Source organism: Serratia sp. CY74737 (assembly GCF_052166775.1).
Taxonomy (GTDB): Bacteria; Pseudomonadota; Gammaproteobacteria; order Enterobacterales; family Enterobacteriaceae; genus Serratia; species Serratia ureilytica.
On sequence record NZ_JBJNOF010000002.1, the window covers coordinates 341,430 to 562,339 of the forward strand.

228 protein-coding genes, 2 tRNA genes, 2 other RNA genes, 1 pseudogene, 1 riboswitch and 1 other annotated feature (1 of these 235 only partly in view) are annotated in these 220,910 nt (G+C 58.4%); of the genes and pseudogenes, 133 read left to right on the forward strand and 100 right to left on the reverse strand.

From position 1 onward, the window contains the following. The 12 genes from narJ to ACJ8PE_RS03610 form a co-directional block, all read left to right on the forward strand. Window positions 1–116, forward strand: partial view of a nitrate reductase molybdenum cofactor assembly chaperone gene (gene narJ, locus ACJ8PE_RS03555; protein ID WP_197793501.1) — the 3' end only. 607 nt of this gene lie to the left of the window's left edge; only the last 116 of its 723 coding nucleotides appear in the window; its start codon lies beyond the left edge, outside the window; the stop codon is at window positions 114–116. Window positions 117–118: 2 nt separating this feature from the next. After that, window positions 119–796 (forward strand): respiratory nitrate reductase subunit gamma, encoded by a 678-nt coding sequence (gene narI, locus ACJ8PE_RS03560; protein WP_033643426.1) that lies wholly within the window; start codon window positions 119–121, stop codon window positions 794–796. A 273-nt stretch (window positions 797–1,069) separates the two neighbouring features. Continuing rightward, the gene (locus ACJ8PE_RS03565; RefSeq protein ID WP_197759723.1) at window positions 1,070–2,077 is read left to right on the forward strand and encodes a 3-oxoacyl-[acyl-carrier-protein] synthase III C-terminal domain-containing protein; all 1,008 of its coding nucleotides are present in this window, start codon (window positions 1,070–1,072) and stop codon (window positions 2,075–2,077) included. After that, window positions 2,074–3,090 carry an NAD-dependent epimerase/dehydratase family protein gene (locus tag ACJ8PE_RS03570; protein ID WP_197759724.1) on the forward strand — a complete coding sequence of 339 codons (1,017 nt, stop codon included), beginning with the start codon at window positions 2,074–2,076 and terminating at the stop codon, window positions 3,088–3,090. The genes ACJ8PE_RS03565 and ACJ8PE_RS03570 overlap by 4 nt, the downstream gene beginning before the upstream one ends. Continuing rightward, window positions 3,083–3,889, forward strand: coding sequence for an MBL fold metallo-hydrolase (locus ACJ8PE_RS03575; RefSeq protein ID WP_197793503.1), 807 nt, complete (start codon window positions 3,083–3,085; stop codon window positions 3,887–3,889). The genes ACJ8PE_RS03570 and ACJ8PE_RS03575 overlap by 8 nt, the downstream gene beginning before the upstream one ends. Continuing rightward, window positions 3,886–5,172 carry a F390 synthetase-related protein gene (locus tag ACJ8PE_RS03580; protein ID WP_197793504.1) on the forward strand — a complete coding sequence of 429 codons (1,287 nt, stop codon included), beginning with the start codon at window positions 3,886–3,888 and terminating at the stop codon, window positions 5,170–5,172. Before ACJ8PE_RS03575 ends, ACJ8PE_RS03580 begins: the two co-directional genes overlap by 4 nt. Continuing rightward, on the forward strand, window positions 5,169–5,786 hold the full coding sequence (locus tag ACJ8PE_RS03585) for a phosphatase PAP2 family protein (protein WP_197759726.1): 618 nt from the start codon (window positions 5,169–5,171) through the stop codon (window positions 5,784–5,786). Before ACJ8PE_RS03580 ends, ACJ8PE_RS03585 begins: the two co-directional genes overlap by 4 nt. Further along, on the forward strand, window positions 5,783–6,916 hold the full coding sequence (locus ACJ8PE_RS03590; RefSeq protein WP_042784774.1) for a sterol desaturase family protein: 1,134 nt from the start codon (window positions 5,783–5,785) through the stop codon (window positions 6,914–6,916). Before ACJ8PE_RS03585 ends, ACJ8PE_RS03590 begins: the two co-directional genes overlap by 4 nt. Continuing rightward, the gene (locus tag ACJ8PE_RS03595; RefSeq protein ID WP_197793505.1) at window positions 6,909–7,991 is read left to right on the forward strand and encodes a fatty acid desaturase family protein; all 1,083 of its coding nucleotides are present in this window, start codon (window positions 6,909–6,911) and stop codon (window positions 7,989–7,991) included. Before ACJ8PE_RS03590 ends, ACJ8PE_RS03595 begins: the two co-directional genes overlap by 8 nt. Further along, a complete protein-coding gene (locus ACJ8PE_RS03600; RefSeq protein ID WP_033643417.1) occupies window positions 7,988–9,073 on the forward strand; it encodes an acyl-CoA desaturase in 1,086 nt (361 codons plus the stop codon). Before ACJ8PE_RS03595 ends, ACJ8PE_RS03600 begins: the two co-directional genes overlap by 4 nt. Window positions 9,074–9,179: 106 nt before the next feature. Beyond that, window positions 9,180–9,404: a hypothetical protein gene (locus ACJ8PE_RS03605; RefSeq protein WP_025303190.1), complete on the forward strand. Its 225-nt coding sequence runs from the start codon at window positions 9,180–9,182 to the stop codon at window positions 9,402–9,404. Beyond that, complete coding sequence (locus tag ACJ8PE_RS03610) at window positions 9,401–9,667, forward strand: hypothetical protein (protein ID WP_033643416.1); 267 nt, start codon at window positions 9,401–9,403, stop codon at window positions 9,665–9,667. The genes ACJ8PE_RS03605 and ACJ8PE_RS03610 overlap by 4 nt, the downstream gene beginning before the upstream one ends. A gap of 9 nt (window positions 9,668–9,676) precedes the next feature. On the opposite strand, the gene ACJ8PE_RS03615 is transcribed toward ACJ8PE_RS03610, so the two are convergent. Genes ACJ8PE_RS03615 through ACJ8PE_RS03625 form a run of 3 tightly spaced genes read right to left on the reverse strand, consistent with a single transcriptional unit; the run spans window position 9,677 to window position 12,254 of the window. Then, the gene (locus ACJ8PE_RS03615) at window positions 9,677–9,829 is read right to left on the reverse strand and encodes a DUF2474 domain-containing protein (protein WP_004934619.1); all 153 of its coding nucleotides are present in this window, start codon (window positions 9,827–9,829) and stop codon (window positions 9,677–9,679) included. Window positions 9,830–9,843: 14 nt separating this feature from the next. Next, window positions 9,844–10,851 (reverse strand): cytochrome d ubiquinol oxidase subunit II, encoded by a 1,008-nt coding sequence (gene cydB, locus ACJ8PE_RS03620; RefSeq protein ID WP_197793506.1) that lies wholly within the window; start codon window positions 10,849–10,851, stop codon window positions 9,844–9,846. Window positions 10,852–10,853: 2 nt separating this feature from the next. Then, a complete protein-coding gene (locus ACJ8PE_RS03625; protein ID WP_004934615.1) occupies window positions 10,854–12,254 on the reverse strand; it encodes a cytochrome ubiquinol oxidase subunit I in 1,401 nt (466 codons plus the stop codon). Window positions 12,255–12,398: 144 nt separating this feature from the next. Between ACJ8PE_RS03625 and ACJ8PE_RS03630 the strand changes: the two genes are divergently transcribed. The 6 genes from ACJ8PE_RS03630 (at window position 12,399) to ACJ8PE_RS03655 (ending at window position 19,501) form a co-directional block, all read left to right on the forward strand. Beyond that, a complete protein-coding gene (locus tag ACJ8PE_RS03630) occupies window positions 12,399–13,817 on the forward strand; it encodes an aminotransferase-like domain-containing protein (RefSeq protein WP_042784770.1) in 1,419 nt (472 codons plus the stop codon). A 154-nt stretch (window positions 13,818–13,971) separates the two neighbouring features. Then, the gene (locus ACJ8PE_RS03635; RefSeq protein ID WP_033650918.1) at window positions 13,972–15,660 is read left to right on the forward strand and encodes an ABC transporter substrate-binding protein; all 1,689 of its coding nucleotides are present in this window, start codon (window positions 13,972–13,974) and stop codon (window positions 15,658–15,660) included. Between the two features lie 48 nt (window positions 15,661–15,708). Continuing rightward, a complete protein-coding gene (locus tag ACJ8PE_RS03640; RefSeq protein ID WP_004934604.1) occupies window positions 15,709–16,665 on the forward strand; it encodes an ABC transporter permease in 957 nt (318 codons plus the stop codon). Between the two features lie 4 nt (window positions 16,666–16,669). After that, on the forward strand, window positions 16,670–17,560 hold the full coding sequence (gene opp4C / locus ACJ8PE_RS03645) for an oligopeptide ABC transporter permease (protein WP_404768854.1): 891 nt from the start codon (window positions 16,670–16,672) through the stop codon (window positions 17,558–17,560). Further along, the gene (locus ACJ8PE_RS03650) at window positions 17,557–18,543 is read left to right on the forward strand and encodes an ABC transporter ATP-binding protein (protein WP_197793512.1); all 987 of its coding nucleotides are present in this window, start codon (window positions 17,557–17,559) and stop codon (window positions 18,541–18,543) included. Before opp4C ends, ACJ8PE_RS03650 begins: the two co-directional genes overlap by 4 nt. Next, window positions 18,533–19,501: an ABC transporter ATP-binding protein gene (locus ACJ8PE_RS03655; protein ID WP_197794777.1), complete on the forward strand. Its 969-nt coding sequence runs from the start codon at window positions 18,533–18,535 to the stop codon at window positions 19,499–19,501. The genes ACJ8PE_RS03650 and ACJ8PE_RS03655 overlap by 11 nt, the downstream gene beginning before the upstream one ends. A gap of 2 nt (window positions 19,502–19,503) precedes the next feature. On the opposite strand, the gene ACJ8PE_RS03660 is transcribed toward ACJ8PE_RS03655, so the two are convergent. Beyond that, window positions 19,504–20,478, reverse strand: coding sequence for an alpha/beta hydrolase (locus ACJ8PE_RS03660; RefSeq protein ID WP_033643407.1), 975 nt, complete (start codon window positions 20,476–20,478; stop codon window positions 19,504–19,506). Window positions 20,479–21,153: 675 nt separating this feature from the next. Between ACJ8PE_RS03660 and ACJ8PE_RS03665 the strand changes: the two genes are divergently transcribed. The 6 genes from ACJ8PE_RS03665 (at window position 21,154) to ompC (ending at window position 28,965) form a co-directional block, all read left to right on the forward strand. Then, entirely contained in the window at window positions 21,154–22,368 is a 1,215-nt protein-coding gene (locus ACJ8PE_RS03665) for an aspartate aminotransferase family protein (RefSeq protein WP_015378175.1), read from the forward strand. Window positions 22,369–22,420: 52 nt separating this feature from the next. After that, on the forward strand, window positions 22,421–23,455 hold the full coding sequence (gene astA, locus ACJ8PE_RS03670) for an arginine N-succinyltransferase (RefSeq protein ID WP_004934585.1): 1,035 nt from the start codon (window positions 22,421–22,423) through the stop codon (window positions 23,453–23,455). Further along, window positions 23,455–24,927 carry a succinylglutamate-semialdehyde dehydrogenase gene (gene astD / locus ACJ8PE_RS03675; protein WP_404768927.1) on the forward strand — a complete coding sequence of 491 codons (1,473 nt, stop codon included), beginning with the start codon at window positions 23,455–23,457 and terminating at the stop codon, window positions 24,925–24,927. The genes astA and astD overlap by 1 nt, the downstream gene beginning before the upstream one ends. Before the next feature lie 52 nt (window positions 24,928–24,979). Next, the gene (gene astB, locus ACJ8PE_RS03680; RefSeq protein ID WP_197759731.1) at window positions 24,980–26,320 is read left to right on the forward strand and encodes an N-succinylarginine dihydrolase; all 1,341 of its coding nucleotides are present in this window, start codon (window positions 24,980–24,982) and stop codon (window positions 26,318–26,320) included. A gap of 10 nt (window positions 26,321–26,330) precedes the next feature. Beyond that, on the forward strand, window positions 26,331–27,314 hold the full coding sequence (astE, locus tag ACJ8PE_RS03685) for a succinylglutamate desuccinylase (protein ID WP_197793515.1): 984 nt from the start codon (window positions 26,331–26,333) through the stop codon (window positions 27,312–27,314). A gap of 568 nt (window positions 27,315–27,882) precedes the next feature. Beyond that, window positions 27,883–28,965: a porin OmpC gene (ompC, locus tag ACJ8PE_RS03690; RefSeq protein ID WP_033650925.1), complete on the forward strand. Its 1,083-nt coding sequence runs from the start codon at window positions 27,883–27,885 to the stop codon at window positions 28,963–28,965. 82 nt (window positions 28,966–29,047) lie between these two features. Here the strand turns inward: ompC and ACJ8PE_RS03695 are convergent, their stop codons facing one another. Beyond that, window positions 29,048–29,272 (reverse strand): biofilm development regulator YmgB/AriR family protein, encoded by a 225-nt coding sequence (locus ACJ8PE_RS03695; RefSeq protein ID WP_197759733.1) that lies wholly within the window; start codon window positions 29,270–29,272, stop codon window positions 29,048–29,050. 121 nt (window positions 29,273–29,393) lie between these two features. Beyond that, a complete protein-coding gene (locus ACJ8PE_RS03700) occupies window positions 29,394–29,585 on the reverse strand; it encodes a YebW family protein (protein WP_004934567.1) in 192 nt (63 codons plus the stop codon). A 226-nt stretch (window positions 29,586–29,811) separates the two neighbouring features. Here ACJ8PE_RS03700 and lysM point away from each other — a divergent pair, with 226 nt between their 5' ends. From lysM to ACJ8PE_RS03725, 5 genes are all read left to right on the forward strand, one after another. Further along, complete coding sequence (gene lysM / locus ACJ8PE_RS03705; RefSeq protein WP_015378169.1) at window positions 29,812–30,258, forward strand: peptidoglycan-binding protein LysM; 447 nt, start codon at window positions 29,812–29,814, stop codon at window positions 30,256–30,258. A gap of 263 nt (window positions 30,259–30,521) precedes the next feature. Further along, complete coding sequence (locus ACJ8PE_RS03710; protein WP_162882310.1) at window positions 30,522–30,677, forward strand: hypothetical protein; 156 nt, start codon at window positions 30,522–30,524, stop codon at window positions 30,675–30,677. A gap of 23 nt (window positions 30,678–30,700) precedes the next feature. Beyond that, entirely contained in the window at window positions 30,701–30,865 is a 165-nt protein-coding gene (locus ACJ8PE_RS03715; RefSeq protein WP_162837199.1) for a hypothetical protein, read from the forward strand. A 106-nt stretch (window positions 30,866–30,971) separates the two neighbouring features. Then, window positions 30,972–31,913, forward strand: coding sequence for a pirin family protein (locus tag ACJ8PE_RS03720; RefSeq protein WP_197793516.1), 942 nt, complete (start codon window positions 30,972–30,974; stop codon window positions 31,911–31,913). 427 nt (window positions 31,914–32,340) lie between these two features. Further along, on the forward strand, window positions 32,341–32,694 hold the full coding sequence (locus ACJ8PE_RS03725) for a DUF1304 domain-containing protein (protein ID WP_197793517.1): 354 nt from the start codon (window positions 32,341–32,343) through the stop codon (window positions 32,692–32,694). 25 nt (window positions 32,695–32,719) lie between these two features. Here ACJ8PE_RS03725 and ACJ8PE_RS03730 read toward each other — a convergent pair whose 3' ends face one another. Next, a complete protein-coding gene (locus ACJ8PE_RS03730) occupies window positions 32,720–33,106 on the reverse strand; it encodes a helix-turn-helix domain-containing protein (RefSeq protein ID WP_004927697.1) in 387 nt (128 codons plus the stop codon). A gap of 444 nt (window positions 33,107–33,550) precedes the next feature. Beyond that, window positions 33,551–33,763 carry a YccJ family protein gene (locus tag ACJ8PE_RS03735; protein WP_004927694.1) on the reverse strand — a complete coding sequence of 71 codons (213 nt, stop codon included), beginning with the start codon at window positions 33,761–33,763 and terminating at the stop codon, window positions 33,551–33,553. A gap of 188 nt (window positions 33,764–33,951) precedes the next feature. Here ACJ8PE_RS03735 and ACJ8PE_RS03740 point away from each other — a divergent pair, with 188 nt between their 5' ends. Continuing rightward, on the forward strand, window positions 33,952–34,191 hold the full coding sequence (locus ACJ8PE_RS03740) for a DUF2766 family protein (protein WP_033643399.1): 240 nt from the start codon (window positions 33,952–33,954) through the stop codon (window positions 34,189–34,191). A 40-nt stretch (window positions 34,192–34,231) separates the two neighbouring features. On the opposite strand, the gene ACJ8PE_RS03745 is transcribed toward ACJ8PE_RS03740, so the two are convergent. Continuing rightward, window positions 34,232–34,465 carry a YobH family protein gene (locus ACJ8PE_RS03745; protein ID WP_197759734.1) on the reverse strand — a complete coding sequence of 78 codons (234 nt, stop codon included), beginning with the start codon at window positions 34,463–34,465 and terminating at the stop codon, window positions 34,232–34,234. A gap of 161 nt (window positions 34,466–34,626) precedes the next feature. Between ACJ8PE_RS03745 and ACJ8PE_RS03750 the strand changes: the two genes are divergently transcribed. Both ACJ8PE_RS03750 and ACJ8PE_RS03755 read left to right on the forward strand, forming a co-directional pair. Beyond that, window positions 34,627–34,785 (forward strand): PhoP/PhoQ regulator MgrB, encoded by a 159-nt coding sequence (locus tag ACJ8PE_RS03750; protein ID WP_004927688.1) that lies wholly within the window; start codon window positions 34,627–34,629, stop codon window positions 34,783–34,785. Window positions 34,786–34,866: 81 nt separating this feature from the next. Beyond that, entirely contained in the window at window positions 34,867–35,142 is a 276-nt protein-coding gene (locus ACJ8PE_RS03755) for a YebO family protein (RefSeq protein ID WP_033643394.1), read from the forward strand. A gap of 38 nt (window positions 35,143–35,180) precedes the next feature. Here ACJ8PE_RS03755 and fos read toward each other — a convergent pair whose 3' ends face one another. Then, window positions 35,181–35,588, reverse strand: coding sequence for a fosfomycin resistance glutathione transferase (fos, locus tag ACJ8PE_RS03760; protein WP_033643393.1), 408 nt, complete (start codon window positions 35,586–35,588; stop codon window positions 35,181–35,183). Between the two features lie 169 nt (window positions 35,589–35,757). Here fos and ACJ8PE_RS03765 point away from each other — a divergent pair, with 169 nt between their 5' ends. The 3 genes from ACJ8PE_RS03765 (at window position 35,758) to ACJ8PE_RS03775 (ending at window position 37,909) form a co-directional block, all read left to right on the forward strand. Beyond that, complete coding sequence (locus tag ACJ8PE_RS03765; protein ID WP_033643391.1) at window positions 35,758–36,060, forward strand: phage protein NinX family protein; 303 nt, start codon at window positions 35,758–35,760, stop codon at window positions 36,058–36,060. A 75-nt stretch (window positions 36,061–36,135) separates the two neighbouring features. Continuing rightward, on the forward strand, window positions 36,136–36,372 hold the full coding sequence (locus tag ACJ8PE_RS03770) for a DUF4060 family protein (RefSeq protein WP_025303167.1): 237 nt from the start codon (window positions 36,136–36,138) through the stop codon (window positions 36,370–36,372). A 175-nt stretch (window positions 36,373–36,547) separates the two neighbouring features. Next, a complete protein-coding gene (locus ACJ8PE_RS03775) occupies window positions 36,548–37,909 on the forward strand; it encodes an amino acid permease (protein ID WP_033643390.1) in 1,362 nt (453 codons plus the stop codon). A 40-nt stretch (window positions 37,910–37,949) separates the two neighbouring features. On the opposite strand, the gene ACJ8PE_RS03780 is transcribed toward ACJ8PE_RS03775, so the two are convergent. Next, window positions 37,950–38,240, reverse strand: coding sequence for a hypothetical protein (locus ACJ8PE_RS03780; protein WP_033643389.1), 291 nt, complete (start codon window positions 38,238–38,240; stop codon window positions 37,950–37,952). Window positions 38,241–38,461: 221 nt separating this feature from the next. Here ACJ8PE_RS03780 and ACJ8PE_RS03785 point away from each other — a divergent pair, with 221 nt between their 5' ends. From ACJ8PE_RS03785 to cspE (ACJ8PE_RS03795), 3 genes are all read left to right on the forward strand, one after another. Beyond that, entirely contained in the window at window positions 38,462–39,496 is a 1,035-nt protein-coding gene (locus ACJ8PE_RS03785) for an MBL fold metallo-hydrolase (RefSeq protein ID WP_197759736.1), read from the forward strand. A gap of 682 nt (window positions 39,497–40,178) precedes the next feature. Continuing rightward, window positions 40,179–40,295 carry a DUF2627 domain-containing protein gene (locus tag ACJ8PE_RS03790; RefSeq protein ID WP_002211058.1) on the forward strand — a complete coding sequence of 39 codons (117 nt, stop codon included), beginning with the start codon at window positions 40,179–40,181 and terminating at the stop codon, window positions 40,293–40,295. 41 nt (window positions 40,296–40,336) lie between these two features. Next, window positions 40,337–40,546, forward strand: a complete 210-nt coding sequence (gene cspE, locus ACJ8PE_RS03795) for a transcription antiterminator/RNA stability regulator CspE (RefSeq protein WP_002221949.1) — start codon at window positions 40,337–40,339, stop codon at window positions 40,544–40,546. A 52-nt stretch (window positions 40,547–40,598) separates the two neighbouring features. Here the strand turns inward: cspE (ACJ8PE_RS03795) and pgeF are convergent, their stop codons facing one another. Further along, complete coding sequence (gene pgeF, locus ACJ8PE_RS03800) at window positions 40,599–41,315, reverse strand: peptidoglycan editing factor PgeF (protein WP_033643387.1); 717 nt, start codon at window positions 41,313–41,315, stop codon at window positions 40,599–40,601. A gap of 161 nt (window positions 41,316–41,476) precedes the next feature. Between pgeF and rlmA the strand changes: the two genes are divergently transcribed. After that, the gene (rlmA, locus tag ACJ8PE_RS03805) at window positions 41,477–42,295 is read left to right on the forward strand and encodes a 23S rRNA (guanine(745)-N(1))-methyltransferase (RefSeq protein ID WP_197759738.1); all 819 of its coding nucleotides are present in this window, start codon (window positions 41,477–41,479) and stop codon (window positions 42,293–42,295) included. A gap of 62 nt (window positions 42,296–42,357) precedes the next feature. On the opposite strand, the gene mntP is transcribed toward rlmA, so the two are convergent. The 5 genes from mntP to manX form a co-directional block, all read right to left on the reverse strand. Next, on the reverse strand, window positions 42,358–42,927 hold the full coding sequence (gene mntP / locus ACJ8PE_RS03810) for a manganese efflux pump MntP (protein ID WP_025159822.1): 570 nt from the start codon (window positions 42,925–42,927) through the stop codon (window positions 42,358–42,360). Between the two features lie 11 nt (window positions 42,928–42,938). Beyond that, window positions 42,939–43,121: riboswitch (yybP-ykoY riboswitch) on the reverse strand. A gap of 218 nt (window positions 43,122–43,339) precedes the next feature. Further along, window positions 43,340–43,798 carry a DUF986 family protein gene (locus tag ACJ8PE_RS03815; RefSeq protein WP_197793543.1) on the reverse strand — a complete coding sequence of 153 codons (459 nt, stop codon included), beginning with the start codon at window positions 43,796–43,798 and terminating at the stop codon, window positions 43,340–43,342. Window positions 43,799–43,852: 54 nt separating this feature from the next. Then, entirely contained in the window at window positions 43,853–44,695 is an 843-nt protein-coding gene (locus ACJ8PE_RS03820; protein WP_033634889.1) for a PTS mannose transporter subunit IID, read from the reverse strand. A gap of 15 nt (window positions 44,696–44,710) precedes the next feature. After that, window positions 44,711–45,511, reverse strand: a complete 801-nt coding sequence (locus tag ACJ8PE_RS03825) for a PTS mannose/fructose/sorbose transporter subunit IIC (protein WP_033634888.1) — start codon at window positions 45,509–45,511, stop codon at window positions 44,711–44,713. Between the two features lie 56 nt (window positions 45,512–45,567). After that, the gene (manX, locus tag ACJ8PE_RS03830) at window positions 45,568–46,527 is read right to left on the reverse strand and encodes a PTS mannose transporter subunit IIAB (RefSeq protein WP_089194865.1); all 960 of its coding nucleotides are present in this window, start codon (window positions 46,525–46,527) and stop codon (window positions 45,568–45,570) included. Between the two features lie 562 nt (window positions 46,528–47,089). Between manX and ACJ8PE_RS03835 the strand changes: the two genes are divergently transcribed. Continuing rightward, the gene (locus tag ACJ8PE_RS03835) at window positions 47,090–48,634 is read left to right on the forward strand and encodes a TerC family protein (RefSeq protein WP_099817952.1); all 1,545 of its coding nucleotides are present in this window, start codon (window positions 47,090–47,092) and stop codon (window positions 48,632–48,634) included. 16 nt (window positions 48,635–48,650) lie between these two features. On the opposite strand, the gene ACJ8PE_RS03840 is transcribed toward ACJ8PE_RS03835, so the two are convergent. The 4 genes from ACJ8PE_RS03840 to pabB form a co-directional block, all read right to left on the reverse strand. Beyond that, entirely contained in the window at window positions 48,651–50,237 is a 1,587-nt protein-coding gene (locus tag ACJ8PE_RS03840) for an EAL domain-containing protein (protein WP_147838041.1), read from the reverse strand. A gap of 267 nt (window positions 50,238–50,504) precedes the next feature. Then, a complete protein-coding gene (gene sdaA, locus ACJ8PE_RS03845; protein WP_025159820.1) occupies window positions 50,505–51,869 on the reverse strand; it encodes an L-serine ammonia-lyase in 1,365 nt (454 codons plus the stop codon). Window positions 51,870–52,315: 446 nt separating this feature from the next. Then, the gene (locus ACJ8PE_RS03850; protein WP_033644292.1) at window positions 52,316–52,894 is read right to left on the reverse strand and encodes a CoA pyrophosphatase; all 579 of its coding nucleotides are present in this window, start codon (window positions 52,892–52,894) and stop codon (window positions 52,316–52,318) included. Continuing rightward, window positions 52,891–54,264 (reverse strand): aminodeoxychorismate synthase component 1, encoded by a 1,374-nt coding sequence (gene pabB / locus ACJ8PE_RS03855; RefSeq protein WP_197793537.1) that lies wholly within the window; start codon window positions 54,262–54,264, stop codon window positions 52,891–52,893. The genes ACJ8PE_RS03850 and pabB overlap by 4 nt, the downstream gene beginning before the upstream one ends. Before the next feature lie 525 nt (window positions 54,265–54,789). On the opposite strand from pabB, the gene ACJ8PE_RS03860 reads away from it, so the two are divergent. Together ACJ8PE_RS03860 and ACJ8PE_RS03865 are read left to right on the forward strand one after the other, a co-directional pair. After that, window positions 54,790–55,791: a glycosyltransferase gene (locus ACJ8PE_RS03860; RefSeq protein ID WP_197793536.1), complete on the forward strand. Its 1,002-nt coding sequence runs from the start codon at window positions 54,790–54,792 to the stop codon at window positions 55,789–55,791. Window positions 55,792–55,861: 70 nt separating this feature from the next. Next, the gene (locus tag ACJ8PE_RS03865) at window positions 55,862–56,101 is read left to right on the forward strand and encodes a YoaH family protein (protein ID WP_033643378.1); all 240 of its coding nucleotides are present in this window, start codon (window positions 55,862–55,864) and stop codon (window positions 56,099–56,101) included. A gap of 34 nt (window positions 56,102–56,135) precedes the next feature. Here ACJ8PE_RS03865 and purT read toward each other — a convergent pair whose 3' ends face one another. Beyond that, on the reverse strand, window positions 56,136–57,314 hold the full coding sequence (purT, locus tag ACJ8PE_RS03870; protein WP_117187797.1) for a formate-dependent phosphoribosylglycinamide formyltransferase: 1,179 nt from the start codon (window positions 57,312–57,314) through the stop codon (window positions 56,136–56,138). A 246-nt stretch (window positions 57,315–57,560) separates the two neighbouring features. On the opposite strand from purT, the gene cspE (ACJ8PE_RS03875) reads away from it, so the two are divergent. From cspE (ACJ8PE_RS03875) to yebF, 5 genes are all read left to right on the forward strand, one after another. Next, window positions 57,561–57,770, forward strand: a complete 210-nt coding sequence (cspE, locus tag ACJ8PE_RS03875) for a transcription antiterminator/RNA stability regulator CspE (RefSeq protein WP_004927572.1) — start codon at window positions 57,561–57,563, stop codon at window positions 57,768–57,770. A 147-nt stretch (window positions 57,771–57,917) separates the two neighbouring features. Continuing rightward, on the forward strand, window positions 57,918–59,300 hold the full coding sequence (dbpA, locus tag ACJ8PE_RS03880; RefSeq protein WP_197793534.1) for an ATP-dependent RNA helicase DbpA: 1,383 nt from the start codon (window positions 57,918–57,920) through the stop codon (window positions 59,298–59,300). Between the two features lie 88 nt (window positions 59,301–59,388). After that, entirely contained in the window at window positions 59,389–59,712 is a 324-nt protein-coding gene (locus ACJ8PE_RS03885; RefSeq protein WP_099785903.1) for a YebG family protein, read from the forward strand. A 39-nt stretch (window positions 59,713–59,751) separates the two neighbouring features. Further along, entirely contained in the window at window positions 59,752–60,060 is a 309-nt protein-coding gene (gene yqfB, locus ACJ8PE_RS03890; protein WP_004927562.1) for a N(4)-acetylcytidine aminohydrolase, read from the forward strand. A gap of 70 nt (window positions 60,061–60,130) precedes the next feature. Continuing rightward, the gene (gene yebF / locus ACJ8PE_RS03895) at window positions 60,131–60,490 is read left to right on the forward strand and encodes a protein YebF (protein WP_033643374.1); all 360 of its coding nucleotides are present in this window, start codon (window positions 60,131–60,133) and stop codon (window positions 60,488–60,490) included. Between the two features lie 57 nt (window positions 60,491–60,547). Here yebF and ACJ8PE_RS03900 read toward each other — a convergent pair whose 3' ends face one another. From ACJ8PE_RS03900 to mdtH, 5 genes are all read right to left on the reverse strand, one after another. Beyond that, window positions 60,548–61,111, reverse strand: coding sequence for a lipoprotein (locus ACJ8PE_RS03900; protein WP_197759741.1), 564 nt, complete (start codon window positions 61,109–61,111; stop codon window positions 60,548–60,550). 152 nt (window positions 61,112–61,263) lie between these two features. Then, complete coding sequence (locus ACJ8PE_RS03905; RefSeq protein ID WP_072627494.1) at window positions 61,264–62,904, reverse strand: ABC1 kinase family protein; 1,641 nt, start codon at window positions 62,902–62,904, stop codon at window positions 61,264–61,266. Between the two features lie 34 nt (window positions 62,905–62,938). After that, window positions 62,939–63,586, reverse strand: a complete 648-nt coding sequence (gene grxB / locus ACJ8PE_RS03910; RefSeq protein WP_033650938.1) for a glutaredoxin 2 — start codon at window positions 63,584–63,586, stop codon at window positions 62,939–62,941. A 127-nt stretch (window positions 63,587–63,713) separates the two neighbouring features. Further along, complete coding sequence (locus ACJ8PE_RS03915) at window positions 63,714–63,962, reverse strand: hypothetical protein (protein WP_033643371.1); 249 nt, start codon at window positions 63,960–63,962, stop codon at window positions 63,714–63,716. 73 nt (window positions 63,963–64,035) lie between these two features. Then, window positions 64,036–65,241, reverse strand: coding sequence for a multidrug efflux MFS transporter MdtH (gene mdtH / locus ACJ8PE_RS03920; protein ID WP_033643370.1), 1,206 nt, complete (start codon window positions 65,239–65,241; stop codon window positions 64,036–64,038). Window positions 65,242–65,587: 346 nt separating this feature from the next. On the opposite strand from mdtH, the gene rimJ reads away from it, so the two are divergent. From rimJ to murJ, 4 genes are all read left to right on the forward strand, one after another. Next, on the forward strand, window positions 65,588–66,172 hold the full coding sequence (gene rimJ / locus ACJ8PE_RS03925) for a ribosomal protein S5-alanine N-acetyltransferase (protein WP_033644290.1): 585 nt from the start codon (window positions 65,588–65,590) through the stop codon (window positions 66,170–66,172). A 9-nt stretch (window positions 66,173–66,181) separates the two neighbouring features. Next, window positions 66,182–66,826 (forward strand): YceH family protein, encoded by a 645-nt coding sequence (locus ACJ8PE_RS03930; RefSeq protein WP_197759743.1) that lies wholly within the window; start codon window positions 66,182–66,184, stop codon window positions 66,824–66,826. Then, window positions 66,819–67,739 (forward strand): Gfo/Idh/MocA family protein, encoded by a 921-nt coding sequence (locus ACJ8PE_RS03935; RefSeq protein ID WP_197793532.1) that lies wholly within the window; start codon window positions 66,819–66,821, stop codon window positions 67,737–67,739. The genes ACJ8PE_RS03930 and ACJ8PE_RS03935 overlap by 8 nt, the downstream gene beginning before the upstream one ends. 106 nt (window positions 67,740–67,845) lie before the next feature. Then, window positions 67,846–69,381 carry a murein biosynthesis integral membrane protein MurJ gene (gene murJ, locus ACJ8PE_RS03940; RefSeq protein ID WP_033643367.1) on the forward strand — a complete coding sequence of 512 codons (1,536 nt, stop codon included), beginning with the start codon at window positions 67,846–67,848 and terminating at the stop codon, window positions 69,379–69,381. A gap of 63 nt (window positions 69,382–69,444) precedes the next feature. On the opposite strand, the gene argS is transcribed toward murJ, so the two are convergent. Further along, window positions 69,445–71,175, reverse strand: coding sequence for an arginine--tRNA ligase (gene argS / locus ACJ8PE_RS03945; protein ID WP_033650942.1), 1,731 nt, complete (start codon window positions 71,173–71,175; stop codon window positions 69,445–69,447). A gap of 200 nt (window positions 71,176–71,375) precedes the next feature. Between argS and ACJ8PE_RS03950 the strand changes: the two genes are divergently transcribed. Both ACJ8PE_RS03950 and ACJ8PE_RS03955 read left to right on the forward strand, forming a co-directional pair. Next, window positions 71,376–71,534 carry a hypothetical protein gene (locus ACJ8PE_RS03950; protein WP_197759746.1) on the forward strand — a complete coding sequence of 53 codons (159 nt, stop codon included), beginning with the start codon at window positions 71,376–71,378 and terminating at the stop codon, window positions 71,532–71,534. Window positions 71,535–72,009: 475 nt separating this feature from the next. Continuing rightward, window positions 72,010–72,576 carry a VOC family protein gene (locus ACJ8PE_RS03955; protein ID WP_197759747.1) on the forward strand — a complete coding sequence of 189 codons (567 nt, stop codon included), beginning with the start codon at window positions 72,010–72,012 and terminating at the stop codon, window positions 72,574–72,576. Here the strand turns inward: ACJ8PE_RS03955 and ACJ8PE_RS03960 are convergent. Further along, the gene (locus ACJ8PE_RS03960) at window positions 72,573–73,721 is read right to left on the reverse strand and encodes a MalY/PatB family protein (protein ID WP_197793530.1); all 1,149 of its coding nucleotides are present in this window, start codon (window positions 73,719–73,721) and stop codon (window positions 72,573–72,575) included. The genes ACJ8PE_RS03955 and ACJ8PE_RS03960 overlap by 4 nt on opposite strands. Before the next feature lie 101 nt (window positions 73,722–73,822). Here ACJ8PE_RS03960 and cutC point away from each other — a divergent pair, with 101 nt between their 5' ends. The 3 genes from cutC to ACJ8PE_RS03975 all read left to right on the forward strand — a co-directional run bounded on the left by cutC (window position 73,823) and on the right by ACJ8PE_RS03975 (window position 77,264). Then, entirely contained in the window at window positions 73,823–74,581 is a 759-nt protein-coding gene (cutC, locus tag ACJ8PE_RS03965; RefSeq protein WP_033643362.1) for a copper homeostasis protein CutC, read from the forward strand. Between the two features lie 431 nt (window positions 74,582–75,012). Next, window positions 75,013–75,417 carry a hypothetical protein gene (locus ACJ8PE_RS03970; protein WP_033643360.1) on the forward strand — a complete coding sequence of 135 codons (405 nt, stop codon included), beginning with the start codon at window positions 75,013–75,015 and terminating at the stop codon, window positions 75,415–75,417. Next, entirely contained in the window at window positions 75,414–77,264 is a 1,851-nt protein-coding gene (locus tag ACJ8PE_RS03975; protein ID WP_197793528.1) for an FKBP-type peptidyl-prolyl cis-trans isomerase N-terminal domain-containing protein, read from the forward strand. Before ACJ8PE_RS03970 ends, ACJ8PE_RS03975 begins: the two co-directional genes overlap by 4 nt. A 36-nt stretch (window positions 77,265–77,300) precedes the next feature. On the opposite strand, the gene cmoB is transcribed toward ACJ8PE_RS03975, so the two are convergent. The 5 genes from cmoB to ACJ8PE_RS04000 form a co-directional block, all read right to left on the reverse strand. Further along, window positions 77,301–78,272, reverse strand: a complete 972-nt coding sequence (gene cmoB, locus ACJ8PE_RS03980) for a tRNA 5-methoxyuridine(34)/uridine 5-oxyacetic acid(34) synthase CmoB (RefSeq protein ID WP_108680912.1) — start codon at window positions 78,270–78,272, stop codon at window positions 77,301–77,303. Continuing rightward, window positions 78,269–79,012, reverse strand: coding sequence for a carboxy-S-adenosyl-L-methionine synthase CmoA (cmoA, locus tag ACJ8PE_RS03985; RefSeq protein ID WP_197759750.1), 744 nt, complete (start codon window positions 79,010–79,012; stop codon window positions 78,269–78,271). Before cmoA ends, cmoB begins: the two co-directional genes overlap by 4 nt. Window positions 79,013–79,114: 102 nt before the next feature. Then, entirely contained in the window at window positions 79,115–79,510 is a 396-nt protein-coding gene (locus tag ACJ8PE_RS03990; RefSeq protein ID WP_004932387.1) for an MAPEG family protein, read from the reverse strand. Between the two features lie 102 nt (window positions 79,511–79,612). Continuing rightward, window positions 79,613–80,428 (reverse strand): DUF72 domain-containing protein, encoded by an 816-nt coding sequence (locus ACJ8PE_RS03995; protein WP_197793549.1) that lies wholly within the window; start codon window positions 80,426–80,428, stop codon window positions 79,613–79,615. A 52-nt stretch (window positions 80,429–80,480) separates the two neighbouring features. Continuing rightward, window positions 80,481–81,059: a hydrolase gene (locus ACJ8PE_RS04000; protein WP_404768856.1), complete on the reverse strand. Its 579-nt coding sequence runs from the start codon at window positions 81,057–81,059 to the stop codon at window positions 80,481–80,483. A 254-nt stretch (window positions 81,060–81,313) separates the two neighbouring features. Between ACJ8PE_RS04000 and ACJ8PE_RS04005 the strand changes: the two genes are divergently transcribed. The 7 genes from ACJ8PE_RS04005 (at window position 81,314) to ruvB (ending at window position 86,900) form a co-directional block, all read left to right on the forward strand. Further along, window positions 81,314–81,505, forward strand: a complete 192-nt coding sequence (locus ACJ8PE_RS04005) for an FmdB family zinc ribbon protein (protein ID WP_033632845.1) — start codon at window positions 81,314–81,316, stop codon at window positions 81,503–81,505. Window positions 81,506–81,579: 74 nt separating this feature from the next. Beyond that, complete coding sequence (gene aspS, locus ACJ8PE_RS04010; protein WP_033643354.1) at window positions 81,580–83,364, forward strand: aspartate--tRNA ligase; 1,785 nt, start codon at window positions 81,580–81,582, stop codon at window positions 83,362–83,364. Then, window positions 83,364–83,810 carry a dihydroneopterin triphosphate diphosphatase gene (gene nudB / locus ACJ8PE_RS04015; protein WP_004932373.1) on the forward strand — a complete coding sequence of 149 codons (447 nt, stop codon included), beginning with the start codon at window positions 83,364–83,366 and terminating at the stop codon, window positions 83,808–83,810. Before aspS ends, nudB begins: the two co-directional genes overlap by 1 nt. 19 nt (window positions 83,811–83,829) lie before the next feature. Further along, entirely contained in the window at window positions 83,830–84,573 is a 744-nt protein-coding gene (locus ACJ8PE_RS04020) for a YebC/PmpR family DNA-binding transcriptional regulator (protein ID WP_004932370.1), read from the forward strand. 57 nt (window positions 84,574–84,630) lie between these two features. Beyond that, window positions 84,631–85,152 (forward strand): crossover junction endodeoxyribonuclease RuvC, encoded by a 522-nt coding sequence (gene ruvC / locus ACJ8PE_RS04025; protein ID WP_004932367.1) that lies wholly within the window; start codon window positions 84,631–84,633, stop codon window positions 85,150–85,152. A 112-nt stretch (window positions 85,153–85,264) separates the two neighbouring features. Next, on the forward strand, window positions 85,265–85,876 hold the full coding sequence (gene ruvA / locus ACJ8PE_RS04030) for a Holliday junction branch migration protein RuvA (protein WP_033643353.1): 612 nt from the start codon (window positions 85,265–85,267) through the stop codon (window positions 85,874–85,876). A 19-nt stretch (window positions 85,877–85,895) separates the two neighbouring features. Beyond that, window positions 85,896–86,900, forward strand: a complete 1,005-nt coding sequence (ruvB, locus tag ACJ8PE_RS04035; protein ID WP_033643352.1) for a Holliday junction branch migration DNA helicase RuvB — start codon at window positions 85,896–85,898, stop codon at window positions 86,898–86,900. Between the two features lie 61 nt (window positions 86,901–86,961). Here ruvB and znuB read toward each other — a convergent pair whose 3' ends face one another. Next, window positions 86,962–87,747 (reverse strand): zinc ABC transporter permease subunit ZnuB, encoded by a 786-nt coding sequence (znuB, locus tag ACJ8PE_RS04040; RefSeq protein ID WP_033643351.1) that lies wholly within the window; start codon window positions 87,745–87,747, stop codon window positions 86,962–86,964. Beyond that, window positions 87,744–88,502: a zinc ABC transporter ATP-binding protein ZnuC gene (gene znuC / locus ACJ8PE_RS04045; protein WP_004932357.1), complete on the reverse strand. Its 759-nt coding sequence runs from the start codon at window positions 88,500–88,502 to the stop codon at window positions 87,744–87,746. Before znuC ends, znuB begins: the two co-directional genes overlap by 4 nt. A 78-nt stretch (window positions 88,503–88,580) precedes the next feature. On the opposite strand from znuC, the gene znuA reads away from it, so the two are divergent. The 3 genes from znuA to lpxM all read left to right on the forward strand — a co-directional run bounded on the left by znuA (window position 88,581) and on the right by lpxM (window position 91,987). Next, window positions 88,581–89,525: a zinc ABC transporter substrate-binding protein ZnuA gene (znuA, locus tag ACJ8PE_RS04050; protein WP_033644289.1), complete on the forward strand. Its 945-nt coding sequence runs from the start codon at window positions 88,581–88,583 to the stop codon at window positions 89,523–89,525. A gap of 20 nt (window positions 89,526–89,545) precedes the next feature. Continuing rightward, a complete protein-coding gene (mepM, locus tag ACJ8PE_RS04055; protein WP_033643350.1) occupies window positions 89,546–90,868 on the forward strand; it encodes a murein DD-endopeptidase MepM in 1,323 nt (440 codons plus the stop codon). A gap of 150 nt (window positions 90,869–91,018) precedes the next feature. Beyond that, a complete protein-coding gene (gene lpxM, locus ACJ8PE_RS04060; RefSeq protein ID WP_042785718.1) occupies window positions 91,019–91,987 on the forward strand; it encodes a lauroyl-Kdo(2)-lipid IV(A) myristoyltransferase in 969 nt (322 codons plus the stop codon). Between the two features lie 49 nt (window positions 91,988–92,036). Here lpxM and ACJ8PE_RS04065 read toward each other — a convergent pair whose 3' ends face one another. The 3 genes from ACJ8PE_RS04065 to ACJ8PE_RS04075 all read right to left on the reverse strand — a co-directional run bounded on the left by ACJ8PE_RS04065 (window position 92,037) and on the right by ACJ8PE_RS04075 (window position 95,507). Further along, on the reverse strand, window positions 92,037–92,918 hold the full coding sequence (locus tag ACJ8PE_RS04065; RefSeq protein WP_197793526.1) for a leucine-rich repeat domain-containing protein: 882 nt from the start codon (window positions 92,916–92,918) through the stop codon (window positions 92,037–92,039). Between the two features lie 83 nt (window positions 92,919–93,001). Continuing rightward, complete coding sequence (pyk, locus tag ACJ8PE_RS04070; RefSeq protein ID WP_019452801.1) at window positions 93,002–94,444, reverse strand: pyruvate kinase; 1,443 nt, start codon at window positions 94,442–94,444, stop codon at window positions 93,002–93,004. 190 nt (window positions 94,445–94,634) lie between these two features. Further along, the gene (locus ACJ8PE_RS04075) at window positions 94,635–95,507 is read right to left on the reverse strand and encodes a MurR/RpiR family transcriptional regulator (protein WP_033643347.1); all 873 of its coding nucleotides are present in this window, start codon (window positions 95,505–95,507) and stop codon (window positions 94,635–94,637) included. Window positions 95,508–95,954: 447 nt separating this feature from the next. Between ACJ8PE_RS04075 and zwf the strand changes: the two genes are divergently transcribed. The 4 genes from zwf (at window position 95,955) to mdtI (ending at window position 99,463) form a co-directional block, all read left to right on the forward strand. Continuing rightward, window positions 95,955–97,430 (forward strand): glucose-6-phosphate dehydrogenase, encoded by a 1,476-nt coding sequence (gene zwf, locus ACJ8PE_RS04080; RefSeq protein WP_033643346.1) that lies wholly within the window; start codon window positions 95,955–95,957, stop codon window positions 97,428–97,430. Window positions 97,431–97,584: 154 nt separating this feature from the next. After that, window positions 97,585–98,226, forward strand: coding sequence for a bifunctional 4-hydroxy-2-oxoglutarate aldolase/2-dehydro-3-deoxy-phosphogluconate aldolase (locus ACJ8PE_RS04085; RefSeq protein ID WP_197793547.1), 642 nt, complete (start codon window positions 97,585–97,587; stop codon window positions 98,224–98,226). 552 nt (window positions 98,227–98,778) lie between these two features. After that, complete coding sequence (gene mdtJ, locus ACJ8PE_RS04090) at window positions 98,779–99,147, forward strand: multidrug/spermidine efflux SMR transporter subunit MdtJ (protein ID WP_004932327.1); 369 nt, start codon at window positions 98,779–98,781, stop codon at window positions 99,145–99,147. Next, the gene (mdtI, locus tag ACJ8PE_RS04095) at window positions 99,134–99,463 is read left to right on the forward strand and encodes a multidrug/spermidine efflux SMR transporter subunit MdtI (protein ID WP_016927446.1); all 330 of its coding nucleotides are present in this window, start codon (window positions 99,134–99,136) and stop codon (window positions 99,461–99,463) included. Before mdtJ ends, mdtI begins: the two co-directional genes overlap by 14 nt. A 61-nt stretch (window positions 99,464–99,524) precedes the next feature. Here mdtI and ACJ8PE_RS04100 read toward each other — a convergent pair whose 3' ends face one another. Further along, complete coding sequence (locus ACJ8PE_RS04100) at window positions 99,525–99,869, reverse strand: RidA family protein (protein ID WP_004932322.1); 345 nt, start codon at window positions 99,867–99,869, stop codon at window positions 99,525–99,527. Between the two features lie 133 nt (window positions 99,870–100,002). On the opposite strand from ACJ8PE_RS04100, the gene ACJ8PE_RS04105 reads away from it, so the two are divergent. From ACJ8PE_RS04105 to rnd, 5 genes are all read left to right on the forward strand, one after another. Further along, on the forward strand, window positions 100,003–101,919 hold the full coding sequence (locus tag ACJ8PE_RS04105) for an ATP-dependent DNA helicase (RefSeq protein WP_404768857.1): 1,917 nt from the start codon (window positions 100,003–100,005) through the stop codon (window positions 101,917–101,919). Between the two features lie 79 nt (window positions 101,920–101,998). Further along, window positions 101,999–102,700 (forward strand): tRNA (adenosine(37)-N6)-threonylcarbamoyltransferase complex dimerization subunit type 1 TsaB, encoded by a 702-nt coding sequence (tsaB, locus tag ACJ8PE_RS04110; protein WP_197759753.1) that lies wholly within the window; start codon window positions 101,999–102,001, stop codon window positions 102,698–102,700. Window positions 102,701–102,801: 101 nt separating this feature from the next. Continuing rightward, on the forward strand, window positions 102,802–103,392 hold the full coding sequence (locus ACJ8PE_RS04115) for a Slp family lipoprotein (protein ID WP_021503867.1): 591 nt from the start codon (window positions 102,802–102,804) through the stop codon (window positions 103,390–103,392). Window positions 103,393–103,601: 209 nt separating this feature from the next. After that, a complete protein-coding gene (gene fadD, locus ACJ8PE_RS04120; RefSeq protein ID WP_033643344.1) occupies window positions 103,602–105,290 on the forward strand; it encodes a long-chain-fatty-acid--CoA ligase FadD in 1,689 nt (562 codons plus the stop codon). Between the two features lie 81 nt (window positions 105,291–105,371). Continuing rightward, entirely contained in the window at window positions 105,372–106,493 is a 1,122-nt protein-coding gene (rnd, locus tag ACJ8PE_RS04125; protein WP_046687239.1) for a ribonuclease D, read from the forward strand. Between the two features lie 237 nt (window positions 106,494–106,730). On the opposite strand, the gene minE is transcribed toward rnd, so the two are convergent. Genes minE through minC form a run of 3 tightly spaced genes read right to left on the reverse strand, consistent with a single transcriptional unit; the run spans window position 106,731 to window position 108,537 of the window. Continuing rightward, complete coding sequence (gene minE / locus ACJ8PE_RS04130) at window positions 106,731–107,000, reverse strand: cell division topological specificity factor MinE (protein WP_004932303.1); 270 nt, start codon at window positions 106,998–107,000, stop codon at window positions 106,731–106,733. A 3-nt stretch (window positions 107,001–107,003) separates the two neighbouring features. Continuing rightward, complete coding sequence (gene minD / locus ACJ8PE_RS04135) at window positions 107,004–107,816, reverse strand: septum site-determining protein MinD (protein WP_004932300.1); 813 nt, start codon at window positions 107,814–107,816, stop codon at window positions 107,004–107,006. A 25-nt stretch (window positions 107,817–107,841) separates the two neighbouring features. Beyond that, a complete protein-coding gene (gene minC / locus ACJ8PE_RS04140; RefSeq protein ID WP_099785873.1) occupies window positions 107,842–108,537 on the reverse strand; it encodes a septum site-determining protein MinC in 696 nt (231 codons plus the stop codon). A gap of 136 nt (window positions 108,538–108,673) precedes the next feature. Here minC and ACJ8PE_RS04145 point away from each other — a divergent pair, with 136 nt between their 5' ends. The 4 genes from ACJ8PE_RS04145 to ACJ8PE_RS04160 all read left to right on the forward strand — a co-directional run bounded on the left by ACJ8PE_RS04145 (window position 108,674) and on the right by ACJ8PE_RS04160 (window position 111,281). Next, the gene (locus ACJ8PE_RS04145; RefSeq protein ID WP_033643340.1) at window positions 108,674–108,946 is read left to right on the forward strand and encodes a YcgL domain-containing protein; all 273 of its coding nucleotides are present in this window, start codon (window positions 108,674–108,676) and stop codon (window positions 108,944–108,946) included. 28 nt (window positions 108,947–108,974) lie between these two features. Then, window positions 108,975–109,997: a lytic murein transglycosylase gene (locus tag ACJ8PE_RS04150; RefSeq protein WP_089192611.1), complete on the forward strand. Its 1,023-nt coding sequence runs from the start codon at window positions 108,975–108,977 to the stop codon at window positions 109,995–109,997. A gap of 58 nt (window positions 109,998–110,055) precedes the next feature. Next, complete coding sequence (locus ACJ8PE_RS04155) at window positions 110,056–110,712, forward strand: fumarylacetoacetate hydrolase family protein (protein ID WP_046896694.1); 657 nt, start codon at window positions 110,056–110,058, stop codon at window positions 110,710–110,712. A gap of 122 nt (window positions 110,713–110,834) precedes the next feature. Then, window positions 110,835–111,281: a YcgN family cysteine cluster protein gene (locus tag ACJ8PE_RS04160; protein ID WP_025159803.1), complete on the forward strand. Its 447-nt coding sequence runs from the start codon at window positions 110,835–110,837 to the stop codon at window positions 111,279–111,281. Window positions 111,282–111,399: 118 nt separating this feature from the next. Here ACJ8PE_RS04160 and ACJ8PE_RS04165 read toward each other — a convergent pair whose 3' ends face one another. From ACJ8PE_RS04165 to nhaB, 3 genes are all read right to left on the reverse strand, one after another. Beyond that, window positions 111,400–112,161 carry an aspartyl/asparaginyl beta-hydroxylase domain-containing protein gene (locus ACJ8PE_RS04165; protein WP_197759755.1) on the reverse strand — a complete coding sequence of 254 codons (762 nt, stop codon included), beginning with the start codon at window positions 112,159–112,161 and terminating at the stop codon, window positions 111,400–111,402. Window positions 112,162–112,810: 649 nt separating this feature from the next. Then, window positions 112,811–113,341 carry a disulfide bond formation protein DsbB gene (gene dsbB, locus ACJ8PE_RS04170; protein ID WP_033643335.1) on the reverse strand — a complete coding sequence of 177 codons (531 nt, stop codon included), beginning with the start codon at window positions 113,339–113,341 and terminating at the stop codon, window positions 112,811–112,813. 120 nt (window positions 113,342–113,461) lie between these two features. Then, on the reverse strand, window positions 113,462–115,027 hold the full coding sequence (gene nhaB, locus ACJ8PE_RS04175) for a sodium/proton antiporter NhaB (protein WP_042784729.1): 1,566 nt from the start codon (window positions 115,025–115,027) through the stop codon (window positions 113,462–113,464). A 243-nt stretch (window positions 115,028–115,270) separates the two neighbouring features. On the opposite strand from nhaB, the gene fadR reads away from it, so the two are divergent. Continuing rightward, window positions 115,271–115,990 (forward strand): fatty acid metabolism transcriptional regulator FadR, encoded by a 720-nt coding sequence (gene fadR / locus ACJ8PE_RS04180; protein WP_033643333.1) that lies wholly within the window; start codon window positions 115,271–115,273, stop codon window positions 115,988–115,990. 57 nt (window positions 115,991–116,047) lie between these two features. Here fadR and ACJ8PE_RS04185 read toward each other — a convergent pair whose 3' ends face one another. Together ACJ8PE_RS04185 and ACJ8PE_RS04190 are read right to left on the reverse strand one after the other, a co-directional pair. After that, window positions 116,048–117,583: a SpoVR family protein gene (locus ACJ8PE_RS04185; protein ID WP_033643331.1), complete on the reverse strand. Its 1,536-nt coding sequence runs from the start codon at window positions 117,581–117,583 to the stop codon at window positions 116,048–116,050. A 328-nt stretch (window positions 117,584–117,911) separates the two neighbouring features. Next, the gene (locus ACJ8PE_RS04190) at window positions 117,912–118,973 is read right to left on the reverse strand and encodes an acyltransferase family protein (protein ID WP_197759756.1); all 1,062 of its coding nucleotides are present in this window, start codon (window positions 118,971–118,973) and stop codon (window positions 117,912–117,914) included. Between the two features lie 233 nt (window positions 118,974–119,206). On the opposite strand from ACJ8PE_RS04190, the gene zinT reads away from it, so the two are divergent. Continuing rightward, on the forward strand, window positions 119,207–119,857 hold the full coding sequence (gene zinT, locus ACJ8PE_RS04195) for a metal-binding protein ZinT (protein ID WP_197759757.1): 651 nt from the start codon (window positions 119,207–119,209) through the stop codon (window positions 119,855–119,857). A gap of 46 nt (window positions 119,858–119,903) precedes the next feature. On the opposite strand, the gene ACJ8PE_RS04200 is transcribed toward zinT, so the two are convergent. Beyond that, window positions 119,904–120,221, reverse strand: coding sequence for an antibiotic biosynthesis monooxygenase family protein (locus tag ACJ8PE_RS04200; RefSeq protein ID WP_046687236.1), 318 nt, complete (start codon window positions 120,219–120,221; stop codon window positions 119,904–119,906). Between the two features lie 26 nt (window positions 120,222–120,247). Here ACJ8PE_RS04200 and ACJ8PE_RS04205 point away from each other — a divergent pair, with 26 nt between their 5' ends. The 3 genes from ACJ8PE_RS04205 to dadX all read left to right on the forward strand — a co-directional run bounded on the left by ACJ8PE_RS04205 (window position 120,248) and on the right by dadX (window position 123,210). Then, complete coding sequence (locus ACJ8PE_RS04205) at window positions 120,248–120,580, forward strand: hypothetical protein (protein ID WP_197759758.1); 333 nt, start codon at window positions 120,248–120,250, stop codon at window positions 120,578–120,580. A 175-nt stretch (window positions 120,581–120,755) separates the two neighbouring features. Then, the gene (locus ACJ8PE_RS04210; protein ID WP_442536713.1) at window positions 120,756–122,060 is read left to right on the forward strand and encodes a D-amino acid dehydrogenase; all 1,305 of its coding nucleotides are present in this window, start codon (window positions 120,756–120,758) and stop codon (window positions 122,058–122,060) included. A 76-nt stretch (window positions 122,061–122,136) separates the two neighbouring features. Then, on the forward strand, window positions 122,137–123,210 hold the full coding sequence (gene dadX / locus ACJ8PE_RS04215) for a catabolic alanine racemase DadX (protein WP_033643327.1): 1,074 nt from the start codon (window positions 122,137–122,139) through the stop codon (window positions 123,208–123,210). An 8-nt stretch (window positions 123,211–123,218) separates the two neighbouring features. Here the strand turns inward: dadX and ACJ8PE_RS04220 are convergent, their stop codons facing one another. From ACJ8PE_RS04220 to ACJ8PE_RS04230, 3 genes are all read right to left on the reverse strand, one after another. Continuing rightward, window positions 123,219–124,412, reverse strand: a complete 1,194-nt coding sequence (locus ACJ8PE_RS04220; RefSeq protein WP_033650957.1) for a Bcr/CflA family efflux MFS transporter — start codon at window positions 124,410–124,412, stop codon at window positions 123,219–123,221. Window positions 124,413–124,489: 77 nt separating this feature from the next. Continuing rightward, window positions 124,490–125,050, reverse strand: coding sequence for a 3'-5' exonuclease (locus ACJ8PE_RS04225; RefSeq protein ID WP_033643325.1), 561 nt, complete (start codon window positions 125,048–125,050; stop codon window positions 124,490–124,492). A 306-nt stretch (window positions 125,051–125,356) separates the two neighbouring features. Continuing rightward, window positions 125,357–125,839, reverse strand: a complete 483-nt coding sequence (locus tag ACJ8PE_RS04230; protein ID WP_033643322.1) for a hypothetical protein — start codon at window positions 125,837–125,839, stop codon at window positions 125,357–125,359. Between the two features lie 225 nt (window positions 125,840–126,064). Between ACJ8PE_RS04230 and ACJ8PE_RS04235 the strand changes: the two genes are divergently transcribed. Further along, window positions 126,065–126,361, forward strand: a complete 297-nt coding sequence (locus tag ACJ8PE_RS04235) for a hypothetical protein (RefSeq protein WP_197759760.1) — start codon at window positions 126,065–126,067, stop codon at window positions 126,359–126,361. A 160-nt stretch (window positions 126,362–126,521) separates the two neighbouring features. On the opposite strand, the gene ACJ8PE_RS04240 is transcribed toward ACJ8PE_RS04235, so the two are convergent. After that, window positions 126,522–126,698 (reverse strand): GhoT/OrtT family toxin, encoded by a 177-nt coding sequence (locus ACJ8PE_RS04240; protein WP_033634815.1) that lies wholly within the window; start codon window positions 126,696–126,698, stop codon window positions 126,522–126,524. Window positions 126,699–127,568: 870 nt separating this feature from the next. On the opposite strand from ACJ8PE_RS04240, the gene ACJ8PE_RS04245 reads away from it, so the two are divergent. Then, on the forward strand, window positions 127,569–128,258 hold the full coding sequence (locus tag ACJ8PE_RS04245) for an alpha/beta hydrolase (protein ID WP_033643320.1): 690 nt from the start codon (window positions 127,569–127,571) through the stop codon (window positions 128,256–128,258). 174 nt (window positions 128,259–128,432) lie between these two features. Here the strand turns inward: ACJ8PE_RS04245 and ACJ8PE_RS04250 are convergent, their stop codons facing one another. Continuing rightward, the gene (locus ACJ8PE_RS04250; protein WP_033643319.1) at window positions 128,433–128,663 is read right to left on the reverse strand and encodes a hypothetical protein; all 231 of its coding nucleotides are present in this window, start codon (window positions 128,661–128,663) and stop codon (window positions 128,433–128,435) included. A gap of 342 nt (window positions 128,664–129,005) precedes the next feature. On the opposite strand from ACJ8PE_RS04250, the gene ACJ8PE_RS04255 reads away from it, so the two are divergent. Genes ACJ8PE_RS04255 through ACJ8PE_RS04265 form a run of 3 tightly spaced genes read left to right on the forward strand, consistent with a single transcriptional unit; the run spans window position 129,006 to window position 130,810 of the window. Next, entirely contained in the window at window positions 129,006–129,569 is a 564-nt protein-coding gene (locus ACJ8PE_RS04255) for a fasciclin domain-containing protein (RefSeq protein WP_197759762.1), read from the forward strand. A 45-nt stretch (window positions 129,570–129,614) separates the two neighbouring features. Beyond that, window positions 129,615–130,163 carry an RNA polymerase sigma factor gene (locus ACJ8PE_RS04260; RefSeq protein WP_033650962.1) on the forward strand — a complete coding sequence of 183 codons (549 nt, stop codon included), beginning with the start codon at window positions 129,615–129,617 and terminating at the stop codon, window positions 130,161–130,163. Then, window positions 130,160–130,810: an anti-sigma factor gene (locus ACJ8PE_RS04265; RefSeq protein ID WP_442536714.1), complete on the forward strand. Its 651-nt coding sequence runs from the start codon at window positions 130,160–130,162 to the stop codon at window positions 130,808–130,810. Before ACJ8PE_RS04260 ends, ACJ8PE_RS04265 begins: the two co-directional genes overlap by 4 nt. Window positions 130,811–130,904: 94 nt before the next feature. Here ACJ8PE_RS04265 and ACJ8PE_RS04270 read toward each other — a convergent pair whose 3' ends face one another. Together ACJ8PE_RS04270 and yeaG are read right to left on the reverse strand one after the other, a co-directional pair. Next, window positions 130,905–132,173 (reverse strand): YeaH/YhbH family protein, encoded by a 1,269-nt coding sequence (locus ACJ8PE_RS04270; RefSeq protein ID WP_033643318.1) that lies wholly within the window; start codon window positions 132,171–132,173, stop codon window positions 130,905–130,907. Window positions 132,174–132,305: 132 nt separating this feature from the next. Next, window positions 132,306–134,240, reverse strand: coding sequence for a protein kinase YeaG (yeaG, locus tag ACJ8PE_RS04275; protein WP_016927472.1), 1,935 nt, complete (start codon window positions 134,238–134,240; stop codon window positions 132,306–132,308). A 426-nt stretch (window positions 134,241–134,666) separates the two neighbouring features. Here yeaG and ACJ8PE_RS04280 point away from each other — a divergent pair, with 426 nt between their 5' ends. Next, the gene (locus tag ACJ8PE_RS04280) at window positions 134,667–135,431 is read left to right on the forward strand and encodes a MipA/OmpV family protein (RefSeq protein WP_074054035.1); all 765 of its coding nucleotides are present in this window, start codon (window positions 134,667–134,669) and stop codon (window positions 135,429–135,431) included. A 94-nt stretch (window positions 135,432–135,525) separates the two neighbouring features. Here the strand turns inward: ACJ8PE_RS04280 and ACJ8PE_RS04285 are convergent, their stop codons facing one another. Next, window positions 135,526–136,401 (reverse strand): D-hexose-6-phosphate mutarotase, encoded by an 876-nt coding sequence (locus ACJ8PE_RS04285; protein WP_197793521.1) that lies wholly within the window; start codon window positions 136,399–136,401, stop codon window positions 135,526–135,528. A gap of 83 nt (window positions 136,402–136,484) precedes the next feature. Further along, window positions 136,485–137,480 (reverse strand): glyceraldehyde-3-phosphate dehydrogenase, encoded by a 996-nt coding sequence (gene gapA, locus ACJ8PE_RS04290; protein WP_004932222.1) that lies wholly within the window; start codon window positions 137,478–137,480, stop codon window positions 136,485–136,487. 348 nt (window positions 137,481–137,828) lie between these two features. On the opposite strand from gapA, the gene msrB reads away from it, so the two are divergent. Further along, a complete protein-coding gene (gene msrB / locus ACJ8PE_RS04295; protein WP_033643315.1) occupies window positions 137,829–138,242 on the forward strand; it encodes a peptide-methionine (R)-S-oxide reductase MsrB in 414 nt (137 codons plus the stop codon). 63 nt (window positions 138,243–138,305) lie between these two features. Beyond that, on the forward strand, window positions 138,306–138,578 hold the full coding sequence (locus ACJ8PE_RS04300) for a YeaC family protein (protein ID WP_004932218.1): 273 nt from the start codon (window positions 138,306–138,308) through the stop codon (window positions 138,576–138,578). Between the two features lie 45 nt (window positions 138,579–138,623). On the opposite strand, the gene ACJ8PE_RS04305 is transcribed toward ACJ8PE_RS04300, so the two are convergent. The 4 genes from ACJ8PE_RS04305 to sppA all read right to left on the reverse strand — a co-directional run bounded on the left by ACJ8PE_RS04305 (window position 138,624) and on the right by sppA (window position 142,405). Next, on the reverse strand, window positions 138,624–138,755 hold the full coding sequence (locus tag ACJ8PE_RS04305) for a hypothetical protein (protein ID WP_255511577.1): 132 nt from the start codon (window positions 138,753–138,755) through the stop codon (window positions 138,624–138,626). Window positions 138,756–138,783: 28 nt separating this feature from the next. Next, on the reverse strand, window positions 138,784–139,416 hold the full coding sequence (pncA, locus tag ACJ8PE_RS04310) for a bifunctional nicotinamidase/pyrazinamidase (protein ID WP_442536715.1): 633 nt from the start codon (window positions 139,414–139,416) through the stop codon (window positions 138,784–138,786). 22 nt (window positions 139,417–139,438) lie between these two features. Continuing rightward, entirely contained in the window at window positions 139,439–140,455 is a 1,017-nt protein-coding gene (gene ansA, locus ACJ8PE_RS04315) for an asparaginase (RefSeq protein ID WP_197759764.1), read from the reverse strand. 93 nt (window positions 140,456–140,548) lie between these two features. Next, window positions 140,549–142,405 (reverse strand): signal peptide peptidase SppA, encoded by a 1,857-nt coding sequence (gene sppA / locus ACJ8PE_RS04320; RefSeq protein ID WP_033643311.1) that lies wholly within the window; start codon window positions 142,403–142,405, stop codon window positions 140,549–140,551. Window positions 142,406–142,565: 160 nt separating this feature from the next. Here sppA and ACJ8PE_RS04325 point away from each other — a divergent pair, with 160 nt between their 5' ends. The 5 genes from ACJ8PE_RS04325 (at window position 142,566) to ACJ8PE_RS04345 (ending at window position 147,654) form a co-directional block, all read left to right on the forward strand. Next, window positions 142,566–143,117 carry an NAD(P)H nitroreductase gene (locus ACJ8PE_RS04325; protein WP_004932204.1) on the forward strand — a complete coding sequence of 184 codons (552 nt, stop codon included), beginning with the start codon at window positions 142,566–142,568 and terminating at the stop codon, window positions 143,115–143,117. A gap of 157 nt (window positions 143,118–143,274) precedes the next feature. Further along, window positions 143,275–144,318 carry a selenide, water dikinase SelD gene (gene selD / locus ACJ8PE_RS04330; RefSeq protein WP_042784711.1) on the forward strand — a complete coding sequence of 348 codons (1,044 nt, stop codon included), beginning with the start codon at window positions 143,275–143,277 and terminating at the stop codon, window positions 144,316–144,318. 8 nt (window positions 144,319–144,326) lie between these two features. Then, window positions 144,327–145,436 (forward strand): tRNA 2-selenouridine(34) synthase MnmH, encoded by a 1,110-nt coding sequence (gene mnmH / locus ACJ8PE_RS04335; protein ID WP_187048115.1) that lies wholly within the window; start codon window positions 144,327–144,329, stop codon window positions 145,434–145,436. Further along, entirely contained in the window at window positions 145,436–147,361 is a 1,926-nt protein-coding gene (locus ACJ8PE_RS04340) for a DNA topoisomerase III (protein WP_442536716.1), read from the forward strand. The genes mnmH and ACJ8PE_RS04340 overlap by 1 nt, the downstream gene beginning before the upstream one ends. Next, window positions 147,358–147,654 carry a YnjH family protein gene (locus tag ACJ8PE_RS04345; protein ID WP_033643308.1) on the forward strand — a complete coding sequence of 99 codons (297 nt, stop codon included), beginning with the start codon at window positions 147,358–147,360 and terminating at the stop codon, window positions 147,652–147,654. The genes ACJ8PE_RS04340 and ACJ8PE_RS04345 overlap by 4 nt, the downstream gene beginning before the upstream one ends. Before the next feature lie 21 nt (window positions 147,655–147,675). Here the strand turns inward: ACJ8PE_RS04345 and ACJ8PE_RS04350 are convergent, their stop codons facing one another. The 9 genes from ACJ8PE_RS04350 to ACJ8PE_RS04390 all read right to left on the reverse strand — a co-directional run bounded on the left by ACJ8PE_RS04350 (window position 147,676) and on the right by ACJ8PE_RS04390 (window position 152,078). Beyond that, window positions 147,676–148,077: a pyrimidine (deoxy)nucleoside triphosphate diphosphatase gene (locus ACJ8PE_RS04350; RefSeq protein WP_197793545.1), complete on the reverse strand. Its 402-nt coding sequence runs from the start codon at window positions 148,075–148,077 to the stop codon at window positions 147,676–147,678. A 44-nt stretch (window positions 148,078–148,121) separates the two neighbouring features. Further along, entirely contained in the window at window positions 148,122–148,928 is an 807-nt protein-coding gene (gene xthA, locus ACJ8PE_RS04355) for an exodeoxyribonuclease III (protein ID WP_197793519.1), read from the reverse strand. 102 nt (window positions 148,929–149,030) lie between these two features. Next, window positions 149,031–149,603, reverse strand: coding sequence for a TIGR00730 family Rossman fold protein (locus tag ACJ8PE_RS04360; protein WP_089194848.1), 573 nt, complete (start codon window positions 149,601–149,603; stop codon window positions 149,031–149,033). Between the two features lie 207 nt (window positions 149,604–149,810). Then, window positions 149,811–149,938: non-coding RNA, RtT sRNA (locus ACJ8PE_RS04365), on the reverse strand. 48 nt (window positions 149,939–149,986) lie between these two features. After that, window positions 149,987–150,114: non-coding RNA, RtT sRNA (locus tag ACJ8PE_RS04370), on the reverse strand. A 48-nt stretch (window positions 150,115–150,162) separates the two neighbouring features. Further along, window positions 150,163–150,247: transfer RNA gene (locus ACJ8PE_RS04375), tRNA-Tyr, on the reverse strand. 189 nt (window positions 150,248–150,436) lie between these two features. Beyond that, window positions 150,437–150,521, reverse strand: a tRNA-Tyr gene (locus tag ACJ8PE_RS04380). Window positions 150,522–150,696: 175 nt separating this feature from the next. Beyond that, window positions 150,697–151,545 carry a formyltetrahydrofolate deformylase gene (gene purU, locus ACJ8PE_RS04385; RefSeq protein ID WP_004932187.1) on the reverse strand — a complete coding sequence of 283 codons (849 nt, stop codon included), beginning with the start codon at window positions 151,543–151,545 and terminating at the stop codon, window positions 150,697–150,699. A gap of 68 nt (window positions 151,546–151,613) precedes the next feature. Then, window positions 151,614–152,078, reverse strand: a complete 465-nt coding sequence (locus tag ACJ8PE_RS04390) for a YchJ family protein (RefSeq protein ID WP_033643306.1) — start codon at window positions 152,076–152,078, stop codon at window positions 151,614–151,616. 118 nt (window positions 152,079–152,196) lie between these two features. Here ACJ8PE_RS04390 and rssA point away from each other — a divergent pair, with 118 nt between their 5' ends. From rssA to ACJ8PE_RS04415, 5 genes are all read left to right on the forward strand, one after another. Next, window positions 152,197–153,099, forward strand: a complete 903-nt coding sequence (gene rssA / locus ACJ8PE_RS04395; RefSeq protein ID WP_172756183.1) for a patatin-like phospholipase RssA — start codon at window positions 152,197–152,199, stop codon at window positions 153,097–153,099. 103 nt (window positions 153,100–153,202) lie between these two features. Then, window positions 153,203–154,216, forward strand: a complete 1,014-nt coding sequence (rssB, locus tag ACJ8PE_RS04400) for a two-component system response regulator RssB (RefSeq protein WP_004932178.1) — start codon at window positions 153,203–153,205, stop codon at window positions 154,214–154,216. A gap of 213 nt (window positions 154,217–154,429) precedes the next feature. Continuing rightward, window positions 154,430–155,347, forward strand: a complete 918-nt coding sequence (gene galU, locus ACJ8PE_RS04405; protein ID WP_033650221.1) for a UTP--glucose-1-phosphate uridylyltransferase GalU — start codon at window positions 154,430–154,432, stop codon at window positions 155,345–155,347. A gap of 43 nt (window positions 155,348–155,390) precedes the next feature. Then, complete coding sequence (locus ACJ8PE_RS04410; protein ID WP_042784706.1) at window positions 155,391–156,734, forward strand: UDP-glucose dehydrogenase family protein; 1,344 nt, start codon at window positions 155,391–155,393, stop codon at window positions 156,732–156,734. Between the two features lie 9 nt (window positions 156,735–156,743). Further along, window positions 156,744–157,754, forward strand: coding sequence for an NAD-dependent epimerase (locus ACJ8PE_RS04415; RefSeq protein ID WP_033650223.1), 1,011 nt, complete (start codon window positions 156,744–156,746; stop codon window positions 157,752–157,754). 188 nt (window positions 157,755–157,942) lie between these two features. Here the strand turns inward: ACJ8PE_RS04415 and hns are convergent, their stop codons facing one another. Further along, the gene (gene hns, locus ACJ8PE_RS04420) at window positions 157,943–158,350 is read right to left on the reverse strand and encodes a histone-like nucleoid-structuring protein H-NS (RefSeq protein ID WP_004932170.1); all 408 of its coding nucleotides are present in this window, start codon (window positions 158,348–158,350) and stop codon (window positions 157,943–157,945) included. Between the two features lie 703 nt (window positions 158,351–159,053). Here hns and ACJ8PE_RS04425 point away from each other — a divergent pair. After that, window positions 159,054–159,638: a thymidine kinase gene (locus ACJ8PE_RS04425; protein ID WP_033643301.1), complete on the forward strand. Its 585-nt coding sequence runs from the start codon at window positions 159,054–159,056 to the stop codon at window positions 159,636–159,638. A gap of 119 nt (window positions 159,639–159,757) precedes the next feature. On the opposite strand, the gene adhE is transcribed toward ACJ8PE_RS04425, so the two are convergent. Beyond that, on the reverse strand, window positions 159,758–162,430 hold the full coding sequence (adhE, locus tag ACJ8PE_RS04430) for a bifunctional acetaldehyde-CoA/alcohol dehydrogenase (RefSeq protein WP_046898916.1): 2,673 nt from the start codon (window positions 162,428–162,430) through the stop codon (window positions 159,758–159,760). Between the two features lie 529 nt (window positions 162,431–162,959). On the opposite strand from adhE, the gene ACJ8PE_RS04435 reads away from it, so the two are divergent. From ACJ8PE_RS04435 to oppF, 7 genes are all read left to right on the forward strand, one after another. Next, window positions 162,960–163,604, forward strand: coding sequence for a YchE family NAAT transporter (locus ACJ8PE_RS04435; protein WP_015378089.1), 645 nt, complete (start codon window positions 162,960–162,962; stop codon window positions 163,602–163,604). 695 nt (window positions 163,605–164,299) lie between these two features. Further along, on the forward strand, window positions 164,300–165,937 hold the full coding sequence (locus ACJ8PE_RS04440) for an ABC transporter substrate-binding protein (RefSeq protein WP_033650226.1): 1,638 nt from the start codon (window positions 164,300–164,302) through the stop codon (window positions 165,935–165,937). Window positions 165,938–166,086: 149 nt separating this feature from the next. Continuing rightward, window positions 166,087–167,724, forward strand: a complete 1,638-nt coding sequence (oppA, locus tag ACJ8PE_RS04445) for an oligopeptide ABC transporter substrate-binding protein OppA (RefSeq protein WP_197759766.1) — start codon at window positions 166,087–166,089, stop codon at window positions 167,722–167,724. An 83-nt stretch (window positions 167,725–167,807) separates the two neighbouring features. Further along, a complete protein-coding gene (gene oppB, locus ACJ8PE_RS04450) occupies window positions 167,808–168,728 on the forward strand; it encodes an oligopeptide ABC transporter permease OppB (protein WP_004932150.1) in 921 nt (306 codons plus the stop codon). Between the two features lie 14 nt (window positions 168,729–168,742). After that, window positions 168,743–169,651, forward strand: coding sequence for an oligopeptide ABC transporter permease OppC (oppC, locus tag ACJ8PE_RS04455; protein ID WP_033643297.1), 909 nt, complete (start codon window positions 168,743–168,745; stop codon window positions 169,649–169,651). Between the two features lie 11 nt (window positions 169,652–169,662). After that, complete coding sequence (locus tag ACJ8PE_RS04460; protein ID WP_033650227.1) at window positions 169,663–170,679, forward strand: ABC transporter ATP-binding protein; 1,017 nt, start codon at window positions 169,663–169,665, stop codon at window positions 170,677–170,679. Continuing rightward, window positions 170,676–171,677 carry a murein tripeptide/oligopeptide ABC transporter ATP binding protein OppF gene (gene oppF / locus ACJ8PE_RS04465; protein ID WP_019452737.1) on the forward strand — a complete coding sequence of 334 codons (1,002 nt, stop codon included), beginning with the start codon at window positions 170,676–170,678 and terminating at the stop codon, window positions 171,675–171,677. Before ACJ8PE_RS04460 ends, oppF begins: the two co-directional genes overlap by 4 nt. Window positions 171,678–171,750: 73 nt before the next feature. Here the strand turns inward: oppF and ACJ8PE_RS04470 are convergent, their stop codons facing one another. Together ACJ8PE_RS04470 and cls are read right to left on the reverse strand one after the other, a co-directional pair. After that, on the reverse strand, window positions 171,751–172,074 hold the full coding sequence (locus ACJ8PE_RS04470; RefSeq protein ID WP_197792562.1) for an HI1450 family dsDNA-mimic protein: 324 nt from the start codon (window positions 172,072–172,074) through the stop codon (window positions 171,751–171,753). 56 nt (window positions 172,075–172,130) lie between these two features. Further along, window positions 172,131–173,591: a cardiolipin synthase gene (gene cls / locus ACJ8PE_RS04475; RefSeq protein ID WP_033643295.1), complete on the reverse strand. Its 1,461-nt coding sequence runs from the start codon at window positions 173,589–173,591 to the stop codon at window positions 172,131–172,133. Window positions 173,592–173,833: 242 nt separating this feature from the next. On the opposite strand from cls, the gene ACJ8PE_RS04480 reads away from it, so the two are divergent. Further along, window positions 173,834–174,010, forward strand: a complete 177-nt coding sequence (locus ACJ8PE_RS04480) for a YciY family protein (protein ID WP_025159792.1) — start codon at window positions 173,834–173,836, stop codon at window positions 174,008–174,010. Window positions 174,011–174,055: 45 nt separating this feature from the next. Here the strand turns inward: ACJ8PE_RS04480 and ACJ8PE_RS04485 are convergent, their stop codons facing one another. Both ACJ8PE_RS04485 and smfY read right to left on the reverse strand, forming a co-directional pair. Beyond that, window positions 174,056–174,547, reverse strand: coding sequence for a Dps family protein (locus ACJ8PE_RS04485; protein ID WP_019452735.1), 492 nt, complete (start codon window positions 174,545–174,547; stop codon window positions 174,056–174,058). Between the two features lie 200 nt (window positions 174,548–174,747). Next, window positions 174,748–176,220, reverse strand: a complete 1,473-nt coding sequence (gene smfY, locus ACJ8PE_RS04490; RefSeq protein WP_072627535.1) for a multidrug efflux MFS transporter SmfY — start codon at window positions 176,218–176,220, stop codon at window positions 174,748–174,750. Between the two features lie 127 nt (window positions 176,221–176,347). Here smfY and ACJ8PE_RS04495 point away from each other — a divergent pair, with 127 nt between their 5' ends. Further along, window positions 176,348–176,911 carry a TetR/AcrR family transcriptional regulator gene (locus ACJ8PE_RS04495; RefSeq protein WP_042784698.1) on the forward strand — a complete coding sequence of 188 codons (564 nt, stop codon included), beginning with the start codon at window positions 176,348–176,350 and terminating at the stop codon, window positions 176,909–176,911. 143 nt (window positions 176,912–177,054) lie between these two features. Here ACJ8PE_RS04495 and ACJ8PE_RS04500 read toward each other — a convergent pair whose 3' ends face one another. The 5 genes from ACJ8PE_RS04500 to ACJ8PE_RS04520 are packed head-to-tail and all read right to left on the reverse strand — an operon-like array spanning window position 177,055 to window position 183,210. Continuing rightward, a complete protein-coding gene (locus tag ACJ8PE_RS04500) occupies window positions 177,055–178,062 on the reverse strand; it encodes a substrate-binding domain-containing protein (RefSeq protein ID WP_033643292.1) in 1,008 nt (335 codons plus the stop codon). 33 nt (window positions 178,063–178,095) lie between these two features. Further along, complete coding sequence (locus ACJ8PE_RS04505) at window positions 178,096–179,133, reverse strand: ABC transporter permease (protein ID WP_197792561.1); 1,038 nt, start codon at window positions 179,131–179,133, stop codon at window positions 178,096–178,098. Between the two features lie 18 nt (window positions 179,134–179,151). Beyond that, entirely contained in the window at window positions 179,152–180,660 is a 1,509-nt protein-coding gene (locus ACJ8PE_RS04510) for a sugar ABC transporter ATP-binding protein (protein ID WP_373270270.1), read from the reverse strand. Further along, window positions 180,654–182,171 carry a xylulokinase gene (xylB, locus tag ACJ8PE_RS04515; protein WP_197792560.1) on the reverse strand — a complete coding sequence of 506 codons (1,518 nt, stop codon included), beginning with the start codon at window positions 182,169–182,171 and terminating at the stop codon, window positions 180,654–180,656. The genes ACJ8PE_RS04510 and xylB overlap by 7 nt, the downstream gene beginning before the upstream one ends. Window positions 182,172–182,175: 4 nt before the next feature. After that, window positions 182,176–183,210, reverse strand: a complete 1,035-nt coding sequence (locus tag ACJ8PE_RS04520; RefSeq protein WP_197792559.1) for an NAD(P)-dependent alcohol dehydrogenase — start codon at window positions 183,208–183,210, stop codon at window positions 182,176–182,178. A 228-nt stretch (window positions 183,211–183,438) separates the two neighbouring features. Between ACJ8PE_RS04520 and ACJ8PE_RS04525 the strand changes: the two genes are divergently transcribed. After that, window positions 183,439–183,993 carry a D-lyxose/D-mannose family sugar isomerase gene (locus ACJ8PE_RS04525; protein WP_033643287.1) on the forward strand — a complete coding sequence of 185 codons (555 nt, stop codon included), beginning with the start codon at window positions 183,439–183,441 and terminating at the stop codon, window positions 183,991–183,993. Between the two features lie 71 nt (window positions 183,994–184,064). Beyond that, window positions 184,065–185,066 (forward strand): LacI family DNA-binding transcriptional regulator, encoded by a 1,002-nt coding sequence (locus ACJ8PE_RS04530; RefSeq protein ID WP_197759770.1) that lies wholly within the window; start codon window positions 184,065–184,067, stop codon window positions 185,064–185,066. 48 nt (window positions 185,067–185,114) lie between these two features. On the opposite strand, the gene ACJ8PE_RS04535 is transcribed toward ACJ8PE_RS04530, so the two are convergent. Together ACJ8PE_RS04535 and ACJ8PE_RS04540 are read right to left on the reverse strand one after the other, a co-directional pair. Next, window positions 185,115–186,065: an amidohydrolase family protein gene (locus ACJ8PE_RS04535; protein WP_197759771.1), complete on the reverse strand. Its 951-nt coding sequence runs from the start codon at window positions 186,063–186,065 to the stop codon at window positions 185,115–185,117. A gap of 161 nt (window positions 186,066–186,226) precedes the next feature. Next, on the reverse strand, window positions 186,227–186,523 hold the full coding sequence (locus tag ACJ8PE_RS04540; protein ID WP_033643283.1) for a YciI family protein: 297 nt from the start codon (window positions 186,521–186,523) through the stop codon (window positions 186,227–186,229). A gap of 176 nt (window positions 186,524–186,699) precedes the next feature. Between ACJ8PE_RS04540 and ACJ8PE_RS04545 the strand changes: the two genes are divergently transcribed. Beyond that, entirely contained in the window at window positions 186,700–187,353 is a 654-nt protein-coding gene (locus ACJ8PE_RS04545; protein ID WP_033643282.1) for an epoxyqueuosine reductase QueH, read from the forward strand. A gap of 235 nt (window positions 187,354–187,588) precedes the next feature. Further along, the gene (gene tonB, locus ACJ8PE_RS04550) at window positions 187,589–188,332 is read left to right on the forward strand and encodes a TonB system transport protein TonB (protein WP_094142695.1); all 744 of its coding nucleotides are present in this window, start codon (window positions 187,589–187,591) and stop codon (window positions 188,330–188,332) included. Window positions 188,333–188,402: 70 nt separating this feature from the next. On the opposite strand, the gene yciA is transcribed toward tonB, so the two are convergent. After that, complete coding sequence (yciA, locus tag ACJ8PE_RS04555) at window positions 188,403–188,831, reverse strand: acyl-CoA thioester hydrolase YciA (RefSeq protein ID WP_004932085.1); 429 nt, start codon at window positions 188,829–188,831, stop codon at window positions 188,403–188,405. Window positions 188,832–188,907: 76 nt separating this feature from the next. Then, complete coding sequence (locus ACJ8PE_RS04560; protein WP_033643280.1) at window positions 188,908–189,447, reverse strand: septation protein A; 540 nt, start codon at window positions 189,445–189,447, stop codon at window positions 188,908–188,910. A 221-nt stretch (window positions 189,448–189,668) separates the two neighbouring features. Between ACJ8PE_RS04560 and ACJ8PE_RS04565 the strand changes: the two genes are divergently transcribed. Next, window positions 189,669–191,372, forward strand: a complete 1,704-nt coding sequence (locus ACJ8PE_RS04565) for a SulP family inorganic anion transporter (RefSeq protein ID WP_033643279.1) — start codon at window positions 189,669–189,671, stop codon at window positions 191,370–191,372. A gap of 50 nt (window positions 191,373–191,422) precedes the next feature. On the opposite strand, the gene ACJ8PE_RS04570 is transcribed toward ACJ8PE_RS04565, so the two are convergent. After that, window positions 191,423–192,175, reverse strand: a complete 753-nt coding sequence (locus ACJ8PE_RS04570; RefSeq protein WP_033643278.1) for a YciC family protein — start codon at window positions 192,173–192,175, stop codon at window positions 191,423–191,425. Between the two features lie 34 nt (window positions 192,176–192,209). Continuing rightward, complete coding sequence (locus tag ACJ8PE_RS04575) at window positions 192,210–192,650, reverse strand: YkgJ family cysteine cluster protein (RefSeq protein WP_033643277.1); 441 nt, start codon at window positions 192,648–192,650, stop codon at window positions 192,210–192,212. 286 nt (window positions 192,651–192,936) lie between these two features. On the opposite strand from ACJ8PE_RS04575, the gene ompW reads away from it, so the two are divergent. Further along, window positions 192,937–193,569 (forward strand): outer membrane protein OmpW, encoded by a 633-nt coding sequence (gene ompW / locus ACJ8PE_RS04580; protein ID WP_019452715.1) that lies wholly within the window; start codon window positions 192,937–192,939, stop codon window positions 193,567–193,569. Between the two features lie 44 nt (window positions 193,570–193,613). Here ompW and ACJ8PE_RS04585 read toward each other — a convergent pair whose 3' ends face one another. From ACJ8PE_RS04585 to ACJ8PE_RS04610, 6 genes and pseudogenes are all read right to left on the reverse strand, one after another. Then, window positions 193,614–193,928, reverse strand: coding sequence for a BON domain-containing protein (locus ACJ8PE_RS04585; RefSeq protein WP_016927515.1), 315 nt, complete (start codon window positions 193,926–193,928; stop codon window positions 193,614–193,616). A 217-nt stretch (window positions 193,929–194,145) separates the two neighbouring features. Beyond that, window positions 194,146–194,952 (reverse strand): tryptophan synthase subunit alpha, encoded by an 807-nt coding sequence (trpA, locus tag ACJ8PE_RS04590; RefSeq protein ID WP_033650237.1) that lies wholly within the window; start codon window positions 194,950–194,952, stop codon window positions 194,146–194,148. Further along, complete coding sequence (gene trpB / locus ACJ8PE_RS04595; protein WP_170852993.1) at window positions 194,952–196,157, reverse strand: tryptophan synthase subunit beta; 1,206 nt, start codon at window positions 196,155–196,157, stop codon at window positions 194,952–194,954. The genes trpA and trpB overlap by 1 nt, the downstream gene beginning before the upstream one ends. 26 nt (window positions 196,158–196,183) lie before the next feature. Beyond that, a complete protein-coding gene (trpCF, locus tag ACJ8PE_RS04600; RefSeq protein WP_442536725.1) occupies window positions 196,184–197,545 on the reverse strand; it encodes a bifunctional indole-3-glycerol-phosphate synthase TrpC/phosphoribosylanthranilate isomerase TrpF in 1,362 nt (453 codons plus the stop codon). A 3-nt stretch (window positions 197,546–197,548) separates the two neighbouring features. Next, window positions 197,549–199,145: pseudogene (gene trpD, locus ACJ8PE_RS04605) on the reverse strand (bifunctional anthranilate synthase glutamate amidotransferase component TrpG/anthranilate phosphoribosyltransferase TrpD). Beyond that, window positions 199,145–200,707 carry an anthranilate synthase component 1 gene (locus tag ACJ8PE_RS04610; protein ID WP_033643270.1) on the reverse strand — a complete coding sequence of 521 codons (1,563 nt, stop codon included), beginning with the start codon at window positions 200,705–200,707 and terminating at the stop codon, window positions 199,145–199,147. The pseudogene trpD and the gene ACJ8PE_RS04610 overlap by 1 nt, the downstream one beginning before the upstream one ends. A gap of 24 nt (window positions 200,708–200,731) precedes the next feature. Then, window positions 200,732–200,835 (reverse strand) — a sequence feature (Trp leader region). Between the two features lie 252 nt (window positions 200,836–201,087). Here ACJ8PE_RS04610 and rnm point away from each other — a divergent pair. The 5 genes from rnm (at window position 201,088) to rluB (ending at window position 205,123) form a co-directional block, all read left to right on the forward strand. After that, window positions 201,088–201,969 (forward strand): RNase RNM, encoded by an 882-nt coding sequence (rnm, locus tag ACJ8PE_RS04615; RefSeq protein ID WP_042784676.1) that lies wholly within the window; start codon window positions 201,088–201,090, stop codon window positions 201,967–201,969. Between the two features lie 47 nt (window positions 201,970–202,016). Further along, window positions 202,017–202,637: an L-threonylcarbamoyladenylate synthase gene (locus ACJ8PE_RS04620; protein WP_033643268.1), complete on the forward strand. Its 621-nt coding sequence runs from the start codon at window positions 202,017–202,019 to the stop codon at window positions 202,635–202,637. A gap of 115 nt (window positions 202,638–202,752) precedes the next feature. After that, window positions 202,753–203,112, forward strand: coding sequence for a Rap1a/Tai family immunity protein (locus tag ACJ8PE_RS04625; protein ID WP_016927523.1), 360 nt, complete (start codon window positions 202,753–202,755; stop codon window positions 203,110–203,112). Between the two features lie 148 nt (window positions 203,113–203,260). Beyond that, window positions 203,261–204,058: an alpha/beta fold hydrolase gene (locus ACJ8PE_RS04630; RefSeq protein WP_197792556.1), complete on the forward strand. Its 798-nt coding sequence runs from the start codon at window positions 203,261–203,263 to the stop codon at window positions 204,056–204,058. Window positions 204,059–204,217: 159 nt separating this feature from the next. Beyond that, the gene (gene rluB / locus ACJ8PE_RS04635; protein ID WP_033643266.1) at window positions 204,218–205,123 is read left to right on the forward strand and encodes a 23S rRNA pseudouridine(2605) synthase RluB; all 906 of its coding nucleotides are present in this window, start codon (window positions 204,218–204,220) and stop codon (window positions 205,121–205,123) included. A 39-nt stretch (window positions 205,124–205,162) separates the two neighbouring features. Here rluB and cobO read toward each other — a convergent pair whose 3' ends face one another. Together cobO and ACJ8PE_RS04645 are read right to left on the reverse strand one after the other, a co-directional pair. Beyond that, window positions 205,163–205,753, reverse strand: a complete 591-nt coding sequence (cobO, locus tag ACJ8PE_RS04640; protein ID WP_033643265.1) for a cob(I)yrinic acid a,c-diamide adenosyltransferase — start codon at window positions 205,751–205,753, stop codon at window positions 205,163–205,165. A gap of 13 nt (window positions 205,754–205,766) precedes the next feature. Beyond that, window positions 205,767–206,528, reverse strand: a complete 762-nt coding sequence (locus tag ACJ8PE_RS04645; protein ID WP_033643264.1) for a YciK family oxidoreductase — start codon at window positions 206,526–206,528, stop codon at window positions 205,767–205,769. 359 nt (window positions 206,529–206,887) lie between these two features. Here ACJ8PE_RS04645 and sohB point away from each other — a divergent pair, with 359 nt between their 5' ends. Beyond that, the gene (gene sohB, locus ACJ8PE_RS04650) at window positions 206,888–207,934 is read left to right on the forward strand and encodes a protease SohB (protein WP_033650242.1); all 1,047 of its coding nucleotides are present in this window, start codon (window positions 206,888–206,890) and stop codon (window positions 207,932–207,934) included. 50 nt (window positions 207,935–207,984) lie between these two features. Here the strand turns inward: sohB and ACJ8PE_RS04655 are convergent, their stop codons facing one another. Further along, entirely contained in the window at window positions 207,985–208,236 is a 252-nt protein-coding gene (locus tag ACJ8PE_RS04655; protein WP_033650243.1) for a YciN family protein, read from the reverse strand. Window positions 208,237–208,663: 427 nt separating this feature from the next. Between ACJ8PE_RS04655 and topA the strand changes: the two genes are divergently transcribed. The 6 genes from topA to acnA all read left to right on the forward strand — a co-directional run bounded on the left by topA (window position 208,664) and on the right by acnA (window position 216,445). Further along, a complete protein-coding gene (gene topA / locus ACJ8PE_RS04660; protein ID WP_015378045.1) occupies window positions 208,664–211,261 on the forward strand; it encodes a type I DNA topoisomerase in 2,598 nt (865 codons plus the stop codon). A gap of 5 nt (window positions 211,262–211,266) precedes the next feature. After that, on the forward strand, window positions 211,267–211,401 hold the full coding sequence (locus ACJ8PE_RS04665) for a hypothetical protein (protein WP_255201708.1): 135 nt from the start codon (window positions 211,267–211,269) through the stop codon (window positions 211,399–211,401). A gap of 221 nt (window positions 211,402–211,622) precedes the next feature. Further along, entirely contained in the window at window positions 211,623–212,597 is a 975-nt protein-coding gene (cysB, locus tag ACJ8PE_RS04670; RefSeq protein ID WP_004930690.1) for an HTH-type transcriptional regulator CysB, read from the forward strand. A 182-nt stretch (window positions 212,598–212,779) separates the two neighbouring features. Then, window positions 212,780–213,316, forward strand: coding sequence for a DUF2778 domain-containing protein (locus tag ACJ8PE_RS04675; protein WP_197759776.1), 537 nt, complete (start codon window positions 212,780–212,782; stop codon window positions 213,314–213,316). Then, entirely contained in the window at window positions 213,313–213,549 is a 237-nt protein-coding gene (locus tag ACJ8PE_RS04680; RefSeq protein WP_049866682.1) for a hypothetical protein, read from the forward strand. The genes ACJ8PE_RS04675 and ACJ8PE_RS04680 overlap by 4 nt, the downstream gene beginning before the upstream one ends. 223 nt (window positions 213,550–213,772) lie before the next feature. Then, entirely contained in the window at window positions 213,773–216,445 is a 2,673-nt protein-coding gene (gene acnA, locus ACJ8PE_RS04685; protein WP_197759777.1) for an aconitate hydratase AcnA, read from the forward strand. 57 nt (window positions 216,446–216,502) lie between these two features. Here the strand turns inward: acnA and ribA are convergent, their stop codons facing one another. Further along, window positions 216,503–217,096 carry a GTP cyclohydrolase II gene (ribA, locus tag ACJ8PE_RS04690; protein ID WP_019452695.1) on the reverse strand — a complete coding sequence of 198 codons (594 nt, stop codon included), beginning with the start codon at window positions 217,094–217,096 and terminating at the stop codon, window positions 216,503–216,505. Window positions 217,097–217,374: 278 nt separating this feature from the next. On the opposite strand from ribA, the gene pgpB reads away from it, so the two are divergent. The 3 genes from pgpB to lapB all read left to right on the forward strand — a co-directional run bounded on the left by pgpB (window position 217,375) and on the right by lapB (window position 219,919). Next, on the forward strand, window positions 217,375–218,139 hold the full coding sequence (gene pgpB, locus ACJ8PE_RS04695) for a phosphatidylglycerophosphatase B (RefSeq protein WP_197759778.1): 765 nt from the start codon (window positions 217,375–217,377) through the stop codon (window positions 218,137–218,139). A gap of 298 nt (window positions 218,140–218,437) precedes the next feature. After that, on the forward strand, window positions 218,438–218,740 hold the full coding sequence (locus tag ACJ8PE_RS04700; RefSeq protein ID WP_033643257.1) for a LapA family protein: 303 nt from the start codon (window positions 218,438–218,440) through the stop codon (window positions 218,738–218,740). A 6-nt stretch (window positions 218,741–218,746) separates the two neighbouring features. Further along, complete coding sequence (gene lapB, locus ACJ8PE_RS04705; protein WP_015378034.1) at window positions 218,747–219,919, forward strand: lipopolysaccharide assembly protein LapB; 1,173 nt, start codon at window positions 218,747–218,749, stop codon at window positions 219,917–219,919. A gap of 59 nt (window positions 219,920–219,978) precedes the next feature. Here the strand turns inward: lapB and ACJ8PE_RS04710 are convergent, their stop codons facing one another. Together ACJ8PE_RS04710 and bhsA are read right to left on the reverse strand one after the other, a co-directional pair. Next, the gene (locus ACJ8PE_RS04710; protein ID WP_015378033.1) at window positions 219,979–220,278 is read right to left on the reverse strand and encodes an Arc family DNA-binding protein; all 300 of its coding nucleotides are present in this window, start codon (window positions 220,276–220,278) and stop codon (window positions 219,979–219,981) included. Window positions 220,279–220,450: 172 nt separating this feature from the next. Further along, window positions 220,451–220,711 (reverse strand): multiple stress resistance protein BhsA, encoded by a 261-nt coding sequence (gene bhsA, locus ACJ8PE_RS04715; protein ID WP_004930642.1) that lies wholly within the window; start codon window positions 220,709–220,711, stop codon window positions 220,451–220,453. Window positions 220,712–220,910 lie beyond the last annotated feature (199 nt).

The following is a 220,910-nucleotide window of genomic DNA, read 5'->3' on the forward strand; positions in this document are numbered from 1 at the left end:
GCGAGCAGGGCTGCGCCTCCGCCCAGCAGACGGCGCACCAGCGGCGCTTCGCCGGCGCGGTGGCGCCACAGTATCTGGACCTGACGGATGCGTTAACCGGAACCAAAGGACGCTAATCATGCAATTTTTGAATCAGTTCTTCTTCGACATCTACCCTTATCTGGCCGGCGCGGTGTTCCTGATCGGCAGCTGGCTGCGCTACGACTACGGGCAATACAGCTGGCGCGCCGGCTCCAGCCAGATGCTGGATAAAAAGGGCATGCGGCTGGCGTCCAACCTGTTCCACATCGGCATTATCGGCATCTTCGCGGGCCATTTCCTCGGCATGCTGACGCCGCACTGGATGTATGAGGCCTTTCTGCCGATCGACGTGAAGCAGAAGCTGGCGATGATCGCCGGCGGCGCCTGCGGCCTGATGACGCTGATCGGCGGCGCGCTGCTGCTGAAGCGCCGGTTGACCAACCCGCGGGTGCGCGCCACCAGCAGCGTCGCCGACATCCTGATCCTGACATTGCTGGTGGTGCAGGTGTGCCTGGGGTTGCTGACCATTCCGTTCTCCGCCCAGCATATGGACGGCAGCGAAATGATGAAGCTGGTGGCCTGGGCGCAGGCGGTCGTGACCTTCCACGCCGGCGCTTCTGCGCACCTGGAAGGTGTGGCGCTGATCTTCAAGCTGCATATGGTGCTGGGCATGACGCTGTTCGTGCTGTTCCCGTTCTGCCGCCTGGTGCATATCTGGAGTGCGCCGGTAGAGTACCTGACCCGCCGTTACCAGCTGGTGCGCAACCGCCGCTGAGCCTGACCCCGCCGCCGCCGATCGCCAGCGGCGGCGCTATTCCGATAATTCTCCCGCCGTCTGCCCATTCTCGTCGCCTTGTCGTAAACTCACTATCTCAGTTATGTTACGTTTATGCTTCCGCCGACGGACGTCGGCCTGTGGTAGCCGATAACAAGAGATACCGCCTTGATGAAAGGCATTTTGGGACATAAAAACCGGGGATGATCCGTGTGGCCTTCGTGCCCTACGGGAGAATCGCTTTATGGATAGTCAGGTTAATCAATAACAATAATGACCACACAATTACGCTCACCCGAGCTGCTGCCTCTGAAAATCATCGCCACCGGGGCCGCGTTGCCGCCTAACCGCGTGGCGTCCTCTGCGCTCGACGTTCGGCTGGGGAAACCGGCCGGCTACGTTGAAAAACGCTCGGGCATCGTTTACCGCTATCACGCCGCCGACGATGCCAGCCAGGCCGAACTCGCCGCTGCCGCGCTGCAAGATGCGCTGGCTCGCCACGCCATGCCGGCGGACTCGATCGATCTGCTGATCTCTGCCTCGGCGATTTCGGTGCAGGCGCTGCCGTGCACCGCCGCGCATATTCTCAAGGTGGCGGGGCTGGCGCCGGGCACGCCGGGCTTCGACATCAACAGCAGCTGCGTCAGCTTTATCTCTGCGCTGCAGGTGGCGGCGGGGCTGCTGAACGCCGGGACGTATCGACGCATCGCCATCGTCTCGGCGGATCTCGCTTCACGCGGCATCGACTGGCAGCACGAAGAGTCGTCGCTGATCTTCGGCGACGGCGCGGCCTGTGCCATCGTGGAGCGCGGCGACGGCGCCAGCGGCATCCTCGCCAGCCTGGTGGAAACCTACCCCGCCGGCAGCGAACTGTGCGAGATCCGCGCCGGCGGCACGCGTCGCAACCCGCGCGCCGGCATGTGTGAGCAAGACTTCCTGTTTCATATGCAGGGCAAGCCGCTGTTCCGCCAGGCCTCGGCGCTGATTGAGGGTTATCTCGATCGGCTGTTGAGCGCCAGCGGCCTGACCCTGGCGCAGATCGCCACCGTGGTGCCGCATCAGGCCAGCCATCTGTCGCTCGAACATATGCGCAAACGGCTGCACGTCTCCAGCGAGGCGCTGGTCGATATCTACCGCCATCATGGTAATCAGGTGGCGGCGTCTATCCCGACGGCGCTGCATGCCGCCGTGACCACCGGGCGCTTCAATCCCGGTCAGCCGGTGATGCTGATCGGCACCGCCGCCGGGCTGGCGCTGGCCGGCATGGTGTTGCTGCCATGAGGGTGCTGGTCACCGGGGCGACCAGCGGGCTGGGACGCAACGCGGCGCAGTGGTTGCTGGAGGCCGGACATCAGGTGCGCGCCACCGGCCGCGATGAACGGGCCGGCGCAACGCTGCGTCGGCTGGGCGCCGAGTTTTGCGCGCTCGATCTGGCGCAGGCCACGCCGCAGCAGTGTCGGGAGCTGGTGACCGACTGCGAATGGGTCTGGCACTGCGCGGCCAAGTCTTCGCCCTGGGGCGGCAAAGCGGAGTTTCATCGCATCAACGCCACGGCGACGGAGAAGCTGGCGGAGGCGGCCGGGCGCTGCGGCGTGCGGCGCTTCGTGCATATCTCCACGCCGGCAATCTACTTCGATTTTCAGCCGCATTACGATCTTGACGAGGGTTACCGCGCCCGGCGCTTCGCCAATCACTATGCCGCCAGCAAGTATGCGGCCGAGCAGCGCCTGTTGGCGCAGGCGAAGATCTATCCGCAAACCACCTATATTATGCTGCGGCCGCGCGGCCTGTTTGGCCCGCACGATCGGGTGATCGTGCCGCGGCTGTTGCAGCAGCTCGAACGCGACCGCGGGGTATTGCGATTGCCCGGCGGCGGACAAGCGCTGCTGGATCTGACCTTCGCCCCCAACGTGGTGCACGCGATGGATCTGGCCAGCCGGCAGCGCGGATTGCCGTCCGGCGCCGTGTACAACATCACCAACCACCAACCGCAGCGGCTGGCGGAGATGCTGGATGCGTTGCTGCGTCAGGAACTGGGGCTGAGTTACCGGCTGCAGGCCGTGTCCTATCCGCTGCTGCATACGCTGGCCGGCGGCATGGAGCTGTGGGCGGCGCTGAGCGGCAAGGAACCGCTGTTGACGCGCTACAGCGTGGCGGCGGTGCATTTTGACATGACGCTGAGCCAGACCCGTGCGATCGAAGAGCTGGGTTACCGGCCGCGTTATTCGATGGAAGAGGGCATTCGTCTGACCGGCGAGTGGCTGCGGCGGCAAGGAGGCGGACAGCATGGCTAAGGTCACCGTGTTTGAAGTGGGCTATTGCACGCATATCGGCTGCATGGCGCTGCGCGGCGCCGGATTCCGGGTGTGCAAATTCCCAGCGCGCGCCTATCTGCTGGAGGTGGGGGAGCGCCGCTGGCTGTGGGATACCGGCTACGCGCGTTATTTTCAGCAGCACACGCAGTCGGGGTTGTTCAGCCTTTACCGCCGCATGACGCCGGTCTATTTCGATCCGGCCGAGTCGTTGGCGCATCAGCTGCGCGAAGCCGGTTACGTCGAGGGGGATATTCAGGCGCTGATCGTCTCGCATTTTCACGCCGATCACATCGCCGGGCTGCAGGATTTCAGCCAACTCGACTTTATTTGCTCCGGCGAGGGTTGGCAGCAAACCCGTGGGCTGCGCGGTTTCGCGGCGCTGAAGCGCGCCTTTATTCCCGGCCTGATCCCGGCGGATTTCGAGAGCCGTCTGCAGTTTATGGAGTCTTTTCCTGCGGTGGCGTTGCCCGCGCTGTTGGCGCCGTTCGATCGCGGTTACGCGCTGCCGGGCAGTGAAGGGCAGATCGTGCTGGTGCCGTTGCCGGGGCATGCGGCCGGCCATATCGGCGCCTTTATTCTCACCGACGCCGGCTGGACGCTGCTGGCCAGCGACGCCGCCTGGTCGCCGCAGAGTTACCAGACGCTGCTCGGGCCTTCGCGCCTGGCCAATCTGGTGATGGACGACGCGGCGGCTTACACCCGCACCCTGGAGCGGCTCAACCAGCTGTGGGCGGGCGGTCAGGTCAACATTTTGCTGTGCCACGAGGGGGACCTGTGATCCCCTTCATGACCCTTTGGCACTATTTCCGCGCCCGGCGCCTGCGCTTTGGCGATCGTGCGGCGCTGGAGGCGCATCAGGCCCGACAGCTTGAGGGTTTTGCCCGCCGGGTGCTGAGCAAGAGTCCCTATTTTCAAGGCTTCAGCCGCCGGCCGTTCGCCGAATGGCCGCAGATGGACAAGGCGCTGATGATGGCGCAGTTCGACCGCATGAACACCGCCGGGCTGCGGCGCGATGCGGTGTTGGCCTGCGCGCAGCGCAGCGAGGCGGATCGCGATTTCACGCCGAAGATCGGGCGCTACAGCGTCGGATTGTCGTCCGGCACTTCCGGGCAGCGCGGCGTGTTTGTCGTCAGCCCGCGGGAACAGCAGGTGTGGGCCGGCGGCATGTTGGCGAAAATGCTGCCGGACGGGCTGTCGGCGGGCGAGCGCGTCGCGCTGTTTCTGCGCGCGGACAATAATCTCTATCACAGCGTGAACAACCGTTGGCTGAGCCTGGCGTTTTACGATTTGCTCGCGCCGTTCAGCGGCCATTTGCCGGCATTGGAACGGCAGGCGCCCAGCATCATCGTGGCCCCGGCGCAGGTGCTGCGCGCATTGGCGTTGGCGGTGCTGGCCGGGCAGGTGACGCTGTCGGTCAAAAAAGTGATCTCGGTCGCCGAGGTGCTTGAAGAACAGGATCGCCGCCTGCTGCAGCAGGTGTTTCCGGCGGTCGGCGAAGTGTATCAGGCTACCGAGGGGGTCCTCGCCGCCACCTGCGCGCACGGCACCTTGCACCTGAACGAGGAGTTTTTGCATATCGAGCCGCAGTGGATCGACGAACTGCGCTTCACGCCGCTGATCACCGACTTTACCCGCAGTACGCAGCCGATCGTGCGCTATCGGCTGGACGATGTATTGGTGCTGCGCAAGGAACCCTGCCCATGCGGGCAACCGACGCGGGCGATCGCCCGTATCGAGGGGCGGCGCGACGATCAGCTGATGCTGCCCGATGCGCAGCGGCAACCGCAGGCGGTGTTCGCCGATGCCTGCAGCCGAACGATCGCCAATGCGTTACCGCTGACCAGCGATTACCGCCTGATCCAGCATGGCGAACGGCGGTTGGAGCTGATTGCCGATTGCAGCCCGGCGGCGTTGGCGCACTGTCAGGCGCAGCTGATGGCGCTGTTCGCTCGTCAGGGCATCGCCACCGATCGCCTCGAATGGCGGTTGACGGCGCAAGCGGTGCTGCCGCAGTTCGATCGCAAGCGGCGGCGCATCGTGCGCCGGGCGGAGGAGGCATGAAAAGCGCACTGTTCAGGCTATGGCACATGCTGCTGGGATGGGGCACGGTCGGCGTGGTGTATAGCCTGACCGATCGCCTGCAGGGTGCGGGAACCCTGTTGCCGCCGTCGGCGCTTGATCGGGCGATCCCGTTCAGCCCCACGGCCATCTGGCTCTATCTGTCGTTCTTCCTCATCGTCCCGGCGGGCTATCTGCTGGCGCCGCTGCCGCGGATCAAATGGCTGACGCTGGCGATGCAGCTGACCGCGCTGGGTGCCGGGGCGGTTTATCTGCTGTGGCCGACCACCATGGCCTATCCGCAGAACGATGGCGTCGGGATCAGCGCGCAACTGCTGGCGGCGTTAACCCGGGTGGACTCGCCGCAAAACTGCCTGCCTTCGTTGCATATGGCGCTGACGGTGCTGGCGGTGTGGGCGCTGAGCGACGGCGATCGCAAAGTGCGCACGGCGCTGTGGATGCTGTGGGGCGTGGCGATCGCGTTCTCGATTCTGCAACTGCGTCGGCATTTGTTTGTCGATTTGGCCGGCGGCGCGCTGCTGGCGCTGTTCGCCGGCTGGCTGGCCCTGCGCATGAAAACCCTGCGCAGGCGCGTCGTTAAAGGAGAAATGGGATGAGCGATCTGGCATTGCCGATAGTGTTCATGCTGTTCATCGTGGTGGCCGAGGCGGTGGCGCTGCAGTGGGGGCGTCGCGAGCCGGTCAACTGGCACGATCTGGTGTTCAACCTGAATTCCGGCCATATCATGCTGTGGCTGTTCCGCGGGTTGGAGATCACCTGCTACGGCTACGTGGCCGCGCATTTCAGCCTGGGGCTGCTGGATGCCTGGCCGCCGCTGCTGATGTGGCTGTTCGCCCTGCTGGCGTGGGACTTCGGTTTCTACTGGCTGCACCGTCTGCACCATCGTTTCCGCCTGCTGTGGGCGGTGCACGTGGTGCACCATCAGGGCGAGCACTTTAATCTGTCGCTGGGGGTGCGCAACTCCTGGTATTCGTCGCTGACGTCGATCCCGTTCTTTTTGCTGCTGGCGCTGGCGGGGGTGCCGCTGTCGGTGTTCGTTGCGGTCTCTATTTTTCATTACAGCATTCAGCTGTTTAACCACAATGCGCTGACGCCGAAGCTCGGCGTGCTGGAAAAAATCCTGGTCACGCCGGCGCATCACCGGGTGCATCACGTCAAGGACATGGCGTATTCCAATAAGAACTTCGGCGGCAGCTTTATCTTCTGGGACAAGCTGTTCGGCACCTTTTGCCCGGCATTGCCGAGCACGCCGTTCAGCTATGGCGTCGGCGGCGACAGGCCGTCCGCCAACCCGTTCTGGGCGAGCAATCTGCCGTTCCTGCGCTATTTGCGCCTGGCATGGCGCCCGGCGCCGGGCCGGCCACGCGACCGCCGTTCGGCGCTCAGCGTTTTCAGCGGCGCCATGCTGTTGTTCTCGCTGGTGGTCGGCTACGTCTACCAATACGGTTACGGCTATAGCGACATCAGCTGGCCGCAAATGGCGCTGTTGGCGCTGCTGGCGTTGGGATCGGTGGCGCTGGGCGGCATGACGGAAGGGCGGCGGTGGGCGAGCGCCGTCTGGCTGCTGATCGCGCTGGGCATGCCGCTGCTGTTTATCGGCTATCTCGGTTGGCCGCAGCGCTACTGGCATATCGCCATGGCCGCCGTGGCGTTACATGCCCTGTGCGTCGCGTTGGGCTGGGGAAGAGTAGCCGCACCGGCCGCCGTGGAGGAACCGCATGGCTGAATCATTGCCGCCGCTGCGTTTTCCCGCCGATGGCGAACAGGCCTTCCACCGCGATCTTAAGCGCGCGGCCCACGCCTGTCTGGCCGGCGATCATCGCTATGCCGATGCCGCGCGATTGGCCAAGGCCGCGCTGTTGCTGGCGTTGTGCGTCGGGTTTTACGCGCTGAGCCTGCTGCAGCATCAGCCCTGGGCGTTTTTCCTCTGCTATTTCCTGTTCGTGACCATGGGTATGCTGCTCAATGTCAACGTCAACCACGATGCTTCGCATAACGCTTTTCTGCGTGCGCCCTGGGCCAATCGGCTGGTGGGGCGGTTGGTGACGCTGCCGCTGGGCGTCGATCCGGACTACTGGCGCACGCGGCATGTGGATTACCACCACGTTTACGCCAACGTCGAACATTACGATCTGGATACCGAAGAGAACGGCTTCTTCCGCCAGACACCGTTCCAGCGCTGGCGGCCCCATATGCGCTATCAGCATCTGTACTGGCCGCTGATCGCCGCGCTCTCGCTGCCCTATATCGCCTGGATTTTCGATTGGTCCGATCGGCTCGATAAAACGCCGCTGCGGGAAAAACGCGTGCTGGCGGGGCGCGGCGGTTGGGCGCTGTTCGTGCTGTGCAAGCTCGCGCATCTGGCGCTGGTGCTGGTGGCGCCGCTGGTCGTGGGCCACTTGCACGGCATCGGCTGGGGATGGGTGTTGCTGGTTTACGCGCTCAGCCAGATGTGCGCCTCGCTGCTGGTGGTGTTCTTGCTGCTGGGCACCCATTGGGCGCAGGCCGAGTTTTACCCGGCGCCGACGGGCGACAGCATGCCGCAAGGCTGGTATCGGCACAATTTCGCCACCGCCTGCGACTGGCTGCCCGAACCGCGCTGGCTGGAGCATCTGACCGGCGGGCTGAACTATCACCTGACCCATCACCTGTTTCCCGGCTGGAATCATCGCCACTATCCGGCGCTGGCCGCCGCGGTAGCGGAGGTCGCGCAGCGGCACGGCATGGCGTACCGCTGCATCGGCTATCGCGAACTGCTGGCGCAACAACAGCGCTTCTTGCGGCGGATGGGGCAGCCATGAAACCGCTGCGTCCGTTAGCCTATCGGCGCGACGACAACGGGTTGCACCGCGCGCTGATGCAGGCCGCCCAGCACTATCTGGCGACCCACGGCGATCACCGTTTCGCCGACGGCGGCATGCTGGCGAAGGTCGCGCTGCTGCTGGCGCTGTGCGGCCTGTGTTACGGGCTGAGCCTGCAGCAGCATAACGGCTGGGCGTTTTTCGCCTGCTACTTCGGTTTTATCTTTATCGGCATGTTCCTGACGGTGAACGTGGTGCACGACGCCTCGCACAACGCGTTTTTCCGCCGCCCCTGGGCCAACCGCTGGCTGAACGCACTGGTGAGCGTGCCGCTGGGGCTGGATCCCGACTGCTGGCGCGTTCGGCATGTGTTGTTCCACCATGCCCATAACAACATCGAACATTACGATCCCGATATCGACGCCAATGGCGTGCTGCGGCAAACGCCGTTCCAGCGCTGGCGACCCTTTATGCGCGCGCAGCGTTACTATTGGCCGTTGGTGGCGGCGCTGACTTTTCCGTACTACATCTGGCTGTTCGATTGGTTGGACAGGGCGGGCCGCACCCGCGTGGCAGCGCGCATGGCGCAGCAGGGCGTACGCGGCTGGAGCGGGTTTCTGGCCGGGAAGGCGGCGCACCTGCTGCTGGCGCTGGCGATCCCATGTTGGCTGTTGCCGCCGGCTATCGGCATCGGGCAAATTCTGCTGGTCTATTTGCTGAGCCAGATGCTTTCTTCATTGCTGTTCGTGATGTTGATCATCGGCACCCACTGGGCCAAGGCCAACTTTTATCAGGCGCCGGCACAGGGCGCGATGCCGCACGGTTGGTATCACCATGTGTTCGCCACCACGTTCGACTGGCAGACTCGGCCGCGCTGGCTGGGTTATTGGCTGGGCGGGGCGAACCTGCATTTGACGCATCATCTGTTTCCGCACTGGAGCCACCGCCATTACCCGGCGCTCAGCCGCATCATCGGCGAGGTGGCGCCGCGCTTCGGCATCGACTACCGCTTGCTAGAGCTGGAGGAGCTGTTGCGTCTGCAGCAACGCTTCCTCAGCGCGATGGGCCGCAAGCCGCACTAGCGTTGCATGCGAATTGTGCGAGGCGTTACGCAGTTCACTAATTGAACGATATTTGCCCTTCCAGTAGACTTTCCCTCGGTGAATCAACGGCCACAGGAGGTGGACTATGCGCAGCTTGCCGATTCGGTTATCGAACAAAATTGATGATGATCTGAACGATATCGCCCGGCGTCACGGGATGGAAAAAACCGAGGTAATCAAAATGGCGTTTGCACTGATTACCCTTGCCGATAAGTACTGGATGAAACAGGATGGTACTTCTCTTGGCATTGTACGGGAGAAGGGTGAACAGCTTGAAGCGGTGGGGCGGGTCGTGGAGATCTTCCCATGAACATCGAAAGCCGTAATCTGCGCGATGAGGCCAGCCAGGTTTATCTGGAGCAGGTCTTGGTCTTCGACGAAATGGAGCGGCTGCGCCTGGCACGCCAGGTGCTGTGCGGGATATTCGCGGTCAGCGTGGGCGTATTCGCCGCCCACGCGTATTGGGAGAAAAACGAAGCGCTGAATCAGGTGTTTGAGCTGGTGAAGATCGGCGCCTTGCCGCTGGTCACGCTGGTGGTCTCTTTTTACTTTCCCAACAGCGCATCCAGATAAGGCGTCACGTCAATGTGACTTCATGCCCGCCGCAGTCATCAGCAGGCGGAACAGCGAGGCAACCACGAACAGCCCCAGCACGCTGGCGCTCCAGATGATCACCAGCCAACCGATGCGTTTCCACCAGGGCGCCGGAGCGGCGGCTGCCGTTTTATCTTGCATAGCGTCCTCCTTCCTCAGTGATAGCCGTGTTCATGGCTGATCTTGCCGCGGAACACGTAGTAGCTCCAGAAGGTGTAGACCAGAATGATTGGGATGATGAACAGCGCGCCGACCAGCATAAAGCCGAGGCTCTGCGGCGGCGCGGCGGCGTCCCACAGGCTGATGGCCGGCGGGATCAGGTGCGGCCAGATGCTGATGCCAAGCCCGCTCAGACCGAGGAACACCAGCAGCAGCGTCAGCATGAACGGCGAGTAGTGCGCGCCGCGTTTCACCCCATGCCGGATCCCCCAGGCGCTGAGCAGCACCAGCAGCGGTACCGGCAGCAGCCAGAACAGGTTCGGCAGCGTAAACCAGCGCGCGGCGATTTCGGGATGCGCGATCGGCGTCCAGATGCTGACCGCAGCCAGCACCAGCAGCAGGATCGCCAGCAGCGGCGTCGCCAGGTGATACATGCGCGCCTGCAGGTCACCGGCGGTTTTCATCACCAGCCAGGTACAGCCGAGCAGGGCGTAGGTCACCACCAGCCCCAGCCCGCAGAACAGCGCGAACGGCGTCAGCCAGTCCAACGCGCCGCCGGCGTAAGTGCGGCCTTCTACCGGGAAGCCGTTGATCACGGCGCCCACCACCACCCCCTGGCTGAAGGTGGCGAAGAGAGAGCCCCAGATGAACGCTTTGTCCCAGATATGGCGCTTCTCCGGCGTCGCCTTGAAGCGAAACTCGAAGGCCACGCCGCGGAAAATCAGCCCGATCAGCATCAGCGTCAGCGGGATCGCCAGCGCGTCGAGGATCACCGAGTAGGCCAGCGGGAAGGCGCCAAACAGCGCCGCGCCGCCCAGCACCAGCCAGGTCTCATTGCCGTCCCACACCGGGGCGACGGTGTTCATCATCAGATCGCGGTCGCCGCTCGCCTTCACCCACGGAAACAGAATGCCGATGCCCAAATCGAAACCGTCCATCACCACGTACATCATGGTGCTGAACACGATGATGACAAACCAAATCAGCGGAAGATCGATACCCATGTTCAGCTCCTGTCGTCCAGAGTGTCGTTGACCGCGGACAGCGGACGCGCCGGGCGGCCCTCGGTATTGTCTTCTTGGTGTTCATGCGGCTGCGGCCCTTTGCGGATCAGGCGCATCATATAGGAGTAGCCCACGCCGAACACAGAGCAGTAGACGATGATGAACGCCAGCAGGCTGATGCTCATGTGCAGATCGCCGTGCGCGGATACCGCATCCTTGGTACGCAGCAGGCCGTACACCACCCACGGCTGGCGGCCGATCTCGGTGGTGAACCAGCCCGCCAGCAGCGCCAGCAGCCCGGAAGGGCCCATCCACAGGATGAAGTACAGGAACGGACGCGACTGATAGAGCCCGCCGCGCCAGCGCAGCCACAGGCTCCACACCCCGGCCAGGATCATCAGCATGCCCAGCCCGACCATGATGCGGAACGACCAGAACACCACGGTGGAGTTGGGGCGATCTTCCGGCGGGAACGATTTGAGCGCCGGCACCTGCTCGGTCAGGCTGTGCGTCAGGATCAGGCTGCCGAGATAGGGCACTTCCAGCTTGAAGCGGGTCTCTTCACGCTGCATGTCCGGCCAACCGACCAGGATCAGCGGCGTGGCTTCGCCCGGCGGGTTTTCCCAGTGGCCTTCGATGGCGGCGATCTTCGCCGGCTGATGTTTCAGCGTATTCAGGCCGTGCGCATCGCCGATCAGCGCCTGCACCGGCGCGACGATCAGCGCCATCCACATCGCCATCGACAGCATCTTGCGCATCGCCGGCGTGTCGCGGCCGCGCAGCAGATGCCAGGCGGCGGACGCGCCGACGAAGAACGCCGAGGAGAGGAAGGCGGCGGTGGACATGTGCAGCAGGCGGTACGGGAAGGACGGGTTGAAGATGACCTTCAGCCAGTCGACCGGCACCACCTGGCCATTGATGATCTCATGCCCCTGCGGGGTCTGCATCCAGCTGTTGGAGGCCAGGATCCAGAAGGTGGAGATCAGCGTGCCGAGCGCCACCATGCAGGTGGCGAAGAAGTGCAGGCCGGGGCCGACGCGGTTCCAGCCGAACAGCATCACGCCGAGGAAACCGGCTTCGAGGAAGAAGGCGGTCAGCACTTCATAAGTCAGCAGCGGCCCGGTAATGCTGCCGGCGAACTCGGAGAAGAAGCTCCAGTTGGTGCCGAACTGGTAAGCCATCACCAGCCCGGATACCACGCCCATGCCGAAGTTAACGGCGAAAATCTTTGACCAGAAGTGATAAAGCTCACGATAGGCTTCATTGTGCGTTTTCAACCATAATCCCTCCAGCACCGCCAGATAGCTGGCTAAACCGATGGTGATGGCGGGGAAAATGATATGGAAAGACACGGTGAAGGCGAACTGTATTCTGGCAAGTTCCAGTGCATCAAGACCCAGCATGGCGCCTCCTAGGGTTGAACATAAATTAACCTCTTGAGTATAGCTGTCATTTTTATGTGAAATGCTTGGCGTTAAGTTAAGCACGGAGTACAGTGCCTATAATAGTGACAGTTATTTTACTTTTTCATATAACAGTTAATGGTTATGACCCGATACGAGCAGCTTGCGCAGCAGATTAGAGAACAGATCCAGAACCGGGTGTGGCGGGCGGGCGACAAGCTGCCTTCGCTGCGCGAGAGCGGCAAACGCGCCGGATTGAGCCTGATGACGGTGGTGCAGTCTTATCAACTGCTGGAGAGCCAGGGGTGGATCGTCGCCCGGCCGCAGTCGGGCTACTATGTGGCGGCGCGTCCGCAGCCGCTGCCGCAGCCTTCGCGCGGCGAGAAACTGCTGCTGAGCGAACAGGTGGACATCAACGCCTTTATTTTCGACGTGCTGCAGGCCTGCAAGGATCCGGACATCGTGCCTTTCGGTTCGGCGTTTCCCGACGCCACGCTGTTCGCCCAGCCGAAGCTGGCGCGGGCGCTGAGCAGCGTAGCGCGCAAGTTCACGCCGCACAGTTCGCTGGTCAACCTGCCGCCGGGCAACGACGCGCTGCGGCGGCACATTGCCCAACGCTATGCGCTGAGCGGCATGCAGGTCGCGCCGGACGAGATCGTCATCACCGCCGGGGCGATGGAGTCGCTCAGCCTCAGCCTGCAGGCGGTGACCCAACCGGGCGACTATGTGGCGATCGAGTCGCCGGCGTTTTACGGCGCGCTGCAGGCGCTGGAACGGCTGCGGCTGAAGGCGGTGGCGATCGCCACGCATCCGCAGGACGGTATCGATCTGGACGCGTTGCAGCAGGCGGTGGAGCAGTATCCGATCAAAGCCTGCTGGCTGATGACCCACTTCCAGAACCCGCAGGGCGCCACCCTGCCGGAGGCCAACAAGCAGCGTCTGGTGGCGCTGCTGCGCGAACGGCAGATCTCGCTGATCGAAGACGACGTCTACGGTGAGCTGTACTTCAGCGCCGAACGGCCGCTGCCGGCGAAGGCGCTCGACAGCGGCGGCCAGATCCTGCACTGCTCGTCATTTTCCAAATGTCTGGCGCCGGGCTTTCGCGTCGGCTGGGTGGCGGCGGGGCGTTATGCGCAACAGATCCAGCGTTTGCAGCTGATGAGCACCGTTTCCACCAGCGTGCCGACCCAGATGGCGCTGGCGGATTATCTGCTGCACGGCGGCTACGACACCCATCTGCGGCGGCTGCGACGCCTGCTGGCCCAGCGCCAAAGCGCAATGCGTCAGGCGATCGCCCACCATTTTCCGCCGACGGTGAAAGTCAGTCAGCCCGACGGCGGGTATTTCCTGTGGCTGGAACTCGACCCGGCGCTGTCGTCGATGGAGCTGTACCGGCGCGCACTCGCACGGGGCATCAGCATCGCGCCGGGGCGCATGTTCACCACCGGCGACCATTTCAACCACTGCTTCCGTCTCAACGCCTCGTTTGAATGGAATGACCGCTTTGAAGAGGCGATAAAAACCTTAGCTAAACTTATCCGGGGGCTGGCGGCGGCCGGCTGAATCGCGTTTTTCCCGCCGCTTCGCCCCAGAAAAATTCATAATGCTTTTTTCGGCAATGGAATGCCGGTTTCGTTGTTAGACAGCCCTCCAGCCGCCCATTACTCTGCGATAAATTTTGTCACATTTTTATCAACGGGTAGACGAGGGGCAGTGGGTGAGTGGAATAAAAAATAAGCTAAACAAACTGTTGCGCTATCGGCTGACGCCGCTGGCGTTGGTCTGCGCGCTGGGGCTGAGCGCCGCCGCGCAGGCGGAAACGCTGGCCGAAGGCATTACGCCGGCCAGCGACGCCGCTCGGGTGCCGGCCGCCGCCAAACTGCGCAAAGATACCGTCGTGGCGGGCATCTCGGAGCCGCAGGGGATTTTCAACCCGTATCTGTTCACCAACGGCTGGGACGAGAACGTGACCGACGTAATCTTCAGCCGGCTGATCGGCCTGGACAGCCAGGGCAAACCGGAAGGGCGCCTGGCGGAGTCCTGGCAGGTCAGCCCCGATAATCTGACCTACACCATCAAGCTGCGGCCGAATCTGGTCTACAGCGACGGCTCGCCGCTGAAGGCCGACGATATCGCCTTTACCCTGACGCTGCTGCATGACCCGGCCTATGACGGCGATACCGATATCACGCCGGCGCACATTCAGGGCGGCGCCGAGTATAAAAACGGCACCGCGGCCGGCATCAGCGGGCTGAAGGTGATCGACGATCGCACCATTCAGATCGTCACCACCCAACCGGGCGCGACCACGTTGCAACTGATTGGCGGGCCGGTATTGTCGCGGGCTTACTACGGCAAAGACTATCAGCGCGGCAAGCTCGACGGCGTGCGCGCCTTGAACGGCAAGCCGCTCGGCAACGGCCCCTACATTTACGACAAGTACGTGCCGGGGCAGGAAATCCGCTTCCACGCCAACCCGAACTTCTACCTCGGCCCGCCGCCGATGGCGCGCTTTATCTATCGCGTCACCAACCCGGCCACCAACTTCCAGCTGTTCCAGACCGGTGAGACCGACTACGACGCCTTTACCGCCAAGCCGGACGATATCGAACAGCTCAAGCTGCTCGGTTTCGCCAATATCAACCTTTACAGCTCGAGCGATTACAGCCGGGTTGATTTCAACCTCAGACGCCCGGCGCTGCAGGACAAGCGGGTGCGTCAGGCGCTGATCTACGGCCTCGATCGGCAAAAACTGATCGCCGTGGTGTACCAAGGGTACGGCAAGGTCGCCAACCAGCCGATTTCGCCGATCTCCTGGGCTTACGACGCCAACGGCATCAATCCTTACGCTTACGATCTCGATAAGGCCAAAAAGCTGTTGGACGAGGCAGGCTGGCAGGTGGGCGCTGACGGCATCCGGCAGAAAGACGGTAAAAAGCTGGAGCTGACGCTACTGGTGACCAAAAAGCTGATCAACGACGCGCTGGTGCCGATCGCCAAGGATAACTACCGCCGGCTCGGCGTGGTGCTGAAACCGCAGGTATTGGATTTCAACGCGCTGCTGGCGCAGCGCAAGGCGGGCAATTACGACCTGGCGTCTCTCAGCACCAGCACGCTGAACGATCCGCACGACGGCGTACGCGACTTCATCAGCCGCGAGAGCGAGACCGGCTATCACAACCCGCAGGTGGACGCGCTGATCGCCAAAGCCAATGCCACGCTGGATATCGCGCAGCGTAAGCCGCTGTACCATCAGCTGTATCAGGTGCTGGCGGACGATCCGCCGGTGATCCTGCTCGGCAACCGCGAAATCTTGAGCGCCAGCAGCGCGCGCGTCACCGGCTTTAAACCGGATATCTACAACGGACTGGTCGGCAGCCTGCCGAACGTCAAACCGGCGCCGTAACGCCCCGATGCCGCCGCGCCATTCCGGGCGGCGGCGATGGAATTCGCGATGAGAAATTTTATCCTGCGCCGTTTGTTGCAGACTATCCCGATGCTGTTGCTGGCTTCATTGCTGATTTTTTGCATCTTCGCCCTAGCGCCCGGCGACTTTATCGACGGCAATATCAACCTGACCGCGCAACGCGCCGCCGAGCTGCGGGCGCTGTATGGGTTGGATCAGCCCTTGTTCAGCCGTTACCTGCATTGGCTTGGCCGGCTGTTGCAGGGCGATCTCGGCTTCTCGCTGCAGTATCAGATCCCGGTCAGCACGCTGCTGAATCAATACATCTGGAACTCGTTCCTGCTGGCGGCGGTGGCGATGGTGCTGTATTGGGGCATCGCGCTGGCGGTGGGAGTGATCTCGGCGATGAAACCCTATTCGCTGTTCGATCATCTGATCACCGTGGCGGTGTTCGCCGCCATGTCGTTTCCGACGTTTTTCCTTTGCCTGTTGCTGATCAAATGGTTCGCCGTCGATCTGCACTGGTTGCCGGCGGGCGGCATGTTGCGCACCGGCAGCGAAGCGAGCGGGCTGGCCTGGGCGCTGGAGGTGGCGGCGCACCTGCTGTTGCCGGTGCTGGCGCTGGTGATGCTGCAGGCCGGCAGCCTGACGCGCTATTTTCGCGCCAGCATGCTGGAGGTGATCCGCATGGACTATATCCGCACCGCGCGCGCCAAAGGGCTCAGGGAGAAAACGGTGATCCTCAAACACGCGCTGCGCAATGCGCTGTTGCCGATCATTACCCTGCTGGGGTTCGAGCTGCCGGGATTGTTCTCCGGCGCGCTGATCACCGAAAAAATCTTCAACTGGCCGGGCGCCGGGCATATCCATATCGATTCGCTGGCGGCGCGCGATTATCCGGTATTGATGGGGTTCACGCTGTTTCTGGCGGCGCTGACCATTCTCGGCAATCTGCTGGCGGACATTCTGTACGCCTACGCCGATCCACGCATTCGCTTGAGGTAACACGATGTGGGTAACGCTGTTTTTCGGGCGCCGTCGCCGCTGGCGCCGTCTGCGCCGCCACCGACCGGCGATGATCTCGCTGGCGTTGCTGGTGCTGTTGGCGCTGCTGTGCCTGATTGGGCCGTCGCTGTCGCCGTGGCCTGACGACGCCGGCGATGTGCTGAATATCAATCAGGCACCGAGCGGCGCGCACTGGTTGGGCACCGACTTTCTCGGCCGCGATATTTGCACCCGGCTGCTGCTGGCGGGGCGGATATCGCTGACCATCGGCCTGGTGTCGATGCTGCTGTCGGTGACGCTGGGCTATGTGCTGGGGGCGCTCGCCGGTTATCTGGGCGGCGTGGCGGACAGGCTGATCATGCGCTTCGCCGATCTGCTGATGACCATTCCCGGCCTGCCGCTGCTGATCATCATGGGGGCGATGCTGACCGAACTCGACGTGTCGCCGGACTACCGTATCTACATGGTGATGATCATGCTGAGCCTGCTGGGCTGGCCGTCGCTGGCGCGGCTGGTGCGCGGCCAGATCCTGTCGCTGCGCGAGCGGGATTTCATGTTGGCCACCGAAGTGCTGGGGCTCTCCACTCGGCGGCGCCTCTTCGGCCATCTGTTGCCCAATACCGTGCCGATTTTGGTGGTGGTCGCCACCATGGCGGTGGCCAACGCCATCCTCAGCGAGTCGGCGTTGAGCTACCTTGGGCTGGGCGTGGTGCCGCCGACGCCGTCGTGGGGCAACATGATGGACGCCGCCAATAGCCTGATCGACTTTCAGCGCCGCCCCTGGCTGTGGATGCCGCCGGGGCTGGCGATCTTCGTCACCGTGGTGGCGATCAATATCTTGGGCGACGGCCTGCGGGACGCGCTCGATCCGAAAATGAGCGGGGTAAAACGATGAGTCAACCGCTGGTGGCGTTCGACCGGCTGTCGGTGTCGTTTCATGGCGAGCAGGGGCCGGTGCGGGCGGTGCAGCAGGTCAGTCTTGTACTGCAGGCCGGGCAAACGCTGGGGATCGTCGGCGAATCGGGCTGCGGCAAAAGCGTGACCGCCATGGCGCTGATGGGGCTGTTGCCGCAGTCGCTGGCGCAGATAGACGGCGGTGAGATTCGCTTTGAAGGGCAAAACCTGCTGTCGCTGCGGGCATCCAAGATGGCGGATCTGCGTGGCAACCGGCTGGCGATGATCTTTCAAGAGCCGATGAGCGCGCTGAATCCGGTCTTGACCCTCGGCGAACAGCTGGTGGAGCCGCTGATCAGGCACTTGCTTCTGTCGCCGAAAGCGGCCTGGCGTCAGGCGATTCAACTCTTGACGGAAGTGGGGTTGGCGCGCGCGGAGGCGCTGATGCGCTGCTACCCGCATCAGCTTTCCGGCGGCATGCTGCAGCGCGTGATGATCGCCATGGCGATCGGATGCCGGCCGGCGCTGCTGATCGCCGACGAACCGACTACGGCGCTCGACGTTACGGTGCAGGCGCAGATCCTGGCGTTGCTGCGTGAGCAGAGCCGGCGACACAACATGGCGATGATCTTGATCACCCACGATCTCGGGGTGATCGCCCAGATGGCCGATCGGCTGGCGGTGATGTACGCCGGGCGCGTCGTCGAGCAGGGAACGACCCGGGAAGTGCTGGACGAGCCGCGGCATCCCTATACGCAGGGGCTGATCGCCTCGCGGCCGGTGCCGGGGCAGCGGCGACGCCGCTTGTACTCCATTCCCGGTCAGGTGCCGGATCTGGCGCGGCTGCCGGAGTATTGCGCTTTCGCCGAGCGCTGCGCGCAGGCCTCCGCTCGCTGCCGCGACGGCATTCCGCCGCTGTACGGCTCCCGTCAGCGTCAGTCCGCCTGTTTTCTCAATGCCGGAGGGCATCCGTATGTCGACTGAACCTTTGGTGGAGGTAAAGGGGTTAAAGAAATATTTTCCTCTACGCGACGGGCTGTTCGGGCGCACCACCGGCCAACTGAAGGCGGTGGATGATGTCAGCTTCAGCATCCGCAAGGGGCGCATTTTCGGGCTGGTGGGTGAGTCCGGCAGCGGCAAAACCACCGTTGGCCGCACGCTGCTCGGCCTGCACGACAAAACCGCCGGCGAGGTGCTGTTCAAAGGGCAGGCGTTGGACGGCCTGAGCAAGGACGCGTTACGCGCCCTGCGGCCGAAAATGCAGCTGGTGTTTCAGGATCCTTACAGCTCGCTGAATCCGCGCCTGCGCGTGGGCGACGCCATTGGGGAAGCGCTGTTGCAACACGGCCTGGCGAGCAAGGCGGAACTGCGCGAACGGGTGCTCGATACCCTGGCGATCTGCGGGTTGTCCTCACAGCATTACGGGCGGTTTCCGCATGAGTTTTCCGGCGGTCAGCGGCAGCGTATCGGCATTGCGCGCGCGTTGATCCTGCAACCGGAATTTATCGTCGCCGATGAGCCGATATCGGCGCTCGACGTGTCGATTCAGGCGCAGATCATCAATCTGTTTTCCGATTTACAGGAGCGGCAGGGGGTGACGCTGCTGTTTATCTCGCACGATCTCGGCGTGGTGGAGCATCTGTGCCAGGATGTGGCGGTGATGTATTTGGGGCAGATCGTTGAGAGCGCCGATCGCGATGCGCTGTTCCGCCAACCGCTGCATCCCTACACGCAGGCCTTGTTGGCGGCGGTGCCGACGCTGGATGCGCAACGCGTGCCGGCGTGGGTGGCCGGCGGCGAGCCGCCGAACCCCGCCAACCCGCCGCGCGGCTGCCGTTTCCATCCCCGCTGCCCGCTGGCCACGGCGCAGTGCCGCGAACAGGCGCCGCAGCTGCGCAGCGTGGCGCCCGGTCATCATGTGGCGTGCCATGTTGTCGGCTAGCGTCAGGACAGGTAGTGTTTCAACGCGCGCCCGGCCTGGTGGATCGCCGAATGCACCGCCGGGACGTGGGCGAGCGGGTTCAACAGGCCGTAGTCGTGGATTAGCCCGTTGTAGCGGGTGGAGGTGACCTCGACGCCGGCGGCGTCGAGCAGACGCGCGTAGGCTTCGCCCTCATCGCGCAGCACGTCCAGCTCGGCGGTCTGCACCAGCGCCGGCGGCAAGCCCCGCAGCTGTTCCGGCGTAGCGTTGAGCGGCGAGGCGTAGATGTCTTTGCGCTGCGCTTTATCGGGCGCATAGCTGTCCCAAAACCACTTCATCATATTGCGGGTCAGGAAATGGCCTTCGGCGAACTGATGGTAGGAATCGGTATCAAAATGGGCGTGCGTAACGGGCCACAGCAGGATCTGGCAACGCAATGCCGGTAGGCCTTTTTCTTTGGCCATCAGGCTGACCACCGCCGCCATATTGCCGCCGACGCTGTTGCCGACCACCGCCAGCCGTGAACCGTCGACGTTGATTTTTTCGCCATATTCGGCCACCCATTCCGTGGCGGCGTAAGCCAGATTGATCGCCTGCGGATAGTGCGCTTCCGGTGAGCGGGGGTAGTTGACGAATACCGCCGCCGCGCCGGAGCTGTAAACCAGATCGCGCACCAGCCGTTCATGGGTGGGAAAATCGCCCAGCACCCAGCCGCCGCCGTGAAAGAACATGAATACCGGCAATGTCTCCTTGACCCTGGCCGGCCGCACCAGCTGCAGCAGAATATCCTGGCCTTCTACGTGAATGGTTTTCTCGCTGATCTCCACCTCGCGCAGCGGCACGTCTACGCTGCGCTGCGCCGCTTCCAAAACTCTGCGCGCCTCTTTGGGCTTCATTTGTTCCATAGGTTTACCGCCGGCGGCATTCAGCGTCTCGAGAAACGCGCGGATGTCGTGCTGGAGGAGAGGCCGGCTGAGATCGACGGTTCGTTTGGGCATGGTGACTCCTTGTGCGCAGAAGAAAAAGTGCGGTCAGAATCACAGTGTAGTCGTTGGCGCATAAAGCGGGAGCCACGGCCGGCGGCGATCGGCGCGGTTCGTTTTGCGGGGTGCTGCCGATGGAATAGGCGCTTCGTCGCCGCATTGCCCGATCCTGGCGCAGCGCTGCACCGGGTTGGGGCAAAAAGTGTGATGGCGAGCAAATCGGATGAAATTATTTTTGCGAGCGTGATCAGAAATCCTGAAGTTTTTCGCAATTGAATAGGATTTCGCGAGCAATGATGATTTTAGGCCTTATTTTTTAAATTATGCATTGCAAATGCATATAAAATGAATAAATATGCATTATAAGCCGTTGTTTTAACGTAAAAAATAGCAAAATCCGGCAAAAATCCCGTTTTGGCACGATAGCTGCTCTACACTCTTTATCAAACGACATGTATTTTAACTGCTCGTTAACATTTACTCCCCGCTCAGGGACCGGATAAGCGCCATAAATAGTGAAAAACCGATTTTATGTAACAGATTTGTTTCTAAATCAGCGGTGAGAGACAGCATTTTCTCCGCCGGGAAAGTCGGTTTTGAACAGCGGTTTTTTTGCATTGTGGCGGCCTAGCCGGGCTTGCGCGGTCCTTACAGTCAAAATTCAGCCTTTGCTGAGATTATGAGGTCACTATGGAACAGCCAATCGCAGTTACCCGCCAGTCTTTCGATGACTGGATGGTCCCGGTTTATGCCCCTGCCGATTTTATTCTGGTGCGGGGTGAAGGATCGCAGGTGTGGGATCAACAGGGTAAGTCTTACATCGATTTCGCCGGCGGCATCGCGGTTAACGCGTTGGGCCATGCGCACCCGGCGGTCAAGGCGGCGCTGGTGGAGCAGGCGGGCAAACTGTGGCATCTGGGCAATGGCTATACCAACGAACCGGTGCTGCGCCTGGCCAAGAAACTGATCGACGCCACGTTCGCCGACAAGGTGTTTTTCTGTAACTCGGGGGCAGAAGCCAACGAAGCGGCGCTGAAACTGGCGCGCAAACATGCGCACGACCAGCACGGCGCCGGTAAAGATCAGATTGTGGCGTTCAACAACGCGTTCCACGGCCGTACGCTGTTTACCGTGTCCGCCGGCGGCCAGCCAAAATATTCGCAGGACTTTGCGCCGCTGCCGGGCGGCATCACCCATACGCCGTATAACGATCTGGCCGCGGCGGCCGAGCTTATCAACGATCGCACCTGCGCGGTGATCGTCGAGCCTATCCAGGGCGAAGGCGGCGTGCTGCCGGCGGAAGCCAGTTTCCTGCAGGGGCTGCGTGAACTGTGCGATCGCCATAACGCGCTGCTGATCTTCGACGAAGTGCAGACCGGCGTCGGCCGCACCGGCCACCTGTATGCCTATATGCAGTACGGCGTGGTGCCGGACGTGCTGACCACCGCGAAAGCGCTGGGCGGCGGCTTCCCGATCGGCGCCATGCTGACCACCGATGCGCTGGCGAAAACGCTGGGCGTCGGCACTCACGGCACCACCTACGGCGGCAACCCGCTGGCGACGGCGGTGGCGGGGGAAGTGTTCTCCATCATCAATACCCCGGAAGTGCTGGAAGGCGTCAAGCAGCGCCACCAGTGGTTCATCGACGGGTTGAACGACATCAACCGTCAGTATCCGATCTTCGCCGAGATCCGCGGCGGCGGTTTGCTGATCGGCTGCCAACTGAAGAAAGACTATGCCGGCAAAGCGAAGCAGATCACCCAACTGGCCAACGAAGAAGGCGTTATCGCGCTGATCGCCGGCCCGGACGTGGTGCGTTTCACGCCGTCGCTGATCATCCCTGAGCAGGATGTGAAAGAGGGGCTGGCGCGATTCGCGCGCGCCGTGGCGCGCATTTGCAGCTAATCAGCGGGCTGCGCCTTCATCGGCGCAGCCTGATTCAGAAGAGGTTCGCATTATGATGATTATTCGCCCTATAGAGCGCCGCGATTTGGCGGATTTGCTGACGCTTGCCGGCAAATCCGGTATCGGTCTCACGTCGCTGCCGCAAAATGAAGATACCCTGTCGGCACGCATTGAGCGGGCGTTAAAAACCTGGCAAGGCGAACTTCCGCAAAGTGACCAGTGTTATTTGTTCGTGTTGGAAGACAGCGAGCGCCGGCAGGCGGTGGGGGTCTGCGCGATCGAAGTGGCCGTCGGCCTGGCGGAACCCTGGTACAGCTTCCGCGTCGGCACGCAGGTACATGCCTCCAAACAGCTGAACGTCTATAAATCGGTGCCGACGCTGTTCCTCAGCAACGACCATACCGGGCATTCGGAACTGTGCACGCTGTTCCTCGATCCGGACTATCGTCACGGCGAGAACGGCAAGCTGCTGTCGAAGGTGCGTTTCCTGTTTATCGCCGCGTTCCGTGAACGCTTCTCCCGCCGTCTGATCGCCGAGATGCGCGGCTTCTCAGATGAAAACGGCCGTTCACCGTTCTGGGAGAGCGTCGGGCATCGTTTCTTCTCCATCGAGTTCGCCAAGGCGGACTACCTGAGCGGCACCGGACAAAAGGCGTTTATCGCCGAACTGATGCCGAAACATCCGCTGTATGTCGATTTCCTGGCCGAAGACGCGCAGAAGGTGATCGGTGAAGTGCACCCGCAAACCCTGCCGGCGCGCCGCCTGCTGGAGGCGGAAGGCCTGAGCTATCAGGGCTACGTCGATATCTTCGACGGCGGCCCGACGCTGGAAGCCGAAATCGACCACATCCGTGCGGTGAAGCAGAGCCGCTTGGTCAAAGTGGTGCTGGATGACACGCCGATGCGCGCCGATGCGCCGGTCCATCTGGTCGCCAACGACAACTATCAGAATTACCGCGCACTGTTGGTCAATGCCGATCTGTATGACGACCGCCTGCATATCAACGCCGCCACCGCTGCGGCGCTCGGCGTCGAGCAGGGCAGCCCGGTGCGGGTACTCCCCCTTATTGCACAGGAGAAAGCATGATGTCCCATCCTGCACTGTTGATTAACGGCGTCTGGCGGCAGGGCGGCGGCGCGGAGTTCGGCAAGGCCGATCCGGTCGGCAATCAGCCGCTGTGGCGCGCCAACGCCGCCGACGCCGATGACGTCGCCGCCGCCTGCGAAGCCGCGCGCGCCGCATTCCCCGGCTGGGCACGTACGCCGTTCGAGCAGCGCGAACAGCTGGTGAAACGCTTCGCCGCTTTGCTGGAAGAACATAAACAGTCGCTGGCGGAAACCATCAGCCGCGAGACCGGCAAACCGCGCTGGGAAACCCTGACCGAAATTCAGGCGATGATCGGCAAGGTGGGCATTTCACTGCAGGCCTATCAGGCGCGCACCGGTTTTAGCCAGACGGCGATGGCCGACGGCGCTTCGGTGCTGCGCCATCGCCCGCACGGCGTGCTGGCGGTGTTCGGGCCTTACAACTTCCCCGGCCATCTGCCGAACGGCCATATCGTGCCGGCGCTGCTGGCCGGAAACTGCGTGGTGTTCAAGCCGAGCGAACTGACGCCGCTGACCGCCGAGGAGACCCTGAAGCTGTGGCTGAAGGCCGGTCTGCCGGACGGGGTGATCAATCTGGTGCAGGGTGGCCGGGAAACCGGCGAGGCGCTGGCCGCCAGTGCGGATATCGACGGCCTGTTGTTCACCGGCAGCGCCGGCACCGGTTACCACCTGCATCGCCAATTGGCGGGGCAGCCGGAGAAGATCCTGGCGCTGGAGATGGGCGGCAACAACGCGCTGATCGTCGATGGTTTCGAGGATCGCGACGCGGCGGTCAACCTGGCTATCCAGTCGGCGTTTATCTCCGCCGGCCAACGCTGCACCTGTTCACGCCGCATTTTGGTTAAGCAGGGGGCGGAAGGCGACTCCTTTATCGCGCGTTTGGTTCAGGTGGCGGGCGAGCTGCGCGTTGGCCGTTGGGATGCCGAACCGCAGCCGTTCATGGGCGGCGTAGTGTCGGCGGCCGCGGCGGAAAACATGCTGAAAGCGCAGCAGCGCTTGCTGGCGCTGGGCGGTAAATCGCTGCTGGCCATGCGTCTGCTGGAGCCGGGCAGTTCGCTGCTCAGCCCGGGCATCATCGAGCTGACCGGCGTGGCGGGCGTGCCGGATGAAGAGTACTTCGGGCCGTTGACTACGATCGTGCGTTACCGCGATTTCGACGAGGCCCTGCGGCTCGCCAACCAGACGCGCTATGGCCTGTCGGTGGGATTGGTCTCGCCGCAGCGCGAGCTGTTCGAGAGGCTGCTGCTGGAAGCGCGCGCCGGCATCGTCAACTGGAACAAGCCGTTGACCGGGGCGTCCAGCGCGGCGCCGTTCGGCGGCGTGGGGGCTTCCGGCAACCATCGCCCAAGCGCCTTCTATGCGGCGGACTATTGCGCCTGGCCGATGGCGTCGCTGGAAAGCGAAAGCCTGTCGCTGCCGGCGACGCTCTCGCCGGGCTTGTCGTTCCGTTAATCGTCTGCGGCGGCGTCATGGCGTCGCCGCAGGCCATCCCCAGGGGATAGCCATGTCAGGATATGAAGTCAATTTCGACGGTTTGGTGGGGCCGACGCACCACTATGCCGGGCTGTCGTTCGGTAACGAGGCCTCTACGCAGCATCAAAACAGCGTATCGAACCCGAAGCTGGCGGCGAAGCAGGGGCTGCTGAAAATGAAGGCGCTGGCCGATCTCGGTTTCCAGCAAGGGGTATTGCCGCCGCAGGAGCGGCCGCATTTGCCGATGTTGCGTCGCCTGGGTTTCAGCGGCAGCGATGAGGCGGTGCTGGCGCAGGCGATGCGTCAATCGCCGCGTTTGCTGTCGGCGCTCAGCTCGGCGTCCTGCATGTGGACCGCCAATGCGGCCACGGTGTCCCCCTCGGCGGACAGCGCAGACGGCAAGGTGCATTTCACCGCCGCTAACCTGAACAATAAATTCCACCGCGCCATTGAAGCGGAAACGACCACCGACGTTTTGCGGGCGATGTTTAACGACGACCGGCATTTCGCCCACCATGAAGCGCTACCGCAGGTGGCGTTGTTCGGGGACGAAGGGGCGGCCAACCATAACCGGCTGGGCGGCGATTATGCCAGGCGCAGCGTGCAGGTGTTCGTTTACGGTCGCCAGGAGTTTGGCGGCGAAACGGCGCCGGCGCGTTATCCTGCGCGCCAGACGCGCGAAGCCGGTGAGGCGATCGCTCGCCTGCACCAATTGGACGAGCAGCATACGGTCTTCGTGCAGCAAAACCCGGCGGTGATCGACCAGGGCGTGTTCCATAACGACGTGATTGCGGTCAGCAACCAGAACGTGCTGTTCCACCACCAGCAGGCGTTTTACCGCCAGCAACAGGCGCTGGATGAAGTGCGCCGCAAGATGGCGACGCTGGACAGCGAGCTGGTGGCGATCGAAGTGCCGACGGAGCGCGTCTCGGTGGCGGACGCGGTGGCGACTTATCTGTTCAACAGCCAAATTCTCACCAAGCGGAACGGCAAGATGATGATCGTGGTGCCGGAAGAGTCGCGCCAGCATGCCGGCGTGTGGCGTTATCTGAACGAGATGGTCGGCAGCGGCGGCCCGATCGATGAAATCCGCGTGTTCGATCTGCGCGAAAGCATGCGCAACGGCGGCGGCCCGGCCTGCCTGAGGCTGCGGGTGGCGCTCAACGATCAAGAGCTGCGGGCGGTGAATCCGCGCGTCATGATGAACGATCGGCTGTTCGCGACGTTGAACGAGTGGGTGGATCGTCATTACCGCGATCGCCTGACGCAGGATGACCTGGCCGATCCGCTGCTGCTGCGCGAAGGGCGCGAGGCGTTGGATTCGCTGACGTCGATCCTCGGTCTCGGGTCCATCTATCCGTTCCAACGTTAAGGGAGGCTGCATGATCGATCTACTGCCCCTGACGCTGGAGGGGAAAGAACCCGCCGAATGGCAGGGCGAAACGCCGCAGCTGCGCTGGCGTTGGCTGGGGGAAGGGGTGTTGGAGCTCACGCCGCGGCAGCGTTATCGCCAGGCGTTGGTGGTGTCGGCGGGCGTACACGGCAATGAAACCGCGCCGATTGAACTGCTCAGTCAGTTAATCGGCGATCTGTTGAGTGGCCGCTTGCCGCTGGCGGTGCGGTTGTTGGTGGTGCTGGGCAACCCGGCGGCGATGCGGGCGGGCAAGCGCTATCTGCACAGCGACATGAACCGCATGTTCGGCGGCCGCTACCGCAACTTCGCCGCCAGCGGGGAAACCGCGCGCGCCCAGCAGTTGGAGCGCACGCTCGCCGCCTTTTTTGATGGCGAACAGGCGGCGCGTTTCCATTACGATCTGCACACCGCCATTCGCGAGTCGCATTTGCCGCGCTTTGGCATTTTGCCCTTCCAGAAGCGCCCGTACAGCGAACCGATGCTAAAGCTGCTGGATGCCGCCGATCTGGATGCGCTGGTGGTACACAGTGCGCCGGGCGGGACTTTCAGCCACTATTCCAGCGAGCATCTCAATGCGGCGAGCTGTACGCTCGAGCTGGGCAAGGCGCGGCCGTTCGGCAGCAACGATCTGCAACAGTTCGCCGCCATCGATCGCGCTCTGCGGGCGGCGGTCAGCGAGAGGCCGTTGCCGGAGCGCTCGGGCGAGGCGATCCGGGTATTCCGTGTGATGCACTCGTTGATCAAACACAGCGAGGATTTCAAGCTGCATCTGGATGATGACACCGCTAACTTCACCGAGTTGAAACCGGGGATGTTGCTGTGCGAGCAGCCGCAGGAGGAGTATCGCGTGGGCGAAGAGGGCGCGTGGATACTGTTTCCTAACCCCACTGTGGCGCTGGGCCTGCGCGCCGGCATGCTGTTGAGCGAAGTTTCCCGTTCTACGCTGTATTGATTTATCCTCGGCGGCGCCGTCAGCGCGCTGCCGTTTATTCCTTTCATTATTTTAATCTGCTATTTCCCGCTATTTAAATGGCCATAAATCGAATTTTATTCGTCCTATAGGGATTTCTTTACGTGAATGAATAAAGGCCGTATTCAGCCGTTATCGGAAAGCCTTAATTGCCTGGTGACTTTGTTAAGATAAAAATGTGAAATAAGTAACGTTTTTAATAACCATGCTAATCTTGTTGTTACTTTTGAATCGCGCAGAAAGCACGCAAAACGAAACCAAAATGCACTAAATTGGTGCGTTGCACCGTTTTGGTTATAAGTTATGTGATAAAAATTTCTTATATTCAATGGGTTATCTGTTCTCTTTTTTGAAATATATAGTTACAAATAAACATGCTTTCTCCTCGTTGTTTCATGAACTTTTTGATTTTAAGTTTTGATTCATGATGCTAATGTCACATCACCCCAGCATTAGGGGAGCTCATAAAATACCAAAAGATAAAATCACAGCCCAAATTATAAATTGGGCGTGACGGGCAGGGTTCTAATTATAATATCTAGGAAAATAAATGATGAAACGCAGTGTATTAGCCTTAGCTGTCGCCCTCGGGGCGGTCACCTCCTTCGCCAACGCGGCTGAAATCTACAATAAAGATGGCAATAAACTCGACCTGTACGGCCGCGTTTCGGCCAAACACGTTTTCAGTAAAGATAAAAGTGAAGACGGAGATAAAACGTACGTTCGTCTGGGCTTTAAAGGCGAAACCCAGATCAACGATCAGTTGACCGGTTACGGCCAGTGGGAATACAACGTTCAGGCCAACCACGATGAAGCGCAGGGCACCACCGGCACCAAAACCCGTCTGGGCTTCGCCGGCCTGAAGTTCGCCAACTATGGCTCGTTCGACTACGGCCGTAACTACGGCGTGGTGTACGACGCCGAAGCTTATACCGACATGCTGCCGGAATTTGGCGGCGACTCCTACAGCTACACCGACAACTACATGACCGCGCGCTCCAACGGCCTGGCGACCTACCGCAACCGTGACTTCTTCGGTTTGGTGGAAGGCCTGAATCTGGCGTTGCAGTACCAGGGTAAAAACGACGGTGACGGCCGCAGCGTGACCAAGCAAAACGGCGACGGTTACGGCATGTCTCTGGACTATCAGGACATCGGCGGCACCGGCATCGGCGTCGCGGCGGCGTTCTCCGATTCCAACCGCACCAGCGCTCAGAAAGCGTTGCAGTACGGTAAAGGCGACAAGGCCACCGCCTGGACCACCGCAATCAAATATGACGCCAACCAGGTCTATCTGGCGGCCATGTATGCTGATACCCGCAACATGACGCCGATCAGCGGCAATGGCGTCTCCGGCTTCGCCAACAAAACGCAGAACTTCGAAGTGGTGGCCCAGTACCAGTTCGAAAACGGTCTGCGTCCGTCTCTGGCCTACGTGCAGTCAAAAGGCAAGGATATTGAAGGGATTGGCGACGTCGATCTGGTGAAATACGTGGAAGTGGGCGCGACTTACTACTTCAACAAAAACATGTACACCTACGTCGACTACAAGATCAACCAGTTGAACGACGACAACAAACTGAAGCTGAGCACTGACGACATCGTTGCCGTCAACCTGACCTACCGCTTCTAAGCTGCAATTCCATTACCCTCATCCTGTGTCGGGATCGGTAATCAGGCAGGGCGCAAGCCCTGCCTTCGTTTGTATCGCGCGCTCAGCCTTTTGGCGCCAACCCCACCAGCTCGATGGCCGAACGCAGCGCGGCAAACCGCTGCTGATCCTGCTCTCGCTCTATCTCTGTCACCAGCTGCGAAAGAAGATTGCCGCCGGATACCTTTTTATGGTTTTTGATTAACTGCAACACTGCGTCGCCTAACGCCAGGCTGACGTTGCGCAGCAGAATTTCATATTGCTCGTTGGAATGAGCCGATGCTGACATGACCTTTCTCTGTCTTTCTTCTTCGGGAGCCGCAATTTAGCAAAACAGCGGCCTTATGCCTCGGAGGAAGATGCAGTTTCCGATGAAATCAGAAATTCCTCAGCATCAGGCGGGGAGGGGATCAAAAATCCGAGTATTCGCTGGCCGGCAACCAGAAGCCGTCAATAAATTCTTCCATGGGATAACAGCCGGCGTGACGCAGGTTCTGTTCCTTCATTGCCACCAGGCATTGCGGTTCGTCGCGCAATATGTCCACCACCATTTCACTGCAGCCGCCATCCAGATAACAGACAAACATCACCAATGCGTACATCTTGCAGCCTCCTTCGTCGAGCCGCCTTGTCTGCAACAGTGTAGGTAAAAAAGCGCGATTTTTCAGCATCATTGCGCGATAAAACGCCAATGAGGCGCCGCAGACGGCACTTTCGGAATTCTCCAGCCGTTTCTGGGGGCGAGAGCGGATGGCAGATCCTTTTGACGATGCTAAGCTTAACAAGCCTTACATCAACGCATTAGTGCAACCATCAAAAGGAGTGAATATGGGCTTGTTTAACTTTGTCAAAGAAGCGGGCGAAAAACTGTGGGACACAGTCACCGGCAATGCCTCCGCCGAAGATCAAAGCGCCAAACTCAAGGAGCATCTCGATAAGAGCGGCCTGCCGGGCACCGACAAAGTCAATGTGCAGGTGGTCGATGGGAAAGCGGTGGTGACCGGCGATGCCGTCAGCCAGGAGCTGAAAGAGAAGATTCTGGTGGCGATTGGCAACGTAGCGGGCATCAGCGGTGTGGAAGACAAGGTGGCGGTAGCGCAATCCGACGCCGAGAGCCGCTTCTATACCGTGAAGAAGGGCGATACGCTGAGCGCAATCTCCAAAGAGATGTACGGTAACGCCAATCTCTACAACAAAATTTTCGAAGCCAACAAGCCGATGCTGTCGAGCCCGGACAAGATCTATCCGGGACAGGTGCTGCGTATCCCGCAATAACGCCTCTGTCTCCCCTGGCCCGGCGATGTGCCGGGCTTTTTTTTGCCTCCGCTATAAGCATCTCTTATTTCCCTTCTCTCTAAATAAAAGTTACACATACCGTGTGCCTGCGCTCGCCGGCCCGCGGCGGCGGTGTTGACCCTGGGGGGGAAAGTTGGTAGCGTCATGGCCCGGTTGCGGACTGAGCAGCCGAAGGGGGATTTCGCTCCCCCATTCTGAGGGGGTGTCTTGCCCCATCAAACAGCAATGCAGCAGTTGAACGAGTGAAAGCCGATTTAGTGAAACAGCAGCGTAACGCCTTGACGGATAAAAACTACAGAGAAACCTTGGGTGATGCGCAATTTGCGATCGTCGTTTTGGCGATTGCGTCCTGCTCACTGATCATTTTTACGTTGGCGGTCACGCTGTGGCTGACCTGACGTCATTAACTAGGGGAGAGAAAATGGAGCCCAATCTCCACGATGAAACCAAACTGTTGGCGATTATCGGCCTGTTGGTTTCTGTACTGCTGGTCGTGTCGATTCTCTTCGGAGTGACTTATTTCTCCGATCTCAGGCATGCCCACGACGATATCGATATTAAAAGCTGCTACATCAAAACACCTTAATCCGCGTGAGCGCGGCTGAGCGTCGTCGCTCTCCAGGGGGCGTTGTCCTGTGCTAAGCTGGGGCGATTATCCTTGGCGAATCGGCGCCATTCAGGAGGTCTTTGCGATGAGTCAGTCCCGTCCTACGCGCTTTTCACCCTCACGCGAGTGCCCTGTCGTTGACGGCGCGCGCCAGATCCAGCGCATTGCCGTGCGCAATGCCGAAGTGGGCGGCATTCCTATCAACCGCGCGTTGCCAACTCGGGAGCGGCGCACCGTCGGCGCCTGGTGTTTTCTCGATCACGCTGGCCCGACGGTATTCAACGGCACCGCGCCCGGCATGGACGTAGGGCCGCATCCGCACACCGGTCTGCAAACCTTTACCTGGATGATCGAGGGTGAGGTGCTGCACCGCGATAGCCTCGGCAGCGAACAGTTGATCCGTCCGGGGCAGGTCAATCTGATGACCGCAGGGCACGGCATCGCGCATACGGAACAGTCGGTGGGCGAGGACCGACGACTGCACGCCGCACAATTGTGGATTGCGTTGCCGGCCGAATATGCCGACATGGCGCCGCGATTCGATCATTATCCCGATTTGCCGCAGTGGCGGAATAACGGCGTGAATCACCGTTTGCTGGTCGGGGAATTTGGCGCTTATCGTTCACCGGTGTTTACTCTTTCGCCATTAATCGCCATTGATATGGAATGGCTAGAGGCGGCGACGGCGCAATTGCCGCTGCGCGATGATTATGAAATCGGCTTTTTGCCCCTGATTGGTGCATTTGAACTTAATGGTGAAACATTTTCACCTGACGCATTCGCCTATTTAGGCATGGGTAATAACTCTATTGAGTTAAATGCAGAGAAGGGCTGCCGGGGATTATTAATCGGTGGGGCGCCGTTAAATGAAGAGATCCTTATCTGGTGGAACTTCGTTGGCCATACCAAAGCGGAAATTATTCAGGCTCAGCGCGACTGGGAGCAGGAAACGGATCGTTTTCCGGCGGTCAGCGGTTATTCCGGTGAGCGCATGGCCGCGCCACGCCTGCCGTGGAGCGAAGTTTGATAGCGTTAGGATATAATCACCGAGATTATTCGACTTATTTCGCTCTAATAACGCGCAATAAATGTGATCGCGGCTCCAGCTTCACGACAATATAAAGTTTCTCAACGAAATAGTGATCTGACGCATATAATGATAAACGGAAGAAGATTAGGATAATCCTCAGGAAGTCAGGTTGTCTCCCGTTAGTCTGATGTCAGTGAGGTCATTATGAGCCAAGTTCTTTATCGTGCAAGACTGTCCCATGTCGTGGTTGCCACGGCGCTGTTTTGGGTCTCTGTCGCGGCATTGTTGGTTGCCGTATTACACTAACCTCAAAAAATGACTCCTGCATAAACCCGCTTCGGCGGGTTTTTTTATCTTGGATGGTGAGCGATATTCACCCATCACTTATACTTGACGGCATCCCCATTTCGCTATTTGGATAATCATGAAGCTCATTGCCGACATTGCTCTGCTGCTTATCGCGGCGCTCCACCTTTATATCCTGGTATTGGAAATGTTCCTGTGGCGCGCGCCGATCGGCAGGCGAGCATTCGGGACGACGGCGGAGTTCGCCGCGGCCACGCGGGTCTTGGCCGCCAACCAGGGGCTGTACAACGGTTTTCTGGCGCTGGGCCTGGTATGGGGCTATTGGCGTGAAGATGTGGCGCTGCAGCTGTTCTTTCTCGGCTGCGTGCTGGCGGCCGGCGTGTTCGGCGGGCTGACCGCCAGCCGCAAGATCCTGTGGGTGCAGGCGTTGCCGGCCGCGATCGCGCTGCTGGCGGTCTGGGGCGCGCGTTAACCCGCCGGTTGACGGCGGGCGAAAATCAGGCGGATTTTTGGTGAATGACGTGCAGCGGCGGATCGATGTGCAGATCGACACTCAGATCCTGGCGGAAATCGTAAGGCGTGATATTAAAACGCTTTCTGAACATGTAGGTGAAGTGGGACTGTGAGCCGAAGCCAAAGTCCAGGGCGATATCGAAAATCGACGCTTCACTGCTGCGCAGTTGATAGACCGCGCCGGCCAGACGGCGTTCACGAATGTATTTGCCCAGCGAAATCCCTGTCGCTTCTTTGAACAGCTTCTGCATGTGCCACAGCGAGTAGCCGGAGTACTCGGCCAGCTCTTCGAGATGGATCACTCGTCCGAGGTGAGTTTCGACCCATTTGCTGAGGGCGCAGACCAATGAGAGATGGTGTTCTTGTATCATCAGTGCGTCAGTGTGAGATCTACATAGCGGTGAAGTATACACAACTTGCCGCCGCGGACAAAAAACGCCGCCGATGACGGGGCATGATTCGGAAAAACCGTTGAACCGCCGCTTGTCAGCCGAAAGGAAAAACGGCTAATCTGAGACTGTCGCCGCCGCGGTGGGTGACGCGGAGAAGACCGCAGCAAGAACCGCCAAAACAGAGTCAGCCGTAACAACTCAACGTTGATGGGGTGATCGCATGTTAATGACAGTGATTATTACTCTGGTTGTAATCGTGGGCGTCGGCGCTTTTATGGCGACGCCGGTGATGAGGATGAAAAATGCGGAAGGTGTGGGAGGTGAAGAACCGTGAAAGCAAGCAGAGATGCACGCCGCTGAGCGGGGTGAGCGCTAATCGGGAAAGCCTGGGCCAGAAACCCGGGCTTTTTGTTGCCTGGCGGCTTAAACGTTTTTACGCTCGACGGTTTCCTCTCCCCAATAAAGCTGGTCTGCGGTGGTTTTGGCAAAAGCCTTTTCCAGCGCTTCATCGCTGCCTTCTTCCCAGATCTTCTGCGCCAACACTTCATCGTTCCCTGCCAGTTCAAAAATAGCTTCGGCAATTTCCACCGAAGTTTCACGCACTGTTGCCCAGGATTTCACATTGTGATTCGCCATAACTATCTCCTGTTGGTTGTGGCTTAGGTTACGGATGTTTTTATCACCGTCATGCTGCAAGTATAGGCTAATCTGCCGCGGGCTTTTGCCCGGCGGTGCGCAGAATGGGGAAAAAGGCGGGGAGGGCGGGCAATGGCGCAGGCGGCATGCTATTCTGTGCGGCGTTTGAATCAAGAGGGAAAGTTATTATGTCTGACATGCTGAGCAACGAGCAGGAATTGGCTTCCGATCTGGTCGCTTGCCAACTGGTCATTAAACAGATTCTGGACGTTATCGACGTGATTGCGCCGACCGAAGTGCGCGACAAGATGGCAGGCCAGCTCAAAAGCATCGATTTCTCCACGCATCCCGCCGGCGCCGATCCGGTAACCCGCAGAGCGATTGACAAGGCGATTGCGCTGATCGAGTTGAAGTTTACCCGCGATTGAGGCGGAGCCGCCGCAGAGCGACGGCGTCGGGCGGTGGCGGTTAATCCACCACCGTTTCGATTTTCTTGAACAGCGGGCAGTCGGCCACGCCGATGAGACCGTTGTCGCCATTGACGTACTGGGCGATCGCCACGTTGCGCGCCGTCAGGTATTTGCACTGCAATCCCAATCCGCCGACGTTCTTGTTGCTGCCGATCAGCACGCCGTAGCCCGAGATCAAAAAGCCGCCGTAAATGACCGCCAATACCAGTACCCACTTAATCAGTCTGCTCATTGCGTTTCCTCGTTATCCCTGAGGGTTCATCTAGCCACGGCGCCAGCGCGAGGGCAAGGGTAACAGTCTGAAAACCGGACGATAGCCAGAAATCTAAACGACAAGTTAAACTTCGTTTAACTTTGCTGTGATAACATGCGCGATAGACCATCCTGATAACAATGAGGCTGCTAAATTTGTTGCGAAAAAAAATCCTCGTGATAATGACGGCTGTCGCTGCCTGCCTGTTTTTCTACCTGTTGGCGCTGGACAGTTATTGCGACGATGGTGGAAATTTTGCGCTGGGCATCTGTTCGGTGACGCGCTTCGTACCCTGGTAAGCAATTTTTGGCAGGGATGTTCGCCCGGCCGCCGCGAGTGTTAAGATGGCGGCCTGAATTTCGCAGTAGATAGGGTTGTCCATGTACGATTTAGGTTTTGGCCAGAACGGCCTGTTGTCGTTGGCTCTCGCCGCCGTGGCGTTGCTGGTGGGGCTCTGGGTTTGGTTCCTGGTGAACCGCGCCAGCGTGCGCGCCAACGAGCAGATTCGCCTGCTGCAGGAAATTGCCGAGCAGCAACGGCAACAAACGGCGCTGTTGAAGCGTTTGGCGCACAGCGCTCGCGCCGACGGCGGCGATGCTGATGACGACGATCTCAGCCCCGCGCTGGATTTTAAAGGTTTTATCCCCGAACGTTGAACACCCTGCTCCGGCCGGCGCTGCGCCGCCGGGGCGCTTCAGTAAAATACCATGCCCTGATACGGTTTTTCCCGGCATGCCGCCAGGCGGCTGGCCAGATCGCCAGCATGGATCTCCAACTGATGCCCATCAGGATCGAGAAAATAGAGCGACTCGCCCTCGCTGCGATTGCTTTTCCACTCTTCTGCGCCGCTCTGGCGCAACCGCTCGCTGACCCGTTCAATGTGTTCCGGCGCGACGCTGAAGGCGTAATGGGTGTAATCACGCGCCCGTGGTTGCGTGCGGGCCTCATCCAATGACAGGCACAGCCACAACGCCCCCAACGACAGATAGGCGCCGCCTTGCCAGCGGGCGTGAGGGGTGAACCCCAACAGATGGCGGTAAAAATCGAAGCTGCGATCGAGATCGCTGACGGCGAGCGTCAGGTGATTGAGGCCGGTCAACATGCGTGCGTTTCCTGGGCGCTAAACAGACGAAAAGTGTACGCAGAAGGGGAGAAAAGTTAAAGGGGGCGAAACATTAGTGCAGATAATGTGAAAACCGGCGACGCTGTCATAAAACTGTCTTACAGACATCGTAATGTAGCGCGAACCTTACAAAAGATGGATAAAGCCGATGATTAAATGGTACGAAGAAAGCGATGCCGAAGTGAACCGCAGCATTGCGCTGCTGACCGGGGAGAACCCGGACAAGTGGTATCCCTACGGCGGCGTGAAAGGTAAAGATTACTGCAAGAATCCCTCCGACGCCTGGCCGATCATTTGCGCCAACAAAATCAGTCTGAACCCCGACAACCACAGCGACAGCCCACAGTGGCAGGCGCGCATGAGCACCCAGGGCGGTGAATGGCAGGCCGACAGCGCCAGCCCGCTGCGCGCGGCGATGATCTGTTTTCTAATGAGCCGACAAGCTAACTGATTCGCAAAAATACCGGTGATTGGTAAGAGTTTCTCCTTTTTCTAATAACAGAGCTGTCGTTGGCGGAGGCTGTTTATGAAGCGCATTATCAAAGGTGATAAAAACTTGTCTCATCTGGTGATTGCCCATGCGGCGATCGATCGTCATGCCGAAAGCTTCGGCCAGCGCCGTCAGGGCTGGCCCTCGACCTATCTGATAAAATATCAAAACGATCGCGTGGCGGTGGAAGTGGTTACGCGTCGCCAATCTTATGTCGCCACGCTGATGATCGGCGCGCGCAACCTGACCAAACTGTGCGGTATGCCTGGCTGAACGCCGCCGTTACCCGCTCTACCTCGGTTAAAAAATCGCGCTCCGGTCTGCCGTCTCGGGGCGCTACTCCTTGATGCTCACGGGGTTAAGTGTTAAAAAGCCGCCCGCAGATACATTTATTGATTGGTGAAATCTTGGCCGATAACGGCAAGGAGGTACGCCATATGAGGATAAGATGGGCGGTCAGCATCAGGATACCCCGCTAAAACGCGGATTAAAAAACAGACACATACAGCTTATTGCCCTCGGGGGCGCCATCGGCACCGGTTTATTTCTCGGCATTGCGCAAACCATTAAAATGGCCGGTCCCGCCGTGCTTTTGGGCTACGCCATCGGCGGTTTTATCGCGTTTTTGATCATGCGCCAGCTGGGCGAAATGGTGGTGGAGGAGCCGGTCGCCGGATCTTTCAGTCACTTTGCCTATAAATATTGGGGTGATTTCGCCGGCTTCCTTTCCGGCTGGAACTACTGGGCGATGTTCATTCTGGTCGGCATGGCGGAATTGACCGCCGTCGGCATCTACATTCAGTACTGGTGGCCAGAGATCCCCACCTGGGCGTCCGCCGCGCTGTTCTTTGTGTTGATCAATCTGATCAACCTGGTGAACGTGCGCCTGTACGGCGAAACCGAGTTTTGGTTCGCCATCATCAAGGTGGTGGCGATTGTCGGCATGATCGTGTTTGGCGCCTGGCTGTTGGCCAGCGGCAACGGCGGGCCGCAGGCCAGCATCACCAACCTGTGGCAGCAGGGCGGCTTTATGCCGCACGGCTTCTCGGGGCTGGTGATGGCGATGGCGGTGATCATGTTCTCGTTCGGCGGGCTGGAGATGGTGGGCATCACCGCGGCGGAAGCCGCCGATCCGCGTCGCAGCATTCCTAAAGCGACCAATCAGGTGGTGTACCGCATTCTGATTTTCTATATCGGTTCGCTGACCGTACTGCTCTCGCTTTATCCGTGGGGGCAAGTGGTGGAGGGCGGCAGCCCGTTCGTGCTGATCTTCCATGCGCTGAACAGCAATCTGGTGGCGACGGTGCTCAACGTGGTGGTGCTGACCGCCGCATTGTCGGTCTACAACAGCGGCGTTTACGCCAACAGCCGCATGTTGTTCGGGCTGGCCAGCCAGGGCAATGCGCCGAAAGCGCTGACGCGCGTCAACAAGCGCGGCGTGCCGGTGCTGTCCATCGCGCTGTCGGCGCTGATTACCTCGATCGGCGTGTTGATCAACTATCTGATGCCCGGCAAGGCGTTTGAGCTGCTGATGGCGCTGGTGGTGTCCACCCTGGTGATCAACTGGGTGATGATCTGCCTGGCGCACCTGAAATTCCGTGCGGCGAAGAACCGTCAGGGCGTCATTCCGAGCTTTAAGGCGCTGTGGTATCCGTTCGGCAACTATCTGTGCCTGGCGTTCCTCGGCCTGATTTTAGTGATTATGTATTTCAGCGAAGGGATCCGCATTTCGGTGCTGTTGATGCCGGTGTGGGTTGCAGTGCTGTGGGGCGGATTCATGCTGACGCGCCGCAAAGGCGCCAAGCGTTAATCTGCGCGCGGAGGCGTATTGCGCCTCCGCGCTCTTCTCGTCAGCTGCGCGGCATAAAGGCGCGCCCCTCACCGTCACCCCGTCCCAGCAGTTTCCGGCACAGCAGCAGCAGGGTGCTGATGACGTCGATGGTCACCACGCTGAGCATCAGCAGGGTCAGCATGAAGAACCCGAGCAGCGAACCGCCAAGCAGCACCAGCGGTGCAGGCACGCGCACGCGGCGCAGCTTCATGGCGAAATACATTTTCCAGTATTGCTTCTGCGCCAGCAGCGCGCTGCGAATACGGCGCCCCAGGCCTGCGCCTGATTTGCGGGATGTCGAACGACTCATAACTTCTCCTTTTCTGTATGCCCTACAAGTCAATCACAAAGTTCTTAAGAGAGTCTTAACGGGCTCTTGGCGGCCCTGGCTGTCTCACCGAAGTGAGACAACAGCATACGGCAAAAGCTCCCTCAATGCAGCGCACGGCTGACGAAGTGCGAGCTTCATCGGGTTTGTTACACTGAAAGTCATGCCCGTGCAGGGCGCTGAGGGTCGGGAGAAGACGCTGGATGAAAAGAATCAACCGTTATTACGACGCGGCCAAGGCGCATCACACGCCGGAGGGATTTTGCAACCCGGAACCTTCGCGGCGTCAGGAGGGGGATCTTCAACGTTGGCAAGATGAGCGCAAGCGCCAGGGGTTGCCCAAGCCGCCGCAGCAGGGCTACGCGCAATTTACCGAACGCTGGTGGCAGCCGGCCGATCTCAGCGGCAGTGGCGACAGCGTCTGGTGGTTGGGGCATGCCTCGATGCTGCTGCGGTTGAGCGGGCGCTATATCCTGATCGATCCGGTGTTGTCCCAACGCGCATCGCCGCTGAGCTTTTACGGCCCGAAGCGCAGAACGCCGCCGCCGCTGACGGTGGAGCAACTGCCGGCGGTGGATGCGGTGCTGATCTCCCATAACCATTATGATCACCTTGACAGGCGCACGGTGCGGCAATTGGCGCGGCGTTTCCCTCAGGCCGAGTTCATCGTGCCGCTCGGCTTGAAGCGCTGGTTCCGCCGTTATCGGCTGAAGGTGCATGAGCTGGACTGGTGGCAGAGTCTGCCGTTGGGCGAGCTGACGGTCTACGCCACGCCGGCGCGGCACTGGAGCATGCGCACGCTGTGGGATCGCAATCGCTCGCTGTGGTGCGGCTGGGTGATCCACCATCCGGCGCTGCGGTTTTATTTTTCCGGCGACAGCGGCTATTCGGAACGGTTGGCGGAGATCGGTCAACGGCTGGGGCCGTTCGACGTGGCGGCGCTGCCCATCGGCGCCTATGCGCCGCGCTGGTTTATGCAGGAACAGCATATGGATCCGCAGCAGTCGGTGACGCTGTACCGTCAACTGAATCAGCCGCGCGCCATTCCCATTCATTGGGGGGTGTTCGAATTGGCGGATGAATCGCTGGACGAGCCGCCGCAGCAGTTGAACCTGGCGTTGAGTGAAGCGGGGCTGGAGCAGCATCAATTCCATCCGCTGAAGATTGGCGAGCGCATCGCGTTGCAGGGCTCACCGTCTGCGTTACCTCATCACCCGGCGGCGCTGCGGGATGAATAAAACCAACGGTTTGAAAGCGCGGCTGTAATTAGCCGAATTGATAAGCGCGGGTGGTGATTCAAATAACCCCCTTGTTTTCAGGATTTAATTCAACGTTGAACTTTCGTTATTGATAAGACTATTCCGGCTGTTGAGGTTAATGATATTCGGATTATTTATGATGAACCCACCGGCAAGCGGGAGAGGTGCCGGCGCTTTGCATGTTTATGCATCCGTTGTGCAGGGCGGATGTGTTACCGCTGGCCCGTGCGCCGTGCTCGCCCGCGCCGTTTGTCGGCAGGGCTGAAAGCCGATGATGAATGGGCTTTCCGGCGGTAAATGGTCGGAGGAGCGATGAATAAATTGGCCCCCGTTCATCGATATTCAAATGTTGCATATCAAATTCCATAAAGATTCAAATTTTTTAACGCTATAAGCGGCAAAAAAGCGGAAATGATGAGGCAGATAGGCGTCAATACGATGAAAGTTTTGTTAAAACGCCAGCAGAATGCGGGGTCTGGCGCAGTGATTTTTGCAAGCAGAAAATAGCCGATGCTTCAACATCTTTTGGCCTATTTAAGCAAATGTGGCTCTCGACCGTTTCAAATATGTGCGACATGTCGTTCAGTGATTAAAAATGGCTTGCCATCGCATACAGAGTATGTGATAACGCATCTGGGTAAAACGAGGTACAGTTCTGTATATGTGTGGCATTTTCAGTAAAGAAGTTCTGAGTAAAGACGTTAGCGTTGAATACCGCTTCTCTGCCGATCCTTATCTTAGTGCCTCAAGCAGTAACGACTCTAGTTTGTCTATGTAACGCCTACGGGCGGTTTAAACAATCCAAAGGAAATACTCAAGATGGCAAAGATCAAAGGTCAAGTTAAGTGGTTCAACGAGTCTAAAGGTTTCGGTTTCATCACCCCGGCTGACGGCAGCAAAGACGTGTTCGTACACTTCTCTGCAATCCAGGGTAACGGCTTCAAAACCCTGGCTGAAGGCCAGAACGTTGAGTTCGAAATCCAAGATGGCCAGAAAGGCCCATCTGCAGTAAACGTTACTGCTATCTAATCAGCGTCAGCTGTACAAAAAGCCCGCCTTCGCGCGGGCTTTTTCGTTTCCGTCATTCGGCGACGATGACGATGCCGGCGTACTGGTTGCGGCCTTTAATGCCCGGATGCGTCGGATCCTGCGCGCGCCGATGGCTGTTGCGGCGATAGCTGGTGTATTTGAAGCGCTGCGGCCGCTGCGGATCGACGTCCGGCGTGCAGATAGTGCAACTGCCTGAGCGGTCAACGGCAGCGAAGCCGAGCGCCGTCAGTTTGTATTCGGCGATCGCGGCCAGATCCAGATGTCGATAGTGCGGGCTGATCAGCGTAGCGGGCAGCGGCAGACGCTGTTTAAAGTTTTCCACCAGCGCTTCGTCAACTTCGTAACAGCACGGGCCGGCGGCGGGGCCGATGGAGGCCACCCAATCGGCGGTGTCGCCGTCCTGGCGAATGCGGGCCGCCATCTGTTCCAGAATACCGTCCAGCAACCCGCGCCAGCCGGCGTGCACCGCCGCGATGGCGCCGCCGTCACGACGGCTGAACAGCACCGGCAGGCAATCCGCCGTCAGCACGCTGAGCAGAATGCCGGGCTGGCGCGTGTAGAAGCCATCGGCCTCACCGCACGTCTGCGCCGGTTGCAGCACATCGACGATGCGGGTGCCGTGCACCTGCTTCTTTTCCGGCAATGTGGCGCTGTAGGGCAGCAGATGCCCCGGCAGCAGCGCAAGTTTGCTGCCGAAGCCGTGCTGAATGTGGGGCACCGCATCGAGCAGCGCGGAACGATCGCTCATAAATTATTTTCACCTGCGTGAGAAAACAGACTCTCAGTGTAGCCAGCTTTTTCCCCGCTTGGCCAGGTGTTGTTGGCGATGAAAGCGAGCGGGGATGCGCCTTGCATCAAACCGGCGCCTTCTTTAGACTAGCCGCGCCCTGTCTCTCTGGAAGCCCATTCATGTCTTATCAATGTCCCCTGTGTCATCAGCCGCTGCATTTTTCGTCTCAACAATGGCGTTGCGACAGCAATCATCAGTTCGATCAGGCCAAAGAGGGCTACGTCAATCTGCTGCCGGTACAGCACAAGCGATCGAAGCAGCCGGGAGACAGCGCAGAAATGATGCAGGCGCGGCGCGCGTTTCTCGACGGTGGGTATTATCAGCCGCTGCAAGCGCAGGTGGCCGAGTGGCTGGATGTGGCGCTGGCGGCCGATGCTGGCGCGTTATTGGACATAGGCTGTGGGGAAGGGTATTACACCGCCGCCGTGGCCTCACGGCTGGCCCAGGGGCGCAATATGGCGGTCTATGGGCTGGACGTCGCCAAGGTGGCGATCCGCTATGCCGCCAAACGTTATCCGGCGGTCTCGTTCTGCGTCGCCTCCAGCCACCGCTTGCCGTTCGCCGACGGGGCCTTGGATGCGGTCTTGCGCATCTACGCCCCTTGCAAGGCGCAGGAGCTGGCGCGGGTAGTGAAGCCGGGCGGCGTGGTAGTGACGGTTTCGCCGGGCCCGCGTCATCTGTACCAGCTGAAAGAGCGGGTGTACCAGCAGGTGCAGCTGCATGCCGAACAGGACGAACAGTTCGATGGGTTCGACTGCGAGCGCAAAGAGGCGCTGGCCTATACGATGACCTTGCCGGGCGCGCAGGCCGCCAACCTGCTGCAGATGACGCCGTTCGCCTGGCGCGCCACGGCGGAGGTGCAACAGCGGTTGGCCGAGGGCGGGGAGTTTGTGTGCGAGACGGATTTCGTCCTGGCGCTGTACCGACGTCGCGCTTAAAAGGCGCGGCGTCCAGAAACAAAAAAACCTGCCGCGGCAGGTTTTTTTGCAGTTCGGTCGCCTCAGGCCAGGTAGCCGAGGTGTTCCAGCAGGATGTTGACGCCGATACCTATCAGCACCACGCCGCCGAGGATCTCGGCGCGTTTGCCGAGCAGCGGGCCGATAAAGCGGCCGATCATCATGCCCAGCGTCGCCATGATCATGGTGGCGCAGCCGATGGCCATCGCGGTGTGCACGATATTCACCTGCAGGAAGGCCAGGCCGACGCCGATCGCCATGGCGTCGAGGCTGGTGGCGATGGCAGTGGCGACCAATAACCAGAAACCATGGCGTTTGACCTTCTCTTCTTCGTCGGGCCTGTTGCGCACCCCTTCGACGATCATACGCATGCCGAGAATGAACAGCAGCGAGAAGGCGACCCAGTGGTCCCATTCCATGATGTATTGGCTGGCGAACAGGCCGATGGCCCAACCGATGAGCGGGGTGATCGCTTCCACCACGCCGAAGATCAGGCCGGTGCGGATCGCTTCGCGAAAACGGGGTTGATGCAGGCTGGCGCCTTTACCGATCGAAGCGGCGAAAGCATCCATGGACATGCCGAAAGCGAGAATAAGCGTTGCTGAAAGGTTCATGTGAAATAGCCTCGGCCGGGTGGCTCCATATACACGTAACCCACCCCCAACCAAACGACGGAGTTACGTGTCTATGGTCTCGCCAACCTTACCTGGCTGCCCGCACCACGTTTCATACGGCGAAACGAGTATGTTGATACGGGCGTTTCTGGTTTTTATTCTCCAGAAACCGGCTACTCCCCAATGACGGCGCAACCATACCATATTATTTCAGCCATCGACAACCTTATTCTTTGGCAATATTGGCTCTTAATTGAGACTCGTTTTCATTAATCTGAGTTCATGGGGGAATATAATGTAGCCGGGGGTAACAATGTTGCGGAAATAATAGTCAGAAAAGAAATGGCGCTGCCGATTAATTGTCCATAAGCAGCGCGGGGTTTGAGCGATAACGGAATGGATTTATTTTTATTTATTGATTATCAACGAAAAAGCGATAAATCTTCTCCAGGTCGTCCAGGTGAGTTACCTGAACCAACAGCCGGCGCTGTTCCAGGTCGATGGCCAGAATGCCATCCTCCGATAAATTCATGGCTTTAATGCGGTTATATTCGACAAACACATTGGCGAAGAAAAAACCGTGCGCTTTAAACACCATTTTGGGCGAGCGAATATAAGCGATATAGATGGCGAGCAGCGCCAAAGAAATAAGCAGGTAAGTGGTTAATGCCGCGCCGTTGGTGGTGACGTTACGGTAAATCAGAATGGCGATCAGGCCGACGAAAATCAGGCTGTCGAGCCGGTTGCGGCGTTTGAGCGGCACTTTGAGCCGCGTTTTGCCTTTCAGCAGATCCATGCCGAATTCGTCATACAGCGAATACAGCAACAGCAGGGCGATGAACAGCATCAGTACGGCGTCGGTCAGTGACATCTCTTGCTCCACACATAAAAAAGCCGGGGGTTGCCCCCCGGCCGTTTCGAACGATTACAGGCCCAGCAGGCCAATCCAATAGCCAAAGATACCGATGACGAAGAAGCCGATGATGATCCACAGCGCGTTGACTTTCTTGCGCAGCAGCCACATGCAGGCGAAGGTCAGCAGCAGCGGCACCAGGCCCGGCATCAGCTGGTCGAGGATAGTCTGCACCGTGGTGACGTTGGTATGCCCGGTCTGGTCGGTTATCTTGGACACCACCAGCGGGATATTCACGTGCGTCCACTTGTTGACCAGCGCCCCCATCACAAACAGGCCGAGAATGGACGCTCCTTCCGTCAGTTTTTGCAGGAAACCGCCGCCCATGTCATTGACGATATCCACCCCTTTACGGTAACCGTAGGCCACGCCGTAGTAGCGGGTCAGCAGGCGCACCAGGTTGAACAGCACGAAGAACAGGATCGGTCCGAGCAGGCTGCCGCTCATGGCGATGCCGGCGCCGAGCGCGGCGAACACCGGCCGCACGGTGCCCCAGAAAATCGGGTCACCGACGCCTGCCAACGGCCCCATCAAACCGACCTTGATGCCGTTGATCGCGCCGTCGTCGATCGGCGCGCCGTTGGCGCGTTGCTCTTCCATCGCCATGGTCACGCCGAGCACCGGCGCCGCCACGTAAGGGTGCGTGTTGAAGAACTCGAGATGGCGTTTGATCGCCTGTTTGCGATCGTCATTGTTTTCCGGATACAGGCGACGGATCACCGGCACCATCGAGAAGCAAAAACCCAGCGCCTGCATGCGTTCGAAGTTCCATGACCCCTGGAACAGGTTAGAGCGCAGGAATACGCCGCGAATGTCGGCCGGCGTGAGTTTCTTTTGAGCAGTTGTATCAACCATTTCTCTCACCTATTCCTAGTCGAGTTCGTTATCGAGATCGTTCGCGTTAGCCGGGCCGGCCTGGACAACCTGAGATTTGTTGTATTTCGGGCTGAGCTGGATATACAGCACGGCCATCACCACGCCGATGACGCCGAGCGCCACCAGGTTGAAGTTGGTGAAGGCGGCGGTAACGAAACCGAGATAGAAGAACGGCATCAGGTAGCCGGCGCGCATCATGTTAATCACCATTGCGTAACCGACCACGACGATCATGCCGCCGGCGATGTTCAGGCCGCTGGTGACCACTTCCGGGATCGAGTTGAGCAGGGCGTGTACCCCGGCGGTGCCGACCGAGATGGCGACGATGACCGCAGGGATGGCGATACGCATCGCCTGCAGCAGCAGGGCGCCGATATGGATCCAGGTGATGGCGCGCAGGCTGCCGCGCTCCGCCGCGCTGTCCGCCGCGTGCTGGAAGGCCACGGTGAGGGTGCGCACGATGATGGTCAGCACCTGGCCGGCCGCCGCCAGCGGAATGGCCAGCGCGATACCGGCGCCGACGCTCTGCCCACCGGCGATGACCAGAATGGTCGAGATGATGGACGCCAGGGCGGCATCCGGCGCGACCGCCGCACCGATGTTCATCCAGCCGAGGGCGATCATTTCCAGCGTACCGCCGATGATGATGCCGGTCTTCATGTCGCCGAGGATGAAGCCGATCAGGGTACAGGCGACCAGCGGGCGGTGGAACTGGAACTCGTCGAGGACGGAACCCATCCCGGCGATACAGGCAACGATAAATATCAGCACAATCTGAAGAGTGGTGATCTCCATTGCACTTCTCCTATGACCAAAAAAGCTCTGAGTAAAATAATCAGCGGCTGGCGCCACTAATTGAGTTTGTTAATCAGGTCCATCATTTTTAGCCGGCTGTCGGACGAGACCTTACGCACCTCCAGCTCGATACCGCGGTCGTTCAGCTTCTTAAACGCTTCGATATCTTTTTCATCGACGGAAACGGCGTTGTTCACCTGGGTTTTCCCCTGACGGAACGCCATGCCGCCGATATTGACGGATTTAATCTCCACGCCGCCTTCCACCAGACGCCAAACGTCGGTCGGGTTGGTGAATAACAGCATCACGCGATCGTTGGCGTATTTCGGGTTGTTCCAGACGCGGATGGCCTTCGCCACGTCCACCACGTGAGCGGTGACGCCCGGCGGGGCAACCTGGGTCAACAAGGTCTTGCGCACATGGTCGGCGGCGACCTCATCGCTGACGACGATGATGCGGCTGACGTTGGTCTCTTTGGTCCAGCGGGTGGCGACCTGGCCGTGGATTAAGCGGTCGTCGATACGCGCCAGGCCGATTTTCATGTGATCGTTCGGCCCCAACGGCGCCTGAGGAGCAGCGGCTTTCGGGGCGGGTGCTGCGGGTTTTGCGGGTTCTTCCTGCGGTTTTTTCAGCGCTTTCACGCCTTCACGGCCGGTTTCCAACGCCAGCGCCACCAGTTCATCGAAAGCGGGGTTATCGTCCCGCGCCATGAAGGTTTCCACCAGCATCGGAATGTTGACACCGGTGACGACCTCATAGTTGTCTTTATCGACCGCAATGCGGCTGGCGGCGTTGAACGGGCTGCCGCCCCAGGTATCCACCAGGAACAGCACGCCGCCGCTGGTATCCAATCCACTGATTTTTTCGTTGTACTTGACGATTAACGTTTCGGCATTCTCACCGGGAACGAAGTCTATAAAGGCGACGTTGTCCTGCTCGCCCAATAGCATCTCCGCCGTTTTCAGCAGTTGTTCCGCTGCAGCCCCGTGTGTGCCGATGATAATAGCTATTGCCACTCGCTACCTCCTCGTTGAACTCCAGACGCGGTTTGTGTCGTTTCTCCGCGCCGTCTTGGCAGTCACTTCCGCGGTTCAGATACATTATGGTAGAAAAAAAGAAACGCACGCCTAACATTTCTCACGCAGTTTCAAATGCCTGTGCGTGATACTTCACGAACGCGTCATTTATTTTAGTGAGTGAAAAAATATTTTTTGTGACGCTGCTCCGCTATTGAATGCTCGGATAAATCTTAACGGTCGTGGGCGAGATGACAGGGCGCAACCTTAAACCGCCGTTGAAAAAGCCGCTTTGTCCGCCAGAAAAATCCTGATACAGTAATTTCCTCTCTCATCACTAAGGAGTGAAGGGCCTCAGCCCTCCCTATGGACTGTCACCGAAGTTACTGTTTTTCCAGGTTTCACCCGCCACCTGCTGGCGTTACATATGCTGTTCGGCCGCTCGGCCACCACCCGGTAATCCCATCCCGTCACCTTGCTATTGTCGACTGCGCCCATGCAGCGGCGGCATCGTCACGTCTGAGCCTCCTGCGCTCATTCCCACTTTTCTCTGGAGTCTGATATGGAATTTTTAATGGACCCCTCTATTTGGGCGGGGTTGCTTACGCTGGTGGTGCTGGAAATCGTGCTGGGCATCGACAACCTGGTGTTCATTGCCATTTTGGCCGACAAGCTGCCGCCGAAGCAGCGTGATAAAGCGCGCATCATCGGCCTGTCGCTGGCACTGCTGATGCGTTTGGGCCTGTTGTCAGTGATCTCCTGGATGGTGACGCTGACCACGCCGCTGTTCAGCGTCGGCGATTTCAGCTTCTCGGGCCGCGATCTTATCCTGCTGTTCGGCGGGGTGTTCCTGTTGTTCAAAGCCACCATGGAGCTGCATGAACGGCTGGAAGGGCAGACGCACCAGGACGGCGCCAACCGCGGTTACGCCAAGTTCTGGGCGGTGGTGGTGCAGATCGTCATCCTCGACGCGGTGTTCTCGCTCGATGCGGTGATTACCGCCGTGGGCATGGTGAACGATCTGCCGGTGATGATGGCGGCGGTGGTGATCGCGATGGCGGTGATGCTGTTGGCGTCCAAACCGTTGACTAACTTCGTTAACGCGCATCCGACCATTGTGGTGCTGTGCCTGAGCTTCCTGTTGATGATCGGCCTGAGCCTGATCGCCGAAGGCTTCGGCTTGCATATTCCTAAAGGTTATCTGTACGCCGCGATCGGCTTCTCGATCCTGATTGAATTGTTCAACCAGATCGCGCGTCGCAACTTCATCAAGCATCAGGCGCGTCGCCCGATGCGCGAGCGCACCGCGGAAGCGATCATGCGCCTGATGGGGCAGCAGCGCGCGCAGCAGACGGACGATGCGGTCGCCTTGCCGCGGGATGAAACCTTTGCGGAGGAAGAACGTTATATGATCAGCGGCGTGCTGACGCTGGCCTCGCGCTCATTGCGCAGCGTGATGACGCCGCGCACCGAGATTTCCTGGGTCGATTGCGAGCGCTCTCGTGAAGAGGTGCGCGAACAGCTGCTGGACACGCCGCACAGTCTGTTCCCGGTGTGCCGCGATTCGGTGGATGAGATTGTCGGCGTGGTGCGCGCCAAGGATCTGCTGGTGGCACTGGAGCTGGGTGAAGATATCGCCGAGTTCGCCGCCCGCACGCCGCCGATCGTGGTGCCGGAAACCATGGACGTCATCAAGCTGTTGGCGGTGCTGCGTCGCGCCAAAGGGCGTCTGGTGGTGGTCACCAACGAGTTCGGCGTCGTGCAGGGGCTGGTGACGCCGCTGGACGTGCTGGAAGCGATTGCCGGTGAATTCCCGGACGAAGATGAAACCCCGGACATTGTGGCGGAAGGCGACGGCTGGCTGGTGAAGGGCGGGACCGACCTGCACTCGCTGGAACAGGCGCTGGCCTGCGATGATCTGGTGAGCCCCACCGCGGACTACGCCACCCTGGCGGGGCTGCTGTTGGCCCACTACGGCCAGATGCCGGTGGTGGGGGATACTATCGAGCTGAACCACCTGCGTTTCGATATTGTGGACGTCTCCGAATACCGCATCGAACTGGTGCGTGTCACCCGCGTCGTCTTTGACGAGCCGTCGCAGTCGTAACCCGTTCGCCGGAGGCTCAGGCCTCCGGCGGATCCTCTTGCGCATGCCTGACGCGCGATTCGTACTGTTGCAACCATAGCGGGAAAACGTGGATCGGCATCGGTTTGGCGAAATAATACCCCTGCAGGGCATTGACCTCGCGTGAGCGCAGGTAGTCAGCCTGTTCCGCCGTTTCTACCCCTTCAGCCACCAACTTCAGCTTCAGCCGCTGCGCCAGCGTAATGATGGTGTCGGTCACCGTGGCGTTAACCGCGTCGGTGCCGATGGCCGCGGTAAACCCGCGGTCAATCTTCAACACGTCCGGGCTGAGGTTTTTCAGGTAGCTCAGCGAACTGTGGCCGGTGCCGAAATCGTCGATGGCCAGCATGATACCCATGTCTTTCAGCGTCCGGATTTGGTCGTGCTGGATGGCCGACAGCGCGGTGCGCTCGGTCAGCTCCAGCATCAGTGACGGCATTGGGTGCGCCGGCAGCCAAATCTGGCGGATATCGTCGATGATGTTGAGCGTTTTAAAATGCTCGGCGGCGACGTTGATGCTGATATAGAACGACGGCCGCGGCGGGAATAGCTGCAGATTTTCCGTCACGGTGTTCATCAGATAGCGGGTCAGCGGAATGATCAGCTCATGCTGCTCGGCCAGCGGGATAAACACGTCTGGCGATATCCATCCCTGCCGTTTCTTTTTCCAACGCAGCAGCATCTCGACGCCGGCGCAGCGGCCGGTATCGCTGTGAATGATCGGTTGGCAGTAAACGCGGAACTCCCGGTGGGTAATGGCATGACCGATGTGATAAGACAGGCTCATACGGTTAGCGGTGAGCAGGTAGACCACATAGGCCGCCAGCAGGCTGATCAACAGCGCCAGAGGAATATGGCGCGGCAGTGCGGAAAACGCCAGCATGCCGACCTGCGGGCCAAACAGCGAAATCGAGAACGGGTACCGCTCGGAACCGGCGGTGTAACGCAGATCGTTGGTCAGGGTGTCGCGGCGCAGGATTTCACGGCGTCCGTATTCCAGGCTGCTGTCAGCTACGTTCAGCACCATTCGCTGAACATAAGGCTCCTGCGGTTCGAGTAAAAAGTTCGATAACAGCTCGATATTGAAGACGTGCAGCACGCCGCTGGTTCTATCGCTGGGGGAGGGTGTCCACATCACCAACGTGGGCAGTCCTTTGCTCACCGCCAACGAAGGGCGCAGCGCCAGCTTGACGTTGCTGTTGACGAAAATCGGCAGCACGGCGGCCAACTGATAATGACGGGCGCCAAACAGGCTTGAGCAGTAGATGACGCCATTTTTTACCAGCAGCATGGCGCGCAGCGCCTGATTTTGCGCGGCGCGAAAGCGCAGGGTCGATGAGACGTTCTCGCAGGGTTGTTCCAGCATGTCCATACTGCGTTCCGCCTGCAGCTGCGCGGGGGACAGCAGCTGGTCAATCTTGCCGACGGTGCGGGTGGCCAACGTTTGCTGGCTCTGCTCGATGCTTTTGACCTCTTGATAGTAACGGGTATACAGCGATACCAACAGAATAGCCGCACCCACCGCTCCGGCCAGCAGCCAACGGTAGTAACGATATTGGGACGCGGCGAGGTGGGTCATCAACATCCGGTAAATCCTTGTTCGGTAATCCAGCTCCGAGTCACGGTCAGGCCATAGATCCTTAAGTTGCGCTCGGCTAATTCTAGCCTGAGGTTATACAAGATTGATGGTAACTCAGTAAATTATTTCGATTTGGCAAAACAGAAGGTCAATTTGCAGGCTAACCGCCGGATCGATGAGAAAAATGCAGGATTTTTTCTGGTGACATTGTCACAAAAACGCTCAATGAATTGATTACCCATAAAAAACCCCGCCGGGTGGCGGGGTTGTCGGTCAGTCGCATTGCACCTTGATAGCCAGGCCGCCGCGTGATGTTTCTCGATACTTGGCGTTCATGTCTTTGCCGGTTTCATACATGGTCTCGATCACCTTATCCAGCGAAACGCGCGGTTCGCTGGTGCGGCGCAGAGCCATGCGGGCGGCGTTGATCGCCTTGACCGAGGCGATGGCGTTGCGCTCAATGCACGGCACCTGCACCTGGCCGGCGACCGGATCGCAGGTCAGACCCAGGTTGTGTTCCATGCCGATTTCCGCCGCCACGCATACCTGTTCAGGGCTGCCGCCCAGCAGTTCGGCCAGGCCGGCCGCCGCCATGGAGCAGGCAACGCCGACTTCACCCTGACAGCCGACTTCGGCGCCGGAAATGGAGGCGTTCATCTTGTACAGCGCGCCGATGGCGCCCGCCGCCATAAAGTAGCGGATATAGATGTCCGGGCTGACGGACTCGATGAAGTGATCGTAGTAAGCCAGCACGGCAGGCACGATGCCGCAGGCGCCGTTGGTCGGCGCGGTGACGACGCGGCCGCCGGCGGCGTTTTCTTCGTTAACCGCCAGCGCGAACATGTTGACCCAGTCGATCACGTTCATCGGATCGTTGGACAGTTTGTCCGACGCCACCAGCATGCGGCGCAGCGCGGAGGCACGGCGCGGCACGCGCAGCGGGCCCGGCAGCACGCCTTCGGTGTTCAGACCGCGATCGATGCAGGCGCGCATGGTTTGCCAGACGTTACCGAAGTAGGTGTCGATCTCTTGCTTGCTGTGTAGCGCCAGTTCGTTCTGCATCACCATGCCGGACAGCGACAGACCGGTCTCGCGACAGTGGTCGAGCATTTCGCGCGCGGAATTGAACGGATAAGGCATTTGCAGTTCTTGCTCGGCGGCCTTGCCGAAGTTCTCTTCATCGACGATGAAGCCGCCGCCGATAGAGTAATAGGTCTTGCTGTACACTTCTTTATCGCCGGCGAAGGCGTGGACCTGCATGCCGTTTTCGTGCAGCGGCAGGTTGTCGCTGCGGAAGACCATGCCGCCGTCGCGCGGGAAATCGACTTCATGCAGGCCGTTGGCCAGCATCAGGCGTTGACGTTGTTCTACATCGCGAATAAAACCCGGAATGCTATCGATATCGACGGTGTCCGGCATGTTGCCGGCCAGGCCAAGAATGATAGCGATATCGGTATGGTGACCTTTGCCGGTCAATGAGAGTGAGCCGTAAACGTCTACGGCAACACGCGTGATAGAAGGCATCAGGCCTTTATTTACCAGATCGTCGACAAACTGTTTGCCGGCTTTCATCGGTCCAACCGTATGAGAGCTGGACGGGCCGATGCCGATCTTAAACATGTCGAAAACGCTAATCACGCTAAAACTCCTTAAAGAGACGTATTGTTATGGCTGCGGCGGTTAAAAACCGCGCAGGGAACAGCGATATTGTAAAAGGGCCGTGCGGGTTCGGCTGCCTTTTTCGCATGAAATTAAATAATCCGTGGTGTCGCTTTTTTTACTGATTACCCGGGGCGAACCCTTGTGCGGGGCATCCGCTTTCGCCCAAGCTCCATTAACGGTAATCGCGCCAGCTTTCCTTGCTGAACGCCGCCGGCTTAATCCCTGTTTCTACAGTGGTTTATCTCGGACGGTGGTATTTTACAGGTATTTCGTAAGGTTTAAGAGAGGGTTTACAGTTTTTTTAAAACCATTCAACCGGAACGGTAGTTGAAAAAGCGATCAAATGAAGTGATTTCGATCGCTTTACCCGCAGCGGAGGCCGGCAACCGTGCCAGATTGCGAGTCAGATCACGCAATGCCGGCTAAATACTGACTTGCTGCGCCAGGCGGCGAATGATGGCGGCGGTCAGCCCCCAGATAAACTGGCTGTGGTACCAGGAAAGGTAAATCCGGTGCGTATGGCCGGCGCGATGAATGTCCAGCGGGTAGTAACGCGACAGGGTCAGTGCCTCCCGCAAAGGCATTTCAAACACGTCAGCCACTTCGCCTTCGTTGGCGCGGAACTGCACGTCCGGCGAGACCAGGCCGACGATAGGCGTGACCTGAAATCCGGTGCTGCTGTCGAGCGGCGCCATTTGGCCGAGTATGGTAACCGCCTGCGGCGGTATCGCCACTTCTTCCTGCGCTTCTCGCAGCGCCGTCACGATCGCCGACCCGTCTTCAGCGTCGGTTTTACCGCCGGGGAAGGCCACCTGGCCGGCATGTTTGCGCAGCGAGTCGGCGCGGCGGGTCAACAGCAGCGTCGGCTCGGCGCGACAGACGATCGGGATCAGCACCGCGGCCGGGCGCACATTGTGCGAGATCTGCGCCGCCTGCGGCAGCTGCAGTTGGAAACGGCTGATAAAGGCGTGCAGTGAGGCCGGTGCATTTGGTGGGATCACGATTGGGCGCACTCCCCGAGCTGCGGCAGAATGCGGCCAACCTTGTCGAAGGTCTCCTGATATTCCGCCTGTTCCTGGCTGTCCGCCACGATGCCGCCGCCGGCGGAGCAATGGATGCGGCCGTTTTCGGTGACGAGCGTGCGAATAGTGATGTTGGTGTCCATGGTGCCGCAGGCGCTCAGGTAACCGATGCTGCCGCAATAGGCGTTGCGACGCTGCGGCTCCAGTTCTTCGATGATTTCCATCGCCCGCACCTTGGGCGCGCCTGTGATCGAGCCGCCGGGAAAGCAGGCGCGCAGCAGTTCGGTGGCCGAGGCCTGTTCCGGCAGGGTGGCGGTGATGGTGCTCACCAGGTGGTGCACCGCCGGGAACGGCTCCACGACGAACAGTTCCGGCACGCGCACGCTGCCGGGCTGGGCGACGCGGCCGATATCGTTGCGCAGCAGATCGACAATCATCAGATTTTCAGCGCGGTCCTTGGGTGAACCGGCCAAACGACGAGCCTGTGCGGCGTCTTGTTCCGCGTCCGCCAGCCGCGGCAGCGTGCCCTTGATCGGGCGGGTTTGGATGCGCTGCTGCTCCAGCCACAGGAAGCGCTCGGGAGAAACGCTCAACACGCTGTTGTGCGGTAGACGCAAGAACGCGGAGAACGGCGCGCGGTTGCTGGCGCTCAATTGGCAAAACGCCTGCCATTCATCTCCCTGATAGTCTGCGGAGAATCGCTGCGCCAGATTGATTTGGTAACAGTCGCCGCTGCGCAGGTAGTGCTGAATGCGTTGGAACTTCTCGCCGTACTGCTGCCGGCTCATATTGGCGCGCCAATCGCTCAGCAGCGTGAAAGGGCGTGCCGCAGGCGCGGTTTGGCTATTGAGCCAGCGCCAGCGCTGTTCCACGTCGCCATAGCTGAGCAGCGTCAGCGTTTGCAGCCGGTGGTCGGCGATCAGCGCCCAGTCATAAATGCCCACCGCCATGTCCGGTAAGGCGAGGTCGGCTTCGGCCAACTGCGGCAAGCTTTCCACCCGCCGCCCAAGATCGTAGCCGAACAGCCCCAGTGCGCCGCCCTGAAACGGCAGATCCGGATTAAAGGCCGGTTGCCAACCTTGCGCCACCATCTGCTGTTGCAACAACTCAAACGGATCTTGTTGCGACCGTATTGTTACGTCGTCACTTATGATTTCCGTGGTGGCGCCATGAGTCGTGAGAGTAATGCGCGGCTGCGCGACCAGAATATCGAAGCGGTTGTGCGAATGGTCAGCAAAGCCCGAGTGCAGCAGCATCGCCCAAGGCTGCGATGAAAGCGGGGCAAAAAGCGTCATCAGGGCGCTGCGATGGTAGGGCAAAGACTTTATGTTTGGGGCGGTTACGCTCATGAACGTCAATAAACCTGGCTGTGAAGACGGCAATATCTGGCGGCTAGTGTGCCATAGACGGCCATGGCATGCATGTTTTGCCATGCGAGACATGCAGCACACCTCACATAAACGGCAGTTCAATAAACCTGAAATAAGGCATTTTTTGCGCCATTGTTTATACTTCGATATGTTAAAAATTTAACGTCAAAATAACTGGAAGCATTTTTCACCGAGGGCGCAAGACCCGAGAAATATAAAGACAACTCGTTAATTTCACACTTTTATTGTTGCTCGCTGTTATTAAGCGGGCGATGCGAAACGGTTTTGCCTGTGTTTTTTAAGGTGGCCGTCTTGTGAAAGTTATTCCTTGTTGTGGAACGCTTTTCTTGTAGAAAGCATGAAAAGACAAACAAGATGAATCTTATTTAGCTCGCGGCGGAAATGTGAATGTTTGCGTCATATTTCGCTCGGGCGCTGAAGCGATTTCTATTTTTCAAAAAAATAAAATTATCATTTTGTTACATTATTATTGAAGAGCTGCCTATGTCGTTAATGCTGAGCGTCATCGTCCCGATGCACAATGCGGGAGAACTGTTAGAGCCTTTCCTGGCTTCGTTGCTGGCCCAACGCGAACAACGCCTGGAGGTGATCATCGTCAACGATGGTTCTACCGACGGTTCGAGAGAGGTCGCCCACCGCTATGCGGCGGCGCATCCGCATATTCGGGTTATCGATCAGGCGAACGCCGGCGTTTCCAATGCGCGTAATGCCGGGCTCGCCGTTGCCCGAGGAAAATACGTGGCGTTTCCCGACGCTGACGATCTGTTGGCGCCGGAAATGTATTCCACGCTGCTCGAGCAGGCCGAACGGCACCAATTAGACGTGATGCAATGCAATGGCGAACGCTATTTTGCCAGCCAGGACGAATTGCAGCCGATTTTTCCTCAGGAGCGTTTACGCACCACGGATGTTATCACTGGCGTTCAATGGTTCGAACGCGCGTTGAAATCGCGAAAGTTTATTCACGTTGTGTGGTTGGCGATATATCGTCTCGATTTTATCCGCCAGCATCGGCTCTATTTTGAACCGGGCTTACATCATCAGGATATTCCCTGGACGACGGAGGTCATGTTTAATGCCAAGCGGGTCAAATATTTAAGCACGCCGCTGTACCGCCAACGGGTGCACGACAAGTCGATCAGCAATCGCCGCCGCACCGGCAAGGCTAACGTGGATTATCAGCGCCACTATATGAAAATCGTCGAAATGCTGGAGCGGCTCAACCTGCGTTATGCGAGCACCATCGCCATTCGGCCGGCGTTCCATTGGCAGATCACCCGTGAAGCGCTGGGGATTTGCCACAGCATTCGCCGTGAGCCGGATCCGGCCGCTCAGAATCAGATTACCGAAGAGTTTTACCAACGTGGCATCGACAGAGCGATGCTCGCCAATGCGCGCGGCCTGAAGCAGGGGTGGCATGTCATGCTGTGGCGGCACCGTTTAAAGCAGTGGCGCAACGATAACGGCTGTTCACAGCCGGCCTGAGGCACAAGACGTTGGGATCCGCCGCGTTAGCGCGTATACTCCTTCTCCCTTTTGCCGGAGAGAACGACACATGCATGCAGGTATGCCATTACTGAGCCACGCGGAGCAGCAGGAAGCGGCGGATCGCATCCATCAGCTGATGGAACAGGGCATGAGCAGCGGTGAAGCCATTGCTCGCGTTGCGCAGGAAATTCGTGAGAAGCATCAGGGCGCTCATGTCGCGGTGCTGTTCGATGACGAAGACGAACAGCAGGATGCCGCGCCGGAGGCGTCGCGGGATGACGATGCTGAAGAAGACGAAGACTATTGATGTTATCGGGGCCGCGCAAGCGGCCCCGTCAGTTTTAGCGGTTGACCGCCACGGCGGCGGCGGCCTGTTTCGCCAGCTCCACCGCGAGTTCCGTGGTGTCCGCCGTCGCCAGCGCTACACCCAGGCGGCGCTGGCCGGCGATTTCCGGCTTGCCGAATAGACGCAGCTGGTTGTGCCCGCGCAGCGCGTTTTCCAATCCGCTGAAGCGCACATCGGTGCTGGTGAGCTGTGGCAGGATTACCGCCGAAGCGGAAGGGCCGAACTGGCGGATAGCGCCGATCGGCAAACCGAGAAACGCGCGCACGTGCAGGGCGAACTCAGACAGATCCTGTGAAATCAACGTGACCATGCCGGTATCGTGCGGGCGTGGCGACACTTCGCTGAAGATCACGTCGTCGCCACAGACGAACAGCTCCACGCCGAACAGCCCGAAGCCCCCCAGGGCCTTCACCACTTTCTCGGCGATAGCCTGGGCCCGGCTCAGCGCCGTAGCCGACATGCGTTGCGGCTGCCAGGATTCGCGATAATCCCCATCCTCCTGACGGTGCCCGATCGGCTCACAGAAATGCACGCCATCCACGGCGCTGATGGTCAGCAGCGTAATTTCAAAATCAAATCTTACCAGCCCTTCGACGATCACCCGGCCACCGCCGGCACGGCCGCCCTGTTGGGCGTAATCCCAGGCGCTTTGCAGCTGTTCGGGCGTGCGGATCAGGCTCTGGCCTTTGCCGGAAGAGCTCATCACCGGTTTGACGATGCACGGGTAGCCGATATGCTCAACTGCCTGGCGGAAGGCAATTTCACTGTCGGCAAAGCGGTAGCTGGAGGTGGGAAGACCGAGCTCTTCCGCCGCCAGACGGCGGATGCCTTCACGGTTCATGGTCAGGCGTGTGGCTTCGGCGCAGGGCACTACGCGGTGGCCCTGGCGTTCAAGCTCGACCAGCATGGCGGTGGCGATCGCTTCGATTTCGGGAACGATATAGTCCGGCCGCTCGTGTTCGATGACGGCTTTCAACGCGTCACCGTCCAGCATATTGATGACGTGGCTGCGGTGCGCCACATGCATGGCCGGCGCATCGGCGTAGCGATCGACGGCGATCACCTCCAGACCGAGGCGCTGGCATTCAATGGCGACTTCTTTACCCAGCTCGCCGGAGCCGAGCAACATGACGCGGGTGGCGGAAGGGCGCAGGGCGGTTCCAATCGTTAACATAGTTTCGTACCTGGATCGGTGAAAGTAAGCGGATTGATGATCGGCGGGCAGTATATACGAAAACGATTGCGCGCGCAGCCGCCGCGCCGGTTTTGTTGCTAACTGGCTGTTTTTATAACAAACAGAAATATTTGCCCTGTATGAGCGATTGTGCGTTAATAACCGACGGCGAAAGAAGGCCTACTTATCGAAAGGTTTTCGCGTCTCGTGCCGTCAAGGCAGGTTTATCAAGTAAAGGAAACACAAATGAGCAAGATCACTGGTCACGTTAAATGGTTCAACGAAAGCAAAGGTTTCGGCTTTATTACCCCTGCCGACGGCTCTAAAGACGTTTTCGTTCATTTCTCCGCTATCGTCAGCGATGGTTTCAAGACCCTGGCTGAAGGCCAGCAGGTTGAGTTCTCCATCCAGGACAGCCAACGTGGCCCAGCCGCAGCCAACGTCGTTGCGATTTAACGACTGCGTTGCCAAGAAACCCGCCGCCGGCGGGTTTTTTTATGCCCGCACCCCGTAACGCAGCCCATCTCTGTTATCATTTACTGCTGATTCGGCGCTTACCTGCGGGCGCGCCGCCATTCCATTCGTCATATAAGAGTTATCGCCGTGAGCACAGTTTCTTTTTCTTCCCTGCCGCTGCCAGCCGAACAGTTGGCCAACCTCAACGAACTGGGGTACGCCGAAATGACGCCGGTACAGGCCGCCGCATTGCCCGCCATCCTGCAAGGGCGGGACGTGCGCGCCAAGGCGAAAACCGGCAGCGGTAAAACGGCGGCCTTCGGCATTGGTCTGCTGAACAGTATCGTCGTCGGTCAGGTCGCCACGCAGGCGCTGGTGCTTTGTCCCACCCGCGAGCTGGCCGATCAGGTGAGCAAAGAGCTGCGTCGCCTGGCGCGTTTTACGCAAAACATCAAGATCCTGACGCTGTGCGGCGGCCAGCCGATGGGGCCGCAGCTCGATTCGCTGGTGCATGCGCCGCACATCGTGGTGGGGACGCCGGGCCGTATCCAGGAACACTTGCGCAAGAAAACGCTGCAGCTGGACGAGCTGAAGGTGCTGGTGCTGGATGAGGCCGATCGCATGCTGGACATGGGGTTCGCCGACGACATCGACGATGTGATCAGCTATACGCCGCCGCAACGTCAGACGCTGCTGTTTTCCGCCACGTACCCGGCAGGCATCGAGCGCATCAGCGCGCGCGTTCAACGCCAGCCGCTGAGCGTCGAGGTGGACGATGGCGAAGCGCAGACCTCCATCGAACAACGCTTTTATGAGACCACGCGCGATCAGCGCCCAGCGCTGCTGGTGTCGGCCATTCGCTATCATCAACCCGCGTCCTGCGTGGTGTTCTGCAATACCAAGCGCGACTGTCAGACGGTGCTTGAGGCCCTGGAGGCCCGCGGCATCAGTGCGCTGGCGCTGCATGGCGATCTGGAACAGCGCGACCGCGACCAGGTGTTGGTGCGTTTCGCCAACCGCAGTTGCCGGGTATTGGTGGCGACCGACGTCGCCGCACGCGGGCTGGATATTAAAGAGCTGGAGCTGGTGGTCAACTACGAGCTGGCGTTCGATCCCGAAGTGCATGTGCACCGTATTGGCCGTACCGGCCGCGCCGGCATGAGCGGGTTGGCGATCAGCCTGTGCACGCCGCATGAAATGGCGCGTGCGCACGCGATTGAAGACTATCTGCAGATGAGCGTTGACTGGTCGCCGGTGTCCGAGCTGAGCGGGGCGGCCAACGGCTCGCTGGAGGCGGAAATGGTGACGCTGTGCATCGACGGCGGCCGCAAGGCGAAGATCCGTCCCGGCGATATTCTCGGGGCGCTGACCGGTGATGCCGGGCTGACGGCGGCGGAAGTGGGCAAGATCGATATGTTCCCGGTGCATGCCTATGTCGCGATCCGCAAAGCCAGCGCGCGCAAGGCGCTGCAACAGTTACAGCAGGGCAAAATCAAAGGCAAAAGCTGCAAGGTGCGGCTGCTGAAATAAGCCGAAGGCGGGCGGCGGTTTGCCTTCCCGCCACGATCTATTTATACTGTATATAATAACAGTAATTTGAGTATTTGAGGACGCACGCATGGCGGTTGAAGTTAAATATGTGGTGGTGAGAAACGGTGAGGAAAAAATGACTTTCGCGAGCAAGAAAGAAGCCGACGCCTACGACAAAATGCTGGATCTGGCGGACAACCTTGGGGAGTGGCTGCAGCACGCGCCGCTGAACCTGGATGACGAACAGCGCGAAGGGCTGAGCTTCTTCCTGGCGGAAAACAAGGATGCGCTGGGTCTGATTCTGCGCGGCGCATCGCCGGCGGAAACCCTCAAGAAACCAGCGGAAAGCAAAGCGAAAAAAGCGGCCTCTACCCCAAAAGAGGGATCTGCGTCAGAAAAGCAGGCGGCATAATGACTTATGTTGCGGTGTTGTAATGAAAAAGGATCTAAAATGAGCCGTGAAATAACTTTCTTCAGCCGCTTTGAGCAAGACATTCTGGCCGGGCGTAAAACCATCACCATTCGGGATGCCAGTGAATCGCATTTTGAACCGGGCGAGGTATTGCGCGTTAGCCGCAATGAGGACGGCGTATTTTTCTGCTTTATCGAAGTGCTGTCGGTAACGCCGGTGCGCCTGGATGCGCTGACCGAACGCCACGCACAGCAGGAGAACATGTCGCTCGGCGAACTGAAGCAGGTGATCAAGGAAATCTATCCGGGCCTGGATGCGCTGTTTGTCATTGAGTTCGTCAAACGGTAACCCTTTGCCGAAGCCCTGTTGTGAGCCAGGGATGGGCGCCCGGATAGCGCTAATCACAACGGGAGGACATATGAAAAAAACGGGTTTGGCTATCGCCTTGTTGGCCATGATGGGAGCATCGACGACGGTGTGGGCGCAGGATCACGAACAGCGCGCCGCCAAGGTGGGGCAGTGTGCGGGCCTGCAGCCGGCGGATATCGCCGCCCAGGTCAAGCGCGACTTCTTGCAGAACCGCATTACGCGCTGGGAGTCGGACAAAAAGCTGCTGGGTACCGCAACGCCGATTGCCTGGGTTAGCCCGGATGCCATCAGCGGCAAGGATCAGGTATGGCAGGTGCCGTTGACGGTGCGTGGCACCAAGGCAGATAAAACCTACAACGTGACGCTCAACTGCAACACCGGCGAAATCGCCTACAGCGCCCCGCAGTAACGCTTTCCCGGCAGTAAAAAGCCCGCCGAGCGGCGGGCTTGATGTTCTCAGGCGGTGTCAGTCGCTAAACGGGATCACCAACTCACCCGGTTTCACTTCCAACCCTTTCGCCAGTTTTTTCGCCAGCGCTTCGGTTTTGCTGTTGTCAGGATTCAGCACATAAGCCGGCTTTTGGTCGAAGTAGGATTTCAGCGACTGGTTCAGATACGGCGTCAGCGCTTTCATCACCGTCTGCATTTTTTCCGGCTGCACGCTGTAATCGGTCAGCTCCATGTCCTTCAGGTAAATGGCGCCCTGCGCCCGGTCGTAAACCGGCTGTGCTTTCAGCGTCAGCTTCAGATCAGCGGTCTGCGGGCCGAGAATCGACGTGATGTTGACCTTGGCGTCGCCGGAAAGGGTGACTTTACCCGGTTCGCTGCGGCCGATCTGGCTTTGCAACTGAGTCAGCACGATGTTGGCGTCCAGCAGGCCGGGCACGCCGATTTGCTTCTGATAGTCGTTATGTTTCTGCAGGTAGTCATTCACTTCCTGCTCACTCAGGGTGTACTGGGTCAGTTGATTGCAACCGGCCAATACGCCGGCGAACAGCAGGGCGGCTGCGCCCATCAGGATCTTCTTCATTAATGCCTCATTGCGACTGCTGGCGAAAAGTGCTGCAGATAATTGATTAATCATTATAAACGCTCCGCCTGCGCGTGAAAACGGCAGGCGGCGGTATGGCGGGAATAGTGCGCGTAAAACAGGGCGAGACCTATCGGATAACGCCGAAAGCGTCAGCGCCGTAATCGCAGCGCCAAGAGGATCACGCCGGCCAGGCAGGCTGCGCCTCCCAACAGCGGGAACAGCGGAATGCCCCACAGCCTCAGCGACGAATGCATCAGATAAGGCGCCAGCCCCAGGGCAAAAGCGGCGGTGACGATGGCGATGGCCAGGGTAACGGCGCTGCGCTCCAGCGCTTTGCTCAACTGACCGAGGTTCTTGACGTTAATGTCGGCATTGAGCTGCCCGCGTTTCAGGCGGCGCACCAACAGCCGCAGGGTTTGCGGCAGCTCCTCTCCGGCGTCGAGCGCTTCCCCGCCCAGGGTCAAGAGCCGTTGGCGCACGGCGTCAGGGGCATAACGTTGCAGCACCGTTTGTTGCAGCATCGGTTTGAGCGTGGCGACGATGTCAAAGGCCGGATCCAGCCGGTGCAGCACGCCGTCGGCGGTGATTAAGGCCTTGAACAGCAGCACCAGATCCGGCGGCAGCGCCAGCTGGTGCTCACGCGCCATCACCAACAGGTCAGTGAGGGCTTTGCCGAGCGTTAGGGTGGCGGCGGCCTGCTTGTCGAGAAAGTTTTGCGCCGCCAGCTCCAGGTCCATCAGATCCAGCGGTTCGCTGTCCGACCAGGCGATCAGCGTGTTGACGATGCCTTCGGACTGACGATCGGCGATGGCCTGCAGCAGCAGGAGCAACTGGTTGCGCCGCCGTTCGGACAGCTGCCCCACCATGCCGAAGTCGATGAAGCCGACGCGATCGCCGCTCAGCGCCATCACGTTGCCGGGGTGCGGATCGGCGTGATACAGCCGGTGCTCCAGCACCATGCTCATAAAGGCGCGAGCGCCGCGCCGCGCTAGCAGCGGGCCGTCAAATCCCGCTTCCGCCAACTGCCGGGGGTTCTCCGGCGCGGTGCCGGGCAAGTATTCCTGCACTAACAGACGCGGGGAAGACCATTGCCAATAGATTTTCGGCACGACCACGTCAGGTTCACGCGCAAACATGCCGGCGACGCGATCGCAGTTATGCCCTTCATGGGTCAAATCCAGTTCATGATTGAGCGCCGTCGCCAGCGCTCTGACCATCTGCCGTGGTCGATAGCGCGCCAGCGCCTGACTCTGCTGCTCCACGGTTTCCGCCAGCGAGGCCAGCAGCCGCAGATCGGCGTGAATGGTTTTTGCCAGGCCGGGGCGCAGCACTTTCACCACCACCTGTTCGCCGCTGTGCAGGCGTGCGCGGTAAATTTGCGCCATCGACGCCGCGGCCAGCGGTGTGCGATCGAATTCGGCAAACAGCTGCTCGGGATCATCGCCGAGATCGGCGATGATCTGCGGCGCCAGCATTTCCCATGGCAACACCGCCGCCTGGCTGTGCAGACGATCCAGTTCGTCGGTCCAGGCCGGATCCAGCAGGTCAGAACGCGTGGCCAGGATCTGGCCGAATTTGACGAAGGTTGGGCCGAGCGCCTCGAGCGCTTCGCGCAGCCGCTGAGGGAGGGGCTGCGCGCTCTGCCGGGCGGGCTCACCGCGGGCGCCATGCAGCAACGCCCCCAGGCCCAGCAGGCGCAGAACGTCTTGCAAACCATAACGAATCAGAACGGAAGTAATTTCCTTCAGCCGCGCCCGATCGCGAGCGGTGGCGAGCACCATTTTCAGCATCAGTACGCCATATCCTTTTTGTGACTGTCGAACGTTATTGTTCCATATCCAGCAGCAACGGCACTTCGCTGCGCTGCGCCATGCGGTTGCGGTAGGCTTCCACGTTGTCCGGCAGGGCAACCCCGGCGACGATCGACAATGAGCGCAGCAGCGGGAACAGATGAATATCGTCCTCAGAAAGCTCGCCGTTCACGGCGTCGGCGGAGACGATCAGCGGTGACAGCGTTTGCAGGTCGGCCTCCAGTTCGGCGATCAGATCGGCGCTGTTGGCGAGATGCTCGGCGAAATCACCGATTGACGCCTGCTTTTTATCGATAAAGTAACGGCGGGCGCTGTCGGTGGCAAATTCTTCGAAATCGGCATGCGCAATACGCGGCAACAGCAATTTGGCCGCATAACTGTCGACCCGGCGCAACCACTCGGCGATGGCCGGGTTGGTGCGGCCGGTCAGCACCGGTTTGCCGTCCAAGCCATCGACATAGCGCACGATATCCAGGCTTTCCGGCATCGCTTCGCCGTCGTCTTTGATCAGGATCGGCACCATTTTTTTGCCAATCAGATTGAACGGGGTCGTCTCATCGTCGTTGAGCAACGTGACCAGGCGAATCGGCAGATGTTTCAGGCCGAAAATCATGCGGGCTTTAACGCAGAATGGGCAATGATCGTAAATGAACAGTTTCATGCTTGCTCCGGGTTGTCAGGTTTTAACAGCAATAGTTACCACAGCTTATCGAGGCTGTCTTGAAACGCGTGTGTTGGATGGTGCGTTATTGCGATATTGCCCGCGCAACAGGCGCGGGCGAGGGGTGCTATTTCTTGACCGGTACCGAGTTGAGCACATCGATCAGGTGAATGCGGGCTTGTTCCAAATCGATCTGATCGCGTTCGTTGGCGGCGGTGACGACCTGCAGCTGTTTGATAATATCGTTTTTCAGGCCGGCGTCGCTGGCGAGGATATGCGCCAGCGCCTTTTCCACCAGGGTGGAGCGCGCATAAATCATGCGCAAGTTCAGTATCATATGTTCGAGTAGTTGCGGTAATTTGGCTTCTTCGCTCATGCCGACGGGCTCCTGTGGGTGTTTTTACTAACAGGATAGCAGCTGTTGCCGATTCGGCCGGATTTCTATGGCGTTAGCCGCCGCGCAGTATCACCGACGCGTTGCGCCGCGGGCTGAATTGCCAGTACAGCGCCAGCAGCGTGGCGAAGCCTACGGCGCCGAGCAGCAGCCAGGGCAGCTCCGGCATGTTCATCATCCGCCCGGTATCGTACATCCAACCGCCGCCGGTATATCCCAACGCACCGCCCAACGCCAGCCCGAGGCGGCTGAAGCCCATGTAGCTGCCGCGCGCCCGCGGATCGGCCAGCGACGCGCTGAGCGTTTCGCGCGCCGGCTCGGCGATGATCGAACCCAGATAGAAACAGCAGATCAGCGTGAACACGCCTTGCAGGCTGCTGGCAAGGCCGATCGGCAGCAGGCTGAGCGTCATCAGCAGCAGGCCCGCCATCAGGCGTTGTTCAAGCCGAAAATGTTTTTCACCCCAACGCGCCAGCGGATAGAGCAGCGACAGCGACAGCGCCGCTTCGATCGCGTACATCCATTTCACCGCCGCCGGTGAGCCGGCAATTTCATTGACCACGATCGGCAGCATCAGCATCACCTGTACCGCCAGCATATAGTAGCCGGTCAGCGTCAGGACATAGGTGAGGAAGCGGCGATCGCGCACGACCCGCAACATGCCTTCTTTCATCGGTACGCGCACGGTGGAGATGCGATAAGCCGGCAGTAACCAGGCGTTCCAGCCGGCGGCCAGCACGAAGATCGCCGCCCCGACCCAGCAGACAAAGTGGAAATCGTATTGCAGCAGCCAACTGCCGATCAGCGCGCCGACTACCGCGCCGGCGCTGTCCTGCATCATCAACAGCGAGAAAAAGCGGCCGCGTTCGTGCGGACGGGTCAGTTTGATCACCAAAGCGGTGCGCGGCGGATCGAACAGCGTGCCGCCGAGGGCCGACAGCGCGCAGGAGAACCACAGGATCCACGGCGCATCGGCCATCGCCATGGTGGCGAAACCAGCGGCGCGCAGCAGCATGCCGGTGACGATCATCGGCTTGGCGCCAAAGCGATCGGCGACCGCGCCGCCAAAGATGCCGAGCCCTTGTTGCAGCAACTGACGCAAACCCAGCGCGATGCCGACGATCAGCGCCGCCCATCCCAGCTGATCGACGAAGCGGATCGAAATAAGCGGGAACACGACAAAGAAGCCTAAAACCACCAGCAGGTTGTCGAGCAACAGAAAATATTTACCCAAGCTGCGCGCTTGCGACACCAGAGACATGCATCACCATGAGCAATTAAGAGAGAGGGGGAAGGCAACTCCACCATTCTCTACCCAATTGGCGGACGGCGACAGGGGCGGAGTAGATAATATTTTTTTATCGTCAAGGTGTTACCTGAACTGCAAAATTGGCGGAAAAACGCCGTAAAACGCGTATTCGGCGATTTACTGAGCGGCCGGTATTTTACCTCGGGGGCGGCCTACGGTTATATTGAATGCAAGGGAGCGCGGTTCTGAGGCGCTATTGGCAACATAAAGTCATGGCCTCAGATCGGCGTCGGATAATTATCCACGAGGCTTCCTAATAAATACTTCTTATCGAACCGTTTTGACCGCGGGGGAAATGATGTTCGGCTACCGCTCTGCATCGCCAAAAGTACGTCTTACTACCGACCGGATGGTGGTCCGTTTAGTGCATGAACGGGACGCCTATCGTCTGGCGGACTATTATGCCGAGAACCGGACCTTTCTCAAACCCTGGGAGCCGGTGCGCGATGAAAGCCATTGTTATCCGTCCGGCTGGCAGGCGCGCCTGGGGATGATCGCTGAAATGCAAAAGCAGGGCAGCGCCTACTATTTTATCCTGCTCGATCCGGAAGAGCAGGAAGTCCGCGGCGTGGCGAACTTCAGCAACGTGTTGCGCGGTTCGTTTCACGCCTGTTTCCTCGGTTATTCGCTGGGGGAGAAATGGCAGGGGCAGGGGTTGATGTTCGAAGCCTTGCAGTCCGCCATCCGCTATATGCTGCGCCAACAGCGCATGCACCGCATCATGGCCAACTATATGCCGCATAACCAGCGCAGCGGCGCATTGCTGACGCGTCTGGGATTCGAACGCGAAGGTTACGCCAAAGATTACCTGCTGATCGACGGCAAGTGGCAAGACCACGTTTTGACGGCATACACCAATAAAGAGTGGCTACCCCCACGTTGAGGCCAAACGATGAAATATGAATTGAACGCCAAAGAGGCCCGGGTCATCGGCTGCCTGTTGGAAAAACAGGTGACGACGCCGGACCAATACCCGCTTTCGCTTAACGCCATTACCCTGGCCTGTAACCAAAAGACCAACCGCGAGCCGGTGATGGATCTGAGCGAAAGCGAGGTGCAGCAACTCCTCGATCTCTTGCTGCGCAAACATTTCCTGCGCACCCTCAGCGGGTTCGGCAATCGGGTCGTGAAATACGAGCAGCGGTTTTGCAATTCCGAGTTTGGCCAGCTGAAGCTCTCTCCCGCCGAACTGGCGGTGATCGCCACCTTACTGCTGCGCGGCGCGCAAACGCCGGGCGAGCTGCGCACGCGCACCAACCGAATGCACGAGTTCAGCGATGTCAGCGAGGTCGAACACGTGCTGCAGCAGTTGACCACGCGCGAAGACGGCCCGTTCGTAGTGCGCCTGGCGCGCGAGCCGGGCAAGCGCGAAAGCCGCTTCATGCATCTGTTCAGCGGGCCAATCGATGAGGCGCCGCCGGCGCTCGAGTCGGAGATCGACGGTGAATTGAGCGCCAGGGTCAGCGCGTTGGAAAACGACGTGGCGGAGCTGAAACGGCAGGTGCAGCAACTGTTGGCGAGGGAAACGCATGACTAAATTGCGCGTGGGCGTGGTGGGGCTGGGCAGCATCGCGCAGAAGGCCTACCTGCCGATCCTCAGTCAGGCGGCGGACTGGACGCTGGTGGGCGGCTTCTCGCCTAATCAACAGAAAGCGCAGCCGCTGTGCGACAGCTACCGCATGGTCTGTTTCCCTCGGCTGGACAGCTTGGCCGAACAGTGCGATGCGGTCTTTGTCCACAGCAGCACCGCCAGCCATTTTTCGGTCATTGGCGAGCTGTTTAACCGTGGCGTACATGTTTACGTCGATAAGCCGCTGGCGGAAACGCTGGAGCAGGGCGAGCAGTTGCTTGAGCTGGCCGAGCGGCGGGGCAAAACGCTGATGGTGGGGTTCAACCGCCGTTTCGCGCCGCTTTACCGCCAACTCAAGCAGCAAATGAATCAGCCCGCCTCCATTCGCATGGATAAACATCGGGCGGACAGCGTCGGCCCTCACGATCTGCGCTTTACCCTGCTGGATGACTATCTGCACGTGGTGGACACCGCCCTGTGGCTGGCGGGCGGAGGCGAGCAACTGCTGAGCGGCAGCGTGCGCGCCAACGCTGCAGGCGAAATGCTGTACGCCGAGCACCACTTTGCCTGTGGCGATACGCTGGTGACGACCAGCATGCATCGCCGCGGCGGCAGCCAGCGCGAAAGCGTGCAGGCGGTGACCGACGGCGCGCGGTATCAGTTGACCGATATGCGCCACTGGCTGCGTGAAGATGCGCAGGGCGAGTTGGAACAGCCGGTGCCGGGTTGGCAAAGCACGCTGGTGCAACGCGGTTTCGACGGGGCTGTGCGGCATTTCCTCTGCGCCGTCGCCAATCAGAGCGCGCCGGAAACCGGCGGCGAGCAGGCGCTGGTTGCGCAGCGGGTGGTCGAGCGTTTGTTACGCGATAACTCTATGTAACATATGGCGGTAGCTATTCTTTTCCGGATGCGTAAACTGAGCCGATTGTTTCACTGACGCCTGCTGTTGCAGGCGTTGATATTTACGGTACCTATCAGACAACCACATGAACCTACTCAAATCCTTGGCTGCCGTCAGCTCGATGACGATGTTTTCGCGGGTGTTGGGCTTTGCCCGCGATGCGATCGTCGCGCGCGTGTTCGGGGCCGGCATGGCAACGGACGCCTTCTTCGTGGCGTTCAAACTTCCTAACCTGCTGCGTCGTATCTTTGCCGAAGGCGCATTTTCGCAGGCTTTCGTGCCGATCCTGGCGGAATATAAGAGCCAGCAGGGCGAGGAAGCGACGCGCACCTTTATCGCCTATGTCTCCGGGCTGTTGACGTTGGTGCTGGCGGTGGTGACGGTGCTGGGGATGCTGGCCGCACCCTGGGTGATCTATATCACTGCGCCGGGCTTTACCGATACGCCCGACAAGTTTGCGCTGACGTCGGCGCTGCTGCGCATTACCTTCCCCTATATTCTATTGATTTCGCTGGCCTCGCTGGTGGGGGCGATCCTCAATACCTGGAACCGTTTCTCGATCCCGGCCTTTGCGCCAACGCTGCTTAACGTCAGCATGATCGGCTTCGCGCTGTTCGCCGCGCCGTATTTCCACCCGCCGGTGCTGGCGCTGGCGTGGGCGGTGGTGGTCGGCGGCGTGCTGCAACTGGGCTATCAGCTGCCGCACCTGCGCAAGATCGGCATGCTGGTGCTGCCGCGCATCAAATTGGGTGACGCCGGGGTCTGGCGGGTGATGCGCCAGATGGGGCCGGCGATCCTTGGGGTGTCGGTCAGCCAGATCTCGCTGATCATCAACACGATCTTCGCATCGTTCCTGGTGTCCGGCTCGGTGTCCTGGATGTACTATGCCGACCGCCTGATGGAGTTTCCTTCCGGCGTGCTGGGCGTGGCATTGGGCACCATCCTGCTACCGTCGCTGGCCAAAAGCTTCTCGAGCGGCAACCACGACGAGTATTCGCGCCTGATGGATTGGGGGCTGCGCCTGTGCTTTCTGCTGGCGCTGCCGAGCGCCATTGCGCTGGGTATTTTGGCCAAACCGTTGACCGTCTCGCTGTTCCAGTACGGCAAGTTCAGCGCCTTTGACGCGGCGATGACGCAACGCGCGCTGGTGGCTTACTCGGTGGGGCTGATGGGGCTGATCGTGGTTAAGGTGCTGGCGCCGGGCTTTTATTCGCGTCAGGACATCAAAACGCCGGTCAAGATCGCCATCATTACGCTGATCATGACGCAGGTGATGAACCTGGCGTTTATCGGTCCGCTGAAGCATGCCGGCCTGGCGCTGTCGATCGGTTTGGCGGCCTGCCTGAACGCCGCGCTGCTGTATTGGCAGCTGCGCAAGCAGAAAATCTTCCAGCCACAGCCGGGTTGGGCGCTGTTCCTCACCAAGCTGGTGATTGCCGTGCTGGTGATGTCGGCTGTGCTGATTGGCTTGATGTGGCTGATGCCGGCCTGGGATCAGGGCAACATGCTGGAGCGTTTGCTGCGCTTGGCGGCGGTGGTGGTGGCCGGTGTGGTAGCCTACTTCGGCGTGCTGGCCGGGTTGGGTTTCCGCCCGCGTGATTTCGCGCGCCGGGTCGTCTGAGCCGAGTGAAAGCATAAAAAAAGGTCGCCACGGCGACCTTTTTGCTTTTCTGCGCGGCGCGGTTTACATGCGCTCGACGGTTTCGATGCCCAGCGTATCCAGGCCGGTTTTCAGCGTTTTGGCGGTCAGCAGCGCCAGCTTCAGGCGGCTCTGACGGGCTTCTTCGCTGTCGGCGTTGAGGATCTGGCAGTGCTCGTAGAAGCCGGAGAACAAGCCGGCCAGATCGTACAGGTAGCTGCACATGACGTGCGGCGTGCCTTCACGCGCGACGGCGGTGAGCACCTCTTCGAACTGCAGCAGGCGAGTGGCCAGCGCAATTTCACGCTCTTCGGTCAGGGTCAGCGGCAGCGTCAGGCTGCTTTCGTCGATCCCGGCGCGTTTGAATACCGATGCCACACGGGTATAGGCGTATTGCATGTAAGGCGCGGTATTGCCTTCGAAGGCCAGCATGTTATCCCAGTCGAAAACATAGTCGGTGGTGCGGCTTTTCGACAGATCGGCGTATTTCACCGCGCCGATACCGACCACGCGAGCGATGGTCTTCATTTCGTCTTCCGGCATGTCCGGGTTTTTGCCGGCGATCAGCTGCTCGGCGCGTTCGATGGCTTCATCCAGCAGATCGGAGAGCTTCACGGTGCCGCCTGAGCGGGTTTTGAACGGCTTGCCGTCTTTGCCCAGCATCATGCCGAACATGTGATGTTCCAGCGAGACGGACTCCGGCACGTAACCGGCCTTGCGCACGATGGTCCAGGCCTGCATCAGGTGCTGATGCTGGCGGGAATCGATGTAATACAGCACGCGATTGGCACCCAGGGTCTCGTAGCGATACTTGGCGCAGGCGATATCGGTGGTGGTGTAGAGGTAGCCGCCATCCTTTTTCTGGATGATGACGCCCATCGGGTCGCCGTCCTTGTTCTGGTATTCGTCGAGGAACACCACGGTAGCGCCTTCGCTTTCCACCGCCAGCCCTTTGGCTTTCAGATCGGCGACGATGCCCGGCAGCATCGCGTTATACAGGCTTTCGCCCATCACGTCGTCTTCGGTCAGCGTGACGTTCAGGCGGTTATAGGTCAGCTGGTTTTGCGCCATGGTGATGTCGACCAGCTTGCGCCACATTTTCAGGCAGTATTGATCGCCGCCCTGCAGCTTCACGACGTAAGCGCGTGCGCGCTCGGCGAACTCGGCGTCTTCATCGTAATGCTTCTTGGCTTCGCGGTAGAACTGCTCGAGATCGGACAAGCCCATATCGCTGGCGTTTTCATTCTGCATTTTTTCCAGGTAGGCAATCAGCATGCCGAACTGGGTGCCCCAGTCGCCGACGTGGTTGGCGCGGATCACTTTATGGCCCAGAAATTCCTGAGTACGCGCTGCGGCGTCGCCGATGATGGTGGAGCGCAGGTGGCCGACGTGCATTTCTTTCGCCACGTTCGGCGCAGAATAGTCGATAACGATGGTTTGCGGTTCAACCGGCGCAATGCCCAATTTCGGTGCGTTCAGCACCTGGTCGGCCTGGCGGGCGACCCAGTCGCTGTTCAGGAAGATATTGATAAAGCCGGGGCCGGCGATTTCCACTTTACTGGCGACGTCGCCGAGATCCAGCAGTTGCACCACTTTTTCCGCCAGCTGACGGGGCGGCATGCCCAGCTTTTTGGCGACTGACATCACGCCGTTGGCCTGGTAATCACCAAACTGCGCCTTGGCGGATGGGCGGACCTGCGCTTCGCAATCCGCTGGCGCGCCAGCGGCGATCAGCGCCTGGCTGACTTTATCTGAAAGAAGAACCTGAATATTCACCGGGTTACCTTAATGACGAACGAGGGGCCGAAACCAGCCCCCGAGGGATTCAACGGTGGTGGCCAACGGCGCGCGGGCGGCGGCGACCTCCACAAAACAGCCTGCAATTGTAACCGATCTGAGGGAGCCCGTCAGCAGTTGGCGCGACCGCAGCGATGAAACAGTTGCGGAGGCACGCGTTATTGCCGTGGGGGTAAAAGATGGACAACCGAGAGGAGATATACGGTGGAAAAAATGAGGGGCTAGCGTTTTTTATTGCGGCGACCGGAGTCCAGCGTATTGGTGCTGCGAGATTTAAAATGACGGTAGATGGCGTATACGGCGATAATTATCAACACCAAGGATATCGTCAGCAATAACATAATGATCATCTCTAATTTAAATTTCCTCCAAAGTAGCCGAGTTGAGTGGGTGAATCAATTGCCCGGCATTAAATTAAGATAATCCTTACTTTTTCATCATTTTTTGTACGGCATTCTCTTTTTTTACAATTGGTTAAGCTTGTGGTTTTGTGTGACTTATATAAGTGGGCGAGGTTTGATTAAGCGAAAAAAATCAATCGATTTAGCCCGCAGGTGGCGGAGGGCTTTGTGCAAAATAACTTAAATCTTACTGTCATAAGGAAATGATATAATGGCCTGCGAAAAATCCTATTTTTTATTTAATTGCCGAATTAATAAGCTGCCATCTTAATAAGCGCTGGATTTTTCGTCCTCCATCCAGAACCGAAAGTTCTGCTGTACTGCCGCTGAAAAATCTCGCCACTCTGGCGAGCGCCGTCGCCACCGTGTAAATTACGGCGTTTAACTTTGCGCTCGTTGTTTTGAGGTTTCTATGACCAATCCCTTGCAGGCCATTGCCGAGCTTGACGATCTGAAGCTCGACCTGCCGCGTTTCGAGCAGGCGTTGCAACAATTCGCCGCCAGATTGCAGCTTGACCTGTCCTCGTTTACCGCCGATCACATTTCCTTGCGCTGTCACCAGAACGCTACCGCCGAACGCTGGCGCCAGGGATTGATGCAGTGCGGGACACTGTTGTCCGAATCGATGATCAACGGGCGGCCTATCTGTCTGTTTGATTTACAGCAGCCGCTGGCCGTGGGGCCGTGGCGGATAGATTGCGTCGAGCTGCCGTATCCCGGGGAGAAACGGTATCCGCATGAAGGGTGGGAACATGTCGAGCTAGTGCTGAGCGGCGATCCGCAGACGTTGCACGCCCGCGCGTTGAGCCATCTCGCTGATGAAGCGTTGCTGGCGCCGGGGATCAAACTGAAGCAAAGCTCGCCAAAAGGCGAGGGCGAGCGGTTGCCGAACCCGACGCTGGCCATCACCGATGGAACGGTCACGATCAAGTTTCATCCTTACTCCATTCGGGACATTGTCGCCAGCGAGCAAGGCTAGTCGAACAGCGTGGCGCAGGCCCGCGCCATGCGATCGAGCGCTTCATCGAGCAGAGCCCGCCGGCAACCGAAGTTCAGTCGTACAAAGCGCCGATCGCCGAAATCCAAACCGGCGCTTAATCCAACGCCCGCACGCTCGAAGAACTGATGCGGATTGTCTACCGGCAATGCGCCGCAGTCGATCCAGGCCAAATAGGTGGCTTCAATCGGCAACAACTTCAATCCCGGCATGGCGTTGATGCGCTCTGTCACCCTATCGCGATTGGCGCGCAGATAAATCAACTGCTCGTCCAGCCAGGGTTGCCCGTATTGATAGGCCGCTTGGGCGGCGACCAGCGCCAGCAGATTGACCTCCGGCACGATGCCGCTGCGCGCGCGTTTCAGCTTTTGTCGCAGCGCCTCATTAGGGACGATCGCCATCGAGGCGCCCAGCCCGGCGAGATTAAACGCCTTTGACGGCGACATCAGCGTTACGCTGCGCTGGGCCGCGTCTTCGCTCAGGGTGGCGAAAGGAATATGCCGTGCGCCGGGTTCAAGCAGCAATTCGCAGTGGATTTCATCCGAACAGACGATTAAATCGTGCTCGCGGGCGAACTGATGGTGCTGCGACAGCTCTTCTCGACGATAAACGGTGCCACCGGGATTTTGCGGGTTGCACAGCAGCAGGAGCTTCTCATTGCCGCTGAACTGCCCATGCAGCGCGGAAAAATCCAGCACCCAACGTTGGCCTGTTGCCGCCAGCGGTACCGAGAGGTGCTTGCGCCCGGCGAATTTGGCCGCTTTGCGAAATGGCGGATAAATGGGGCTGGGCGCGAGCGTGCTCTGATGGTCTTCGGTGAAGGCGCGCACGCACAGGTTCAAGCCGCACACCAGGCCGGGCAGGAAAAGGATCCATTCAGGCTTGATGTGCCAGCTGTAGCGCTCTACCATGCGGCGGGTAAAAACCTCAAGAAGATCGGGGGATGGGTGCGTGTAGCCGAACACGCCGTGCGCCACGCGCCGCTGCAAGGCGTCGATGACCGCCGGCGGGGAGGCGAAGTCGCTGTCGGCGACCCACAGCGGAATGATGTCGCGGTCGCGATATTTATCCCACTTAACGCTGTCACTGTGACTGCGGTCTACCCATTGATCAAAATTGAATGCCATAGTTACAACCCTGAGCCGGTTTATGCCTAAGCATGAGCCTACGTGAGAAATGAAGAAATGAACAATTGCCGCCGTATGTTGGCCGTTATCTGGGGGTGACAATGATAAAACTGGAAGTTTGTTGCTTTAGCGTCGACTGCGCGCTAACGGCCGAACGGGCGGGCGCCGATCGTATCGAGTTATGCGCCAGCCAGAGCGAGGGCGGATTGACGCCGAGTTATGGCACGCTGCGTTTGGCGCGGGAACGGGTTTCGATTCCGGTTCATCCGATCGTACGCCCTCGCGGTGGCGATTTCTGTTATGGCGCGGTGGATTTCGAGGTGATCAAGCAGGATATCCGCCAGATCCGCGAGTTGGGATTCCCCGGCGTGGTCGTCGGCATGCTGGACGAAGAAGGGCATATCGATCTGCCGCGGATGCGCGAGGTAATGACGTTGTGCGAGGGGATGGCTGTCACGTTCCATCGCGCATTCGACATGTGTCAAAACCCGATGGTGGCGCTGGAGCAACTAACCGACCTGGGCGTGGCGCGCATTCTGACTTCCGGTCAACAGCAGAGCGCCGAACTGGGCCTGCCGCTGTTGCGTGATTTGCGTCAGGCCAGCCAGGGCCCGGTGATCATGGCGGGCGCCGGCGTGCGTCTGAGCAATTTGCACAAGTTTGTCGATATCGGCCTGCATGAATTGCACAGCTCTTCCGGCCATCTGGTGCCATCGACCATGCGTTATCGCAAGGCGGGGGTCACCATGTGTTCCGATAACGAGTTTGACGAATTTAGCCATTATTGCGTGGATGGCGAAATGGTGGAGGCGATGAAAAACGCGCTGGCCTTGGTTGACCCCTTGGCGCAAAGCGCATAAACACGCAGCTAACCGCGTTTGATAACCGGTTTCCGGGCCGTAAGACCCCTTTGCGTGTCGCTGAGCCTTCGGCGATCACGCAAGTACCAGGCCCCGGCGTTTTGCCGGGGCTTTTTTTATGCCTTGTTAAGACACCGCGCCCGTTCCTGCGCTGTTTATCGGTCGGTCAGGCGCCATCTCTTCTCTTGCGCTCTTCATGCCCTGCTGATAAGTTTGTGAGTTAAAATCCTTTAAATATCATAATATTAAATGATTTTTTGGTATGTATTGGCGTGGTGAATGATTTGCGCTCTGCCGCTCATTATCGCGTCTGCATTTTATACCTGTTCACCGCCGGTTTTTATGGCCGGAACATCACAGCACCAATGAGGAGAGCCGTCGGCGCAGCCACAGAGCACGTCGACGGCGGACTTTACAAGGAGATAACGATAATGACCCGAACGGCACACTGTTTGACCGCTGCGCTTTTGCTGACCTTGGCCCTGACCGGCTGCCAGACCACCAAACGGCCTGTTTCTACCTTAAGTAAGCCCCCCAGCGCAGAAGAAATTGCGGAGCAAGACAAACGGCAACGTGAGGCCGAACGCATGCAGCAGTGCCAGCGCGAGCTGGATGCCATGCGCGGCATGGATAACGAAAAATACCAAAAATTCAAACGCGAATTCGATGCTTTGATGGGCGGCGCCGCGCAGTATGCCGGGGTGCGTCAGCGGGTCAACACGGGGACGCAGGAAACCGTTGACGCCCTGTATCGTTATCGCACCAGCCGTCTGTGCGCAGACATCAGTTCTGCCATGATGACCGGTCTGGCTGAGCGTGGAGAGCGCACCCAATGACCCCGCGTGCGAGAAAGGCGTTACTGAGCCTGATGATACCGTTGGTGTTTGCGCCGGCGGTGGCCGCTGCGGATGGCGATGTGCCGGCGTTATTGCAGTTTGCCGAGCGCTACCAGCGGCAGGATGCACCGGCAGCGGAGGCTGATGCCGCCGTCACGCAACCCCAGGCCCCCCAGAAGTCGGCATCCCGCCGGGTTCAAACGCGTGAGGCGACGGCGCAGAAGCAGCAGCTGGCGCAGTGGCAAAAGGCGCTGCGCGAGAAAGATGCCCGACTGGAGCAACAGCAGGCTTCCATTCAATCTCTGCAGCAGGAGCTGACCGCGTTGCGCGTCGCGTCTTCCCTGGCGGCTGCCGATAAACCGGCTCCGGCGCCCGATCTGAGCGCGTTGAGCGACTTTGCCAGCGGCGTGCGGCAGGCGCTGAACCTGACGCCGCAGGAGCGTAAGGCTCAGGCGCAAATCGCCGAGGCGCAAGCGGCGTTAGCGCGGCAAAAGCAGCAAACCGAGGAGCGGGATCGACACATCGCCTTGCTGGAGCAACGGTTGGCGGCGTTGCCAAAACAGTCTGATAACGCGCAGCAACAGGTTTGGCAGGAGAAACTGGCGGCGGCGCAAGCTGCCAATGATAAAGCGCGCCAGCGTTATGAACAGGACCAAAAAGCGGCCGCCGCTGAACTGGAACAGCAGAAGGCCGAAGCCGCCAAAGCGCTCGGCGTACTGCAACAACAACTGACGCAGTTGCAAAAAGAGCAGGAGAGCCAACGCCAGCAGGGTGGGCAGCAAGAGAAAAACCTGAAGATGGCGCTCGAGCAGCAAAAGGCCGAGGCCGCCAAAACGACGGGGGAACTTCAGCAGCAGCTGGCAGCGCTGCAAAAAGAGCGTGATGACCAACGCCAGCAGGCCGAGCAGCAAGAGAAAAAACTGAAGATGGCGCTGGAGCAGCAAAAGGCCGAGGCCGCCAAAGCGACGGGCGAGCTTCAGCGGCAGTTGGCGCAGCTGCAGGAAAAAAACAAGACGCAAACCGAGCAGGCTAAGGCGCTGGAACAGCGTCTGGCGGCGCTGACGGCGGAAAGCGCGCAGGCTGCGCAGCAACGGGATAAAGCGGCGCAACAGGCGGATAAAACGGCGACGGAGCTGGCGGCCGCGCATCAGGCGCAGCAAGCCTTGCGTGAGGAACTGGACGGGCTGAGATCGCGGGCCAAATGGCTGCCGGATAGGCAAGCGCTGAAGAAAAAGCCGGAGCAACAGAGCTATGCCGCCGGTGTTGCTTTGGGGCGCGATATTCAAACGATGCTGGCGGAACGTAAAAATTGGGGTATCACGCCCGACAAAACCGTGCTGCTGGCAGGCGTGATCGATACCTTCAACGGCCATTACCAGTTGAGCGATGCGCAGTTGACCAGCGCACTGGCGGAGTCGGAAAAAGCGGTGAACGACGCCAGAAACCAGGCTGCGAAGATGCAGGCCAGCAAAGGTGAGGCGTTCGTCGCCGAGTTCCAAAAGAAGAAGGGCACGCAGAAGTCGCCTTCCGGTTTCTGGTATCGCATCGATTATGCGGGTGATGAGGCCATTACGGAAAACGCGCGGGTGGATATCGTGGTGAAAGAAAGTTTAACCGACGGTCGCGTGATTCAGGATATGGATCGCAGTGGGAAGGTGATGTCCCAGCCGCTCTCCGCCTATCCGCCGTTGTTCCGCGAGGCTATCGGCCATCTGAAAAATCACGGCTCGCTGACGATGGTGGTGCCGCCGGCGTTGGCGTACGGTGAAACTGGCTATGCGCCGCAGATCCCGCCAAACGCGACGATGGTTTATGAACTGCGGATTGTCGATGTCAGTAACGGGTGAAGGCGGGCCGGCGCAGGCCGGCCCGATTAGCGTGCGCTAGGGCTTTTTGGCGATCAGCACGGCGCGCAGCGGCGCCGGATAGCCTTCGACCGTTTTGCTGCGATCGTTCGGATCGAGGAATTCGGCCAACGATTCGCTGGTCATCCAGTCAGTGCGTCGCTGCTCTTCGAGGCTGGTGACGCACATATCGGCGATCTTCACGTCGACAAAGCCGCACTTCTCCAGCCAGCATTTCAGCGCTTCGGCGGAAGGGATGAAATACACGTTGCGCATCTGCGCATAACGATCGCCCGGCACCAGCACCTGGTGACGGTCGCCTTCCACCACCAGCGTTTCCAGCACCAGCTCACCTTCAGCCACCAGCTGATTCTTCAACTGATGGAGATGATCGAGCGGCGAGCGGCGATGATACAGCACCCCCATCGAGAACACGGTGTCGAACGCCGCCAGATCCGGCAACTGCTCGATGCCGAGCGGCAGCAGATGGGCGCGCTGATCGCCGCCCAACAGTTTGCGCACGGCTTCAAACTGGCACAGGAACAGCTGCATCGGATCGATACCCACGGCGAAGTGTGCGCCGGCGCCAATCATGCGCCACAGGTGATAGCCGCTGCCACAGCCGACGTCGAGAATGGTGCGGCCGGCCAGCGGAGAAATGTGCGGCAGTACGCGATCCCATTTCCAGTCGGAATGCCATTCGGTATCGATATCGATGCCATACAGCGAGAAGGGCCCTTTGCGCCACGGCATCAGGGTGCGCAGCATTTTCTCGATGCCTTCAAGCTGGCCCGGCGACAGCCCCGGCTCCATCTCGGCGCGCACGCCGTGCAGCAGATCGAGACGGGTGGGTGTCAGCGTCGGCAAATGCTCTACCGAGTTGAACCACTGCTTGAATTTGCCGTGCAGCGATTCGCGCTGCCAGGCGCTCAGCTGAGCGGGCAGCGTATCCAGCCAGTGGCTGAGGGGGCTCTTGGCAATGCGCTGATAGAAGTCACCAAACTCGATCATTGCGCATCCCCCGCTTTCAGAGCGATCAATGAACCGAAGTTGAAGCACTGGAACCACACTTCGGCATGCTTGAATCCGGCCTGTTGCAGACGCGCCTTGTGCGCTTCCACCGAGTCGGTCAGCATCACGTTTTCCAGCATGCTGCGTTTTTGGCTGATCTCCAGCTCGCTGTACCCGTTGGCGCGCTTGAAATCGTGGTGCATGTTGAACAGCAGCTCGCCGACTTCGGCGTCTTCAAAGCTGAACTTTTCCGACAGCACCAGTGCGCCGCCCGGGCGCAGGCCACGATAAATTTTTTCCAGCAGGCGCAGGCGATCGGCAGGTTCGAGGAACTGCAGCGTAAAGTTCAGCACCACCATCGAGGCGTCTTCGATGTCGATGTCGCGAATATCGGCTTCGATGACGTCGACCGGCGTGTCGGCGCGGAAGGCGTCGATATGGCGGCGGCAACGTTCCACCATCGCCGGCGAATTGTCGACGGCGACGATAGTGCAGCCGGGCACCCTGATATTCCGCCGCATCGACAGCGTCGCCGCGCCCAGCGAGCAGCCCAGGTCATACACCCGGCTGTCGGGTTGCACAAAACGTTCGGCCAGCATGCCGATCATCGAGATGATGTTGGAATAGCCGGGAACGGAGCGTTGGATCATGTCGGGAAACACTTCGGCGACGCGTTCGTCGAAGGTCCAGTCGCCCAGTTTGGCGATGGGGGCGGAGAAAAGAGTATCGCGGTTTGGCATAGCGGCAAATCAGTTCAGAATTCGAAGCTGCGTAGTCTAACAGAAAAGCGTAAAAAAGCGGAGCGGAAGCAGGCGGCGCGGCCGCCTGATGATAAAACGGGATCAATGCAGGCTGAAAATCAGATCCCAGGGCAGATAGAAGATATTTGCCAGAACCATCAACAACAAAGAGATGTAGGTCGCGGCCATGCCCGAACGACGCCAGCGAACCTCGCGGTTGCGCAAACCGTAGTAATGCACCAGTCGCCCGGCCATCAGCATCAGGCCGCAAAGGTGGATCATCCAGATTTCCGCGCCGTTCATTTCCATAATCACCAGCAATACAGCAGCGATAGGAATGTATTCAACGGCGTTGCCATGCACGCGGATGGCGGTCTGCAATTCGTAAAAACCGCCGTCGCCGTAGGCTACGCGGTACTGCATCCTTAATCTGACAACGTCATAAGAGAGTTTGATCAACAACAATGCGCCGAGCACCACATAAAGCGCGCTTACCATTTTTAACTCCGTTCCCTAACCAAAACTGGCAGCCAGCATCATAGCCGTCATTGTATTCACTGTCGCGGGGAAATATTTGATGTTATTGGTCAGATTAATAGGTCAAAACAGTGCATCTTGCTCTGGCCAGTCCGGCGGCGCAGGCAAATCGGGGATCGCCCGGCGCAGCTGCTGCCAAATTTTTTGTGCTTGCTGGGGCGAATCGCCGTTGTCCGGCGTATGAATAAACAGATACGGTTGATGCTGTTGCTGCCACAGCGGCAGTTTTTGCTGCCAGGCTTCGAACCAGCGCAGGTTGTCGGCCAATTGGTCGCCGCCGATAAAGCGCACCAGCGGTTGGTCGGCGGTGACTAACGCGTGCACCGGCAGCTTCGGTTTTTTCTGCTGGGCATCGCGCACGGCGGCGGTATTAGGGGCGGCGTGATGCACCGGGCGGCTGTCGAGGATCACCCGATTGATGCCGCGCTGATGCAGCCCCTGATTCAACGCGCGCTCTTCCTCGCCTTTGGCGAAAAATGCCAGATGACGCACTTCGACGCCGTAAGTGAACTCCTGCGGCAGGCTTTCGAAGAACTGCCACATGCGCGGCAGCTCATCGGGGCCGAAGGCGGCGGGCAACTGCAGCCACAATTGCCCGATGCGTTGATGCACCGGGCTCAGGCAGTGGTAAAACGCCTGCAGCTCGGCGGCGCAGTTGCGCAGGGCGGCCTTATGGCTGATGTCCGACGGGAATTTGAAGCAAAAGCGAAAATCGTCGCCGGTCATGTCGCGCCAGCGCTGCACGATTTCCAGCTTCGGCAGCGCATAGAAGGTGGTGTTGCCCTCCACGCAGTTGAAGTAGCGGCTGTAATCCGCCAAGTCGTGCAGCCCGATACGGTTCCAGGCTGCATGTTGCCACTGTGGCAGTCCGATGTAGATCACGGCTCGTCTTCCTTTACTTGTGCTTGGCTTATCAGGCTACAACTTAACGTTACCTGTCGAGCGCGGCAAGAATTTCGCCGGTGTCGCGCACCCGCGCCAAACGCGGGAAGATGTGTTCGAACGCGAAACGGTGCATTTCCGCGTTCTGCGCGCTGCAGATGTCTTCGGCGATCACCAGCTCATAGCCGTGTTCCCAGGCGGCGCGGGCGGTGGATTCCACGCCGATATTGGTGGATATGCCGCCCAAGACTACGGATTTGATGCCGCGACGGCGCAGCTGCAAGTCCAGATCGGTGCCGTAGAAGGCGCCCCATTGGCGCTTGGTGATCAGAATATCGCTGTCGCAGACCGCCAGCGGCGTGGGGAACTCCCACCAGGTGGCCGGCAAACCGCCGGCGGGCGCGGGAGCCGGTTTATCCACCGGTTGTTTCAGCGCCTCGGCGAAGGAGTCTGACCAACCGACGCGCACCAACAGCACCGGCGCGCCCAGCATGCGAAAACGCGCGGCCAGCAGGGCGGCGTTCGCCACCACCTGGTCGGCGCCGTGCGGGCCGCCGGCGTAGGGCAGAATGCCGTTTTGCAAATCGATCAGCACCAGAGCGGTGGTTTGGGCGTCAAGTTTCAGCATGGATTTCATCTCGTTGCGAAGTGGATAAAAACTGTTCGGCGCGTCGGACGAGCTGCGTTCGGCGCAAAACCGGGGGAGAATCAGGCTACGTGAAAAAACTGTCGCAGGTTAATGGGAAATTTGTTAACCGATGTGTTGATTCGAACAAAAACGCGCCATTTAGTGCAGTAACAATGCTGTGTTCGCACTTATCGGGCGGATGAATTTCCTTTATAATGACTCCCTTTTTTCAACACTCTTTAATCCAACAACCTATGCCGATTTATGAATATGCATGTGGTGCTTGCAACCATCGGTTAGAGAAATTGCAAAAATTTTCCGATGCGCCGCTGGCAGACTGCCCGGCGTGTGGGCAGCCCGCGTTGACCAAGTTGATTTCATCTTCCGGTTTCCAGCTTAAGGGCACCGGCTGGTATGCGACGGATTTTAAACCGGGTAACAAGTAGAATTTATCAGATAACAGCCGCGCGACAGGGGCGCAGTAGCCCGGCGCGGCATCGGCTGTGTAAAAGGATAGCGTATGCGTACTGAATATTGCGGGCAGTTGAATCTGTCCCACGTGGGCCAGGAAGTCACTCTGTGTGGTTGGGTCAATCGTCGTCGCGATCTCGGCGGCCTGATCTTTATTGATATGCGCGACCGCGAAGGCATCGTGCAGGTGTTCTTCGATCCGGACGAGAAAGTGGCGTTCGACAAGGCCTACGACCTGCGCAATGAGTTCTGCATCCAGATCGTCGGCACCGTGCGTGCGCGTCCGGACAGCCAGATCAATAAAGATATGGCCACCGGCGAAGTGGAAGTGTTTGCCCACGCGCTGGAGATCATCAACCGCTCCGAGCCGCTGCCGCTGGACTCCAACCAGGTCAACAGCGAAGAAGCGCGCCTGAAATACCGCTACCTGGATCTGCGCCGCCCGGAAATGGCCGAGCGTCTGAAGACCCGCGCCAAAATCACCAGCTTCGTGCGCCGCTTCATGGACAGCCACGGCTTCCTTGACATCGAAACGCCGATGCTGACCAAAGCGACGCCGGAAGGCGCCCGCGATTACCTGGTGCCGAGCCGTGTGCACAAGGGCAAATTCTACGCGCTGCCGCAGTCTCCGCAGCTGTTTAAACAGCTGCTGATGATGTCCGGCTTCGATCGTTACTACCAGATCGTCAAATGCTTCCGTGACGAAGACCTGCGTGCGGACCGTCAGCCTGAATTTACCCAGATCGACGTCGAAACTTCCTTCATGACCGCCGACCAGGTGCGTGAAGTGATGGAGAAACTGGCGCGTGAACTGTGGTTGGACGTGAAGGGCGTGGATCTGGGCGATTTCCCGGTCATGACCTTCGCCGAAGCGATGCGTCGCTTTGGTTCCGATAAGCCGGACCTGCGTAACCCGCTGGAGCTGGTGGACGTGGCCGACCTGGTCAAGGACGTCGAGTTTAAAGTGTTCTCCGGCCCGGCCAACGACGCCAAAGGCCGCGTGGCGGCGATCCGCGTACCGGGCGGCGCACAGCTGACCCGCAAGCAGATCGATGAGTACGGCGCTTTCGTCAACATCTACGGCGCGAAAGGCCTGGCCTGGCTGAAGGTCAACGACCGCGCCGCCGGCATGGAAGGCGTGCAGAGCCCGATCGCCAAATTCCTCAGCGCGGAAGTGCTGGAAGCTGTCCTGGCGCGTACCGACGCGCAGACCGGTGACATCCTGTTCTTCGGCGCAGACAGCTTCAAGATTGTCACCGATGCGATGGGCGCGCTGCGCCTGAAGCTGGGGCGCGATCTGGGGCTGACCCAACTCGACAGCTGGGCGCCGCTGTGGGTGGTCGACTTCCCGATGTTCGAAGAAGACGAAGAGGGCGGCCTGGCGGCGATGCACCACCCGTTCACCTCGCCGCGCGACATGAGCCCGGAAGAGCTGGCCGCAGCGCCGGTCAACGCTATCGCCAACGCTTATGACATGGTCATCAACGGTTACGAAGTGGGCGGCGGTTCGGTGCGTATTCACCGCAGCGAAATGCAGCAGACGGTATTCAGCATTCTGGGCATCGACGAACACGAACAGCGCGAGAAGTTCGGCTTCCTGCTGGACGCGCTGAAGTACGGCACGCCGCCGCACGCCGGCCTGGCCTTCGGCCTGGACCGTCTGGTGATGCTGCTGACCGGCACCGACAATATCCGCGACGTGATCGCCTTCCCGAAAACCACCGCGGCGGCCTGTCTGATGACCGACGCCCCGAGCTTCGCCAACCCGGCGTCGCTGCAGGAGCTGGCGATCAGCGTGGTAAAGAAAGCCGGTGCGGAACAAGAGAGCGAGTGATGAGTTATAAGCGCCCTGAATCTATCCTGGTAGTGATTTACGCGAAATCCAGTGGTCGGGTGCTGATGTTACAGCGGCGCGACGATACCGAGTTCTGGCAGTCGGTCACCGGCAGTCTGGAGCAGGATGAGTCGCCGCCGCATGCCGCGCGGCGTGAAGTCATGGAAGAAGTGGGCATCGATATCGAAGCAGAGCACCTGCCGTTGTTCGATTGCCAACGCTGCGTGGAGTTTGAACTCTTTGTCCATTTGCGACATCGCTATGCGCCGGGAACCACGCGCAATAAAGAGCACTGGTTCTGTCTGGCGTTGCCTGAGGAGCGCGATCCGGTGATTACCGAGCATCACGCTTACCAATGGCTTGAGGCGGCCGAGGCCGTGAAGTTGACCAAGTCGTGGAGCAATCAGCAGGCGATTGAAGAGTTCGTGATCAATTCAGTCCAGTAGTTTTTTTCGGAGATTTTTTATGGCAGGTCATAGTAAGTGGGCCAACACAAAGCACCGTAAAGCGGCGCAGGACGCCAAGCGCGGTAAAATTTTCACCAAGATTATTCGTGAGCTGGTCACTGCCGCGAAGCTGGGCGGCGGCGATCCGGATTCCAACCCGCGTCTGCGCGCGGCGATGGACAAGGCGCTGTCGAACAACATGACGCGCGACACCATGAACCGGGCGATCGCGCGTGGCGTGGGCGGCGATGATGATACCAACATGGAAACCATCATCTACGAAGGCTACGGCCCTGGCGGCACCGCCGTCATGATCGAATGCCTGAGTGACAACCGTAACCGCACCGTGGCGGAAGTGCGTCACGCCTTCACCAAATGCGGCGGCAACCTGGGTACCGACGGTTCCGTTGCCTACCTGTTCACCAAGAAGGGCGTAATCACTTACGCACCGGGCCTGGATGAAGACAGCGTGATGGAAGCGGCGCTGGAAGCCGGTGCGGAAGACATCGTGACCTATGACGATGGCGCCATCGACGTGTTCACCGCCTGGGAAAGCCTGGGCGCGGTGAAAGACGCGCTGACCGCGGCGGGCTTCGAAGCCGAAGCGGCGGAAGTGTCGATGATCCCATCGACCAAGGCCGACATGGACGCGGAAACGGCGCCTAAGCTGCTGCGCCTGATCGATATGCTGGAAGACTGCGACGACGTGCAGGAAGTTTACCATAACGGTGAGATCTCCGACGAAGTGGCGGCGACGCTGTAATCCGGTAAAACGGGCGCCGCCATCAGGCGGCGCCGTGCATGCAAGGTGGATGTAGATATGGCGATCATACTCGGTATCGATCCCGGCTCACGCGTCACCGGCTATGGCCTTATCCGCCAGCAGGGGCGCCAGTTGAGCTATATCGCCAGCGGCTGCATCCGCACGGTGGTGGACGACATGCCGACGCGGCTGAAGCTGATTTACGCCGGCGTCAGCGAGATCATCACCCAGTTTCAGCCAGACTTCTTCGCCATCGAACAGGTGTTTATGGCCAAGAACCCGGATTCGGCGCTCAAGCTCGGCCAGGCGCGCGGCGTCGCGATCGTCGCGGCGGTGAATCAGAATCTGGAAGTGTTCGAGTATGCGGCGCGGCAGGTCAAACAAACCGTGGTCGGCACCGGCGCAGCCGAAAAGGCGCAGGTGCAGCACATGGTGCGCTCGCTGCTCAAACTCTCGGCCAACCCGCAGGCGGACGCCGCCGACGCCCTGGCCATCGCCATCACCCACTGCCACCTCAGCCAGAACGTGCTGCGGATGAGCGAAGGGCGGCTTAACCTGGCGCGCGGGCGTTTGCGCTGACGCGAAGCGATGATTGCTCAGGCTGGATATTCATCCAGCCTTTTTTATGTTATAAGCTTTACCAGCAACGGCATGGCAGGGCGCCATGCCCGGTCATTCTGCAGGAGGGTAAATGATAGGTCGTCTCAGAGGAAATATTCTGGAAAAGCAGCCGCCGCTGGTGTTATTGGAGGCGAACGGCGTGGGCTATGAAGTGCACATGCCGATGACCTGCTTTTACGAGCTGCCGGAACTGGGGCAAGAGGCCATCGTGTTTACCCACTTCGTGGTGCGCGAAGACGCGCAGCTGCTGTATGGTTTCAACGATAAGCAAGAGCGCGCGCTGTTCCGCGAGCTGATCAAGGTCAACGGCGTCGGGCCGAAACTGGCGCTCGCGATCCTGTCGGGCATGTCCGCGCAGCAGTTCGTCAGCGCGGTGGAGCGTGAAGAGATCACCGCGCTGGTCAAGCTGCCGGGCGTGGGCAAGAAAACCGCCGAACGCCTGGTGGTAGAGATGAAAGACCGCTTCAAAGGGCTCAACGGCGATCTGTTCAACAGCAGCGAGATCAGCTTGCCGTCCGCCGCTGAGAAAGCGCCTGAGGCGGATGCGGAGGCCGAAGCGGTCTCGGCATTGGTGGCGCTGGGCTATAAGCCGCAGGAAGCCAGCCGCATGGTCAGCAAAATTGCCAAACCGGGTGCCGACTGCGAGACCCTGATCCGCGACGCGTTGCGCGCTGCTTTGTAAGGCCGCTAAGAGGTAGATAATGATTGAAGCCGATCGCCTGATCTCCGCCGAACCGCTCAACGAGGAAGAAGTCCTCGATCGCGCCATTCGTCCCAAGCTGTTGACCGAATATGTTGGCCAGCCGCACGTGCGCGAGCAGATGGAGATTTTCATCCAGGCGGCCAAGCAGCGCGGCGACGCGCTCGACCACCTGCTGATCTTCGGTCCGCCGGGGCTGGGGAAAACCACCCTGGCCAACATCGTGGCCAACGAAATGGGCGTGAATTTGCGTACCACCTCCGGCCCGGTGCTGGAGAAGGCGGGCGATCTGGCGGCGATGCTGACCAACCTTGAACCGCATGACGTGTTGTTCATCGATGAGATTCACCGTCTGTCACCGGTGGTGGAAGAGGTGCTGTATCCGGCGATGGAAGACTATCAGCTGGATATCATGATCGGCGAAGGGCCGGCGGCGCGCTCGATTAAGCTCGATCTGCCGCCGTTTACCTTGGTGGGTGCAACCACCCGCGCCGGTTCGCTGACCTCACCGCTGCGCGATCGCTTCGGCATTGTCCAGCGGCTGGAGTTTTATCAGGTGGCCGATCTGCAGCACATCGTCTCACGCAGCGCCGGCTGCCTGGGGCTGGAGCTGTCCGACGAGGGCGCCCATGAGGTAGCCCGCCGCGCGCGCGGCACGCCGCGTATCGCCAACCGTCTGTTGCGCCGGGTGCGCGACTTCGCCGAAGTGCGCGCCAACGGCGTGATCAGCGGCGCGGTGGCGGCGCAGGCGCTCGATATGCTTAACGTCGATGCCGAAGGCTTCGACTATATGGATCGCAAACTGCTGTTGGCGATTATCGACAAGTTTACCGGTGGCCCGGTCGGGTTGGATAACCTGGCGGCGGCGATCGGCGAGGAGCGTGAGACCATCGAAGACGTGATCGAACCGTTCCTGATCCAGCAGGGCTTTATCCAGCGCACGCCGCGCGGCCGTCTGGCGACGCAGCACGCCTACCGGCATTTCGGCCTCGAACGCGAAGCGTAAGTTTTTAATCCGCCAATAAGAAAGGGCCGCAGATGCGGCCCTTGTCATATCCCGGTTTTAATCAAGCCTGCTGTTTTTTAAACAGGCTCAGCGTGAACAGCACGGCGGCGCAGAGCACCACCGAAGGGCCGGCAGGCGTATCGTAAAACGCCGAGAAGGTCAGGCCACCGGTAACCGCCACCATCCCGAGCAGCACCGCGATGCCCGCCATCTGCTCCGGCGTGCGCGCGAAGCGGCGAGCGGTGGCCGCCGGGATGATCAGCAGCGAGGTGATGATCAGCGCGCCGACGAATTTCATCGCCAGACCGATGGTCAAGGCGGTGACCAGCATCAGCACGGTGCGTGCCCGCGCCAGATTGACGCCGTCGACGTGCGCCAGCTCAGGGCTGATGGTCATCGACAGCAGATCGCGCCACTGCCACCACAGCACCAACAGCACCACGGCGACGCCGCCGGCGATCATCACGATGTCGCTCAGCGTGACCGACAGCAGATCGCCGAACAGATAGGCCATCAGATCGACCCGCACGTTAGACATCAACGCCACCACCACCAGCCCCAGCGACAGCGCGCTGTGGGCCAGAATGCCGAGCAGCGTATCCACCGAGAGCTGCGGGCGGCGCTCCAGCCACACCAGGGCCAGGGCCAGCAGCAGCGTAATGGCGATCACCGCATAGAAAGGATTGATGTCCAGCAGCAGACCGAAGGCGACGCCGAGCAGCGAGGCGTGCGCCAGGGTATCGCCGAAGTAGGACATCCGGCGCCAGACCACAAAGGAGCCCAGCGGCCCGGCGGCGCCGGCCAACAACACCCCGGCCAGCCAGCCGGGAAGTAACAATTCGATCATGCTTCGCGGCTCCCGGTTTTCTTCAAGACAATTCTTCCCTGCAGGTCATGACGGTGGTTGTGATGGTGGCGATACACCGCCAGCTGCTCTGCGCCGCGGTTGCCGAACATGGCGATGAATTCGGGATGCATCGAGACCACCTCCGGCGCGCCGGAGCAGCAGATGTGCTGATTGAGGCACAACACCTCGTCGGTTTTCGCCATCACCAGATGCAGATCGTGCGAGACCATCAGCACGGCGCACCCCAGCTCCTTGCGCAGTTGATCGATCAGATCGTACAGCGCCAGTTGGCCATTGACGTCCACCCCTTGCGTGGGTTCGTCCAGCACCAGCAGCTGCGGTTTATTCAGCAGCGCTCGCGCCAGCAGCACGCGCTGGTTTTCGCCGCCGGAGAGCTTTTGCATGGGCTGGTCGAGCAGGTGGGCGGCGTGCACGCGTTTGAGCGCCGGCAGAATGTCGGCTTTCTTTACGCCCGGCTTCAGGCGCATAAAGCGGCTGACGGTCAATGGCAGGGTAGCGTCGAGGTGCAGCTTTTGCGGCACGTAGCCGATGCGCAGATCGGGCTCACGCTCCAGCGTGCCGGCGGTGGGTTTTACCAATCCCAGCACTACGCGCACCAGCGTGGATTTACCCGCGCCGTTCGGGCCCAGCAGGGTGAGAATACGGCCGGGCTGCAGGCTGAGGGAAATATTCGACAGCACCTTGCGGCTGCCGAAGGCGACGGAGATATTTTTTAGCGTTATCAGTGTAGACATCTCGAGATTACAGGTTGCAGAACGAAGCGAATGTTATAATATCACGCCTTGTTGATGAAAACGATGGGATTACTGATGATGGCACAGAAAAATAAATGGCTGCAGCGCACGCTGCTGGCCAGCGCACTCGTGATGGCCGGCCCGCTGAGCAGCGCTTCCGCGGCGGTGGTGACGACGATTCGTCCGCTGGGCTTTATCGCTTCGGCTATCGCCGACGGCGTGACGCCGACCGAGGTGCTGCTGCCGGATGGCGCTTCGCCGCACGACTTCGCGCTGCGGCCTTCCGATATTCAGCGTTTGCGTTCTGCCGACCTGGTGCTGTGGGTCGGACCGGACATGGAAGCGTTCCTGACCAAGGCACTGGTGCCTATCTCGGCAACCCGCAAGCTCGCCATCAGCGAACTGCCCGCGGTGAAGCCGCTGCTGATGAAAGGCGAAGATGACGACGATCATGATCATGCAGGCGAGGCGCATAACCATGCTGATGACGATCATGGGCATCATCACGGCGAGTACAATATGCACGTTTGGCTGTCGCCGGAGGTGGCAAAAGTGACCGCGATCGCGATTCACGACAGATTGTTGGAACTTATGCCGCAAAATAAGGACAAATTAGACGCAAACCTGCGCCAGTTCGAGAATCTGCTGACGCAAACTGACAAAAATGTTGGTAACATGCTTACGCCTGTGCAAGGTAAGGGTTATTTTGTTTTTCATGATGCTTACGGCTACTTTGAGAAACACTACGGTTTGAGTCCGCTGGGCCATTTTACCGTCAATCCCGAAATTCAGCCTGGAGCACAGCGCCTACACCAAATTCGAACACAGTTGGTTGAGCAGAAAGCGGTATGCGTTTTTGCTGAGCCACAATTCAGGCCGGCCGTAATCAATGCCGTCGCCAAGGGTACCACTGTGCGTTCCGGAACGCTGGACCCGCTGGGCATCGGCATCGCGCTGGGGAAGGACAGCTACGGGAAATTCCTGACACAGCTGTCAAGCCAGTACGTGAGCTGCCTGAAGTAAGCTTATGAGGATAATATCGAGTGCAGCAGATAGTCCGAACTATCGCTCTGGCGTATAACAACCTGCCACGGCCCCACCGCGTCATGCTGGGGTCGCTGACAGTCGTCACATTGGCCGTCGCTGTTTGGCGGCCTTTTGTTTACCACCCAGAACACAATCCCATCGCCAAGAGCGTCGAGTTAGAATCCAGCCAGTTGCGGTCATTGCTCCCCGAAGCCAGTGAACCGATAGATGCCGACCAACCCACCCCCGATGACGAAATCCCGCAGGATGAACTGGACCAGAAGGATGCCGGCGATGATGGCGTGCATGAATATGTGGTTTCCACCGGCGATACCCTCGGCAGCATTCTGACGCAGTACGGCATCGATATGTCGGATGTCACGCTGCTGGCTTCGCAAAACCGCGATCTGCGCAACCTGAAGATCGGCCAACAGCTGTCGTGGACCGTGAACGAAGCGGGCGATCTACAGCAGTTGACCTGGGAAGTTTCTCGTCGCGAAACCCGCACCTATGATCGCGTTGGCAACAGCTTCAAAGAGTCGAAAGAGGCGCAGCAGGGCGAATGGCGCAACAACGTGATCAGCGGCCGCGTTAACGGCAGCTTCGTCAGCAGCGCCGGCGACGCCGGGTTGAGCCGTAACGAAATCAATGCGGTGATCAAGGCGCTGCAATGGCAGCTCGATTTCCGCAAACTGCGCAAGGGCGACCAGTTCTCCGTGCTGATGTCGCGCGAACATTTCGACGGCAAGAAATCGCAAAGCCAACTGTTGGGCGTGCGTCTGCGCACGGGCGGCAAAGATTACTATGCGATCCGCGCCGAGGACGGCAAGTTCTACGATCGTCAGGGCTCTGGCCTGGCGCGCGGCTTCATGCGTTTCCCAACCATGAAACAGTTCCGCATCTCCTCCAACTTCAACCCGCGCCGGGTGAACCCGGTGACCGGCCGCGTGGCGCCGCACAAAGGCGTCGATTTTGCCATGCCGGTCGGCACGCCGGTGCTGGCGGTCGGCGACGGCGAGGTGGTGATCGCCAAGCGCAGCGGCGCAGCGGGCAACTATGTGGCGATCCGCCACGGCCGCCAATACACCACGCGCTACATGCACCTGAAAAAGCTGCTGGTGAAACCGGGCCAGAAGGTGAAGCGTGGCGATCGCATAGCGCTCTCCGGCAACACCGGCCGTTCCACCGGGCCGCACCTGCACTTTGAACTGTGGACCGGTCAACAGGCGGTGAACCCGCTGACGGCCAAGCTGCCGCGTTCCGAAGGCCTGAGCGGCAAAGACCGCAGCGATTATCTGGCGCAGGTGAAGGAAGTGGTTCCTCAGCTGCAACTGGATTAACGTCCCCCTTATTCCGGCGCTCCGGCGCCGTTAATTTCATCGGCCTGATTGCGGGCCGATGCTGTTTTATCTGGGCGGTTCGCGGTTGTTAATTGCAAAATTGGTGATGGCAATTATGATTAGCCGAATTGCTAAGCGAAGAGCATGTGCATGCAAAACGAGAAGAAATCGAACGTAGAGTTCATCCCGCAGTTTCAAAAAGCCTTTTTATACCCGCGCTACTGGGGCGTGTGGCTGGGAACCGGCCTGATGGCCGGCGTTTCTCTGGTGCCTGCGCGCCTGCGCGATCCGGTGCTGGGGGCGATCGGCACACTGGCCGGCAAGCTGGCGAAAGGGGCGCGTCGTCGTGCCCGCATCAACCTGCTGTATTGCTTGCCGGAACTGCCGGAAAGCGAGCGTGAGCACATTATCGACCAGATGTTCGCCTGTGCGCCGCAGTCGATGGTGCTGATGGCGGAACTGGCCTGCACCAAACCGGAAAAAGTGCTCAAGCGCGTGCGTTGGCACGGTGAAGAGGTGTTGGACAAGATCCGTGCGGAAGGGCGCAACGTGATTTTCCTGGTGCCACATGGCTGGGCGGTGGATGTGCCGGCGATGTTGATGGCCGCGCGCGGTCAACCGATGGCAGCGATGTTCCACAATCAGCGCAATCAGCTGATCGACTACCTGTGGAATGCCGTGCGTCGTAAATTCGGCGGCCGCATGCACGCGCGCAATGACGGCATCAAACCGTTTATCAGTTCGGTTCGCCAGGGATATTGGGGTTACTATCTGCCCGATCAGGATCACGGCGCTGAGCACAGTGAGTTTGTCGACTTCTTCGCCACCTATAAGGCGACGTTGCCGGCGGTCGGGCGGTTGATGAAAGTGTGTCGTGCGGCGATCGTGCCGTTGTTCCCGGTGTACGACGGCAAAACCAGCATGCTGGATATTTATATTCGCGAGCCGATGGACGATCTGGCCGAAGCGGACGATCCGCGCATTGCCCGCCGCATGAACGAAGAGGTGGAGAATCTGGTGGGCCCGAACCCTGAGCAGTACACCTGGATCCTCAAACTGTTGAAGACGCGCAAGGAAGGGGAGATTGAACCCTACTCGCGCGACGATCTGTATCGTTAATCCTATCTACCGCTAACGCCGGTCGGGCCACACCCTGGCCGGCGTCACTTCAGATGTGCACCATACAGCCGCGCGCCCGCAGGATCTCAATGACGTTGGGCATGTGGGTGAAATCATTCCAGCGCAGATCCAGCTTGCGCAGCCGGCTCAGTTCACCGAGGCTTTCCGGCAGATCGCTCAGGCGGTTGGCGCGCAGATCCAGACTTCTCAGCGCCGTGAGCTCACCGATATTTTCCGGCAGGCGCGTCAGCTGATTAAAACGCAGGTTCAGCTCGCTCAATCGCGGCAGGCGGCAGAAGGCTGCCGGCAGTTCGGTGATGGCATTGTTGGCTGCATCGAGTATCTCAAGCTCGCCGAGCATAGCCATTTCCGCCGGCAGCGTGGTCAGGGCATTTTTCATGATATGCAACTCGCGCAACGCGCGCAGCTGCCCGATTTCGGCGGGCAGGCTGCGGATGCGATTGTTGTATAAACGCAGCTCCTGCAACGCCGCCAGACTCGGTATTGCCTGCGGCAAGGCGGTCAGTTGGTTATCGGTCGCGTTGAGGTAAACCAACTGCCGCAGTTGCGCCAGCGCACGCGGCAGATCGCTAAAGCCGTTATCGCTCAGGTAGAGGTATTTCAGCCGGTGCAGTTGTCCCAATGTTTCAGGCAGTTCGCTCGCGCGGTTGTGACCAAAATCGAACATCTCGAGCTGTTGCAACTGACCTATCTCCGACGGCAGACGCTCGAGCTGATTGCAGGAGATATTCAGCACCTGCAGGTTGCGATGCCGGAATAGGGAAGTAGGGAAGACCGTCAGCCGGTTGTCGTACAGGCTTACCTTGCGCAGCGCGTGGCCGGCAAACAGCGATTCGTCGAGCTGCGTCAGGCCGCGTCCATCGAGCTCGAGCTCATCACAGGCCGAGGCGGAATTGTGCTGGTGGAGCATGGCGTTCTCCGTCGTAATGGCAGTGTCAGAGCAAAAAAATGCCGGCCTAGGTGGGCCGGCCGGCATTTCGTCTGCGGCGTGAATTACTCGACGCGCAGGATACGGCTGGTATTGGTGGTGCCGACGGTTTCCATCACGTCGCCCTGGGTGACGATCACCAGATCGCCGGAGACCAGGAAGCCTTTGTCGCGCAGGCGATTAACGGCTTCGTTGGCGGCGATGACGCCGTCTTTATGGCTGTCGAAATACACCGGCGTCACGCCGCGATACAGCGCGGTCAGGTTAAGCGTGTGCTCATGACGCGACATGGCGAAGATCGGCAGGCCGGAGCTGATGCGTGACATCATCAGTGCGGTGCGGCCGGACTCGGTCATGGCGATCAGCGCGGTGACGCCTTTCAGGTGGTTGGCCGCATACATCGAAGACATGGCGATCGCCTCTTCGATATTGTCGAACTGCACGTCCAGACGGTGTTTGGAAACGTTGATGCTCGGGATCTTCTCGGCGCCCAGACAAACGCGCGCCATCGCCGCCACGGTTTCCGCCGGGTATTGGCCGGCAGCGGTTTCCGCCGACAGCATGACGGCGTCGGTGCCGTCCAGCACGGCGTTGGCCACGTCCATGACTTCGGCGCGAGTCGGCATCGGGTTGGTGATCATCGACTCCATCATCTGAGTCGCGGTGATCACCGCGCGGTTCAGAGTACGGGCGCGGCGGATCAGTTTCTTCTGGATCCCGACCAGTTCCGGATCGCCGATTTCGACGCCCAGATCGCCACGGGCGACCATCACCACGTCGGAGGCCAGAATGATGTCGTCCATCGCTTCGTCGCTGCAGACCGCTTCGGCGCGCTCAACCTTGGACACGATCTTGGCGTTGCAGCCTGCGTCGCGCGCCAGGCGGCGAGCATAGTTCAGGTCTTCACCGGTGCGCGGGAAGGAGACCGCCAGGTAGTCGACGCCGATCTTGGCGGCGGTGACGATGTCCGCCTTGTCTTTTTCGGTCAGCGCTTCGGCCGACAGGCCGCCGCCGAGTTTGTTGATGCCCTTGTTGTTGGACAACGGGCCGCCAACGGTCACTTCGGTAAACACTTTCATGCCCTGAACTTCGAGCACTTTCAGCTGAACGCGGCCGTCGTCGAGCAGCAAGACGTCGCCCGGCACGACGTCGGCAGGCAGGCCTTTATAGTCGATACCGACTTTTTCTTTATCGCCTTCGCCTTTTGACAGGTTGGCGTCCAGCAGGAATTTATCGCCCACGTTGAGGAAGATTTTGCCTTCCTTGAAGGTGGAAACGCGGATTTTCGGCCCTTGCAGATCGCCGAGGATAGCGACGTGACGTCCCAGTTTGGCAGCGATTTCGCGCACTTTGTCTGCGCGAGCCTGGTGATCTTCCGGGCTGCCGTGGGAGAAGTTAAGCCGAACTACGTTGGCGCCGGCGGCAATGATCTTTTCCAGATTATTGTCGCGGTCTGTAGCCGGACCCAGGGTGGTAACGATTTTGGTTCTTCTGAGCCGTCTGGACATGTATTACTCCGTTGACTGGTGAAGCAAATATTGGTGTTGCGATAACGTCGGATAACGAAACCAGGCGTGAAATGTAATTTTACAACACTGATATTTCACCCGGGTTACCCGCATGAGCGTATTAACAGGGTACAGCCTCTGATGTCGCCATTCAAATGTCTGTTGAACGGCGACTTTTTTCTTCGTCGGGTTACGAGTCAAAACTGTTGGGAATGACTACGCCTTTATCAAAGCGCGATTCTTTGAGCGCTTCTTTGACCCGCTTCAAGTTATCTCTGAATTTAGCCCCTCTGCGCAAGGTAAATCCGGTGGCGAGCACGTCAATGAGCGTTAATTGCGCGATCCGCGACACCATCGGCATGTAAACGTCGGTATCTTCAGGCACGTCGAGCAGCAACGCGAGGGTCGCCGCCTGGGCGAGCGGGGTGTCGCGCGAGGTGATAGCCAGTACCGTGGCGTCGTTTTCTCGCGCCAGGTGGGCCATTTCCACCAGGTTCTTGGTGCGGCCGGTGTGAGAGATCAACACCACCACGTCGCCCTCGCCGGAGTTCATGCAGCTCATGCGCTGCATGACGATGTCATCGAAGTAGACCACCGGAATATTGAAGCGGAAAAATTTGTTCATCGCGTCGTGGGCCACGGCGGCGGAGGCGCCCAGACCGAAGAAAGAGATCTTTTTTGCCTGGGTGAGCAGGTCAACCGCACGATTGATTGCGGCAATATCCAAATTTGCCTTTACTGTATCCAGGCTGGCCATCACCGATTCGAAGATCTTGCTGGTGTAGGAATCGACGCTGTCATCTTCCTCGACGTTGCGGTTTACGTAGGGCGTGCCGTTAGCCAGGCTTTGGGCGAGATGCAGTTTGAAGTCGGGAAAGCCTTTGGTATCAAGGCGACGGCAAAAACGGTTGACGGTGGGTTCGCTGACGTCGGCCATGCGGGCCAGCGTGGCGATGCTGGAGTGAATGGCGGTCTGCGGGGAGGCCAGGATCACCTCGGCGACTTTCCTTTCAGATTTGCTCAGGAGCTCCAGATGGCTCTGGATTTTGTCCAGCGTATTCATATAACGAGAGTCACTCATGGTTTTATCCCTGTGGCTTTCAAGCAACAGCGCCGATTTTCGCCCGTGTTCGCCGTGCAAGCAGACGCCAAACGAGCGGCTGTAACCTGAAATCGATAGGGTATGTCGATTGCAAACAAAGGAGAAATCAATGCCGGTTTAGTGAAAATATACTACGTGCTGGTAACCGTTGGCAGTCTCGACAGGGCGTATGCAGGCTTTTTTCACCAGAATATGACCTGTGTCTAACTTTCATAATGGTAACAGAGCGTCAAAAAAGACGAAAAATTACAGTTTTGCCCGCCTGTGAGGGCGCCGGCGCGCAGTGGCGCTACCACTGAGATCTTAACGTCTTTTTTCTGCTTCTGCGCCGGGTTTGCTGGCCGTAGTCAAACAGAGTACATTAGTAATGTAAGAAAATTACAAATATCCTGCAACGAGGAGATGAACATGGCGGTAACCTCTACAGCCCAGGCGTGTGACCTGGTTATTTTCGGCGCGAAAGGTGATTTGGCGCGCCGTAAGCTGCTGCCTTCCCTGTACCAGTTAGAGAAAGCCGGACACATCCACCCGGATACGCGGATCATCGGCGTCGGCCGCGCGGAGTGGGATAAAAAAGCCTATACCGAAGTGGTCAAGGAAGCGCTTGGCACCTTCATGAAGGAAAAACTGGATGACGAACTCTGGGCCACGCTGAGCGCGCGCCTGGACTTTTGCAACCTGGACGTCAACGACAGCAAGAACTTTACCAAACTCGGTAAAATGCTGGATCAGAAGCACCGCACCACCATCAACTACTTCGCCATGCCGCCAAGCACCTTCGGCGCCATCTGCAAAGGGTTGGGCGAAGCCAAGCTGAACCATGAGCCGGCGCGCGTGGTGATGGAGAAACCGTTGGGCACCGATCTGGCGTCCTCCCGCGTGATCAACGATCAGGTGGCCGAATTCTTCAACGAGTCCCAGGTCTACCGCATCGACCACTACCTCGGCAAAGAGACGGTGTTGAACCTGTTGGCGCTGCGTTTCGCCAACTCGCTGTTCGCGTCCAACTGGGACAACCGCACCATCGATTCGGTGCAGATCACCGTGGCGGAAGAGGTGGGCATCGAAGGGCGCTGGGGCTACTTCGATCAGGCCGGCCAAATGCGCGACATGATCCAGAACCACCTGCTGCAGATCCTGACCATGATCGCCATGTCGCCGCCGGCGGATCTGACCACCGACCGTATCCGCGACGAGAAGGTGAAGGTGCTGCGTTCGCTGCGCCGCATCGATCAGACCAATGTACGGGAAACCACCGTGCGCGGTCAGTACACCGCCGGTTTCGTTCAGGGCAAGAAAGTGCCGGGGTATCTGGAAGAAGAAGGGGCGAACAAGAGCAGCAGCACCGAGACCTTCGTTTCCATCCGCGTGGACATCGACAACTGGCAATGGGCCGGGGTGCCGTTCTATCTGCGTACCGGTAAACGTCTGCCGACCAAATGCTCGGAAGTGGTGGTGTACTTCAAGAATCCGCCGCTTAACCTGTTCAGCGACTCTTATCAGCAGCTGCCGCAAAACAAGCTGACCATTCGTTTGCAACCGGACGAAGGCATCGAAATTCAGGTATTGAACAAGGTGCCGGGGCTGGATCACAAGCACCGCCTGCAGACTACCAAGCTGGATCTGAGTTTCTCGGAAACCTTCAACCAGGAGCACGTGGCGGACGCCTACGAGCGCCTGCTGCTGGAGACCATGCGCGGCATTCAGGCGCTGTTCGTGCGCCGTGACGAAGTGGAAGAGGCCTGGAAGTGGGTCGACTCCATCATGGACGCGTGGAAAGCCGACAACGAAGCGCCTAAGCCTTACCAGGCGGGCACCTGGGGGCCGGTGGCCTCGGTGGCGATGATCACCCGCGACGGCCGTTCCTGGAACGAGTTCGAGTAATGCGCAATGCCGGCAGCCCGTCTGCCGGCTTTTTTTTGCCTGCGATCTGCGCGTGGGCCACATCACTTACGGTACGGCCGGACGTTCGCGCGTTTGCGCGGAGCCCTGTGGCAGGGGCGTGCCATTGTTAACCGCGAGTAATGGAGAAAGAATGATGAAAAACTGGAAAACCAGCGCTGAACAGATCCTGACGGCGGGGCCGGTGGTGCCTGTTATCGTGATCAACACGCTGGAGCAGGCGGTGCCGCTGGCGAAAGCGTTGGTTGCCGGCGGCGTGCGGGTACTGGAGGTGACGCTGCGCACCGCCTGTGCGCTGGAGGCTATCCGCGCTATCGCCCAAGAGGTGCCGGAGGCGATCATCGGCGCCGGTACGGTGATCAATCCACAGCAGCTGCGGGAGGTGACCGAGGCCGGGGCGCAGTTCGCCATCAGCCCGGGGCTGACCGACGCTTTGCTGCAGGCGGCGACGGCGGGGTCAATCCCGTTGATCCCGGGCATCAGCACCGTCTCTGAACTGATGCAGGGCATGGATTACGGCCTGCGCGAATTCAAATTCTTCCCGGCGGAAGCCAACGGCGGCGTGAAGGCGCTGCAGGCGATCGGTGGCCCGTTCCCGCAGGTGCGCTTTTGCCCGACCGGCGGCATTACGCCGAACAATTACCGCGATTATCTGGCGCTAAAAAGCGTATTGTGCATCGGCGGCTCCTGGCTGGTGCCGGCCGATGCGCTCGAAAGCGGCGACTACGCGCGCATCACTGAACTGGCGCGCAGCGCCGTCAGCGGCGCCGCGTTGTAACCCGCGCCAAGCCTGGGGTTGGCGCTTATTTGCTCACCCGCGGATCTCGCAAGGCTCAACGCTCCGTTGGGCCTTTTTTAATTTTTATCGCGATTAACTTTCTTATTTTTAACCCATTTTTTTCTGCTTTTTTATGAAAACGGCAGTTTGCTTTCTTATTTTGGCTGTGGTAAAAATATCTCAGTTGAAAATTTTACTTTTATGAGGATATTGGGCAAATCGCACGGTGTGCGGCTGATAATAGAGAACTATTATGATGACTATTAACGGAACTACCCTCAGAACCTCTACGTGCCAACTTTTCCTGTCTGCGATCCTTGCCAGTGAGCATCACTGGTGCAGCGAGCTATAGCGTCTTTCTCCCTTAACCGGTGCTGGTAGCGGGCTTACGCCTTCGCTCTACCGTTCAGCCGGACAAACATTCTTTTTGCGTTTGGGTCAGTTTATCCCCAGGGATCTCTGCGTCTTGCGCGCCGTACTGCGGCCGTTCGACGAGATAAATCGGGATAAATATGCCTTGGCGCGCGTTATTCGCCGTTTGGGAGAAAAATTATGATTTATTGGATCTTTTTAGGTTTGGCCATCATGACCGAAATCATCGGCACCTTGTCGATGAAATACGCCAGCGTCAATGGCGGCATGATCGGGCATATCGTGATGTACGTGATGATCACCGCGTCTTATGTGTTGCTGTCAGTAGCGGTAAAACGCGTGGCGTTGGGCGTAGCTTATGCGCTATGGGAAGGTATCGGCATTCTGTTCATTACCCTGTTCAGCGTGCTGTGGTTCGACGAGCCCATTTCGGCGCTGAAGGTACTGGGTCTGGCTACGCTGATCGCCGGTATCATGCTGGTGAAATCCGGTACCCGCAAAGAGCGAAAACAGGTCAGCCCGCGAGGTGACAACCATGCAACAGTTTGAGTTGTACCACATTGGGTTCCTGGGATTGGCCATCGTGCTGGAAATCATCGCCAACATCTTCCTGAAGATGTCGGACGGTTTCCGTAAAATTTGGCTGGGATTGCTGTCGCTGCTGTCGGTACTCGGTGCGTTCAGCGCCCTGGCGCAGGCGGTAAAGGGCATCGATCTGTCAATCGCTTACGCGTTGTGGGGCGGTTTCGGTATCGCCGCCACCATCGCCGCAGGCTGGATCATGTTCGGCCAGCGGTTGAACGCCAAAGGTTGGATTGGCCTGGCGCTGCTGTTGACGGGGATGGTGATCCTCAAACTGTCCTGATAGCGGGCAATAAAAAACCGCAGGCGTTGCCGTCTGCGGTTTTTTTTCGTCTGCGCGAGGCTTACAGCGCGGCGATGATTTTGATTTCCACCTTGTACTTCGGATTCATCAGCTGAGCCTGCACGGTGCAGCGCACCGGCGCGCTGCCGGCGACAACCCAGGCGTCCCAGGCGGCGTTCATCGCGGCGAAGTCGGCGGTATTGGCCAGGAAGATGGTGGCATCCAGAATACGGCTTTTGTCCGACCCTACACGTTCCAGCAGCACGTCGATGGCGGCAAGGGCGTTGGCGGTCTGCGCGGTCGCGTCATCGTCCAGATTCTCAGGCACGCTGGTGTAGTAAACGGTCTCGTTGTGCACCACGGCTTCGGACCAGCGCTGATCGGGATCAATTCTTTCGATATTCATTTGCTTATCTCCATATCATAGTCCCGCTAAGGGTAGCACAGCCGGTGATGAAAAAGCGCGGCGATAAAGTGGGTGGTAGCCGGGCGGCAGGCTTGGCATAATCACCGCTGAATGACACCGGCAGAGAGACAGCGTGACAGACGATTTTGCAACAGACGGCGCATTGGCGCAGGCTATCAACGGATTCAAACCGCGTGAGCCGCAGCGGCAGATGGCGCAAGCCGTTACCGAAGCGATCAATTTCAAGCAGGAACTGGTGGTGGAAGCCGGCACCGGCACCGGCAAAACCTTCGCTTATCTGGCGCCGGCGCTGCGTGCCGATCGCAAAGTGATCATCTCCACCGGTTCGAAAGCGCTGCAGGATCAGCTGTATGCGCGCGATCTGCCCACCGTCGCCAAGGCGCTGAAGTACAAAGGCAAGCTGGCGTTGCTGAAGGGGCGCTCCAACTACCTGTGTCTGGAGCGTCTTGAGCAACAGTCGATGGCCGGCGGGGAGCTGGCGGGGCAGACGTTGATCGATCTGGTGCAACTGCGCAAGTGGTCGTCGCAGACCAAAGAGGGTGATATCAGCACCTGCAGCGAAGTGGCGGAAGACAGCTTCGTCTGGCCATTGGTGACCAGCACCAATGACAACTGTCTCGGCAGCGACTGCCCGCTGTATCAGGATTGCTTCGTGGTCAAAGCGCGCCGCCGCGCGATGGATGCGGATGTGGTGGTGGTGAACCATCACCTGTTCCTGGCGGATATGGTGGTGAAAGAGGGCGGCTTCGCCGAGCTGATCCCGGAAGCCGAGGTGATGATTTTCGATGAGGCGCACCAAATTCCCGACATCGCCAGCCAGTATTTCGGCCAGCAGCTCACCAGCCGCCAACTGCTGGATCTGGCGAAGGACATCACCATCGCCTACCGCACCGAGGTGCGCGATGCCGCCCAACTGCAAAAAAGCGCCGACCGTCTCAGCCTGAGCACGCAAGATTTCCGTCTGAATCTGGGGGAGCCGGGTTTTCGCGGCAACCTGCGGGATGTGCTCGGCGAACCGAACGTGCAGCGCGCTTTGTTGCTGCTCGATGACGCGCTGGAGCTGTGTTATGACGTCATGAAACTGTCGCTGGGGCGTTCGGCGTTGCTGGACGCCGCCTTTGAGCGCGCCACGCTGTACCGCGCGCGTCTCAAACGCCTCAAGGCGGTGACGGAACCGGGCTACAGCTATTGGTATGAGTGCAATTCGCGCCACTTCGTGTTGGCGCTGACGCCGCTGACGGTGGCCGATCGTTTCCGCGAAATGCTGGACGAGAAGCCGGGCAGCTGGATCTTTACCTCGGCGACGCTGTCGGTCAACGATCAGTTGGGTCACTTCACCGAACGGCTGGGGCTGACCAAGGCCAAAACGCTGCTGTTGCCGAGCCCGTTCGACTATGCCAAACAGGCGCTGCTGTGCGTGCCGCGCTTTTTGCCTTCGCCGAATCAGCCCGGCGGGGCGCGCCAGCTGGCGCGCATGCTGCGCCCATTAATCGAAGCCAACAACGGCCGCTGCTTCTTCTTGTGCACATCGAACCAGATGATGCGCGAGCTGGCGGAAGAGTTCCGCGCCACGATGACGCTGCCGGTCTTATTGCAAGGGGAAACCAGCAAAGGGCAGCTGTTGGCACAGTTCGTCGCCGCCGGTAACGCGCTGTTGGTGGCGACCAGCAGCTTCTGGGAAGGGGTGGACGTGCGTGGCGATGCGCTGTCGTGCGTGATCATCGATAAGCTGCCGTTTACCTCACCGGACGATCCGCTGCTGAAGGCGCGCATTGAAGATTGTCGCCTGCGCGGCGGCGATCCGTTCAATGACGTGCAGTTGCCGGATGCGGTCATCACCCTGAAACAGGGGGTGGGCCGTTTGATCCGCGATACCGACGATCGCGGCGTGCTGGTGATCTGCGATAACCGTCTGGTGATGCGCCCTTATGGCGAGGTGTTCCTCAATAGCCTGCCGCCTACGCCGCGTACCCGCGATCTGAAGCAGGCGATCGCCTTTTTGCAGGCCGCTGATACGTCGGCCACGTGAAAGATGAAGGGCTTACGGGGCTGTGCTACAATGCGCGCCCTGTATGAAAAACCCAGTTTTATTCCCGCCAGAGGTTGGCATGTCCACGCGAATTTTAGCGATCGATACCGCGACGGAAGCCTGTTCCGTCGCCGTCTGGAATCAAGGCGAAATCCACGCCCTGTTTGAGCTGTGCCCACGCGAGCATACGCAACGTATTTTACCTATGGTGCAGCAGGTGCTGGTGGAATCCGGCCTGGCGCTCAACCAGCTCGATGCGCTGGCCTTCGGCCGCGGCCCCGGCAGTTTTACCGGGGTACGCATCGGCATCGGCATCGCTCAGGGCCTGGCGCTGGGCGCCGATCTGCCGATGATCGGCGTTTCTACGCTGCAAACCATGGCGCAGGGCGCCTGGCGCGTCAGCGGCGCGGAGCGTGTGCTGGCGGCGATCGATGCGCGCATGGGCGAGGTTTACTGGGGGCAGTTCGAACGTCAGGCCGACGGCCGTTGGTTGGAAAGCGAAGGCGAGGCGGTGCTGTCGCCGGCGCAGGCGCTCGAGCGCGTACAGCGCCTGCAGGGCGAATGGGCCCACGTCGGCACCGGCTGGCAAACCTACCCCGATCTGGTCAACGGTTCCACGCTGAGCGTGCGCGACGGCCAGATGCTGTTGCCGCAGGCGGAAGACATGCTGCCGCTGGCGCTGCACGCCTGGCAACAGGGGCTGGTGGTGGCGGTGGAAAACGCCGAGCCGACCTACCTGCGCAATGAAGTGACCTGGAAAAAACTGCCGGGCCGCGAGTAATCGCGGCGTTATTGTGCTGATGTTGATGCCGGGCGATGAAGGCCTGCAACTTGAACGCTGAAACGCGGTCAAAGTTACAGGCATTTCAGGAGATTGCGACCATGTTAATCCGCACTGCAAGTAAAAAGCTGTCGCTGCTGGCCGTCGCCTGCGGCGCGCTGGTTCTGACCGGGTGCGTCACCGTACCGGATGCGATCAAAGGCTCCAGCCCTTCGCCGGTGACTCAGCTTTCCTCGGTACAAAATGCACCGAACCTGTTTACCGGCGCGGAAGCCCGCTTCGGCGGCACCGTGGTGAACGTCGCCAACGAACAAGGGCGCACGCTGCTGGAGATCGCGGCGGTGCCGCTCGACAGCGGTGCGCGGCCGATACTGGGTGAACCGTCGAACGGCCGCTTGCTGGCCACGGTGAACGGCTTCCTCGAACCGGTCGATTTCAAAGGCCAACTGGTGACCGTCGTCGGCCCTATCACCGGCCTGAAAGAGGGACGGATCGGCATGACGCCATATCGCTTCGTAACGATGAACGTGACCGGTTTCAAGCGCTGGCATCTGGTGCAACAGGTGGTGATGCCGCCTGCGCCGATGGGCCCTTGGGGCTGGCGCGGTGGCCCGTGGGGACCCGGCTGGGGCGCCGGCTATGGCTGGTACAACCCCGGCCCGGCACAGGTGCAAACCATCGTAACCGAGTAACATACGCTTGATGTGAACAAATTTGACAGGGCGGCTCAGGCCGCCCTTTTGTTTTTTGGGATAAGGAATATCCGACAATTAGTGACGTACATCGCAACCTGAGTAATGTTTAAAACCCGAACTGGTCTGCTGAGTTAAAATATTGTTATGGTTAGGCTGCGAGTTTGAGGGCTGCGATGATAATTAGTAATGATTTCAGGAGTAATACCTTGGATAAGGTCTGGTTAAAACGGTATCCGGCAGATGTGCCCGCAGAGATTGATGCCGATCGCTATTCGTCGTTGATCGAAATGTTTGAGCATGCCGTGCAGCGCTATGCCGATCAGCCCGCCTTTATCAATATGGGCGAGGTGATGACCTTCCGCAAACTGGAAGAACGCAGCCGGGCTTTCGCGGCTTACCTGCAAAATGAGCTGGGCCTGAAGAAGGGCGACCGCGTCGCGCTGATGATGCCTAACCTGTTGCAATACCCCATTGCCCTGTTCGGCATTCTGCGTGCCGGCATGGTGGTGGTCAACGTCAACCCGCTGTATACCCCGCGCGAGCTGGAGCACCAGTTGAATGACAGCGGCGCCAGTGCCATCGTCATCGTCTCCAACTTTGCCCATACGCTGGAAAAAGTGGTGTTCAACACCCAGGTCAAACACGTGATCCTGACGCGCATGGGCGATCAGCTGTCGGCCGCCAAGGGCACGTTGGTCAACTTCGTGGTCAAATACGTTAAGCGTCTGGTGCCAAAATACAACCTGCCGGACGCCATTTCCTTCCGCAGCGCGCTGCAGCGCGGCCGCCGTTTGCAATATGTAAAACCGGACATCATTAATGCCGATCTGGCTTTCCTGCAATACACCGGCGGCACCACCGGGGTGGCGAAGGGGGCGATGCTGACGCACCGCAACATGCAGGCCAACCTTGAGCAGGCCAAGGCCGCCTATTCGCCGCTGTTCCGTGAAGGGCAGGAGCTGGTGGTGACGGCGCTGCCGCTGTATCACATTTTCGCGCTGACGGTGAACTGCCTGCTGTTTATCGATCTGGGCGGGCGCAATTTGCTGATCACCAACCCGCGTGACATTCCGGGCCTGGTGAAAGAATTGGGCAAATACCCGTTCACCGCCATGAGCGGGGTGAATACGCTGTTCAATGCGTTGCTGAATAACGAAGACTTCCATAAGCTCGATTTCTCTACGCTGCGTTTCTCTGTCGGCGGCGGCATGTCGGTGCAAAAATCGGTGGCCGAGAAGTGGGAGAAAACCACCGGCAAACATCTGCTGGAAGGTTACGGCCTGACGGAGTGCGCGCCGCTGGTGGCCGGCAACCCTTACGATCTTAAACACTACAGCGGCAGCATCGGTCTGCCGGTGCCGTCGACGGACATTCGGTTGGTGGACGACAACGGCCATGACGTGCCGCCGGGCGAGCCGGGCGAACTGTGGGTCAAAGGGCCGCAAGTTATGTTAGGCTATTGGCAGCGCCCGGATGCCACCGACGAAGTGCTGAAAGACGGCTGGCTGGCGACCGGTGATGTGGTGACCGTGGACGATCAGGGATTTGTGCGCATCGTCGACCGCAAGAAAGACATGATCCTGGTCTCGGGTTTCAACGTGTATCCGAACGAGATTGAAGATGTGGTCAGCCAGCACCCGAAAGTGCTGGAATGTGCGGCAATCGGCGTGCCCAGCGAGGCCTCCGGCGAAACGGTGAAGATCTGCGTGGTGAAGAAAGACGCCTCGCTGACCAAGGAAGAGCTGTTGACCCATTGCCGACGCCACCTGACCGGGTATAAAGTGCCTAAAATTGTTGAGTTCCGCGATGAACTGCCGAAGTCGAACGTCGGCAAGATTTTGCGGCGAGAATTGCGCGATGAGCAAAAAGCGCCTAAGCCGGCCGATGCCGCCTAGGTTTCGCTCTCGCGTCAGCCTATCAACAACGCCGGTGAATGCCGGCGTTGTTGTGTTTGAATCCTACAAGAGAATGATGTTTTGAATTATCAGTTGATCACTACCGATGCCGGATTGCAGCAGGTCTGCGAGCAGGCGAGAAAGCATGCCCAGGTTGCGCTGGACACCGAGTTTGTCAGAACGCGTACCTACTATCCGCAGCTGGGCCTGATCCAGCTTTACGACGGTGAACAACTCTCCCTTATCGATCCTCTGCCGATCAAGCACTGGCAACCGTTTGTCGAGCTGCTGGCCGACACCGCCGTGGTGAAGTTCCTGCATGCCGGCAGTGAAGATCTTGAAGTGTTTCTCAACGCCTTTAAAACGCTGCCGACGCCGATGATCGACACTCAGATCCTGGCGGCCTTTACCGGCCGGCCGCTCTCCTGCGGCTTTGCGACGCTGGTGGCGGAGTACATGAAGGTTGAACTGGACAAGAGCGAGTCGCGCACCGACTGGCTGGCGCGCCCGCTGACTGAAAGACAGTGCGTGTATGCGGCCGCCGACGTGTTCTACCTGCTGCCGATGGCCAAACAGTTGGTGCAGGAGACCGAAGAGGCCGGCTGGACCGCTGCGGCCAATAACGAGTGCTTGCTGCTGTGCCAACGCCGTAGCGAGGCGCTGGCGCCGGAAGTGGCCTATCGCGAAATCAGCAATGCCTGGCAGTTGCGCCCGCGTCAGCTGGGGTGTCTGCAGAAGTTGGCGGAATGGCGGTTGCGCCAGGCGCGTGAGCGCGATCTGGCGGTGAACTTCGTGGTTCGCGAGGAGAACCTGTGGCAGGTGGCGCGCTTTATGCCGTCTTCGCTGGGAGAACTGGATTCGCTGGGCCTGAGCGGGCCGGAGATCCGTTATCACGGCAAAACGCTGTTGGCGCTGGTGGCCGAAGCCGAAGCGCTGGAGGAGTCCGAGTTGCCGGCGCCGTTGGCTAACCTTATCGATCAGCCGGGCTACAAGAAGGTGTTTAAGGACATCAAGGCCGCTATCGCCACCGTCAGCGAGCAAAGCGGGTTGAGCAGCGAGCTGCTGGCATCCCGTCGCCAAATTAACCAATTGTTGAACTGGCATTGGAAACTGAAGGACGGCGAGAGTCGCCCTGAATTAATCAGCGGCTGGCGCGGCGATTTATTAATGGCGCCGTTGCAGGACATACTGAAAGATTATTAATCGCTGGTTATCACCAGGGCAGGGTAGGGAAACTCTGCTCGGGTGAATATAGGCAGGAAATAATGCGTTGAAGGTAAATCTGGCCAGAATTTACTTTAAACGAGGTGGCGGCAAAGTTAATTGGGAATTGTCCCAAAGGGAAAAATCGATTTTTTGCTGCCGATAATGCTTAATAACTGGATGCACATACAGTTACCCCCTGCATAAAATATACAGGGGGTAATTAATGCGTCGCAATCATTTAGCTGCTTCTTCCGATTCCGGTAATGTCACGTTAAGTTCAAGTACCGAAATATCGTCCCCTTTCTGCTCGAACTGCACATGCAGCATTTCAGGATCGATCTGAATGTATTTGCAAATAACCGCCAGAATATCGCGTTTCAAATCAGGCAGATACGGGGGCTCACTGTCCCCGCGACGACGCTCTGCGACGATAATCTGCAGCCGTTCCTTGGCTATATTGGCTGTCTGTTTTTTGCGGGACAGAAAGAAGTCTAATAAGGCCATGGTTTATCCCCCAAAAAGGCGTTTCAGGAAACCCTTCTTCTCTTCTTCAATGAAGCGGAATGGGCGTTCTTCCCCCAACAAGCGGCAAACGGTATCGTCATACGCCTTACCGGCGTCCGACTCGGCATCCAGAATGACAGGCTCACCCTGGTTGGAAGCACGCAGTACGGACTGGTCTTCCGGGATCACACCCACCAGTGGAATGCGCAGGATTTCCAGCACGTCTTCCATGCTCAGCATGTCGCCACGGCTGACGCGGCCCGGGTTGTAACGGGTCAGCAGCAGGTGTTCCTTGATAGGCGATTCGCCTTTCTCGGCGCGGCGCGATTTGGAGGAAAGGATGCCCAGGATACGGTCGGAGTCGCGTACCGAAGAGACTTCCGGGTTGGTGGTGATGATAGCTTCGTCGGCGAAATACAGCGCCATCAGCGCACCGGTTTCGATACCGGCCGGAGAGTCGCAGACCACGAAGTCAAAATCCATCTCGCCGAGATCGTTGAGGACTTTTTCAACGCCTTCACGGGTTAACGCGTCTTTGTCGCGTGTCTGCGAAGCCGGCAGGATATAGAGGTTTTCAGTGCGTTTGTCTTTGATCAACGCCTGATTCAGCGTGGCGTCGCCCTGAATCACGTTCACGAAATCATAAACTACCCGACGTTCGCAGCCCATGATCAGGTCAAGATTACGCAGGCCGATATCGAAATCGATCACGACGGTTTTCTTGCCTTTCTGGGCCAGGCCGGTAGCGATGGCCGCGCTCGAAGTGGTCTTGCCAACGCCCCCTTTACCCGATGTAACAACAATAATGCGTGCCATGAAATGGATTCCTTGTCAAAAGGGCTTAATTTAAAGGTTGTATGGTTAAAGCGTTATCCAACAGGCTGAGTCGTACGGCCTGCCCGACGTAATCGGACGGGATTTGGTCGCTCAACCAGTACTGCCCTGCGATAGAGACTAGCTCAGCCGCCAGGTGGGTGCAAAAAATCTGACATTGCGTGTCGCCTGACGCGCCTGCCAGCGCGCGGCCGCGCATCATGCCGTAGACATGAATGTTGCCGTCGGCAATCAGTTCGGCGCCGGCGCTGACGCTGCTGGTCACGATAAGATCGCAATTGCGGGCGTAAATCTGTTGGCCGGAACGGACAGGGGTGCTGATGATACGCGTTTTGGCGGGGGCGTTTTCCGCCACCACGGGCGCAGGTGCAGGCTCCGGCGCCGCCATTTTCTGGCCTCTGCCTTCGCTCAGCAACGGCAGCCCGGCACGGGCTATCGCGCGCTTTTGACGCTCATCTCTGCAACCGCTGATACCCACAACGCGCAGACCTGCCGCCGCGACAGCCTGTTGAAGTTCTTTCCAGTTCGCATCGCCATCCAGCGTTGCGACGTTGATAACAACAGGGGCGTTTTTCAGAAAAGCGGGCGCTTGCTCAACTTTTTCCTGTAACGCCTGGCGTATTACCTCGGGCTGCGAATTATGCAAATGAACAACCGATAGGGTAAAACTGCTGCCTTTTAGCTCAATTGGCGATTGTGACATCTATCCTGACTCAGTCTCAGCAACTTTAAATCCCCGGAATACCACTCGGGGTGCGATATTCCGATGTACTATAAGCATGTTATAGTCAGAGTTATATCCAGGCAAGACGCTCCCTCAATTAAATAGAGTTAAAAAAATGCTTTGTGTGATCTATAGAAGCCCGAAACGCGATCAAACTTATCTTTATGTCGAAAAAAAAGACGATTTCTCTCGTGTGCCGGAAGCGCTGATGAAAAGTTTCGGCGTACCGCAATTCGCCATGATGCTTTCACTCGATGAACGCAAGAAATTGGCCTCGGCGGATATCGAAAAGGTGAAACAGGCGCTGAAAGACGAAGGTTATTACCTGCAGTTCCCGCCGCCGGTGGAAAACCTGCTCAATCAGCATTTGGCGGGCGACAAGGCCTGAGACCGCCGCTACGGTCAGGGGAGGCATGATGACACGTTCGGCGAGAAGTACCGCGTTGGCCGTTTGGCTGGCGCTGGGCGGTGCGATGATGCCGGGCGCACCGCAGGCGGCGCAGGAGACGACGCTGGCGACCAGCGGGCGCGATCCGGCGCAGTTCCCGGCGTATGTCGAGCAACTGAAGCGCCGGGCGCGGGAACAGGGCATCAGTCAGGCCACCCTTGACCGCGCCTTTGCGCAAATCCATTTCGTCGATCGGGTGATCAAGGCCGACCGCAATCAGCCGGAGCAGAAGATCACTTTGGACGATTACCTGCGGCGGGTGATGTCGCCCGCCAAGGTGCGGCAGGGGCGCGAACTGTACCGGCAGCGCCATGCGCAATGGCTGCGGGCCAGCGAACGCTATCGGGTGCCGGGGCGCTATATCATCGCGTTGTGGGGAATGGAGAGCGCCTATGGCAAGATCCAGGGGCGGGAGGACGTGGTGTCCGCGCTGGCGACGCTGGCGTTCGAAGGGCGCCGCGAGGCCTTTTTCAGCCGGGAGCTGCTGGCGGCGCTGCAGATAGTCGAACAGGGGCACGTTGGCGATACGCCACTGAAAGGGTCCTGGGCCGGCGCGATGGGGCAATGTCAGTTTATGCCAAGCTCCTTCCTGCGTTATGCGGCGGACGGCGACGGTGACGGGCGCATCGATATCTGGAATAACATTGACGACGTTTTCGCGTCCACGGCCAGCTACCTGTCCAAAGAGGGCTGGCAGCCCGGCATCGGTTGGGGGCGCGAGGTCAAACTGCCCGCCGGCTTCAATCGAGCCGAACTGGGCCTGAAAGACGCGCAGGCGCGCAGCGTCAACGACTGGCAGAAACGCGGCGTGCGCCGTGCGGATGGCCGCGCGTTGCCGCACGCCGTGCAGCGCGGCTGGATCATCGCGCCGGATGATCTGCAGGGGCGGACCTTCTTGGTCTATGATAATTTCCGCACCCTGATGCACTGGAATCGCTCTTACTATTTCGCTATCGCCGTGGGTATGATGGCAGACGCGATCGGGCATTGATCCGGCACACCAATAATCGGCTTGGCGCGCCAAGCCTCTACAGTTTGGGAGAAGCGGTATGTATCAACACAGAGACTGGCAGGGTTCGCTGCTCGATTTCCCGGTGAACAAGGTGGTCTGCGTCGGCAGCAACTACGCCGATCACATCAAGGAAATGGGCAGCGCGGTGTCCGTCGAACCGGTGGTGTTCATCAAACCGGAAACGGCGTTATGCGATATCCGCCAGCCGGTGGCCATCCCTAAAGAGTTCGGTTCAGTACACCATGAGGTAGAGCTGGCGGTACTGATCGGCACGCCGTTGAAGCAGGCCAACGAAGATCGCGTGGCGCGTGCGATTGCCGGTTACGGCGTGGCGCTCGATCTGACGCTGCGCGATCTGCAAGCCGGTTTTAAAAAGGCCGGTCAGCCGTGGGAAAAGGCCAAAGCCTTCGACGGGTCTTGTCCGATGTCGGGATTTATCCCGGTGGCGGAATTCGGCGATCCGCAAAACGCCGAGCTGTCGTTGACGGTCAACGATCAACTGCGCCAGCAGGGCAATACGCGTGACATGATCACGCCGATCCTGCCGCTAATCAGCTACATGAGCCGTTTCTTCACGCTGCGCGCCGGCGACATCATCCTGACCGGCACGCCGCAGGGCGTAGGCCCGATGGCTTCCGGCGACATGCTGAAAATCAGTCTGAACGGTAAAGCGCTCAGCACCCGGGTGATCTGATCGCTGTTGGCCGCCGGCATCGTCGGCGGCAAAACTTGCATCTCGCGGCTAAAATGTCTATATAGTCCCCCCTCGAACCTGTGCGCAGGTGAGTTATCCATTTACCGAAACCGGACGCTAACATGTCACAACTCGCTTTTTGGCAACAGAAAACGCTGGCGGAAATGTCAGAACAAGAGTGGGAATCGCTGTGCGACGGGTGCGGGCAATGCTGTTTGAATAAGCTGATCGACGAAGATACCGACGAGATTTATTTTACCAACGTAGCCTGCAACCAGCTCAACATCAAATCCTGCCAATGCCGTAACTACGAGCGGCGCTTCGAGCTGGAAGAGGACTGCATCAAATTGACGCGCGAAAACCTCACCACCTTCGATTGGTTGCCGCCGACCTGCGCCTATCGCCTGATCGGCGAAGGCAAGCCGCTGTTCCCCTGGCACCCGTTGCTGAGCGGCTCCAAGGCGGCGATGCACGGTGAGCGCATCACGGTGCGGCATATCGCGGTGCGCGAGAGTGAAGTGGTGGACTGGCAGGACCATATCCTCAACAAGCCGGACTGGGCCAGATAACGCCGGACCGCTTGCGCAGCAAGACGCGTTTTCATGCAAGAGGGCGGCGTGTCAGGACACGGCGCCCTCTGCAATTGCGCTAACCGGCAGGCGTGAGGTTATGGCATAAGCCATCACTTCACTCTTTTTTGTCGCGGCGGCGCCAGTTGGCCAGATTTTTCAGCGGCTGCTTCACGTAAGGGCTGGCTTTAATCAGGCTGAACAGCAGTTTATTTACCGCCGTCCCCACTTTGTCCATCGGCCGGTCGATATCGAGAAACAGCACCGCACGCAGTTCATCGGTATCATTGCGCACCTCGTGTTCATAAGAGTCATCAAACAAAATGACCTTGCCTTCATCCCAGTGCAGGATCTGATCGTCGACGCGGATCCAGAGCTTTTCCCGATCCTTTGGCACGATCAATCCCAAATGCGCGCGCACCACGGCACGAGTCGGGCCTTTGTGGGGGACGATGTGATAGTGCGGCTTAAGGATCGAAAACATGGCAGTGCGCATGCCGGGGATCTCGCTGACCGCCTGTGCGGTGTGCGGACAAATGGCGCAGTTCTCATCAACGCGCTGCCCGTAGACAAATAGCCCGAAGGTTTTCCAATTATCCCCTTTGGAGATGCGTTTCTGATCCGGTGATATTTGGTGGAACGCGGGGATGTCCTCCGGGTGCTCCAGTAACCGATCCAACTCCTGGCGAATGGCAGGCCAACGGGCTTCCAGCGCCGCCACCCAATTAAATTCATGATTACCGATCCGCGGCGTAGTGGAGATGAGCGAATGGCGAGTTTGAAATTCGCCGTTCCAGCGCAGGAATTTTTTCCCTGCTTTGAGCAGCATGCGCCGCAGGAATGGGCGCTGAGACGTGGGGGAAAAGGTGCTATCCGGCATAAATCGTATCCTTGATATCATTGGCCTACTGCATTCAGCATAAGGAAAGAATCACGAACGATTTTAATCATTAGTGCGCGAACGGTGGCCGATGAGTGATACCGCGCAGAGTTAAATTTGAATGATTTATTTAAAGGCAGCGGGGACTGACGGTTGGGGGAGAAGGAAAAAAGCCCCTGCAAAGATGAGGGGCAAGACACACAACAACACCAGGGAAATCGGTAGTACTCACTTTGCCGATACTATAAGGATTTTATGGGCAAACTTCACCAAAATATTGTGCTCTGAATGTGACAAAGACGCAGTCGTTCATAAATAACGGTAATTTATTGATGCCCGCAGGCCGTGAGGAAAGTGCCTGCACAGCATGTGTTGGCCCGCTGGCAACGCAGAAGTTTAATGTTATGTAAATTACGCGCTTAATCGAGCCAGGATGCTTCTTTTTAAACGATAAGTTGAGTAATTTGGCCGCTCTCCCGCAAGTTCGAGAGCATAACAATGAAAATGGTCCGTCTGTTTGCCGTAGCTGGGGCACTGATCGTGCTCGTTTACTTCCTTACACATACCTGAAATGGGGTTATCTCTGAATTCAACAGTAATACCCTAAAGAAACGGCGCCCTGAGGCGCCGTTTTTTGTTTGTTGGCCTATCAGCGGCCGAACAAATCGCGGCGGCGTGGGCGGACAAATTGCGCGATCAGCACAATCAGCGCCACCAGCAGATAGGCACCGAAGATACCCACCAGCCACTGTGGCATTTCCAGCGTCAGGAACTGCCATTGACGCACGGAACAGTCACCGGAAGCGTGGAACACCGCAGGCAGCCATTTATCCAGCGGCAGCCAGGACGGGAAGCTGACGAAGAAATCGCAGGTATTGAACGGCGAGGGGTGCAGTTGGATCATGGTGTGTTTCCACGCCAGCTGTACGCCTTCCCAGGCGCTGTAGATCCACAGCAGGATCGCCACATAGCGCAGCGGCGTTTTCGGCGCGATGGCGCCCACCAGTGAGGCGCCGAGGATGCCGAACAGCGCGCAACGCTCGTAAATGCACATGACGCAGGGCTGCAGCAGCATAACGTGCTGGAAATAGAGCGCGACCAGTTCCAACACCAACGCTGTCAGGGCCATCAGCAGCCAGGCGCCGCGTCCTTGTGAACAGCGGTTAAAGAATTGCAACATATCTAGATTCTTCCATGCAGTAAGCAATTGAACCGGCAGTGTAAACCAATTCCCCCTCGCTGCCAGCCACCTGGGCCGGTTTCAGCGTAAAAATAGTCGGTTTACCCTGCCGGCGCCGCATCAGTGGCCGATGGCGTCGACAGGCGGCAGCGTCAGCCAGTGCCACTGTGTCAACAGTTCGGTCGCCGGCTCCAGCGTGAACTGTACGCACAGCAGGCCGACCACGGTCAATACGATCGTATAAGGCAGAGCCATCCACACCATGCGGCCATACGACAGACGCACCAGCGGCGCCAAGGCCGACGTCAAAAGGAACAGGAACGCCGCCTGGCCGTTAGGGGTCGCGACCGAAGGCAGGTTGGTGCCGGTATTGATGGCGACCGCCAGCAGTTCGAACTGTTTCAGCGCAATGGCGCCGGTTTCCAGCGCGGTGCGCGCTTCGTTGATGTAAACCGTGCCGACGAATACGTTGTCGGAAACCGACGACAGCAGACCGTTGAACAGGTAGAACAGCGAAAGCTGAGAAGCGGGCTCGGCGCGCAGTACAAACTGGATCACCGGGCTGAACAGGTGTTGCTCAATGATCACGGCCACCACGGTGAAAAATACCGTCAGCAGGGCGGTGAACGGCAGCGCCTCCTGGAACGCTTTGCCGATGGCGTGTTCGTCGTTCACGCCGCACAGCGATGTGGCGAGAATGATGACCGACAGGCCGATCAGCCCGACTTCCGCCAGGTGGAAGGCCAGCGCCAGCACCAGCCAAACGCCGATCAGCGCCTGCATCACCAGCTTGAGTCTTTCTTGCTTGCTGCGGCCTGCGGTGGCCTTGCGATCATACTCTTTCAGCACCTCACGTACCGCTTCCGGCAGTGGCGTGCCGTAGCCAAACAGGCGAAAACGCTCTACCAGCCAGCAGACCAGCAGGCCGCATGCCAGCACCGGCAAAGTGACCGGCGCCATCCGCAGGAAGAAGTCGATAAAGCCCCAGCCCGCGCTTTTGGCGATGATCAGGTTCTGTGGCTCGCCCACCATGGTCATGACTCCGCCGAGCGCGGTGCCGACGCCGGCGTGCATCAGCAGGCTGCGCAGAAAGGCGCGGAATTGCTCCAGCGTCTGCTTGCGCTCTTCGCCGGTGAAATCGCTGTCATCGCCGATGTCGCCGTCGGAGCGGTTCGACGTCACATTGTGATAGATGGAATAGAACCCCGTGGCGACGCTGATCACCACCGCCACGACCGTCAGCGCATCGAGGAAGGCGGAAAGGAAAGCGGCCGCCAGGCAGAACGCCAGCGACAGCAGCGTTTTCGAGCGGATATTGAGCAGCAGTTTGGTGAACACGAACAGCAGCAGTTGCTTCATAAAGTAGATGCCGGCCACCATAAAGACCAGCAGCAGCAGCACGTCCAGATTATGTTCGATTTCTTGCGAAACCTGCGCCGGGCTGGTCATGCCGATGGCCACGGCTTCCAGCGCCAGCAGGCCGCCCGGCAGCAGCGGGTAACATTTCAACGCCATCGCCAGGGTAAAGATGAACTCGATCACCAACAGCCAACCCGCGAGAAACGGGCTGGCGAAAAAAAACACCAGCGGGTTGATCGCCAGGAAAATGAGAATGGTCAGTTTGTACCAGTCGGGAGATTGCCCCAGGAAGTTTTTGAGCAGGGCGCTGCGCAAGGTTGTTTCCATTGTCCTTTATGCATCCTTAAATCAGTCGTAGCACGTACCCTAACAACGCGGCGGGGGCGGGCGCAACCGGAGCTTGTTTTACGGCGGCAAATTTCTCAGGGCCGGTGTTTTTGCGCGTTTTTTGCCACTTTATGCACACTTTCGTTTATTGTTTTTCGCTCACGCTATGTCATGTCTGTGTGATCTGGTATGATGAGCTGATTACTTTTACTGATTTTATCGTCGCAACGGAACGTCAAACACATGGTCATAAAGGCGCAGAGTCCTGCCGGTTTCGCGGAAGAGTACATTATTGAGAGTATTTGGAATAATCGCTTCCCCCCTGGCTCTATTTTGCCCGCGGAGCGTGAGCTTTCGGAGTTGATTGGCGTCACGCGCACCACGTTACGTGAAGTGTTGCAACGTCTTGCCCGCGATGGCTGGTTGACCATTCAGCATGGTAAACCGACCAAAGTGAACAATTTCTGGGAAACGTCCGGCCTCAATATCCTTGAGACCGTGGCTCGTCTCGATCACAAAAGCGTCCCGCAGCTGATCGATAACCTGCTGTCCGTGCGTACCAATATCGCATCGATCTTTATTCGCGCTGCGGTGCGCAATCATCCTGAGCAGGCGCAGGAAGTGCTGGCGAAAGCCGCCGAGGTGGAAGATCAGGCGGATGCCTTCAATGTCCTGGACTATGAGATCTTCCGTGGTCTGGCGTTCGCTTCCGGCAACCCGATCTATGGCCTGATTTTCAACGGCCTGAAAGGGCTGTACACCCGCGTGGGCCGTTACTACTTCTCCAACCCGGAAGCGCGCAAGCTGGCGCTGACTTTCTACAGCAAGCTGTCTACGCTTTGCCATGAGAAGCTGTACGACCAGGTGATGGACACCGTGCGCAACTACGGTAAAGACAGCGGGGCGATTTGGCAGAGCATGCAGGGCACCATGCCGAGCGATCTGACCGAAGCGCGCCGCTGATGCCGTGCGAATGACATAATAAGGGCGCCGTGTTGGCACCCTTTGTCGTTATGGCGGTTACAGCGGCGTAGGCCGCGGCGGGCAGCGGTCGAGCAATTCCACGCTGCCGTCTTCGTTTTGCTGCTCGAGGATCACGTCGAAGCCCCACAGGCGATGCAGGTGCTTCAACACGTCGCGGCGGCTCTTATCGAGCGGCGCGCGCTCCTGCGGGATGTAGCGCAGCGTCAGCGAACGGTCGCCGCGCAGGTCTACGTTCCAGATCTGAATGTTCGGCTCGTGGTTGCTCAGATTGTATTGAGCCGACAGCTCCTGGCGGATTGCCCGGTAGCCCGCTTCGTTATGGATCGCGGCAATTTCCAGGTAGTTGTTGCGATCGTCGTCCAGCACGGTAAACAAGCGGAAGTCGCGCATCACTTTGGGCGACAGGAACTGGCTGATAAAGCTCTCATCCTTAAAGTCGCGCATGGCGAAGTGCAACGTGTCCAACCAGTCTTTACCGGCGATGTCCGGGAACCAGTAGCGATCTTCCTCGGTCGGCGATTGGCAGATGCGCTTGATGTCCTGGAACATGGCGAAGCCCAGCGCGTACGGGTTGATGCCGTTATAGTATGGGCTGTTGTACGGCGGCTGATAAACCACGTTGGTGTGGCTGTGCAAAAACTCCAGCATGAACCGCTCGGTCACCCGGCCTTCGTCGTAAAGATGGTTAAGGATGGTGTAGTGCCAGAAGGTCGCCCACCCCTCGTTCATTACCTGGGTCTGTTTTTGCGGGTAGAAATATTGGCTGACTTTGCGCACGATGCGCAGCACCTCACGCTGCCACGGTTCCAGCAGCGGCGCATTCTTCTCGATAAAATAGAGGATATTTTCCTGCGGTTCGCTCGGATAGCGGCGCGCCTGCTCAGGCGACTCTTCGCGCTCGACGCGTGGCAGGGTCTTCCACAGCGTATTCACCTGGCTTTGCAGATACTCTTCGCGGCTTTTCTGGCGCGCTTTTTCTTCCACCAAAGAGATTTTTTGCGGGCGTTTGTACCTGTCGACCCCGTAGTTCATCAGCGCATGGCAGGAGTCCAGCAGCCGTTCCACTTCTTCGACGCCGTAGCGTTCTTCGCACTGGCTGATGTAGTGGCGAGCAAACAGCAGGTAATCGACGATGGAGCTGGCGTCGGTCCAACTGCGGAACAGGTAGTTATTCTTGAAGAACGAGTTGTGGCCATAGCAGGCGTGCGCCATCACCAGCGCCTGCATGGTGATGGTGTTCTCCTCCATCAGGTAGGCGATGCAGGGATTGGAGTTGATGACGATTTCATACGCCAGCCCTTGCTGGCCCTGTTTGTAGCGCTGCTCGGTTTCGATGAATTTTTTGCCGAAGGACCAATGGGTATAGTTGATCGGCATGCCGACGCTCGAATAGGCGTCCATCATCTGTTCTGAGGTGATCACCTCGATCTGATGGGGGTAGGTGTCGAGCCGGTAATGCTTGGCGACGCGGTCGATCTGCTCCAAATACACCTGCAGCAGTTCGAACGTCCAGTCCGGTCCATCGCTCAGACGTTTATCATCCTTAACCTTGTCATGTGTTGAAGTAGTCATCAGCGCACCCTCATTATTCACGGGCCTTGCTCAAACGGCAGACCCTGTAACAAGCATAGTTCAAGTCATAATTAACCATTGCAAATCAGTGAAATAAAAATGCCGGTACGCAAAGGGGCGAACGGCGGTCAATCCGGCGCCCGTCCCGGCAGAAGGCGGTGCAACACCGCGCATCTTCTCCGAGTATAGCCCTGCGGCAGGGGCGTGCAATAGGTGAAGACGCGCGGTGCGTTGAATGCCGATGTTTGTGAAGTAGGGGCAGAAACCGCTTCGGTAATGAAGCGGTCTGTTTTCAAAAAGGGCGGGGGAAAGATGTTGCGCAAAATGGTCATGCGGCTTTCAGGTGATCCCTCAACCGCAGGATTCTCACCTCAAAGAGTTCATAAACAAGTTTGGCGCTGAGCATTGTCATGGCGACAAACAGTGACCACATTGCAAGGCATCCGATAGCAGAATCGGGTTTCGGCAAGTAGTGATTGAGGGCTAACAAAACGGGCAGGTTGGTTAGATAGGCGGCGTAAGACCAACGTGCAATTCTGGAGGTTACCGCTTTCACTGCATTGGGAATATCCAAATTGTAGAACGCGGTTATCAGGCAAGCGAAGCCAATGTTGGCAATATCAAATAAAAAGACTTTCATGAACCAGCTTTCATCCATGAAAGCATCAGGCTGAGAGGCGATGGCTATCGCGATAGGAATAAGTAATAACCCTATCCAGAAGAACCGTTTGATTTTATTTGATACAAATAACCAGGAAAAAATAACGCCAATCATGAGCGAGTCAAGACGATATAACGATGTTGAGCGAATTTCGTTAAACGTCAGTTGCGTATTCAGTGCTGCGTTCACTCTAAAGAACAAAGACATCAGTATCATAGCGGCGATGGCCAAGAGAATACTGACTTTTCTATCTCTCATTATGAATAAAAAAACGGCTATTACTATGGGGAATAAGAAATAAAAAACTTCTTCAACAGCCAGGCTCCAGGCCTCACCGAAGAAGGTGGGGTGTGGATGGACTAAGCTCTGCGTGAACGTGGAGAAGGCCAGTATGTTGGGAAGTGCTTCAGGCCTGATATTGTTAATGAAGAATAAATTTAGTAATAAAAAAAGCAGATAGCTGGGATAGGTTCTCATCCAGCGACGAAACCAAAACGCGGGGATCCAGCCAAGTGGTGTCCTGGCTGCTTTTACCTTCTCGAATATGATTCTGCCGATCAGAAACCCGGATAAGACGAAGAACAGTTCTACCCCTAAGAAACCACCGAACTTAAAAGTTTGCGCCGATGGAAATGCCGTCAGTAGAAACGTTCTGCCGTGTGAGAGAATGACCATGATGATTGCAGCGGACCTGCACAGGTCAAGCCACGGGTTTAGCGTTTTTTTCATAGGGTTTTAATGTTATCTCGGACAATCACTGGCCGGGATTTTAGCACAACGTCAGCAAGAAACTCTCCTGCCCGACAAGTCTCTCGCACTCAATGCATCTTGTTGTTCTTGGTCACCATTCGCCTATTGCCATTCTACCGAGAGGCATGCCGATGAAGGGCGAATTGGGATTGAAAATTGTTATGTTATATTGTAACTTTTCATTTTTATCAACAACGGACAAGGAGCGCGTTTTGACGAGGCATTTGGGCAAATTGGCAGTGGCGCTGGCGGCGCTGTTCATCAGTGGGCAAACGTTGGCTCACGGGCATCATTCACATGGCAAGCCGCTGACGGAATTGGAAAAAAAGGCGGAGGGAGGCGTGTTCGACGATAAGGACGTCAAAGATCGCGACCTGGCTGATTGGGAGGGCGTATGGCAATCCGTGTATCCGTATCTGATCAATGGGGATCTTGACCCGGTGTTCAGGAAGAAAGCGGCGCAGGATAAGAGCAAAACCTTCGCAGAGGTGAAGGCGTATTACCGCCAAGGTTACGCCACCGATGTGGATACCATTGGCATTGAGAACGGTGTCATGGAATTTCACCGTGGCGACCAATCCAGCGCCTGTCAGTACAAGTACGCCGGGCATAAGATCCTGACGTATGTCTCCGGTAAGAAAGGCGTGCGTTATCTGTTCGAGTGCCAGGATGCCGACAGCCAGGCACCGAAATTCGTACAGTTCAGCGATCACATTATCGGGCCGCGCAAATCGGCGCATTTCCATATCTTTATGGGCAACACGTCGCAGGAGGCGTTGCTGAAAGAGATGGATAACTGGCCGACCTACTACCCGTTCCAACTGCAGACCAAAGAAGTCGTGGACGAGATGCTGCATCATTGATGCTTCTCTCTTCTGTAACCACAAGCCCGCACGCGTGGGCTTGTGGTCAGTCGAACGGCCTGATTTGCAGGTAATCGTCCGTGACGTCCATTTCAAATAGCGTTTCATCTGCCAATAAAGTGGCACGCATGCGATCCCGAGCCGCTCGGTACCGTTCATCCAGCTGAATATCACCGGCGTTTTCCCATGCCGAGCGGCTTGGCCACTGCGCATAGCCGATATATTTGCCGTTCACCTCCCGATGCAGGCGCGAGCCCAGGCTGCCGCGTTGCTGATAGATGCCCTGTGTCAATTCAAGCCAGGCCTGGCGAAAAGCGTGTTCGTGTCCGGTTTTGACTGAGAACTGATAGAGAGCGATGAACATGCGAGGTTCTCCTGAATAGCGACAGTATGAACTCTGGGCGAGGCTGGGGGCTTGAACGTTCATATCGTGCTGCAGCGAAAACAAGATGGCGCCACAGTGAACGCCGCTTTATTCCAACAGTAAAAATAAGGCTATTAAGGGCTGAAAATTTACGCGATTTTTCTGCTGCAGCGGGTGGTGCCGTTATTTGCCAGTTGTTTTGGTATTTTTTGCTTTTGTGGTTTTTTATTCTATTTATAGGTTGGCTAATATTTTTATATTCTGTTAAATCCATGTTGCTTATCACGCCAATTTTTCATGCCATCAATGATAGCAATGCTAGCGAATCAGGGGTGACCTCGCGCCATAAACCCCCTTAAACCGTATCTTATCGCTATTTTCTGGCGGCTATTGCAAATGCGCGGGCCATCGACGATAAATTAATTGTGAATATTGTCACGTTTGATGACGAAGTTGTTGGACGGATTTTTTCACTGAGTTAATTTCCTGTTAGCAGAAGATTGTGCTTTGTGAAGCCTTGGGCTGGAGTCAGCGATGCGAGTGGTAATTTTAGGTAGTGGAGTGGTGGGCGTAGCCAGTGCCTGGTATTTGGCGAAGGCTGGGCATGAGGTGACGGTGATCGATCGTCAGCCCGGCCCGGCACTGGAAACCAGCGCGGCGAACGCCGGGCAGATTTCACCGGGCTATGCCGCTCCCTGGGCGGCGCCGGGCGTGCCGCTGAAGGCCATTAAGTGGATGTTCCAACGCCATGCGCCGCTGGCGATCCGTCTCGACGGCAGCAGCTTCCAGCTGAACTGGATGTGGCAGATACTGAAAAACTGCAACACCGAACACTACATGACCAACAAAGGCCGCATGGTGCGCCTGGCGGAATACAGCCGCGACTGCATCAAGGCGCTGCGGCAGGAAACCGGCATCCAGTACGAAGGCCGTCAGGGCGGCACGCTGCAGCTGTTCCGCACCCAACAACAGTTCGAAAACGCCGCGAAAGATATTGCGGTATTGGAAGATGCCGGGGTGCCTTACCGATTGCTGGAGGCCGGCCAACTCGGCAGCGTTGAGCCGGCGCTGGCGCAGGTGGCGCACAAGCTGACCGGCGGCCTGCAGTTGCCGAACGACGAAACCGGCGATTGCCAACTGTTTACGCAACAGTTGGCGAAGATGGCTGAGCAGGCGGGCGTGACCTTCCTGTTCAACCGCAGCGTCGACCGTCTGTTGGTGGAGGGGGACAAGATCGCCGGCGTACAGTGCGGCGAGGAAGTGTTCAAAGCCGATAGCTACGTGGTGGCGTTCGGTTCGTACTCCACGGCGCTGCTGCGCGGCCTGGTGTCTATTCCGGTTTACCCGCTGAAGGGCTATTCGCTGACGATCCCTATCGTCGATGAGGCGGCGGCGCCATTCTCTACGGTACTGGATGAGACGTATAAAATCGCCATCACGCGCTTCGACCAGCGCATTCGCGTCGGCGGCATGGCGGAGATCGTCGGTTTCAATACTCAGCTGGAGCAAAAGCGGCGAGAAACGCTGGAGATGGTGGTGCGCGATCTCTACCCGAACGGCGGCAGAGTGGAAGACGCGACGTTCTGGACCGGCTTGCGCCCGATGACGCCGGACGGCACGCCGATCGTCGGCCGCACCTCGTTGAAAAACCTGTACCTCAACACCGGGCATGGCACGCTGGGCTGGACCATGGCCTGCGGTTCCGGGCAGTTGTTGTCCGATCTGATGTCCGGCATTACGCCGGCAATCCCTTCCGATGACCTGGCGGTGGCGCGTTACAGCGCCGGATTTCGCCAGCAACACGCGGTTCCGCTGAACGACGTGCATCCCGCACGTTAATCGTCGACGCTGTCATAGACTTTTTCGGCCACGCGCAGGCGCGCGTGGCCGCTGTACGCTGCCCCAAGGAGAAGCGATGCCCCGTCCGATAACCGCCACGATGCATCTCGGTGCAATTGAAAACAACCTGCAGGTGGTGCGCCGTTTCGCCCCCGGCGCCAAAGTCTGGGCGGTGGTCAAGGCCAACGCCTATGGCCACGGCATCAAACACGTTTGGCGCAGCATGGCGCACACCGACGGCTTCGCCATGCTGGATCTGGCCGAAGCGGTGTTGCTGCGCGAGTCCGGTTGGCAGGGGCCTATCTTGTTGTTGGAAGGCTTCTTCCAGCGACAGGATCTGGCCTTGCTCGATCGTTATCGCCTGACGACGGCGGTGCACAGCGACTGGCAACTGGCGGCGATCGCCGACGCAAAGCTGAGTGCGCCGCTTGATGTCTATCTGAAAGTGAACAGCGGCATGAATCGGCTGGGGTTTGCGCCCGAGCGCCTGCATGAGGTGTGGCGCAGGGCGCAGGCTGTCGCCAATATTGCCGAGCTTACGCTGATGAGTCACTTCGCCACCGCCGACGGGCCGGAAGGCGTAACTCAGCAGATGGCTACCATCGAGGCGGCGGCGGCCGATGTACCGCTGCCGCGTTGCCTGGCCAACTCGGCAGCTACGCTGTGGCATCCTGCGACCCACGGCAGCTGGGTGCGCCCTGGGATCATTCTCTATGGCGCTTCGCCGAGCGGATGCTGGAACGATATCGCATCGACGGGGTTGCAGCCGGCGATGACGCTGAGCAGCGAGATCATCGGCATTCAGCAGCTGAAGTCTGGCGATCGCGTGGGCTACGGTGGCCGTTACAGCGCCGCCGGCGCGCAGCGTATCGGCGTGGTGGCCTGCGGTTATGCCGACGGCTATCCGCGTCATGCGCCGACCGGAACGCCGGTATGGGTCGATGGCGTGTTGACGCGCACCTTGGGAACGGTATCGATGGATATGCTGGCGGTGGATTTGACGCCCTGTCCCCACGTTGAACTGGGCGCCGAGGTGGAGCTGTGGGGAAAACGCCTGCCGGTGGACGAGGTGGCCACGGCGGCAGGGACGTTAGGCTATGAACTGTTGTCGGCGTTGGCGGCACGGGTGCCGGTTGTTACCGAAGCCTGAGCCGCGGCTCAGGCGACTTTTCTGATCTGTCCTTTAATCTGCTTGCTGAGCCGCCGCGCGTGCAGCGCCAGCAGGCAGCCCGCCAGCATGACCAAGGCCAGCGACAGCTTCGGTTGCAGCGGCAGCGCCATCGCCAGCAGCCCCAGCGCGGCGCCCCCGGCCATCTGTACGAAACCGACCAGTGCGGACGCGACGCCGGCCTCATTGGAGTACGGTTCCAGCGCATAGCTGGTGGCCGGGCCCATCACGAACGCCAACCCGGCGCAGGCGCTGGCGACCGGCAGCATATACGCCAGCCAGTGCGCCTGCGCCGCCGCGGGAAGCCACATGACGCCCAGCAGCAGGCCCAGGCAGCCCAACCCCATCAAAATGCCGCCGGTCGCCAGACAAACCGGGCGGCCGACTTTGTGGATGATGCGGTTAGCGAAGAAGCTGACCAACATGATCCAGAAGCCGTTGGCGCCGAACACCAACGAGAATTGCAGCGGAGTCAGGCCCGCAGTGCCCATCAGCACGTTAGGCGCCAGAGAAACGTAGGTCAGCGCCATGCCCATCGCCCCGGAGTTCACCACCGCAAAAGAAAGGAAACGCCGTTCGCTGAGGATGCGCGCGTATTGGCGCACCGGCAGCCCTTTGACGGGCACGGTGTCGGCGGGGCGAGTTTCCGGCAGGCGCAGCGCGATGAGCACCAACACCAGCAGCGCGTAACCTGCCAGGAACCAAAAGGGCGCGCGCCAGCCGAAGGCTTCGGCGAGCAGGCCGCCGAGCAGCGGCGCCAATGCCGGGATGATGTTCAGCGTGCCGTTGAGAAAGCCGAAGGCGCGGGCGGCGTCGTCGCCATTCAGCCGATCGCGCACGCCACTGAAGGCGACGACGGCGGTGCAACAGACCGCTACCCCTTGCAACAGGCGCGACGCAATGAAGATCGTCGGGCTGGTGGCCAACGCCGCCATTGCCGCGCCGATCGTGTAGAGAATAATGCCGGCCAGCGCCACCGGTTTGCGGCCATAGTTATCCACCAACGGACCGGCGATGATTTGACCGAGGCCGAGCACCAAAATAAACAGCGAAATGGTGGATTGGATCAGCGCTTCACTGCTGCCCAGGCCGACGGCGATGGCGGGAATGGTGGGCAGATAGAGATCGATGCCCAATGGGCCGAGCAGCACCAGGCTGAGAAGCAGAAACAGGAACTTTTGCATAGCAGGAAAGGCACGTCCGAGTGACAAAGAGGGCTAGAGTAGAGATTCTGGCGGCAAATGAAAAGGGGCAAAGCGGGTCAGCGCTGCGCTCCCGGGCGAAGATAAAGCGCCGAGACGGTATCGGCCACATAACGGGCCTGATGGCGAGCGTCATCCAACGCGCGATGCGGCATGCCTTCGAACGGACGGGTCTTTTTCGGGTTAAAGCCGTGCAGTTCCGCCAGCGTGATCACCGTGCGCACATCCTGGGTATCCCAGAATTTCCACGGACAGGGCATCTCCAATTGCTGGAAGGCGTGTTCGAGGATTGCGCAGTCGAACTCTTTACCGTTACCCCAGACCTTTACTGTATCGGTGCTGTTCATATGGATAAAACGGCTGAGACTGCTCAGCACGCGCTTGAGGCTCTCGGTGCCGCCGAAGGCCAGCTTGCGCGCTTCATCGGATTGTTTCGCCCACCAGGCAACCGTGTCCAGGCTTATGGTTCGTCCCGGCTGATCTTTCTGGCTGCTGACGGCGGCCTCGAATTCGGCGCCAAGTTCCCCGGTGCGGGGATCGAAAAACACCGCCGCGACCACCAAAATCACGGCGCTGGGTTTTATATCCAGGGTTTCAATGTCTAACATCAGATGGTGCATCGGCGTTTCCGGTGGTTGGCGTGGTGGCTTAATGTTACTACAGAACGTGCGCCGATGCGGCCAGTGCGCACATGAAATCCTTTTAAAGCGCCTCGTTCAGGTTATGATGCTGGAGATACTCTTGTCAGGTTGGTCGCTATCGGTGAGAACGCTTATCTTTATTTTGTGCATGGTTGGCTACTTGCTGCTGCTGGGCTACCTTAGCGTGTTCGTCACGGACAAGATCTGTGAGAAGGCAGGCAACTACACCAAAATATGCCGCATCGTAGACATTTCAGAGCCCCATATCCCCAGATAGCACCGCGTTTAGCCGAGGTAATCGGTGGTGATCAGCGGGGTCAGGATCGCCGCCAGCGCCGCGAGCGTCGTCCATTGCCGCCAGCCTAGGCGAGCCAGCCAGTCATGCCGCTGTGGCGGCGTGGCCAGCTGCCCGACGGCCACGGTGCCGGTCAGCAGCAGCGTCAGAATCAGCAGCACCAGGCCACGGCTCACCAGCGTGAACTCAATGTGCAGCACATTGGCGTAATACAGGCGCATCAGAATAAAATAGCCCAACAAGATCCAGGCGAAAACGACGTTTTTCTTGAGCACCTGTTGCAACATCAGCGCGAGAAACAGGCTGTGAAACAGCGATAGCAGCGGGGCTTCGATCGGATGCCGAACGCAGACGTTGTAGACCGCCATGTAAATGTTGAAAACCAGCAGGATATAGATCACGTAAATATACCAGCCGTAGATCACTTTAAGTTTTTTGGCGCTCGGCGGCAGGGAGAGTGCGTCCGGTTTCATTAGAGCCTCCTGATGACGCCACGCAAACGCTGCAGTTGAAGGCGGCGCGTCGGCATCGTAATTTATAATCCACAGGGTATATATCACCCGAGCGCTAAATGAGAATTAAACGCTGAACCGGCTTTATTCCCGCGTTTGCGCGGAACTATTTTTGGCCCGCAGGGTCGATTGGCGAGCGATCGCCAGGCGATTCTCGCACTGAGATGAAGCAAGCAATACGCTGATATGAAAGATTATAAAAACACGCATGGCACCAGGCTGCTGCTGATATTCACCCTGGCGTTTTACATCCTGTTGCCGCCTGTGCTGACCGCCTGCGTCTTCATCCGTTTCAATCTTAATCCCTTCGCGATCGTCAAATTCTTGCACTTTAATCCGTTCTTCGCCGATCGGGGCATACCCGGTTATCAGACTTTCCTCTACCTGCTGATGCTTTGGTTGGGGGGGAATATTTTACTGTGGCTGATGGTATGGGGCGCGGGGCGGCTGTACCGCCGTTGGCGATCGCTGCGCGGCGAATAGTCTACCCCAAGTAAAACGTTACGCGGCGAAGTGACCTTTCATTTAACAATGCGCCGTATCGTCACTTGTTTCGCCGGTGAGGGGGGCAGCGTCGTCGGCCGACCCATTACATTAGCACGGCTGTTTAAAAGCATCCGTGGCGGCACAGCCGGTTAGGGCGTTAGAACAGCGAAAACAGCAAGACGACCGGCAGACTCAACGGCCAGGTTAACCCGATGGTCAGCGCGCTGATGCAACGAATTTTGACGGTGTCCCTGCTTACCAGGTAGGTGAAAATCATTGAAACTAACAGACCAATAAAATAACAGTATTGCGTTGCAACCCACAGCGACGACATGAAACTCGATCCCAGTTGTATTTTTACGCGCGAATTTTAGGAGCTTGGCGGGCGATAATCAATGACCGAAGGCCGTTAATTCATGCCTTTATCCATAAGAATGCATAATTTATTTCTATAAAGAATGTAAGGTTATTAACGGCTTTATGTTTATTACGAAAAGAAATCAACAACATAGTTACCGGTAACATTTTAAGGTTGTCAGCCTGATTTCAGGCGGGAACGGTGTGAAGAAGGAAAATAGTCATTCAGACGTCCGGAAACGCGACGAGGTTGTAACTCATAAATATTATTGATGTTTTAGTGGGCGGGCAGACGAAGGCGAGATCGCGTTGCGCCGGCGAGCTTTGGGGTTTTTTTAGCTGTCGGCGGGCGAATGATGGGATAGAAACATGCGGGGAGAGGGGTTTTTAGCGCATCGTCCGGATGCGCTGCCGGTCAGCCAGGAAGGGGGGTTGGTGTTGCTGTAGGTTTAATGAATGTTAAGACCGTAGACGAACAGCCACGAAAACAGCAGCGCCAGCAGGCATGTCATCAATACGATGGAGATCATTTCCTTCACAACTTCATTCCTTTTCCCGATGAACCAAATTTACTTGTCTTTGTTTTTGCGTGGGATTTTAGATCGCTATGGGTAAAAATCCTAGTTTTAATCCCGTTTTTTGCACTGCCGCCACGGCGTACGCTGCTTCGGCAAGTCATGACGACGCCTGTAAACCGAGCGCCTTAACCCGTCGTAGCTATTGCCGAATGCCGCAGTGCTAACTATATAAATGGAGATCGCACGACGTCGCCGGTTGCAAGGCGTGTCCCTGTAGGGCGGCTGTTGATCTGTCTACATCGCCGCCAAATGAGATGAAGAGGTCGGCAATGAGCACAAAACCAACCATCGTGCTGGTGCACGGATTCTGGGGCGGCGCCGCACACTGGAGTAAGGTGATTATCGAGTTGTCGCGCAGGGGCTATTCGGCGATTCATGCGGTGGAAATGCCGCTGACCTCACTGGCTGAGGATGCGGAACGGGCGCGCAAGATGGTCGCGCAGCAAGCGGGACCGGTATTGTTGGTGGGGCACTCTTACGGTGGCGCGGTGATCACGGAAATGGGCAACCAGCCTAACGTGGTCGGCCTGGTCTACATTGCCGCGTTTGCGCCGGATGCCGGTGAAAGCCCCGGTGGCATTACGCAAGCGCATCCTCCCGCGGCAGTCGCGAATCTGATTCCGGACAGCGACGGTTATCTGTGGATCAAGAACGACAAGTTTCACGAAAGCTTTTGCCAGGATCTTACCGCCGACGAGGCCCTGGTGATGGCGGCGACGCAGAAGGCGCCATTGGCCGATACTTTCGGCAACCCCCTCGGTGAGCCCGCCTGGAAACATAAACCGTCGTGGTATCAACTCTCCAGCGACGACCGCATGATAGCGCCAGAGAACCAACGGCGTATGGCGCAGCGGCTGCAGGCTAAGAAAGTGATGGTGCTGAAGGCCAGTCATGCCTCGCTGGTTTCCCATGCCGATGACGTGGCGGGATTGATTGACGAAGCGGCCGGTTCAAAATAAAACCCGTGCAGAAACGCGCTTCGGGCCAAAAAAGAGGCACCTTGCGGCAAAGGAGTGCTTCGCTTCACATTAGGGATAAGCGCTGATATCGCTGCCGGAGTTCATTATTAACAGCATAATCAACACCACGACGGCGGCAATAATGGCGTAGATTTCCGCCTTGCGCATATCGATCTAGCGCCCGTTAACGCCGATCATTTCTATTGCCGCGCGATGCAATTTTTGAAAATACTCGTCGTGCTGTTGTTCAACTTCCTGAATAAGACTGGCCAGCAGATTCTGTTTGGTGATCGGTTTGTTGGCGATGAGCACCAGCAGCACGCTTTTGCCGAGCAGGCAGCAGATTTGCTTATGGTATTCATCAACATCATTCTTGTTGAGGCCATAGAGGGTGTAATCGATCATGGTGTCTAACCTGCTGACAGGTAAATTGCCCGCCGAAGCGGGCTGAGAAGCCATAGAAAATAAAATGAGTCAAATTTCGCTTAGGGTAGAACCCGATGCGTGTGTTAACGATAACTGAATGGGAATATTCCCATCAAGACGCATGAGGAAGGATGTGAAGGTTTAGGAATAACCTCAGAAGAAAGAGCGGAAACGGGCGGCCATCACGGCGTTCTTATTTGTCTGTCACAGCGTTCGTTCTCTCTACATTATTTTTTTCGCCCCGTGCATCCACTTGGAGAACCTCATACGTATATCAGGAATGAGCAACACTTACGCTCAGCTTACGGAGAGGACTTCATCATGAAAACACTTATCGTTACTCTGGTTACCGGCTCATTACTTTTCGGCGTCGCCACTTACGCGGCGAGTGGAGACACGTCATCCGTAATGGTTGGCGGCGCGGCGATGTACCCCTCAAAAAACATTGTGCAAAATGCGCTGAACTCAAAAGATCACACAACGTTGGTCGCGGCCGTTAAGGCCGCCGGCTTGGTGGATACTTTACAAGGCAAAGGTCCTTATACTGTTTTTGCGCCCACGAATGCCGCATTCGCCAAATTACCGGCCGGCACCGTTGAAAATCTGTTAAAACCCGAAAATAAAGCCCTGTTAAGCAGTGTATTAACCTACCACGTTGTGGCTGGCAACTACGACATGCGGGCGCTGGAAAGAAAAATTGAGCAGGGCGGCGGACGGGCGGAACTCAAAACCGTCAACGGTCAGTCGCTATGGTTTATGAGTAATGGCCCGCATAATATTCAGATCAAAGATGCTAAAGGCGACGTCGCCAACATCAGCACCTATGATGTGCGGCAGCAAAACGGTGTAATCGACGTTATTGATACCGTGCTAATGCCCAAGTAAGGCCTATACTCGGAATGGGCAAAGCTTAACCGCTTTAGGGATGGTATGGATCACTCGTTGAAAGAAAACCAGGTAATGTGCTTAAAGGCGATCGCTAATGGCGATCGCCGAGCATTTGAACGCTTGTACAGATCGACATCCGCAAGTTTATTCGCCATTGCGCTGCGCATGTTACGTAATCGCCAGTGGGCGGAAGAGGTTCTGGTCGACGGCTTTCTTGCCGTGTGGCAGCGTGCCGGAGATTATGATCCGACCCTGAGTTCGCCTATGACATGGCTTACTCACATTATAAGGAACCGATGTATAGATGGATTACGTAGCCGGCACGGACGCCATATCGGACTGGAAGAAGAATATAGCGATCAAATCCCTCAGTCGGAAAATGAAAGCCAGGGTGATGAGGGGGAGCTGGCTAAAAAGTTAAATGACTGTTTGAAGCATCTGACGTCTGAACAACGGCAAAGTATTGCTTTGGCATATTATCAAGGGATGTCGCACGCGGATATCGCTGATTGGTTGCAGCAACCGCTTGGTACGGTAAAAAGCTGGGTCCGCAGGGCGCTAGCACATCTAAAGGATTGCCTGGGCCTATGAACAGACGCGAAAGTGATGACATGTTGGCTGCAGAATATGCTCTTGGCACGCTCAGAGGGAATGCTCGGCTGCATTTTGAGCGCCGTCTGAAAACGGACAGCATTTTGGCGACCCAGGTTGGAAAGTGGCAAAATATGTTGTCGGGGTTGGATATCGATATAACGCCAATACCGCCCCCTGAAAGCGTTTGGAAAAAAATTGAATTAAATCTGCCTCAATACGCTTCGCCCCGACGGCGCGTGCGAAACTATATTGCATGGGGGCTTGCTGCGGGATTGGGCGCATTGAGCCTGAGCTCGTGGTTTTATTGGCGTGCGCCAGAGCTGAAACCGTTAGTGGTCCTGAACGGAACGCATCAAGGGACGTGGGTCGTTAGTTCAGACGGTCAAAGAAAAATTGTCCGTATAATCCCCTTAGGCTTGGCCGCTATTCCGGATGGGAAAAGTCTTGAGCTGTGGCTGATTCCCGTTGGGCATAAGCCCGTTTCAATTGGACTCGTGAACGTGAAAGGCGTGAGCCAGTTTTATTTGGCAGATGCAGATTTAGTTAAAGGAACAACGATTGCCATTAGCCTGGAGCCATTAGGCGGCTCACCGAGCAAGCAACCGACCGGCCCCGTGTTGTATTCAGGTGAGTTGGTTCTATGATTGACGCCGAATGCGGATGCATCCCGCAGAAATAGCATTTGAATTCGTTGAGAATAAAAACGGCCGGGCAGATATTCTCCGGCCGTTTTTATGCTTATGCGGTCTGTTTGCGGAACAGTTCGCGGAATACCGGATAGATATCGTCCGGTTCGCGGATATGCTGCATGGCGAAGTTGTCGAATTTCGCCTGCAGATCTTCGTATTCGCGCCACAGCGTTTGGTGAGCGCGGCGAGTGATTTCGATGTAGCTGTAGTACCGCACCATTGGCAGGATCTTCTTCGCCAACAGCTCGTGACACAGCGGTGAATCGTCGGCCCAGTTGTCCCCGTCCGACGCCTGCGCGGCGTAGATATTCCATTGCGCCGGATCGTAACGCTCTTCGACCACGTCGTTCATCAGTTTCAATGCGCTGGAGACGATGGTGCCGCCGGTTTCCTGCGAATAGAAGAACTCCTGCTCGTCCACCTCTTTCGCCTGGGTGTGATGGCGAATATAGACCACCTCGACGTTTTTGTAGGTTCGGCTCAGGAACAGATAAAGCAGAATGTAAAAACGTTTGGCCATGTCTTTGGTGGCCTGATCCATCGAACCGGATACGTCCATCAGGCAGAACATCACCGCCTGGCTGGAGGGCTCCGGCCGACGCTCGTAGTTTTTGTAACGCAGATCGAAGGTGTCGATAAACGGCACGCTTTCGATTTTCTTGCGCAGTTCGGCAATCTCTTTGCGCAGCCGCTCTTCTTCCAGCAGTTGCACCGGCTCGGTGTTTTCCAACTGGGTCAGCGCGTCTTCCAGTTCGTGCAACGCGCGCCTTTTACCGGCGGTCATGGCGGTACGCCGCGCCAGCGAGTTTTGCAGCGAACGCACGACGCTGATGTTGGCCGGCACGCCGTTAGCGGTATAGCCGGCGCGGTGGGTTTTGAACTCGGTCAGCTGCTTGTACTGATTCTTTTTCAGGTTGGGCAGGGCGAGATCCTCGAACAAAAGATCGAGGTACTCGTCTTTGGATATCTGGAAGACGAACTCATCCTGGCCTTCACCGTCCTGGCTGGCGTTGCCCTGGCCGCCGCCACCGCCTGCGCCGCCCTGAGGCCGTTCGACGCGATCGTTCTGCACGAAGTGGTCATTGCCCGGGTGAACGCGATGGCGCGTGCCGCCGCGCCCCTGATGAAACATCGGTTCGTTGATATCGTCAGTGGGGATAGAGACTGACTCCCCGCTGTCTACGTCGGTGACCGAACGCTTGTTGATGGCTTCGGCAATCGACTGTTTGATTTGCGACTTGTAACGGCGCAAGAAGCGCTGGCGGTTCACCGTGCTCTTGTTTTTGCCGTTCAGCCGCCGGTCAATGAAATAGGCCATACTTCCCCCAAACGACGTTGCCAACTCTTCATGTCCCGGCCGCGGCAGCGCAATGTGTCAGCCCCTCCGTGGGCTGCGCTGCAACGTCCATGACTGTGGACATGGCCCTGATAATGCCGCTTACCTGAGGCGTTATGAGGATTTTCTGACCCGCAGATACCATTCACACAGCAGGCGCACCTGCTTGCGGGTATAGCCTTTCTCCATCATGCGATCGACGAAGTCGTCGTGTTTTTTCTGCTCGTCCGTCGATGTTTTGGCGTTGAACGAAATCACCGGCAACAGTTCTTCGGTATTGGAGAACATCTTTTTCTCGATCACGGTGCGCAGCTTCTCGTAGCTGGTCCAGTTCGGGTTGCGGCCGTTGTTGTTGGCGCGGGCGCGCAGCACGAAGTTCACGATTTCGTTGCGGAAATCTTTCGGGTTGCTGATGCCGGCCGGTTTTTCAATTTTCTCCAGTTCGGCGTTCAGGGACTCGCGGTCGAACAGCTGGCCGGTGTCGGGATCGCGATACTCCTGATCCTGGATCCAGAAGTCGGCATAGGTGACGTAGCGGTCAAAAATGTTCTGTCCGTATTCCGAGTAGGATTCCAGATAGGCGGTCTGGATCTCTTTGCCGATAAACTCGGCGTATTTCGGGATCAGATAGCCTTTCAGGTGCTCCAGGTATTTCTCCGCCAAATCCTGCGGGAACTGTTCGCGCTCGATCTGCTGTTCCAGCACATAGAACAGGTGCACCGGGTTGGCTGCCACCTCGGCGTGATCGAAGTTGAATACCCGCGAGAGGATTTTAAAGGCGAAACGGGTGGAGAGGCCGTTCATGCCTTCGTCAACCCCGGCGTAGTCGCGGTATTCCTGATAGGACTTGGCTTTCGGGTCGGTATCTTTGAGGCTTTCGCCGTCATACACGCGCATTTTCGAGTAGATGCTCGAGTTTTCGGGCTCTTTCAGCCGCGACAGCACGCTAAAGCGCGCCAGCGTTTCCAGCGTGCCCGGCGCGCAGGGCGCATGGGTCAGCTCACTGTGATCCAGAAGCTTGTCGTAAATTTTGATCTCTTCCGACACGCGCAGGCAGTAAGGCACCTTGACGATATACACGCGGTCGAGGAACGCTTCGTTGTTCTTGTTGTTACGGAAGGTCACCCACTCGGACTCGTTGGAGTGCGCCAGAATAATGCCGCTGAACGGCAGGGCGGAGATGCCTTCGGTGCCGTTGTAGTTGCCTTCCTGGGTTGCGGTCAGCAGCGGATGCAGCACCTTGATCGGCGCTTTGAACATCTCGACGAATTCCATAATCCCCTGGTTGGCGCGGCACAGGGCGCCGGAATAGCCGTAGGCGTCCGGGTCGTTCTGCGCGTGGTTCTCCAGTTTACGGATGTCCACTTTACCGACCAGCGCCGAGATGTCCTGGTTGTTCTCATCGCCCGGCTCGGTTTTGGCGATGGCGATCTGTTCCAGAATGGAAGGGCGCACTTTCACGACTTTAAACTTGGTGATATCGCCACCGAACTCATGCAGGCGCTTCGCTGCCCACGGCGACATGATGGTGCCGAGATAGCGACTTGGGATATTGAACTCTTTTTCCAGGATCGTGGCATCTTCCTGCGGATTGAACAGGCACAGCGGATGATCGTTGACCGGGCTGCGTTCGCCGTTGGCGCTGAGGGTGTAGATGGGCACGCGCTGCATCAGCGCTTTCAGACGTTCCGCCAACGAGGACTTGCCGCCGCCCACCGGGCCCAGCAGGTAAAGGATCTGTTTCTTCTCTTCCAGGCCCTGAGCGGCGTGTTTCAGGTAAGAGACGATCTGTTCGATGGCCTCTTCCATGCCGTAGAACTCTTCGAAGGCCGGATAGCGTGCGATCACGCGGTTGGAGAACAGGCGCGACAGGCGTGATTCTAGCGCAGTGTCGACCATCACAGGTTCACCGATAGCCATCAGCAGACGTTCGGCCGCGTTGGCATAGGCACTGCGATCTTGCCGGCAAATGGTAAGAAATTCCTGCAGTGTGAACTCTTCGTCCTTGGCAGCTTCGTAGCGCTGGCGATAGTGGTCAAATATGTTCATGATGCCCGTCCTTTCGTTATTAGCACAGGTTAAAGAGAGCGTGTGATAGTGTTCTGGCTCCCGAAAGATGAGAATACGCCTGAGTACAGCAACCCGTATGCCAACTTGGTGCGCTTATTATCGCGAGTTGCGCTGTATGCCACTGGGCCCAGGATAAATTCACCTTCTGATTTAAGCTTAGTTTGCTTGCCGGAAAATTTCCTGCCGTAGAAAAAGCTTTTTTTAAGTCATATCAATGACTCAGTTATTGCCGGGATAACCAAATGCCTTGTCTGGCGCGGCCTGCGGCATGAATCGTCATCGTTTCGCCATGATTAATTCATAATTCCGCTATAAGTTATTCGATCTTGGTCGTTTTCTATTGTAAAGATTAGGCGCGTAACTAAATTTTCACATAAACTATTGCGGCTATTAACCCTGTAATTTATGGAAAAAGAACCAGTGAAGATTTCAAAACTCAAAACGCTAGCAATTATCGCTTCCGCAATGGTTTGTGCGCAAAGTGCCCAGGCGGGAACCTGGTCACTGGGTGCTGCCGCGCTGGTTAGCCCGGATCCGTATCGCGGTTATCAGGACCGCGTTTATCCGGTGCCCGTCATCGACTATGAAGGTGACGACTTCTACTTCCGTACTCTGACCGCCGGTTACTACCTGTGGAAAGATCAAGAAAATCAGCTGAGCATCATGGGATATTACACGCCATGGGGCTACCGTCCGGGCGACAGCGACGACGATCGCATGAAGCGTCTCGACAAGCGTCGCGGCACGCTGATGGCCGGCCTGGCCTATTCACACAACGCCGAGTGGGGCACCATTCGCACTACCTTTACCGGCGACACGCTGAACAACAGCAACGGGCTGGTGGGCGATGTGGCCTATCTGTACAAGTTTGATCTGGACGCGCTGACGCTGGTACCGGGCGTAGGCGTGATGTGGAACAGCAAGAACCAGAACAAATATTACTACGGCGTCAGCGCCAATGAATCGCGTCGCAGCGGCCTTGACAGCTACACCCCGGGCGATAGCTGGGCGCCGTACCTCGAGCTGAGCGCCAATTACCAGCTTAACAAGAGCTGGAACGCCTTCTTCGTCGGCCGCTATGTGAAGTTGTCGGATGAAGTGAAAGACAGCCCGATGGTGGATAAATCCTACACCGGTTTGTTGATGACGGGCGTGAGCTACACCTTCTAATCACGCATTGCACGATTATCGTGCATGGCGTGCATCAAAAAGGGGCGCTGGCGCCCCTTTTGCACATCTGTAGTGCGCCGCCGCGCTCAGTGTATTAGGCCTTCTTGCGGCAGCGGAAGGTGACGCCCAATCGAGCAGGTTGTTCGCCGGCGGCGATCAGCGGTTTGCTGACGCGCCCGGTCTCTACGCAAACCATGGTCTTGTAACCGTCGTTCGGCATGTCCCCCATGCTGCAAGAGAGCTCTACGCCGGGGTTCCAGGCGATAACGTCGCTCATATGGTGGTGGTGAACCTCGATGGTGCGAGCGAGCGCCGGATCGCGGATCAGGCTGAAGGCTTCCGGGCAGGTATAGACGCGGTCGGTTTGGCCGACGAAGGTCACTTCGCCGGTCTGGCGCGCTTCGGCGCCGCCCGCCACTTTATCGATATACGGCTCGCCCAGGCCCGCCACGCTGACCCGATCGATATCGCCAACCTGGAAGTAGCTGTGCAGCGCCGCCGTGGCTTGATAATCGCCGTGCGACTCCAGTTCGATCTCGCACTCTTCACCCAGCTTGAAGCGAGCGATCAGCGTGAAGGCGTGCGGCCACAGCTTGCGGGTCTGCTCATTGTCTTTCAGCGTAAAGGTCAGGATGACGCCGTTGTCATCTTCATCGTGCGCCGTCAGGCTCCAGGGCTGGTTGCGGGCGAACCCGTGGGAGGGTTGCGCCACCGGGCCGAACCACGGCCAGCAAATCGGCACGCCGCCGCGGATGGCCTTGCCTTTGGCGAAAGGCGTGTTGTTGCTGAGCCAAATTACCGGCTGCTCACCGCTAGGCTGCCAGGCCAGCAAATGGGCGCCCTGCAGTGCGACCGCCGCGCGCACTTTCGGGTGCGACACGACCACCACGCCCAGCTCATCGAGTTGGCGCTGGCTGATATAAGGAGAAATCTGTTCGGAAACGGGCAGGGTGAAAATTTTCTCGTTCATTTCATAACCTATTGTTTGCCGGAGAGACAAATAAAAAAGGGCGACAAAAATGTCGCCCTTATTATCAGCTTAACATCGTGCCATTACTTGGAGATGTGAGCGATCAGATCCAGAACCTTGTTGGAATAACCGGTTTCGTTGTCGTACCAGGAAACCAGTTTCACGAAGTTGTCGTTCAGTGCGATACCGGCTTTGGCATCGAATACGGAAGTCAGCACTTCGCCGTTGAAGTCGGTGGAAACCACGTCGTCTTCAACATAGCCCAGAACGCCTTTCATCGAGCCTTCAGCGGCGTCTTTGATGGCTTTCTTGATTTCTTCGTAGGTCGCCGCTTTTTCCAGACGCACGGTCAGGTCAACAACGGATACGTTAGGAGTTGGTACGCGGAACGCCATACCGGTCAGTTTGCCTTTCAGCTCTGGCAGAACCACGCCAACCGCTTTCGCTGCGCCGGTAGAAGAAGGGATGATGTTCTGGGATGCGCCGCGGCCGCCGCGCCAGTCTTTGTGGGACGGGCCATCAACGGTTTTCTGAGTAGCGGTGGTCGCGTGAACGGTGGTCATCAGGCCTTCAACGATACCGAAGTTGTCGTTGATGACTTTAGCCAGTGGCGCCAGGCAGTTGGTGGTGCAAGAGGCGTTGGACACGATGTCCTGGCCGGCATATTTGTCAAAGTTAGCGCCGCGCACGAACATTGGGGTCGCATCTTTGGATGGGCCAGTCAGAACGACTTTCTTAGCGCCAGCGGTGATGTGTTTACGTGCGGTTTCGTCGGTCAGGAAGATACCGGTCGCTTCAGCAACCACGTCAACGCCCACTTCGTTCCACTTCAGGTTAGCCGGGTCTTTCTCTGCGGTAACACGGATGGTTTTGCCGTTAACAACCAGGTGGCCGTCTTTAACTTCTACCGTACCGTTGAAACGGCCGTGAGTAGAGTCATACTTCAGCATGTAAGCCATGTACTCTGCGTCCAACAGGTCGTTGATTGCAACGATCTCGATGTCAGAACGCTCTTGAGCAGCACGGAAAACAATGCGACCGATACGGCCAAAACCGTTGATACCTACTTTGATAGTCATATATTCCACCAGCTATTTGTTAGTGAATAAAAGGTTGGTTGTAAAATTACAAAAACCTTACCCAGCGTCAAGCGGAATCGTGTCAATACTTGCGGCAAGTCAAACCGGAAGGGTGGTTTTGCACGCTTATTGCACAGTCCATTTGCGCTCGGCCTCATCCGTTATATAGGGACAAGCCGCCAAGTATAAAGTCAGCATACGCAAGATGTGTGATCGCTATCACATATCATCGTGACGTGGCCTTTATGGGCTACAGTTTAGGCCAAAAACCCCTGCAGCGGTGTTAATTTTTTGTTATTATTAATCATTGTTTTCGTTGACATTATCCACATTCAGAGATAAGCACAAATGGCTAAAGAGACAACCCCCGCTCATCCGGTCACGGAACTGAATGAAATCCAACGTTATGTCACGCAACAGCGTGGCACCGAAGCGCCGTTTAGCGGCAAATTGCTGCACAACAAGCGTGAGGGCGTGTACCATTGTCTGTGCTGTAATCAGCCGCTGTTTTATTCCGAAACCAAATACGATTCCGGCTGCGGCTGGCCCAGCTTTTACGAGCCGGTTTCCGCCGATGCAATCCGTTATCTTGATGATAATTCACATAATATGCATCGTGTTGAAATCCGCTGCGGTCACTGCGACGCGCACCTGGGGCATGTATTCCCCGATGGCCCGCAGCCGACCGGTGACCGTTACTGCGTCAATTCCGCCTCGCTGAGTTTCACCGATGGCGAAAATGGCGATCAAACGGCCGGTTAAGTGGTAATTTAACCAACAAAATCGATTCAGCTAATTATTCTTCCGTAAGCGAGAAGGGCCCTGATGGACGTGAAAGATCTGATTGCGGCGATGACGCCCGAGATATACCAACGCCTGGTGCAGGCGGTTGAACTGGGCAAATGGCCGGATGGCGTGGCGCTGACGCCGGAGCAAAAGGAAAACAGCCTGCAGGCGGTGATGCTGTGGCAGTCGATGAACAACGTCGATCCGCAGCATATGAGCATCGGCACCGACGGGCAGATCGTGATGAAGAGCAAACAAGAGCTGAAGCAGCAGTTCGTTGCCGAGCCGCTGGTGAAACTCAAGCCGCAGTAAGGCTCCACCCCTAAAGCGGGGCGATGTCGCCATCGCCCCGTCGATTCAACGTTTCTCGCCCTTTATGCCCAGCGATTCCGCCAGCTGCTGCGCCAGCCGGTTGTTGTCGTCTGCGCCGTATTCCCAGAACATCGCACCGCCCAATCCCTGGCTTTTGATGTTTTCGCCGCCGCCCAAAGAAGGCGCCGATAGCGCCCGGCAGGATTTAATTGGCGAGAAATTGTGACAGGGTAACTAGCTGCGCGCCGGCGCGCGCCATCTCCTGCAGCGCCCGCTCACTGTCGTCCGGCTGCAGATTCACGCCGCGGCAGCCGTCGACGATCACCTGCGTCGGATAGCCGGCAGCCAGCGCATCCAGCACGCTGAACTTCACGCAATAGTCGGTCGCCAGGCCCATGATCGCCAGCCGCTGAATGCCCTGCGATTGCAGCCAGCCGTGCAGTTCGGTCTGCGCCCGGTGGCCGTTATCGAAGAACGCGCTATAGCTGTCGATGTCCGTATCCTGTCCTTTGCGAAAGACGGCATTGATGTGTTGCCGCTGCAGTTGAGGATGAAAATCGGCGCCGAGGCTCCCTTGCACGCAGTGCACCGGCCACCACACCTGCGGCAAACCTTCCAGTTCACCGAGGGTGCCGACTTGCGCATCGGAGTTCATCGCAAAGCTGCGGTGATTGGCGGGATGCCAGTCCTGGCTGGCCACCACCGGTTCGCCGCGCGCCAGGCAGGCGGCGATCGCCTGATTGGCGACCGGGATGACGGCGTCGCCCTCCGTGACCGCCAGCGCGCCACCGGGGCAGAAATCATTTTGCAGATCGATCAACAACAGGGCCGTTTTCATCGCCGCTCCAAAGATCGGTAGGTTAACCGTTGATGCTCAGCTCGCCGCGCAGATCTTGCTGCATCAGGGCGCGGATTTGTTCCGGCGTCAGCGGCTGGCTCAACAGATAGTGCAGCTTGGTCAGAGCGGCTTCCACCGTCATGTCGAAACCGCTGATCACCCCGGCGTGCGCCAGCGCGTTGCCGGTGGCGTAGCCTTCCATATTGACGCGCCCGGAGATGCACTGCGTCAGGTTGACCACTACGATGCCGCGTTCGGAAGCCGCGCGCAACTCGTCGATCAGCTCGGCCTTCTGAGGCGCGTTGCCGACGCCGTAGGAGCGTAAGATCAGCGCCTTGACCGGCTGCAGCAGGAAGTTGCGGACCACCGCGCCGGAAATGCCCGGATAGATGGTGACGACGCCGATCGGTTGCGGCGTGATGTCATGTACCTGCAGCGCGCCGTTGCAAACCGGGCTGTTGATGCCGTGCTGGCGACGAATGTGGATACCGGCTTCCAGCAGCGGCGGCAGATTCGGGGAGGCGAAAGCGTCGAAGCCGTCGGCGTGCGCTTTGGTGGTGCGGTTGCCGCGGAACAGCTTGTTGTTGAAGAACAGGCTGACTTCGTTCACCGGATGGTTGGCCGCCAGGTACAGTGCATTCAGCAGATTGGTTTGGCCATCGGAGCGCAGCTCCGCCAGCGGAATCTGCGAGCCGGTGACGATCACCGGTTTGGCCAGGTTCTCCAGCATGAAGGAGAGCGCCGAGGCGGTGAACGCCATGGTATCGGTGCCGTGCAGGATCACGAAGCCGTCGTAGCGATCGTAGTTCTGTTTGATGTCGTCGGCGATGTGCTGCCAGTCTTCCGGCGTCATATCCGAGGAATCGATGAGCGGCGCGTATTCATGAATGGTGAAATCCGGCATCTCCGGCCGATGGAATTCCGGCATCAGCGCCAGCTGACGCTGCAGGTGGCCGGAAACCGGAATATAGCCGTGCTCGGAACGCTGCATGCCGATGGTGCCGCCGGTGTAGGCGACGTAAATGGATTTCTTTTGCATGGTTATGATTTTAACAAAGATAAGATGGGCTGAATTATAGGGACATGGCGGCAGAAAAAAAGCCCGGCGGAGGCCGGGCTGCAGAATTATTTGTTAGCGGACTTCTCCGCAGGTCAGACAGATCGCGTAACGGTTCTGCGGATCGTTCAAGTTATTGAACAAACCCGGCTGCTCTTTCACCGCATTGGCGACCGAGGCCAGCGGGGCAGGCAGCATGGCCTGAATCGCCGCTGGCAGCATGGCGTGAATGGAAACACCGAACTGGCTGAGCACCATATCGCTCAGGCTCGGAGTGTCGACGAACCAGTCGAGCTGCCACTGTTGCAGTTTCGCCAGCTCAGCGGCTTTCTTCACCGCATCGTCGAAATCGCCCAACTGATCGACCAGGCCGTTGGCCTTGGCGTCGCTGCCGAGCCACACGTGGCCCTGCGCGATTTGGTCAACCTGCTGCGGGGTCATCTTGCGTGATTTGGCGACCAGATCGAGGAAGTTCTTATACCCGTTTTCAATATTCAGCTGCATCATCTGCGAGAACTCCTGCGGCAACGCCTTGGTGACCGCGATATCGGCCAGCGGGGATGTCGCTACGCCGTCGGTGTGCACGCCCAGCGTATCCAGGGTTTTCTCGTAGGTATTGATGATGCCGAAAATACCGATGGAGCCGGTCAGCGTGCTCGGGCTGGCGATGATGTAGTCGGCCGGCGTCGAGACCCAGTAACCGCCCGACGCGGCCATGCCGCCCATCGACACCACCACCGGTTTGCCGGCGGCGCGCACGGCGGCCAGCTCGGAGCGGATCACTTCGGACGCGCTGACGCTGCCGCCAGGGCTGTTGACGCGGAACACCACGGCTTTGACGGCCGGATCCAAACGGGCCTGACGCAGCTCGGCGGCGGTGGTGTCGCCCCCAACGTTGCCCGGCGTCTGCGGGCCGTCCATGATGGCGCCGTTGGCGAACACCACGGCGATCTTGCCACCCTGGTTGGCGTCCGGCTTCGGCTGGTAGTCGTAGATGCTAATGGCGTTGAAATCGTTCGCCTGTTTGTCCCAGCCGAAGGTTTTGACCAGCTGATTTTCGATCGCGGTGCGCGACGCCAGCTCGTCCACCAGCTTATTGTCCAGCGCATAGCGGGCGGTGTCGCCGCCTGCCGCCTGCAGGCCGCTCAGCACGCCGGCGGCGCCGGGGAACAGCTGCTGCGGCGTCAGCTGCCGGTTGGCCGCCACGGTTTCCAGATAGTTCTGCCACAGGCCGCCAATCCAGCGGCTGTCCGCTTCGCGCGCCGCCGGGGACATGTCGTCGCGGATCAGCGGTTCGACCGCTGATTTATAGGTGCCGACGCGGAAGATATTGGTGGTGACCTTGAGCATGTCCAGCAACGACTTGTAATACAGGTTGTTGGTGGCGAAACCGTGCAGATCGACCGCGCCCTGCGGCGAGAGGTAGACCTTGTTGGCGTAGCTAGCCAGGTAGTATTGCGTTTGATTGTAACTGTCGCCGATGGCGAAGATCGGTTTGCCGCTGTCGCGGAACTCGCGCAGCGCTTTGCCGATATAGCGCAGCGACGGCTGATCGGCGCCGGCGAAGTCATTCAGCTGCAACACCATGCCGGTAATGTTTTTGTCGTCTTTGGCCTTGCGGATGCTGTCCACCACGTCGAACAGCGAGTTCTCCTGCAGGCGGCTGCTGGAGGCGCCCAACAGTTCACGCCCCCATTGCCGCACCCGGTTGTTTACCGAAGGCTGATCGACCACCACGCCGCTTAAATCGACCAACAGCGCGCCGCGCGCCGGGGCCGTCGAGGTGGAGGAACTTTGGAAGGACAGATAGATGCCGACCCCAACCAGGATCAGCAGGACCAGGAACAGGTTAAGGATCAGTTCCCTGATAAAATTCAGCAGACGCCATGTCCACCGGAAAATGCCGGCAATAATTTGCCACAATGTGCGCATGTGCTCTCCAACAAGAGTCGAGAATGTTCCGCTATCCTAATGAGCGGCCGGGTAAATGTCAGCTTTAAATCGTGGCACACAGACGCTATCGCCGAGGCTGTAACTCGCCGTTTAGCTATGTTAACGTGGCCGGAATGAAAATTGTTATCAGGAGTTTACGATGGATGCTCTGGATCTTTTATTGAATCGTCGCTCGGCTTCGCGCCTGGCGGAACCGGCGCCGGCGGGGGAAGTGCGCCAAAACATCATCAACGCGGGCCTGCGTGCGCCCGATCACGGCGCGCTGCAGCCGTGGCGTTTCGTGATGATCGAGAATCAGGGCCTGGAACGCTTCAGTCAGCTGCTGCAGGCGGCGGCGAAGCAGGATCAGTTGGATGAAGCGGCGATCGAAAAAGCCACCAAGGCGCCGTTCCGCGCACCGCTGATCATCACCGTCATCGCGCATTGCACTGAAGAGACCAAGGTGCCGCGCTGGGAGCAGGTGGTTTCCGCCGGTTGCGCCGTGCAGGCGATGCAGATGGCGGCGCTGGCGCAGGGTTTTAACGGCATCTGGCGCACCGGCGCCTGGACCGAGCATGCGCTGGTGCGCGAAGCCTTCGGCTGCCGCGAGCAGGACGAGATCGTCGGTTTCCTCTATCTGGGCACGCCGCAGCTGAAGGCCGCCACCAAAGTGACGCCGCCGGACAGCACGCCTTTCGTCAGCTATTTCTAAGTAATATCCGACGGGGCGCGGCGAAAATGCGCCAAACCCCGCAAAATTGCATGGTTTCTGAGCAGGCCGTTCGCTTATCGGCGGCCCGCTCTTATCAATCCCTTCGGCAAGCGCTACCCTATGTTATCTTGAGTGCCGTTATCGAAGGGAGTGGACTATGACATCGCCAGCGATCCGTTTAACCCAGTACAGCCATGGCGCTGGCTGCGGCTGCAAAATCTCACCGAAAGTTCTCGAAACCATCCTGCACAGCGAGCGGGAGAAATTTGTCGATCCGCGTCTGCTGGTCGGCAATGAAACCCGCGACGACGCGGCGGTATATGACATCGGCAACGGCGTCGGCATTATCAGCACCACCGACTTCTTCATGCCGATCGTCGACGATCCGTTCGATTTCGGCCGCATCGCCGCCGCCAACGCCATCAGCGACGTGTACGCCATGGGCGGCAAACCGATCATGGCGATCGCCATTCTCGGCTGGCCGATCGCCAAACTGCCGCCGGAGGTGGCGCAGCAGGTGATCGACGGTGGGCGTTTCGCCTGCCAGCAGGCGGGGATCGCGCTGGCTGGCGGCCACTCCATCGATGCGCCTGAACCTATCTTCGGCCTGGCGGTCACCGGCGTGGTCAATACCGAGCGGGTGAAGAAGAACAGCGCCGCGCGGGCCGGGGCTAAACTCTATCTGACCAAGCCGCTGGGCATCGGCGTGCTGACGACCGCCGAGAAGCAAAGCAAGCTGCGCCCCGAGCATCAGGGGCTGGCGACGGACGTGATGTGCCGCCTTAACAAGCCGGGCGCCGACTTTGCCGAGGTGGCGGGCGTCACGGCGATGACCGACATCACCGGTTTTGGCCTGCTGGGCCACCTGAGCGAGGTATGCCAGGGTTCCGGCCTGCAGGCGACGGTCTGGTTCGATCGGGTGCCGAAGCTGCCGGACGTCGAGGCGTATATTGCCGAGGGCTGCGTGCCGGGCGGTACCGGGCGCAACTTCGACAGCTATGGCCATCTGGTGGGCGAGATGAGCGATCTGCAGCGCCAGTTGCTGTGCGATCCTCAGACCTCCGGCGGTTTGCTGTTGGCGGTATTGCCGGAGGCGGAAGCGCAGGTGCTGGCGATTGCCGAACAGCATGGCATTACGCTCAACGCCATTGGCGAGCTGCATGTGGCATCGGCCGACAAGCCGCTGATCGAGGTCGTGTAGTGTCCAACATGCAAGGAAGGCCGGACAGCGACGATTACCAACGCATTTTCCTGCAGGACGTGCCGCTGATTGACGTGCGCGCGCCGATCGAGTTTCAGCAGGGCGCCTTCGCTCAGGCGCTGAACCTGCCGCTGATGATCGACAGCGAGCGGCAGGCGGTGGGCACCTGCTATAAACAGCATGGGCAGCAAGCGGCGATAGCGCTCGGCCACAGTCTGGTGAACGGCAAACTGCGCGAACAGCGCACCGCCGCCTGGCTGGCGGCCTGTGCGCAGCGGCCCGAAGGCTATCTCTATTGCTTCCGCGGCGGTCTGCGCTCGCAGCTGGTGCAGCAATGGCTGCATGAGGCCGGCGTCGAGTACCCGCGGATCATTGGCGGTTACAAGGCGCTGCGCAATTATTTGCTCGGCGTGCTGGCGCAAAGCGCAGCATTGCCGATGGCCCTGGTGGGCGGCAATACCGGCAGCGGCAAGACGTTGCTGGTCAACGAACTGGCCGACGGCGTCGATCTGGAAGGCGCGGCGCGCCATCGCGGTTCATCTTTTGGTCGAACGCTGGCGGGCCAGAGCTCGCAGATCGATTTTGAGAATCGTCTGGCTGTGTTATTGCTGAAAAAACAGCATGGTGGCAGCCGCCGTTGGGTGCTGGAAGACGAAGGGCGGATCATCGGCAGCAACAATTTGCCGCTGCCGTTGTTCAATGGGATGCAGCAGGCGCCGGTGGCGGTGATCGACGATCCGTTCGACATTCGCCTGGCGCGTTTGCAGGCGGAATATATCGACGGCATGCGCGAACAGTTCGAACAGGCCTATGGCATGGAAGAGGGCTGGCGACAGTACGACGACTATCTGCACCACGGCCTGTACGCCATACGCCGCCGCCTGGGGCTGGAACGCTTCCAGCAGCTGACGCAACGACTGGAAGCGGCGCTGCGGACACAGCGGCTCAGCGGCCAGGGCGAGGCGCACCGCGAGTGGCTGGCGCCCCTGTTGCAGCAGTACTACGATCCGATGTATTGCTATCAGTTGGAAAAGAAAGCCCAGCGGATTGTCTTCCGTGGGAACTATGCAGAAGTAAGAGAATTCTTGATGACGTTCAGCCAGAAAAACGGTGAATAATGCGACTGTTCATAGCTGAGAAACCGAGTTTGGCGCGCGCCATTGCCGACGTATTGCCCAAGCCGCATCGCCGCGGCGACGGGTATATCGCCTGCGGCAACAACGATGTGGTGACCTGGTGCGTCGGCCACCTGTTGGAGCAGGCTCAGCCTGACGCTTATGACAGCCGCTATGCGCGCTGGTCGTTGGCTGATCTGCCGATCATTCCCGAAAAATGGCGGTTGCAGCCGCGGCCGTCGGTCAGTAAACAGCTCAACGCCATTAAAAAGTTGCTGCTTGAAGCCGATGAAGTGGTTCACGCCGGCGACCCGGATCGCGAAGGGCAACTGCTGGTGGATGAGGTGCTGGACTACCTGGATCTGACGCCGGAAAAACGCCAGAACGTGCGCCGCTGTCTGATCAACGATCTCAACCCGCAGGCGGTGGAGCGCGCGGTTGAACGCCTGCGCGACAACCGTGACTTCATCCCGCTGTGCGTGTCCGCCCTTGCGCGCTCACGCGCCGACTGGCTGTACGGCATCAATATGACCCGCGCTTATACGCTGCTGGGCCGCAACGCCGGTTATGACGGAGTGTTGTCGGTGGGCAGGGTGCAGACGCCGGTGCTGGGGTTGGTGGTGCGGCGCGATGAAGAGATCGAAAACTTCGTGCCGAAAGACTTCTTTGAGGTCAAGGCGCACATCGTTACGCCGAAAGAAGAGCGTTTCGTGGCGCTGTGGCAGCCCAGCGAGTCGTGCGAGCCTTATCAGGACGAAGAGGGGCGCTTGCTGCACCGGCCGTTGGCGGAGCACGTGGTCAAGCGCATCGAGGGCCAGCCGGCGCTGGTCACGTCCTATAACGATAAACGGGAATCAGATACCGCGCCGCTGCCGTTTTCGCTCTCCACGCTGCAAATCGAAGCGGCTCGGCGTTATAACCTCAGCGCCCAACAGGTGCTGGACGTTTGCCAGCGGTTGTATGAAACCCATAAATTGATCACCTATCCGCGTTCCGACTGCCGCTACCTGCCGGAAGAGCATTTCGCCGGCCGTCACGCGGTGCTGAACGCCATCAGCGTGCACCAGCCTGAGCTGTATCCGCAGCCGGTGATCGACAGCGATCGCCGCAACCGTTGCTGGGACGATAAAAAAGTCGATGCGCACCACGCTATCATTCCCACCGCCCGTGCCGGCAAGATTAATCTGACGCAGGATGAACGGAACGTGTATGGGCTGGTGGCGCGCCAGTATCTGATGCAGTTTTGTCCGGATGCGGTATTCCGCAAATGCGTGATTGAGCTGGATATCGCCGGCGGCAAATTTATCGCCAAGGCGCGTTTCCTGGCGGAAGCCGGTTGGCGTACGCTGCTGGGGAGCAAGGAACGCGACGAAGAAAACGAAGGCGCACCGCTGCCGGTGGTGGCTAAAGATGATGAGCTGCTGTGTGAGCGCGGTGAGGTGGTGGAGCGCCAGACGCAGCCCCCGCGGCCGTTTACCGACGCCAGTCTGTTGTCGGCCATGACCGGCATCGCGCGCTTCGTACAAGATAAAGCGCTAAAGAAAATCCTGCGGGCGACCGATGGTTTAGGTACGGAAGCGACGCGAGCGGGGATCATCGAATTGCTGTTCAAACGGGCGTTTCTGTACAAGAAGGGACGCTATATTCACTCCAGCGAAACCGGGCGCGCGTTGATTCACTCGCTGCCGGATCTTGCTGCGCGTCCTGATATGACGGCCAACTGGGAGGCAACGCTGACGCAAATCAGCGAGAAATCCTGCTGTTATCAGGACTTTATGCAGCCGTTGGTCGGCACGCTGCAAGAGCTGATTTATCAGGCTAAGCAGAGCCGGGCGAGCATGGCGTTTCGTGGGTTGCCGCCGCCGCCTTCCAGCGGAGGCAAAAAACGCAGGAAAAGCGCCGGCAAGGCGCAGGAGAAGAGTGAATGAAGCACGGACTCAATGGGGTGCTGGCTGCCGCTGCCCTGGCGTACTGCGGCCTGGCGGCCGCCAACCGGGGCGATGTGGACGTGGTGTTGCCGGTTTCGCCGGAGATTTGGGGCACGGCGAAAAACGGCGCCAATTCGCCACCGGCGCAACCCTGCAACCGCTGTTGCGTCTACCAGAATCAAAACTATTCCGAAGGCGCGGTGCTCAAAGTCGAAGGCGAAGTGCTGCAGTGCGTGCGTGAGCCTAACACCATCGGCACCAACCCCTTGATTTGGGTGCGATTGAAGAAGTGACCATGTAACCTATCGCCGCGCTCAGCGCGCATCGCCTGGCGCGGCGATGTAGTCCGCCAGCAGTGGAACGTCGGCCGGGGCCAGGGTATATTCCTGCGCCTGTTGCGGCGTGACCCACACCAGCGCTGAGTGACAATGCAGCTGCAGTTCACCGGAGAACTCCGCGACTCGCCAGGCGTGCAGCCGGATGAGGCGTTCGCCTTGCTGCCACTGATTGCTGCCCACATAGTTGCCGATACGGGCGCAAATCCCCAATTCTTCATCCAGTTCGCGCGCCAGCGCCTGCGGTTGGCTTTCACCCGGCTCAACTTTGCCGCCGGGAAACTCCCACAGACCGGCCTGATCGCTGCCTGCGCCGCGCTGGGCCAGCAAAATGCGGCCATTTTGTTCCAGAATGGCGGCTACCACGTCGATAATTTTCATTGGCTTCACAGAGTAAAACCCCGGCGGGCGCCGGGGTGATGGGGTTACAGCGTAAATTCCGCCCAGACCGGCGCATGGTCGGAAGGTTTCTCCATGCCGCGGGTATGGTAATCGATGCCGGTGGCGATGCAGCGCGAAGCCAGCGGGGTGCTGGCCAGCAGCAGATCGATACGCAGGCCGCGGTTGTCGTCGAACCCTTTGGAGCGGTAGTCGAACCACGAAAACTCGTCGTTGCGCCCCGGGTTGGCGTGGCGGTAGGTATCGACCAGGCCCCAGTTCAGCAGGCGGTCCATCCATTCACGCTCTTCCGGCAGGAAGGAGCATTTACCGGTGCGCAGCCAGCGTTTGCGGTTGTCTTCGCCGATGCCGATATCGTAATCGCTGGGGCTGATATTCATGTCGCCCATGATCAGCACCGGGGATTCCGCCGATAGCTGCTGCTCCAGGTAGTTTTGCAGATCCTGATAAAAGCGTGTTTTAGCCGGGAATTTGATCGGGTGGTCGCGGCTTTCACCTTGCGGGAAGTAGCCGTTGATCACCGTCAGCGTGCCCTGCGGCGTAGCCAGATCGGCCATGATGATGCGACGCTGCGCGTCTTCTTCATCGGTTGGGAAACCGCGGCGCACGGCCAGGGGCTCCGCTTTGGTCAGCAGCGCCACGCCGTAATGGCCTTTTTGCCCGTGATAGAACACGTGATAGCCGTGCTGGCTGACTTCTTCCAATGGGAACATGTCATCGTGAACTTTGGTTTCCTGCAGACCGATCACGTCGGGCTGGTGCTGTTCGATAATTGCCGCCAGCTGATGCGGACGCGCGCGCAGTCCATTGATATTAAAAGAGACAAACTTCATGAGCGGTGCCGTTTTCACGAGAAAAATGTGCTGTGATAGTAGCAGAGTTTGGCAAGAAATGTAACGCAGACAGCGGCGAGCCCGCTGACTGCGCAGCCAGCTTTATTTCGCCCAGCGGTCGTAATTTTTGGGTTGATAGTCGTCAAACTGTTGCAGCAGCGTTTGCGCCGATTCGCTGATGTGCAGCGTACCGAGATAGTCGTGGCGCATGAAGCCCTGATCGGCGACGTGTTCGAGGAACTGGCTCAGTGGGCGGTAGAAACCGTTGACGTTCAGCAGGCCGACCGGTTTGTTGTGATACCCGATTTGCCCCCAGGTCCAGATTTCAAACAGTTCTTCCAGCGTGCCGATGCCGCCGGGCAGGGCGATAAAACAGTCCGCCAGCGCCGCCATACGGGCTTTGCGCGTATGCATGTCTGGCACCACTTCCAATTCAGTCAGGCCGCGATGCGCCGTTTCCGCTTCAACCAGGCGCTCGGGGATAATGCCGACAGCTTCACCGCCCGCCGCCAACACCGCGTCCGCCACAATCCCCATCAGTCCTTTTTTGCCGCCGCCATAGATTAAACGGCGTCCCTGTGCGGCCAGCAATTGCCCCAGTTGGCGAGCCTGCTCGGCATAAGCGGGATTGACGCCTTCGCTGGCGCCACAAAAAACGCAAATATTGTTTCGCATCCACCTGTTCCTTACTGCACTAAAGAAGCCAGTGGTATAGCGAATTGTCGGCAGGAGTTCAAGTTACGGGCGGGGGAGAGAAATAAAACGTCTGGATGAAAGCGGTTAATAAGGGGGAGATAACTTGATTTATTGATACGAGAACATTGGATGCAACGTGTTGGATGCGGTGTGCTTTAAGTGGGTTTTGGGATTTTCTGGAAGAGATGGTGGTGGGGGAAGGATGATTCGTCGCTGCGCGACTCACCCTGCGGGCCGCGCTGAAGCGCGTTGTCTCACTGCGTGAGACTCGAACCTTGGTCGAAGCTTCTCATCCTTCCCCAATACGGAGCATTATGAATGCGATGTGCTTTTAATTCGGTTTTGGGATTTTCTGTAAGAAATGGTGGTGGAGGAAGGATGATTCGTCGCTGCGCGACTCACCCTGCGGGCCGCGCTAAAGCGCGTTGTCTCACTGCGTGAGACTCGAACCTTGGTCGAAGCTTCTCATCCTTCCCCAATACGGAGCATTATGGATGCGATGTGCTTTTAATTCGGTTTTGGAATTTTCTGGAAGAGATGGTGGTGGGGGAAGGATTCGAACCTTCGAAGTCTGTGACGGCAGATTTACAGTCTGCTCCCTTTGGCCGCTCGGGAACCCCACCATGGTATTCATGGATTTGCTGATTTTTTAAGGAATGGGCTAAATTCCTATTGTGTGCTTCTAAGGATTACCGCGCTAAAGCGCGTTGTCTCGCTGCGCTCGGCTCGAACCTTGTCGAAGCTTCTCATCCTCCCCCTCGGCGTTTAATGATATTTCAGCTTTCGCTTCAAGTTCATCAACAAAGAGAAGATGGTGGTGGGGGAAGGATTCGAACCTTCGAAGTCAGTGACGGCAGATTTACAGTCTGCTCCCTTTGGCCGCTCGGGAACCCCACCATATACATGGCTATTTAACTGGCCTTGCTTGCGAGAGCGCTGTCTCGGTAAGCGGGGCGCATCATATCAAATGAAGCGGATGTGTAAAGCATTGAAATGCAGAAAATGAATCGTTTGCCGTTTTTTTATTCTTGGCGGTGCATCCCTGAACGAAATGCACCGATTTATTGAGCGATTACAGAATAACGGTGCGATTGCCGTAGACGAAGACGCGCTGCGCCAACACCTGATACAGGGCTCGGCTGAGCACGTTTTTCTCTACGTCGCGGCCGGCGCGCATCATATCCTCGGCGGAATAGGTGTGATCGACGTGGATCACGTCCTGCATGATGATCGGGCCTTCGTCGAGATTGTCGTTAACGTAGTGAGCCGTGGCACCGATGATTTTCACGCCGCGTTCGTAGGCCTGGTGATAAGGCCGCGCGCCGATAAACGCCGGCAGGAACGAATGGTGAATGTTGATCACCTGATTCGGATAATGTTGCACGAAGGCCGGCGTCAGCACGCGCATATATTTGGCCAACACCACGTAATCCGGCTGATATTGATCGATCTTGGCCGTCATTTCGCGGTCGTGCTGTTCGCGCGTCAATCCTTCGTGGCTCACCAGATGGAAAGGAATATCGAAACGCTCCACCAGCGTTTGCAGCGTGTCGTGGTTGCCGATTACGGCGGCGATCTCAACGTCGAGGCCGCCATAGGCGCTTTTCATCAACAGATCGCCCAGGCAGTGTGCCTCTTTGGTGACCAGCACCACGATGCGCCGACGTCCGGTGCTGTGCAACTCACGCAGCGAACCTTCCGGCAACGCGCTGTCCAGATCGGCCAGCAGCGTGTTGTCGTTGAAAATGCCTTCCAGCTCGGTGCGCATGAAGAAACGCCCGGTGCGGTGATCGACGAACTCATTATTCTGGACGATATTGAGCTCGTGTTTGTAACAGATGTTGGTGATCTTGGCGATCAGCCCTTTGGCGTCCGGGCAGATGGTGCGTAACACTTTTCGTTGTACATTTTGGTGTGGCATGGGTTTGAGGATCCTGTCTGATACTGAACGGCCTGTCTGCGCAGGGGTTAACGTGAAGCGCCGGCCGGCTAGCGCCCGCAGCACTTCTTATATTTTTTCCCTGAGCCGCAGGGACATATCGCATTTCGGCCGGGCTGGGGTTTGCTGCCGTCGATATAATACCAACGTTGATCGCGACGAAGGAAGCGTGAGCGCTCATGCATCGCCTGAGGCTCGCCGCTTTCGCCATCGGTGAAGCGGGCGATGAATTCGACGAAGCCTTCGTCCGGCTCATGGCCGGTTTGCTCCTCGACGATCGTCAAGCCCAGCCATTCGGTGTTTTTGAAACTGTCGACGATCGCATTGCGCCATGCTTCGGCACCGCAGTCGGGGTGCCAGGTGGCGATCAGATAGTCGACGTTATGATTCACGTAGGCGGTGAAGCGTGAACGCATCAGTTGGCCGGGCGTCGGCGCCGGCTGACTGCCGCTGATAAAAGGGGCGCAGCACGCGTTATACGCCAGTCCGCTGCCGCATGGGCATGATTCGGGCAAAATAACTCCTGAGAAAACGAGGCTGAAAATGAATTTAGCGCATATGTTACCTAACAATATTCGTCAGTGACAATCTACCCTGAAAGCAGAGAACACCTTTTACCGAGAGGATGGCGCTATGCGGCAAATCAAGATCGGACTGGCGCTGGGGGCGGGCTCGGCTAAAGGCTGGGCGCACATCGGCGTGATCAATGCGTTAAAGAAACTGGGGATTGAGGTCGATATCGTTGCCGGCTGCTCTGTCGGTGCGTTGGTGGGGGCGGCATTCGCCAGTCACCGTTTGCCGGTGATGGAGCAGTGGGTGCGGTCGTTCAGCTATTGGGACGTCATTCGTCTGATGGATTTTTCCTGGCAGCGCGGCGGTTTGTTGCGCGGCGATCGGGTGTTCACTGCCGTCGGGCAACTGTTGAAGGTCAATGATATTGCCGAATGTGCGCTGAAGTTCGGCGCCGTGACGACCAATCTCAGCACCGGCCGCGAACTGTGGCTGACCGAAGGCGATATTCATCAGGCGGTGCGCGCTTCTTGCAGCATGCCAGGTCTATTGGCGCCAGTGTGGGCCGACGGCTATTGGCTGGTGGACGGCGCAGTGGTCAATCCGGTACCGGTGTCGCTCTGCCGGGCGCTGGGCGCCGATATTGTCATTGCGGTCGATCTGCAGCATGACGCGCATTTGATGCAGCAGGATCTGTTCTCGATACGCGGCGAGGACGAACGCCCGGACGATACGCCTGCGGAGACCTGGCGCGGGCGCCTGCGGGAGCGCGTCGGCAGAATGCGCAAGCGCAAACCGACGACGGCGCCGACGGCGATGGAGATTATGAGCACATCGATTCAAATGCTGGAAAATCGCCTGAAGCGCAACCGGATGGCGAGCGATCCGCCGGACGTTTTGATCCAGCCTTTTTGCCCGCAGATCTCAACGCTGGATTTCCACCGCGCCGATGAAGCGATCGAAGCGGGGTTGCTGGCGGTTGAAAAACAACTGGATCGGTTGTTGCCGTTGATAAAAAATAGATAATTCTCGGTTCTTGGTTGGCAATGCGCGGTTGGTCTGTTTCAGACGAGCATAAGTGACCTTTTTGAGCCACTATTACACTATGGAAAGGGACGAGGCTCGGCTGATGGCATTACCACTCACTCACAAGCGTATCTTGATCGTTGAGGACGAACAGGTTTTTCGTTCCGTGCTGGTCGGTTATCTGACCTCGCTGGGCGCGGAAACCGGCGAGGCGACCAACGGTTTACAGGCGCTGAGTGCCGTCGATGACTTCAAGCCGGATCTGATTCTGTGCGATCTCGCGATGCCGGAAATGGGTGGCATCGAATTCGTTGAACACCTGCGTCTGCAGGGGCTGCAGATCCCGGTGCTGGTGATCTCCGCTACCGACAAGATGGCGGACATCGCCAAGGTGCTGCGTTTGGGCGTACAGGATGTGCTGCTGAAACCGCTGACCGATCTCAATCGCCTGCGTGAGGCGGTGCTGGCGTGTTTATACCCCAATATGTTCACCTCCCAGGCGATTGAAGAGGTTGAGCTGTTTCAGGATTGGGACGCGCTGAGCAAGAATCCTTCCGAAGCCGTCAAACTGCTTAAGCAATTGCAGCCGCCGGTGCAGCAAACCATTGCGCATTGCCGGATCAACTATCGCCAGTTAACCACGGGCGAAAATCCCGGGCTGGTGCTGGATATCGCGGCATTGTCAGAAAAAGACCTGGCGTTCTATTGCCTGGACGTCACGCGCGCCGGTGATAATGGCGTATTGGCGGCGCTGCTGTTACGCGCATTATTTAATGGGTTGCTGCAAGACCATCTGGCTAATCAACAACATCGCCTGCCGCAAATGTCGGCATTGTTAAAGCAGGTTAATCAATTATTGCGGCAGGGGAAATTAGACGGCCAATTCCCGCTGTTGCTGGGATATTATCACGCCGAAAATAAAAACCTGATTCTGGTTTCCGCCGGGCTGCATGCCAACGTCAATACCGGCGACAATCAAATTCAGCTGAGCAACGGCGTGCCGCTGGGCACGCTGGGCGCCACCTACATGAACCAGATCAGTCAACGCTGTACGGCCTGGCAATGTCAGGTATGGGGCAGCGGCGGCCGATTGCGGCTGATGCTCAGCGCCGAATAATGGACGTTGATCGGCGATATCTTAAGCTATTCACTTATCGGTAATTAAACCGTCTATTTTTTCTCCCGATTATCAGAACGGGTAATAGTCCTAAATGTTTTCTATTTGTGTTCTGGTTAATGCTCGGCGCGCATAAGCTGGTATACTCCGAAGGTTTTTTTATATCGAGCCCAAGCTCATAAAATGAGCGCTTCAGCTTTAAGAGAGGAAATAATGCCTGCTGTAAATCGCAAAGTCAGAAAAGCCGTGATCCCGGTTGCAGGCTTGGGTACGCGGATGTTGCCGGCCACCAAAGCCATTCCGAAAGAAATGTTGCCGCTGGTTGATAAACCGCTGATCCAATACGTCGTCAATGAGTGCATTGCGGCAGGGATTAACGAGATTGTGCTGGTCACCCACTCCTCCAAGAACTCGATCGAAAACCATTTTGATACCAGTTTCGAACTGGAAGCGATGCTGGAAAAACGCGTCAAGCGTCAACTGCTCGATGAAGTGCAGTCAATCTGCCCGAAGGGCGTTACCGTGATGCAAGTCCGCCAGGGGAATGCCAAAGGCTTGGGGCATGCGATTATGTGCGCCTACCCGATGGTGGGCGATGAGCCGGTCGCGGTGGTGTTGCCGGACGTGATCCTTGACGAATACAGCGCCGATCCGAAAAAAGACAACTTGCACGACATGCTGCAGCGCTTCGAAACCACCGGCATCAGCCAGATCATGGTTGAACCTGTGCCGCATAAAGATGTTGGCAACTACGGCGTAGCCGACTGTAAGGGCGTCGAATTGCATCCGGGCGAAAGCGCGCCGATGGTCAGCGTGGTCGAGAAGCCGTCGCCGGAGAAAGCGCCTTCCAACCTGGCGATTGTCGGTCGTTATGTCCTCTCCGCCGATATCTGGCCGCTGTTGGCGAAAACGCCTCCGGGCGCCGGCGACGAAATTCAGCTGACTGACAGTATCGAAATGCTGATGCAGCAGGAAACGGTGGAAGCGTATCACCTGAAAGGCGTGAGCCATGACTGCGGTAACAAACTCGGTTACATGCAGGCCTTCGTGGAATACGGCATGCGCCATGCCAGCCTGGGCAAAGAATTTTCTCAGTGGCTGCAACAGGTTGTTGCCGCTGATAAGAAGTGATTGAGTGATCTTTCGTCTTAATTTGAAAAACTAGGATTTTCACATGAAAGTAACAGTTTTTGGTATTGGTTATGTGGGGCTGGTGCAGGCCGCCGTACTGGCTGAAGTAGGCCATGACGTTATGTGTATTGACGTCGATGAGCGAAAAGTCGAAAACCTGAAAAAAGGGAATATCCCGATTTTCGAACCGGGTCTGACGCCGCTGGTGCAGCAAAACTATGAGGCCGGCCGTCTGCATTTCACCACCGATGCCAAAGCGGGCGTGGCGCACGGGACTATCCAGTTCATTGCCGTCGGCACGCCGCCGGATGAAGACGGTTCCGCCGACCTGAAGTATGTCACCGCGGTGGCGCGCACTATCGCCGAGCACATGACCGATCGCAAAGTGGTGATCGACAAATCCACCGTACCGGTCGGTACGGCGGACAAGGTGCGTCAGGTGATGGCTGAAACGCTGGCGAAACGCGGCAGCAACGTGCCGTTTGACGTGGTATCCAATCCGGAATTCCTGAAGGAAGGCGCGGCGGTGGCAGACTGCATGCGTCCTGAGCGCATCGTGATCGGTACCGACAATAAAGATGTGATCGAGCCTATTCGCGAGCTGTACGAACCGTTTAACCGCAATCACGATCGTATGATCATGATGGATATCCGCAGCGCGGAGCTGACCAAATATGCCGCTAACTGCATGCTGGCGACCAAGATCAGCTTTATGAACGAAATGTCCAACCTGGCGGAAATGCTGGGCGCGGACATTGAGAAAGTGCGTCAGGGCATCGGTTCCGACTCACGCATCGGCTATCACTTCATCTACCCGGGTTGCGGCTACGGCGGCTCTTGCTTCCCGAAAGATGTCCAGGCGCTGATCCGTACGGCGGAGCAGATCGGTTACCAACCGAAGCTGTTGCAGGCGGTAGAGCAGGTCAACTATCAGCAGAAAGACAAGCTGAACAGCTTTATCAACGACTACTTCGGCGGCGATCTGAAGGGCAAAACCTTCGCGCTGTGGGGACTGGCGTTCAAGCCGAATACCGATGACATGCGTGAAGCTTCCAGCCGCGTGCTGATGGAACAGCTGTGGGCCGCCGGCGCCACCGTTCAAGCCTACGATCCGGAGGCGATGAACGAAGTTCAGCGCATCTATGGACAGCGTGACGATTTGAAGCTGGTGGGCACCAAAGAGGCTGCATTGCACGGCGCCGATGCGTTGGTGATCTGCACCGAATGGCAGAACTTCCGCGCGCCGGACTTCGATGTGATCAAGGGCGCGTTGAAGCAGCCGGTGATCTTCGATGGCCGTAACCTGTACGATCCGGAGCGTTTGGAAAATCGCGGCTTTACCTATTACGCAATTGGCCGCGGCGCCTCGATTAAACCGGTTATTTAAGGAGTGAGCATGAAATTCCTGGTTACAGGCGCCGCAGGGTTTATTGGCTATCACGTTGCAGAGCGTTTGTTGACCGCCGGTCATCAGGTTGTCGGCATTGATAACCTGAATGATTATTATGACGTGGGCCTGAAAATGGCCCGTCTGGATCGACTGGCGGATAAGCCGGGATTCCGCTTTATCAAGCTGGATTTGGCCGATCGTGAAGGCATGGCGGCATTGTTTGCCGAGCATCAGTTCCAGCGAGTCATTCATTTGGGGGCTCAAGCCGGCGTACGTTATTCGCTGGTCAATCCGTTGGCTTATGCCGATGCTAACCTGATCGGTCATTTAAACGTTTTGGAAGGCTGCCGTCATAATAAGGTTGAGCATTTACTTTACGCCTCTTCCAGCTCGGTATATGGCCTGAATCGCAAGCTGCCGTTTGCCACCGAAGATTCTGTCGATCATCCGGTGTCACTGTATGCGGCGACTAAAAAAGCCAACGAGCTGATGTCACACAGCTATTCCCATTTATACGGTCTCCCGACGACCGGGCTGCGGTTCTTTACGGTATATGGTCCCTGGGGGCGCCCGGATATGGCGCTGTTCAAGTTTACCAAAGCCATATTGGCCGGGGAGAGCATCGACGTATATAACCACGGTGAAATGCACCGAGATTTTACTTACATCGATGATATCGCCGAGGCGATAGTGCGGTTGCAGGCGGTTATTCCGCAGGCGGATCCGTCATGGACCGTTGAACAGGGATCGCCGGCAACCAGTTCAGCGCCGTATCACGTTTATAATATCGGCAATAACACCCCCGTTAAACTGATGGAATATATCAGTGCGTTGGAGAAGGCATTGGGGGTGACGGCCCGTAAGAATATGCTGCCGATGCAACCGGGCGATGTGATGGATACCAGCGCGGATACGGAAGAGCTTTATCGTGACATTGGCTTTAAACCGGAAACCAGCGTTGAAGAGGGCGTGAAGCGCTTTGTTGACTGGTATAAGGCATTCTATCAGGTTCAATAATTGAACGCGGATAAATGCGACAGAAGGGGCCTTTGGGTCCCTTTTTTTTCGCTGCGATCTCATGTACGGCGCAAAAGCGAATTAGGATATTTACTAAAAGGAGAGAGGAATGACGGGATCAGGGTTATACGCTCTAAAAATGAAAAGGCCCCCCGCAGGGAGCCTTTCAGATACGGACTGAATCGCTATTACAGCAGGAAATCATCCAGAGATTTACCTTGCTCTTCGATTGCTTTCTTAATCACCGCAGGAGTACGGCCTTGGCCGGTCCAGGTTTTCAGTTCGCCGTTTTCGTCTTTATATTGGTATTTAGCTGGACGTGCTGCACGTTTTGCTTTGCCGGCAGCCTTGTTGGCAGCCATGGTTTGCAGCAGTTCATTTGGATCGATACCGTCAGCAATCAGCATTTCGCGGTATTGCTGCAGTTTACGAGTGCGTTCTTCGATTTCTGCTTGAGCCTGGCTGTCTTCTTCGCGACGTTCGTTCACAACAACTTCCAGTTTCTCGAGCATTTCTTCCAGCGTTTCCAGTGTGCATTCTCTTGCCTGGGCGCGCAGAGTGCGGATGTTGTTCAAAATCTTTAATGCTTCGCTCATTGTCCTAGTCTCAAATTATATTGGTGGGGGGCGTCTTGATAATAATAGAGTGCTCTTTTCTTTTCTGCAATAGCCAAATTGGCTTGAATACTCAAATTTACCTTTAAAAAAACCGTTAATCGGATCAGTCCGACTAATAATAGGAAGGGCTGTTAACTATTACCCTTGGCGCGCTTAAGTCAAAATTTCAGCAGACAGGCTTTAAAAGGCGCGTATCACAAGGCTTTCATCGATAAGTTATCGTAGTAATTTATATCAATATTACAATGAGTTCTGTGGGCTTAATCACGCCACGGCAGGCCAGACATTGTAAACAATAGGGGTATATAGGTAAAGATTGCGTCAGTAAACCTTGGCGCGTCGGTGCAGGTGATTAAATGCCCGGTATTGGGCTCGCGTATAATAGACGGGGGCTCCGCCGCGGCTGCAGCGCCAGCGAGAGGGAATGGGCAAGTCGGCATTAATGGGCAAATCACCGGGCTTAACCATTAGCAAGAATTAATAGTGATGACAGGCATACATTATCCTGTAAATAGCTGTAAAAAGAACAGGCCGACAGAACGATATGTTTCGCTTGAAAGCGCATTATTACGGCGAACGCAATATTCGTTCGCTTTGGGCTGAGGCGGGGGGCAGGTTATGGTACACTTACCGTCCTAATCAACATTTTGAATATTTCTTATACCATCGGAGTTGCGGGGCCATGGCTCAACTTTATTTTTATTACTCTGCGATGAATGCCGGCAAGTCCACCGCGCTGCTACAGTCTTCATATAACTATCAAGAGCGCGGTATGCGCACGCTGGTGTTCACTGCGGAGATCGATCACCGCTTTGGCGTAGGCAAAGTCAGTTCGCGCATTGGTTTATCCTCGCAGGCGCAGCTCTATAACAACGACTCGATGCTGTACGCCATGATCCAGCAAGAGCATCAACAGCAGCCGGTGCATTGTGTGCTGCTGGATGAAAGCCAATTCCTGACCAAAGCGCAGGTTGAGCAATTATGCGATGTGGTGGACCAACTGGACATTCCCGTATTGTGTTACGGCTTGCGTACCGATTTTCTCGGCGAGTTGTTTACCGGCAGCCAATATTTGCTGGCCTGGGCCGATAAGCTGGTGGAATTGAAAACCATCTGTCACTGCGGGCGTAAAGCCAACATGGTGTTGCGGTTGGATGAGCATGGCAAGGCGATGCACGCCGGCGAGCAGGTGGTGATTGGCGGTAACGAGAGCTATGTCTCCGTCTGTCGCAAGCATTATAAAGAGGCGATCCACTCCCTGGAGTAGGGGCGAAAATGCCGCCAGCGCCCACTGAGGCGTTTTGGCGGCGGGATAAGAAAAACCGCGCGCCAGACGCAATAAAAAACCCGCCATTCGGCGGGTTTTTTCATCGGTTCACGGAACCGTTATTTCTTGGACTTCTTTACTGCGGTTTTGGCTGCGACCGGTGCAGCCGCTTCCTCTTCCACCGTTTCGCTGAACTCGCGGCCATAGAAGGTATCCAGCATGATTTGCTTGAGTTCGGCAATCAGCGGATAGCGTGGGTTGGCGCCGGTGCATTGGTCGTCGAAAGCGTCTTCCGACAGCTTGTCGACTTTCGCCAGGAAGTCGGCTTCCTGCACACCCGCCTCACGGATGGAAGCTGGGATGCCCAACTCGGTTTTCAGCTCGTCCAGCCAGGCCAGCAACTTCTCAATCTTCTGCGCGGTGCGGTCGCCCGGTGCGCTCAGGCCGAGGTGGTCGGCGATTTCAGCGTAGCGGCGGCGCGCCTGAGGGCGGTCGTACTGGCTGAAGGCCGTCTGCTTGGTCGGGTTGTCGTTCGCGTTGTAACGAATGACGTTGGAAATCAGCATCGCGTTAGCCAGGCCGTGCGGAATGTGGAACTCCGAACCCAGTTTGTGCGCCATGGAGTGACAAACCCCGAGGAAGGCGTTGGCGAAAGCGATACCGGCGATGGTGGCGGCGTTGTGCACGCGTTCACGGGCAACCGGGTTCTTCGCGCCTTCTTTATAGCTGGCCGGCAGATACTCTTTCAACAGTTTCAACGCTTGCAGCGCCTGGCCGTCAGAGTATTCGTTCGCCAGCACCGACACGTAGGCTTCCAGCGCGTGGGTCACCGCATCCAGGCCGCCGAAGGCGCACAGGGATTTCGGCATGTTCATCACCAGGTTGGCGTCGACAATCGCCATGTCCGGGGTCAGCGCATAGTCGGCCAGCGGGTATTTCTGCCCGGTGGCGTCGTCGGTCACGACGGCGAATGGCGTGACTTCCGAACCGGTGCCTGACGTCGTGGTGATGGCGATCATCTTCGCTTTCACGCCCATTTTCGGGAACTTGTAGATACGCTTGCGGATGTCCATGAAGCGCAGCGCCAGATCCTCGAAGTGGGTTTCAGGATGTTCGTACAGCACCCACATGATTTTCGCGGCGTCCATCGGCGAACCGCCGCCCAGCGCGATGATGACGTCCGGTTTGAAGGAGTTCATCTGCTCGGCGCCTTTACGCACGATGCTCAGCGTCGGATCGGCTTCCACTTCGAAGAACACTTCGGTTTCGATGCCGTGAGACTTCAGAACCTTGGTGATCTGGTCAGCATAGCCGTTGTTGAACAGGAAACGGTCGGTCACGATGAAGGCGCGTTTCGCCCCGTCGGTCGCCACTTCTTCCAGCGCGATTGGCAGCGAGCCACGGCGGAAGTAGATCGATTTCGGAAGTTTATGCCACAACATGTTTTCTGCTCGCTTCGCTACAGTTTTCTTGTTGATCAGGTGCTTAGGTCCGACGTTTTCAGAGATGGAGTTACCACCCCAGGAACCGCAACCCAGCGTCAGCGAAGGCGCGAGTTTGAAGTTATACAGGTCGCCGATACCGCCCTGAGAAGCCGGGGTGTTGATCAGGATGCGAGCCGTTTTCATTTTATCGCCGAAGTAGGCGATGCGAGCCGTTTGGTTATCCTGGTCGGTATACAGGCAAGAGGTGTGCCCGATACCGCCCATGGCGACCAATTTTTCGGCTTTGGCGACGGCGTCTTCGAAGTCTTTGGCGCGGTACATCGCCAGCGTCGGCGACAGTTTTTCATGGGCGAAAGGTTCGGACTCGTCGACCAGCTTCACTTCGCCGATCAACACTTTGGTGTTGGCCGGCACTTTAATGCCCGCCATCTCGGCGATTTTCGGCGCGGATTGCCCGACGATGGCCGCGTTCAGGCCGCCGTTTTTCAGGATGATGTCCTGCACCGCCTTCAGTTCTTTGCCCTGCAGCAGATAGCCGCCGTGGGAAGCGAAGCGCTCGCGTACCGCATCATAGATAGCGTCAACGACGATGACCGACTGTTCGGAAGCGCAGATAACGCCGCTGTCGAAGGTTTTGGACATCAGGATAGAGGCGACCACGCGTTTGATGTCTGCGGTCTCGTCCACCACGACCGGCGTGTTACCGGCGCCTACGCCGATTGCCGGTTTGCCGGAGCTGTAAGCGGCTTTCACCATGCCCGGGCCACCGGTGGCCAGGATCAGGTTGATGTCAGGGTGGTGCATCAGCTGGTTGGACAGCTCGACGGTCGGTTGGTCGATCCAACCGATGATGTCTTTTGGCGCGCCGGCGGCGATAGCGGCTTGCAGCACGATGTCGGCGGCTTTGTTGGTGGCATTTTTCGCACGCGGGTGCGGCGAGAAGATGATGCCGTTGCGGGTTTTCAGGCTGATCAGCGCTTTGAAGATCGCGGTAGAAGTTGGGTTGGTGGTAGGAACGATACCGCAAATCAGGCCGATAGGTTCGGCGATGGTGATGGTACCGAAAGTGTCATCTTCAGACAGGATGCCACAGGTTTTTTCATCTTTATAGGCGTTGTAGATGTACTCGGAAGCGAAGTGGTTTTTGATCACTTTGTCTTCGACGATACCCATTCCGGATTCTTCCACGGCCATTTTGGCCAACGGGATACGGGCATCAGCAGCGGCGAGGGCGGCAGCGCGGAAGATTTTATCCACTTGCTCTTGAGTGAAGTTGGCATATTCGCGCTGGGCTTTTTTGACACGTGCGACAAGCTCGTTCAGTTCAGCGACATTCGTTACAGCCATAATGCTCTCCTGATAATGTTAAACTCTTTCAGTAAATAAGCCGTGCGAGCCACTAGTATAGTCGTAACGGGGATAAGCGGTGATGAGAATACCGGGGTCTTCCCGCGTTGTTTCTTCGCATGCTGCTGATTTGCTTAAAGAGCTTTACCCTACGCCAACCTGAGGGGCAGGCAGTGAGGAGAACGGAACCGGCGATGCCGCGGCCTACTTTGTTCTACTCCCTGACTACGACTAAGAGCTTACCCACTGTTGGGTAGTTGATTTGTGATCTAAATCATGAAAAGTGCAAGCTGACACCTTTCAGCTTGGTGTTTTTGAGAGTGATTCTCAATAACTGTGATCGGTGACTCTTTTTTCAACATAAAAAATCAAAAGGCCATACATCACTTTAACAAAGGGCATTTGTTTTGTTGCCTAACTTGCTGGTAGTCAAAAATGCTGCTCTGGCCGGATGGATTACCCGCGGCAATTCCATTACATTAGCGCGCATAGTCAGCACACCTTTACAGCAATTAACGCGGAGCCATCTGTGGGCCAATCTCTGTTGGATCTTTCCGGCTTTATCAAGTTCTTTGTCGGTCTGTTTGCGCTGGTCAACCCGGTGGGCATCTTGCCGGTGTTTATCAGCATGACCAGTTACCAGGCGGAGGCGGGGCGCAATAAAACCAACCTGACCGCCAACCTGTCGGTTGCCATCATTCTATGGACATCGCTGTTCCTGGGTGAAGGGATATTGCGGATGTTCGGCATCTCCATCGATTCGTTCCGCATCGCCGGCGGTATTTTGGTGGTGACCATCGCCATGTCGATGATCAGCGGCAAGCTGGGTGAAGATAAGCAGAACAAACAGGAGAAATCGGAGAGCGCGATCCGCGAAAGCATCGGCGTGGTGCCGTTAGCGCTGCCGTTGATGGCGGGGCCGGGGGCGATCAGTTCCACCATCGTGTGGAGTTCCCGTTATCACAATTGGCAAAGCCTGCTCGGCTTTACGGTGGCGATCGCCTTATTCGCTTTTTGCTGCTGGTTATTGTTCCGCGCCGCGCCGCTGTTGGTGCGTTTGCTTGGGCAGACCGGCATCAACGTGATCACCCGTATCATGGGCCTGTTGCTGATGGCGCTCGGGATCGAATTTATCGTTACCGGCATTAAGGCGATATTCCCCGGCCTGTTGTAATCGCTCTCGTTTGGCCGCGTCTCTGTCCTTGAGCGCGGCTAAAATTAATTTTAAAAGTTAAATTATTTATTGGTTCGCATTATTATAGTGCACAAGATGAATAAAATTTATGCCATTGCACTCTTATGTTGCATAAATCTCATGTTGCTGCTTAAAAAAAACGCTAAGCGTTATTTCAGACACTTTTCTTTCCCCATTTCCGCGCGTTTTCTCCTCGTTAAACGGTAAAGCTGTTGTTAAATTAATCACATCATTCTGTGGGGCTTGTCTCACTTTCATCCAGGTGTTATTAGTGATTAACCGCCTGTAGGCAGGTGTTTGTTCTTTGAATGGCTGGTTTGTTAACTGAATGTTTCTTTGTGCGGCAATGGGATTGCGTCGACAGTTTCAAATGAAACTAATTTTGAATTTTATCCTTTAAAATCAAAGTTGTTTTCATGTTTTCCTTTGCCCTTCATCACAAGGGCTGGATCGGGATTGGTGCGATAAAAGAGAATTGCTTAACATTTTTGTAAAATTTATTGGCTATGGAATTTGGCTTCTGCTAATTTCCGAGCAACTTTCCCGTGGTCAATTAACTGAAATGCGCCATAAAAACGGGAATGATTTTTGCTGGTATCCGTTTATTTAGAATTCTTATAAACACTTCACAAACTTCGATAAGCGATGCTTGTCGGTGAAAAGGAGCCTCGATTATGCAGCAAACCCTGAAGCGCACTTCTTTGACCTTGTTGATTAGCGGCGCGTTGAGCGTCATTGCCGTAAATAGCAGTTTGGCGGCGGAGGTTCCGGCCGGCGTCCAATTGGCGCAGCAGCAGAATATTGTCATCAACAACGGCAGCGAAGTGGCTTCATTGGATCCGCATAAGGTCGAGGGCGTACCCGAAAGCAATATCATTCTTAACCTGCTGGAAGGGCTGGTGAGTACCGACGCCAACGGGCATGTGGTACCGGCGGCGGCGGCGAGCTGGGAAAACCAGGATTATCGGCAATGGACCTTCCACCTGCGCCCCGGCGCGGTATGGAGCGACGGCAGCCCGGTCACCGCGCAAGACTTCGTCTACAGTTGGCAGCGCCTGGCCGATCCGAAGATCGCTTCTCCCTACGCCAGTTACCTGCAGTACACCAAAGTCGAGAATATCGACGACATCCTGACCGGCAAAAAGAGCCCGCAGACTCTCGGCGTCAAGGCGTTGGACGATCAAACGCTGCAGGTGACCCTGAGCGAACCGGTGCCGTATTTCATCAGCATGCTGAGCCACACGTCGCTCAAACCGGTCAAACGCGCGGTGGTGGAGAAATTCGGCGACAAATGGACGCTGCCCGCCAACTATGTCGGCAACGGCGCTTACCGCCTGAAAGAGTGGGTGGTGAACGAGCGCATTGTGCTGGAGCGCAGCCCGAGCTACTGGAATAACAAGCAGACGGTGATCAACCAGGCGACCTTCCTGCCGATCGCTTCTGAAGTCAGCGACGTCAATCGCTTCCGCAGCGGCGAGATCGATATCACCAACAGCGCCATTCCGCCGTACCTGTACGTCAAAATGAAGCGCGAAGTGCCCGAGCAACTGCACGTTAACCCTTATCTGTGCACTTTCTATTACGAACTCAATAACCAGCGGGCGCCGTTCACCGATCCGCGGGTGCGTGCGGCGGTGAAGATGACGCTGGATCGCGACATTATCGCCAACAAAATCATGGGCCAGGGGCAGATCCCGGCCTACAGCTTCACGCCGACCTTCACCGAAGGCGCCAACTTCACGCAGCCCGCGTGGGCCGGCTGGAGCCAGGAGCAGCGCAACGCCGAAGCCAAAAAACTGCTGGCGGAAGCGGGTTACAGCGCCGCCAAGCCGCTGAAGTTCTCGCTGCTGTACAACACCTCCGATCAAAACAAACAGCAGGCGATCGCCGCCGCATCGATGTGGAAGAAGAACCTCGGCGCCGACGTCACGCTGCGCAACCAGGAGTGGAAGACTTCGCTGGAAAGCCGCCATCAGGGGCAGTACGACGTGGCGCGCGCCACCTGGTGCGGGGATTACAACGAGCCGAGCGCCTTCCTGAACCTGGTGCTGTCCAACAGCAGCATCAACACCGTGTTTTACAAGAGCCCGGCGTTCGACGCCATCATGGCCGCCACGCTGAAGGCGCCGGATGAAGCCGCGCGCGCCGCGCTCTACCAACAGGCGGAAACGCAGTTGGACAAAGACTCCGCATTGATTCCGGTGTATTACCGCGTCAGTGCGCGTTTGATCAAACCGACGGTAGGCGGGTTCACCGGCAAAGATCCGCTGGACTATACCGACGTTAAAAATCTGTACATCATCAAGCAGTAAAAGGGGTATTCCTCACGCTGAACCGCAGGGGAATATGGGGAAGGCCCGCCGCCGCATTCGTTCCGCAGCGGCGGGAAAACAGAGTCCGCTTACGGGCAACGCAGGTTCCACGAAGAGCCTGTGATAATAAAAAACTGGAGTCGATAAGTATGACCAACATCACGAAGAAAACCCTCATTGCCGCCGGCGTCATCGCCGCGCTCGGCATCACAGCAACCACCTCCGCCTTCGCGGCCGACGTTCCTGCAGGCGTGCAACTGGCCGACAAGCAAGAAATCGTCAAAAACAACGGTTCCGAAGTGCAGTCGCTTGACCCGCATAAAATCGAGGGCGTGCCGGAAAACAACGTGACCCGCGATCTGATGGAAGGCCTGGCGAACAACAGCCCGGACGGTTCCATCGTGCCGGGCGTCGCGGAAAGCTGGGATAACAAGGATTTCAAAGTCTGGACCTTCCACCTGCGTAAAGACGCCAAATGGTCCAACGGCAAGCCGGTGACGGCGCAAGATTTCGTCTACAGCTGGCAGCGCGTGGTGGATCCGAAAACCGCGTCGCCTTACGCCAGCTACCTGCAGTACGCCCACGTAGAAAATGTCGATGACATCATCGCCGGTAAAAAAGACAAGTCGACGCTGGGCGTGAAGGCCATCGACGACCACACCTTCCAGGTGACCCTGAGCGAGCCGGTGCCTTATCTGGTTGAAATGACCCCACACTACGCCATGAAACCGGTCTATAAGGACGCGGTAGAGAAGTTTGGCGAGAAGTGGACGCTGCCGGCCAACTACGTCAGCAACGGCGCCTACAAACTGAAAGACTGGGTTGTCAACGAACGCATCGTACTGGAACGTAACCCGGAATACTGGGATAACGCCAAAACCATCATCAATAAAGTGACGTTCCTGCCTATTTCGTCGGAAGTGACCGACGTTAACCGCTACCGCACCGGTGAAATCGACATGACCTACAACAACATGCCGATCGAACTGTTCCAGAAGTTGAAGAAAGAGATCCCGAAAGAGGTGCACGTCGATCCTTATCTGTGCACCTACTATTACGAAATCAACAACCAGAAGGCGCCGTTCACCGATGCGCGCGTGCGTGAAGCGCTGAAGCTGGGCATGGACCGCGACATCATCGTCAACAAGGTGAAAAACCAGGGCGATCTGCCGGCCTACAGCTTTACGCCGCCATACACCGACGGCGCCAAGCTGACTCCGCCGGAGTGGTTCGGCTGGACGCAGGAAAAACGCAACGAAGTGGCGAAGAAACTGCTGGCGGACGCCGGCTACGGCCCGGGTAAACCGCTGACCTTCTCCCTGCTGTACAACACCTCCGACTTGCACAAGAAGCTGGCGATCGCCGCCGCCTCCATCTGGAAGAAAAACCTGGGCGTGGACGTGAAGCTGGTGAACCAGGAGTGGAAAACCTTCCTGGATACCCGCCATCAGGGCACCTATGACGTATCGCGCGCCGGCTGGTGCGCCGACTACAACGAGCCGAGCTCGTTCCTGAACATGATGCTGTCCGACAGCAGCAGTAACACCCCGCACTATAAGAGCGCCGAGTTCGACAAACTGATGGCCAACGTGTTGACCGCGAAGACCAAAGACGAACGCGCCGAGCTGTATCAGAAAGCGGAAGTGCAGCTGGATAAAGATTCCGCCATCGTTCCGCTGTATTACTACGTGAACGCCCGTTTGGTGAAACCTTACGTCGGTGGCTACACCGGCAAAGACCCGCTTGATAACGTGTACGACAAAAACCTGTACATCATCAAGCATTGATACGGTAAGAGCCGGCGGCGCAGGCCGCCGGCCCATGTTGAGAATAATAAGCCGTCATCAGGCTGTCGCACAGGGTTAGGGCAATGCTGAAATTTATACTTCGTCGCTTGTTGGAAGCGATCCCGACACTATTTATCCTTATTACCATCTCATTCTTCATGATGCGCCTCGCGCCCGGCAGTCCATTTACCGGGGAACGCGCATTGCCGCCGGAAGTCATGGCGAATATCGAAGCCAAATACCATTTGAACGACCCGATCTGGAAACAGTACGGTCATTATCTGGCGCAGCTTGCGCAGGGAGACTTCGGCCCGTCCTTTAAATACAAGGACTATTCGGTCAACGATTTGGTGGCCAGTTCTTTCCCGGTGTCCGCCAAGCTCGGCCTGGCCGCGTTTCTGTTGGCGGTGGTGCTGGGCGTTAGCGCCGGCGTGATCGCGGCGTTGAATCAAAACACCAAATGGGACTATACGGTGATGGGGTTCGCCATGACCGGGGTGGTGATACCCAGTTTCGTGGTGGCGCCGCTCTTGGTGCTGATCTTCGCGATTACGTTGAAATGGCTGCCGGGCGGCGGCTGGAACGGCGGCGCGCCTAAGTTCATCATCTTGCCGATGGTGGCGCTGTCGCTGGCCTATATCGCCAGCATCGCCCGTATCACGCGCGGCTCGATGATTGAAGTGCTGCACTCCAACTTCATTCGCACCGCGCGCGCCAAAGGTTTGCCGATGCGCCGCATCATTTTCCGCCACGCGCTGAAGCCGGCGCTGCTGCCGGTACTGTCCTACATGGGCCCGGCGTTCGTCGGGATCATCACCGGTTCGATGGTGATCGAAACCATCTACGGTCTGCCGGGGATCGGCCAGCTGTTCGTTAACGGCGCGCTGAACCGCGACTACTCCCTGGTGTTGAGCCTGACCATTCTGGTGGGCGCTCTGACCATTCTGTTCAACGCGATCGTCGATGTGCTGTATGCGGTCATCGATCCGAAAATCCGTTATTAATCTGGAGCACGCGAATGATGTTGACTAAAAAGAACAGCGAAGCTCTGGAGCACTTCAGCGAGAAGCTGGAAGTGGAAGGGCGCAGCCTGTGGCAAGACGCGCGTCGGCGCTTTATGCACAACCGCGCGGCGGTCGGCAGCCTGTTCATTCTGGCGCTGATCACGCTGTTTGTGGTGCTGGCGCCGATGCTGTCGCAATTTGCCTACGACGATACGGATTGGGCGATGATGTCCGCCGCGCCGAGCATGGAATCGGGGCACTACTTCGGCACCGACTCCTCCGGGCGTGATCTGCTGGTGCGCGTGGCGATCGGCGGGCGCATCTCGCTGATGGTCGGCGTGGCCGCCGCGCTGGTGGCGGTAGTGGTGGGCACCCTGTACGGCGCGATGTCCGGCTATCTGGGCGGTAAGGTCGACTCGGTGATGATGCGCCTGCTGGAGATCCTCAACTCCTTCCCGTTCATGTTCTTCGTTATCCTGCTGGTGACCTTCTTTGGTCAGAATATCCTGCTGATCTTCGTGGCGATCGGCATGGTGTCGTGGCTGGATATGGCGCGTATCGTGCGCGGGCAAACCCTTGGCCTGAAGCGCAAGGAGTTCATCGAAGCGGCGCTGGTGTGCGGCGTCTCCACGCGCAACATCGTGCTGCGGCATATCGTGCCTAACGTGCTCGGCGTGGTGGTGGTGTATGCCTCGCTGCTGGTGCCGAGCATGATCCTGTTCGAATCCTTCCTCAGCTTCCTGGGGTTGGGCACGCAGGAACCGTTGAGCAGCTGGGGCGCATTGCTCAGCGACGGCGCCAACTCAATGGAAGTTTCACCGTGGTTGCTGCTGTTCCCGGCGGGTTTCCTGGTCGTCACTCTGTTCTGTTTCAACTTTATCGGCGATGGCCTGCGTGACGCCCTCGACCCGAAAGATCGTTAAGGAGTGCAACCATGAGCACCATTGAACATCCTCAACTGCAAACCGCCACCGGCGTCAAAGCGTCGCCGCTGCTGGACGTGAAAGACCTGCGTGTCACGTTTTCCACCCCGGACGGCGACGTGACGGCGGTGAACGATCTGAACTTCGATCTGCGCGCCGGTGAAACGCTGGGCATCGTCGGTGAATCCGGCTCCGGCAAATCGCAGACCGCGTTCGCCCTGATGGGACTGCTGGCCAGCAATGGCCGCATCGGCGGCTCGGCCAAATTCAACGGCCGTGAAATCCTCAACCTGCCGGAAAATCAGCTCAACAAACTGCGGGCCGAGGAAATCTCGATGATCTTCCAGGACCCGATGACCTCGCTGAACCCTTATATGCGCGTTGGCGAACAGCTGATGGAAGTGCTGATGCTGCATAAGAAAATGAGTAAAAGCGAAGCCTTCGAAGAGTCGGTGCGCATGCTCGACGCGGTGAAAATGCCGGAAGCGCGCAAGCGCATGCGCATGTACCCGCACGAGTTTTCCGGCGGCATGCGCCAGCGCGTGATGATCGCCATGGCGCTGCTGTGCCGGCCGAAGCTGCTGATCGCCGATGAACCGACCACCGCGCTGGACGTGACCGTCCAGGCGCAGATCATGACGTTGCTCAACGAGCTGAAGCGCGAGTTCAACACCGCCATCATCATGATCACCCACGATCTGGGCGTGGTGGCCGGCATCTGCAACAAGGTGCTGGTGATGTACGCCGGGCGTACCATGGAATACGGCAGTGCGCGCGAGGTGTTCTACCAGCCGAGCCACCCGTACTCCATCGGTCTGTTGAACGCGGTGCCGCGTCTCGACGCCGAAGGCGAGGCGTTGCTGACCATTCCCGGCAACCCGCCGAACCTGCTGCGGTTGCCGAAAGGCTGCCCGTTCCAGCCGCGCTGCCCGTACGCCATGGAACAGTGCGCGAGCGCTCCGCCGTTGGAGCAATTTGGGGAAGGGCGCCTGCGCGCCTGCTTTAAACCGGTGGAGGCGTTGGTATGACAGCGGTAACTGACAAGAAAGTGCTGCTCGAAGTGGCCGATCTGAAAGTGCACTTCGACATTCATGACGACAAGCAGTGGTTCTGGCAGCCGCCGAAAACCCTGAAGGCGGTCGACGGCGTTACGCTGCGGCTGTTCGAGGGGGAAACCCTGGGCGTGGTCGGCGAATCCGGCTGCGGCAAATCCACCTTCGCGCGCGCCATCATCGGCCTGGTGAAGGCCACCAGCGGGCGCGTCGCCTGGCTGGGTAAAGATCTGCTGGGCATGAGCGACGCCGACTGGCGCAAAACCCGCAGCGATATCCAGATGATCTTCCAGGATCCGCTGGCTTCGCTCAACCCGCGCATGACCATCGGCGAAATCATCGCCGAGCCGCTGCGCACCTACTACCCGAAAATGCCGCGTCAGGAAGTGAAGGACAAGGTCAAGGCGATGATGCTGAAGGTCGGCCTGCTGCCTAATCTGATCAACCGTTATCCGCACGAGTTCTCCGGCGGCCAGTGCCAGCGTATCGGCATCGCGCGTGCGCTGATCCTCGAACCGAAGCTGGTGATCTGCGACGAGCCGGTCTCCGCGTTGGACGTGTCGATTCAGGCGCAGGTGGTGAACCTGCTGCAGCAGCTGCAGCGCGAAATGGGGCTGTCATTGATCTTTATCGCCCACGATTTGGCGGTGGTGAAGCACATTTCCGATCGCGTGCTGGTGATGTATCTGGGCCATGCGGTGGAGCTGGGCACCTATGACGAGGTGTACCACAATCCGCAGCACCCTTACACCAAGGCGCTGATGTCGGCGGTGCCGATCCCGGATCCGGACAAGGAGAAGGAAAAGCAGATCCAGCTGTTGGAAGGGGAGCTGCCTTCGCCGATCAACCCGCCGTCCGGCTGCGTGTTCCGCACCCGCTGCCCGATCGCCGGGCCGGAGTGCGCCAAGACGCGCCCGCTGCTGGAGGGCAGTTTCCGCCATGCGGTTTCGTGCCTGAAGGTCGATCCGCTGTAATGCGCCGCTAGCCGGCAACAAAAAGCCCCGCTTATTCAGCGGGGCTTTTTTTATCCGAAACGTTAGCGGTGAATCACTCTTTCCACAGAATGTGGCACAGCTTGTGGTCTTTCTCGCGGCAGATCAGCACGCGGGCGAACACGTCGTTGATCGGCTCGCCGTCGCTGTCCGCCAGACCGATCACCACTTCGGCGAAGAAGTCCGGGTTCAGGTCGTAATCCACGTGCTCGCTCCAGTCTTCGGAGGGGTCGTACAGTTCTGCGCCGCCGCGCTCTTCAAACTGCAGATTGAACAGCAGAATATCCGCCGGATCCAGATTGTCGCTGGCCAATTCGAGGAAGATGTCGTAGGCCTGTTCCAGCGTTTCGTCTTCGGTAAGGCGGTTATTCAAATCCATAAAAAAATCCTGATAACAAATGATTTGGCGCTATTAAAGCACGCTCGCCGCGGCTTTTACAGCAACGGGCTGAAAAAGTAGAACAGGCGCTCGACCAGGCGGTGCCAGAATGGCCGCTTCAGCCACTCTTTGGCGTTCAGCAGCTTGGAGCGAGCGATGTAATCTTCCTGCACGCAGGCCAGATCGCTGCCGAAGCCGTCGTCGTCGATCACCAGGGTGATTTCGAAATTCAGCCACAGGCTGCGCATATCCAGATTGACGGTGCCGACCAGGCTGAGCTGGCCGTCGACCAGCACGCTCTTGGTGTGCAGCAGGCCGCCTTCGAACTGATAGATTTTCACGCCGGCTTCCAGCAGCTCGGAGAAGAACGCCCGGCTGGCCCAGCGCACCATCATCGAATCGTTGTCGCGCGGCACGATGATGCTGACCTCGACGCCGCGCAGAGCGGCGGTGCAGATGGCGTGCAGCAGATCGTCGCTCGGCACGAAGTACGGCGTGGTCATGATCAGCTGTTCGCGCGCGGAATAAACCGCGGTCAGCAGCGCCTGGTGGATCATTTCCTCGGGGAAGCCGGGGCCGGAGGCGATCACCTGAATGGTGTGGCCGCTTTCCTGCTCGAACGGCATGATGTTGACGTCCGGCGGCGGCGGCAGAATGCGCTTGCCGGTTTCAATTTCCCAGTCGCAGGCATAGACGATGCCCATGGTGGTGGCCACCGGGCCTTCCATGCGCGCCATCAGATCGATCCATTGACCGACGCCCGCATCCTGTTTGAAATAGCGTGGATCGACCATGTTCATGCTGCCGGTATAGGCGATGTAGTTGTCGATCAGCACCACCTTGCGGTGCTGGCGCAGATCCATGCGGCGCAGGAATACGCGCAGCAGGTTGACCTTCAGCGCTTCGACCACTTCGATGCCGGCGTTGCGCATCATCGCCGGGTAGGGGCTGCGGAAAAATTGCAGGCTGCCGGCGGAGTCCAGCATCAGACGGCAGTGTACGCCGCGCCGCGCGGCGGCCATCAGCGATTCGGCCACCTGATCGACCAGGCCGCCGGGCTGCCAGATATAGAACACCATTTCGATGTTGTGGCGCGCCAGCTCGATGTCGCGGATCAGCGCTTTCAGCGTGTCGTCGGTGGTGGTGAGTAACTGAAGCTGGTTGCCCTTGACGCCGTCGATGCCCTGGCGGCGGTTGCACAGCTGGAACAGCGGTTCGGCGACTTTACTGTATTCGGTGGCGAAGATGCGGCGGCTCTCTTTCAGCTCTTTCAGCCAGCGCGCGGTCGACGGCCACATGGCCTTGGCGCGCTCGGCCCGGCGCTTGCCCAGATGCAGCTCGCCGAAAGATAAATAGGCGACGATGCCGAACAGCGGCAGAATATAGATAACCAGCAACCAGGCCATGGCAGAGGGAACCGCACGGCGTTTCATCAAAATGCGCATCGTCACGCCGGCGATCAGCAGCCAGTAGCCGAACACCATGAGCCAACTGATTACGGTATAAAATGTTGTCATAAAGGCGAAAAATCCCGTTCGCAAACCACCAATGATGAGTGTACGCACAGATCGGTCAAGGCGAAACCTTTTATCGGCGCTTATGTTACATAAATATGATGAAGTTAAGGCACTTGCCGAAACCGAAAGGGCGGCTTTTAGCGGCGCGGCGCCTGCGATGTCGCCGATAACGGCGACTTGGATCGCGGGCTGAAAGGGCTATAATGCCCGCGGTTGGCATTAGACGAACGAGTGACAGAATTATGAGACGCAGTAGAAATGAAGTGGGCCGTTGGCGAATGTTGCGGCAGAGCCAACGCCGTCGGCATCGTTGGCTGGAGCGCCAGTCGTGCAGCAATCGCCATATTATCCGGGTGCGCCGTCGCCTGGACGATCAGCATCGGCGCGCGCTGCTGTTTGCGGTATCCTGCGAGTGGTAAAACGAAAACAGTCCCGTGAGGGACTGTTTGTTATGGCGCCTGGGTTTATTTGCCGAGGTAGGCGTTGAGCATCCAGACCTGTTTTTCCTGCTCTTTGATGTAATCGCTCATCAGCGACGCGGTGCCTTCGTCGCCGGCGTCCGCCGCGACCGTCAGCAGTTCACGCTGCTGCTGCAGCAAGATTGAATACCCTTCCAACAGGCCGCGCAGCGTGCCCTTATCATCGGTCACGTTGGTGTGTTCCTTGATATCGGCGGTTTTCAGATAGTCGCTGTAAGCGTGGCGCGGCTGCGAGCCCAGCGTCAGAATGCGTTCCGCCAGCTCATCCACCTTGGTCAGCAGATCGTTGTAAGTTTCTTCGAATTTCGCGTGCAGCTCAAAGAATTGCGGGCCGGTAATATTCCAGTGATAGCCGCGCACATTCATATACAGCACCTGATAATTCGCCAACAGCGCATTTAGCGCTTCGGCGAGTTTTGCCGATTGTTTACTGTCGAGGCCGATATGGGTTTTCGCTGCTTTCTTCGCCGTTGCCATAATAATCTTCTCCTGATTATTCGTTCCAAGGGTAGACAGAATCAATTTCCATAGCTGTTACAGTAACCGGATTTATCGCAGGGTTAAACACGATAACAGGCATCATTGCCATCGCTCAAACCGATGACGATAAATCCGTCGAGCAAATTGCCGAATCAGTTTACGCAGGATCCGCAGGCGAAAAAAGCCGCTTTTATCGGTTACTTGCGCAGCGCCAGTTTTACCACGCCGGCGCCCAGCGCCATTAACAGCGCGGCGGCGATCAGCACCATGATAAACGCGCGATCAAAGGCCAAACGCGCCAACTGCGTCAGCTGCTGCGCGCGATCGGCCGCCATCCCGGCAGCCAGGCGCAACGCCTCGTCGATGCTGTCGTAGGCCAACTCGCTGACCGGCAGCTCCGCCGGCAGCGCCAGACTATGGCTATAGACCGCCGTCATCAGCCCGCCGAGTAACGTCACGCCCAGTACGCCGCCCAGCTCGTAGGAAACGTCCTCGATCGACGCCGCCATACCGGATTTCTCCTCCGGCGCGTTCAGCATGATGGCGGTGGACGCGGCGGTGATCACGCCGCCGAGACCAAAGCCCACCAACGCCAGGCTCACCAACTGCAGCGCCATGCTGCTTTGATACAACAGGGCGAGGGCGGCGATGCCGAAGGCGGTCAGGGCGAAACCGCCGAGGATGATGCTGCGTTCGCCATAGCGCGGCAACAGTAAACCGGCCATCGGCCCCGCCAGCGCCGAGGCCAGCGGGATCGGCAAAATAAACAGCGCCGCCTGCAGCGGACTGAGGCCGAGCACCAGCTGCAGGCGTTGGCTGAGCACCAGCTCGACGCCGATCAGGGCCACCATCGACAGCAGCGCCACGCCGATGCCGCCGGCGAACAGCCGGTTGCGGAACAGGGAGAAATCGATCATCGGGTGGGCGCTGCGCTGCTGGCGACGCACGAATAGCGCCAGGAACAGGATGCCGATCAGGGCCGCTGCGAGCAACGCGCTGACGTCAGGCGCCGGCTTACTCAGTTCCTTCAGCGCATAGATAGCGCCGACCAGACCGATCATGATCTGCACCGAGCCGACGATATCGGCGGGGCGCGGGTTATCGCCGCCGCAGCGGGGGATCAGTTTCCACGCCAGCGGCCAGACCAGCAACACCACCGGTACGTTGATCAGGAACACCGATCCCCACCAGAAATACTCCAGCAGCAGGCCGCCGACCACCGGGCCGATGGCCGCGCCGCCCGAGGCCACCGAGGCCCAGATGCCGATCGCCAGCGCGCGTTCGCGTTCGTCGGTAAAGACGTGGCGCACGATGGACAGCGTGGCGGGCATCATCATTGCCGCGCCAACGGCGAGGAACACCCGTGCGGCGATCAGCCATTCGGCGGTTGGCGAAAAGGCGGCGCACAGCGAAGCGACGGCAAACACCGGCAGCCCGGCGAGAAACAGCCGCTTATGGCCGACGCGATCGCTCAGCATGCCGGCGCCGGGCAGCAGCCCGGCGACCACCAGCGGGTAGGCGTTGACGATCCAGAGTTTTTGCGAGGCGCTGGCGTCCAGCGCCTGGGTTAAACGTGGCAGAGCGGTATAGAGCACCGTCATGTCGATAACAATCAGGAAAAGGGCGCTGGCGACCATCGTCAGGATCAACCAGCGGTTCTTGGCGTACATAAGTCATAATCCAGTTTACGTGGGCGACGCGAAGGCGCCGCCATTGCGGTAACCCTCCGGCGATGCCGGGTGGTATACTGGTGATAATATATATCCATACGTTCGTATTGAAAAGAAGGGTTTCTTAATGGGACGTCAACGCAGCATCGATCGCGACAAGGTTTTGGACACCGCCGAAGAGATCGTCGCCACCCAGGGCGCCGCCGGTTTGACCATCGACGCCGTCGCCAAAGCGATGGGGATCTCCAAGGGCGGGGTGCAGTATTGCTTCGGCAGCAAAGACGCCCTGATCGACGCGATGTTCGATCGCTGGGGCAGCGCCTATGAAACGCTGTTCGCGGAGATCGCCGGCGACGATCCTTCGCCGCAGACCGGTGTGCGGGCGCATATGTTGGCTACCCAAAGTTCGGATCAGACCGCCAGCGCCAAGGCCGCCGGGTTAATGGCGACGCTGATTCAAACGCCGGAGCATCTGGCGAGCACGCGTGAATGGTATCGCAGCCGCATCGCCGGGCTGGATTTGACTACCGAAGAGGGTAAGCGCGCGCGGCTGGCGTTTCTGGCCACCGAAGGCGCCTTTATGCTGCGTTATTTCGGTTTGATGGATATCGGCCAGGCGGAATGGGAAACGATGTTCGCCGATATGCAGGCGTTGATTTTAACGGGCAGCGCCTATCGCACTGATAGCTAGTAAAGCGTGCGGCGAAAGGCGTATGTTTATCGCACAAGATATTCCCTCGAAGAACTTTTTAGCCAGCCCCTCCGTGCTGGCTTTTTTTTTGCCTGCGGCAAGCTTCGGAGCAAAGGCCCCCTGAGGGCAGGGGGCGCCGGACATTACTTGCGCGCGTCCAACAGTTGCTGGGCATTCTCTGCGGTGACGACGGTCCACGGAATATAATAATGCTTCTGCGTGCCGCCCTCCCATTTCAGATCTTTGGCGTACTGTTTCCAGATATCCGACTGTGGTTGATAACTTTCCCCTTTCACGGCGCGCAGCGCGACGTCGATGGAACCCTGCATCTGGCCTTTGGCATCTTGCAGGATAGAGACCATTTCACCGGCCTGCACCGCATGAATCGCGTCGGAAACGCCGTCGACGCCCGCAATGGCAAAGTCTTTCACGTTCAGGCCGGCCCCTTTAATCGCTTCGATGGCGCCCAGCGCCATCTCGTCGTTCTGGCCAATCACGCCGTTGATTTTGCCCCGGTGTTTCTGCAGCCAGTTTTCCATCAGCGGCTGCGCTTCAGCGCGTGACCAGTTGGCCGTTTTACGTTCAAGCACGGTCACCTGGCCGGCGCCGCACTCGGCAATCGCTTTATCATTGCCTTTGCCGCGCTGGATCTCGCCGCTGCCGCCTTTCGGGCCTTCGATAATCACCACGTTCACCTTCTGGTTCTTGCAGTCGAGTTTGTCCAGTACGGCTTTGGCTTCCAGATACCCGCCCAGCTCGTCATTAGACACCACTTCAGACGTCATCGCGTCCGTGTTCAGGCGCGCGTTGGTGACCACCACCGGGATTTTGGCTTCGTTGGCATTAGTGACGATATCGATATTGGCCTCAAAATCCATCGGGTTGACGATAATGGCATCGGCGCGCGTTTGGATAGCGGTGGCGGCCTGATCGTTTTGCACCGATGCATCATAACGCCCATCGTAGAAGGTCAGCACCGCTTCGCCGCTTTTCACCGCCGGGTGTTCTTTCCCGAACCTTTCCATCAATTGCACGAACTCGGCTTTGTTGCCGTACATCAATACCGCGATTTTAACCGGGGCGGCCTGAGCCGCCGACAGGCTGCCGAACAGCATGGCAGAGGCAAACAACGCTATCTTGGTCTTATTCATGGTTTTCTCCTGGTAGAGTTGGGTCTGATGTTATTAATCGCGCTGTTGCTTACGCGATGGGTCGAGCAAGACGGCAAGAACGATCAATGCGCCTTTGATAATTTGTTGGTAATACGATTGCACGCCGAGCAGATCGAGGCCGTTATTCATCACCCCGATAATCAGCACGCCGAAGAAGGTGCCGACCAGCGTACCGACGCCGCCGGCCATGCTGGTGCCGCCGATCACCACCGCCGCGATGGCGTCCAGCTCATACCCAGCGCCGGCGTTGGTTTGCGCCGAACCGGTGCGCGCGGTGAGGATCAGGCCGGCGATGCCGGCCAGCGCGCCGCACAGCGTATACACCAGTATTTTGATGCGCGTGACGTTAATCCCCGAGGTGCGCGCGCTTTTCGGGTTGCCGCCGACGGCGTAGATGTAGCGCCCGAAGAGGGTTTTATTCAGCACGAGCCAGGCGAGGGCGAACAGCACGATGAAGATGATGACCGGCACCGGAACGCCGCCGAGGTAGCCATTGCCCAACCAGCGGAAATCGTTGTTCAATTGCGAAACCGGATTGCCGTTGGTGGTCAACATGGTTAAACCGCGCGCCGCAGAGAGCATGCCCATGGTGACGATAAAGGGTTGCAGCCGGTAGCGAGCCAACACGGTGCCGTTCACCAGGCCGCAGACGATCCCGATGCCCAGCGCCACGATCAGCGGCGCCATGACGGCGGTCGCGGTGTCGCCGATAGCCAATCCGCTGTTGTTGGTGGCGAAGCGAGCGGCGACGATCCCGCTTAGCGCCAGCACCGAGCCCACGGAGAGATCTACGCCGGCCGTAATGATGACGAAGGTCATGCCGATCGCCAGAATGCCGTTGATCGAGACCTGGCGCAGGACGATCAGGGTGTTTTCATTGCTGAGAAAATAATTGCTGCTCCAGGCCCCCTGGGCGACCTGATATTCGCCAATCAGCGCCACGATCAGGCACAGCGCGAAGAAGGCGATGATAATGCCGTATTTGTGCATACGGCGCTTATTGCGGGTGAAAAATGACATTCCTGGTGATAAGGAGTGGGCGCTGCTCATTTTTTTTCTCTCTCTCTGTTAAACCGCAAGTTTCATCAGTGCTGCCTGGGTCGCATCGGCTGCCGAAAGCTCACCGGCCAACTGCCCGTCACGAAACACCAATATGCGATCGCTCATGCCGATAATTTCCGAAAGCTCGGAGGAAACCATGATGATCCCTTTGTTTTGCAAGGCGAACTCCGACATAAATCGATAGATCTCTTTCTTGGCGCCGACGTCGATACCGCGCGTCGGTTCGTCGAGCAGCAAAACCTCCGGATCCAGCAGCGCCCAGCGGCCCAGCACCACTTTTTGCTGGTTGCCGCCGCTCAGGTTGCCCACGGGCTGTTCGCCATCGTGGGTTTTAACGTTAAAGCGCTGGATCATGTCGCGGGTTCGCGCCTGCTCCCGTTTCTCGCTGACGAACCCCATTCGGCTGATGCCGGCAAAAGAGGCGATATTGATGTTTTCACTGACGGAACGGCACAGCACCAGGCCGGTTTCCTTGCGATCTTCCGTCACGTAGGCAATGCCGCTATCGATGGCGTCTCGCGGGGAATGGCGGTTCAGCGTCTTGTCGCCCAAGCGAATCGTGCCGGCGTCGGCATGCTGAATGCCGAAGATAAGATCGAGAAACTCGCTGCGGCCCGATCCCACCAGGCCGTAGATGCCCAGGATCTCACCGTGCTTCAGTTGCAGGCTGATATCCTTTATCTTGCTGCGCCAACACAGGCCGTTGACCTCCAGCAAGACCTCTTCGCCGGGTTGATTGAACTTGGCGAACTCGCTGTCGTACTCGCCGCCGATAATGTGTTCGATCAACTGCTCGCGGGTAATGTCGGCGATATAGCCTTCATGGATATAGGCGCCATCGCGGAAAATGGTGTAGCTGTCCGCGATTTGGAATATCTCGGACAAACGGTGGGAGACGTAGATAATGCCTTTACCTTTCGCCGCCAGTTGCTGAAGCGTCTGAAAGATTTTTTGCGCATCCTCTTCGCCAATCGCCGAGGTGGGTTCATCCATGATGATGATGTCGGCATTGGCGTGCGACAGCGCTTTGGCGATCTCGACCAGTTGCTGCTCGGCGACGCTCAGGTTGCGCATTTTTTCTCGGGCGTCGATCTTGAAATCAAGTTCCTCGAGCAGACGGGTGGTGCGTTGGTTGAGTGTCGCAAAGTCGACGAAACCCAGGCGTCTCGGCTCGCGGCCCAGCCAAATGTTTTCTGCCACCGTCAGATCCGGGATCGCGCTCAGCTCTTGCTGCACGATGGCAATGCCGGCATTGAGGGCTTCCCGGGGATGATGAAATTCACAGCGTTGGCCATTGATAAAAATGTCGCCGCCATCGGGTTGAATAAAGCCCATCAGAATGCTGAGAAAGGTGGATTTCCCCGCGCCGTTGCCGCCGCACAGGGCATGGATGGATCCGCGCCGCAGGCAAAACTCGGCGTTCTTGAGCGCCACGACCGGGCCAAAGGCTTTCCTGACGCCGCTGACTTCCAGCAGGTAGGCAGGGGCTTGCGTATGGGGATCTCGCGTCACGATTGAACCTCCGGGTATGTCCGCTGCAAACGCTGCAGGTACCGTTGATAAAGCGTCTCGTATTGCGTTTGCCTGTCGACGTTTGGCGTCGTGCGCGTGGCTTCATCCAGGGAAACGAAGCGTTGGCACAGTTCAGCCAAGAGCCCGGCGGCGTTCTGGTGCGGGCGATCGGCCAACGACGTCGCCCACATCGCTTGAATGGCGCCGCCCAGCGCGGCGGTCTCTTTGACGTTCAGGCAGACCACCGGGCACCCCATCACGTCCGCGACGATTTGTCGCCAGGTGGCGCTGCGGGCGCCGCCGCCGGTGAGGCGGATCTCGCGCGTTTCGATGCCCTGGCGACGAAAGAGCTCGATGCCATAGCGCAGGCCGTAGGTGGCGCTTTCAACCACCGCCAGGCAGAGATTGGCGCGAGTAAAATTGTCGCTATCGAGGTTATGCAGGCTGGCGCGCGCGTGGGGCAGCGGGGGAACGCGTTCGCCGTTGAAGAACGGCAGCATCTCGACGCCGCCGGCACCCGGCGCCGCCTGCGCCAATAAGCGGTTAAAGCCGTCAAGATCTTCGTCCAGCAGCGTCTGCATGGCCGTGGTGGCCGAGGTGACATTCATGGTGCATATCAAGGGCAGCCACCCGTTGGTGCTGGAGCAGAAACCGGCAATCATGTCGGATTCCGCCACGACGGGCGCGGCGGACCAGGCGAATAGCGTGCCGGAGGTGCCCAGGCTTAGGGTAACGGTGCCGGCCTCGATGTTGCCGGAACCAATGGCCGCCATCATGTTGTCGCCGCCGCCGGTCGAGACCCGAACTGCCGGGCCAAGGCCGAGCTTTTCCGCCGCGAAGGGGCGCACCGTGCCGATGCAGCATTCCGCGCTTTTGAGCGGCGGCAGGGCATGCCATAAACGGCCGCTGTCATCGATAAGATTGACGGCGGCTTGACTCCAGCTACGGGCGCGCACATCGAACAGCCCGGTGCCGGAAGCATCGCCATATTCCGCTACACGCTCCCCGGTCAGCCAGAAGTTCAAATAATCATGCGGCAGCAGCACGGTGTGCAGTTTTGCCCAGAGCGCCGGATGGTGCGTCTTGAACCAAAGGATTTTTGACGCGGTATAACCGGTGGCGACCCGCAGGCCGAGCTTGTCCAGCGAGCCCTTGGCGCCGCCGAGCCGCTGCAGCAGCAGTTCGTTTTCCTCCGCGGTTTCGGTATCGCACCACAGCTTGACGCTGTGCAGCACGTTGCCGTCTGCGTCCAGCGGCACAAATCCATGCTGTTGGCCCGAGACCCCCAGAGCGTTAATTTCCCCGGCATCAATACCGGCGTTAGTCACGGCTTGGTGAAACGCGGTGACCAACGCCTCAATCCACCAGTCGGCCTCTTGTTCGCGCCGGCCATTGGCTTGGCTGATGAGGCGGTGAGGGGCGCTGCCCTCACCGAGGATCACGCCCTGTGTGCTGTCGACAATCACGACTTTCGTGCCTTGCGTACCGCAGTCTATGCCAGCATAGAGCGCCATAGGATCACTCCATTTCCAGCATGATTTTGATGTCCGAGGCATGTCCCGCCGCCGCGCGCTCGAAGGCGGCCACGCTGTCGGAGAATTTGTAGGTTTGGCTTATCAACGGTTGGACGCGCAATTTGCCGCTGCTCAACAGCCGCAGCGTACGCGGATACATGTTGGCGTAGCGGAAAATGGTCTTGAAGGTGATTTCCTTGGCCTGCGCGGCGACGATATCCATCGGCGCGGCGTCGATCGGCATGCCGACCAGCACGGCGGTTGCCCCTGGCGCCGCATGTTCGGCCAGCGTAGCGATAGCCGGTTTTGCGCCGCTGCATTCAAACACGATATCGGCGCCATTGCCGCTGGTGAGCGTAGCCACTTTACCCGCCAGGTCGCCGGTTTTGATATTGACGGCGTGCAGCCCTTCATAGCTGGCCGCCACGGCGAGTTTCTCGTCAAACAGGTCGCAGATAATGACGTCCGAGCAGCCACCCGCCAGCGCCGCGAGGGCGGTGACCACGCCGATCGGCCCAGCGCCGATCACCAGCGCGATATCGCCGGGTTTGATCCCGGCTTTGGTGGCCGCTTGCATGCCGATGGCCAGGGGTTCAACCATGGCGCCTTCAGCGAAACTGACGTTGTCCGGCAGTTTGAACGTGAATGCGGCGGGGTGGATGACGGTTTCGCGCAAACAGCCGTGCACCGGCGGCGTCGCCCAGAAGCGAACGGCAGGGTCCAGGTTGTAAATCCCGGCGCGCGTCTGCGCCGAGTTGAGGTCGGGAATGCCGGGCTCCATGCAAACGCGATCGCCGACGCTGAGGTGAGTGACGTTTTCACCTGTCGCGAGCACCACGCCGGCGGCCTCATGGCCGAGCACCATCGGGGCTTTGACCACAAACGGGCCAATGCGGCCATGCTGGTAATAGTGCACATCGCTGCCGCAGATGCCCACGGAATGAATTTTTATCTTTACATCGTCGGGCCCCAGCGTTTCGGCCAGTTGGACGTCCTCGATAGCGATTTCCCCCGCTTTGGCCAGCACTAATGCTTTCATATTGCCTCCTGGTGAATCATTTTTATGGTAACGGTATCATTTCAATGCGGCGATAGTGAGCTAATGCGGGTGGTTAAACTGTGATCAATGTTGGAATTACTCGACGAGAGTTAATTTTGCTGGCGGGTTGTTATTCAATATAGCGACGGTGGTCACAAAATCGGCGTGGCAATGACGGTTTTAATATCGGCCTGTTGATATCGATACCGTTACTTTGCCGGGGGAATGATGAACAAACAACAAAGCGCCAGAGCCGCTACGCTGGAGTATTTGCGCCAGGCGGACATTATCTTGACCGAAGAAGAACAGCAACGCATTGAAATTGCGACGTTTGGTCTGGCCGACTATCCCGCGTCCGGGTTGCAGCTGCTGACCTACGTCAACTCACCTCGGTATTGCGCGAAAGAGCTGGTGCTGTTTCCTGGGCAGACTTGCCCGGAACATTTACACCCTCCCTTTGCCGGCACGCCCGGCAAGCAAGAGACGTTCCGTTGCCGTTGGGGAGAGGTGTTTTTGTTTGTCGATGATGAAAATCTGACGCCCAACGATCGCGGCGGCCAACCGGTATGCCGGGTGCCAGAGGGTGCGGAGCAGTGGTATACCTGTCATCGCTATATCCTCTTGCGGCCGGGGGAACAATACACCATTGCGCCCAATACCCGTCACTGGTTTCAGGCGGGGAAGCAGGGCGCGGTGGTGTCCGAGTTCTCTTCCGAGAGCCGTGATGAGCTGGATATTTTTACCGATCCGCGAATTAACCGTCTTGCCGGCGTAAACCATTAGCGCCAAGAACAAAGTTCTGTCATGATGCCGGGAATGATACAAAATGATGCCTTCAAGCTAAGGAGCTGCATTTGGCCGTGGGTCGAGGACGGAAAGCGACGCTGGCTAGCGTCGCCGCACAGGCGAACGTCAGCAAAATAACCGCTTCGCGGGCATTTTCACAGCCGGACAAGGTCCATCCGGAAACGTTGAGGAGAATTCGGGAGACCGCCGCCGAACTCGGTTACGTGGTCAATGCCGCGGCGCGCAATCTGCGGGCGAAAAGCAGCAGAACCATTGGCATCGTCAACCCCGACATGGCCAACCCATTCTTTGGCGGCCTGACGCGTCTGATGACGCTTGAAGCGCAAAAGATGGGGTACGACACGCTGGTGTTCGACTCCTATGAGTCTCAGGAAAGCGAAGACAGGATCATCGACAAACTCATTGGCTACAACGTCGATGCGATTATTCTCTCGGTCATTTCCAACGATCATCTGTACCGGCCTTCCTACCTCAAACGTCTGGAAACGCTCAATATACCGGTGGTGTTGATCGATCGGGAATTGGAGAGTCACCACTGCAGCGGGGTGTATATTGATAATCTGGATTGCGGCCTTCAGGCGGGGCGTTGGCTTCTGGAACAGCAGGCGCAGCGGGTGGTGGTGATCTCCGGGCCGGAGAATTCCAACGTTGCGCGTGACAGGGTCACTGGCTTGCAGGCGGCATTGCAAGGGAAGGTGGCTTCGCTCGACGTGCGGTATGCCGATTTCTTTATGGATGTCGCCTGGCAAGAGACGAGCCGCTGGCTGGCCAATAATCCCGCCCCCGATTTTTTCGTCGGCTGCAATAACCAGATCTCGCTGGGCATCATCAAGGCCTGTATCGAACATCGGCTGCCGTTGATGCAGGACGTGTCGCTGTTCAGCATTGATGAGGTTTCACATGCCGAGATCTACGGTTTCCATTTCCCCTGCGTGTCACACGACTTGCAAGAGATCGCCTGGCAAGCGTTGAATCTGGCGATCCGCCGTATTGCCGATCCCGAGATAAAACCGGGCAAGGTGGTGGTGCGGGGAAAACTCGTTATATAACCGCAGGCGCAGCTTTATAAGGAGGCCTTGGCTCGCGCGCTCCGTGCGTCAGTTTGCCTCCAGCCCAAACAGCGTCGCCGCATTGCGATCCAAAATGGCGCTCGCTTCTTCCTCCGGCAATCCGGCACGCCGGATGTAGTCCACCGTGGTTTGAAACAGCTCGCCCGGCTGGAACGGAAAATCGGTGCCGAGCAGCAGCCGCTCGGTGCCGAATGTCGCTGCTGCCGCTTGCAACGCAGGCACCTGATCGTGTCCTACCGTGTCGTACCACATGCGCAGGGCGGCTCGGCTCGGGGGTTCCGGCGTATCCGGCGCTTCCCACGCGACGGTTTGGTCGAGGCGTTCCAGCGTCATTGGCAGCAGGCCGCCCAGATGCGGAACGATGACTTTCATCTCCGGAAAGCGTAGAGGGATGCCGTTGAGGATAAAGTGCATGGCGGCGACCGTGTCTTCGATCGGCGCACCGATCGACCAGGTCAAGGCGTAATCGGCGATCAGCGGCGAGTGCGCGCCGCGGCCGGTGGGATGAATGGCCAGCACGCTGCGGCGACGGTTGAGTTCCTGATAGAGCGGCTCGAACAGCGGGTTGGCGATAGAGAGCCCGAGCACCGAGGTGGTGATGCAGGCGCCCAGCATGCCGAGCTGGGTCAAGGCTCTGTCCAGCTCGCGTAACGCAGCGTCGATGTGCGGCAGCGGCAAGGAAGCGATGGCCCGGAAGCGGGTGGGATAACGCGCTGCCAGCTCCGCATATTCATCGTTGATCCGGCGCGCGGCATCAGCGGCCGCCTGTTCGTCTTCCAGGTGCGGCGACAGCGGCGTCGCCGACAAGATTTGCATGTCGATGCCGGCGCTGTCCAGTAGGGCGAAGCGGGCTGCCAGCTCGCGCTCGCTGCGGCCGGCACCCAATTGCCGATAGGCGGCGACTTCGTGCAGGCCATGAGATTGCAAAAGATCCAGATACTCTGTGCTCCACAGGTGAGCGTGAACATCGAGTCGCATCGGTCGATCTCCTGGAGTACGCGGCGATGCCGCGGGTTCAGGAGAGTATAGGCAGGCGGCGCTACAGCGCCCGAAGGGAAGGCATTTTTTCTACCGACGGGGGCGGACGAGAGCACACATTGATCCGGGAACGGTACGCCGCTCCCGGTCAGGTAATGAGGTCAGAATACCTGTTTAAACGGCTTCACCGTCACGTCGGCGTAGACGCCGGCGGCGACGTACGGATCCTGCTGCGCCCAGGCCTGGGCTTCCGCCAGTGAGGCGAACTCGGCGATCACCGTTGAACCGGTGAAGCCGGCGGCGCCGGGATCGTTGCTGTCGATGGCCGGGTTGGGGCCGGCGACCACCAGACGGCCGGCGTCACGCAGCGCCTGCAGGCGCGCCAGATGTGCCGGGCGCACCGCCAGACGGTTTTCCAGTGAGTGGGGAACGTCTTGCGCGTAGATCAGATAAAGCATATTTCACCTGTAAAATCATGGCTATAAAACGGTGCTACCAAGGTAGCGCAAAAGGCGCGGCAGGGGAACGGCGCGCGGTGAATTTATGGGGGGGATTGGCGCTTATGCCTTGAAGCCGCTACTTTTTATTCGTATAGTGCGGCGCGCTTAAACAGATATGCCATTGAGGTGAGGACATGACGGAACTGGTAAGGGAAAAACTCGATTTGCCTGCGGGCAAAAGCAAACTGCTGCTGCATTCTTGCTGTGCGCCCTGTTCCGGCGAGGTGATGGAAGCGATCCAGGCGTCCGGCATCGAGTACGCTATTTTCTTCTATAACCCCAACATTCACCCGCAAAAAGAGTATTTGCTGCGTAAGGAAGAGAACATCCGTTTCGCCGAAAAGCACGGGGTGCCGATCATCGATGCCGATTATGACACCGACAACTGGTTCGAACGCGCCAAGGGCATGGAACATGAGCCGGAGCGCGGCATTCGCTGCACCATGTGCTTCGACATGCGTTTTGAGCGCACGGCGCTGTATGCGCATGAGCACGGTTACGACACCATCTCCAGCTCGCTCGGCATCTCGCGCTGGAAGAACATGCAGCAGATTACCGACTGCGGCATTCGGGCGGCGGAAAAGTATCCCGATCTGGTGTATTGGGATTACAACTGGCGCAAGAAGGGCGGCGCGGCCCGCATGATAGAGATCAGCAAGCGCGAACGCTTCTATCAGCAGGAATACTGCGGCTGCGTCTATTCGCTGCGCGACACCAACCTGCATCGCAAAGCGCAAGGGCGGCCGCTGATCAAACTGGGCGTGCTCTACTATGGTGATGAAGAATAACGCTTAATTACCGCAATCCACCCGCTACGGCGGGTTTTTTATTTTTTAGCGCCGTCTGAACGTTAACGAAGCGTGTTGATTCGGCGGTAAAAAAGCAACGTTCAGGTTAATATCCTTATGAGTTTGCTGGTTTTCGCCGCGGAGACTGACGATTAAAGCGATAGTTTGCCTTTCGTTATTGAATATGATTGCTATTTGCATTTAAACTTGGCGAACCAGAGGAAACAGAATCATTATGCCGCTAAAAAAGATGTTCCTTAATCGCCGTATATCCGTGCCTTTCGTCCTGTCCGTAGGCCTGCACAGCGCCCTGGTGGCGGGACTGCTTTACGCTTCGGTAAAAGAAGTGGTTGAGCTGCCAAAGCCTGAAGAGGCGCCGATCAGCGTCATGATGGTCAACACCGCCGCGATGGCTGAACCGCCGCCGCCTGCTCCGGCAGAACCGGAGCCGCCGCAGGTGGAACCTGAGCCGGAACCTGAACCAGAACCTATTGTGGAGCCGCCGCCGAAGGCGATTGTAAAACCGGAGCCGGTCAAGCCGAAACCGAAGCCCAAGCCAAAGCCGAAGGTAGAAAAACCGGTGAAACCGGAGCCGAAGAAGGTCGAGCCGCGCGAGCCTTCGCCGTTCAATAACGACTCGCCGGCTAAACCGATCGAAAAAGCGCCGGTGAAACAAGCGCCCGCCGCGCCGGTACAGGGCAACTCGCGCGAGGTCGGGCCAAAACCGATCAGCCGTGCGGAACCGATTTATCCGCCGCGCGCCAGAGCCTTGCAGATCGAAGGCAACGTGCGGGTGCAGTTCGATGTCGACAGCGATGGCCGCGTGACCAACGTGCGCATCTTGTCGGCTGAGCCGCGCAACATGTTCGAGCGTGAAGTGAAACAGGCGCTGCGCAAATGGCGGTATCAAGCCAAAGAAGCGAAGGATCTTATCGTCAATATTCGTTTCAAGCTGAACGGCACCACCGAAATGAACTGATTTCGGTTTGCGCCAAGAAAAAAAGGGTCGCCTCGGCGACCCTTTTTGCATTTGCGGCGCAGCCGCAGGCTTACTCTTCGAAGCCGACGCGGAAATTCATTTTACCCTCAGGCAGCGCGCGCGAGTTGCCTTCCGCATCGACCGCCACGTAGGTGAACACCGCTTCGGTCGCCCGGTAGCGCTGGCCGATTGGGGCGGAGGAGACTTTCTTTACCCACACTTCGATATTGATGGTGATCGAGCTGCGCCCGGTGCGGATGCAGTGCGCATAGCAGCAAACCACGTCGCCTACCGCCACCGGTTTCAGGAAGGTCATGCCGTCTACGCGTACCGTCACTACGCGCCCCTCGGCGATCTCTTTTGCCTGGATGGCGCCGCCGATGTCCATTTGCGACATCAGCCAGCCGCCGAAAATATCGCCGTTGGCATTGGTATCGGCCGGCATCGCCAGCGTGCGCAGCACCAGCTCGCCGCTGGGTAAAGGTCGTTGTTGTGTCATAGCAGTCTGCTTTTAAAAGGAGGGAATCACATCATACTGCCCGCGGCAAGCGCCGCAGGCATTAACAAATTTGTAACTATTTTTTCTGTTCTGCCGGCATGTGCCGGTAAATATAGATGCCGCTGAGCAGGGTGAATACCAGCGTCAGCACCGTCAGGCCAAAGACTTTGAAATTGACCCAGACGCTTTGCGGCAGCCAGAAGGCGACATAGATGTTCGCCAGGCCGCAGGCCAGGAAGAAGAGGGCCCAGGCCAGGTTGAGGTTGCTCCACACTTTGTCCGGCAGCGTCAGCTCTTTGCCCAGCATGCGCTGAACCAGCGGCTTTTTGAGCACCCACTGGCTGATCAGCAGCGCCAGCGCGAACAGCGCGTAAATCACCGTCACTTTCCACTTGATGAATAAATCGTTGTGGAACACCAGCGTCAGGGTGCCGAACACCAGCACCATCAGGAAGGTGATCAGCGTCATCTTCTCGACCTTGCGGTATTTCACCCAGGTGAACACCAGCGCCAGCGCGGTGGCGACGATCAATGCGCCGGAAGCGACGTAAATGTCGTACAGCTTGTAAAAAGCGAAAAAGACAATTAACGGGAGGAAATCAAGAAACTGCTTCATAAATCAATCCATCATCTGTTCATCGGCCGACTATACCGGATTCGGCGAGTTCTGTGTACCGCCGGGCGCTGCCGATTATCGGCGTTTGGCCGGCGGATTTCTGCCGCGAAAGCAGGAATTTGCATAAACTTACGCAAGAAAGCACGGGCGCATTGCCAGCGCTGGCCGCAGATCGCATAGTAAGTGCCATAATAACCAGATAATTTACCGCGGAAAACAGCATGCAGTGGAAATCTCTCCAGGCCCTGACGCCTGGTTTGACGCATTTATTGGGCTATCAACGCAGTTGGCTCAAACCGGATATGCGCGCCGGTCTTTCCGTCGCCGCCGTCGCCTTGCCGGTGGCCATCGCCTATGCCGAACTGGCCGGGGTTAGCCCGGTGGTGGGGCTTTATTCCTGTATTTTGCCGATGGTGGCCTATGCGCTGTTCGGTTCGTCACGCCAGCTGATCGTCGGGCCCGATGCCGCCACCTGTGCGGTGATCGCCGCGGTGGTGACGCCGCTGGCGGCGGGCAATATGGAACGCCATTGGCAGTTGACCATCATGATGACTGCGATGATGGGCGGCTGGTGCCTGTTGGCCAGCCGGTTCAAGCTGGGGGCGCTGGCGGATCTGTTGTCGCGGCCGATCCTCAGCGGGCTGCTGAACGGCGTGGCGCTAACCATCATCGTCGATCAGATCGGCAAGGTGTTGGGGTTCACGGTGCGCCCGGCGCAGCTGATCGAGCGCATCTACGCGCTGCCGGCCAACCTGTTGCACAGCGACTGGCTGACGATGGCGGTGTCCTTGTTGACGCTGGTGACGCTGCTCGGATTTAAAAAATGGCGACCTAACTGGCCGGCGCCGCTGTTCGCCATCGTGCTGGCGGCGTTCGTCACCTGGGCGGGCGGACTGCAGCAGTATGGCGTGGTGACGGTGGGCGGGTTCAGCGGCGTGTTGCCGATCGTCCAGTGGCCGGACTTTCAGCCCGGGCTGCTGCGCGACATGGTGATCCCGGCGCTCAACCTGGCGGTCGTGAGCTTTGTCAGCATGATGCTGACCGCCCGCAGTTTCGCGGCCAAAAACGGCTATGAGGTCAACGCTGACGCTGAGTTTCGCGCGCTGGGGATGGTGAATATCGTCTCCGCATTGTCGCAAGGCTTCGCCATCAGCGGGGCGGATTCGCGCACCGCGGTGAATGACGCCAACGGCGGCAAGAGCCAGCTCGTGTCGATCATCGCCGCCGCGGTGATCGCTTTCGTCTTGCTGTTCCTGATGGCGCCGCTGCAGTTTATTCCGGTGGCGGGATTGGGCGTGGTGCTGATGTATGCGGCCTGGTCGCTGCTGGATTTTCGCGGCATCTGGATCTTGCGCCGCCGCAACGCACAGGCTTTCCGCCTGGCGATATTTACCTTCCTCAGCGTCTTGTTGGTCGGGGTGATCAGCGGCATTGGGCTGGCGGTATTGCTGGGGCTGATGCAGTTTCTGCACACCGTCTTTCGGCCGACGGAACAGCTGCTGGGCGTTAACGACGAAGGCATGATCCATTCCATGGGCAACAACAATGGGGTGAAGGCGGTGCCCGGCGTCATGATGTATCGCTTCAATTCGCCGCTGACCTACTTCAACGTGGCCTACTTCAAACGCCGCATTCTCAATTTGGTCGACAGTACGCCATTCCAGCCGCGCTGGGTGGTGGTGGACGCGGTGGCCAGCTTTACCCATGCCGATATCAGCGTGCTGGCGGCCATCGACGAACTGAAACGCGATCTGTTGCAGCGTAACGTCAAACTGGTGCTGGCCGGGCGCCGCACTGAACTGACGCGCTGGTTCCGCATCAATCGGTTGGGGCGGGACAAGGAGCTGATTTTGGTGCCGGATCTCTATCTGGCGCTGAAGCTGATTCAGAGTAAGGAACAGGCGGAAGCCGCAGCGGTGGGGTAAACAAAAAGGGGCGCGCCGAGGCGTGCCCCTGGGCATTTGTTGCGCCGGCGTCAGCCGCGCAGCAGCATATACAAACGGAACAGATAGATCAGCAGCAGGGCGGAGACCAGGTTGCTTAACGCGGTCAGCACGACGCTGGCCACGTTCGGCGTCAGCACTGACAGATGGCTCACTAAAAACAGCACCAGCAGCTTGGCCGCCAACCACAGCATCATCGCCGGCACAATCACGCGCGCATTGGCGAAGGCCAATTTGCTGCTCAGCTTGAGCGAAGCGAAGACGCCTTTCTTGTCGACGGAGGCGATCACCGGCGCCAACGCGAAGGCGATAGCCATGATCACGCCCGGCACCACGAACAGCGTCAGGCCGAGCTGGATCAGCAAGGTGCAGATAAACAGCAGCAGCAGCAGGCGCGGCAGATCGGGCGCCGAGGCGCCGAGCGCGCGCAGGGCGCTGGTGCGTTGCCCCTGAGACACCAGACGGATCAACGTCAGCATCCCACCGACCAGCAGCACGTTGCCGACCAGCGCGGAGAACGTGGCGGCGGCCGACACTTTCAGCAACACCATCTGCTGTTCCGGCGTCATCTGCTGGATCACGTCCTGAATGCCCATGCCGGTCGACGACGCGAAATCGCTGGTGGAGGCGGCCAGCGTCGCCAACTGTTCGGCATCGGGGCTGAAAGCTTGGTTCAGCAGCACCGAGATAAACGCCGTCAACAGCGCCAGCATCAGGATGCTGGCCAGTTGATTGCGTAAAAAGTTAAAACTGTCACGGTACAAAGCGTTGGCCGTGATAGGCATGCAGACTCCTTGGCGTCGAGAAAACAGAGATAAATCAGTGGGTGATTGTACCCTGTTCCACGCCGCTGTGGCACCCCGCGAATTGCACTACGTCTATTTCTTCAACGATCGTCGTCTCTGGCAACGACAGCGGCAAGGGCACCGGCAAGGGGGGCAGGCCGTAGCGTTCGCGAGCGCGATCGCAGGCTTCGTTGCGCAGGCCGTTTTCACCGGACTGATCGAACTCTCTGCACGGGCTGGGCCGATTAAGATAAATCGAGCACGACACGGCTTTGCCAATCTCGCCGTCCAGCGCGGTGCAGCGCGGAGACTTGCTGTTGGTCCCCTGCATGCAGCGCAGGAACGGGGTCAGAGGCTCCGTCAGGGAAAGGGGAACGGTGCCGCCGCCGTCTTCGGCTTCGGCCCAATAGAATGACACTCGAAAATAACCGCAGCATGCGCCGCAGCTGACACAGGGATTAAGGATTTCGCTCATCTTGATTGCCCGCCGACTCCTCACGGCACCAACCAAAACCAACACGGAAGATGAAATTACCTCAGCCACATTTTTTTCCGCAACTGAAATTTGAACATGTAGATAATTTGCAACAAAATCGTTTTTTTGATGCAGATCAATCCTTGATTTATTAAGCGGTTAGGTAACCTTGTTTTTGGTGGGATTTTAAAATTTTACACATAAGATGTGATCTCGATGGGATCACAAATACCCGAAAGTAGGTATATTCCCCCTCGAGAGATTAACCACACAAATGGAATGGATAATGAAAAAGACAACTCTGGTGGTATTGGCGACGATGATGGCGCCTATGTTGGCAAGTGCGCATCAGGCCGGTGATTTCCTGTTCCGTGCGGGCACCGCGACGGTGCGTCCAAATGCGGGCTCGGACAACGTATTGGGTTTGGGATCGCTGGATGCGAAAAACAATACCCAGCTCGGTTTGACCTTCGGTTATATGGTGACGGACAACATCGGCGTTGAGTTGTTGGCCGCGACACCGTTCCGCCACAAGGTTACCCTGGGCGGCACCGATCTGGCGACCGTTCATCAACTGCCGCCTACGCTGATGGCGCAATACTACTTCGGCGACAAGCAGGACAAACTGCGTCCTTATCTGGGCGTCGGCGTTAACTACACCACTTTCTTCGACGAGAAGTTCAACGACTATGGCAAAAGCGCCGGGTTGAGCAACCTCGATCTGAAAGACTCCTGGGGCGTGGCGGCGCAGGCCGGTCTGGATTACAACCTGGATGAGCACTGGATGCTGAACATGTCGGTGTGGTGGATGAACATCGAAACCAAAACGCGTTTCAACGACGCGAACGGTGGGCACCACAGCTTCGATACGCGATTGGATCCGTGGGTGTTTATGTTTGGGGCGGGTTACCGCTTCTGATGAAGGCCGCAAACAGGGAGGCATTGCGCCTCCCTGTGTCGGTATTATTTAACCTGCATGACGTTCTCAACAGATTTCACGCCGGCCACGCCGCGTGTGACCTGCACCGCACGGTTGGCGTCATCGCTTGACGTCACGAAGCCGCTCAACTGCACGCGTCCTTTAAAGGTTTCCACGCTGATTTCGCGCGACTTGATGTTTTTATCCGCCAGCAGCGCCGATTTCACTTTGGTGGTGACCACGGTGTCATCGATATAACCGCCTGTTCCCTCTGATTTCGCCGTCGGTGCGCAAGCGCTCACCGCGACCGCCACAACGGCTGCCATGCACAAGGCCGAAAGGGTTTTAAACAGCTTCATAAATTACTCTCCATGCAATGTTATGGTTGAAATTCGATGCGGTTTTTCGCCGCAGCGAGCGCATTCCCCAAATCAAACGAAGAAATGCATAGCGAACAATGTTTATTGTGAGACAAGACGCGGGTTTGTTCAAATTTTTGCTGTAAATAAATAGAACAAACTTTGAGGGGAAACAAGCTGTTAAAGCGAGCGCCGGCAAGGCGCTCGCCGAAGGGGATCACGCGCGGGTCGCGTGCTTCATCGCGCTGACGAAGGCCGCCAGCTTGGTCAGCATTTCCGCCGGGTTGGCATGGTGCCGTTCGATGATTTTGACGATTGCCGATCCGGAGATGGCGCCAGCGGCGCCGGCCTGCAGCGCAGCCTTCACCTGCTCGGGCTCGGAGATGCCGAAGCCCTGCAGAGGCGGCGCGGCGTGATACTCGCGCAGCGTGTTCACCAGGTGATGCAGCGGCAACTGCGCCCGGCTTTCGGTGCCGGTGACGCCGGAACGCGACAGCAGGTAGGTGTAGCCGCGACCGTGCGACGCGATTTCACGCAGCAGATCGTCATCGGCGTTCGGCGGGCAAATGAAGATGGGCGCGATACCGTGGCGCACGGCCGCGGCGCGGAACGGCGCCGATTCTTCAAACGGCACGTCGGCGACCAACACTGAATCCACGCCCACTTCCGCACAGCGTTGGTAAAAAGCATCGATGCCTTTATGGAACACCAAATTGGCGTACATCAGCAGGCCGATGGGAATGGTCGGGTGCTTCTGACGAATGGCCGCCAGCAGCTCGAAACACTGGGTCGGCGTAACGCCGGCGGCGAAGGCACGCAGCGTCGCGCTCTGGATGGTTGGGCCATCCGCCAGCGGGTCGGAGAAGGGGATACCCAGCTCCAGCGCGTCTGCGCCAGCTTCGATCAGGGTGTCGATAATCTGCAGCGACAGCGCCGGATTAGGATCGCCCAGCGTCACGAACGGGACGAAGGCGCCTTCCTTGCTGCTTTCCAGACGCGTGAACAGTTGCTGATAACGTTCCATCAGATTTCTCCCCGTGCTTTCAAAATGTCGTGAACGGTAAATATGTCTTTGTCGCCGCGGCCGGACAGGTTGACCACCAGGATTTGCTCTTTTTGCGGCGTTTCACGGATCATTTTCAGCGCGTGCGCCAGGGCGTGTGAAGATTCCAGTGCAGGGATGATGCCTTCATGGCGCGACAGCGCTTTGAACGCCTCCAACGCTTCGTCGTCGGTGATCGACACGTATTCGGCGCGGCCGGTGCTGTTCAGGTAGGCGTGTTGCGGCCCGACGGACGGGAAGTCCAGCCCGGCGGAGATTGAATAGGATTCTTCAATCTGGCCTTCGGCGGTCTGCATCATCGGCGCCTTCATGCCGAAATAGATGCCGACGTGGCCATGCTTGAGCGGCGCGCCGTGCTGACCGGTTTCGATGCCCAGACCGGCGGGTTCCACGCCGATCAGCCCAACGTCGGCGTCATCGATAAAATCGGCGAACATGCCGATGGCGTTGGAGCCGCCGCCGACGCAGGCGATGACCGCATCCGGCAGGCGGCCTTCGCGCTCCAGCACCTGCGCTTTGGTCTCTTCGCCGATCATGCGCTGGAATTCACGCACGATGGTGGGGTACGGGTGCGGGCCGGCCGCGGTGCCGAGCATATAGTGCGCGGTTTCATAGCTGCCGGACCAGTCGCGCAACGCTTCGTTGCAGGCGTCTTTCAGGGTGGCGGAGCCGCTGTGCACCGGGATCACTTCCGCGCCCATCAGCCGCATGCGGAACACGTTCGGCGACTGACGCTCAACGTCTTTGGCGCCCATATAGATACGGCATTTCAGGCCGAGCAGCGCGCAGGCCAGCGCCGACGCGACGCCGTGTTGGCCGGCGCCGGTTTCCGCGATGATCTCGGTTTTGCCCATGCGCTTGGCCAGCAGGGCCTGGCCCAGCACCTGGTTGGTCTTGTGCGCGCCGCCGTGCAGCAGATCTTCCCGCTTCAGATAGAGCTTGGTGTTGCTGCCGGCGGTGAGATTTTTGCACAGTGTCAGCGCCGTAGGGCGGCCCGCGTAGTTCTTCAACAGATCGATGAATTCCGCCTGAAACGCCGGATCGCGCTGAGCGCTGACAAAGGCTTCTTCGAGTTGTTTCAGGGCCGGCATCAGAATTTGCGGCACGTATTGACCACCAAATTCGCCGAAGTAGGGGTTAAGCAGCGTCATGAGAGTTCCCGTCATTATCCGTTATTAATGTAGAGCCGTATTCAGTAAGCGCGCAGGGTTTGGAAGACCGAGGGCAGGCGCGCGGGATCCTTGATGCCCGGTTCGCTTTCCACGCCGGAATTGAAGTCCAGACCGGCGCAGCCGAGCTTGGCCGCTTCGACGCAGTTGTCGGCGCGCAGACCGCCCGCCAGCATCACGTTGGTCAGATCTTCGCCTTGCAATACCGACCAGTCGAAGCGTTGGCCGGTGCCGCCTGCGCCGTTGTCCAGCAGATAGCGATCGACATGCTGCAGATCGCGCGCCGGCACCCGTTCTTTCACGCTCAGCGCTTTCCAGATGCGGCAATCGGCCGGCAAGCGGGCGCGCAGGGCGCTGATATAGGCCTGGTCCTCCGCGCCGTGCAGTTGCACCGCCTGCAGACCGAGGCGCTCCACGGTCAGCGCCACGGTATCGAGCTGGGCGTCGCAGAAGACGCCGACGTACTTCAGCGGCGCGCCGGAAATGACTTCGCGGGCGCGGACGATATCCACATAGCGCGGCGAGCGGCCGACGAAAATCAATCCGCCGTAGATGGCGCCGGCCTGATACGCGGCGGCGGCGTCCTGCGGGCGAGTCAGGCCGCACACTTTATTGTCGCCCAGGATCACGCGGCGCACGGCGGCGCGCAGATCGGGTTCCGACATCAGCGCGCTGCCGATCAGGAAACCGTTGGCGTAGTGGCTGAGCTCGCGGATCTGCCCGTAGTTGTTGATGCCCGACTCGCTGATCACCGTCACCCCATGCGGCACGCGCGGCGCCAACTGCCGGGTGCGGTCCAGATCGATGCTAAGATCGCGCAGATCGCGGTTATTGATGCCGACCACGCGGGCTTCCAGCGCGATCGCCCGCTGCAGCTCTTCTTCACTGATCACTTCGGTCAGCACGCCCATATTGAGGCTGTGGGCCACCGCCGCCAACTGGCGGTACTGTTCGTCGGTCAACACCGACAGCATCAGCAGGATAGCGTCGGCCTGATAGTAGCGCGCCAGGTAAATCTGATACGGGTCGATGATAAAGTCTTTGCACAACACCGGTTGGCTGACGGTTTTGCTCACCAGCGGCAGGAAATCAAAGCTGCCCTGGAAGTATTTCTCGTCGGTCAGCACCGAGATCGCCGAGGCGAAATCTTTATAGACCGTGGCGATCTCCACCGGATCAAAGTTCTCGCGAATCAGCCCCTTGGAAGGCGAGGCCTTCTTGCATTCGAGAATGAAAGCCGTACGGGTGCCCTGCAGCGCGTGGTAGAAGCTGCGTTCGCTCGGTACGATGTCATTCTGAAAGCCGGCCAGGGGCTGTTGCTGTTGTCGCGCCGCGATCCATTGCGCTTTGTCGCGGACAATCTTGTGTAGCACGGTTTCCTGCATCATTTATCCTCTTGCCGCCAGTGCGATGACACGCTCATAGGCCTGCCCGCTGTTGATCATATCCAGTGCCTGCCGCGCATTTTGGCGCAGGTCTTCATGTCCGAATAACTTCAGAAGCAACGCGACGTTGGCCGCAACCGCCGCGGCGTGCGCCGGCTCGCCTTTACCTTGTAACAGCCGCGCCAAAATGTCACGGTTTTCTTCCGGCGTGCCGCCCAGCAAGGCCTCCAGCGGATAGGTTTCCAATCCGAAGGACTGCGGCGTGAGCTGATAACTGCAGATTTCGCCATTGTTCAATTCCGCTACGTGCGTCGGAGCGTGGATCGCCACCTCGTCCATGCCGCCGCCGTGAACCACCGCCGCGCGCTGATAACCCAGCACGCGCAGGGTTTCGGCAATCGGCAGCACCAGTTCCGGGCTGTAAACGCCGATCAGCGCCAGCGGCGGACGCGCCGGGTTGATCAGCGGGCCCAGCACGTTGAACAGCGTGCGGGTCTTCAACTGCTGGCGTACCGGCATGGCGTGACGGAAGCCGGTGTGGTACTGCGGCGCAAACAGGAAGCACACGCCAAGATCGTCCAACGCCTTGCGCGCCTCTTCCGCCGGCAGATCCAGACGGATACCGAATGCCGCCAGCAGATCCGAAGAGCCGGAGCGGCTGGAGACGCTGCGGTTGCCGTGTTTGGCGATTTTCGCGCCGCACGCCGCCGCCACAAAGGCGCTGGCGGTCGAAATATTGATGCTGTTGGTGCCGTCGCCGCCGGTGCCGACGATATCGGCGAACGGGTAGTCAGGGCGCGGGAACGGTTGAGCATCTTCCAGCAGCGCTTTGGCGGCGCCGGCGATCTCTTCCGGGCGCTCGCCGCGGACTTTCATGCTGATCAGCGCCGCCGCCAGTTGGCTCGGCTCCAGTTCGCCGCGCACGATGGCGCTGAACAGCTGCTGGCTTTCCTGCTGGCTCATCGATTCAGCGCGGTACAGTTTCTCAAGGATAGGTTGCATCGTCGTGTTCCTTTTATGACTTCGCCAGCGCCCAGGCCAGGGTCTGCTCAAGCAGGCGCGCGCCATGGGTGGTCAGAATCGATTCCGGGTGGAACTGGAAGCCGCATACGCGGCGGCGATCGTCGCGTACCGCCATCACCATCTCGCCGAACCGGGCGTTGACGGTCAGATCGGCCGGGATGTTGCTGCCGACCAGCGAGTGGTAACGCGCCACCGGCAATGGGTTGGCCATGCCGGCGAACATGCCTTCACCGTCGTGAACGATCGCCGAGGCTTTGCCGTGCAGGATTTCCCCCGCCTGGCCGACCTGGCCGCCATAGGCTTCGACGATCGCCTGGTGGCCGAGGCAGATGCCGATGATCGGCAGCCGGCCGCGCAGGCGTTGCAGCAGTTCCGGCATGCAGCCCGCTTCGGAAGGGGCGCCGGGGCCCGGCGACAGCATCAGCACCGGCTGTTCCATCTGCGCCAGACGCTCGATGATCACCTCGGCGGCGATCTGGTTACGGTAAATCACCACCTGGTGGCCGCTGGCGCGCAGCTGATCGACCAGGTTGTAGGTAAAGGAGTCGACGTTGTCGAGCAGCAGGATATCGGCCATCAGAACACCTCCTTGGCATGGTGCGCAGTGGCGATGGCGCGCAGCACGGCACGGGCTTTATTACGGGTTTCGTCGGCTTCCGCCTGCGGGATGGAGTCCAGCACGACGCCGGCGCCGGCCTGCACGGTGGCGATGCCGTCTTCGACGTAGGCTGAGCGAATGACGATGCAGGTATCCAGATCGCCGGTGGCGGTAAAGTAGCCTACCGCGCCGCCGTAGCTGCCGCGGCGCGTGCCTTCGGAGGCGGCGATCAGCTGCATCGCCCGCACTTTTGGCGCGCCGCTCAGGGTGCCCATATTCATGCAGGCCTGGTAGGCGTGCAGCACGTCGAGATCGGCGCGCAGGGTGCCCACCACGCGGGAAACCAGGTGCATGACGAACGAATAGCGATCCACTTTGGTCAGGTCGGCCACGTAGCGGCTGCCGGCCTGGCAGATGCGCGCCAGATCGTTGCGCGCCAGATCGACTAGCATCAGGTGCTCGGCCAGCTCTTTGTGGTCGGTGCGCATTTCCAGCTCGATGCGGCTGTCGAGATCCAGATCCAGTGAACCATCGGCTCGGCGGCCGCGCGGGCGGGTGCCGGCGATCGGGTAGATTTCGATCTGGCGATTGCCCGCGTCGTATTTCAGCGCGCTCTCCGGCGAAGCGCCGAACAGGGTGAACTCGTCATCTTGCATGAAGAACATGTACGGGCTGGGGTTGTTGTCTTTTAACGTCTGGTAGGCCGCCAGCGGCGCCGGGCACGGCAGGGAGAAGCGGCGCGACGGCACCACCTGGAAAATCTCGCCGTGACGGATCGCTTCCTGCAGCCCGCTGACCACCGCGCCGTACTCTTCGTCGCTCTGGTTGCAGCTCAGCTGCATGTTTTCCAGCTTTTGGTGCGGGATTGGCTGCGGGGTTTGTTTCAATTCGGTCTGCAATTGCGCCAGACGCTGCTGCAGGCGTTGTATTTCACTCGCTTGCTCGCTGAAGACGCTGGCCTGCAATCGGGCGGAACCGCGTTGATGATCCAGCACCAGCAGGGTTTCCGCCAGATAGAAGCAGAAGTCCGGGCAACGTTGATCCTGGCGCAGCGTCGGCAGGTTTTCGAAACCGGCGACCAGATCGTAGGCGAACAGGCCGCCCAGCATCACGGCTTCACGCTCGTCCGCCGGGGAGTCGACCAGGGTCAGCAGCGTACGCAGCGCGTCGAATACCGACAGGGAGCGCAGGCGCGCGTCTTCGTCCTGCACCTCGTCGATCGCCGGGAAGGTCAGCTCGCGGCCGTTTGGGCGCGCCTGAATGCTGACCTCGGGCGGCAGCGCTTCGTCCAGCAGCGGCAGCAGCGCCGCGCCATTGGCGGTGAGCGCCTGCACGCTGACGGTGTGACCCAGCGCGGTGATGCGCAGCGCGCTGTCGATCACCAGCAGGCTCTGCAGATTCTGTTTACTGTTGATTTCCGCCGATTCCAGCAGCAGGGTGGCCGGCCGGGCGCCGCACAGCTGGTGGAAAAGGGTGGTGGGATCGCCCCGGTAACTGGCCTGCGCCTTCAGTAATGTCAATTGTGGTTTGATGTTCATCATCGGTGGTTCCAGTGAATTCTGTCCATAAAAAAGCCCGCATCAGGTGCGGGCTCAGGAAATCTGCATTGTCAGATGACAGCTATGCGCGATTACACCGCCCGCAAGAGGGAGGTACGCCACCAACCGTGAAGAGAAATGTATGTGTTCATTTGCAGACTCTCTTTGTTAACTCTCATCCGACACGGCCACTGCCGTGAACTTGTGTACTAGTTAACTGGTTCGCGAGGGCAAAGTCAACCCCCTTTTTGTACAATGTTTTAGCGGTCAGCGTGAATTCTGTTCATCATCCCGCCCGCGCGCCCAGCCGGGGCAGAATAGATTTCCGTACGGCCGCCGATCGCAGGTATGATAGAAAACCCAGCCATTGCCGGATAGCCGTTTTGACAGACAGTAACCCTCAATCCACCGCTTTTACCCTGTACGATCTCCACAGCCATACGACCGCCTCCGACGGCTACCTGACGCCGACACAGCTGGTGCAGCGGGCGGTAGAGATGCGCGTGGGGGTGTTGGCGATCACCGATCACGACACGACCGCCGGGCTGGCCGAGGCCGCCGCCGCCATCGCGGAGCAGGCGTTGCCGTTGCGGTTGGTCAATGGAGTGGAAATCTCGACGCTGTGGGAAAATCATGAAATCCATATTGTTGGGTTGGGTATGGACGTCGCGCATCCGGCGCTGGTGGCGCTGTTGGCGGAACAAACCGAACGCCGCAACCGGCGGGCGCAGGAGATCGGCGTGCGGCTGGGCAAGGCGCGTATTCCCGACGCCTATGCCGGCGCCCAGCGCCTGGCCGGAGCCGGCGCGGTGACCCGCGGCCATTTCGCCCGTTACCTGGTGGAGATCGGTGTGGCGGACAATATGGCTCAGGTGTTCAAGAAATACCTGGCCAAGGGGAAAACCGGCTATGTACCGCCGCAGTGGTGTACAATAGAACAAGCCATTGATGCGATTCATCAATCGGGCGGCCAGGCGGTGATGGCGCACCCGGGCCGTTACGATTTGACCGCGAAATGGCTGAAACGCTTGCTGGCGCATTTCGCCGAACACGGCGGCGACGCCATGGAAGTGGCGCAGTGTCAGCAGGCGCCGCATGAGCGCACTCAGCTGGCGAAATACGCGCAGGACTACCGTCTGTTGGCCTCGCAAGGCTCTGATTTCCATCAACCTTGCTCGTGGATCGAACTGGGGCGCAAGCTGTGGCTGCCGGGCGGCGTCGAGCCGGTGTGGCGCGATTGGCCGCAGCCGGGCCAGGCGGTCTGATTTTACGCGCGTGGCAACGCGCGCGGGCATTATTTTAGGAGCAAGTCATGAGTCAGCTTTTTTATATTCACCCGGACAACCCGCAGCCGCGCCTGATCAACCAGGCGGTAGAGGTGCTGCGCAAAGGGGGGGTGATCGTCTATCCCACCGATTCCGGCTATGCGCTGGGCTGCATGCTGGAAGAGAAGGCGGCGATGGAGCGCATTTGCCGCATCCGTCAGCTGGACGGAAACCACAACTTTACCCTGATGTGCCGCGATCTGTCCGAGTTGTCGACCTATGCTCACGTCGATAATACGGCGTTCCGTCTGATCAAAAACAATACGCCGGGCAACTACACGTTCATTCTGAAAGCGACCAAAGAAGTGCCGCGCCGCCTGATGAATGAAAAGCGCAAAACCATCGGCCTGCGCGTGCCGTCGAACCCGATCGCGCTGGCGCTGTTGGAGGCGTTGAACGAACCGATGATGTCCACCACGCTGATGCTGCCGGGCAATGATTTCGCCGAGTCCGATCCGGAAGAGATCAGCGATCATTTGGGCAAGGTGGTCGATCTGGTGATCCACGGCGGCTTTCTCGGCCAACAGCCGACCACGGTTATCGATCTGACCGAATCCTCGCCGGAAGTGGTGCGCGAAGGCGCCGGCGACGCGGCGCCTTTCCGCTGATGTAAAATATTGCCACCTTGCCCATTGTCTAAAAAACGGCTGAAGCGACGTTATTTCGCGTGAAAGCCGCTATTCTTTAAGACTTCAGAATTGATAATGGGCAGGATGCGCAGCAATGATTAAACAGGTTTCTTTTTTAGCGGCCTTATTATTTTCCTCAATGGCAAATGCGGGTTTTTATTCGGGCAGCGGTTTGCTGGCGGAATCCGGCGGTTACGTAAAAAATAAAAGCGGTGAAGCCACCGTGGCCGAAGCGCTGAATGGCGGCATGTTTATGGGATACGTCGCCGGCGTATTCGATACCTATTCCATGCAGGGCAATCGCAATATCTGCCCAGAGGCCGGAATGAGCATCGGCGTAGCCGCCGACGCGGTAATGCAGTACTTGAACGAACATCCCGAGCAACTGCATTATTCCGCACCGTCGGTGATTATGCTGGCGTTGAGCGCCGCCTATCCCTGCGTGCGCCATTAAATTCCCATTCCAATAAGTGCGCATTTTTTCATAAGGTGCGCTCGGGTCTTTTTCGCACGAACTTCAATAGATCATGACCTGCTGCGCTGTCACCCTTAGCCCGTCGGTAATTCCCGAACGGGTCGGGGAGAGACGCGCAGGAGGTAATATGACCGCATTTCACAGTGCCAACATGACGCTCGATTATCAGGATATCGGCTCAGGGCCGCTCACGTTGGTGTTGCTGCCCGGCTGGTGCGAACCGAAAACCGTGTTTGAGCCGTTCATCGCGCTGGCGGCCGACCGTTATCGGACGATCAGCATCGATTGGCGTGGCCACGGCCTGTCGTCGAAAGCCGCGGAGATGTCGCTGACGGCGGACGATTTGCTGGAGGATGTGCGCCAACTGCTGACGGCGCTGCGTTTGGACAACGTGATCACCCTGTCGGTGGCGCACGCCAGCTGGTTGGCGGTGGCGTTGGCCGAGGCGTTGCCGCAGCAGGTGCGGGGCATGGTGTTTCTCGATTGGATCATGACGCACCCGGAGCCGGCGTTCTTTGCGGCGGTGAGCCGCATGCAACAGCCGCAGCAGTGGCTGGCGGCGCGCGACGCCTTGTTCGACTTCTGGCAGGGCGGCATCCACCACGGTCGGGTCAAACGCCATCTGGAGGTCGAGATGGCGCAGGAGGATGACCGGCTCTGGCGCGCCGCCGGCGTGGCCATCGAACAGGCCTACCGGCAATTCGGTTCGCCGCTGCAATGCCTGGCGGGGATGAGCGCGCCGCCGCCGTGCCGGCATATTTACTCGCTGGATCGCCGCGATGACTATCTGCGGCAACAGCAGGCATTTGCCGCCGAGCGGCCGTTTTTCTCCGTGGCGCGATTAGAAGAGGCCCGCACTCACCTCGGCATTCTGGAACGGCCCGACGCGGTGCTGAGGGCGGTGGAGGACTTCTTGGCGCCGTGAACGCCGCTTGGGGTCACCGCCGATAAAGTGGGTTTCAACACCTTAGAAAGCCTGTATAATGCGCGGTTCGATCCTGATAAACGTATTATTACCGTTGCGGCGATTGGCCGCGGCGGTTATCCCCCCGACGCCTGTGAAGGCGACATTAGAGGTTGCTCAATGAGCGAAAAGTTACAGAAAGTATTAGCGCGCGCCGGGCACGGCTCGCGTCGTGAAATCGAAACCATGATTGAAGCCGGGCGCGTCAGCGTCGACGGCAAGGTCGCCAAGCTGGGCGATCGCGTTGAAGTGACCCCGGCGATGAAAATTCGTCTGGATGGTCATGTCCTGTCGATCAAAGAGTCCGAAGAGGTGGTCTGCCGCGTGCTAGCTTACTACAAACCGGAAGGTGAGCTGTGTACCCGCAGCGATCCTGAAGGCCGCCCGACGGTGTTCGATCGCTTACCGAAGCTGCGCGGTTCGCGCTGGGTGGCGGTAGGGCGACTGGACGTCAACACCTCCGGTCTGCTGCTGTTCACCACCGATGGCGAACTGGCCAACCGTCTGATGCACCCAAGCCGTGAAGTGGAACGCGAGTACGCGGTGCGCGTGTTTGGCCAGGTCGACGATGCGAAAGTGAAGCAACTGAGCAAAGGCGTGCAACTGGAAGACGGCCCGGCCGCGTTCCGCACCATCAGCTTCCAGGGCGGTGAAGGCCTCAACCAATGGTACAACGTGACCCTGACCGAAGGCCGCAACCGTGAAGTGCGTCGCCTGTGGGAAGCGGTGGGCGTGCAGGTGAGCCGCCTGATCCGCGTGCGTTACGGCGATATCGATCTGCCGAAAGGCCTGCCGCGCGGCGGCTGGGCCGAGCTGGATCTGCCGGCGATCAACTACCTGCGCGAGCTGGTTGAATTGAAACCGGAAACGGTCAGCAAGATGCCGGTGGAGCGTGAGCGCCGCCGCGTGAAGGCTAACCAAATCCGTCGCGCGGTCAAGCGTCACTCGCAGGTGGCCGGCAGCGGCCGTCGCAGTGCGCCGGGCAGCAAACCGAGTAAATCGGGCAAACCGAGCAAACGCAGCTAATCCCGTCATTCTGGCCCCGTTCGGGGCCAGAACGTTTTGTTACCAATCGATCCCCTGTTGCGCCTTGATGCCCGCGTCGAACGCGTGTTTCACCGGCCGCATCTCCGTAACCGTATCCGCCATTTCCAGCAGCTCGCGATGGCAACCGCGCCCGGTCAGTATCACCGTTTGGTGCGCAGGGCGCTGCCGCAGCGCTTCTTTGAGCTCTTCCAGCTCCAGATAGCCGTAGGTCAACATGTAGGTCACTTCGTCCAGCAGCACCAGATCCAGGCCGCTGTCGGCCAGCATGCGTTTGCCGTGCTGCCACACCGCCTGGCAGGCGGCGGTGTCGCCTGCCTTGTTCTGCGTCTCCCAGGTGAAGCCGGTAGCCATCACCTGAAATTCAACGCCATGTTGCTGCAGCAGGTTTTTTTCGCCATTGGGCCACTCGCCTTTGATGAACTGGATCACCCCGGCGCGCATGCCGTGACCGACCGCGCGGGTGACGGTGCCGAAGGCGGCGGTGGTTTTGCCTTTGCCGTTGCCGGTAAACACCAGCAGCAGGCCGCGGGTGTCCTGCGCCGCGGCGATGCGTGCATCGACCTGTTCTTTCAGGCGCTGCTGGCGCTGTTGATGACGATCTTCCGCCATGAAACGCTCCTTATTATTCGGCCGCGCCGGGTTTGCGGTTCGGCTGGGCGTCGAAGCTCATGCCGGTTTTTCGCCGGCTGTCCTCGCCCATCAGATACAGGTACAGCGGCATGATGTCAGCCGGGGTTTTCAGCTTGTTTTTGTCTTCGTGCGGGAAGGCGGATGCGCGCATTTTGGTGCGAGTTCCGCCCGGATTGATGCAGTTTACCCGCAAATTACGATTTTTGTATTCATCGGCCAATACCTGCATCATGCCTTCGGTGGCGAACTTCGACACCGCATAAGCGCCCCAGTCGGCGCGGCCGGTGCGCCCGACGCTGGAACTGGTGAACACCAGCGACCCGGCGTGGGATTTCAGCAGCAGCGGCAGCAGCGCCTGAGTCAGCATAAAGGTGGCGTTGACGTTAACCTGCATCACCTCTTGCCACATGGTTATTGACAGGTCGGCCATCGGCGCAATGTCGCCCAGCAGGCCGGCGTTGTGCAGCACGCCGTCCAGGCGCGGGATTTGGCGTGCCAGATCGTCGGCTATCTGCCGGCATTGCTCCGGCGTGGCGTGCAGCAAGTCGAGCGTGACCACCAGGGCCGGGGCGCCGCCCTGGGCCGCGATCTCTTGTTGTACCGCCAGCAGTTTGCTCTCGGTGCGTCCCAGCAGCACTAACTGGGCGCCGAAGCGAGCGTAGGTCAGCGCCGCTTCGCGGCCGATGCCGTCTCCGGCGCCGGTGACCAAAATAATGCGTTGTTCGAGCAGATCTTGTTTGGGTTGGTAATGCACGATAAATCCTCGCCTGGGTGGCTGTTCTCCCGCGTATCGTGGGGAGCAAGGGTGAAACGCGCGGCCAGGGCGGGAGCGAGAGCTCGACCTTCTGCGGGCCGCGCAGCGAATCTGTCTCATCATATTGATGAATAATGGGTGTTATATGCCTTAATCCGTACGCATTTTCAATGCGTAGCAGGCTGAAATGGCATTCTTTTGTAACAAAAGCGGCGCGGCGGCGGCTTGGTTCGGCCTTGAATCGTCCCCATAGTGACGTGCAGAACGCAATGAATTTTCATTTAGCCGCGACAGCAGGCGCTGCGGTTGGCTAAAATGGAAAGAATCATACTAACAACCTGTAAATAAAGGCGGAATCTGTGGAGTTTATATCTGTTTATGGCCTGTTTCTGGCCAAGGTCGCCACGGTGGTGCTCGCCATCGCCGCGTTGGCCATACTGGCGGTCAGTCTGGGGCAACGCAAGAGCCGCCAGAAAGGGGAGCTGCAACTGACCGATCTCGGTGAACAGTATCGCGAAATGCAGCGCGATATGCGCCTGGCGCGTATGGATACTGCCGAGCAAAAGGTTTGGCTGAAACAGTTCAAGAAGCAGACCAAATCTGATGACAAATTGAAGAAGCAGCGCGCCAAATCCGGCGCGGTGGAAGTGGCCAAGCCGTGCCTGTACGTGTTGGACTTCAAAGGCAGCATGGATGCGCACGAGGTGACGTCGCTGCGCGAAGAGATCTCCGCGGTGCTGGCGGTGGCCTCGGCGCAGGATGAAGTCCTGCTGCGTCTGGAAAGCCCGGGCGGGGTGGTGCACGGCTACGGCCTGGCGGCTTCGCAGCTGGAGCGCTTGCGCAAAGGCGGCATCCGCCTGACGGTGGCGGTGGATAAAGTGGCGGCCAGCGGCGGCTACATGATGGCCTGCGTCGCGGATCGCATCGTGGCGGCGCCGTTCGCCATCATCGGTTCCATCGGCGTGGTGGCGCAGATCCCGAATTTCCACCGCCTGCTGAAGAAGAACGACATCGACGTGGAGCTGCATACCGCCGGGCAGTTTAAACGTACGCTGACGCTGTTCGGTGAAAATACCGAGCAGGGGCGCGAGAAGTTCCGCGAAGATCTGAACGAAACGCACGAGCTGTTCAAACGCTTCGTGCACGAGCAGCGCCCGTCGCTCGACATCGACAGCGTCGCCACCGGTGAGCACTGGTTCGGGACCCAGGCCAAAGAGAAAGGCCTTATCGACGCCATCGGCACCAGCGACGATTTGTTGATCGCCGAGTTGGATAACCATGAAGTGATCGCTGTGCGCTATGCGCGTCGTAAACGTTTGATGGATCGTTTCACCGGCAGCGCGGCGGAAAGCGTCGATCGTTTGCTGTTGCGCTGGTGGCAGCGCGGGGAAAAGCCGTTGTTGTAAGGCGAGAAGAGCAGGAATCAACGGGGGCCAGGTGCCCCCGTTTTGTTTTCTCAATCGACCAAATGGTATTTTTCCGAAAGCAGGTGAGCCAAATGTTTAAACATATTAAATACGGCGGTGGTTTTGGCGGTGGGCAATCCATCGGCATCTAAAAAGTATTCGCCGCGAAAAACTAAAACGCCGCTTTTTTGTTCAACGTCGGTGGCGATCATGCCGTGCAGATAATCTTCGTGTTGGCGGATGATGTTATTTGCTTCCGCCAGCAGGGCCTCGCGGCCGATAGGTGCAGTATTCTTGTGCATTTATTAGACTCCAAACAAAAAACGCTGCGCATATTCTAACGCCGGTTCGCTTTTATCCGCAAACCGACTAAGGTTTATTTGCCGTCTGGATGGCCATGGGCGGCGGCCGGTTGGCGAAATCTGCCTTTCCGTGCTAATTAGGTTGCGTGACGCTTTTTATCAGGTACAGTGTGGGATTTTGCGGCGTCGGGTGGAAGGTTTTGTTTACGCCATGAATAAAAATCACGCAGCCATACTTCTGGGGCATGGGTGAATAGCAGGCAGGATCAACAACTTGCGTTCAGGTTGAGCAGTTGGGCAACCAAAAGAAAAAAATCTGTTGATCTCTTGCCAGACTGCCGCAATATAAAAAAAGAGACACGAATTGCCGCGGCACGGCGAGATAAAAGACTTCTTTTTAGAAGAAATAAATTAGGTAAAGGTAAATATGGGTAAAGCTCTCGTAATAGTTGAGTCCCCGGCAAAAGCCAAAACTATTAATAAATATTTAGGAAGTGACTACGTGGTGAAGTCCAGCGTCGGTCATATCCGTGATTTGCCGACCAGTGGCTCAGCCAGCAAAAAGAGCGCTGACTCAACCGAAGACAAAGCCAAGAAAAAAGTTAAAAAAGATGAGAAGGCGGCGCTGGTAAATCGCATGGGCGTCGACCCTTACCACGGCTGGAAAGCGCATTATGAAATCCTGCCGGGTAAAGAAAAAGTGGTCGCCGAGTTAAAATCGTTGGCGGAAAACGCCGACCACATTTATCTCGCAACCGACCTTGACCGCGAAGGGGAAGCCATCGCCTGGCACCTGCGGGAAGTGATCGGTGGGGATGACAAACGCTTTAGCCGCGTGGTGTTTAACGAAATCACCAAAAACGCGATCCAACAGGCGTTCAAACAGCCGGGCGAGCTGAACATTGACCGCGTCAACGCGCAGCAGGCGCGCCGGTTTATGGACCGCGTGGTGGGCTATATGGTCTCGCCGCTGCTGTGGAAAAAAATCGCCCGCGGCCTGTCCGCCGGCCGCGTGCAGTCGGTGGCGGTGCGTCTGGTGGTTGAGCGCGAACGCGACATCAAGGCGTTCGTGCCGGAAGAGTACTGGGAGCTGCATGCCGATCTGCTGGCGAAGGGTGAAACCGCGCTGCAGATGGAAGTGACCCATGCGCACGACAAACCGTTCAAGCCGGTCAACCGCGAGCAGACGCACGCCGCGGTCAAGTTGCTGGAAAAAGCCCGCTACACGGTGCTGGATCGCGAAGACAAACCGACCAGCAGCAAGCCGGGCGCGCCTTTCATTACCTCCACGCTGCAACAGGCCGCCAGCACCCGCCTGAGCTTCGGCGTGAAGAAAACCATGATGATGGCGCAACGGCTGTATGAAGCCGGCCACATCACCTATATGCGTACCGACTCCACCAACCTGAGCCAGGATGCGCTCAACATGGTGCGTGGCTACATTGGCGACAACTTCGGCGATAAATACCTGCCGAAGGCGCCGAATCAGTACAGCAGCAAAGAGAATTCGCAGGAAGCGCACGAAGCGATCCGTCCTTCGGACGTGAACGTGCTCGCCGAACAGCTCAAAGACATGGAAGCGGACGCGCAGAAGCTGTATCAGCTGATCTGGCGCCAGTTCGTCGCCTGCCAGATGACGCCGGCGCAATACGATTCCACCACGCTGACGGTGAAAGCCGGCGATTATCAGCTGCGCGCCAAGGGCCGTACGCTGCGCTTTGACGGCTGGACCAAGGTGATGCCGGCCCTGCGCAAAGGCGATGAAGATCGCACGTTGCCGTTCGTCGAAATCGGCAGCGAGCTGGATCTGCAGAAACTGATCCCGAGCCAGCACTTCACCAAGCCGCCGGCGCGCTACAGCGAAGCCTCGCTGGTGAAAGAGCTGGAAAAACGCGGCATCGGCCGTCCGTCCACTTACGCCTCCATCATCTCGACCATTCAGGATCGCGGTTATGTGCGGGTGGAAAGCCGCCGTTTCTATGCCGAGAAAATGGGTGAGATCGTCACCGATCGTCTGGAAGAGAACTTCCGCGAGCTGATGAACTATGACTTCACCGCGCGCATGGAAGACGGCCTCGATGAGGTCGCCAACAACCAGGCCGAGTGGAAAGCGGTGCTGGACGAATTCTTCGTCGACTTCAGCGAGCAGCTTGAAACGGCGGAGAAGGATCCGGAAGAAGGCGGCATGCGGCCTAACCAGATGGTGATGACCAGCATCGACTGCCCGACCTGCGGCCGCAAGATGGGCATCCGTACCGCCAGCACCGGGGTCTTCCTCGGCTGTTCCGGCTACGCGCTGCCGCCGAAGGAACGTTGCAAAACCACCATCAACCTGGTGCCGGAAGCGGAAGTGCTCAACATCCTCGAAGGCGACGACGCGGAAACCAACGCGCTGCGCGCCCGCCGCCGCTGCCAGAAATGCGGTACGGCGATGGACAGCTATCTGATCGACAACCAGCGCAAGCTGCACGTCTGCGGTAACAACCCGGCGTGTGACGGCTATGAGATCGAAGAGGGCGAGTTCCGTCTGAAAGGCTATGATGGCCCGGTGGTGGAGTGCGACAAGTGCGGCTCGGAAATGCACCTGAAAATGGGGCGTTTCGGCAAGTACATGGGCTGCACCAACGAGAACTGCAAAAACACCCGCAAGATCCTGCGTAACGGCGATGTCGCGCCGCCGAAGGAAGATCCGGTGCCGTTGCCGGAGCTGCCGTGCGAGAAGTCCGACGCCTATTTCGTGCTGCGTGACGGCGCTGCCGGCGTGTTCCTGGCGGCCAACACCTTCCCTAAATCGCGCGAGACCCGCGCGCCGCTGGTGGAAGAACTGGCTCGCTTCAAGGATCGTCTGCCGGAGAAACTGCGCTACCTGGCCGATGCGCCGGTGGCGGATGCCGAAGGCAACAAAACGCTGGTGCGTTTCAGCCGTAAAACCAAGCAGCAGTACGTCTCCTCTGAAAAAGACGGCAAGGCGACCGGTTGGTCCGCGTTCTACGTGGACGGCAAGTGGGTCGAAGGCAAGAAGTAAGGCCGATGTCCTGCCCGCAAGATGAAAAACCAGCCCTGGCGGCTGGTTTTTTTATTGGTGAAAAGGGGCAAACGGATCTATCCTTTGCTGTTTTTATCCCTCCGACACCGCCGTTTCACGTTGATACCCATGCAAAATAATCGTTATCATAGTGTGACGCGGATCTATACTTGAAGCTGCATCGTGGTATAGTGGTTATATAAAAAGTTTTTTTATTATTAAAGCTTATTAACAACGGCGTTTTCTTCACCATCAGGGTAGAACACGGGGTTTATGGCTTGTGAGTTTCAGCATACCGGGGCGACACCGATATACCTGGCTGCGGGTAAGCCGCAGTGTTTAACCTAGGATGGTATAAGATATGAAATTGCAGCAGCTTCGTTACATTGTGGAAGTGGTTAACCACAACCTGAATGTCTCCTCGACGGCAGAAGGGCTATATACCTCTCAACCCGGCATCAGCAAACAGGTGCGCATGCTCGAAGATGAGCTGGGCATCCAGATTTTCGCCCGCAGCGGCAAGCACCTGACCCAGGTCACCCCCGCCGGCCAGGAAATCATTCGCATCGCGCGTGAAGTGCTGTCCAAGGTAGACGCCATCAAGGCCGTCGCCGGTGAACACACCTACCCGGACAAAGGCTCGCTGTACGTCGCCACCACGCATACCCAGGCTCGCTACGCCTTGCCCAACGTGATTAAAGGCTTCATCGAGCGTTACCCGCGTGTCTCGCTGCACATGCATCAGGGCTCGCCGACGCAGATCGCCGAAGCGGTCTCCAAGGGCACCGCTGATTTCGCCATCGCCACCGAAGCGCTGCACCTGTATGACGATCTTATCATGCTGCCGTGCTACCACTGGAACCGTGCGGTGGTGGTGAAGCCCGATCATCCTTTGGCGGGCAAAAGCAGCATCAGCATTGAAGAACTGGCGGCTTACCCGATCGTCACTTACACCTTCGGCTTTACCGGTCGTTCGGAGCTGGACACCGCCTTCAACCGCGCCGGCCTGACGCCGCGCATCGTCTTTACCGCCACTGACGCCGACGTGATTAAAACCTATGTGCGTTTGGGATTGGGGGTAGGGGTGATCGCCAGCATGGCGGTGGATCCGGTGCAGGATCCGGATCTGGTGACGGTGGATGCGCGCGATATCTTCACCTACAGCACCACTAAAATCGGCTTCCGCCGCAGCACCTTCCTGCGCAGCTACATGTACGACTTCATTCAGCGCTTCGCGCCGCACCTGACGCGCGACGTGGTCGACAGCGCAGTGGCGCTGCGCTCCAACGAAGAAATTGAAGCGATGTTCAAGGACATCAAGCTGCCGATTAAGTAATCGTTGACGATATCAAATCAAACCCGGTTAGGCGCCTGCCAAACCGGGTTTTTTTAGCCCGGAAACCCGCACCTTTCTTGTTTCTCAGGATCATCCTGAAAAGCCACCGTCCTCTTTTCAACCCGTTCACCTCTAAGTAGACTGCAAAACGTTCGGATAATTGAATAAGGAAATTCAACGTTATGCAGATATGCAGGCTTAACTACGCTGATTTATCAAGTGGTGGCAAGATAGCGAAATTACGGTGCTATGGAGTGGGGACATTCGACGTGTTATCGGGTATCGAGCATTACATTAACAACCCAAACTGTTCGGATCGTGAAAAAGCCGCCATTCCTCCAGGAACATACTGGATCGTCGACAGACCACAGGGCAGTATTGCAAATCAAATTCGTTCTGAGTTGGTTGGCCTGTATCATCTCTACAAGAATCGCCATTCTGAGTGGTTTGGTCTCTTCAGCAATGAAACTATGAGTGACTACCTCGCCGTAAATGGCGTCTTTCGAAACAGTTTTAGACTGCATCCACTTAACACAGATGGCACCGGTGTTTCTTGGGGATGTATTACTCTCTATCAGGCATCTGACTTTCAGATCCTTCGGGATGCGCTGCTAAGGCGTAGAAAGGTGAGAGTGCCTGGAGGTCGAGGGCTGATGGCGTACGGTCGTATAGATGTTCAAGGCGAGCCTGATTACTGTAAATGCGTGGTATCACAATGAAAAAAAGTCTCTGGATTGTTCTGTTCTTGTTGCTAACCCTTTTGTTGTTGCGCTACCTGCCAGACGGAATTTTCGACAGCTTCGTTTCCAACAACATAGAAATTAACGGTGATGGTGAAATAGGGATGAATAATTTCGACTCGGCTGTCATTGCCATTAAATTGGGTGTCTCTGCCATCATTGCGGCAGTTGTGCTCACAGTATGTCGCCGCCTGGTGCGCAAACCCCGCTAAAGCCGCGAGATCTTCCCTGCCAAAACGCCGCCTCGTTGCGGCGTTTTCGTTGACGCGTGGCCTAACCCCTTGGCTGCGCTCGCACTTCCTTCTTCTTGATTGTTCTCACCTATCGCTGTGATCAAATCGTGTTGTTATCAAAACGTTAACTTATCTTTGTGGTATCTTTAAACAAGACCTCACTGATTACCCTGTTTTAATCACAATAAGAAATGGAGGAGCTATGTCGTCCGATCTTCGTGAAACAAGTCTGGATAAGCTGGTTGCGCTGAATAGCGAATATTACTACTACAGTCTGCCGCTGGCGGCGAAGCAGCTGGGTGATATCGACCGGTTGCCGAAATCAATGAAAGTGCTGTTGGAGAACCTGCTGCGCCATGTGGATGGTGATACCGTGCAGGTTGACGACCTCAAGGCCATCGTCGCCTGGTTACAAACCGGCCATGCTGACCGTGAGATCGCCTACCGTCCGGCGCGCGTGCTGATGCAGGATTTTACCGGCGTTCCGGCGGTGGTGGATCTGGCGGCGATGCGTGAAGCGGTGCGGCGGCTGGGCGGCAATGTCGACCAGGTGAACCCACTGTCGCCGGTGGATCTGGTGATTGACCACTCGGTTACCGTCGATGAATTCGGCGATGACAACGCCTTCGAAGACAACGTGCGTATCGAAATGCAGCGCAACCACGAGCGCTACACCTTCCTGCGCTGGGGGCAGAAAGCCTTCAACCGTTTCCGCGTGGTGCCGCCGGGCACCGGCATCTGCCACCAGGTCAACCTCGAATACCTCGGCCAAACGGTGTGGCACAGTGACGAAAGCGGTCGCCGCGTGGCCTATCCGGATACGCTGGTGGGCACCGATTCTCACACCACCATGATCAACGGCCTGGGCATTCTCGGCTGGGGCGTCGGCGGTATCGAAGCGGAAGCGGCGATGCTGGGCCAGCCGGTGTCGATGCTGATCCCGGACGTCGTCGGCTTTAAGCTGACCGGCAAGCTCCGCGAGGGCATTACCGCCACCGACCTGGTGCTGACGGTCACCCAAATGCTGCGTAAGCACGGCGTTGTCGGCAAGTTCGTCGAGTTTTACGGCGACGGCCTGGCCGATCTGCCGTTGGCGGACCGGGCGACCATCGCCAATATGTCGCCGGAGTTCGGCGCCACCTGCGGTTTCTTCCCGGTAGATGACGTCACGCTCGGCTACATGAAACTCAGCGGCCGCAGCGCCGAACAAATCGCGCTGGTGGAAGCCTACGCCAAGGCGCAGGGCATGTGGCGCAACCCGGGGGATGAGCCGGTCTTCACCAGCTCGCTGGCGCTGGATATGTCGACGGTCGAGGCCAGCCTCGCCGGGCCGAAACGCCCGCAGGATCGCGTCGCGCTGCCGAATGTGCCGCAGGCGTTCAAGGCCGCTACCGAGTTGGATATCGGCGGCCACAAGACCAAGGCAGACAGCAAACCCTTTACGCTGGATGGGCAGCAGCACGAGCTGCACGACGGCGCGGTGGTGATCGCGGCGATCACCTCCTGCACCAACACCTCCAACCCGAGCGTGATGATGGCGGCTGGCCTGCTGGCGAAAAACGCCGTCAAGAAAGGGCTGCGCAGCAAGCCTTGGGTAAAAACGTCGTTGGCGCCGGGTTCCAAAGTGGTGACCGACTACTTCGACAGCGCCAAACTCACCGCTTATCTGGAAGAACTGGGGTTCAACCTGGTGGGATATGGCTGTACCACCTGTATCGGCAACTCCGGGCCGCTGCCGGATCCTATCGAGCAGGCGATCAAAGAGGGCGATCTGACCGTGGGCGCGGTGCTGTCGGGCAACCGTAACTTCGAAGGGCGCATCCACCCGCTGGTGAAAACCAACTGGCTGGCCTCACCGCCGCTGGTTGTGGCGTATGCGCTGGCGGGCAGCATGAAGATCGATCTGACCAAAGAGCCGCTGGGCGAGGGCAATGACGGTCAACCGGTCTACCTGAAGGACATCTGGCCGAGCAGCCAGGACATTGCTCAGGCGGTGGAAGAAGTGCGCACCGAGATGTTCCACAAAGAATACGGCGAAGTGTTCGATGGCGACGCCAACTGGCAGGCAATCCAGGTGACCGGGTCGGCGACCTATCAATGGCAGGAGGATTCTACCTATATCCGCCATCCTCCGTTTTTCAGCACCATGAAGGTGAAGCCGGATCCGGTGCAGGACATCAAGGACGCGCGCATTCTGGCGATTCTGGCCGATTCGGTGACCACCGACCACATCTCGCCGGCGGGCAACATCAAGCGCGACAGCCCGGCGGGGCGTTACCTGAGCGAGCACGGCGTGGCGCCGCAGGACTTTAACTCCTACGGTTCGCGCCGCGGTAACCACGAAGTGATGATGCGCGGCACCTTTGCCAACATCCGCATCCGCAACGAAATGGTGCCGGGTGTGGAGGGGGGCTATACCCGCCATATTCCGTCGCAGCAGCAACTGTCTATCTACGACGCCGCCATGCAGTACCAGCAGGAGCAAGTGCCGCTGGCGGTGATCGCCGGTAAAGAGTACGGTTCCGGCTCCAGCCGCGACTGGGCGGCGAAAGGGCCGCGCCTGCTGGGCGTGCGGGTGGTGATCGCCGAATCCTTCGAGCGTATTCACCGCTCCAACCTGATAGGCATGGGTATTTTGCCGCTGGAGTTCCCGCAGGGCGTGACGCGCAAAACGCTGGGGCTGACCGGGGACGAGCAGATCAGCGTCGGCGGCCTGCAACAGCTGCAGCCCGGCCAGACGGTGCCGGTACATATCACCTATGCCGACGGGCGTAAGGAGGTGCTCGACACCCGTTGCCGCATCGATACCGGCAATGAGCTGACCTACTACGAAAACGACGGCATCCTGCACTACGTAATCAGGAAAATGCTGTAAATCGGGCAGTAAAAAGGGCGCCGCAAGGCGCCCTGATTGTTTTCACCGTGGCGGCGATCACTTCTGGTCGAGCAAATGGCCCATTTTGGCGGCCTTGGTGGCCAGATAGTGTTCGTTCTTCGGATTGCGGCCGACGATCAGCGGCACGCGCTCGCTGATATTGATACCGGCTTCGGTCAGGATCTCGACCTTTTTCGGGTTGTTGGTCAGCAAGCGCACCGCGTCGACGCCCAGCAGTTTGAACATGTCGGCGCACAGGGTGAAGTCGCGTTCGTCGGCGGCGAAGCCGAGCTGATGGTTGGCTTCCACGGTGTCTGCGCCCTTATCCTGCAGGGCATAGGCGCGGATCTTGTTCAACAGGCCGATATTGCGGCCCTCCTGGCGATGATAAAGCAGGATGCCGCGGCCTTCTTCGGCGATCTGCTCCAGTGCGGCTTCCAGCTGAAAACCGCAGTCGCAGCGCAGGCTGAACAACGCGTCGCCGGTCAGACATTCGGAATGCACGCGTGCGAGCACCGGCGCTTCACCGGAAATATCACCGAAAACCAGCGCCAGATGATCGTGCCCGGTCGCCAGTTCTTCGAATCCTACCATCAGGAAATCGCCCCAAGGTGTCGGCAGTTTAGCCTCTGCCACCCGTTTAAGCTGCATGTCACTCTCCACAAAAACCTACGATTCAATCATTGTCGCGCATCCTAAGTCCGGTCAGTGCATTGACCAAGACTAAAACGTGCTACGCCGATCTCTATTTCGTTAATTATCGGCTATTTTGCCACAACTTCTTGCCGGGCGGTGCTCAGCAAACCAGCAGATGGCGTTTTCTGGCCACCTATTATTGCGATAGGTTGTCTATCTGTTTAATTTTTCGCGTGTTATCAAGATTGCACTCTTGTTACACTGCAGCCTGATTCACGCAGAGGAAAACGGGAATGTATGAGATAGCAAAACGCACGGCGGGCGGCGCGTTGCTGCTGCTGTTGATGCCGCTGGCGGTCTGGGTATCCGGCTGGCACTGGCAACCCGGCGGCAATGACCGGCTGCTGAAAGCGCTGTACTGGGTGACCGAAACCGTGACCTCGCCGTGGGGCATTCTGACCAGCGCGATCCTCTGCGGTTGGTTTTTGTGGTGCCTGCGCTTTCGGTTGAAGCCGGCCATCGGTCTGGCGATGCTGCTTTTCGCCGCGCTGTTGATTGGGCAGGGCGTGAAGTCGTTGATCAAGGATCGGGTGCAAGAGCCGCGTCCTTTCGTGGTGTGGTTGGAGCAAACCCACGGCGTGGACGGCAAGTATTTCTACTCGCTGCAGCGCAAAGAGCGCAGCGCGCTGGTGCGCGAGCAACTGCAAGACCAGACGCTGGTGCCGGGCTGGCTGCGCAAGCACTGGCAGTTTGAAACCGGTTTTGCTTTTCCGTCGGGGCACACCATGTTCGCCGCCACCTGGGCGCTATTGGGCGTAGGGCTGCTGTGGCCGCGCCGCCATTACAAAACTGTCGCGATCCTGATGGTGTGGGCGGCCGGGGTAATGGGCAGCCGCTTGCTGCTGGGCATGCACTGGCCGCGCGATCTGGCGATGGCCACGTTGATCAGCTGGCTGCTGGTGGTGGTCACCTGCTGGCTGGCGCAGCGCTGGTTCGGTCCTCTGACGCCGCCGCCGCAAGAGCAGCAGGAAATCGCGGCGCGCAAGCCGGAGAAATGAACGTTATGTGACCATGTCACAAAAAGCGCGGCGCCAGATCGGCGCCGCATTAACCGCTTACATTTTCCCGCCATTGCAATCCGCGCCGTCGCCCCCATATCCTTATAAATTCGACGTTTTGAGAAGCTTTCTCATCAATTTGTTCGTTAAAGCCGTTTACTGCCGAATATGCCAGCAGATATGTGGTTTTATCGTGCCGCAGGGTTTCCCTGCCGCAACGGGAAATGCTAACTTAAGGGTTAGGGACGCCACGTTTTGGCATCGTTCATCCGATTCACTCGGCATCGCGGGAAAGAATGTGAAATATTTGCTGATTTTTTTGTTGGTTCTGGTGATCTTCGTGATTTCCGTCACCCTGGGCGCGCATAACGATCAGGTGGTCAATTTTAACTATCTGGTTGCGCAGGGCGATTATCGCGTATCGACCCTGTTGGCCACGCTGTTTGGCGCCGGTTTCATTCTCGGCTGGATCATTTGCGGTCTGTTCTATCTGCGTACGCGCATTGCGCTGGGCCGCGCAGAGCGCAAGATCAAAAGGCTGGAGCTGCAGCTTGAGCAGCCCGCTGAACCGGCGGCTCAGGCCGTTGTCAGCAAGGAATAACCCTCTATGTTAGAACTGCTGTTTCTGTTGCTGCCCGTGGCTGCCGCGTACGGTTGGTACATGGGGCGCAGAAGCGCTCAGCAGGATAAACAGCAAGAAGCCAACCGCCTGTCGCGTGAATACGTGGCAGGGGTGAACTTTCTGCTTTCAAACCAGCAGGATAAGGCGGTCGATCTGTTCCTCGACATGTTGAAAGAGGACAGCAACACCGTTGAAGCCCACCTGACGTTGGGCAACCTGTTCCGCTCGCGCGGCGAAGTCGACCGCGCTATCCGTATCCATCAGGCCTTGATGGAAAGCGCTTCCCTGACCTTTGAGCAGCGCCTATTGGCGGTGCAGCAGCTGGGCCGTGACTATATGGCCGCCGGGCTTTACGACCGCGCGGAAGACATGTTCAGCCAGTTGACTGACGAAGCGGATTTTCGCGTCTCGGCGCTGCAGCAACTGCTGGTGATCCATCAGGCGACCAGCGACTGGCAGAAAGCGATCGACGTGGCGGAAAAGTTGGTCAAGCTGGGCAAAGAGAAGCAACGCGTCGAGATCGCGCACTTTTACTGTGAGTTGGCGCTGCAGGCAATGGGCAGCGACGATCTCGATCGGGCAATGAGCCTGCTCAAGCGGGCGGACGCCGCCGATAAACAGTGTGCGCGCGTATCCATCATGTTCGGGCGCATCTACATGGCGCAAAACGACTACGCCAAAGCGGCAGAGTCGCTGCAACGCGTGCTGAGCCAGGATAAAGAGTTGGTCAGCGAAACGCTGCCGATGCTGCAGGAATGCTACACGCATCTGCCGGAACAGCAGCACAACTGGGCCGATTTTCTTAAGCGCTGCGTGGAAGAAAACACCGGCGCTACTGCCGATCTGATGCTGGCCGAGATCATCGAGCAGCACGAAGGGCGCGACGTGGTGCAGGTCTATATCAACCGTCAGCTGCAGCGTCATCCCACTATGCGGGTGTTTTATCGGCTGATGGATTATCACCTGGCGGACGCTGAAGACGGCCGTGCGAAAGAGAGTCTGCTGTTGTTGCGCGATATGGTCGGCGAGCAAATTCGCACCAAGCCGCGATACCGCTGCCACAAATGTGGCTTCACCGCGCACTCGCTCTATTGGCATTGCCCGTCGTGCCGCGCCTGGTCATCGGTCAAACCGATACGCGGTCTGGACGGGCAATAATGCGGCGGCGCGGCAAAAAAAACGGGGCGAAAATCGCCCCGTTTTTTTATGTTCATCACTTACTTTTTCTTGCCGCCTTTGGCGCCGGTTTTCAACAGCTGACGCAGTTTCTTCAGCTCTTTCTGGCTCAGCGGCTGTTCAATCTCTTCTTCGGTGCTTTGATTGTCGATTTCGCCGTGGTGCAGCTCATCCGCCTTTTTGGCCGGTTTTTCTGCTTTGGTGGCGGGCGCGCTGAAACTGCTTTCCAGGCGCTGGCACACTTCCACGCTCAACGAAAATTCGTTTTCAGCGGCGGCGGCGCGGATTTTTTCCTTCAGTTCCAGAGGAATTTTAATGGTAAGTGTCGATATCTCGCTCATTTTGAAAGCCTTTCTGCAGGAAGATGCCTTCAAGCTAAGCCACTGACGATCGGGTGTCTAGTGTGTAATAAAAATTTAATATTTTTGTAACAAAGCGGGGCGGGGAAAATGCGGTTTTTTCAGGCGGTAAACAGAGGCAGGGCCCGAACGTTCGGGCCCTGTACCGGAAACATTATTTGTAGATGATCGCGGTGCCGCTCAACATGTTGTTACCACCGGCGGAGATGATGCGGTAGCTGCTGGCGCCCTGGGCATCCGCTTTAGCGGCCAGTTTTTTCTCCAGGCTGCTGAGGGTGGTTGCGTGGCCTGCGGAAACGATGCCGGCGGCGGTCAGGTTATCGGCCTGCTGGCTGCTGATCGGTTCAGCGGCGAAGGTGGCGAAAGAGGTCAGTGCGATAGCGGCTGCGGCTGCAAAATATTTGATGGTTTTCATGGGTGACTCCAGTCTGTTTATTTAGGAAGGAAGCCATTCGCTTCCGATGGGGTGAATAATAAAGCATCCGTGCCGATTGAAAATCTGAAAATGCTGAGCAAGTCATTCAAAATATCTGATTAACAATTTACGCATCTTTACGGCGTTTTACGCTGCGTGGTTTATTGCTGACGGGCGTTCATTGACGCGCCATGACAAA

Bases quoted from the DNA above. Each gene is read 5' to 3' on its own strand.
- narI (WP_033643426.1), top strand. From the start codon at position 119: ATGCAATTTTTGAATCAGTTCTTCTTCGACATCTACCCTTATCTGGCC.
- ACJ8PE_RS03565 (WP_197759723.1), top strand. From the start codon at position 1,070: ATGACCACACAATTACGCTCACCCGAGCTGCTGCCTCTGAAAATCATC.
- ACJ8PE_RS03570 (WP_197759724.1), top strand. From the start codon at position 2,074: ATGAGGGTGCTGGTCACCGGGGCGACCAGCGGGCTGGGACGCAACGCG.
- ACJ8PE_RS03575 (WP_197793503.1), top strand. From the start codon at position 3,083: ATGGCTAAGGTCACCGTGTTTGAAGTGGGCTATTGCACGCATATCGGC.
- ACJ8PE_RS03585 (WP_197759726.1), top strand. From the start codon at position 5,169: ATGAAAAGCGCACTGTTCAGGCTATGGCACATGCTGCTGGGATGGGGC.
- ACJ8PE_RS03590 (WP_042784774.1), top strand. From the start codon at position 5,783: ATGAGCGATCTGGCATTGCCGATAGTGTTCATGCTGTTCATCGTGGTG.
- ACJ8PE_RS03595 (WP_197793505.1), top strand. From the start codon at position 6,909: ATGGCTGAATCATTGCCGCCGCTGCGTTTTCCCGCCGATGGCGAACAG.
- ACJ8PE_RS03600 (WP_033643417.1), top strand. From the start codon at position 7,988: ATGAAACCGCTGCGTCCGTTAGCCTATCGGCGCGACGACAACGGGTTG.
- ACJ8PE_RS03605 (WP_025303190.1), top strand. From the start codon at position 9,180: ATGCGCAGCTTGCCGATTCGGTTATCGAACAAAATTGATGATGATCTG.
- ACJ8PE_RS03610 (WP_033643416.1), top strand. From the start codon at position 9,401: ATGAACATCGAAAGCCGTAATCTGCGCGATGAGGCCAGCCAGGTTTAT.
- ACJ8PE_RS03615 (WP_004934619.1), bottom strand. From the start codon at position 9,829: ATGCAAGATAAAACGGCAGCCGCCGCTCCGGCGCCCTGGTGGAAACGC.
- cydB (WP_197793506.1), bottom strand. From the start codon at position 10,851: ATGGGTATCGATCTTCCGCTGATTTGGTTTGTCATCATCGTGTTCAGC.
- ACJ8PE_RS03625 (WP_004934615.1), bottom strand. From the start codon at position 12,254: ATGCTGGGTCTTGATGCACTGGAACTTGCCAGAATACAGTTCGCCTTC.
- ACJ8PE_RS03630 (WP_042784770.1), top strand. From the start codon at position 12,399: ATGACCCGATACGAGCAGCTTGCGCAGCAGATTAGAGAACAGATCCAG.
- ACJ8PE_RS03640 (WP_004934604.1), top strand. From the start codon at position 15,709: ATGAGAAATTTTATCCTGCGCCGTTTGTTGCAGACTATCCCGATGCTG.
- opp4C (WP_404768854.1), top strand. From the start codon at position 16,670: ATGTGGGTAACGCTGTTTTTCGGGCGCCGTCGCCGCTGGCGCCGTCTG.
- ACJ8PE_RS03650 (WP_197793512.1), top strand. From the start codon at position 17,557: ATGAGTCAACCGCTGGTGGCGTTCGACCGGCTGTCGGTGTCGTTTCAT.
- ACJ8PE_RS03655 (WP_197794777.1), top strand. From the start codon at position 18,533: ATGTCGACTGAACCTTTGGTGGAGGTAAAGGGGTTAAAGAAATATTTT.
- ACJ8PE_RS03660 (WP_033643407.1), bottom strand. From the start codon at position 20,478: ATGCCCAAACGAACCGTCGATCTCAGCCGGCCTCTCCTCCAGCACGAC.
- ACJ8PE_RS03665 (WP_015378175.1), top strand. From the start codon at position 21,154: ATGGAACAGCCAATCGCAGTTACCCGCCAGTCTTTCGATGACTGGATG.
- astA (WP_004934585.1), top strand. From the start codon at position 22,421: ATGATGATTATTCGCCCTATAGAGCGCCGCGATTTGGCGGATTTGCTG.
- astD (WP_404768927.1), top strand. From the start codon at position 23,455: ATGTCCCATCCTGCACTGTTGATTAACGGCGTCTGGCGGCAGGGCGGC.
- astB (WP_197759731.1), top strand. From the start codon at position 24,980: ATGTCAGGATATGAAGTCAATTTCGACGGTTTGGTGGGGCCGACGCAC.
- astE (WP_197793515.1), top strand. From the start codon at position 26,331: ATGATCGATCTACTGCCCCTGACGCTGGAGGGGAAAGAACCCGCCGAA.
- ompC (WP_033650925.1), top strand. From the start codon at position 27,883: ATGATGAAACGCAGTGTATTAGCCTTAGCTGTCGCCCTCGGGGCGGTC.
- ACJ8PE_RS03695 (WP_197759733.1), bottom strand. From the start codon at position 29,272: ATGTCAGCATCGGCTCATTCCAACGAGCAATATGAAATTCTGCTGCGC.
- ACJ8PE_RS03700 (WP_004934567.1), bottom strand. From the start codon at position 29,585: ATGTACGCATTGGTGATGTTTGTCTGTTATCTGGATGGCGGCTGCAGT.
- lysM (WP_015378169.1), top strand. From the start codon at position 29,812: ATGGGCTTGTTTAACTTTGTCAAAGAAGCGGGCGAAAAACTGTGGGAC.
- ACJ8PE_RS03715 (WP_162837199.1), top strand. From the start codon at position 30,701: ATGGAGCCCAATCTCCACGATGAAACCAAACTGTTGGCGATTATCGGC.
- ACJ8PE_RS03720 (WP_197793516.1), top strand. From the start codon at position 30,972: ATGAGTCAGTCCCGTCCTACGCGCTTTTCACCCTCACGCGAGTGCCCT.
- ACJ8PE_RS03725 (WP_197793517.1), top strand. From the start codon at position 32,341: ATGAAGCTCATTGCCGACATTGCTCTGCTGCTTATCGCGGCGCTCCAC.
- ACJ8PE_RS03730 (WP_004927697.1), bottom strand. From the start codon at position 33,106: ATGATACAAGAACACCATCTCTCATTGGTCTGCGCCCTCAGCAAATGG.
- ACJ8PE_RS03735 (WP_004927694.1), bottom strand. From the start codon at position 33,763: ATGGCGAATCACAATGTGAAATCCTGGGCAACAGTGCGTGAAACTTCG.
- ACJ8PE_RS03740 (WP_033643399.1), top strand. From the start codon at position 33,952: ATGTCTGACATGCTGAGCAACGAGCAGGAATTGGCTTCCGATCTGGTC.
- ACJ8PE_RS03745 (WP_197759734.1), bottom strand. From the start codon at position 34,465: ATGAGCAGACTGATTAAGTGGGTACTGGTATTGGCGGTCATTTACGGC.
- ACJ8PE_RS03750 (WP_004927688.1), top strand. From the start codon at position 34,627: ATGAGGCTGCTAAATTTGTTGCGAAAAAAAATCCTCGTGATAATGACG.
- ACJ8PE_RS03755 (WP_033643394.1), top strand. From the start codon at position 34,867: ATGTACGATTTAGGTTTTGGCCAGAACGGCCTGTTGTCGTTGGCTCTC.
- fos (WP_033643393.1), bottom strand. From the start codon at position 35,588: ATGTTGACCGGCCTCAATCACCTGACGCTCGCCGTCAGCGATCTCGAT.
- ACJ8PE_RS03765 (WP_033643391.1), top strand. From the start codon at position 35,758: ATGATTAAATGGTACGAAGAAAGCGATGCCGAAGTGAACCGCAGCATT.
- ACJ8PE_RS03770 (WP_025303167.1), top strand. From the start codon at position 36,136: ATGAAGCGCATTATCAAAGGTGATAAAAACTTGTCTCATCTGGTGATT.
- ACJ8PE_RS03775 (WP_033643390.1), top strand. From the start codon at position 36,548: ATGGGCGGTCAGCATCAGGATACCCCGCTAAAACGCGGATTAAAAAAC.
- ACJ8PE_RS03780 (WP_033643389.1), bottom strand. From the start codon at position 38,240: ATGAGTCGTTCGACATCCCGCAAATCAGGCGCAGGCCTGGGGCGCCGT.
- ACJ8PE_RS03785 (WP_197759736.1), top strand. From the start codon at position 38,462: ATGAAAAGAATCAACCGTTATTACGACGCGGCCAAGGCGCATCACACG.
- ACJ8PE_RS03790 (WP_002211058.1), top strand. From the start codon at position 40,179: ATGTGTGGCATTTTCAGTAAAGAAGTTCTGAGTAAAGACGTTAGCGTT.
- cspE (WP_002221949.1), top strand. From the start codon at position 40,337: ATGGCAAAGATCAAAGGTCAAGTTAAGTGGTTCAACGAGTCTAAAGGT.
- pgeF (WP_033643387.1), bottom strand. From the start codon at position 41,315: ATGAGCGATCGTTCCGCGCTGCTCGATGCGGTGCCCCACATTCAGCAC.
- rlmA (WP_197759738.1), top strand. From the start codon at position 41,477: ATGTCTTATCAATGTCCCCTGTGTCATCAGCCGCTGCATTTTTCGTCT.
- mntP (WP_025159822.1), bottom strand. From the start codon at position 42,927: ATGAACCTTTCAGCAACGCTTATTCTCGCTTTCGGCATGTCCATGGAT.
- ACJ8PE_RS03815 (WP_197793543.1), bottom strand. From the start codon at position 43,798: ATGTCACTGACCGACGCCGTACTGATGCTGTTCATCGCCCTGCTGTTG.
- ACJ8PE_RS03820 (WP_033634889.1), bottom strand. From the start codon at position 44,695: ATGGTTGATACAACTGCTCAAAAGAAACTCACGCCGGCCGACATTCGC.
- ACJ8PE_RS03825 (WP_033634888.1), bottom strand. From the start codon at position 45,511: ATGGAGATCACCACTCTTCAGATTGTGCTGATATTTATCGTTGCCTGT.
- ACJ8PE_RS03835 (WP_099817952.1), top strand. From the start codon at position 47,090: ATGGAATTTTTAATGGACCCCTCTATTTGGGCGGGGTTGCTTACGCTG.
- ACJ8PE_RS03840 (WP_147838041.1), bottom strand. From the start codon at position 50,237: ATGTTGATGACCCACCTCGCCGCGTCCCAATATCGTTACTACCGTTGG.
- pabB (WP_197793537.1), bottom strand. From the start codon at position 54,264: ATGAGCGTAACCGCCCCAAACATAAAGTCTTTGCCCTACCATCGCAGC.
- ACJ8PE_RS03860 (WP_197793536.1), top strand. From the start codon at position 54,790: ATGTCGTTAATGCTGAGCGTCATCGTCCCGATGCACAATGCGGGAGAA.
- ACJ8PE_RS03865 (WP_033643378.1), top strand. From the start codon at position 55,862: ATGCATGCAGGTATGCCATTACTGAGCCACGCGGAGCAGCAGGAAGCG.
- purT (WP_117187797.1), bottom strand. From the start codon at position 57,314: ATGTTAACGATTGGAACCGCCCTGCGCCCTTCCGCCACCCGCGTCATG.
- cspE (WP_004927572.1), top strand. From the start codon at position 57,561: ATGAGCAAGATCACTGGTCACGTTAAATGGTTCAACGAAAGCAAAGGT.
- ACJ8PE_RS03885 (WP_099785903.1), top strand. From the start codon at position 59,389: ATGGCGGTTGAAGTTAAATATGTGGTGGTGAGAAACGGTGAGGAAAAA.
- yqfB (WP_004927562.1), top strand. From the start codon at position 59,752: ATGAGCCGTGAAATAACTTTCTTCAGCCGCTTTGAGCAAGACATTCTG.
- yebF (WP_033643374.1), top strand. From the start codon at position 60,131: ATGAAAAAAACGGGTTTGGCTATCGCCTTGTTGGCCATGATGGGAGCA.
- ACJ8PE_RS03900 (WP_197759741.1), bottom strand. From the start codon at position 61,111: ATGAAGAAGATCCTGATGGGCGCAGCCGCCCTGCTGTTCGCCGGCGTA.
- ACJ8PE_RS03905 (WP_072627494.1), bottom strand. From the start codon at position 62,904: ATGCTGAAAATGGTGCTCGCCACCGCTCGCGATCGGGCGCGGCTGAAG.
- grxB (WP_033650938.1), bottom strand. From the start codon at position 63,586: ATGAAACTGTTCATTTACGATCATTGCCCATTCTGCGTTAAAGCCCGC.
- ACJ8PE_RS03915 (WP_033643371.1), bottom strand. From the start codon at position 63,962: ATGAGCGAAGAAGCCAAATTACCGCAACTACTCGAACATATGATACTG.
- mdtH (WP_033643370.1), bottom strand. From the start codon at position 65,241: ATGTCTCTGGTGTCGCAAGCGCGCAGCTTGGGTAAATATTTTCTGTTG.
- rimJ (WP_033644290.1), top strand. From the start codon at position 65,588: ATGTTCGGCTACCGCTCTGCATCGCCAAAAGTACGTCTTACTACCGAC.
- ACJ8PE_RS03930 (WP_197759743.1), top strand. From the start codon at position 66,182: ATGAAATATGAATTGAACGCCAAAGAGGCCCGGGTCATCGGCTGCCTG.
- ACJ8PE_RS03935 (WP_197793532.1), top strand. From the start codon at position 66,819: ATGACTAAATTGCGCGTGGGCGTGGTGGGGCTGGGCAGCATCGCGCAG.
- murJ (WP_033643367.1), top strand. From the start codon at position 67,846: ATGAACCTACTCAAATCCTTGGCTGCCGTCAGCTCGATGACGATGTTT.
- ACJ8PE_RS03950 (WP_197759746.1), top strand. From the start codon at position 71,376: ATGGACAACCGAGAGGAGATATACGGTGGAAAAAATGAGGGGCTAGCG.
- ACJ8PE_RS03955 (WP_197759747.1), top strand. From the start codon at position 72,010: ATGACCAATCCCTTGCAGGCCATTGCCGAGCTTGACGATCTGAAGCTC.
- ACJ8PE_RS03960 (WP_197793530.1), bottom strand. From the start codon at position 73,721: ATGGCATTCAATTTTGATCAATGGGTAGACCGCAGTCACAGTGACAGC.
- cutC (WP_033643362.1), top strand. From the start codon at position 73,823: ATGATAAAACTGGAAGTTTGTTGCTTTAGCGTCGACTGCGCGCTAACG.
- ACJ8PE_RS03970 (WP_033643360.1), top strand. From the start codon at position 75,013: ATGACCCGAACGGCACACTGTTTGACCGCTGCGCTTTTGCTGACCTTG.
- ACJ8PE_RS03975 (WP_197793528.1), top strand. From the start codon at position 75,414: ATGACCCCGCGTGCGAGAAAGGCGTTACTGAGCCTGATGATACCGTTG.
- cmoB (WP_108680912.1), bottom strand. From the start codon at position 78,272: ATGATCGAGTTTGGTGACTTCTATCAGCGCATTGCCAAGAGCCCCCTC.
- cmoA (WP_197759750.1), bottom strand. From the start codon at position 79,012: ATGCCAAACCGCGATACTCTTTTCTCCGCCCCCATCGCCAAACTGGGC.
- ACJ8PE_RS03990 (WP_004932387.1), bottom strand. From the start codon at position 79,510: ATGGTAAGCGCGCTTTATGTGGTGCTCGGCGCATTGTTGTTGATCAAA.
- ACJ8PE_RS04000 (WP_404768856.1), bottom strand. From the start codon at position 81,059: ATGCTGAAACTTGACGCCCAAACCACCGCTCTGGTGCTGATCGATTTG.
- ACJ8PE_RS04005 (WP_033632845.1), top strand. From the start codon at position 81,314: ATGCCGATTTATGAATATGCATGTGGTGCTTGCAACCATCGGTTAGAG.
- aspS (WP_033643354.1), top strand. From the start codon at position 81,580: ATGCGTACTGAATATTGCGGGCAGTTGAATCTGTCCCACGTGGGCCAG.
- nudB (WP_004932373.1), top strand. From the start codon at position 83,364: ATGAGTTATAAGCGCCCTGAATCTATCCTGGTAGTGATTTACGCGAAA.
- ACJ8PE_RS04020 (WP_004932370.1), top strand. From the start codon at position 83,830: ATGGCAGGTCATAGTAAGTGGGCCAACACAAAGCACCGTAAAGCGGCG.
- ruvC (WP_004932367.1), top strand. From the start codon at position 84,631: ATGGCGATCATACTCGGTATCGATCCCGGCTCACGCGTCACCGGCTAT.
- ruvA (WP_033643353.1), top strand. From the start codon at position 85,265: ATGATAGGTCGTCTCAGAGGAAATATTCTGGAAAAGCAGCCGCCGCTG.
- ruvB (WP_033643352.1), top strand. From the start codon at position 85,896: ATGATTGAAGCCGATCGCCTGATCTCCGCCGAACCGCTCAACGAGGAA.
- znuB (WP_033643351.1), bottom strand. From the start codon at position 87,747: ATGATCGAATTGTTACTTCCCGGCTGGCTGGCCGGGGTGTTGTTGGCC.
- znuC (WP_004932357.1), bottom strand. From the start codon at position 88,502: ATGTCTACACTGATAACGCTAAAAAATATCTCCGTCGCCTTCGGCAGC.
- znuA (WP_033644289.1), top strand. From the start codon at position 88,581: ATGGCACAGAAAAATAAATGGCTGCAGCGCACGCTGCTGGCCAGCGCA.
- lpxM (WP_042785718.1), top strand. From the start codon at position 91,019: ATGCAAAACGAGAAGAAATCGAACGTAGAGTTCATCCCGCAGTTTCAA.
- ACJ8PE_RS04065 (WP_197793526.1), bottom strand. From the start codon at position 92,918: ATGCTCCACCAGCACAATTCCGCCTCGGCCTGTGATGAGCTCGAGCTC.
- pyk (WP_019452801.1), bottom strand. From the start codon at position 94,444: ATGTCCAGACGGCTCAGAAGAACCAAAATCGTTACCACCCTGGGTCCG.
- ACJ8PE_RS04075 (WP_033643347.1), bottom strand. From the start codon at position 95,507: ATGAATACGCTGGACAAAATCCAGAGCCATCTGGAGCTCCTGAGCAAA.
- zwf (WP_033643346.1), top strand. From the start codon at position 95,955: ATGGCGGTAACCTCTACAGCCCAGGCGTGTGACCTGGTTATTTTCGGC.
- ACJ8PE_RS04085 (WP_197793547.1), top strand. From the start codon at position 97,585: ATGAAAAACTGGAAAACCAGCGCTGAACAGATCCTGACGGCGGGGCCG.
- mdtJ (WP_004932327.1), top strand. From the start codon at position 98,779: ATGATTTATTGGATCTTTTTAGGTTTGGCCATCATGACCGAAATCATC.
- mdtI (WP_016927446.1), top strand. From the start codon at position 99,134: ATGCAACAGTTTGAGTTGTACCACATTGGGTTCCTGGGATTGGCCATC.
- ACJ8PE_RS04100 (WP_004932322.1), bottom strand. From the start codon at position 99,869: ATGAATATCGAAAGAATTGATCCCGATCAGCGCTGGTCCGAAGCCGTG.
- tsaB (WP_197759753.1), top strand. From the start codon at position 101,999: ATGTCCACGCGAATTTTAGCGATCGATACCGCGACGGAAGCCTGTTCC.
- ACJ8PE_RS04115 (WP_021503867.1), top strand. From the start codon at position 102,802: ATGTTAATCCGCACTGCAAGTAAAAAGCTGTCGCTGCTGGCCGTCGCC.
- minE (WP_004932303.1), bottom strand. From the start codon at position 107,000: ATGGCCTTATTAGACTTCTTTCTGTCCCGCAAAAAACAGACAGCCAAT.
- minD (WP_004932300.1), bottom strand. From the start codon at position 107,816: ATGGCACGCATTATTGTTGTTACATCGGGTAAAGGGGGCGTTGGCAAG.
- minC (WP_099785873.1), bottom strand. From the start codon at position 108,537: ATGTCACAATCGCCAATTGAGCTAAAAGGCAGCAGTTTTACCCTATCG.
- ACJ8PE_RS04145 (WP_033643340.1), top strand. From the start codon at position 108,674: ATGCTTTGTGTGATCTATAGAAGCCCGAAACGCGATCAAACTTATCTT.
- ACJ8PE_RS04150 (WP_089192611.1), top strand. From the start codon at position 108,975: ATGACACGTTCGGCGAGAAGTACCGCGTTGGCCGTTTGGCTGGCGCTG.
- ACJ8PE_RS04155 (WP_046896694.1), top strand. From the start codon at position 110,056: ATGTATCAACACAGAGACTGGCAGGGTTCGCTGCTCGATTTCCCGGTG.
- ACJ8PE_RS04160 (WP_025159803.1), top strand. From the start codon at position 110,835: ATGTCACAACTCGCTTTTTGGCAACAGAAAACGCTGGCGGAAATGTCA.
- ACJ8PE_RS04165 (WP_197759755.1), bottom strand. From the start codon at position 112,161: ATGCCGGATAGCACCTTTTCCCCCACGTCTCAGCGCCCATTCCTGCGG.
- dsbB (WP_033643335.1), bottom strand. From the start codon at position 113,341: ATGTTGCAATTCTTTAACCGCTGTTCACAAGGACGCGGCGCCTGGCTG.
- nhaB (WP_042784729.1), bottom strand. From the start codon at position 115,027: ATGGAAACAACCTTGCGCAGCGCCCTGCTCAAAAACTTCCTGGGGCAA.
- fadR (WP_033643333.1), top strand. From the start codon at position 115,271: ATGGTCATAAAGGCGCAGAGTCCTGCCGGTTTCGCGGAAGAGTACATT.
- ACJ8PE_RS04185 (WP_033643331.1), bottom strand. From the start codon at position 117,583: ATGACTACTTCAACACATGACAAGGTTAAGGATGATAAACGTCTGAGC.
- ACJ8PE_RS04190 (WP_197759756.1), bottom strand. From the start codon at position 118,973: ATGAAAAAAACGCTAAACCCGTGGCTTGACCTGTGCAGGTCCGCTGCA.
- ACJ8PE_RS04200 (WP_046687236.1), bottom strand. From the start codon at position 120,221: ATGTTCATCGCTCTCTATCAGTTCTCAGTCAAAACCGGACACGAACAC.
- ACJ8PE_RS04205 (WP_197759758.1), top strand. From the start codon at position 120,248: ATGAACTCTGGGCGAGGCTGGGGGCTTGAACGTTCATATCGTGCTGCA.
- ACJ8PE_RS04210 (WP_442536713.1), top strand. From the start codon at position 120,756: ATGCGAGTGGTAATTTTAGGTAGTGGAGTGGTGGGCGTAGCCAGTGCC.
- dadX (WP_033643327.1), top strand. From the start codon at position 122,137: ATGCCCCGTCCGATAACCGCCACGATGCATCTCGGTGCAATTGAAAAC.
- ACJ8PE_RS04220 (WP_033650957.1), bottom strand. From the start codon at position 124,412: ATGCAAAAGTTCCTGTTTCTGCTTCTCAGCCTGGTGCTGCTCGGCCCA.
- ACJ8PE_RS04225 (WP_033643325.1), bottom strand. From the start codon at position 125,050: ATGCACCATCTGATGTTAGACATTGAAACCCTGGATATAAAACCCAGC.
- ACJ8PE_RS04230 (WP_033643322.1), bottom strand. From the start codon at position 125,839: ATGAAACCGGACGCACTCTCCCTGCCGCCGAGCGCCAAAAAACTTAAA.
- ACJ8PE_RS04235 (WP_197759760.1), top strand. From the start codon at position 126,065: ATGAAAGATTATAAAAACACGCATGGCACCAGGCTGCTGCTGATATTC.
- ACJ8PE_RS04240 (WP_033634815.1), bottom strand. From the start codon at position 126,698: ATGTCGTCGCTGTGGGTTGCAACGCAATACTGTTATTTTATTGGTCTG.
- ACJ8PE_RS04245 (WP_033643320.1), top strand. From the start codon at position 127,569: ATGAGCACAAAACCAACCATCGTGCTGGTGCACGGATTCTGGGGCGGC.
- ACJ8PE_RS04250 (WP_033643319.1), bottom strand. From the start codon at position 128,663: ATGATCGATTACACCCTCTATGGCCTCAACAAGAATGATGTTGATGAA.
- ACJ8PE_RS04255 (WP_197759762.1), top strand. From the start codon at position 129,006: ATGAAAACACTTATCGTTACTCTGGTTACCGGCTCATTACTTTTCGGC.
- ACJ8PE_RS04260 (WP_033650962.1), top strand. From the start codon at position 129,615: ATGGATCACTCGTTGAAAGAAAACCAGGTAATGTGCTTAAAGGCGATC.
- ACJ8PE_RS04265 (WP_442536714.1), top strand. From the start codon at position 130,160: ATGAACAGACGCGAAAGTGATGACATGTTGGCTGCAGAATATGCTCTT.
- ACJ8PE_RS04270 (WP_033643318.1), bottom strand. From the start codon at position 132,173: ATGGCCTATTTCATTGACCGGCGGCTGAACGGCAAAAACAAGAGCACG.
- yeaG (WP_016927472.1), bottom strand. From the start codon at position 134,240: ATGAACATATTTGACCACTATCGCCAGCGCTACGAAGCTGCCAAGGAC.
- ACJ8PE_RS04280 (WP_074054035.1), top strand. From the start codon at position 134,667: ATGGAAAAAGAACCAGTGAAGATTTCAAAACTCAAAACGCTAGCAATT.
- ACJ8PE_RS04285 (WP_197793521.1), bottom strand. From the start codon at position 136,401: ATGAACGAGAAAATTTTCACCCTGCCCGTTTCCGAACAGATTTCTCCT.
- gapA (WP_004932222.1), bottom strand. From the start codon at position 137,480: ATGACTATCAAAGTAGGTATCAACGGTTTTGGCCGTATCGGTCGCATT.
- msrB (WP_033643315.1), top strand. From the start codon at position 137,829: ATGGCTAAAGAGACAACCCCCGCTCATCCGGTCACGGAACTGAATGAA.
- ACJ8PE_RS04300 (WP_004932218.1), top strand. From the start codon at position 138,306: ATGGACGTGAAAGATCTGATTGCGGCGATGACGCCCGAGATATACCAA.
- pncA (WP_442536715.1), bottom strand. From the start codon at position 139,416: ATGAAAACGGCCCTGTTGTTGATCGATCTGCAAAATGATTTCTGCCCC.
- ansA (WP_197759764.1), bottom strand. From the start codon at position 140,455: ATGCAAAAGAAATCCATTTACGTCGCCTACACCGGCGGCACCATCGGC.
- sppA (WP_033643311.1), bottom strand. From the start codon at position 142,405: ATGCGCACATTGTGGCAAATTATTGCCGGCATTTTCCGGTGGACATGG.
- ACJ8PE_RS04325 (WP_004932204.1), top strand. From the start codon at position 142,566: ATGGATGCTCTGGATCTTTTATTGAATCGTCGCTCGGCTTCGCGCCTG.
- selD (WP_042784711.1), top strand. From the start codon at position 143,275: ATGACATCGCCAGCGATCCGTTTAACCCAGTACAGCCATGGCGCTGGC.
- mnmH (WP_187048115.1), top strand. From the start codon at position 144,327: ATGCAAGGAAGGCCGGACAGCGACGATTACCAACGCATTTTCCTGCAG.
- ACJ8PE_RS04340 (WP_442536716.1), top strand. From the start codon at position 145,436: ATGCGACTGTTCATAGCTGAGAAACCGAGTTTGGCGCGCGCCATTGCC.
- ACJ8PE_RS04345 (WP_033643308.1), top strand. From the start codon at position 147,358: ATGAAGCACGGACTCAATGGGGTGCTGGCTGCCGCTGCCCTGGCGTAC.
- ACJ8PE_RS04350 (WP_197793545.1), bottom strand. From the start codon at position 148,077: ATGAAAATTATCGACGTGGTAGCCGCCATTCTGGAACAAAATGGCCGC.
- xthA (WP_197793519.1), bottom strand. From the start codon at position 148,928: ATGAAGTTTGTCTCTTTTAATATCAATGGACTGCGCGCGCGTCCGCAT.
- ACJ8PE_RS04360 (WP_089194848.1), bottom strand. From the start codon at position 149,603: ATGCGAAACAATATTTGCGTTTTTTGTGGCGCCAGCGAAGGCGTCAAT.
- purU (WP_004932187.1), bottom strand. From the start codon at position 151,545: ATGCCACACCAAAATGTACAACGAAAAGTGTTACGCACCATCTGCCCG.
- rssA (WP_172756183.1), top strand. From the start codon at position 152,197: ATGCGGCAAATCAAGATCGGACTGGCGCTGGGGGCGGGCTCGGCTAAA.
- rssB (WP_004932178.1), top strand. From the start codon at position 153,203: ATGGCATTACCACTCACTCACAAGCGTATCTTGATCGTTGAGGACGAA.
- galU (WP_033650221.1), top strand. From the start codon at position 154,430: ATGCCTGCTGTAAATCGCAAAGTCAGAAAAGCCGTGATCCCGGTTGCA.
- ACJ8PE_RS04410 (WP_042784706.1), top strand. From the start codon at position 155,391: ATGAAAGTAACAGTTTTTGGTATTGGTTATGTGGGGCTGGTGCAGGCC.
- ACJ8PE_RS04415 (WP_033650223.1), top strand. From the start codon at position 156,744: ATGAAATTCCTGGTTACAGGCGCCGCAGGGTTTATTGGCTATCACGTT.
- hns (WP_004932170.1), bottom strand. From the start codon at position 158,350: ATGAGCGAAGCATTAAAGATTTTGAACAACATCCGCACTCTGCGCGCC.
- ACJ8PE_RS04425 (WP_033643301.1), top strand. From the start codon at position 159,054: ATGGCTCAACTTTATTTTTATTACTCTGCGATGAATGCCGGCAAGTCC.
- adhE (WP_046898916.1), bottom strand. From the start codon at position 162,430: ATGGCTGTAACGAATGTCGCTGAACTGAACGAGCTTGTCGCACGTGTC.
- ACJ8PE_RS04440 (WP_033650226.1), top strand. From the start codon at position 164,300: ATGCAGCAAACCCTGAAGCGCACTTCTTTGACCTTGTTGATTAGCGGC.
- oppA (WP_197759766.1), top strand. From the start codon at position 166,087: ATGACCAACATCACGAAGAAAACCCTCATTGCCGCCGGCGTCATCGCC.
- oppB (WP_004932150.1), top strand. From the start codon at position 167,808: ATGCTGAAATTTATACTTCGTCGCTTGTTGGAAGCGATCCCGACACTA.
- oppC (WP_033643297.1), top strand. From the start codon at position 168,743: ATGATGTTGACTAAAAAGAACAGCGAAGCTCTGGAGCACTTCAGCGAG.
- ACJ8PE_RS04460 (WP_033650227.1), top strand. From the start codon at position 169,663: ATGAGCACCATTGAACATCCTCAACTGCAAACCGCCACCGGCGTCAAA.
- oppF (WP_019452737.1), top strand. From the start codon at position 170,676: ATGACAGCGGTAACTGACAAGAAAGTGCTGCTCGAAGTGGCCGATCTG.
- ACJ8PE_RS04470 (WP_197792562.1), bottom strand. From the start codon at position 172,074: ATGGATTTGAATAACCGCCTTACCGAAGACGAAACGCTGGAACAGGCC.
- cls (WP_033643295.1), bottom strand. From the start codon at position 173,591: ATGACAACATTTTATACCGTAATCAGTTGGCTCATGGTGTTCGGCTAC.
- ACJ8PE_RS04480 (WP_025159792.1), top strand. From the start codon at position 173,834: ATGAGACGCAGTAGAAATGAAGTGGGCCGTTGGCGAATGTTGCGGCAG.
- ACJ8PE_RS04485 (WP_019452735.1), bottom strand. From the start codon at position 174,547: ATGGCAACGGCGAAGAAAGCAGCGAAAACCCATATCGGCCTCGACAGT.
- smfY (WP_072627535.1), bottom strand. From the start codon at position 176,220: ATGTACGCCAAGAACCGCTGGTTGATCCTGACGATGGTCGCCAGCGCC.
- ACJ8PE_RS04495 (WP_042784698.1), top strand. From the start codon at position 176,348: ATGGGACGTCAACGCAGCATCGATCGCGACAAGGTTTTGGACACCGCC.
- ACJ8PE_RS04500 (WP_033643292.1), bottom strand. From the start codon at position 178,062: ATGAATAAGACCAAGATAGCGTTGTTTGCCTCTGCCATGCTGTTCGGC.
- ACJ8PE_RS04505 (WP_197792561.1), bottom strand. From the start codon at position 179,133: ATGAGCAGCGCCCACTCCTTATCACCAGGAATGTCATTTTTCACCCGC.
- xylB (WP_197792560.1), bottom strand. From the start codon at position 182,171: ATGGCGCTCTATGCTGGCATAGACTGCGGTACGCAAGGCACGAAAGTC.
- ACJ8PE_RS04520 (WP_197792559.1), bottom strand. From the start codon at position 183,210: ATGAAAGCATTAGTGCTGGCCAAAGCGGGGGAAATCGCTATCGAGGAC.
- ACJ8PE_RS04525 (WP_033643287.1), top strand. From the start codon at position 183,439: ATGAACAAACAACAAAGCGCCAGAGCCGCTACGCTGGAGTATTTGCGC.
- ACJ8PE_RS04535 (WP_197759771.1), bottom strand. From the start codon at position 186,065: ATGCGACTCGATGTTCACGCTCACCTGTGGAGCACAGAGTATCTGGAT.
- ACJ8PE_RS04540 (WP_033643283.1), bottom strand. From the start codon at position 186,523: ATGCTTTATCTGATCTACGCGCAAGACGTTCCCCACTCACTGGAAAAC.
- ACJ8PE_RS04545 (WP_033643282.1), top strand. From the start codon at position 186,700: ATGACGGAACTGGTAAGGGAAAAACTCGATTTGCCTGCGGGCAAAAGC.
- tonB (WP_094142695.1), top strand. From the start codon at position 187,589: ATGCCGCTAAAAAAGATGTTCCTTAATCGCCGTATATCCGTGCCTTTC.
- yciA (WP_004932085.1), bottom strand. From the start codon at position 188,831: ATGACACAACAACGACCTTTACCCAGCGGCGAGCTGGTGCTGCGCACG.
- ACJ8PE_RS04560 (WP_033643280.1), bottom strand. From the start codon at position 189,447: ATGAAGCAGTTTCTTGATTTCCTCCCGTTAATTGTCTTTTTCGCTTTT.
- ACJ8PE_RS04565 (WP_033643279.1), top strand. From the start codon at position 189,669: ATGCAGTGGAAATCTCTCCAGGCCCTGACGCCTGGTTTGACGCATTTA.
- ACJ8PE_RS04570 (WP_033643278.1), bottom strand. From the start codon at position 192,175: ATGCCTATCACGGCCAACGCTTTGTACCGTGACAGTTTTAACTTTTTA.
- ACJ8PE_RS04575 (WP_033643277.1), bottom strand. From the start codon at position 192,650: ATGAGCGAAATCCTTAATCCCTGTGTCAGCTGCGGCGCATGCTGCGGT.
- ompW (WP_019452715.1), top strand. From the start codon at position 192,937: ATGAAAAAGACAACTCTGGTGGTATTGGCGACGATGATGGCGCCTATG.
- ACJ8PE_RS04585 (WP_016927515.1), bottom strand. From the start codon at position 193,928: ATGAAGCTGTTTAAAACCCTTTCGGCCTTGTGCATGGCAGCCGTTGTG.
- trpA (WP_033650237.1), bottom strand. From the start codon at position 194,952: ATGGAACGTTATCAGCAACTGTTCACGCGTCTGGAAAGCAGCAAGGAA.
- trpB (WP_170852993.1), bottom strand. From the start codon at position 196,157: ATGACGGGAACTCTCATGACGCTGCTTAACCCCTACTTCGGCGAATTT.
- trpCF (WP_442536725.1), bottom strand. From the start codon at position 197,545: ATGCAGGAAACCGTGCTACACAAGATTGTCCGCGACAAAGCGCAATGG.
- ACJ8PE_RS04610 (WP_033643270.1), bottom strand. From the start codon at position 200,707: ATGATGAACATCAAACCACAATTGACATTACTGAAGGCGCAGGCCAGT.
- ACJ8PE_RS04620 (WP_033643268.1), top strand. From the start codon at position 202,017: ATGAGTCAGCTTTTTTATATTCACCCGGACAACCCGCAGCCGCGCCTG.
- ACJ8PE_RS04625 (WP_016927523.1), top strand. From the start codon at position 202,753: ATGATTAAACAGGTTTCTTTTTTAGCGGCCTTATTATTTTCCTCAATG.
- ACJ8PE_RS04630 (WP_197792556.1), top strand. From the start codon at position 203,261: ATGACCGCATTTCACAGTGCCAACATGACGCTCGATTATCAGGATATC.
- rluB (WP_033643266.1), top strand. From the start codon at position 204,218: ATGAGCGAAAAGTTACAGAAAGTATTAGCGCGCGCCGGGCACGGCTCG.
- cobO (WP_033643265.1), bottom strand. From the start codon at position 205,753: ATGGCGGAAGATCGTCATCAACAGCGCCAGCAGCGCCTGAAAGAACAG.
- ACJ8PE_RS04655 (WP_033650243.1), bottom strand. From the start codon at position 208,236: ATGCACAAGAATACTGCACCTATCGGCCGCGAGGCCCTGCTGGCGGAA.
- topA (WP_015378045.1), top strand. From the start codon at position 208,664: ATGGGTAAAGCTCTCGTAATAGTTGAGTCCCCGGCAAAAGCCAAAACT.
- ACJ8PE_RS04665 (WP_255201708.1), top strand. From the start codon at position 211,267: ATGTCCTGCCCGCAAGATGAAAAACCAGCCCTGGCGGCTGGTTTTTTT.
- cysB (WP_004930690.1), top strand. From the start codon at position 211,623: ATGAAATTGCAGCAGCTTCGTTACATTGTGGAAGTGGTTAACCACAAC.
- ACJ8PE_RS04675 (WP_197759776.1), top strand. From the start codon at position 212,780: ATGCAGATATGCAGGCTTAACTACGCTGATTTATCAAGTGGTGGCAAG.
- ACJ8PE_RS04680 (WP_049866682.1), top strand. From the start codon at position 213,313: ATGAAAAAAAGTCTCTGGATTGTTCTGTTCTTGTTGCTAACCCTTTTG.
- acnA (WP_197759777.1), top strand. From the start codon at position 213,773: ATGTCGTCCGATCTTCGTGAAACAAGTCTGGATAAGCTGGTTGCGCTG.
- ribA (WP_019452695.1), bottom strand. From the start codon at position 217,096: ATGCAGCTTAAACGGGTGGCAGAGGCTAAACTGCCGACACCTTGGGGC.
- pgpB (WP_197759778.1), top strand. From the start codon at position 217,375: ATGTATGAGATAGCAAAACGCACGGCGGGCGGCGCGTTGCTGCTGCTG.
- lapB (WP_015378034.1), top strand. From the start codon at position 218,747: ATGTTAGAACTGCTGTTTCTGTTGCTGCCCGTGGCTGCCGCGTACGGT.
- ACJ8PE_RS04710 (WP_015378033.1), bottom strand. From the start codon at position 220,278: ATGAGCGAGATATCGACACTTACCATTAAAATTCCTCTGGAACTGAAG.
- bhsA (WP_004930642.1), bottom strand. From the start codon at position 220,711: ATGAAAACCATCAAATATTTTGCAGCCGCAGCCGCTATCGCACTGACC.